Consider the following 230,686-nt stretch of genomic DNA (forward strand, 5'->3'; position numbering starts at 1 on the left):
ATCATCTGGTGGTCCGGACGCTGGGTTGTGGCGATGCGACCGTGGCTGCCGAAGATCGTTGCGGAGTCGATCGCGGTGCCGCTGGCCGCGCATCTGGCGACGCTGCCGGTCGCGGCTGCGATCTCCGGTCAGGTCAGCATGGTCGGCATCCTGACCAACGCGGTAGCCGGTCCCTTCGTCGGACCGGCGACGGTGCTCGGTTTCGCCGCGGCCGGGTTGTCCGTCCTGAGCAGCACGTTGGCCGGCTGGGTGGGCTGGGCATCGTGCTGGGCGGCCCAGCCGATCCTGTGGACCGCGCACTACGGCTCGGCGCTGCCGGGCGCATCCTGGTCGTGGCCCGTCACTCCGGTTGCGCTGACGCTGTTGGCCACGGCGTGCCTGTTGATCGGGGTCGCCATGGGCCAGCTGTTAGGCAGTCGGTGGATCGCCGCGGTGCTGGCGCTGCTGATGATCATGGCGGTGCTGCGGGCTCCGGCTCAGCCGGGGTGGCCACCGAAGGACTGGCTCGCGGTGGCCTGCGATGTCGGTCAGGGCGACGGCCTGGTGGTCCGGATCGCGGAGCGTTCGGCGATCGTGATCGACACCGGTCCCGATCCGAAACCGATGCGCAGCTGCCTTGATCAACTTGGCATCCGCCGGGTTTCGTTGATGATCTTGAGTCACTTCCACGCCGATCACGTCGGCGGGCTGGAGGGCGCCCTGGCCGGCCGGCGGGTGGACCGCATCTGGGTCTCTCCCTACGCCTCGCCGACGCACGAGGCCGAGGTCGTCCGGCAACGTGCCGCGACGCTCGGCATCCCGGTCACGGTTCCGGACCTGGGCACCCGCCGGTCCGTCGGAGCAGCCGAGCTGAGCGTGCTCGGGCCGCTCGACCGGCAGCCGTCGCCGGTGATCTCCGCCGACGGGCAGTCGGCCCTGGAGAACGATCTGAGCCTGGTGATCATGATCAGCATCGACCGGGTACGGATCCTGTTCACCGGCGATGTCGAACCGGAGGAGCAGCGCCGGGTGCTGGCATCCGGTGCCGACCTGCGCGCCGACGTGTTGAAGGTGCCGCACCATGGCTCGTCGCGTCAGGATCCTGACTTCATCGCAGCCACCCACGCCCAGGTGGGAATCGCCAGCGCCGGCCAGGACAACAGCTACGGACATCCGGCTCCGCGAACCATGCAGCTGCTTCGTTCCGACGGCATGACCGCGCTCTGCACCTGCATCCGCGGCTCGATCGCGTTGACCGCCGACCGCTCCGGCCGGCTCCGATTGGTCGGCCAGCGATCACCGTGAGGTGGCTCGAGGCCGGTGCGGGCAAGAGCGGGCGAGAGCACGGGAGGCGCTTCCGCAAGAATCTGCGCTGCCACCCACGGACTGATTCCTGGGCCGGGGGAGGGCGCGCGGGCTCGGCACTACAGCGTGTTCCGGCGGAGCTTGATATGGTATTCCATCGTTCGGACTGGGTGGAGGGGGCTGGTGTGCCGGATCCATTGGAGGGGTTTCGGCCCGAGTCGGGGCGGGTGGCCGAGCGGCTCCGGGACGAGATCATCGACGGCGTTCGCGAGCCCGGCAGCCGGTTGGTGGAACGCGAGATCGCCGAGCAGCTGGGTGTCAGCAGGATTCCCGTCCGGGATGCGTTGCGCGTCCTGGTCGCCGAAGGACTGGTCACCCCACGTCCGCGCAGCTGGGCCGTCGTCCGTGAGTTCAGCGCGTCGGACATCGCCGATCTGCGGGAGGTGCGGTCCGCCTTCGAGGCGCTGACCTTCCGGCTGGCCGCAGAACGCCGTAGTCCTGAGGGGCTGCGCAGATTGCATCGCGTGCTCGACGCGGAGTGGGAGGCCGCCCGTGCCGGGGATCCGTTGCGGGCAAGACGAGCTGCGGCCGACTTCCACGAGGTGGTCACCGAGCTCGCCGCCAACGACCTGTTGGCCGAGTTGCAGCGCACCCTGCGCAGCCGGATGCGCTGGCTGCTGGTGCAGCACGACGATCTGGTCGCGGTCGCGCAGGAGCATCAGGAACTGTACGACGCGATCGCCGCCCGTGACTCGCGATCCGTCGCGGCCCTGGTGGCGCGACACCTGCAGACCAGCAGCAACCTCGCCGCCGAGCACGGCGCGGCCAGCAGCGGGTGAGCGCGGCGTCGACACCCGGCGCGCTGTCGGCCCCCCTTCCCGCGCACCTCCGGTTCTCCCGCGCAGGTACGAGCTTGCGCAGCAGGACTGAGGGTGTGCGGGAAGGCTCGACGGAACGCTCTGCAGACCAGGGTGACCCGGCGGCTGATTTGGTATACCATTCTGTCCATGCCGAAGCTGATTCTGACCAACGTCCGCCCCTGGGGCCGTGAGCCCGTCGATCTGATCATCGCCGACGGCGTGATCGAGCAGGTTGTCGCCGCAAGCACCGCCCCGTCCCGCGAGGATGCGCCGGAAGCAGAACGCGTCGACGGCGGCGGAATGCTGGCGCTTCCGGGATTCGTGAACACCCACGCCCACGTCGACAAGAGCTGGTGGGGTCAGCCGTGGGTCTCCTACGGCGGAGAGCCGACCACCCAAGGCCGGATCGCCCACGAGCGCGCCGAACGGGACAAGTACGGCATTCCCAGCGTTGACTCGACCGTCGCCGTACTGCGGGAATTCCTCCGGCACGGCACCACCGCCGTCCGTACCCATGTCGATGTTGATCTTGGTGTCGGACTGCGCGGCATCGAGGTGACCCGGCAGGCGGCCGCGGCGTTGGGCGACGCGATCGAGATCGAGTTCGTCGCCTTCCCGCAGGACGGCGTGATCCGACGGCCGGGCGTGCTGGGGCTGCTCGACCGGGCGGCAGCCGAAGGCGCCGCCAACATCGGCGGGCTCGATCCGGCCTCGATCGACCGCAACCCGGTCGCTCAGCTGGACGGCTTGTTCGACATCGCCGGCCGGCACGGTGTCGGCATCGACGTCCACCTGCACGACGGCGGATCGCTCGGCTTGTTCCAGTACGAGTTGATCATCGACCTGGTCCGGCGGACCGGTCTGAGGGGCAAGATCAACATCTCGCACGGATTCGCGCTCGGCGACGTGCCGGACGGTCAGCGGGACGCGCTGCTCGACGGGTTGCAGGAAGCCGGCATGTCCTGGACCACCGTGGCCCCGGTCGGTTCCCGGCCGCTGCCGTGGCGCCAACTGCGGGAGCGGGGGATTCCGGTCGGACTCGGCACCGACGGCATCCGTGATCTGTGGTCGCCCTACGGGGACGGGGACATCCTGCGGGTCGCGCAGAATTTCGCCCGGTTGCACGGCATCCGCACCGACGAGGAGATCGCGTACGCAGTCGAGCTCGCCACCAGCCGGGCCGCCGGCTTCGTCCACCAAGATCAACACGATCTGGTGGCCGGGGCTCGCGGCGACGTCGTGCTGCTGGATGCCGAGAACGTTCAGGACGCGCTGATGCGGACCCCGCGCCGCGAGCTGGTGGTGGCGGCCGGCCGCGTGGTCGCCCGAGCGGGTGAAGTCCTGATCTGAGCGTGTCGACCAAGATCAACTCCGCGGCACCGGCCGCGACGCGCGGACCGTTGCGGGCGATTGCCTCACTACGTGGCAATCGCAAATTCGCGCTGCTCTGGTTCTCCAACCTGTTCTTCTTCGGCGGTGCCTGGTCGCAGACACTGGTGCTCGGCTGGTTGGCCTTCCAGACCACCGGCTCGGAGATGCTGGTCGCGGTGTTCACCGCGGCCCGGCTGTCGCCGATGTTGATCGGGCCGCTGGCAGGCGTCTTCGCCGACCGGCACAACCGGGTCCGGTTGTTGATCATCGCCGCGACCTGGGCGCTGATCGCGGTCAGTGCGGTGGCCTGCCTCGCCTCGGTCGACCTGGTCCCGTACTGGGCGTTGGTGGTCGGCGGATTCGCGATCGGGCTGGCCCAGTCGCCGTCCCAGCCGGCGCGGTCCTCGTTGGTACTGGAGTTGGTCGGCCGGGAGAATCTGAGCAACGCCAACGCGCTGAACGCGCTGGCGATGAACATGACCCAGGTGCTCGGCCCGGCGATCGGGGGCGCCATGATCAGCGCGCTCGGTGCTCCGGCAGCGTTGTGGATCTCGGCCGGCTGGTACGCGATCTCGTTGATCTTGCTGCTGCCGCTGCGTGGGCTCGGCGCGGCGGTCGAGGTGCACACCGAATCGGCGATCCGGATGGTCCTGGGCGGCTTCCGATCGATCGCGGCGAACCGGCTCGCGATCGCCGTCCTGCTGGTGACGTTGGCCGCCAACATCCTGATCTGGCCGGTGTACCAGTCGTTCATGCCGGTCTTCGCCGGCCGTCAACTCGGGCTCGATGCCGCCGGTCTCGGCTGGCTGCTCACCTGTTCCGGCGTCGGCGGCCTGGTCGGTGCGCTGATCATCGCCGGACTCGGCGACTTCCGCTTCAAGGGCGCCTTGTTCGTCATTGGCACCGCGAGCTGGGCCGCGCTCTGGTCGCTGTTCGCCCTGTCGCATCACGCCGGTCCGTCCTATCTGCTGATGATCGGAATCGGGCTGGCCAGCTCCGCGTTCGGTGTACTGCAGACCACCCTGTTGCTGATGACCACCGAGCCGGCGATCCACGGTCGCGCGCTGGGCGTGCAGGAACTGGCGATCGGGGTGATGCCGTTCAGCACCCTCGTGCTGGGCGTGCTGGCCGATCGGTACGGGGTGGGGCCGACCACGTTCGGTGCCGGCCTGGTGCTGGTGTGCTTCTTGATCTTGCTCGCGATCCGGGTGCCGCGGCTGCTGCGCTACAGCGGAGCAGAACACCCGTGAGTTGTCAGAAGGTGGTTGGGCTATAACTCAACTACGTTCTGACAAGTCGGGCCGGGGGAGGTCGGGTATGGTGGCCGAGGTTGCCCGAATCGCCGCTGGAGCAGACATCTATGACCATTCCTGATCATGAATCGCAGCGTGCCGAGCCGCCGGAGGTGGCGCGTCGCGGGCTGCGCGATCAGGTGTACGACGCCGTCCTCGATCTGATCGTCCGCGGCAGCATCGGGCCCGGCGAACGGCTGCGGATCGACGGTCTCGCCGGTTCGCTGAAGGTGTCTCAAACGCCCGTCCGGGAGGCGCTGGCGCACCTGGAGCGGACCGGGTTGGTCACCCGCGAGGGCTTCAAGGGCTACCGCGTCGCCGAACCGTTGACCCCCGCGCAGGCGGCCGAACTGATGGACGTCCGGGAGATGCTCGAGGTGCAGGCAGCCCAGTGGTACGCCGCGCACCTTCCCGACGGCGTCGATGATCTTCGCGCCGCACACGCTCGCCATGTGCGCACCGCCGCGGCCGTCGCCGAGCGGATCCAGCATCAGACAGTGGACATGCCGGCCTTCCGCGAATACTTCGCCGCCGACGCGGCGTTCCACCGCGTGATCTACACCGGCACCCGGAACCATTTCCTGCTGCAGATGGCCGAGGATCTCGGCGGTCATCTGCACCGGATGCGGGAGACGATCCTGCATCGCAGTTACGACATGGGACAGGCCGTCGCCGAGCACGCGGCGATCCTGGCCGCGGCCGAGGACGGCGATGCCGGCGCCTTGGTCGAAGCCATGCGCCGGCACATGGCCGCGATCCGCGACCGTTCCGCCAATCCCAACTGATCCGAGTTGTCAGTCGGTGGTTTGGCTATGACCAAACCACCGACTGACAAGTCGGCTCAGAACATGTGTTTCCCGCCGTCGATCGCGTACGAGGCGCCGTTGGTGTAGCCGGCCTCATCGCTGATCAGGTAGTTGATCAAGCCGGCCACCTCGGCCGGCTGGCCGACTCGCTGCAGCGGGATGCCCGCCGACATCGAGGCCTTGCGATCATCGGTCAGCGTGCCGCCCATGATGTCGGTGTCGATCGGTCCAGGGACGATCGCGTTGACCGTGATCTTGTGCTTGCCGAGCTCACGAGCTCCGCCGCGGGTGAGGCCGAGCACGGCCGCTTTCGCTGCTGCATAAGCGGTTTTGGAGAAGGTGCCGCCACCGTCGTACGCGGTCAGCGAGGCGGTGTTGACGATTCGGCCACCGAGGCCGTGATCGATCATCCGCTGTGCTGCCTGCTGCATCATCAGGAACGAGCCCTTGGCGTTGACCGCCATCACCCGATCCCAGATCTCGGGTGTCAGCTCCATGAACTCGTCCGAGCAGGAGATGCCGGCCAGGTTGATCAAGGCCAGCACCGGCGGCAGTTCGTCGTCGATCTTGCTGAACGCCGCCCGGACCGCGTCCTGATCGGTCACGTCCAAGCCGATGCCGATCACCGACTGATCGAGTTGATCATCCAACTCGGCGGCGAACTCCTGCACTGCTTGGGCATCGATGTCGACCAACGCCAACGACCAGCCCTCGCGAGCGATCCGGCGGGCGACGTGGCGGCCGATGCCCCGGAGACCTCCGGCGCCGGTGACGATGGCGGTCCGGTCGGTGGGGAATTCGGTGGATGTGGTCGACATGGCAACGCTCCTGGTCGGAGTTGTCAGAGGGTAGTTGGGGCATAGGCCAACCACCCTCTGACAACTCGGGTTGGGGGTGGGTCAGGCGAGGGCGGAGGTGAGCACCTGGCGGATGTAGTCGCGGTTGTCCGCACAGACGCCGATCGAGTCCGATCCGTAGTGCTCGCAGCAGAACGGGCCGCTGAAGCCGAGCTCGAGCGCGCGCCGGATGACCACGCGGTAGTTGATGTAGCCGTACTTCAGCGGCATCGGAGCACTGGAGTAGGAGCCGGTGGCCGGATCGAAATCCCGGGTGTAGTTCTTGATGTGCCAGAAGTTGCTGTAGGGCAGGACCTTCTCGTACATCTCGGTCGGGTGCGGCATCGGACGGTGCAGCCGGACCAGGTTGCCCAGGTCCGGATTCAGGCCGACCGCTTCATGATCAACATCCTTGACGAAGGAAACCGCGTCGTCCGGGGTGCCGACGTAGGTGTCCTCGTACATCTCCAGGCTGACCTGGATCCCATTGGACTTGGCGTGATCTCCGAGCTCGCGGACTCGTTCGATGGCAAGATCACGCAGTGCCGGGTCGTCCTTGTGCCCGTCGACCAGCCAGAACCAGATCTGCTCGTTCTGCTCCGCGGTGGTGGCCTGCATGAAGCCGGTGTTGACGACGGTCGCCCCGAACGTCGGAGCAAGATCGATCAGTCGATGCCCGTCGGCCAGGTTGCGCTCACCGAACTCCTTGTCCACAACGGAATTCCGGGTCATCGAGATCGACGAGATGGCCAGGCCTTCGTCGCCGAGGACGGTGCGGAACTCCTCGACCCGCTGATCGGACAGCGCGGCCAGCGGCACCCAGGCGTCGGTCGGGTCGATGTGGGTGAACCCCAGCTCGCGAACCTGCCGCAGCTGGCCGGCCCAGACCGAGGCCGGCGCGTCCTTGATGTGCCCGCCGTCGGGAGCCTGGTTGCCGAACGACAACATGTTGCAGGCGATCGGCCAGTCCTGGGCTGTGTACATGGGTCCCTCCGTCGAGTCAGCTGAGTCTGCGCCTGGTGGCAAGTCGAATCCTATAGGATCTGCCGCTTGTCGGCGATTCGGGTCCAACCGCCGGCCGTCGGACGATGCGCGGACCCCGACGTTGGGGCCCGCTGTGCGTCACGGTTGACTGTGTCGGGTACTGACCCCCTGTTCACTGGGCGGCGAGTGACCGATGACCGTCCCAGCCGGATGACGAGGAACCGACCGATGAGCCAACTCTGCGAACCGACCGCCGTGCTGCCTGTTGATCATGGAAGTGGTGTGCTGATCGGGCGGGTGTACGACCCCCAGGAGCACGGGCCGAGCGTGGTGGTGATTCGCGGCGATCGTGTCTGCGACCTCAGCGCCGCGGCGCCGACGGTCAGCGAGTTGCTGGATCGCGATGATCTTCTGGATACAGTGCGGTCGGCGACCGAGCGCAAATCCTGGTCGCTGGACGAGGTGCTGGCACAGAGTGTCGATGTTGATCTTGACCGCAACGCGGTGGTGCACTTCCTCAGCCCGATCGACCTGCAGGTGATCAAGGCGGCGGGCGTCACGTTCGCCAAGAGCATGATCGAACGCGTGATCGAGGAACGGGCCGAGGGTGATGCCACCAAGGCTGAGGCGATTCGGCAGCAGATCGACTCCGCGATCGGCGGGAAGATCTCCGGACTCCGGCCGGGCAGCCCGCAATCGGCACAGGTGAAGGAGATTCTGATCTCCGAAGGTCTGTGGTCGCAGTATCTGGAGGTCGGCATCGGGCCTGACCCGGAGATCTTCACCAAGGCTCCGGTGCTGAGCTCGGTCGGGGTGGGCGCGGAGATCGGTGTGCTGGCTCGGTCCACCTGGAACAATCCTGAGCCGGAGGTGGTGCTGGCCGTCAGCTCCGACGGCCGCCCGGTCGGTGCCACCCTCGGCAACGACGTGAACCTGCGCGACTTCGAGGGACGCAGTGCGCTGCTGCTGGCCGAGGCCAAGGACAACAACGCGTCCTGTGCGATCGGCCCGTTCATCCGGCTCTTCGACGACGGCTTCGGACTCGACGATGTTCGCAGCATGGTGGTCGATCTCGAGGTGAGCGCACCGGATGATGACTACCAGCTGCACGAGAAGAGCTCGCTTGTGCTGCACGAGCAGAGCTCGCTTGTGCTGCACGAGCAGAGCTCGATGAAACAGATGAGCCGCGGACTGGAGGAGTTGGTCGAGCACGCCCACGGTGATCATCATCAGTACCCGGACGGCTTCGTGCTGTTCACCGGCACGTTGTTCGCGCCGACCCAGGACCGGGACGTGGCCGGCATGGGCTTCACCCATCACCGGGGGGACGTGGTCAAGATCAGCACGCCGTCGCTCGGTGCCCTGATCAACCGGGTCAACACCGCCGAGGATGCGGCGGACTGGACGTTCGGGATCCGCAGCCTGATCAGTAACCTGGCCCGGCGGGGTCTGCTCAACAACTCTGACGCAACAACCTGACACCGCAACAACCTGACACCGATATCGCTGACCTGACAGGGAGATTCGAGCCGCGATGACCGAGAACGTGCCGGACACCAGTGTTCCGCAACTGAACGACACCGTCGAGGCCGCTCACCGGGCCTTCCTGATCGCCCGCAACGTGTCGCCGACCGAGCGCCGAGGCTGGCTGTACGCCATCGCCGACGCGCTGGACGCCCATGCGGACGAGTTGATCAAGATCGCGGACGAGGAGTCTCACCTCGGTGAGACGCGGCTGACCGGTGAACGAAAGCGCACCAGCTTTCAGCTGCGGCTGCTGGCGGACGAGGCGGCCTCCGGCGAGCCGCTCGGACTGACCGTCGATCACGCCGACCCGGACTGGGGGATGGGGCCGCGTCCGGACATCCGCCGGATGAACGAGCCGGTCGGCGTCGTCGGCGTCTTCGGTGCGTCCAACTTCCCGTTCGCGTTCTCGGTGATCGGCGGCGACTCGGCGGCCGCGCTGGCCGCCGGCTGCAGCGTCGTACACAAGGGACATGAGGCTCATCCGCGACTGGCCGCCGCGACCGCGCAGGTCGTGATTGACGCGATCGCCGCGGCCGGCGCCCCGGACGGGCTGTTCGCTCTGGTGACCGGTTTCGAAGCGGGTGCCGCCCTGGTCGAGCACCCGCTCGTGCAGGCCGTCGGCTTCACCGGTTCGGTGCGTGGCGGCCGCGCACTGTACGACCGAATCGCGGCCCGGCCTGAGCCGATCCCGTTCTTCGGCGAGTTGGGCAGCACCAACCCGGTGTTCGTCGGGCCCCGCGCCTGGCAGACGCGGGCGGAAGAGATCATCGGCGGCTTCCTCGGTTCGGTCAGCATGGGCGCCGGTCAGTTCTGCACCAAGCCGGGTCTGCTGATGATCCCGGCCGGAAGTAATCTTCCGGAGCTGCTCGCCAAGGCAGACGTCAACCGGGTGGTCGGCCAGATGCTGACCTCTCGGCTGGAGGACGGCTATTTGTCTTCTGTGCAAGGGATGCGGGAGCGTGCCGGGGTCAGCGTGCTGGCCGGCGGGAACGGCGTTGATCAACTGACCGTGCTGGCGACCACGGTCGGCAACGTACTGGCCGAGCCGGAGATCCTGCAGACCGAGATGTTCGGGCCGGCGACCATGATCATCGAATACAGCCGTGACACCGCGCTGGTTGATCTTGCCGAAGCGCTCGACGGTCAGCTCACCGCAACCCTGCAGGCCGATGACGACGACGAGGTCGATGATCTTGTCCGTGTGCTCAACCGGAAGGCCGGTCGGCTGCTCTGGAACGGTTGGCCGACCGGGGTCACGGTGAGTTTTGCCCAGCAGCACGGCGGCCCCTACCCGGCGAGCACGGCTTCCGGGACGACCTCGGTCGGTACCGCCGCGATCGGTCGCTTCCTGCGCCCGGTCGCGTACCAGGACTTCCCGCAGGATCGGCTTCCGGAACTATTGCGGGACGATGCCCCGGCCGGCGTCCGTCGCCGCATCGACGGCGTCTGGACCGCCTGACCTTCCGACCTGTCAGAAGGTGGTTGGGCCATACCTAACTACCTTCTGACAACTCGGGTGAAGCCGTTGAACATCGCCAGAAGCTGATCGACCAGTGCGGCGTTCAACGGCAGGTGATCAACGAGGAGCCGGTGATAGATCGGTGCGAACAGCATGTCGATCGCGGCCTCGACGTCGAGATCGGCCGACACCTCGCCGGCTTCGATGCCCCGCTGGAAGATCGCAGCCGCCGCCGCACGCCGTGGCCGATGCCAGTGCTCGCGGAGATCCCGCGCCAGTTGGGGGTCCGATTCCGCGCGGGCGGTGACCGCCCTGATCGCCGCGGCCGTTGTCCGGTCCTCGGTGAACAAGGTGATCAACGCCAACATCTGGTCGGCGATGGCTTGTCCGGCCGGGGTCCGATCGTCGTGCTCGATGGTGTGGTGGGTCCTCTGCACCAGCCCGTCCAGCGCGATCGCTCCCGGTGACGACCACCATTTGTAGAGCGTCGCTCGACTGACCCGGGCGCGAGCCGCGATCGCCGACATCGACAGGGCCGCCAGCCCGCCGTCGTTGACCAACGCCACGGCCGCCGCGAGGACTGCATGCCGGGTGCGGTCACTGCGCGGCCGACCTGGCCCCCGGCGGGGAGCATCAGGGGGTTGCGGTGAGTCGGCAGGTTCGGCAGGTTCGGTACCGGACGAGTTCCGTGTCGCCATCGACGATCCACCTCTTCTCGAATTACTGAACACACCGTACAGTAATTGCCGAGACGTCAGAGTCGGGCGGTACGGCCGCCCCGAACCTGACCAACCCGGAAACACGGAGGTGCCGCGTGACGACGGTCGCGGAGAACATCGTTGGCAACCTGAGGGCCAACGGCATCAGCAGGATGTACGGCATCCCGGGCGACTCGCTGAACGGGCTCACCGACGCATTGCGCAAGGACGGCAGCATCGCCTGGATGCACGTCCGGCACGAGGAGGCGGCCGCGTTCGCCGCAGCAGCCGAGGCGGAGCTGACCGGCCGGTTGGCGGTCTGTGTCGGCAGCTGCGGCCCGGGCAACCTGCATCTGATCAACGGCCTGTACGACGCCCACCGCAGCCGGGTGCCGGTGCTGGCGATCGCGGCCCAGATCCCGAGCGAGGAACTGGGCGGCAACTACTTCCAGGAAACTCGTCCCGAGCAGCTGTTCGCCGATTGCAGCAGCTACGCCGAGCTGGTCTCCAGCCCGTCGCAGATGCCGCGGGTGCTGCAGTTGGCGATGCGGTCGGCGATCGAGAATCGCGATGTCGCGGTGGTGGTGATCCCCGGTGACGTGGCATTGGCCGAGGCGGTCTCGACCGGTGTCAGTACCCTGACACCCACCATGCCGACGGTGACCCCGTCCGTCGATGAGCTCGATCAGGCTGCTCAGCTTCTCAACCAGGGCAGGAAGATCACCATCCTGGCCGGTGCCGGGACCGCGGGTGCGCATCCCGAGTTGATCAAGCTTGCCGATCGGCTGGCGGCGCCGATCGTGCACACCCTTCGCGGCAAGGAGCACGTCGAGTACGACAACCCGTACGACGTCGGGATGACCGGCTTGATCGGATTTGCGTCCGGGTACCGGGCGATGGAGAGCTGTGACACGCTGCTGATGCTCGGCACCGATTTCCCGTACCGGCAGTTCTTCCCCGGCAAGGCCAAGATCATCCAAGTTGATCTTCGCGGCTCGCAGCTCGGCCGCCGGGCACAACTTGATCTTGGGCTGGTCGGCGACGTCGGGGACACCATCGCGGCCCTGCTGCCCAGGTTGCACGAACACGGCAATCGCAAGCATCTGGACGCGGCTCTTGATCATTACCGGAAGACCCGGCGCAAGCTGGACGAGCTGGCTGGAGATGATCATGGTCGAAGCCCGCTGCACCCGCAGTACGTCGCTCGGATGATCGATGAGACCGCCGCCGACGACGCGATCTTCATCCCCGATGTCGGTTCGCCGGTGGTGTGGGCTGCTCGCTATCTGACCATGAACGGGCAGCGCCGGCTGATCGGCTCCTTCAACCACGGCACGATGGCCAACGCGCTGCCGCATGCGATCGGCGCGCAGTCGATCGACCGGCAACGGCAGGTGGTTGCGCTGGCCGGCGACGGCGGACTGGCGATGCTGCTGGGGGAGTTGATCACCCTGAAGCAGCTCGACCTGCCGGTGAAGCTGGTCGTCTTCAACAACTCCTCGCTCAACTTCGTCGAGCTGGAGATGAAGGCCGCCGGTTTCGTCACCTACGGCACCGGCCTGGACAACCCGGACTTCGCCAAGGTCGCCGAGGCCGTCGGCATCAAGGGCATCAGCGTCATTAAGCCCCGGCAGTTGAAGAAGGCGCTGACGGAGGCGTTCGCGCACGACGGCCCGGCCCTGGTGGACGTCGCGACGGCACGCCAGGAGCTCACCATCCCGCCGGCCATCACCGCCGAACAGCTCAAGGGCTTCACCCTCTACGCCATCCGCACCGTGATGTCCGGCCGCGGCGACGAACTCCTCGACCTCGCTGCCCAGAACCGCAGAGGGCTGTTTTAGTAGGGTCGGAATCCGAGCTGGTGTTGCGAATCCAAGTCCGAAGCGGCGGAAACGTATGCGGGCCGCGATCGATTGCCGCCACCACGAACGTCTGAAGGCGATCTTGAACGCCCGTCGAGCGCCCCAGCGCGAGACCGGCTCCGCAGCGAAGCGGAGGAGCCGGGTTGAAGTGGGTGCCCCTGGTGACCACGGTGGGGGTAGGGGGTCGCCCGGAACGTAGGACGCCAGAGGGGACTGCGGCAGCGGCAGCAACTCGACTGTCGCAAGGGACTGGCAAGATGAGCGCATGGCGCGGGTGCAGGTTTACGGGCGGGCGGTGTTGGTCAGTGGACCGGAAGGGTTGCTGGCGGATCGGGCGGTGGCCGAGCGGCTCGCGGTGGCGCGCAACGAGGACGCCGACGTCGAGATCTCCCAGGTCGAGGGTGCGGGGCTGGACGCCGGCACGCTGGCCGAGATCACCAGCGCGTCGTTGTTCTCCAGCCGGCGGGTTGCGGTGATCCGCGATGTCGGTTCGGTCCCGGCGGAGTTGCATGCCGAGATCATCACGCTGGCAACCCAGCCGCTGGACGAACTCGGGCTGATCCTCGTACATCCTGGCGGCAACAAGGGCAAGGGGCTGCTGGACAAACTGAAGAAGGCCAAGGTCGAGGTCGTCGACTGTCAGACGATGAAGACCTGGGATCTGCCGAAGTTCGTCGCGGCCGAGGTGCGACGAGCCGGCGCGACGATGGAGCCGCAGACCGCGCAGGCCGTGGTCGACGCCGTCGGCCACGACCTCCGCTCGCTGGCCTCCGCGGTGTCGCAACTCGCTTCGGACAGCGATCAGCGGGAGATCCCGGCTTCGCTGGTGCAGAAGTACTTCGGCGGCCGGGCCGAGGTGACCAGCTTCGCGGTCGCCGACGCCGCGTTGGCCGGGCGGACCGGGCCGGCGATGGAGCAACTGCGCTGGGCGCTGTCCACCGGAGTGGCGCCGGTGCTGGTGACCAGTGCGCTGGCGTCCGGGCTGCGCGGCCTCGGCAAGTACGTCGCTGCCGGCGGCGGGATGCGGGACGTCGACCTGGCGCGGGTGATCGGCGTACCGCCGTGGAAGCTGAAGACGATGAGAACGCAGGCCCGCGGCTGGGATGAACGGGGCCTGGCCAACGCGCTGCGGGCAGTGGCGATCGCCGACGCGGAGATCAAGGGTGCCGCCGATGATGCGGAGTATGCGCTGGAGCGGGTCGTGTTGACGGTCAGCCGAGCCCGCGGTCGGTGACGCGTCGACGCCCGGTGGTTACCGAACGGCTCGCGCGGGCACGCAAAAAGCCCCGGTCACCGCAGTGGAGACCGGGACTTACAGGTGCCGAAGCTCAGCCGAGCTGTGCGGCGCGGGTAGCGATGGCCGACTTGCGGTTCGCAGCCTGGTTGGAGTGGATGACGCCCTTGGAAACAGCCTTGTCCAGCTGGCGGGTCGCGTGACGAGCCGCTTCCTGTGCCTTGGCGGTCTCGCCGGCGTCAGCGGCCTCGCGGAACCGGCGCACGGCAGTGCGCAGCGACGACTTGACGGCCTTGTTGCGCTGGCGCGCGACCTCGTTCGTCTTGATCCGCTTCATCTGGGACTTGATGTTCGCCACGGGGCAAGCCTCTGACAATCTCGAAGTTGATGGTTGAGTGCACCCGCTGGTTGCCCGACGGACGCGACGATCAAAGATATCAGTGCGGCCCTGGCGGTCCAAATTGCCGGAATCGGACGGAGGCGGCAGGAACGCCGGGGCGCTGGGCCCGTCGCAGACCGTAACCTTCGATCTCTCCGAGGTTCCGGCGACTTGTCCGAGCGACCGCGTCGAATCCGGCTGATTCGCGCTGCGGAACCTCGGCCAAATTCGTGGAAGCTCGGCCAAATCCGCGGGAGCCCGGACGCCATCGGATGACAGCACGGGCTACGAAACGTCAGCTCTGCTGACGGGACCAAGATCAACGGCCGTAAAGTCGGGCGGGTGATCAGCGGCGAGAGGCGAGCGGCGTGAGTGAGCAGGCACGTACCGAATCGGCGATGGTGCCCGACGCCCGGGACGCTGCTCGACCTCGACCGAATGTGGTGTTGATCTTGGCCGACGACATGGGGTTCTCCGATGTCGGCTGCTACGGCGGCGAGATCGGTACGCCCAACATCGACTCGCTGGCAGAGTCCGGGGTGCGGTGCACGCAGTTCTACAACACCGCCCGCTGCAGCCCGTCGCGCGCGTCGTTGCTGACCGGGCTGCATCCGCATCAGACCGGCGTTGCCGAGTTGGTCGACAACGACGGCCCGGGCGGCTATCCGGGCAGCCTCAACGAGCGGTGTGCGACTGTGGCCGAGGTGCTCCGCGCCGCCGGCTATCGAACGAGCATGACCGGCAAGTGGCATCTGTCCAACGAGCGCGAACAACCCGACGCCAGCTGGCCGACCCGGCGCGGCTTCGACAGCTTCTGGGGGACGATAGGTGGCGCCGGCAGCTACTTCCAGCCGACCACGCTGCACGACGGCGAGACCCCGATCCGTATCGATGATCTTGATCCGGACTTCTACTACACCGACGAGATCGGTGCGCGGGCCGCCGCATCGGTGAGCGCCGCAGCCGCGGACCAACGGCCCTTCTTCGCCTACGTCGCGTTCACCGCGCCGCACTGGCCGTTGCACGCCAAGGAAAGCGATCTGGCCGAGGTCCGGGGCAGGTTCGACGCCGGCTGGGACGAACTGCGCCGGCAGCGCCGGCAACGCCAGCTCGAGTCCGGCATCTGCTGCGAGGACGCGACGGTCGACGATCGAGATCCCGAGGTGCCGGCCTGGCCGGACGAACCCGACCAGGCGTGGCAGCTGGAACGGATGGAGGCCTACGCGGCCCAGGTCCGGGCCATGGATCGCGCGGTCGGCCGTGTCCTGCAGGCGCTGGACGACAGCGGCGTACGCGACCAGACCATGATCATCTTCCTGTCCGACAACGGCGGCTGCGCCGAAGGGTTGTCCGCTGAACCCGAAGCTGCACAGCGATTCCGCGGCAATCGTCTGATCATCCCACCGTCGGCGCCGGACGGTTCACCGATGAAGGTCGGCAACTCCCCGGACATCCACCCCGGCACCGCGGACACGTACACCAGTTACGGGCGGGCCTGGGCCAACCTGTCCAACACGCCCTTCCGGTTGTACAAGCGTTGGGTGCACGAGGGCGGCATCGCAACCCCGTTGATCATCTCCTGGCCGGCGGGCGAGCTGCGCGCCGGGTCGTTGCTCGATCCGCCGCATCAGCTCACCGACCTCGTGCCGACGGTGCTGGACGCGGTCGGAGCCGATCCGCTGACCGAGCGCGACGGCCGGCAGCTACCGTCGCTGCCGGGAGTCAGCATGCTCGACGCGCTCCGCGGCGGCTACGCCGTTGATCATGATCTCTACTGGGAGCACATCGGCAACCAAGCCGTCCGATGCGGTCGCTGGAAGCTGGTCCGCGAGGACGACGGACCGTGGGAGCTGTACGACCTCGGTTCCGATCGGAGCGAGCGCCATGATCTCTCCGCCAGCCACACCGAGCGGGTCCGTGCGATGGCGACCCGATGGCAGCAGTGGGCGGACTCGGTCGGCGTCATCCCGCGTGATCAAGTGCTCGAGTCGCGAGCCCGGATGGCGCCACAACCCCTGTAGCCGCAGACCGCGTGGCGGCAACCTCGCTGCCGACCAGCAATGTTCACCAGAACGCCTTACGTGGTTGACTTCTGTCGTCGGTGGCGATCATCACGTCGAACGCGAATTCGGTCATCTCCTGGCGCAGCTCGGCATGGTCCAGACGGTCCCACAGGTTCATCAACTCACCCGGATCCGTGGCAAGATCGTAGAGTTCGCCGGTCCGCCTCCGGGTGGTGCACGGCTGCCCGTGGTGGATGATGATCTTGATGTCGCCGCGCCGCACCATCGTCGTGTGCACCGGCGGGTCGTAGGGGTGCCCGCTGTCACGGTATTCACACAGCGCCCACCCGCGGTGCTCGGACGCACTGCCGTCGGCCAGCCCGAGCAGTGATCGGCCCTGGCAGCGGGGGAGCGAGGCACCGGTGAGCTCAGCGATGGTGGCGGTGAGATCGATCCACTGCACCAGCTCGGTGATCTTGGTCTGCGCAGCGATCCGGCCCGGCCAGCGGATGAGCAACGGCACCCTGACCGAGCAGTCGTACATCATCGGTCCCTTCAGCATCAGCTGATGATCACCGAGCAGCTCGCCGTGATCGGAGGTGAAGATCACCACCGTGTGCTCGTCCAGTCCCTGTTCGTGCAGCACCCGCAGGATGCGGCCGACCTCGTCGTCGATCAGGCTCACCATGGCGTAGTACGCGGCCTTGATCTGTTGAAGATCATCGGCGCTGTAGTCCTGATAGCCGGCGGCGTGCCCGGAGTACGACCTGGCTGACGCTTCGGCAAGGATCGGCGGCTTGGCGTCCAGTTCGCCGGGCACCGTGTTCGGCCGGGACAACTCCTCGGGCCGGTAGCGCTCCAGATACTCCTTCGGTGCGCCGAAGGAGTGGTGCGGATCGAAGAAGTTCGCGACGAAGAAGAATGGCTGCTCCGCCGGCCGGGCCCCGGTCAGATAGCGGATCGTCTCGTCACCGACCCAGCGCGAGTAGTGCGCCTCGGTCGGTACGACATCAATCGGGCTGCCGGCGACCCCGGCAGTCCGGCCACGATTGCGGTCCCGACGCTGACCGAGCACCAGGTCGTACACCTCGGGGTGTGCGGTCGCCAGCCAGCGGTGGTAGGCATTCTCCGAGCTGCCGCGGTACGGATCGTGCGCCCATTGCCAGACCCGGAAGCCGGCGGGCTTGTCCTCGGTACGACCGTCGGCGCACGCGTCGAGGTGCCACTTGCCGACCAGGCCGCAGTCGTAGCCGGTCTCGGCCAGTGCGGTCGGCAGCAGCCGTACCGACTCGGGCAGCCGAACGCCGTTGGCATACAAGCCGTGGTTGTGCAGATACATCCCGCTCATCAACGACGCCCGGGACGGCGCACACACCGGCGCCTGCACGTAGCAGTTCTCGAACAGGGCACCGTCGGTGGCCAGCCGATCCAGATTCGGTGTGTCGATCTCGGTGTTGCCATAGCCGGCGAGGGTGTCGAAACGTTGCTGATCGGTGCAGATCAACAGAACGTTCGGACGATCACCGGCTTGCGGGCTGACGGACGACACGGCTCCTCCGATCATGGTCTACGACGCTGTGGACCATGATCGTAATTGACCTCAGCGTGGATCCAGACGGTGGGCGATCTCCGCCCGGTTGGCCTCGGACGCTACGACCCGGTCGCCCACCTGCAAGCGCCACGGCTTGCCGGTGCCGGTACCGGTGGCGATGATCATCGAGCCCTTGCGGCGCACCACGAATTCGGCGTCTCCGACCCGCAGCTCGAAGCTGTCACCGTCGGCGAATTCGTAAGCCCGCAAGGTGATCCCGTCGACGTGATCGTAGTCCGGACGATCGTCGACAGCTCCCCACGGCAGCACCGTACCGGGACGGACGAAGAGCGGCAGCGAGTCGAAACCGTACTGCTGGCGATGCCACCGCGGACCGGTCAGCGTCTCGCCGGTCAGCAGATGGGTCCAGGTGCCCTCGGGTAGGTAGAAGTCGGCCCGACCCGCCGCGTCGAACACGGGGGCCACCAGCAGCCGATCTCCCAACAGGTATTGGGTGTCCACGGTCGCCGCCCCCCGATCTTCGGCGAACTCGAGCACCATCGGCCGCATGATCGGAATGCCCTCGGTGTGGACGATCTCGCCGAGCCGGGACAGGTAAGGCATCAGCCGCATCTTCAGCCGCGCGAATTGTCGGGTGACGTCGACGGCCTCCTCGTCGAAGGCCCACGGCACCCGGTACGAACTCGAACCGTGCAGCCGCGAGTGCGAGCTCAACAGCCCGAAAGCCACCCAGCGCTTGAACACTCCGGGATCCGGCGTGCCCTCGAAACCGCCGATGTCGTGACTCCAGTAGCCGAAGCCGGACAACGCCAACGACATCCCGCCGCGCAACGACTCGGCCATCGACAGATAGGTCGACTCACAGTCGCCGCCCCAATGCACCGGAAACTTCTGCCCACCCGCGGTCGCCGAACGCGCGAACACGACCGCCTCGCCCTCACCGCGTTCGGCGCGAAGAAGATCAAACACCGTCTGGTTGTAGAGCTGCGCGTAGTAGTTGTGCATCTTCGCCGGGTCGGAGCCGTCGTGCCAGACCACGCCATCGGCCGGGATGCGCTCACCGAAGTCGGTCTTGAAGCAATCCACCCCCTCGTCCAGCAACACCTTCAACTTGGACGCGTACCAGTCCCGGGCATCCGGATTGGTGAAGTCGACCAACCCCATGCCGGCCTGCCACATGTCCCACTGCCAGACGTCGCCCTCGGTCGTGCGAACCAGGTAGCCGAGTTCCTTCCCCTCGGCGAAGAGCACCGACCGCTGAGCGATGTACGGATTGATCCAGACACAGATCTTCAAACCCCGAGATCGCAACCGGGCAAGCATTCCCGCCGGATCCGGAAACATCGCCGGATCCCAGACGAAATCACACCAATGGAACTGGCGCATCCAGAAACAGTCGAAGTGGAAGACGCTGAGCGGGATCTCCCGACGCGCCATCTCGTCGATGAAGCCGGTCACCGTCGGCTCGTCGTAGTTGGTGGTGAACGAGGTGGACAGCCACAGCCCGTACGACCAGTCCGGGACCCTGGCCGGGCGTCCGGTCAGCGCGGTGTACTTGCTCAGGATCTCCTTCGGCGACGGGCCGTAGATCACGTAGTACTGCAGATATTGGCCCTCGACGGAGAACTGGTTGCGGGACACCACCTCGGTGCCGACCTCGAAACTGACCCGTTCCGGGTGGGCGACAAGAACGCCGTAACCGTTGTCGGTCAGGTAGAACGGGACGTTCTTGTACGCCTGGTCGCTGGCGGTGCCGCCGTCGGCGTTCCAGATGTCGACCGACTGACCGTTCTTGATCAGGGGTCCGAAGCGCTCGCCCAGTCCGAACACGTGCTCGCCGACACCCAGCGCCAATTGCTCACGGACGAAGTGTCGGCCGTCGGCGTCGGTGATCACGCCGATGCTGTTCGGCGTCGAGGAGGTGAGAAGTTGATCACCGGCGACGAAGTCTACCGACCAGTCGCCGTCGGTGGCGATCTTGGCCGTCAGGTCGCCGGAGCCGAAGCTGACCGATTTCTCACCGGTGGTGATCACCGGCTGGACCTCGGTCCGGTGCAATGCGAACTCCGGTCCGCGATCGCGGGTGCCGGCGAAATGCTCGATCCGTACCCCGATCACGTCCGGCGCCGGAGCGTCGAAACTGACGGTGATCACCGGCCGGTTCAGCGAGTCGCCGCGACGCCGCAGCGGGGTGGTGGGTGCGTAGACGGTCAGACCGTACGGGGCCGCCTCGGTCTGATCGACCCAGCGTGGACGAAGAATCTCCACCCCGGGCAGCGTCTGCCAGTACCCATCAGTGAACTTCACGGGTTTCCTCCATATTCGGGCCGAACGTCTCCGTGCCGGCCGTCCCGGTGCCGGGACGACGTGGTGCCGGGCGCGGCAGTCGCGGCGTCTGTTCGCTTATCATGCAAGCTCGAAGATCAACGAGATCAGATCATCGGGACCTGAGGCAGAGAACCTGGAGCGGGATGGCAACGATCCATGATGTCGCCAAGGCGGCGGGTGTCTCCAATTCCACCGTCTCCTACGTGCTGAGCGGGAAGCGGTCGATCTCGGCCGAGACCCGGCATCGGGTCGAGGACGCGATCAAGCAGCTGGGCTATCGGCCGCACGCCGGGGCCCGGGCGCTCGCTTCCAGTCGCAGTTCCACGTTGGCGCTGGTGGCGCCGTTGCGAGCCGACGTGGACGTGAACGTGATCATGCAGTTCGTCACCGGGGTGGTGACGCGAGCCCGTGATCATGAAATGGACGTGCTGCTGCTCACCCAGGACGACCCGGGCGGCATCGAACGGGCCGCCAACTCGTCCCTGGCCGACGCGTTGATCATGATGGACATCGAGGCCGAGGACCCGCGAATCCCAACCCTGGTTGAGCTGCGCCGGCCCGCGGTGCTGATCGGCCTGCCTGCGGACGCCCGTGGGTTGTCGGTTGTTGATCTTGACTTCGAGGCGGCCGGACGGCTCGCCTGGCAGTACCTGACCGGTCTCGGGCATCGGCAGATCGCGCTGATCGGGCCGACGCCCGCGGTGCTCGGCCGGCACACCTCGTACGCCAATCGGTTGCTGGACGGCTACCGCGGCGCCGCCGAACGCGACGATCGGCCGACGGCGGTCGAACCGGCCGAGGCAGGGCACGCCGGCGGCCTCGCTGCCATCCGCCGGGTGCTGGACCGGATGCCGGAGGTCAGCGCCGTGGTGGTGCACAACGAGGCCGCACTGCCCGGCGTGCTCACCGGTCTGCGCGCGGCCGGACACGAGATCGGCACCGGTATCAGCGTGCTGGCGATCTGCCCGGCCGACGTTGCCGTCCAGCAGGCCGTTCCGTTGACCTCGATCGACATCCCGGCGATCCGGATGGGCAAGATCGCCGTCGACCTGGCGATGGCCAGGATCGACGGCAGCGACGACCCGGAGATCCGGCTGCTCGTTCCTCAGGTCACCGAACGCGACAGCACCAGGGCCCTGCTCTGAACACATCAGAAGGCCCAGCCCTGACGGCGATTCCGCCATCCTCAGCCCTTGATCGCGCCGAAGATCACGCCCTTGGTGAAGTGGCGTTGGACGAACGGGTAGACGATCAGGATCGGGACCAGGGCCAGGGTCATCACCGCCATCTTCACCGGCATGCCGGCGACGACACCGCTGGCGTGCGTGTCGGTAGCACTGGCCCCGCCGGGCAGGTTCGCACCCTGCAACACGTACGAACGAAGCACCAGCTGCAGCGGCCACTTGCTGTTGTCGTTGATGTAGAGCATGGCGTTGAAGAACGCGTTGAAGTAGCCGACGCCGTAGAACAGCGCGACCACCGCGACGACGGCGCCGGACATGGGCAGCACGATCCGGCCCAGGATGCGCCACTCACCGGCACCGTCCATCCGGGCCGCCTCGATGATGCTCTGATCAATACCCATGAAGAAGTTCCGCAAGATCAACACATTGAACGCGCTGACCGCACCGGGCAGGATCAGCGACCAGTACGAGTTGATCATGCCCAGTTTGCTGACCAGCAGGTACGTCGGGATCATGCCGGCGCCGAAGAACATGGTGATCAGGAAGACGAACAAGATCACCCGATGGCCGAACGAATTCGGCTTGGACAGGCCGTACGCGGCCATCACCGAGACCGCGGTGGACAGGGTGGTGCCGACGGCGGTGACTCCGACGCTGACCAGCGCAGCTCGGGTGACCACACCGCCGGACAGGATCTGCACGTACGCCGCCGCGGTGAGCCCGCGCGGCACGATCACCAGACCGCCGGCGTTCACCGACGCCTGGTGGGTGGAGAAGCTGGTCAGCACGATGGTGTAGAGCGGGAACAGGATGGCCAGCACGACGGCGATCAGCACGATCGCCTTGGCGAGGCTGCCGGGGCGGCTGGGTTGTTCGTCCCAGACCGGCCGCAGCGAGTTCCGCCGGCGGGCTCGGGGGCGGCCGGTCGGCGTACCGATGGCCGGTCGGGGCAGGGTGGTGGTGGGCTCGGTCATGCTTTCTGATACACCCCTGATTCTCCGAAGACGTGCGCCAGCTTGTTCGCGCCGAGCACCAGTCCGAGACTGATCACGCCCTTGGCCAGACCGGCCGCTGCAGCGAAACTCCAGTCGCCGTAGATGACGCCTTGGTAGTAGACGTAGGTGTCGATCACCTCCGACACCTGGGCGCCGACCGCCGCCCGTTGCAAGATCAACTGCTCGAAGCCGACCGTCAGCGCGTCACCCAGCCGCAAGATCAACAACAGGATGATCACCGGCTTCAGGGCGGGCAGGGTGATGTGCCACATCCGCTTCCACCGATTCGCGCCGTCCGCCGCGGCGGCTTCGTGCAACGCGGGATCGACCGTGCTCAACGCGGCCAGGAAGATGATGATGCCCCAGCCGGCGTCCTTCCACACCGACTGCGCGGTGATCAGCACCAGGAAGGTGTGCGGGTTGGTCATCAGGTCGAAGCCGGAGTGGCCGTGGTCGCGCAGGGTCTGGCTGATCAACCCGGCACCACCGAACATCTGCTGGAACACCGTCACGACCACGACCCAGCTGAAGAAGTGCGGCAGGTAGACCACCGACTGGATGACGGTCCGGATCCGCGGCGAGATCACACTGTTCAGCAGCAGGGCCAGGATGATCGGGATCGGGAAGAAGAACACCAACTGGAACGCGGTGATCGTCAGGGTGTTCTTCACCGCGTTCAGGAACGTCGGGCTGTCGAACACCCGGACGAAGTTGTCGAAGCCGACGAACGGGCTGTGCAGGAAGCCGGTGTAGGGCGAGTAGTTCTGGAACGCCATCACATTCCCGGCCATCGGGATGTAGGCGAAGATGATCAACAAGATCACAGCGGGCAGGGTCATGATGATCAACGACCGGTCCCGCTTCAACTTGGCTCGCCAGGTCCGCCGGCGCACCGGCGGTGTCGCCGGCTTGACCCGCTTGGTCGCGTCGGCGGATGTCGACGTCGTACGGGGTGGGCTGGTGGTGGTCACTGGTTGTCCAGGATCTGCTGGTAGAACGTGCGCAGCTCGTTGCCGCCTGCGGCCTGCCATTCCTTGATCGCGTCGTCCAGTGCACTGATCGGCTTGCGGCCACGGCCGATGTCGGACTCCAGATCGGTGAACGGCTGCCCGATCGAGGCGTACTGCGACGGCTCGGTGATGTTCATGCCGTAGAACAACGGCTCCTTGACCGACTCGCCGGCCTTGATCGCCCAGGTGCAGTAGTCCTTCACGAAGCCGGGGTACTGCACGTGCGCCTCGACCACCGGCGGATCCACCAGGAAGATGTACGTGGGTTGGACTTCCTTGGCAGCCAGGTCCGTCGGCTGCGGCAGACCATCACTGTCCAGGTTGTAGTGCACACCCTCGACGCCGTAGTTGATCAACTGGAACTCATCGGTGCCGAACGGCGCCGCGAGGGCGTTGGCCAGCTTCAGCAACTCCTCGATCTTGGCCTTGTCGTCGGTCTTCTTGATGAAGGAGTACATACCGGCGCCGGCCCCCTTCCAGTAGACCGGCGCGGTCGAGGCGTCGGCGCCGAAGGGCAGGAACGGCATCTGGGAGTAGCTGGGGTTGCCCTTCAGGTTGTCCCGCAGGGCCTCGTTCCAGCCGCCGGTGCCGTCGAAAGCCATCATCGTCCGGCCGGACTGGAAGCGCGCCTTGGCCTCATCGGTCTTGCCGGCGACGGCATCGGGATGCACCACGCCGGCCTTGAACATCTTGTGCGACCACTCCAAGGCTTCCTTGTATTCCGGCGTTTCCACCCGGTTGATCAACTTGCCACTGTCGTCCAGTCGCCATTTCGGCACCAGCGAGAAGATCAATCCCATCGCGTTCCACGGGTCGTCCGAGCCCCACTGCTTCTTGCTCGGATCGGTGAGCTCCTTGGCCAGATCGAGGAAGTCCTGCGCGCTCTTCGGATCCGCGGTGATGCCCAGCTTCTTGAGCAGGTCGTCGCGATAGAAGATCGCGTTGCCGACGCCGCCGCTGGACGGATAGGGCAGCCCGTAGAGCTTGTCGTTCCAGACACACGCCTTCCACGCGTCGGTGGGGATGTTGGCCAGGTTGGGGTATTTGGTCACCGCGTCGCCGGCCAGGTGCGGTGTCAGGTCGAGGAAGACGTTCTCGACGATCTCGCTGCCGAAGCGGGCGGGGAGGTTCCAGCTGGGGATCTGGACCCAGTCGGCGACGTCCTTCTTGGAGGCCAGGACGGTGGCGAGTTTGTCGCCGTAGGTGTTGCCGTCGGAGATCTGGAAGTCGATCGTGTCGCCCAGCATCTTGTTGACGGCCTCGTAGTACTGGTTGCCCTTGCTCGGCGGGATGGTTCCCCACAGCGGCGTCATCGCGGTGATCGTCTTGCCGGTGCCCGGCGTCGTCTTCACCGACTTGACCAGCGTGGTCGGCATCTTCGCGTAGCCGGCCGGTGAACCGTTCTTCGCCGGGAAGTCGGGTTTGGCGTACTCGATCGGTACGTACTTCGGCAGGTTTCCTGCCGACACCTTGCCGGCGGTGCTGGCTTGCGGGGTGGTGGATCCGGATGAGGAGCAGCCGGACAGGGCGCCGCCGGCGCCGACGGCGGCGGCGCTGAGTCCGAGGGCGGTGAGGAAGCCGCGGCGGTTGAGCCCGCGGGCGCTCGGGGTGGGTGTCATGACGGTCACTCCTTTGTGGGACGCGCAGGTCTGGAACGGACAGGCCGGCGACGCCGGCTCCGATGACAACGGGTTGTCGAATCGCTTCGACGCTGCAGACTAAGGGTCCCCGTGGTCGATCTGCAAGCACCGGACCACCATCGCGATCGGATCGAAACCAGGAATGGTGTGCTCAGGTGGCGTTTCTTGCGCAATGCGCGGCAGACGTTGCAAGTTGACGAAGTCCCCGGCAGAATCGCGGCATCCGAATTCATCACTGCGGTGGGCGGCTGATGATCGAATCGATTCGAAACTGTCGACGCCTATCGGGCCGAGCGTGTCGACGTGAGGGGCGTGCAACGTGGCTGATCCTGTGACCGAGCTGCTCGGCCGGCTGACGTCCGCGGAGAAGCTGTCTCTGCTGCATCAGTCCGCGCCGGCCATCGACCGACTCGGGCTGGCGGCCTTCAACACCGGCGGCGAGGCGGCGCACAGCGTGGCCTGGCGCGGGACCGCGACGGTGTTCCCGCAACCGGTCGGGTTGGCTGCGACCTGGGACCCGGAGTTGTTGCGCCGGCTCGGTGCCGTGGTCGGCACCGAGCTACGTGCCAAGCGGCTGAGTGATCCGTCGATCGGGTTGAATGTCTGGGCGCCCGTGGTCAATCCGTTGCGACATCCGCGCTGGGGTCGGAACGAAGAGGGGCTCAGCGAGGATCCGTGGCTGACCGCCGAACTCGCCACCGGGTACGCGCGCGGACTGCGTGGTGATCTTGAACGGTGGCGGGTGGTGCCGACCCTGAAGCACTTCTGCGGCTACAACAACGAGACCGATCGCGACGTCAGCTCGTCGGTGCTGTCGCGGCGGGTGTTGCACGAATACGAACTGCCGGCCTACCGCGGACCGATAGCCGCCGGCGCGGCCGGTGCGGTGATGGCGTCGTACAACTTGATCAACGGCCGACCCGCGCACGTCAGCGCCGATTTGTTGGACGAGTTGCGATCGTGGACCGACGACTCGCTGCTGGTCGTCTCGGATGCGTACGCGCCCGGCAACCTGGCGGGATCCCAACGCTACTTCGAAGATCATCCGGCCGGTTATGCGGCGGCCCTGCGCGCCGGGGTGGACTCCTACACCCAGGACGACGCCCGACCTGCCGGCACCTTGGCCGCGCTGACCGAGGCGCTGGAGCGTGGGCTGATCACCGAGGCCGACGTCGACCGTGCAGCCGAGCGCGTGCTGCGACTGCGGGAAAGGACCGGTGAGCTGGACGAGACCGACCCGTACGCCGCCGGGCCGGACAAGATCACCGAAGCTGATCTTGATCGACCGGAGCACCGATCGTTGGCGCGGGAAGCCGTGGCAGCCTCGATTGTGCTGCTCCGCAACGAGAATCTGCTGCCGCTGCAGCCGACGGGGAGAATCGCGGTGATCGGGCCGCTGGCCGACCGGGTGCTCTGCGACTGGTATTCGGGAACGCCGCCCTACCGGGTCTCCTTGGCCGACGCACTCAGTGAGGCGGTCGGCGACAATGGCGAGGTACGCCTGGTCGACGGTGCCGATCGGGTGGCGCTGATGCCGCTGTCGCCCGTGGGCGAACAGACGCTGGCCGGCAGCCAGACGCGTCCTGGCTACTTGCGCACGAATGGCGGGGTGATCACTGCCGACGGCGTCATGATCGGCGGCTCGCCGGAGTCGGCTGCCGTCGTCGCGATCACCGATTGGGGCCACGGCATCTGCACCATCACCGCAGACACCGGCAAGTTGTGGACGGTCTCGGACGGGCGCTGGGTACGAGCGGATGCGGACCGGGTCGGCGGCTGGGAAGTGCAGCAGAGCTTCCGCCTCCATCGCCGGCTCGACGGCAGCTGTTCGATCCAGCACCTTGGTACGCGCAAGTGGCTGCGAGTGGACGCGGCCGGTGCGCTCTGTGTTGAAGTCGGCCGGGCGGAGGAGGCGACCCGCTTCCGGACCATGATCATCTCCGACGGTTGCGCGGCAGCTGCGGACGCGGCGGACTGGGCCGACACCGTCATCGTGACGGTCGGCAACGAGCCGCATCTGCTCGGCCGGGAGACCGAGGACCGACCGGACCTCGAACTGCCGCAATCCCTAACAGGCTTGATCACAACGGCCCGGCAGAACTGTGATCGGACCGTGCTGGCGATCATCTCCAGCTATCCGTACGCGCTCGACGACGTCGCCGCGGGCAGTCCGGCGATCGTCTGGAGCAGCCATGGCGGTCAGGAACTCGGGCACGGGTTGGTGGACGTGCTGACCGGCGCCGCCGACCCCGGCGGCCGGCTGGCTCAGGCCTGGCCACGCCTCGGCCAGCGACTGCCGGACCTGCTGGACTACGACATCATCGGTTCGCGATCGACCTACTGGTACGACGATCAGCCGCCGCTGTTCCCGTTCGGCCACGGCCTGGGCTACGGCGAGGTGCGCTACCAGGATCTGGCGATCGAGACCGGCCCGGACTCGGTGCCGGTCGGTGCCGTGGTGACTGTGCACAATCCGGGCGATCGGTCGATGAGCGAGGTGGTCCAGGCGTACACGACGGCCGTTGAGCCCCGGCTTGCTTTCCCGCGGCGCTTGGCCGGTTTCACGAAGATCACGCTGGCGCCGGGTGAGACGCGTCGCGTTGTGGTTGAGTTGCGGCGCGAGGCGTTCATGATCTTCGACGTGGTGTCGTCGAGGATGATCATCGAGACCGGAGCGTACGAGGTCCGGGTCGGCAGCAGCGTGGACGACATCCGGCTGCAGGCGTCGGTGTCGATGACCGGTGAGACCGTCGGTCCGCACCCGTTGGAGCAGGGGTTCGCGGCGACCGCGTTCGATCAGTCCGAGGACGTCCGGCTGGTGCCTCGGGATCCGCTGCGGGACGAGGTCGTGGAGGCCGATGACGGCCGGATCGCCTTCCTCGCCGTCGATCCCGGCACCTCGACCACCCTGGAACTGCGGGTCCGCAATACGGCTCGCAGGTCGGGCCGGGTGACGGCATGGTTCGGCGACCACTGCCTCGGCACCGTGCCGACCGACTCGCAGTGGACGACCCAGCAGCTACCGATCAGCGGGCCGCCAGCACGATTGGAGCTGCGGCTCCAGTCGGCTGCCGTGGACACCCTGCGCGGCCGCTGATCCGCTCCCGCGCACCTGCGGCGCTCCCGCGCAAGTTCGAACCTTCGCGGCAGCGCCGCCGGTGCGCGGGAAGCCGAGTCAGCGGCGCAGCAAGGTGCTTCCCGGGCGGACCGGGCAGGGGAGCAGCTCGTGGTAACTCCGCGCAACTTCACCGTTCATCAGTTCGATCAGGATTTCCACCGCGCGTGAGCCGAGGTCACGCCGAGGCGACTCCAGGTGGGTCCAGTCCCGGCTGGAGCCGTATCCCAACGAGTCGAGACTGACCACACTCAGCCCATCCGGTATGTCGATCCGCTCGGCTGCGCAGAGCGTCCCGATCCGCTCGGCCAATGGATAGGAGTCCACGATCATTACCGTCACCGACCGGCGCAGCAGGTCGTTGATCAACTCCGCGGTGATTTCGTCCGCCTCGCGCCGAAGGTGCGCGACCAGCTCGATGCCGGTTGCCGCCTGACCGTCGCGAAAGCCCGCGAATCGCTGCTCCCGTGGCAACATCTCCGCCCGGCCGGCCAGATAGGCAACCCGGCGGTGCCCCAGCTCGGCGATCAACTGCACCATCTTGCGGACGCCGTCGACGTAGTCGGGCACCACGTACGGCATCAGCTCGGCCGCCCGTTGCCGGCGCCCGATGAACACAAACGGGAATTGTTGCCTGGCCAGCTCCTCCAGTTCCTCGTCATGCTCCTGGAATCCGAGGATCACCGCACCGTCGGCGATCCGGAGCCGGTTGGTGCCCTCGCGGTAGATGCTCTGGCCAGCGCCGGCCTGGTGCACCGAGGTGATCATGACCAGATCCTGTCCGGCTGCCGTCGCCTGCTGTTCTATGCCGACCATGAACTCGTAGTAGTAGTGATCGGCCCCGGTCGGGAACATCGGCTCGAACGTGTGCACACCGATCAGCCCGTTGCGGCCGCCCCGCAACGCCTGGGCCGTCACGCTGGGCACGTAGCCGAGCTCGGCGATCGCCTTCCTGATTCTGCGTTCGGTTTCCGCGGTGATCCCGTACTGCTCGCTCTTGCCGTTGAGCACCAACGAGACCGTGGTCTGTGACACCCGCGCCCGAGCGGCGATGTCGCGTTGGCGTGGACGGCCGGCCAAGTCGATCAACTCCCATCGCGGTGGTCTGCTGGCAGAAAGCTTATCTAATAGGAATTAGTAACTGTGAAGGTCTTGACGGGGTGAGGGTCGATCCGTGGACACTGATGCCATCCGTCCCGATGCGCGGACGGTGTCAGGCAATCGCGGGGACGTTGGAGAACACCTATGGAGCAGAACACGGACGTGCTCGTCGTCGGCGGCGGTCTCGGCGGAGTCGCGGCAGCGCTGGCCGCGCTGCGGCTCGACCGGACGGTCGTACTGACCGAGGAGTCGCCGTGGCTCGGCGGCCAGCTCACCTCGCAGGCGGTGCCGCCGGACGAGCATCCGTGGATCGCCGAGCAGGGCGCGAGTCGTAGCTATCGCGATCTCCGGTCGCGGATCCGCGGTTACTACCAACGCAACTATCCGCTGACCGACGACGCGGCCGGCGATCCGCTGCTCAACCCCGGTGGCGGCGGGGTGAGCGCGTTGTGTCACGAGCCGCGGGTCGCGGTGGCCGCCATCGACGAGCTGCTGGCGCCGTACCGCTCCGGTGGCCAACTGGTGGTGCTGATGCAACACGAGCCGGTCGCCGCGGACACCGCCGGTGATCAAGTCACCGCAGTCACCCTCCGCGACCGCGAGGCCGGTGACGAGACCACGATCACCGCGCCGATGATCATTGACGCGACCGAGCTCGGAGACCTGCTGGAGCTGGCCGGGGTCGAGCATGTCAACGGTGCGGAGAGCCGGGACGACACCGGTGAGCTGCATGCCGTCGACGGTCCGGCGCAGCCGCTGGATCAGCAGTCCTTCACCTGGTGTTTCGCGCTGGATTACCTGCCGGACGGCGATTTCACCATCGACAAGCCGGCCACGTACGACTTCTGGCGCGGCTACCAGCTCGACTTCTGGCCGGCGCCGATGCTGTCCTGGGAGGATGTCGCGCCGACCACCCTGCAGCCGAGGAGCCGGCCGATCTTCGCCGACCCGGACTCGGCGCGCGGTGCGGTCGCCAACGACCTGTGGCACTACCGGCGGATCTTCACCATCAAGCATCATCAACCGGGCCGTTACGTCAGCGACGTGACCCTGGTCAACTGGCCGCAGATCGATTACCTGGAAGGGCCGCTGATCGGCGTCGACCCGCAGGAACGGGAGAAGCACCTGGAGGGTTCACGGCAGCAGAGTTTGTCCTTCCTGTATTGGATGCAGACCGAAGCGCCACGGCTGGACGGTGGCGCCGGCTATCGGGGTCTGCGTCCGCGCGGTGATCTTCTCGGCAGTCATGATCATTTGGCACTGCGGCCCTACATCCGTGAGTCGCGGCGGATCAGGGCCGAGTTCACCGTGCTCGAGGAACACGTCGGGGTGGAAGAGCGCGCCGCCAAGGGATTGCCGGCCGGGTCGGCCGAATTCGCCGATTCGGTCGGCGTCGGCTCCTACCGGATCGACCTGCATCCCAGCTGGGGCGGTGACAATCCACGCCGCACCTACGTCGACGTCTCCAGCTACCCGTTCCAGGTCCCGCTCGGTGCGCTGATCCCGCAGCGCGTGGAGAATCTGCTGCCCGGCAACAAGAACATCGGCACCACCCACATCACCAACGGCTGCTACCGGCTGCATCCGGTGGAGTGGTCGATCGGCGAAGCCGCAGGTGCCTTGGCCGCGTACAGCCTGAACACCGGCCACACGCCACGCAAGGTGCGCGCGGACACCGAACTGACCGCCGATTTCCAGCGACTGCTCACCGACAAGCTCGGCTTCCAGCTCGGCTGGCCGGAGGAGATCCGTACTCACGCTCGCTGACCATCCCGCTCGGCGATCTCACAAGGAAGTGACCGCTATGACCATGACATCCAATGCTGCATCCGGACATCCTTCCGCGATTCAGGTTTCCCGGCGCCACCTGCTGGCCGGCGGAATCGCTGCCGGCCTTGGCATCGGGACGCTGGCAGGATGTAGCGACCCGACCAAGGAGGCGAATACCGCCGAGCGCAATGTGGGCGCGAAGCTTCCGACCTACACGCCGGTGGACCTGGTCCAGCCGGATCTTCCGGGCAACGAAGTGCTGATGTCCGGCTACTACACCTATCCACGACATCCGAAGCGCGTGTTCGACAAGCCGCCGGCATCGGGCCTGGATCAGATCAAGATCATGTATCCGACGTTCGTACCAACTCCACCGGGAGCGAGCAAGAACAAGTTCTATGCACAATTCCAGGACAACGTGGGCTGCACGTTGAACATCAGGGCGATCTCGTCACCGGATTATCCCGCGGCGTTCCAGACCACGATCGCCGGCGGAGACGTCCCGGACCTGTGCATGTTTCCCCGGCCGACCCCGGACGAGCCGCGGGTGATGAACAAACTGTTCTGTGATCTCGGACCTTATCTCGCCGGTGACGCGGTGAAGGATTTTCCTTACCTGGCGGCGATGCCGCCGGACACCTGGCGGATGACGGTGTCCAACGGGAGCGTCTATGCGGTGCCGCAGCCACGGCCGGTCGCGCCGCAGGCGATCTTCGTCCGACTCGACCTCGCCGAACAACTCGGCCTCAACCCGGAGCCCGGCGGCTACGACGAATTCCACGAGTTGATGCGCGGCTTCACAGACAAGAAGGCGCGGCGCTGGGCATCGGCCAGTCCGAGGCCGGTGATCAACTTCATCGGCATGATGCTGGGTGCGCCGAACAACTGGTCGGAGGAGGGCGGCAAGTTCACCTACCAGCTGGCTGACGAACGCTGCATCGACGCTATTCAACGTGTCGCCGGGATGGTCAAGGAAGGTCTGTTCCATCCGGACTCCGCGTCGATCGTCTACGACAAGATCCGTACGGTCTTCTACGCCGGCCAGACCGGACTGCTCGGCGACGGTGCAGTCGGCTGGGATCTCTTCGTCCGTCAGCTCGGCGGGCCGGTGGACGGCGCGAAGAAGCTGGGCATGATCAACGCCCCGAAGGAGAACGGCGGCGGCGACGCCCGGCACTATGCAGGCACCAGCGTGCAGGCCGTCACCGTGATCAAGAAGGACCTCGGCGAGGACAAGACCCGGAAGATCTTGAACTTCCTCAACTTCCTGGCGACGCCGATCGGTTCCCGGGAACATCTGGAACGCAAGTACGGCGTCGAAGGCTCCGACTTCACCTGGGTCGACGGCCTGCCGACGCTGACCAAGATGGGCACGTCGGAGTTCATGGACGTGCAGTACATCACCGACTCGATGACGACCATCGGCCCGGGACCGAAGCTCGGCGTCGATCGGCAGTATGCGTGGCACAAGCGAGCCTCGGCGGACCCGCTGCGTGATCCCACGGTCGGTCTCTACTCCGACACCTACAGCCGAAAGGGCGCGACCCTGAACGAGTTGATCAACAACGCCACAAACGATGTGATCTACGGCCGGAAGCCGATCAGCACGCTCACCGACGCGTATCAGGACTGGCGGAAGAAGGGTGGCGACAAGATCGCCGCGGAGTTCGCCGAGTCGCTGGCCGCAGAGTCGAAGCGCTGAGTCGGCCGTGACCGGGGTCGGGAGCCACGCCGAGCAGGATCGGCCGAATGTGCTGTTGATCATGGCCGACCAGTGGCGAGGCGATTGTCTGAGTGCCGCCGGCCATCCGTCGGTGCGGACCCCGTTCCTGGATCGACTCGGCAGCCACGGCGCGAGATTCGATCGTGCCTATTCGGCGACGCCGACCTGCATCCCTGCCCGCGCGTCGCTGATGACCGGACTGCGGCCGGTGCATCACGGCCGAGTCGGCTATCTGGACGGGGTGCCGTGGGACTATCCGGTCACCCTGCCGGGCGAATTCACCAGTCACGGCTACCAGACTCAGGGCGTCGGGAAGATGCACTTCTTTCCGGAGCGGTCGCAGCTCGGTTTCCAGAACGTGATCTTGCACAGCCCGACCGGCATCGTCCGGCAGGCTCGGCAGCAGGGGAAGGATCCGGATCGGGTCGACGATTACCTGCCCTGGTTGAGATCTCAGCTCGGTCGAGACGCGAGCTTTGTTGATCACGGCATCGACTCCAACTCCTGGGTGGCCAGACCGTGGGACAAGCCGGAGCACACGCATCCGACGAATTTCGTCGCAGGTCAGGCTGCGACGTTCCTACGTCGTCGCGATCCGCGGAAGCCGTTCTTCCTGTTCGCGTCGTTCAACGCGCCGCATCCGCCCTACGACCCGCCGAGATGGGCGTTGGAGCAGTATCTCGACATCGATCGGCCAGATCCACCGGTGGGCGACTGGGCCGACCTCTTCACGCCGTACGCGAAGCCCGACGACCCGACCTCGTTCGTCGGCAAGATCAGCCGCGACCAGCTGCGACGGGCGATGGCCGGCTACTACGGCCACATCACGCACGTCGACCAGCAGATCAATTACCTGCTCGAGGAGCTGGACCAGCACGATCTGCGGCAGAACACCATCGTCTGCTTCCTGGCTGATCACGGTGAGATGTTGGGTGATCATCATCTGTTCCGGAAGGGCTACCCGTACGAGGGATCCGCACGAATCCCGATGCTGCTTTCCGGGCCCGGCGTTGCCGCCGGAATCGTCAACGACGCCGCGGTGGTCGAACTGGGCGACGTCATGCCCACGCTGCTCGAGCTGGCCGGGCTGCCCATCCCTGCCGGGATCGACGGGCTCAGCTTCGCTCCGCAGGCACGTGGTGAGGACGCCGGATTCCGCGAGGTGCTGCACGGCGAGCACACGTTGTTCGGACAATCGTTGCAATGGCTGACCGACGGCCGGGAGAAGTACGTGTGGTTCAGCGGCACCGGCCGCGAGCAACTCTTCGACCTGAGCCGAGATCCGCACGAGGTCGCGGATCTGTCCACCGATCCCGCCCGTCAGGATCGGCTGCAGCGTTGGCGATCTCGATTGATCGCCCAGCTCAGTGGGCGGGAGGAGGGCTTCACGGACGGAACGCGGCTCATCCCCGGTCGAACCGTGCATCCGGTGCTCTCGCAGCTTCGCTAGCGCGCTGAAACGCGGAGATCGAGGCACCAGACAGCCGATCCCCCCCGACACGGGCATTTCGGCAAGATGGTGCCTCGATATCAGGGCTCGGTGAGGTACAGGCGATATCCGGGCGACTTCACGTTGCCGGGAGCAGGACCTTTGCATCCTCGGGACCGAGATCGACGCTGCCGGTCAGCCGCCCGTCGGTCAGCAGGTCGCGCCATTGTCCGGGGAGGCCGACGGTGATCGTGGTCAGGGTGTGGTTGAAGAGGAACAGCGCGTCACCGCGACGCACCACCTCGACACCGTCGGGGATCGCTTCCAGCGCCGGACGGACACCCGCGCGTTCGGCGACGAGCATGATCAAATTCCGCAGTTGATCGGCGGACGGCACCGTACCGACGTACCAGGAATGTCCTTGCCGGTAAGGATTGTGCAAGATCGCAGGCCGTCCGTCGACGGGTCCGCCGGTGAAGGTTGCAACGACCTCAGCGCCGTCGGCGCGCAGTTGCTCCGACCACAGCCGGACTGCACCCTCGCCCAACAGGTCCGACGTGACGGCCACCTCGTCACGGTCCGCCAGCGGCAGCCACTGCTCACCGCTGAGCCCGAGGACGTCGGACAGGCCGACCGGGAAGCGGCCGCGGCGGACGTGGCCGTTCACGTCGGCAACCCCGGAGAACGGGCCGAGGACCAGGGAGCCGCCCGAGGCGACATAGCCGCGCAGATTCGCCTGGGCCGCGTCGGTGAGCAGGTAGGCCGACGGCGCCAGCACCAGTCGGTAGCGGGAGAGATCATCGGTGCTGTCGACGATGTCGGCGGTGATGCCGGCCCGCCACAGCGGCTGATACCAGGATTGGAGTTGTTCCAGCACCCGCAGGCGTTTGGACGGTGCCGACGGCTCCTCGGCCGCCCACCAGCTCGGCCAGTCGAAGATCATCGCCACCTCGGCAGCGGGTTGTTGATCAAGAACCGGTCGCAGGGTCTTCAACTCCTGACCGTGCGCCACCACGGCCCGGAAGCGATCGCTGTCGGCGCCGGCGTGCGGGACCAATGCGGCGTGGAACCGTTCGGTGCCCGCCGTCGAGGCCCGCCACTGGAAGTAGCAGGATCCGGCGGCCCCGCGGGCAATCGCACGCAACGACTCCAGCCGAGTGCGGCGGGTGGACTTGGCGACGTTGTGCTCGCGCCAGTTCACCGCCCCGGCCGCCTGCTCCAGATACATCCAGCCGCGGCCCCGGCCGAGCGATCGCATGAGGTCGTTGGTCATCGCCGCGAACACGGGGGAGTCGGGATCGTTCGGATCGGGGTAGCCGTCATCGGCGATCACGTCCAACTCGCCGGCCCAGCTGCGGTAGTCGGCCAGCGAGTAGAACCCCATCAGGTTGGTGGTCACCGGCACGTCGGGATGTTCGTCGATGATCATGGCCCGCTGCTCGCGGTAGAGATCGAGGAACTGATCGGAAGTGAACCGCTGGAAGTCCAGCCGCTGCGACGGGTTGATCAAGTACGGCGCGGTGCGCGGCGGAATGATCTCCTCCCAGCTGCTGTAGCGCTGGCTCCAGAACGCCGTTCCCCAAGCCTGGTTGAGAGAATCCAGATCTCGGTAGCGTGTCTGCAGCCACCAGCGGAAGCTGTCGGCACACAGGTCGCAGTAGCACGGCGTCCCGTACTCGTTGCCGATATGCCACATCACCACCGCAGGATGATCACCGAACCGGCGCAGCAGCTCGGCAACGATCCGCCGCGAATGCTCGCGATATACCGGCGAGCTGGCGCAGTAATGGTTGCGCGACCCGTACCCCAGCCGTACACCGTCGGCATCGACCGGCAGCGTCTCGGGCCAGCGGTGAGGAAGCCACGGCGGCGGGGAAGCGGTCGGGGTCGCCAGGTCCACCGCGACCCCGTGATCATGCAGCAGATCCAGCACCTGCTGCATCCAGTCGAAGGTGAAACGTCCCGGCTCCGGCTCCAACGACGCCCAGCTGAAGACACCAACGGTGGCGAGGTTGACGCCGGCCTCCTGCATCAGCCGGGCGTCCTCGACCCAGACCTCCGGATCCCACTGCTCGGGGTTGTAGTCACCGCCGTAGAGGATGCCGAGCCGATCGGTGAGGGCCGTCAGGCCAGGTCGGTCGGCCGCGGGTCGGGGAGCGTGCTGCGTCATACATCCGTCCTGATCGTCGTGTCGTCCCCGCAGACTATCGAGGGCGAACGGGACCGGCCGCCACAGCATCCGCTGTGCGGTCAACCGGACTCATCCGAACAGCGACTGCAACCAATCGACGATCATCCGTACGCTGTCCGGGTCGAGCCGACCGCCGGGCTGGTTGTAATGCTCGGCGGGCGCGGCGGCGATCTCCGCGAGCGACCGAGTGTCCTGTTTGAACACGTGATTGGCGTCGGCCGGGAACTCGAAGCGGACGTTGTCCATATCGCGAGCGGCTGCCTGCAACGGCTGTCCGTCCGCCTCGACGTCGACCTGCTGGTCCTTCCTGCCGATCATGATCAACATCGGAACCGCCACCTGGGGCAGGGAAAGCGTGGCGTCCTCGTCCCACAACTCACGCGCCAGCGGCAGATTGGCCGGAGTCTCGAAACTGGCCAGCAGTTGTTTGACACTGTCGGGCAGCGACGGATCGGGATCCATCGGCTGTCCGGCCGTGTAGCGTTCCGCCGCCGCACGGACCATGGGCATCAGTGCTTCACCGCCGGGCACGTTGGCTGCCTGGCGGGCCAACTGGGAGATGACGACTTCGCCGACGGCGCGGCCGGGCGGAGCCAGCAGCACCAGCCCGATCAGGCCGATCGGTTGATCGCTGGTCGCGTAATGCAGCAGGTGCAGGGTGCCTTCGCTGTTGCCGAGTCCCGCGATTCTGTTCGGATCGATGAAGTCCCGAGCGGCAAGCACCCCGACCGCGGCGATCAATTCGTCCAGATGCGACTGCATGCTGAACGTGCCGACCAGTCTTTGGATGTCCTCGAGGGGCCCGGTTGCACGCTTGTCGTAGCGGATCGACGCGATCCCGGCCTCGGCGAGGACCTCGGCGAACAGCTTCCCGCTGCCGTTGCTGCCGGGCAGCAACGGTGAGCACCAGTCCCGATCGGTCGGACCGCTGCCCGCGACCATGACGACGGCGGGGAACGGACCGTCGCCTTCCGGCCGTACGACGGTGCCACGCATCGTGATGTCGTCGAGTTGCCAGGTCAGGTTCTCCGAGCTCGCCATCCGGCCATCATGACAGCAGATCGCTCGGGCGCGGTCTCGCGCTGGCGCGCTCGACGGGAGTTCAATTTGACCTCCAAGACTTGGCGCGCTGACCTTCAAGACTTGGCGCGGCGGTTTGTGGCGTAATGATCTTGAGAACGCCGGCCGTTATGATCTCGTCCGCCGGCAGGTCAACCCGGAATGAGGTACGGATGCCCGATTACGGCCGCGAACTCAGCTTCGGAACGTTCATCACGCCGGCCAACGCCGACCCACAGCACGCGGTCGAGCTCGCTCAGCTGTCAGAGCGGCTGGGACTGGAGCTGGTGACCTTCCAAGATCATCCTTATCAGCCGGCGTTCCTGGACACCTGGACCTTGATCAGCTACGTCGCCGCCAGGACCGAACGGATCTCGCTCAGCGCCAACGTGACCAATCTGCCGTTGCGACCACCGGCGGTGCTGGCCCGAAGCGTCGCCAGCCTCGATCTGCTCAGCGACGGCCGGATCGAGCTGGGTCTCGGGGCGGGTGCCTTCTGGGATGCGATCGAGGCGATGGGCGCCACGCGGTTGACGCCGGGGGAGTCGATCGAAGCGCTGGAAGAGGCGATCATCATCCTGCGGGCGCTGTGGGACGCCGACCAGCGAGGTGGGGTTCGAGTCGACGGCAAGCACTACCGGGTGCACGGCGCCAAGCGTGGCCCAGCTCCCGCGCATCCGGTGGGGATCTGGATCGGCGCCTACAAGCCGCGGATGTTGCGGTTGACCGGCCGGCTCGCCGACGGCTGGCTGCCCTCGGAGGGTTACCTTCAGCCCGGCGACCTGGCGCGCGCGAACAAGATCATCGACGAAGCCGCGGTCAAGGCCGGTCGACGCCCGGCCGACATCCGCCGGCTGCTGAACCTGTCCGGCCTCGAGATTGATCATCTGGTCGAGCTAGCCGTGGTCGACGGCATCGATACGTTCATCGTCCCCGCCGACGACGCGGCGGCCGTGCACCAGGTCGCCGCAGTGGCCGAAGAGGTACGCGATCGCGTCGCCCGCGCCCGCGAGAAGTCGTCCCACCACGGGCCTGGTGACCACCACGCCAACCAGATCCCTGAGCACCAACTAGACAAGGGCCCTGAGCCTGTCGAAGCGCCGGAACCGCACCGATCTGAACCCGAGCTCACCGACCGATCGGAGTACGACCGACTCGGCGTCCATCCGACGCCGGACGACGGTGCCCGGCTGCTGCCACGCCAACCCTGGGACGAAGCCGGCCGGCCGCATCGCCGCCCCTCGGGCCCGGAGGTCGAATACACCGCACGCGGTCGTGCGGTCGGCAAGCACCTGATCGACGTCCATGATCATCTCCGCGAGGAGTTGACGGTCGTCCGCGACATCGTCGAGCAGGTTCGGACCGGCGCCGTTCAAGCTGCCGCAGCAAGATCAACGATCAACGACCTCACCATGAGACAGAACGACTGGACGCTCGGTGCGTACTGCGCTTCCTACTGCCGCCTGGTGGCCGGTCACCACGGGCTGGAGGACGAGTCGATCTTCCCGCACCTGCGCCAATCCGATCGTGATCTTGGTGAGATCCTCGATCGGCTGATCGACGAACACCAGGTGATCCACGAGGTGCTGGAGGAGATTGACCGCCGGCTGGTCGGCGTGATCGAGGACCCGGGCCACTACGAGCCGCTGCAGGAGGCGGTCGATCTGCTCAGCGACACCCTGCTGTCCCACCTGTCGTACGAGGAGCAGGAGCTGGTCGAACCGTTGGCCCGCTTCGGTTTCTACGCCCACCAGGTCTGAGCCGAGCCTGCATCGGCGAGCTCCGACGCAGTCTTACCAGCGCTCGCGCTGGCTGCGGGCGTGGTAGAGCAGCACGCCGGCCGACACGGCCACGTTGAGTGAGTCGGCGCGGCCCAACATCGGCACCTGGACTCGAGGAAAGTCGCGCCAGGAATCCGAAGCACCGTAGCGCTCGTTGCCCAGCACGATCGCGGTCGGCCCGCGCAGATCGGACCGCGGATACGGTACGCCGCCGTTCGCGTCGGCGACCATGATCGACACCGCACGGTCGCCCAGCCAACCGATCACCTGTTCCGGGGTCTGGATGATCAACTGCGGCAGCGTCAGACTCAGCCCGCGGCTGCCGCGGAAGACCTGATCGCCGTCCGGCCGGGCACGTACATTCGTCATGATCAACAAGTCGCCCCGGCAGGCATCCATCGTCCTGATCACGGTGCCGATGTTGCCGGGACTCTGCAGCCCGTCGGCGACCACGATCAACGCATCCGGACCGAGTCGAAGCCCATCAGGTCGCCAGCGCGGCACCTCGATGATCGACGCCAGTCCGTCCGAACGGTCACGATCGGAGAATCGCTGAATGATCTTGCTGGACAGCCGATAGCACTGGTCGGCGTAATCGGTGCACTGCTCCGCCAGCAGGGCGGCTTCGGTTGTGTGCAACAACTCCGGAACCAGGAAGACGGTCTCGAAGTGTGCTCCGGCGTCGATCGCCGCCTGGTGCGCCCAGACTCCGTCGATCAGCAGCCGGCCCGGGACGTGCCCACGCCGGACCGCCAACCCGTGGCGGACTTCAGCGTGCGAGACCCCGATCTGCTGCGCCCGCTGCGGCTCGCCCGGTCGGGCGACGGAGGCGGGCATTCCAGATCACCCTCATGGTCGTGTCCTCATGCCCGCATCCTGCTTCGCGGCAAGACGTGCTGCAAGGCAATTTCGCGAGGCAAGGGTTCCCGAGGCAAGGGTTCCCGAGACAAGGGTTCCCGAGACAAGGGTTCCCGAGACAAGGGTTCCGAGACGAGGGGTTCCGAGACGAGGGCCGTGGCGCGGCTCCGTCGTGGGTCTCTACGATCCCGTAGATGATCACTTCGAAAGACCACGGCACGGTCAGCGTCCGCGGTGCGGAACTCGCCTACACCAATATCGGCTCCGGACCGGCCGTGATCGTCGCGCACGGCTTGACCAGCAGCAGAGCCAGCAACCAGAAGTCCGGCCTGCTGGACATGTCGGCGGTCGCCGAGGCCGGTTACACCGTGATCAGCTACGACGCCCGCGGACACGGCGAGTCCACCGGAACCCCGGACCCGGACGACTATCTGTGGACGGCGCTGGCCGACGATCTGCTCGGCTTTGCCGACGCAGTCGTCGGTGACGATCATTTCAGCCTGATCGGCAGTTCGATGGGTACGGCGACCGGCATCTTCGCCGCGCTGAAGCAGCCCGACCGGATCGCCGCCCTCGTACTCACCGCACCGCCGACCGCGTGGCAGACGCGTGCCGCCCAGGCCGAGCTCTATCGCACCATGGCCGACGCCGTGGAACGAAATGATCAAGAAGCCGTTGCCGAGCTGCTCGAGTCGTCCGCCCAACCGGAGATCTTCGCCGCCTTGGGAGCGGAGCCGCTGACCCCCGACATCACTCCGGAGCTGATGCCGGCAATCCTGCGCGGCGCCGCGGCCACCGATCTGCCGCCGCTGTCGCAGATCGCGACGATCGGCCAGCAGACGCTGCTGCTGCCCTGGGCGACCGACCCCGGTCATCCGGTGTCGACGGCCACCGCTCTGGCCGAGGCGATGATCAACTCGCGGCTGCGGATCGCGCACACCGCCGAGCAGGTCCAGCAGTACGGCGACTGGTCGGCGGCGTTCCTGCGCGAGGTCGTTGGTTGAGCCGCTTGAGGTTCGCAGCCGTGGCGATCGGGTGCCGACGGTCGAAGGTGGCCGGTTCGCCGAGTCGTGGAAAGATGGGCCCCTAGTCCGACGCTCCAACCAGACGGGAAACCGTGTCCGCTCAAACCACCCGCAACACCGGGCCGGCCGCACCGCAGCCGGGCCGGACCGACCCTGCCATCATCCGCAACTTCAGCATCATCGCCCACATCGACCACGGCAAGTCGACGCTGGCCGACCGGATGCTGCAGCTGACCGGGGTGGTGGAGGAGCGTTCGATGCGGGCGCAGTACCTGGACCGGATGGACATCGAGCGCGAGCGCGGCATCACCATCAAGTCCCAGGCGGTCCGGATGCCGTGGACACGCGGAGATCACACCTACGTGCTGAACATGATCGACACCCCCGGACACGTCGACTTCACCTACGAGGTGTCGCGATCGCTGGAGGCGTGTGAGGCTGCAGTGCTGCTGGTCGATGCGGCGCAGGGCATCGAGGCCCAGACGCTGGCCAACCTGTACTTGGCGATCGACGCCGACCTGCACATCATCCCGGTGCTGAACAAGATCGACCTGCCAGGGGCCCAGCCGGAGAAGTACGCCGAGGAGTTGGCCGGCATCATCGGCTGCGACCCGGCCGACGTGCTCAAGGTGTCGGCCAAGACCGGTGAGGGCGTACCGGAGCTGCTGGACCAGATTGTGCAGCAAACCCCTGCCCCACAAGGCAATGCCGAGGCTCAGGCCCGCGCGTTGATCTTCGATTCGGTCTACGACACCTACCGCGGCGTGGTCACCTACGTCCGGGTGGTGGACGGCCGGATCAGTCACCGGGACCGGATCTTGATGATGTCCACCAAGGCCACCCACGAGGTGCTCGAGGTCGGCGTGATCTCACCGGAACCGATCAAGACGCCCTCGCTGTCGGTCGGCGAGGTGGGCTATTTGATCACCGGTGTGAAGGACGTACGGCAGTCCCGGGTCGGCGACACGGTGACGCTTTCTGCCAAGCCCGCAACGGAAATGCTGGCCGGCTACCGGCATCCGAATCCGATGGTGTTCGCCGGGCTCTATCCGATCGACGGCGCCGACTACCCGGAGCTGCGGGAGGCGTTGGAGAAGCTGCAACTCAACGACGCGGCGCTGACCTACGAGCCGGAAACCTCGGGTGCGTTGGGATTCGGTTTCCGTGCGGGCTTCCTCGGCCTGCTGCACATGGAGATCGTCCGCGAGCGACTGGAACGCGAATTCGATCTTGACCTGATCTCCACCGCGCCCAGCGTCGTCTACTCCGTACAGATGGAGAACGGCGAGCAGCACACGGTCACCAACCCGTCCGAATTCCCCACCGACGGCAAGGTCGCCGAGGTCCGCGAGCCGATGGTCCGCGCCACCATCCTCAGCCCGACCGACTACATCGGAACGATCATGGAGCTCTGCCAGGCCCGGCGGGGAATTCAACTGGGGATGGATTATCTGTCCGCCGACCGGGTGGAGATCCGTTACCGGCTGCCGCTGGCGGAGATCGTTTTCGACTTCTTCGACGCGCTCAAGTCACGCACCAAGGGTTACGCCAGCCTGGACTACGAGCCCGACGGTGAGCAGAGCGCCGACCTGGTCAAGGTCGACATCCTGCTGCACGGCGAGCCGGTGGACGCGTTCTCCGCGATCGTGCACCGCGACAAGGCCTACGCGTACGGGGTGGAGATGGCCGGCAAGCTGAAGGACCTGATCCCGCGGCAACAGTTCGAGGTGCCGATCCAGGCCGCGATCGGGTCGCGGGTGATCGCCCGGGAGACCATTCGGGCGATCCGCAAGGACGTGCTGAGCAAGTGCTACGGCGGCGACATCACCCGCAAGCGCAAGCTGCTGGAGAAGCAGAAGGAAGGCAAGAAGCGGATGAAGATGGTCGGCCGGGTCGAAGTCCCGCAGGAGGCCTTCGTCGCGGCACTGGCCACCACCGAGCCGACCAAGGACGCCAAGAAGTAGCGCCTCCAGCCGGATCCAGGCTCCCGGATCCAGGCTCAGTGTCCGGTGGTGAAGCGCTGCCGGATGTGGTTGCCCTGCTCGATCTCGTCCAGATAGGCCAGCGCGAAGTCGGCGCCGGAGATCTCCGAACTGCCGTCGTCCTGGGTGACCAGCAGGTCGCCGCCGGTGCGGTAGCTGCCGGTCGCCTCGCCGGCAGCGTACGAGCCGAACAGCGCGGCGGGGGAGACGTAGAACCAGTCCAGCTCGGCCGGCGCCCGGCGCAGCGCCTCGAGCACCGCGGCATGCGCGGTCGCCTCCGGTTTCCAGTCCTCGTTGAACTCGGGCGTGTCCAGCAGTCGAGGTCCGCCCTCGGCGACCAGCGAGCTGGCCGCACCGCCGACGAACGACAGCCGGGTGCCATGGGCGATCGACGCGTCGATCAACGACGGCAGCACGTCGAGCAGCGGACGTCCGTCGACGTCGGCGCCGTGCACCGCGATCACCAGATCGTCGGCCTCGGCCGCGGCCCGGTCGACCACGGCCGGATCGGTCAAACTGCCGGTGCGGTAGTCGACGCCGTCGATCGGCTCGGCCGGCGCGCCGCTCCTGCTGTACGAGGTGACCCGGTGCCCGCGGCGTACGGCCTCGCGGGCGATGTGCCCGCCTGCGTACCCGGTCCCGCCGAAGATGATGATCTGTCGTGTCATGCCCACCTCAATTCCATTGCCCGCCGAACTATTCCCGCCGAGTTGTCAGAAGGTGGTTGGGTGATGGGCCAACTACCTTCTGACAACTCGGCGGTGGTGGGGTCAGCTGAAGTCGAGGCCGCCGGTCCGGGTGCGCTTCAGTTCGAAGAAGTGCGGGTTGCCGGCCAGCAGCACGGCGCCGTCGAACATGTCCAGCGCCTGCTGTCCGCGCGGAATCGCATTCAGCACCGGGCCGAAGAAAGCGACCCCATTGACGTGGATGGTCGGGGTGCCGACCTCGTCGCCGACCGGGTCCATGCCCTCATGGTGGGACTTGCGCAGCGCCTCGTCGTAGTCGGTGCTCTCGGCGGCTTCGGCCAACTCGGCGGGCAGGTCGAGCTCGTCCAGCGACTCCTTGATCACCCGCTCGTACAGCTCGTCGCCGTCCTTCTTGTAACCGAGGTTGTGGATCCGGGTGCCCATCGCGGTGTAGAGGTCGCGCAGGATCGGCTCGCCCTTCAACTGCGCGGCGGCGATCGCGACTCGCACCGGACGCCAGCCGGAGTCGAGCCCCTTCTTGTAGCCGGCATCCAGGTCACGGCCCTCGTTCAGCACGGCCAGGCTCATCACCCGGAATCGCAGGTCGAGGTCGCGCTGTTTCTCCACCTCGAGGATCCAGCGGGACGAGATCCAGGCGAAGGGGCAGATCGGATCGAAGTAGAAGTCGACCTTGGTACGTTGCGCGTCAGTCATCGGCACTCCCCGGGGCAGATCCATAGTTGACGGCTCAAACCTAGTCCGGGGCTCCGACACCGACGCATCGTCCCAATCAGCGGTCATCGGTCCCAGTAGGGTCACAGCCATGTCCACTGAGCCAGTTGAGACCACCGGCGCGTCGTCGACGGCGTCCCGGTTCGGCGCACCGTTGTGGGGCATCGTCGTCGCCGGGGCACTGGTGCTGCTGTGTGCCGGTCTGCGCGAAGTGGCCGACATCGTCGCCCCGATGTTCTTGATCATCACCCTGGTCATGACCTTCCAGCCGCTGCGCCGGATCTTCCTGCGCTGGCACTTCCCGAACTGGCTGGCCAGCCTGCTGGTGCTGATCGCGATCTATCTGATCATGGCGATCATCCTCGGCGCGGTGGCGCTCTCGGTCACCCAGCTGGCCCTGCAACTGCCCGAATACCAGAAGGCATTCGAGGGCGGCTACGACTGGGCGCTGAAGACGTTGCGTGCATTCGGCGTGGACACCTCGGACTGGCGCAGTCTGTTGTCCAAGATCGACATCAGCAGCTTCACCGGGGCGGCACAGGGCGTGCTCAGCGGAGTCACCTCGGGGTTCTCGCTCGTCGGCCTGATGGCGTTGGTGGCGATCTTCTTCGCCTTCGACGGTGCCACCGGGCAGGCGCGGGTGGCGTTGATCCGGACGCTGCGTCCGTCGATCGCCGACGCCTTCACCGACTTCGCCGATCGCGTCCGCAGCTACTGGATCGTGACCACCGTGTTCGGCCTGATCGTGGCGATCTTCGACGTGGTCGCCTTGTGGATCATCGGCGTGCCGCTGGCGCTGACCTGGGGCGTACTGGCGTTCGTCTCCAACTACATTCCCAACGTCGGCTTCATCATCGGTCTGGTGCCGCCCACCTTGATCGCGTTGCTGGCCGGCGGTTGGGGACCGGCCCTGGCGGTCGTCATCTCGTACGTGGTGATCAACTTCGTCATCCAGACCCTGATCCAGCCGCGCTTCACCGGCGACGCCGCCGGCATCAGTGCCAGCGTCGCCTTCATCTCGTTGATCTTCTGGGCCGCGATCCTGGGGCCGCTCGGTGCGCTGCTCGCGGTCCCGGCAACCCTGTTCGTGAAGGTGATCTTGATCGACCACTCGCCGAACGCTCGATGGTTCGGAGCGTTGATCACCGCCGACGTCGCCGAGGAGAAGAAGCTGCCCCGGCAGAAGAACCGCTCCTTTCGCCGGGCCGAGCCGGCCAACCGGAAGCCGCGATCGTCGGCGCAACAGGTGAACGAAGGCTCGTCCGACGAGCCGTCGGGAGAACGGGCCGACGACGCGTCGACCGGCGACGGGGGCTGACAAACCTGGCCGCCGACCCGTACAGTCTCAGCCGTGTCTGATAGCGCAGAACTGACCAGCAAGCCCGACATCGGGATCATCGGCGGCACCGGCTTCTACTCCTTCCTGGAAAATCCGCAGACCGTCGAGGTGGAGACGCCGTTCGGCAAGCCCAGTGCACCGATCTCGGTCGGCAGCGTGGAGGGCCGGCAGGTCGCGTTCCTGCCCCGGCACGGGTTGAACCACCAATATCCGCCGCACATGGTGAACTACCGTGCCAATCTCTGGGCGCTGCGCTCGGTCGGCGTCCGGCAGGTGCTGGGCCCGTGCGCGGTCGGCTCGCTCAAGCCGGAGTACGGCCCCGGCACGTTCGTGGTGCCCGATCAGGTCGTCGATCGGACCTGGGGACGCAAGCACACCGTGTACGACGTGGAGGGTCCGGTCGTGCACATCGGCTTCGCCGACCCGTACTGCCCGCGCGGCCGGAAGGCCTTCCTGAGCAGCGCAACCAGCGAGACCGGCGCGCTGGTGGACGGCGGCACCCTGGTGGTGATCAACGGGCCGCGGTTCTCCTCCCGTGCCGAGTCGCAGTGGCATGCCGCGGCCGGCTGGTCGGTGGTCGGGATGACCGGTGTGCCGGAGTCGACCATCGCCCGCGAGCTGGCGATGTGCTACTCGACGGTCTGCCTGGTCACCGATCACGACGCCGGTGTCGAGGGTGGTGAGGCGGTCTCGCACGCCGAGGTGGTGAAGCAGTTCGGCGCCAACATCGGCCGACTGAAGTCGCTCCTGCTGGACGTGATCAAGGCGCTGCCGGAGGCCGAGTCCGACGAGGACGCGCAATGCAGCTGCCGCCGCGCCCTGGACGGCATCGAACTCCCGTGACCTCACCGACTTGTCAGCGTCAGGAAGCGCTATAACGCCTTCTGATGCTGACAAGTCGGGTGTTGAAGTGTTCGCAGGCCGGCGTCCAGGTCGACCTGCGGTGACCAGTGGAGCAGGGTCCGTGCCGCCGAACTGTCAGCGGTGATGTGGCGTACGTCGCCGAGCCGGTAGTCGCCGGTGATCACCGGCTCGGGACCGTCCATGATCATCGCCATCCGGCGGGCGACCTCGCCGATGGTGGTCACCCGGCCGGAACCGACGTTGAGGGCGGTGAATCCCTGCTCCGGTTGGCATTCCAACGCCGCGACGGTGGCCGCGGCGACGTCGTCGACGTGCACGAAGTCGCGCCGTTGACGGCCGTCCTCGAACACCCTGGGCGGTCGACCCGCCGCCAACGTCGAGCGAAAGATCGCGGCCACCCCCGCGTACGGGGTGTCGCGCGGCAGTCCGGGACCGTACACGTTGTGGTAGCGCAGCGCGATCGCCGTCCCGCCGGACTCTCGAGCCCAGATCCGGGCGAACTGCTCCAGTTGCACCTTGGTCGCGGCGTACCCGTTGCGCGGATCCAACCGAGCCTCCTCGGTCACAAGGTGCGGTTGTAGCTCCGATCCGCAGGCCGCGCAGCGAGGCTCGAATCGACCGCAGGCAAGGTCAGCTGTGGCGCGTGGCGGCACCGGCATCGTGCCGTGTTCCGGGCACCGCGCGCGGCCTTCGCCGTAGACCACCATCGAGGACGCCAGCACCACCCGGCGGACGGATTCCTCGGCTGCTGCCCGCAACAGGACGGCGGTACCAAGATCATTGTCCCGGGCATAGCCGTCGAGATCGGACAGGTTCACGCCGAGACCGACCTTGGCGGCCAGATGAATGATCGCGTCCTGGCCGCGGATCGCCGCACGTAGCCGCCGCAGGTCGATCAGCTCGTCTGCCGGATCGGTCTGCCGATCGTAACCGGTGGCCGAATGACCAAGATCATCAAGCCGGCGCAGCACCGCCGTACCGATGAATCCGGCGGATCCGGTGACCAACACCTTCATGTCATCTCCTGCTCAGGACGCCTGTGGCAGTGGCAGTTCCACCTCGAACCGGCAGCCCGAGCCGGCGTTGCTGACCGCGATCCGGCCGCGATGGGATTCGACCACGCCGCGGGCGATCGCCAGTCCGAGTCCGGCGCCGTCGGTGCCGCGGGCCTCGTCGCCCCGCCAACCGGCGTCGAACACCCGGCCGAGGTCCTGCTCCGGGATCCCTCCGCAGCCGTCGGAAACTGCCACCGTGACCGCACCGCCGGCCGACCGCGAAGCCGTCAACGTCACCGCACCGCCCGGGCCGGTGTGCCGTACGGCGTTGGTCACCAGATTGCCGATCGCGCGGACCAGCGCGTCGTCGTCGCCGAGGATCGCTAGCCGATCATGATCGGGCAGGTCGACCGTCAGCCGGACCTGCTGCCGTCGTGCGGCCGGTTCGGTCTGCTCGGCGACGTCGGTGATCAACTCGGTCACCGACAGCATCCGCCGCTCGTGCTGCGGCAGGCCGTCCTGCACCCGGGACAGCTCGAACAGGTCACCCACCAAAGAATCCATCCGACTCACGGTCGCCTGGATCTGCCGCATTGCGCCCGGCACATCGGCGACGATGCCGTCCTCCAACGCCTCGGCCATCGCCCGCAAACCGGCCAGCGGCGTACGAAGATCATGAGACAGATGCCGGACCAGTTCCTGCCGAGCCTGCTGCGCGGCACGTTCGCGGGCACGCGCCTCGGCCAGCTTGTCCCGCGTACTCGTCAAGTCGGCCATCGCATCGGCCAACTCGGCCGGCAAGCCGGGCCCGGTGGATGGCGGCTGCAACCCGGCCAGTCCGGTGATCCCGGCGCCCAGCCGGCTGGTGCCGGCCACGATCCGGCGGGTCACCAACAGCGACAGCCCGACTGCGACGATCAGGGACACCGCCAGCGCGAACAAGATCACCAGGCTGTCGTGCCGGGACAGGAACATCAACCAGACGTTGATGATCACCGTCACCGCGACCGCCAGTACGGGCGTCAGACCGGCGATGATCAACTGGTAGCGAATGGAGGCGTGTCGGGTCAGCCGCAGGGCGATCCAGCCGATCCCGGCGACCAGCAGGCAGGCCAGGATCGTCATCGCGGCGATGATCAACAAGTCCGTCATGCCAGTTCGTCCTCCCGGGCGATCCGATAACCCTGCCGGCCGACGGTGAGCACCAGCCGCGGGTCCGACGGATCGTCCTCCAGTTTCTGCCGCAGTCGCCGCACGTGCACGGTGACGGTGGACGTGTCACCGAAATCCCAACCCCAGACCCGCTGCATCAAGGCGGTCTTGCTGAAGGTCTCGCCGCGATGACCGGCGAGGAAGGCGAGCAGGTCGAACTCTCGGCTGGTCAGCTGCAACGGGCTGCCGCTGCGAGTCGCCCATCGGGCTGCAAGATCAACTTCGACGGATCCGATCTGCAACGTCCGATCCGACAGTCGACCGTCGGGCTGGGTCGCGCGCCGCAGCAGCGCCTCGATCCGCAGCACGATCTCCCGAGGGCTCAACGGTTTGACCACGTAGTCGTCGGCGCCGAACTCCAACCCGATCAGCCGATCCGGCTCGTCTCCGCGCGCCGAGATGATGATCACCGCGGCGTTGTCGCCGGCGTTGCGGCGCCGTCGCAGCACCTCCAGCCCGGACAGGGTCGGCAGCATCACGTCCAGTAGCACCACATCCGGCGGCTCGTTCTCCCAAGCAGCCAACGCCTCCGCGCCGTCGGCGACCACCCGGACCCGGTGACCGGCGTTGCGGACATAGCCGACCAGGACGTCGGCCAGCATCGGATCGTCCTCGACGATCAACACTTCGGCTGCCACGTCGATCAGCCTACGGTTCCGGGCAGCCGGTTGCGTTGCCGTCACGGCTCCGCGGGCAGGACCGTAAGCAATCGGAAAGCGTTCAGCCATGGTGGCCGGGCGCCTCGGCTGGCTAACTTCGGCAGACATGGAAGCGGTTCAGGTGATCCTGCCCTGTTGGAACGAGGTGGCGGCCCTGCCGTCGGTGCTGGCGAGTCTGCCCGCCGGCTTCACCCCGTTGGTGGTCGACAACGGCTCCGACGACGGCAGCGCCGAAATGGCTCGATCACTCGGCGCGGTGGTGATCGATTGCCCGGAACGCGGCTACGGCGCCGCCTGTGATGCCGGACTCCGCGCGGCTACCGCACCGGTCGTCGCGGTGATGGACGCCGACGGCAGCCTGGACGGTGCCGACCTGCCGCGACTGGTGGCGCCGATCCTCGGCCGGAGTGCGGATCTGTCGATCTGCAGCCGGCGACCGGCCGGCCGCGCCGCCTGGTCCTGGCGGCTGCGGTTCGCCAACCGGCGGCTGGCCGGACAGCTCAGCCGCCGGACCGGGATCAAGATCATTGATCTTGGTCCGATGCGGGCCGCTCGACGGGAGGCGCTGCTGGATCTCGACCTGCGTGATCGCCGATCCGGATATCCGGCGGAGACCCTGATCGCCGCCGCCGACGCCGGCTGGCGGATCTGCCAGGTCGACGTCGGCTACGCCCCGCGGATCGGCAAGTCCAAGATCACCGGTACGCCGCTGGGGGCGCTGCGTGCCGTTCAGGATCTGCGGGCGGCGATCCGGTCATGATCACGAGATCGGGACTGCGCGACCGAGCCGAGACGGTGATCGTGCTGGCCAAGGAACCGCTGCCCGGCCGGGCCAAGACGCGGCTGCAACGGCGGTTCAGTCCGAGCGTCGCGGCGCAGCTTGCCGAGGCGTCGCTGACCGACACGCTGAGTGCGGTACGGGCTGCCGCGATATCCCGCCGGATCCTGGCCTGGGAAGGAAATCCGGACCGATGGCGTACCGGGTTCGCGGTGCTGGAGCAGGGCGATGGTGATCTTGGTCGTCGGCTGGCGCGAGTCTTCGACGCCGTTTTCGCCCTGGCGCCCGATCGGCCCGCGTTGTTGATCGCGATGGACACCCCGCAGGTCACCGCGGCGGAGTTGGAGATCGGTTGGGACGGCGCGGACGCCGTACTCGGTCTGGCCGCCGACGGCGGTTACTGGGCGATCGGGCTCCGGTCCGGTCCGGCCCGTCCGGTGTTCGACGACATCGAGATGTCGACCGAGCGGACCGGTGCCGCGCAGTTGGCACGACTGTTGGACCTCGGTCTGCGAGTGAAACTGCTGCCTCCGCTGCTGGATCTGGACACGCCCGCCGACGCGGCGTGGATCACCGAACACCACCCGGAGCTGGGGTTCGCGCGCCGCTATCGCGAACTGACCGCCACCTCGGCGGACGCAGGAATGATCTTCGATCGCGCCTATGCGGGTCGGGGGTTGAGGGTCGAAACGGCGGCCGGCGTCGACCCGCTGCGCACCGATCTGGCGCAGTGGATGCAGCCTGCCGACTCCGCCGATCTGCTCGTGGTCGCCCGTTGCCAACCGCCGGTGCTGGACGTCGGCTGCGGACCCGGCCGGCTGGTCACCGCGCTGATCGAGCATGGACAACCGGCGTTGGGCATCGACCTGTCCGGCACCGCGGTGACGACGAGCCTGGGGCGCGGCGGCCCCGCGCTGCGCAGGGATATCGGCGATCGGCTGCCGGCCGAGGGGCGTTGGGGGACCGTGCTGTTGATGGACAGCAACGCCGGCATCGGCGGTGACGTGGACGCGCTGCTGCGGCGTTGCCTGCAGCTGGCCGAGCCGGGCGGCCTGATCATCTGCGAGACCGATCCGGACGATGACGCGGACGAGGTGCACACGACAGCACTGTGCTCCGGAACCGCGACGACCTCCGTACGGTGGGCGCGGATCGGTGCGGCCGCGTTGGCCCGCCGCGCCGCCCGGCTGGATCTGGCGGTGGTCGAGCACTGGTCGGGCAGCGGTCGATCGTTCGTCGCGCTGCGGACGATGTGATGAGCGACCCTGGCGTCCTGCTGGTGCCGGCACCGACACCTGCCGATCGCCGTGACCGTACGACGAGGTGGTTGTTGATCATCGCGATGGCGCTGATCCTCGGTGTTGATCTTGCCGTGTTGTGGCTGCAACGCGTGCACCTGGGCCGCTGGGCGCTGTTGATCGCGGTGTTGATCTTCGGCCTGATCGCGTACGGGTTCCGGCATCGTGTGGGTGACCTGCGGCCGCGGATGATCATGATCATCGCCGCGGTCTGTCAGCTGCCCGGGCTGATGTTCCGGCCGACCCTGACCGACGACACCTACCGGTTCGTCTGGGACGGCCGGGTGCAACTGGCCGGCATCGACCCGTACCGGTATCCGCCGTTGGCAGCCGCACTGCGTGGACTGCGCGATCCGATCCTGTTTCCGCCGGGATCGCCGCGTCCGTTGATCAATCGCCCGTCGGTGCACACGATCTATCCGCCGGTCGCCGAGCTCTGGTTCACCCTGGTGGCCGCGGTCACGCCCTGGCAGGCGGGCACGCTCGGCGTCCAGCTCGCTGCCGCCGCCGTGGTGGTGATCACCACCGGCCTCCTGGCCCGCGAGCTGAGATCGATCGGATCCGCGGGGCAGCGGCGGACCGAGTTCGCCCTGCTCTACGGTGCCTGTCCGGCGGTCACCGTCGAGGCCGCCAACGGAGCACATCCCGATGTGCTCGCGGCGTTGTTGGTGCTGCTGATGGGGCAGGCGTTGATCCGTCGACGACACGGCCGGGCGGGTCTGTTCCTCGGCCTGGCCGCGGGCGTGAAACTGGTGCCGCTGGTGATGCTGCCGGCGTTCGTGGCGCGGGGCCGCCGCAGGATCTTGTTGATCACTCCAGCCGTGCTGCTGGCCGGCTATCTGCCGCACCTGATCGCCGTCGGTTCGCTGGTGATCGGCTACCTGCCGGGCTACCTGCACGAGGAGGGCTTCAACGGGAGCAGCCGGTTCGCGTTGTTGATCTTCCTGCCGGAGCCGTTCCGGCTGCCGGCGGCGCTGCTGCTGGCCGCGGCGTTGGCGGCGCTCGCGATGCTGCGGTCGCGTTCGGAGCCGCCGGTGGTGACCTGCTGCTGGCTCTACGGTGCAGCCTTCCTGATCGGCACTCCGGCTTATCCGTGGTACCTGCTGCCGGTGATGGTGCTGGCGATTCTGACCCGCCGGTTGGAGTGGCTCGCACTGTGGCCGGCCGCGTACCTTTCCTTCCTGTACGGCTATCCACTGCTGCTGCAGACCGCCGGCTACGCGACCGCATTGGCGATCATCGTCGCGGTAACGATCTCGCGGGCGCGGCAGAACAAGATCAACTCCGGGACGTCAGCGGCCGTCCCGCGGCAGACCGGCTGACATCAAGGTCCTGCGGATCGGACGGCTTCCTCCACTGCGGTGTAGTTCGCAAGCTGCCAACGCGCTGCCTCGATCGTGTCCGCGAGCACTTGATCATGGTCGGGAAGCATTCGGCGTTCGAGCTGCCCGGACGCGATCTCCTGGCCGTAGCTGGCCTCGATGATGTTTCCGGCCGCGATACATGCGGGTAACGCGTTCAGCTCCTGACCGCTGAGCGGATTCGCCCGTTGGTAGCCGCGGATCAGCGGGCCGATATGGGCCACGCGGTCGGCGGCTGACTCGGTGCGCTCGCGCCAGCGGAGACGCAGCCGGCGGGACAGGTATTTCGCGATGTCCCAGACGCGCGGTGCGAGTGGCAGGTGGTCGAAGTCGATGAAGCCGGCGACCTGGCCGGGGCTGCGCAGCAGGATGTTCTCGGGTGTCAGATCGCCGTTAACCAACTGGACCAGCAGCAGCTCGATGCTCTGGCAGACGCTCTCCCGCCGCAGCGCAAAGGAGTCTGCGAGGTCAGGCGGCAGCAGGAGGTCTCCTTGCAGCGCGTCGGTCATCTGCTCGCGGTATGAGTTGGCGGACCATGGATAGCCGGCCAGTGCCCGATGCAGTTCGGCAATCGCCTGACCGATGGTCTCTTCGGATCGAAGTAGGTCGGCCGGCGCGATCCGATCGGCGTCCAGTTGCGGGATGAGGGTGTACGAGTCTTCGCTGGGGCCGACAGTGAGTGTGGCCTGGTCGGTGATCATGAACTCGGCGACGTCGACGTGTTGTTGTGCCAACCAGCGCAGGACCCGCGCTTCGTCGGCCACCGGAAGATTGCGCCACGGGCTGAGGCGTTTCAGGAAGTAGCGTCTGCCGTCCTCGGCCACGATCGGCCACAGCCCGCGCCCCGTGTCCTCGGCGCCCAGGATCGGGTCGGCGCCGAGCAGGGTTGTCCAGTTCTTCAATACTGCCGTCAGTCGACCGGTGGTGAACATGATCAGGCTCCCTGTCTTGCTACGTGGGTTTGCTTCCCGCGATCGGCTCGTCGAGAAAAGCACAGGCACGTGCCGCAGTCACGACTTGTGTGACGCACGTCACGCGAGACCGGTCGATCGCTGCACGCTGACTTCGATGGGGCTTGCGGCGAGGTGACGCGTTAGCCTCGGCGCATGCCGTCCACGTTGCCCGAGGGGGAGCCGGTGCCGCCGACCGGGGAACTGCCGACGGCGGCGTTGGTGACGGTTGCCGAGACGCCGCTGAGTTTCTATCTGCACGTGCCGTTCTGTACGACGCGGTGCGGCTACTGCGACTTCAACACCTACACCGCCGGCGAACTCGGCAACGCGCCCGGCGCCAGCCGGGTCGGCTACCCGGAAGAGGTACTGGCCGAACTTGATCTTGCTCGCCGGGTGCTCGGGCCCAACACGCCGACGGTCGGCACGGTGTTCGTCGGCGGCGGGACGCCGACCCTGCTACCGGCCGATGATCTTGGACGGATGCTGTCCGGCATCCGGGACCGGTTCGGCCTGGCCGATGACGCCGAGATCACCACCGAGTCCAATCCGGAGTCGATCGACGAGGCCGGCATGAGCCGGCTTGTTGATCATGGATTCACCCGAATCTCGTTCGGTATGCAGTCGGTCCGCCCGCACGTGCTGGCGGTGCTGGATCGGGTGCACACCCCGGGCCGTCCCCAGCAGGCGGTGGCCGAGGCGAAGCGGGCCGGCTTTGCCCAGACGAGCCTGGACCTGATCTACGGCACCCCCGGGGAATCGTTGTCCGATTGGGAAGCCAGCCTGCGCGCCGCGATCGACGCCGAGCCGGATCACGTCAGTGCGTACTCGTTGATCGTCGAGCCGGGCACCCGACTGGCGGCGCGGATTCGTCGCGGTGAGCTGCCGATGACCAGCGAAGATGATCTTGCCGACAAGTACGAGTTGGCCGAGAAGCTGCTGATCGAGGCAGGTTACGCGAACTACGAGATCAGCAACTGGTCCCGCGGACCCGAGTCGCGCTGTCGGCACAACCTTGCCTACTGGCTCGGCCACAACTGGTGGGGCGTCGGGCCCGGCGCGCACAGCCACGTCGGCGGCGTTCGCTGGTGGAACGTCAAGCACCCGGCCGCGTACGCGAGCAAACTTGATCAAGGAATCTCACCCGCGTATGCCCGCGAGCAGTTGACCGCCGAGGAACGCCGTACCGAACGGGTTTTGCTGGAATTACGGCTGGACACCGGCCTGGATCCGGCCGTCCTGACCGATCGCGAACGCGACCGGATCCCGGACCTGCGGGCCCGCGGGTTGATCGCGGATCGTGATGATCAACTCGTGCTCACCGCGGCCGGAAGGTTGCTCGCCGACGGCATCGTCCGCGACCTGCTCGACTGACCGCGCCACCCGGGCTGGGTCTAGTCGAACCATTCGGTGGGCTGGCCGGTCACCCGAGCGATGCAATCGAAATCGTGATCATGGTGGAGCAGGGTGAGCCGGGCCAGTTCCGCGGTCGCCGCCACCAGCAGGTCGACCGGACCGGCACTGCGGTGTTCGCCGCGCTGTGTCAATTCCTGTTGGAGGGAGTCGGCCCTTTCGAATGCTCGTTCGGGCATGAACTGCGACACGAAAATCTCGCGGAAGCGCTGCATCGTCCGCCTACGGTCCTCGATCGACCGAGCGCTGTACAGGGTCTCCAGTTCGACAATGGGGCAGATGGCGATCAGGCCGCTTCGTGCGGCCCGTTCCCAGCCGCGCGTCGCTGGTTGCTGGCGAAGAAACCGCGCCAGTGCGCTGGTGTCGATCAGATATCGTGTGTCGCTCACCGACGGTAGTTCTTCTTGTCCATCAGGAGATCGAGGTCGAGCGCGCCGTCCTCGATCTCGTCACGGAGTTGAATCAGTGCGAGTGCGCGACGGCGGCTCTCCAGGACTTCCCGCAACGCCGTGTTGACCGTGTCCTTCTTGGTCTTGGTGCCGAGGGCTTCGGCAACTTCGGCCACCAGTTGGTCATCCAGGTCGATCACTGTCCGAGTCATCGCAACCTCCGAGATATCAAGATCGCGAAGTAGTATATCTCCGCGGCGGAGCGACTCACTCGCGCGCTTGATGGTCCTGGGTGACGAAGTCGATCAGCATCTCCACCTGGGTGAGCAACTCGCGTTCAAGATCATTCCAAGTGCGCACCTGGGCCAGGATGGTCTGCCAGGCCTTGGCGACGTCGGTCTGCGTTTCGGCCGGCCAGCCCAGGTGCTGACAGATGCCCTTCTTCCATTCGATCGAACGAGGGATCTGCGGCCACTGCTTCAGCCCGAGTCGCGCCGGCTTCACCGCCTGCCAGATGTCGATGTACGGATGTCCGGTGACGAACACGTAGTCGCCGTACGAACCGGCGGCGACGTGATCAACGATCCGCGACTCCTTGCTGCCGGCCACCAGATGATCAACGAGCACTCCGAGCCGGCGCCCCTTGGCCGGTGCGAAGTCGGCCACGATCGCCGGAAGATCATCCACGCCGCCGAGGTATTCCACCACGACGCCCTCGTGGCGAAGATCATCTCCCCAGACCTTCTCCACCAGCTCGGCGTCGTGCCGGCCCTCGACGTAGATCCGGCTGGGCAGTGCCACCTTCGCCCGCTCGGCCGAGCCCGCGACCGACCCGGACGCGGTCCTGCCTGGCGGCGGCGCGCACACGCCGGCTCCGCTCGGCCCGGCCAGCCGGGACGGCACGCGCGGCGGGATCTTCAACGCGACCGGTTTGCCCTCCAACAGGAAGCCGGGGCCGATCGGGAAGCTGCGTCGTTTCAGATGCCGATCCTCCAGCACCACGATCCCGTTCTCCCAGCGCACCACCGCGCCGCAGAATCCTGAGGCGGCCTCCTCGAGCACCATCCCCGCCTCGAGCACGCAGTCCTCGCTCTTGGTCAGGTGGGACTTCTGCCAGCCGGCAGCCAGCACGTCGCCGGAATATCGCGTCACGGCCGCACTCTACGAAGTTTCTCGCGCCGGACCCGTTGCCGACACGGCCGTTCGCCAGGAGCGATGACTTCTGTATACGCGTTCGCCCGCAGCCGCCCGAAACGGCCCGATCGGGCCGACGCGTATACGAAAACCTCGCTGATCAGGTTCCTGCCAGCGGCAGCGTCGGCCGCCCGCCGGCGCCGGACTGCCGCTCAGCGGCCGCGCGGATCTCCGCGTACCCGGGTGCGATGCCGGCGGCGACGTGGTCGGCGGGGAAGGGCCAGTCGCCCTGGCCCAACGCGTCGGATTCGGACACCCCGGCCGCGGCCAGGCGTTCGAGCTCCATCCGTACGGCGTCGATCGCGTCCCGTTGTTCGATCACGAAGTCGACCCCGACCGGGTCACCGTGGCCGGGCACGATGATCGTCTGCGAACCGGCCAGCCCGCGCAGCCGATCCACCGTCCAGGACCACTGATCGGGCGAGGAATCCGATCCGTACCAGGGCGCCGGCGACTCGGCCGGTGCGGATTCGATCAGGTCCCCGGCGAAGATCACCCCGCCGAAACCGTCCGCGCCCGGATCGGTGACCGTGATCACCAGATCACCCCGTGAGTGCCCGTCGCCGAGGTGAGCGATCTCCGCCACCCGGCTTCCGCCCAGTCCGACCACGTCCGCAACCGCGATCAACGTCTCCGGGAGAACCAGTTCGCCCGGATCGAAGCCCAGACTGCGGGCGCCCGCCGCGACGCCCTCGGTCGGCCCCTGCTCGGTGAGCAGGGTCTGCGACAACGACTCGTGCCCGATGCTCGGCACTCCGGCCAGGCCGGCCAGGCCGAAGGAGTGGTCGAAATGGTCATGGGTGACCACCACGGCGACCAGCGGCAGGTCGGTGACCCGGCTGACCGCTCCCCGCAACTCGGCGCCCTGCGCCGGGCTCGAGCCGGTGTCGACCAGCAACGCACCCTCACTGCCGACCACCAGGCCGATGTTCACCGAGGCCGGCTCCGCCACCAACCGGTAGACCCCGTGGGCGACCTGCTGCCAGTCCCCGAGTCGCCATCCGACCCGCCCGCTGTCGCCGGTCGGATCCGCGGCGGCGTTCTCGGCGTTTTCACCCATACCGATTAGACTGGCACTCGCGAACCGGGAGTGCCAATCGAGACCCGGCATCGCATCGGGGTAAGACGGCAACGGGGCAGGAACGGAAGGCCGACGACAATCGAGAGCCAGGGGAGGGCCATGCTTGACGATCGCAAGCTCGAAGTCCTCCGGGCGATCGTCACCGACTACGTTTCCAGTCAGGAGCCGGTCGGCTCCAAAGCCCTGGTCGATCGGCACGATCTCGGGGTCTCGCCCGCCACCGTACGCAACGACATGGCGGTGCTGGAGGAAGAGGGCTACATCACCCAGCCGCACACCAGCGCCGGCCGGATCCCGACCGACAAGGGGTATCGGCTGTTCGTCGACCGGCTCGGCTCGGTCAAACCGCTGTCGACCGCCGAACGGCGGGCGATCCAGACGTTCCTGTCCGGCGCCCTCGACCTCGACGACGTGCTGAGCCGCACCGTACGGTTGCTGGCCCAGGTCACCCAGCAGGTCGCGATCGTGCAGTATCCGACCCTCTCGCACGCGACCGTCCGGCATGTCGAGGTGGTGTCGCTGTCCACCCAGCGGCTGATGCTGGTGATGATCAGCTCGACCGGCCGGGTGGAGCAGCGGCTGGTCGAGGTGGCCGAGGTCGACGAGGAGGAGCTCGCGCTGCTGCGTACGTTGCTCAACGAGGCCGTCGTGGGGCAGACCACCGGCGAGGCGGTGCGGACCCTCAGCGGGGTGCTCGCCGACGCCGAGTTGGCCGACGGCGTGGTCTCGCCGACCGCTCAGGCGGTCGCCTCCAGTGCGACCGCGCGACTGTCGGTGGCGACGCTGCTGGAGATGCTGGGCAGCGACCGGAGCAGCCGGGTGGTGGTCGGCGGGGTGCAGAACCTGACCCGGCTGACCGACGAGTTCGAGACCACCGTCAAGCCGGTGCTGGAGGCGCTGGAGGAACAGGTGGTCCTGCTCAAACTGCTCGGCGAGGTGACCGATCCCGATATCGTCACGGTGCGGATCGGTCAGGAGAATCCGTACGAGAGGCTGCAGACGACCTCGGTCGTCTCCACCGCGTACGGCAGTCAGGCCGACAGCTGGGCAACGCTGGGTATCGTCGGACCGACGCGGATGGACTATCCCTCGACGATGGCCTCGGTTCGCGCCGTGGCCCGCTACGTCGGCCGATTCCTCACCCAGAGCTGACCCGGCCAGCACGTCATGAAACACCACGACAAGGAAACGTTCACGCACTCATGAGCTCTGACTACTACCAGATCCTCGGTGTCTCGACCGACGCCGGCGCCGACGAGATCAAGAAGGCGTACCGGCGCAAGGCCCGGGAGATGCACCCGGACGTGTCCGACGACCCGGACGCGGCGACCAAGTTCAAGGAAGTCAGCCAGGCCTACGAGGTGCTGTCCGATCCGCAGAAGCGGGAGCTGTACGACCGCGGCGGCGACCCGTTCGGCAACGGCGGGATGGGCGGCTTCGGGTTCAACGGCGGCGGCGGCTTCGGCACCGCAGGCGGGTTCGACTTCACCAACCTGGTCGATGCGATGTTCGGTCAGCAGACCGCGCGCGGACCCCGTCCCCGGGTGCGTCGCGGCCAGAACGCGCTGGTCCGGATGAGCCTGGAACTGGCCGAGGCGGCGTTCGGGGTGACCAAGCCGATCACCGTCGACACCGCTGTGCTCTGCCCCCGCTGCAACGGCAAGGGATCGGAGACCGGGGCCGAGCCGGTGACCTGCGCGACCTGCCGCGGGCAGGGCGAGGTGACCCACATCCAACGGTCCTTCATCGGCGACATCCGCACCACCCAGGCCTGCCCGACCTGCGGCGGCTACGGCTCGGTGATCCCCGATCCCTGCGTGGAGTGCTCCGGCGACGGCCGGGTCCGCTCGACCCGGACCATCACGGTCAAGGTGCCGGCCGGCGTGTCCACCGGCAATCGGATCCACCTGGCCAGCCACGGCGAGGTCGGCCCCGGCGGCGGCCCGGCCGGTGACCTGTACGTCGAGGTGCACGTCAACCCGCACGAGCTGTTCAAGCGGGACGGCGACAACCTGGAGATGGTGGTCAAGCTGCCGATGACGGCGGCCGCGCTGGGCACCGAGCTGGACCTGCCCACCCTGGAGGCCGACCTGCCGGATGCGGATCCGGACAAGACGACGGTCCGGCTGACCGTGCCGGCCGGCACCCAGTCCGGGACCCGGCTCACCGTCGACGACGCCGGCGTACCCAAACTGCGGTCGAACTCCCGCGGCGATCTCGGCGTCACGCTGCTGGTGCAGACGCCGACCAAGCTGGACGACGAACAGCGTGAGTTGCTGCGCAAGCTGGCCGAGGTGCGCGAGGAGACCCGCCCCGAGGGCGCGGTGCAGAAGCACGGTCGCGGCGTCTTCTCCCGCCTCCGCGACGCCTTCGCCAACCAGTAAGCCGACTTGTCAGCGCGTAGTTGGGCTATAACCCAACTACCTTCTGACAACTCGGGAGAGAGAGTGAGGCGTGGTGACCGATCCGGTGTTTCTGGGGGAGTTGGACGACCCGTTACCGGTGGTCGGGTCGTCGGTGCGGCTGGACGGAGCCGAGGGACGTCACGCCGCGACGGTACGGCGGATCGGGCCGGGTGAGTCGGTGGTGATCAGTGACGGTGCCGGCCGTGGCGTACGCGGTCCGGTGACGGAAGCGACCAAATCCGGCATCACCGTACGGGTCGAGCAGACCATGATCGCCGACGAGCCACCGATCAAGATCACCGTGGCCCAGGCACTGGCCAAGGGCGATCGTTCCGACATCGCGCTGGAGATGATCACCGAGCTCGGTGCGACCAAGATCATCCCCTGGCAGGCGTCCCGATCGATCGTCCGCTGGCAAGGGGAGCGAGCGCAGAAATCCCAAGCCAAGTGGGAAAGTACGGTTCGCGAGGCGACGAAGCAGTCCCGCCGGCTGCGGGTGCCGCAGGTGACCGCGATCGCGTCGACCAAGCAACTGGCGACCATGATCGACGATCATGACCTGACGCTGATCCTGCACGAGGAGGCGAAGATCAAGTTCGCCGAGGTGGAGCTGCCGGATGTCGGCAGGATCATGATCATCGTCGGCCCGGAGGGTGGCATCGCTCCGGACGAGTTGGACAGTTTCGTTGTGGCCGGCGGACGGCCGGTGCTGATCAGCGACGGGGTGCTGCGCACCTCGACCGCGGCTGCGGTGGCGATCTCTGGCATCCTCTTGCGGTGACCGAGACCGTGCCGTTTTCCTTCACCCCGCAGGCCGAGCTGCCCGACAGTCAGGGGCGGACCGGCGTGATTCACACCCCGCACGGTGACATCTCCACCCCCGCCTTCACCCCGGTCGGCACCAAGGCCACCATCAAGGCGGTGCTGCCGGAGTCGATGGCAGAGTTGGGCGCGCAGGCGCTGCTGGCCAACGCGTACCACCTGTTTCTGCAGCCGGGATCGGACATCGTCGACGAGGCGGGCGGGCTCGGAGTCTTCATGAACTGGCCGGGTCCGACCTACACCGACAGCGGCGGCTTCCAGGTGATGAGCCTCGGCAGCGGGCACAAGAAGGTGATCTCGATGAACCTGCCCGGCTCGACCGACCGGCCGCAGGAGGTGTTCTCGTCGTCGGGCAAGTCCGGCAAGCTGGTCAAGATCGACGACGACGGCGTCACCTTCACTTCGCACATCGACGGTTCCAAGCATCGCTTCACCCCGGAGATCTCGATGCGGATCCAGCACCAGCTCGGCGCCGACGTGATGTTCTGCTTCGACGAACTGACGACGCTGTCCGACCCGCGGGAGTATCAGGAGTTGTCGCTGGACCGGACGCTGGCGTGGGCGCAGCGCTGCCTGGACGAGCACGTCCGGCTGACCGCCGAACGCAGCCACCGTCCGTACCAGGCGCTCTTCGGCGTGGTCCAGGGTGCGCACTACGAGGACCTCCGCCGGAAGGCGACCCGTGATCTTGTCGCGCTGCGATCGGCCGATGATCAACAACGCCCGTTCGACGGCTACGGGATCGGCGGTGCGCTGGAGAAGGAGAACCTCGGCACCATCGTCGGCTGGGTCTGCTCCGAACTGCCCGCCGAAGCTCCCCGGCATCTGCTCGGCATCTCCGAACCCGACGACTTCTTTGCTGCCGTTGAGAACGGCGCCGACACCTTCGACTGCGTCTCGCCCGCGAGAGTGGCCCGCAACGCCGCTCTCTACAGCCGTGACGGCCGATTCAACGTCAACACCGCGGCGAACCGGCGCAACTTCGCACCCGTCGACGAGGACTGCGACTGCTACACCTGCACCCACTACACCCGGGCCTACCTGCATCACCTGTTCAAGGCGCACGAGATGCTGGCCAACACGCTGGCCACCATCCACAACGAACGCTTCATCGTGCGGTTGGTCGACGACATCCGCGGTGCCATCGCGGGCGGCTACTTCGCCGACTTCAAGATCGAGTTCCTCGGCCGCTATTACGGCTGACCCGCTGCCGGCGATCGACACGTCCGTTGGCGGGCGGTTCGACCGCGATGTGACCGTCCTGAGAGTCCGTCCGCCGGGGACGTGAACTACTACATACTTTGTCGTAGCTTGGTGGTTCGGTAGCCAGGAGATCGCTGGAGGCGGAGGACTCGTGTCGGCTCGATCCGCTCGTCACGGTGCTGCAGTACGGCGTCGGTCGCGCGCGGTGCGGATCGGCGCGATCGTCCTGGTCGTGCTGTTGCTCTTTCCGGTCGCCTCGCTGGGCCGGGCGCTGACGGAACCGGGAGCCGCCCCGTTGACCGTACGCACGGTCGATTGGGTTCGTGATCACGGCGGCGGCCCGATCGTCGATGCGATCGAGAACTGGTTCTACAGCCGTCATCATGCCGCCGACGTGCCGCCGACACCGTCGGAGCTTCCGGTCGCACCGAGAACCGATCGGCCCGACTGCGCCGGACGGTCGGCCTGCCGACTCGGGCCTCCGCCCGGCATCGTGCCGGTGTCGCCGGCGCTGCATCCGTTGCCCGCCGAGGGTCGCTGGCGTTTGGGACGGTTGTCCGCTTCGGGCAAGCCGGCGATGTGGACGACGTACTTCCGGCCCCAGCCGCGCTATCCCGGCATGCTGGCGGCGGTCGCCGAATTTCCCCGCGGTCGCACTACCGCTCATCTGGTCGCCGGCACGATCGAACCTGGGGTTGGGCATTGGCCCGGCTCGGCGTCGGTGCCCGCGCGGCAGGTGCCGAGTCTGGTGGCGATCTTCAACGGTGGTTGGCGTTTCCGCGATGCGCGCGGCGGCTTCATGATCGGCGACCGTGCGGATCCGCCCATGATCAACGGGTTGGCCACCGCGGTGATCACCGAGAGCGGTCAGCTGCAGGTGCGACGCTGGAGCAGCGGCGCACGTCTGCCGGACATCGCCGCGGCCCGGCAGAATCTGCACCTGATCGTGGATCACGGGCAGCCGGTCGCCGGCCTGAGCCGAGACAATGGCGACTTGTGGGGTAGCGCGCACAACCAACTCCAGTACACCGCTCGCACCGGACTCGGTGTCGACGCCGCGGGCGACGCGATCTTCATCGCCGGCACCAACATGAACCTCACCGGACTCGCACTCGCGTTCCAGAAGGTCCACGCGATCACCGCGATGGAACTCGACATCCATCCCTCGATCACCTTCTTCACTGCCTGGAAACCCGATCCGCGCGGGATCAATCGGCCGACCAAGCTGTTGCCGACGATGCATCGCTCGCCCGACCGATTCCTGAAACCCGACCAGCGGGACTTCTTCTACCTCACCCTTCCCGGCCCGAAGGTGAGCTGAGCCGGGTCGATGGTGCCTGCGGAAAGTGCGAAAAACGTAGGACGGGATGGCATCAAACCCAGGAAATCGGGGTGTTCATACCATCCAGACCGACGTTCTTACCGGTCCGCGTGTCGCTCCGGCCTTCGGGTGTGCCCGGTGACACGTGGGTAAACCTGGATCCGGGGGTAAACAGCTGGGGGAGGGCCGCGGACAACCGACGCGCCGCTCGTACGGTGATCGACATGGACGAACCGGATCTGGTCGCTAAGAGCGCCGGATATCAACATCTGCCAGGGAGGCGGAGCAAGCTGATGAACAGCGTGGTGCCGACAGTGGTCAAGGCCTTCTTCATGGTCGTGCTGCACACTCCGCTGCATCCGCTGCTGAGCAGCCGCTGGGCCTCGCTGGAGTTCACCGGGCACAAGACCGGGAAGGTCTATCACACGCCGATCGCGTACTTCCGCGACGGCGATCGGGTCTACATCACCACCGGTTCTCGCTGGTGGCGCAACCTGCGCAACGGCGCCCAGGTGCGGCTGCTGATCCGGCTCAAGGCGTACGTGGGCCACGCCGAGGTGATCGCCGACCCGGCCGAGGCCGCTCGCCGGCTGCGCCAGATCCTGGACGCGGTCCCGCAGCTGGCCTATCCCGGCGACGTACGCATCGTCAACGGCACAGTCAGCGATGCCGAACTCGACCGAGTGATCGCAGCCGGCCGGAAGGTGATCGAGATCAGGCTCGATCGCAATCCAGACCGGGCGTCGTGATCGTGACCGACCCATGGCAGGCTGACGCCCATGAGTGATCGCAACCTCGACCCGAATGAATACGACGAGGTGCCCGACGCGTCGGAACAGCTGGACCAGATCCAGCCCGACGACTCGTTGGAGGACCGCGGCGTCGACGACGTGCTGGACGAGGGCCTGACCACGCCCGAGCGCTGGTCCGTGCTCGAACGTCACGGCGACCACGAAACGCTGGACCAGCGGCTGTCGGAGGAACAAGCCGACGACACCGAGGAGGACGAGGACGCCGAGTACGACGATTTCCTCGACGACGGTGAGGTGGGTAGCCAACGCGCCGGTCGCCTGGTCGATCCCAACGGCGGCTCCGGCGAAGACGACGAGTCCGAGCTGTACGGGACCGATGTCGGCATCGACGGCGCCGCCGCCAGCGCTGAAGAGGCGGCCGTCCACGTCGTCGACGACGACCGCTGATCGCTCCTGGAGCCGGTCGGGGAGTGGCGATGAGATTTGTCTACGCGTCGGCCGGGTCGGGGCGTTTCCGGTCGAATCCGGGCAACGCGTAGACAGAAATCATCGTCCGCCGGCCGCGTAATGGCTTGGGCTGGTGACTGCTGCATCACTAGACTCCAAGCATCATTCCCGGACCGGATGCGAGGAAGTTCTGAGTAGCACACAGCGATCGGCCGCCGCGACGACAACAGATGCGACCCAGTTGGCCGGCGCCGCCCCCGTTGGCGCGGGCGAGGAGTCGGATCAAGGACGCGACGCGCGGAAGGTCACGATCCCGACATCGATCAACATGGTCAGCGTGCTCGGGCCGGGAGACGCATTCCTGCGCATCCTGGAACGCGACCTGGCTGCCGACATCCACGTACGCGGCAATGAGATCACCCTCAGCGGCGATCCGTCCGCGACCGCGATGGGAGCCGACGTACTCGGCGAGATCGTCACCATCGTCAGGACCGGGCAGGGCATGACAGCCGACGGCGTCGAACGACTGGTCGGCATGATCGCCGATCGCGAGGACGCCCGGCCGTCGGATGTGCTGACGCACAACATCCTGTCCAGCCGCGGCAAGACGATCCGGCCCAAGACGCTGAACCAGAAGCGCTACGTGGACGCGATCGACAAGCACACCGTGGTCTTCGGCATCGGCCCGGCCGGCACCGGCAAGACCTACCTCGCCGTCGCCAAGGCCGTCCAGGCGCTGCAGAACAAGGACGTCAACCGGATCATCCTGACTCGGCCGGCGGTCGAGGCCGGCGAGCATCTGGGCTACCTGCCGGGAACCCTGAGCGACAAGATCGATCCCTACCTGCGGCCGCTGTACGACGCGCTGCACGACATGGTCGATCCGGAGTCCATCCCGCGGCTGCTGACCTCGGGCACGATCGAGGTCGCGCCGCTGGCCTACATGCGCGGACGCAGCCTCAACGACGCGTTCATCATCCTGGATGAGGCGCAGAACACGTCGATGGAACAGATGAAGATGTTCCTGACCCGGCTCGGCTTCAACTCCAAGATGGTGGTCACCGGCGACATCACTCAGGTCGACCTGCCCGGTGGCACCCGCAGCGGTCTGCGGGCGGTTCAGAACATCCTCGACACCGTCGAGGACATCGCCTTCTGCAACCTGACCAACCACGACGTCGTCCGCAACAAGCTGGTCGGCCGGATCGTCGCCGCCTACGACAAGTTCGAGGCGCGGAATCCGAGCCCGTCGAACGGGAGCCGACGATGACGGTGGAGATCAACAACGAGTCCGGTCTGGAGGCCGACAGTACGGGCTTGGTCCGGCTCGCCGAATTCGCCCTGTCCCAGTTGCGGATCCATCCGCAAGCCGAGTTGTCGATCTTGCTGGTGGACACCGACACGATGTCGGCCTACCACGAGAAGTACATGGGCGAGCCCGGCCCGACCGACGTGCTGAGCTTCCCGATGGACGAGCTGCGGATCCCGGCCGACGACGACGAACCGCCGATCGGTCTGCTCGGCGACATCGTGCTCTGCCCGGCCGTGACCAGCAAGCAGGCAAAGGAAAACGGCCGTACGCCGGATGCCGAGGCCGAATATCTGCTCGTCCACGGACTGTTGCACCTGCTCGGGTTTGATCATGCCGAGCCGGAGGAGAAGGCCGAGATGTTCGGCCTCAAGGACAAGTTGTTGGCGCGGTGGGATGCCGAGCGTGGCACCGCCGTGCACGGCCCGTCCGGTACGACCCCGCGGCCGGGGACCGGCCCGTCGGATCGCACCGCGTCGAGCCAAGCACGTACCCACCCGGCTGGTTGATCATGACGAGTCACGACTGGTTCGGGCTGGCCATCGCGTTGATCTTGGTGATCATCGCCGGCCTGCTCGCCGCGGCCGAGTCCGCGTTGCACTCCTTCTCCCGATCACGCGCCGAACGGCTGCTGGAAGAGGGCCGGCCGGGCGCCGCCCGGGTGCAACAGATCATGGAGGACCCGCCGCGCTACCTGAACACCGCACTGCTGCTGCGTACGGTGTTCGAGATCTGCTCGATCGTGCTGGTCGCGTTGGTCGTCTTCGGCGAATTCTCCGCCACCTGGTCGCGGATGCTGGTGGCCGCCGGCAGCATGATCGTGATCAGTTTCATCTGCTGGGGCGTCGCCCCGCGCACCATCGGCCGGCAGCACGCCGACCGGATCGCGGCGGCGGTGGCCGGTCCGCTGGTCAAGATCACTGCGGTGCTCGGCCCGCTGCCGAAGTTGTTGATCATGATCGGCAACGCGCTCACGCCCGGTAAGGGATTCCGCGAGGGCCCGTTCTCCACCGAGGCCGAGTTGCGCGAGATGGTCGACCTGGCCGAGGCCAGTCAGCTGATCGAGTCCGGCGAGCGGGAGATGATCCACTCCGTCTTCGAGCTCGGCGACACCATCGTCAAGGAAGTGATGGTGCCGCGGACCGACATGGTCTACATCGAGGACAACAAGACGCTGCGGCAGGCGATGTCGCTGTGCCTGCGGTCGGGTTTCAGCCGGATACCGGTGATCGGTGACGGACTGGACGACGTGGTCGGCGTGCTCTACCTGAAGGACGTGATCCGGCGGGTGTACGACTACCCCAAATCGGAAAGCACCGAGAAGGTCAGCCAGTTGATGCGCAAGCCGGAGTGGTGCCCGGACTCCAAGCCGATCGACGAACTGCTGCGGGAGATGCAGCTCAAACGCAGCCACCTGGTGATCGTGGTGGACGAATTCGGCGGTACTGCGGGGATGGCCACGATCGAGGACATCCTGGAGGAGATCGTCGGCGAGATCACCGACGAGTACGACCAGGAGAACACCGACATCACCGAGCTGGGCGAGGGCCGCTATCGGGTCTCCAGCCGGCTGCCGATCGACGAGCTCGGCGAACTGTTCGGCCTCGAGCTGGACGACGAGGATGTGGAGACCGTCGGCGGTCTGATGGCCAAGCAGCTGAACAAGGTGCCGATCGCCGGCGCCGTGGTCAAATTCGCCGGGCTGGAATTGGTCGCCGAGCGTTCCACCGGCCGGCGGAACAAGATCGGCACTGTGGTGGTCGGCCTGCTGGACGCCGAGTCGGACGAGGGCGAGGATTCCGATGCCGGTGACGAGAACCGTACGATGGCTGCCGCCCGGATCGCCGCGAACTCCAAGACGACCGAGACCACGTCCGTCGACACAGCAAAGGCATCATGACCGATCGCACCGATCCGGAGCCGCTCGAGAGACCGAGCGAACCCGAGGATCTCAAGATCATCACCCTGGCTCGTTCCGCTCTGGCCCGCTCCGCCAACGCCCAGTCCGGCCAGGGCGCCTGCCTGCGGGACACCGACGGCCGCACGTACGCCGGCACTCGAGTTGATCTTGATCATCTGAAGCTGTCCGCGATCCAGGTCGTCGTCGCGATGGCGGTCTCCTCCGGTGCCCTCGGCGTCGAGGCGGTGGCGGTGGCCGGCACCGGGCCGAGTGAAGATGATCTTGCTCTGATCGCCGATCTGCCGGGCGAACAGGTCACCGTCTGGCTGACCGACGGCCAGGGCACGGTTCAGGATCGGATCGACATCGATGACTGACTTCCGGTCCGGCTTCGCCTGCTTCGTCGGCCGGCCCAACGCCGGCAAATCGACGCTGACCAACGCGCTGGTGGGGACCAAGATCGCGATCGCGTCGTCCAAACCGCAGACCACCCGGCACGCGGTCCGGGGCATCGTCAACCGCGACGACGCCCAGTTGGTGCTGATCGACACCCCCGGATTGCACAAACCGCGGACGCTGCTCGGTGAGCGGCTCAACGACCTGGTCCGGGAGACCTGGTCCGAGGTCGACGTGATCGGGGTCTGCCTGCCGGCGAACCAGAAGATCGGCCCCGGCGACAGCTACCTGGTGGGCGAGATCGCGCAGCTGCCGAACCGGCCGCGGCTGGTCGCGATCGCCACCAAGGCCGATCTGGTCAAGTCCGACCGGATGGCCGAACATCTGGTCCGGATCCAGGCGCTGGAGTCCGAGTTGGGCATCGAGTGGGCCCACATCGTGCCGGTGTCCGCGGTGGCCGGCGAGCAGTTGGACGTGCTCTGCGACCTGCTGGTTGAGCAGTTGCCGACCGGCCCGCAGCTCTACCCGGACGGTGAGATCTCCGACGAGCCGGAGGAGCAACTGGTCGCCGAGTTGATCCGCGAGGCCGCGCTGGAAGGCGTACGCGATGAGTTGCCGCACTCGATCGCGGTCGAGATCGACGAGATGGGGTTGCGGCCGGATCGTCCCGAGGACAAGCCGTTGCTGGACGTGTACGCGTCGATGATCGTCGAGCGCGAGTCGCAGAAGGGCATCGTGATCGGCCACCAGGGCAGCCGGCTGAAGGAGGTCGGCCAGTCCGCCCGGCGGCAGATCCAGGCCATCCTGGGCACCCCGGTCTACCTCAATCTCAAGGTCAAGGTGCTCAAGGACTGGCAGCGCGACGCGAAGCACCTCAATCGCCTCGGCTTCTGAAACGCCGGTCCGGCGCTGGCCCCGGAAACCTCCTGGTGACATGCTGAGGAGAGCCACTCCTGGCGCCATGCCGCGATCGGGACCGGCCGGGCCGTCCCGGACCGGCCGCTGATCGGGTACTCGGGGCGCACGGCGTGCCCGAGCGGCCGGAATGTTCGACAGCGACGAGGAAGGCGTGGTTCATGTTCGGGCCGCAGAACGTCCGTAAGAGGTGGCGCGTCGACGAGATCACCATCACCAAACCCGACGTGATCAAACGGGCCATCGGAGCTGCTGCCATCGGCAACATCACCGAGTGGTACGACTTCGGTGTCTACGGCTACCTGGCGACCACCATCGACAAGGTGTTCTTCCCCAATCAGAGCGGGGCAGTGGCTGCGGTGTTGACCGCGGCGCTGTTCGCGGTCGCCTTCCTGGTCCGGCCGTTCGGCGGCATGTTCTTCGGACCGTTGTCGGATCGGATCGGCCGGAACAAGGTGCTGGCGATCACCATGATCATGATGGCGCTGGGTACGTTCTGCATCGGCCTGGTGCCCTCGTACGCCGCGATCGGCCTGGCCGCACCGTTCCTGTTGCTGGCCTGCCGATTGGTGCAAGGCTTCTCCACCGGCGGCGAGTACGGCAACGCGATGACCTTCATCGCCGAGTACGCACCCGATCGGCGGCGCGGATTCCTCGGCAGCCTGCTGGAGGTCGGGACCTTCACCGGCTACCTGCTCGGCGCCAGCATCGCCACCGTGATGACCGCGGTGCTCAGTGATCAGCAGATGCTGTCCTGGGGTTGGCGGCTGCCGTTCTTCGTCGCATTGCCGCTCGGCCTGATCGGCGTCTACCTGCGGACGAAGCTGGCCGACACTCCCGCGTATCTCCAACTGGAGAAGGAATCCGAGCAGTCGGAGCAGCAGAAGGCGAAGGAACCGGGCGAGTTCAAGAAGATCTTCAAGCTGTGGCCGAACATGCTCGCCTGCATCGGTCTGGTGCTCGCCTGGAACGTCACCAACTACATGCTCACCGCGTACATGCCGACGTTCTTCTCCGAGATGGCCGACATCACCGGCAAGTCGACGGTCAGCGATGTGGCCTCGGAAGTGCTGCAGATCATCGTGATGGCGGTCTGTCTGGTGTTGATTCCGATCATCGGCAAGCTGTCCGACCGATTCGGCCGCAAGATCATCGTCCGGGCCGGTTCGGCGGCCTTGATCGTGTTGGCGATTCCGTCGATGTTGTTGATCACCAACGACTCGCTGGGCAGCATCCTCGGTGGCTTGTTGATCATGGGGCTGAGCCTGATCTGCTTCAGTGCGACGATGCCGTCGACGCTGCCGTCGTTGTTCCCGACGGCGGTCCGGGCCGGCGCGTTGTCGATCGCCTTCAACATCTCGGTTTCGTTGTTCGGCGGCACCACCTCGACGGTGATGAGTGCGCTGGTCGGCGCCACCCACAATCTGATGTGGCCGGCGTACTACCTGATGGCGGCCGGCGTGATCGGCTTCATCGCCATCCACCGGGTGCCGGAGACCAACGGCCGTCCACTCTGGGGTTCCACCCCGGCCGCCTCATCCCGCGAGGAGGCCAAGGAGTTGGTGGAGGAGCTGGCGTCCCACTGACTTGTCAGCCTGACAAGGCGCCAGAGCGCTTTGTCAGGCTGACAACTCGCCTCAGAGGGCCAGTTGGTAGGAGTCGAAGATGCGGGACAAGCGGTAGCCGATCGCCTCGTTGACGTTGATCATGTAGCTGTTGTCGGCGTTGTTCCAGGTCTCGATCCGCTCGATCTGCGGCTCCGCGTCGGCCATCCAGCGCATCATCTCGATCTTGAGCAGCATGCCGAGCCGGTGCCCGCGATGATCACGATGGACGGCGGTGTCGTACTGGTTTCCGAACGTCGGCTGGCTGGGCTGCACCATCATCACCGTGTGGCCGCCGACCACGCCGGTATGCCGGTGCCGGGCGAAGATCCGATAGATGCGTTCGCCCTTCTGCTGGCCGGCGTACTCGAAGTCCTTCAGCCGCTGAAGATCGAACTTCTCGGGTTCGAATTCGAGTTCGCCCATCGGCGCGTCGTTGATCGCCGCGGTGACCTCGATCAGCTCGGCGAGAAGTTGATCATCGGTCGGCACCTGGGTGCGAACCACCTCGTAGTCGGCGGCCGCCTGCCGGGCTTCGGCATACAGCGCAGCGACGTGGTCTTGATCGACCTTGGACGGCCACTGATAGCGCCGGGCATCGTGGCTGGCATAGCTGAAACCGTGCTGCTTGAGGAAGGCTGCGGCGCCGTCGTCGTCGGCGGCGCAGCCCAGCCAGACGGTACGTCGGCCGAGCTCGCGGGTCTGCCGCAGGAGCTCCGCCAGCATCGCGCTGCCGTGGCCCTGCCGACGCTGGTCGGGATGCACCGTGATCCCGCCGGTGACCAGATGCAGATTGTCCCGCTTGGGCACGCCGACATTGAGGACTCCGACCGGGTCGTCGTCCTCGCTCGGCCGATAGAGGTAGCGCTGATCGGGCTCCAGATCCCAGCCGTAGCGCAGCCAGCCTGCCGTCAGCTCCGGAGTGCCGGCAGGCGACTCCGGGTCATCGACCGCCTGGGCCGCGTTGCCGAGGTCGGTGAGCACGGCGACGGCCGCGGCGTCGTCCGGTCGTACGAGTTGGAATCCCATGGCACCAGCCTGCATCCCGGGTGGCGTCCGGTCCACGGGTTTTGCAGGATTGGCACCGACGCCTCGTCAGGCCGGCAGAACGCGCCGCGGCGACGGTTACTCGGGCGTCTTCACCCAGGCACCCGCATACGCCGGCAGGTCCCGATCGGTGCGTTCGGTGATGATCAACAACTCGCCGTCGGGCAGCGGCACCGGGATGTCGCCGAAGTTGGTGATCGAGACCCAGCCGCCCGGCCGGCGGAAGGCCAGCACCTGATCCTCGGCGTCCAGCCACTCCAGTTCCTCGGCACCCTGCAGCCGGTGCCGCAACTCCATCGCCCGGCGATAGAGCTCCAGGGTCGAGCCCGGCTGGTCGGACTGCAGCTGTACGGCGTAGCGGCCGAACCACTCCGGCTGCGGCAGGTGTGAAGGTCCGGGCCCGAATCCGTACGACGGTCCGTCGACGGTCCACGGCAGCGGCACCCGGCAGCCGTCCCGGCCGACATCCTCCCCGCCGGTGCGAAAGAAGGTCGGGTCCTGCCGCTGGTCGTCCGGGATCTCGGCGACCTCCGACAGCCCCAACTCCTCACCCTGGTAGAGATATGCGCTGCCCGGCAGCGCGAGGGCCATCAGGGTTGCCGCGCGGGCCCGTTTGAGGCCGACCTCGAGGTCGACGCCGTCGGCCGGGCCGCCGGCGCGCAACCATTCCCGTCCGGCCGACGGCGACCACGGATCCTCCGCATCGTTCTGCGCGATCAGACCGAACCGGGTGACGTGCCGGACCACGTCGTGGTTGGAGAACACCCAGGTGCTGGATGCGCCGGACTGCCGAGCAAGATCAAGATTCTCGGTGATGATCGTGCGGAACCGGTCGGCGTCCCACGGCGCCTGCAGCAGATCGAAGTTGAACGCCTGTCCCAGGCTTTCCGGGTGCGCGTATCGGATCCGCCGGTGCGCCGGCACCCAGGCCTCGGCGACCGCCGCCAACGGCGGTGCGTAGCTGTTGAACAGGCGGCGCCATTCGGCGTAGATCTCGTGCACCTCGTCGCGATCCCAGATCGGGTGCGCGCCCTCCGGGAAGCTCGTTCCGTCCTCCAGATCGGCTCGACTCGGCAACTCGTCGGGCAGGTCCTTGGTCAGCGCGTGGGCCACGTCGATGCGGAAGCCGTCGACGCCTCGGTCGCCCCAGAACTTCAACGTGGCAAGGAAATCGGTGCGTACGTCCTCGTTCTGCCAGTTCCAGTCCGGCTGCTCGGGCGCGAACAGGTGCAGATACCACTGGCCGTCGGGCACTCGGGTCCAGGCCGGGCCGCCGAAGATCGACTGCCAGTCCGACGGCGGCAGTTCACCGTCGGCACCGCGGCCGTCCCGGAAGATGTAGCGGTCGCGCTCCGGCGAGCCGGGTCCGGCAGCGACGGCCTGTTCGAACCAGGCGTGCCGGTTGGAGCTGTGATTCGGCACGATGTCGATGATCAACTTGATCCCGGCCGCATGCAGCCGTTCGACCATCGCATCGAATTCGGGCAACGTGCCGATCCGCGGATCGATGTCGCGGTAGTCGTCCACGTCGTAGCCGCCGTCGGCCAACGCCGACGGATAGAACGGGCTCAGCCAGACGGCGTCGATGCCGAGCCGCTCCAGGTAGTCGATCCGGGAGATGATTCCCTGCAGGTCACCGATGCCGTCGCCGTTCGCGTCGGCGAAGCTGCGTGGGTAGATCTGATAGACGACCGCCTGCCGCCACCAGTCGGCGTCTGGGCCGTTCGGATCGGTGTTGGTTACGTCCTGGACGGGCTGAGTTGTGGTCATGTCGTGAGCTGCTCCGGTCGTGACGAGATTGCTGATGCCCGTCAGCGTACGAGTGGTTCGACGCTGCCGTGAATCGGGGACTGAGCGGGCACCGGGCACAAGCGCATCTTGGGTGTTCTGCGCAAGCCTTTTGAGCCTGATCGAAAGACGGTCCGGACGCCCGAGATCTGTTGCAGGCTTGCCGAGTCCCGCGACAACGCGGGCGCAAGGGGTCAGAAGGGAATGATCAAGATGAAGAACCGCACACTCGGACGTCGGGTAGCGGCAGCGGTGACCGGAGCCGCCCTGGTGGCCGGATCGGTGATCAGCATGACCGCACCGGCGCAGGCCTACAACCCGGATCCTTCGGTGAAGTCGATCAAAGTGAACACGTCCGGCTGCGGCTGCCGGCTGAACGACCCGTTCGACGACACCTACTTCGAGAAGGACGCCGGCGGCACCGGCCTGAAGATGGAACTGCGCAAGGACGGCTGGTACGTCGGCAAGGTCGAATTCCACCCGGCGGACGAAATCCTGTACTTCTACGACACCAGGAACGACGGCGACGGCTACTACGGGATCCTGCGCTGGTTCAACACCGACAACAACCGCTGGGTCACGATCTACTTCGCGCCGCCGTCCACCTCCAAGGTCGTCGACCAAGATCACTACAACCTCGACATCCCGGAGGGCAAGAAGGTCTACATCGAGTTGTACGACAACAGCTCTCGGACCGACTTCATCAAGAGCGCAACGGCCGTCGCCTGAGCCTCCATCCCAAGTCTTCTCCCGTCAGATCTCCGCCGCCGCATCGCAGCCGACGGCGGAGATCTCCAATCAGGAAAGGAAAGCAGCCATGTCAGGATCACGACGAGTTGCTCGCCGGATCGCCACGGCCGCGGTCGGGACCGGCCTGGTAGCCGGATCCGTACTCGCGCTCACCTCGCCGGCACAGGCGTACAGTCCGAACCCGGACGTCAACACGATCAGGCTGTCCACCAACTCCAGCCACCAGCTGGACGACCCGGTCGACGGCACCTACTTCAAAAAGGACACCGGCGGCACCGCGGTCAAGATCGAACTTCGGCACCAGGGCAAGTACGTCGGCAAGATCGAGTTCCACCCGTACGGCGAGCTGCTCTACATCTACGACACCCGGGCCGACGGCGACAGCTTCTACGTCAAGGTGCAGAGCCCACACGCCGAAATGCTGAGGCTGAACCCGATGATGGGCAGCAACGGTCTGCTGGTGAAGAACCTGAGCTACGGCGAGGGCGATCCGGTCTACCTGACCGTCTACGACAGCACCTACGACCGGGATCAGATCGCCGTCGCCACCGGCATCGCCTGATTCTGAGTCTGGACCGGCATCGGATCCCTACGGATTCCGGCCGGGACCCGGGTTGGCGCCCGGGCCCGGCCGGGTCTAATGTGTGCTTCGTGGCATTCAACCTGCTCCTCCTTCGCTGCCGCAGCGAGGCCCACTAAGGGCCGGCCTCCTCGCTGCGGAGTCTGTCGTGCTCCGGCCCGCCAAGGGACTCAACAGCAGCGAGGAATCATGAGCAGCACCACCCCCACCGACGGCGTACGACGTACCGGCCCGTCCATCACCACCCAGCAGCCGAGCCCGATGCCCTTTGGCCGCTATCGCGCCTTCACGCCGGTCGATCTGCCCGATCGGACCTGGCCGAACAAGACCATCACCAAGGCCCCGCGCTGGTTGTCCACCGACCTCCGCGACGGCAATCAGGCGCTGATCGATCCGATGACGCCGACACGCAAGATGCGGATGTTCGAGCTGCTGGTGCGGATGGGCTACAAGGAGATCGAGGTCGGCTTCCCGTCGGCCAGCGAGACCGACTTCAGCTTCGTACGCCAGTTGATCGAGCAGGACAAGGTGCCCGAGGACGTCACCATCTCGGTGTTGACCCAGGCCCGTGAGGACCTGATCGAACGCACCACCGAGTCGCTGATCGGCGTGCATCACGCCAACATCCACCTCTACAACGCCTTGGCGCCGCTGTTTCGGCGGGTGGTGTTCCGCGCCAGCAAGGACGAGATCAAGGACATCGCCGTCCGCGGCACCCAGATGGTGATGAAGTATTCCGAGGCCAATCTGGCCAAGACCGAGATCGGCTACGAGTACAGCCCCGAGATCTTCACCAACACCGAGTTGCCGTTCTCCGCCGAGGTCTGCGAGGCGGTGTCCGACGTCTGGCAGCCGGCCGACGGCCGGGAGATCATCCTGAACCTGCCGGCGACGGTGGAGTCGGCGACGCCGAACGTGTACGCCGACCAGATCGAGTGGTTCATCCGGCAGTTGACCCGGCGCGAGGTGACCACGGTCAGCCTGCATCCGCACAACGATCGCGGCACCGCGGTCGCGGCGACCGAGTTGGCCGTGATGGCCGGCGCCGACCGGGTCGAGGGTTGCCTCTTCGGTCACGGCGAACGGACCGGCAATGTTGATCTTGTCACCCTGGGCATGAACCTGTTCAGCCAAGGAGTGGATCCCAAGATCGACTTCTCACGCCTAGACGAGATTCGTCGGACGGTGGAGTACTGCACCAACCTCCCCGTCGGTCCTCGACATCCCTGGGCCGGCGAACTGGTCTACACCGCCTTCTCCGGCTCCCACCAGGACGCGATCAAGAAGGGCTTGGAGGATCTGGAGAAGAAGGCCGCCGAGCAGGGGATCGGGATGCACGAGATCGATTGGGAGGCGCCCTACCTGCCGATCGATCCCTTCGACGTCGGCCGGACCTACGAGGCCGTGATCCGGGTCAACTCGCAGTCCGGCAAGGGCGGCGTCGCCTACATCATGAAGAGCGAGCATCAACTCGACCTGCCGCGTCGGCTGCAGATCGAATTCTCCCGAGTGGTACAGGCGCAGACCGACGAGGAGGGTGGCGAGCTCAGCCCGGCCCAGATCGGCGAGGCCTTCACCCAGACCTACCTGGAGCAGCACGATCCGCTGGACGTGGTCAGTGTCACCAACCGGACCGGGACCGACGGTCGGACCGAGCTGGAGGCGACCGTTCGTGATCATGGTCGGGAGGTGACGATCAGTGGTGAGGGCAACGGCCCGGTGTCCGCCTTCGTCGACGCCATCGCGGGCCTCGGATATCGTGTCCGCGTGCTCGACTACCACGAACACGCGCTCAGTCAGGGCGGCGATGCACTGGCTGCGGCGTACGTCGAGTGCGAGGTCGGCGACGGTGCGGATGCCCAGGTTGTGTGGGGTGTCGGCCGCGACGCCAACATCGTGTCCGCATCGCTCAAAGCCGTTGCAGGAGCCGTGAACAGAGCGTGACCACCAATCAAGATCATCGGGACTCGGGACCGGACTCCGGCAAGGGTCCTGAGCATGTCGAAGGACCACAAGCTGAACCGGTCCGGATCGCCCTGGCCGGCGCCTCCGGTTTCGGCCGGGTGCACCGCCGCAACCTGGAACGGCTGGCCGCCGCCGGTCGTGCGCAGTTGGTCGCGGTCGCCGATCCGGCCGGCCGGCCCGATGATCTTGATCCGGCGATCGCCTGGTACTCGTCGTTGGACGAGCTGTTGCCGAACGAAAATTGCGCGGTGGTGATCATCGCCACCCCGATCCAAACCCATGCACCGTTGGCCGAGTTGGCGTTGCGGGCCGGCAAACACGTGTACCTGGAGAAGCCGCCGGTCGCTTCGATGGCGGACTTCGATCGGGTGGTCGCGCTGCTGGAAGAGACCGGGTTGAGCTGTCAGGTCGGCTTCCAGGCACTCGGCTCGCACGCGTTGGCCCGGATCGCCGGGTTGATCGCCGAGGGTGCGATCGGCGAGCCGAAGTTGATCACCGGGTACGGAGTCTGGTCGCGGACGGCGGCCTACTTCGGGCGTTCGGCGTGGAGCGGCAAGCGGCGACTCGGCGACGCGGTGGTGTCGGACGGCGTGGCCACCAACGCGCTGGCGCACTCGGTCGCCCAGGCGCTCCGGGTGGCCGGTGTCGACGATCTTGATCGGATCAGGAGCGTGCGCACCGAGCTCTACAAGGCCAACCTGGACAACGAATCCGACGACACCACCTGGATCCGGGTGGAGGCCGACGGCGCGCTGCCGATCAGCATCGCGCTCACGCTGTGCGGCCCCGGCAACGATCAGCCGCCGATGGTCAGTGTGATCGGCGACCAGGGCCGGATCGATCTTCGGTACACCACCGACCTGCTCACCGTCGACCGCGGCGCCGGACCGGGGGATCCGGGGCAACTCGGCCGGACGGATCTGACCGAGAACCTCCTTGATCATCTCGCCGACGGCACCCCGCTGATCTCGCCGTTCGTCGGCCACGGACCGTACATGGCTGTGCTGGAAGCGATCCAGTCCCATCTGCCGGCGCCGTTGACCGACGGTGTCACGGTGGAGGGCAGCGGCCCGGACGCACACCCGGTGATCAAGGACATCGAGCACTGGGCCCGGGAGGCAGCCGATTCCGGCACCGGCTTCACCGCCGTCGGCGCCCCGTGGGCGACCCAGGCCGCCGTCGCCGACTGGTCCCCGCAACACTCCTGACGCGAGCGCATTGATCGGGTGAGAAACGTACCGACGACGGTGCGATTTTCACCCGATCAGAGTCTGAGCGCCCCTCTGACCATCGTTCGGATCACCTCGTCCACGGGCCAACGCATCTCGGCCTTGTCCCAGTCGATGACGGCGGAAACCTCCTCACCGTCGAAGAACAGATTGGTCTCCTGATAGTCGCCGTGGATCATCTGAAGTCGGTCGGCTGCGACCGGACGCCAGTCGACGGTTGGCCCGGTGGACAGCCAGTTGATCTTGCTCTGCAGGTGCTCTCGAGCCCACCTGTCCTGCTCGGTCTGATCACTCCGCGACTCGACCTCCTCCAGCAGCGACGTGATCTTCGCCGGCGCGGCGTCCAGCGTCTCGCTCCGCAGCTGCGAACTCGGCGGCTCGGTGGGGAAGTCCTCGAACGCTCGATGCAGCAGAGCCAGTGTCCGTCCCATCGCGCCGGCGTGGCCGGCCGTCAGGTCGTCCTTGCCGAGCTGGGTGCCGTTGGCGAACTCGAAGAGCGAAAAGAACACCCCGTCACGGTTCACGACGATCGACCCATCCGCAGTCGGGATCGCCGCTGGAGCAGGGATCTGCCGTGCTCGTGCGTGCGCGATCACCGCGTGCTCATGATCGACCTGCTCACGCAGCCGGCGCCGATGCCGCCGCAGTACCACCCGTCGTTGCTCGGTGGTCACGATGAAGGTGTCGTTCATGGTGCCGGAGGTCGCGCGCGTCATCGAGATCGCCGGCTCCAGCTGCCAGCACGCCAGCACCGGCTTGGCCTCGACCACTCCGACTTGATCAGCTGAGGTCACCGCACGACTGTAACGGAGCACGGACGTCGCTCTCGGTGATCAGCGTCGAGCCGCGCCACCGGGGTCGTGGGTTGCGGACCGGGATCAGCGGAGGTTCAGGGCGGCGGTGAGATGCTGCCAGGCGCGGCGTCCGAGTTCTGCATCGGCCCCGGGCGTGCCGCCGCGCAGCATCGTCTGCCCGCCTCGCACGATCGGCTCTCCCGGCAATACGGTCCGGTGGCCCGCGGTCGGATGGCTGATCACGGTGGTCTCAAGATCGTGGTCGTGACGGCGGCGCGCGATCCGCCCGGCGAAGTCCACCGACGGCCAGACCTGATCATCGCCGCCGGCGACCAAGATCAACTCTCCGCGGATCTTCTCCACCGGAAGGCTCGCTTCATCGACCTCGGCAGGATGCGCAGCCAGGCTCGCCGCGTACAGATCACGAAATGCCGGCGGCTGCTCGGTCGGCCACGCATCCCGAACCAGCGGCACGTAGGGGACTGGGTGTCCGGCGCGGGTCCAGTGTGACGTCTCCCGGTCGCCGTCCCAGCCGCCCCACACCACCGAGGTCGGCGCAAACGCCACCGTGGCGGTGATCCGTACGTCGTCGGCGGCGATCAGCAGGGCCGCCTCGGCGCCGAACGAGGTTCCGATCACCGCCAGCCGATCGCACTCGAGGGCCAGCAGGTCCAGCGCGTCCGCGAACAACTCCAGCGGCACCTCGTACGGCCCGGGCTGCAGTCCCGGCCCGCCGAACCACCGCAGCGGCCGCACGGTCGCACCGTGCCGAGCCAGCAACTCGGCTCGACCATGATCAATTCGCCCGCTGGATCCCGCCAGCAGCAGCACCCCGATCCCGACGGGATCGTCGGGATGCACCACCTCCGCCGGCAAGATCATCACCGCACTCTAACCTCGTCGCCATCACCGAGTCGGCAGCAGCGGGAGTCGGTCGCCCGTTGCGGTCACTGTCCAGCACGAGTTGGGTTCGGTCCGTCTGTTGCGTGCGTTTCCGGTCCAGCGGCGCTTGTTCGGATCCGAGGAGGTTCTGGTGGCGAGAAGTGGTTTATGGGTGCGCGAACTCCTGCGATTTCGCGAGCGTCCTGTTCGACTCGAGCCGCTCTCGCCGTCCGAACCTTGAAACGCCGGCATCCTTCGCGAACACAATCCCCCGCGCAAAGTGCATTCGGAGCCGGTTACGCCCGGAATCGCACATTGCGCGGGGGACTGTGTTCGCGAACCTGATCAGCGGGAGAGGTCGACTCCCAGCTTCAGGTCGTCCAACGTCACCGGCCGTCCGGTGGCGAGCGACTCGTTGCCCATCATGCCGACGGAGATCGAACGCAGGCCGTCCTTGTAGTCGGACGGGCGTTCCAGCGGGTCGTCGCCCGGACCCTGGAAGACGTCCTTGAGCAGCAGCACGTCGCCACCGCCGTGACCGCCCGCGCCCTCGGTGATCTCGATCTCCTGAGCCGGCTGCCAATGTCGTTGCAGGGTGAGCTTCTGGCCACCGTGCCGGCCGGCGTCCTCGGGCAGCGCGCTCGGGTCGACGATCACGTTGCCGTCGTCATCGGTGAGCACGGCGGCGCGTTCGATCACCTCCAGCTCGGCGCGGCCCTCGGTGCCGTTGACCGCGACCCGGTAGCCCTCCCACGGGGAGTGCGCGTTCAGCGCGTACGACAGGGTCGGCCCGCCGGCGTAGTCGACGATCACCGCCAGGTTGTCCTCGGTGCTGACGCCGGGACCGAACACGTCCTGGTCACGCCGGTAGCCGTCGTAGGACTCGTTGTCGTAGTAGAGCGCCTTCAGCTTCTCGTCGGTACGAAGATCAAGTTCCCACGGGCTGTGCGGTCCGTCGTGGGTGCCGCGCTCGGCCCGATCGGGCAGCGCCCGGGCCGGAGCGTTCTGATCGCCGTAGAACCGGACCCCGCCGCGGGCGTACACCTGCTGAGGTACGTCGGCGATCCACCAGTTGACCAGGTCGAAGTGATGCGAGGCCTTGTGGATCAGCAGTCCGCCGGAGTTCTCCTTGTTGCGGTGCCAGCGGCGGAAGTAGTCGGCGCCGTGGGCGGTGTCCAGCACCCACTCGAAGGTGACCGACAGGGGAGTGCCGATCCGGCCGGACTTGATCAACTCCTTCAACGCACTGTTACGCGGGGAGTAGCGGTAGTTGTGCGTGACCACGACCTGCTTGCCGGTCCGCTCGACCGCCTCGACGATCCGGCGGGCCGATTCCGGGTTGATCGTCAGCGGCTTCTCCACCACCACGTCGACACCGGCGTCCAGGCCGCGGACGATGTAGTCGGCGTGCGTGTAGTCGGGGGAGGTGATGATCACTCGGTCGGCCTGCTGATCGGCGATCACCTTCTCAAGATCATCTCCGGAGCCGGTGATGATCTTGGAGGTGTCCAGTCCGGCGTCGGCCAGCCGGCCCAGGTGATACTCGACCCGGCCGGGGTTGCTGTCCAGCAGACCGACCAGTTCGGCATCGGCGGCATGATCACCGGTGATCGCGGACAGGTACATCTGCACCCGGCCACCGGCTCCGACGACGACATAACGTCGCTTGCTCACGGGATTCCCTTTCTCAGAAATTCGCTTGGGCCCGCGTTCCCGCGCAGGTTCGGTGCTCCGGCGCAAGCTGGAACCTGCGCGGGAGCGCCGAGGGTGCGCGCGAGCGGATGTGGCGTCAGCTCACTTGATGCCGGTGGTGGAGATGCCCCTGATCAGGTACTTCTGGCCGAAGAGGAAGATCAGGAAGACCGGGATCAGGGTGAGGATGGACATGGAGAACATGCCGCCCCAGTCGCTGCCGCTGGTCGCGTCGAGGAACTGCGACAGCGCGACCGGGCTGGTGTACTTGTCCGGCGAGGTCAGGTAGATCAGTGCGCCGAAGAAGTCGTTCCAGGTCCAGATGAAGGTGAAGATCACCGTGGTGGCGATCGCCGGCACCATCAGCGGCAGCATGATCCGGGAGAAGATCCGCCAGTGACCGCAGCCGTCCAGCCGGGCGGCCTCGTCCAGCTCGCGCGGGATGCCGCGGATGAACTGCACCATCAGGAACACGAAGAACGCGTCGGTGGCCAGGAACTTCGGCAGGATCAACGGGATGAACGTGTTCACCCAGCCGATGTTGTTGAAGATGATGTACTGCGGCACGATCACCACATGGATCGGCAGCATCAGCGTCATCAGCATGATCGCGAACCAGAGCGTACGACCGCGGAACTTCAACCGGGCAAAGGCGTACGCGGCCAACGCACACGACATCACGTTGCCGAGGATCGCCCCGATCACCACGATCGCGGAGTTGATCAGGTAGTGCCCGAACGGCGACGAAAGGGCGTTCCAGCCGCGGATGTAGTTGTCGATCGTCGGGTGGGTCAGCCACAGCCCCGGTGAACGGAAGATCAGATTGTTCGGCCGGAACGAGCTGACGATCAGCCACAGCAGCGGATAGATCATCAGCAGCCCGACGGCGATCAGCAGGGTGTGCTTGATCGTGGACCTGATCCGCGAGCGGACCAGATAGCGACGGTGCGCTGCGGCATGGGCCGCCTCGAACGTCGACGCCTGCTCGCGCGGGTTGGTGGTCAGCGTCTCAGTCATCGTAGAACACCCAATACTTGGAGGCGAAGAAGTTGATGGCGGTGAAGATCGAGATGATCACCAGCAGCACCCAGGCCATCGCCGAGGCGTAGCCCATCTGGAACTGGCCGAATCCCTTCTGGTACAGGTAAAGCGTGAAGAACATCGTCGAGTCGGACGGACCGCCGGTGCCGCCGGAGACGACGAACGCCTGGGTGAAGGACTGGAAGGCGCCGATGATCTGCAACACCAGGTTGAAGAAGATGATCGGCGACAGCATCGGCAGGGTGATCTTGGCGAACCGGTGCCAGCGGGTGGCGCCGTCGACGGCGGCGGCCTCGTAATACATCTCCGGGATCTGCCGCAGTCCGGCCAGGAAGATCACCATCGGTGACCCGAACGTCCATACGTGCAACAGGATGATGGTGCCCAGCGCGTACTTCGGGTCGGAGATCCAGCCGATGGTGGAGTGGATACCGATCGCGTTCAGCGCCTGGTTGACCAGGCCGTCGGTGCCGAACATCTGCCGCCACAGCACCGCGATCGCGACCGAGGAGCCGAGCATCGACGGCAGGTAGAAGATCGACCGGTAGAACGACAGCGCCCGCATGCCCTTGTCCAGCAGCACCGCGATCGCCAGCGCCAAGATCAACTGCAGCGGTACGCCGACGAACACGTAGATGAAGGTGACCTTCAACGAGTGGATCAGCCGGTCGTCGTGCAGCATCCGGGTGAAGTTCTCCAGCCCGACCCACTGCGGCGCCTGGATCATGTTGTAGTCGGTGAACGACAGATACAACGAGATCAACATCGGCCCGATCGTGATCACGATCAGACCGACCAGCCACGGGAGAAGGAAGAGATAGCCGGCCTTGTTGTCCCGGCCCTCCTCCTTCGCCCGTGCGCGACGTTCCTCCTTCGTGCGCAGGCGTGGGCCACGCTTCAGTGAACTCAGTTCCGAGATTGCGCTCATGGTGTGACTGTTACCTACTCCCGCGGAGGGTGCTTACCGGTGACGCTGGAAACTACGACGCCTGCTGGATGTTGGAGTTGACCTCGTCCACGAACTTGGTGGCCGCGTCGTTGATGTTGATCCGGCCGAACAGCAGGTCGGTCTGGTAGCGGTTCAGCACGTCACCGAGATTGCCGGCGCCGGGCGGCGGGGCGACCGGGGTGTCGCCGAGCTCGGGCTTGATGTCGGCGATGAACTGCGCCGCGACCTTGCCGGTGTCGGTCAACTTCGGTGTGATCTCCTTGACGATCTCGGTGTTGGCCGGCAGGCCCCGCTCGTCCAGGTTGATGTTGGCTGCCTCGGTGCTGTTCACCCACCAGTCGATCAGCTTGCCGGCAGCCTCCGGGTACTTCGTCCGGCTGGAGGCCGACCACAGCATCGACGCCTTGTACCACGCCTTGCGATCGGCCACGTTGCCGGTCATCGTCGGGTAGCGCAGCATCTTGATCTCGCTGCCGACCGATTCGGTGACCGTGGTGAGCTGGTTGCTCCAGTTCAGCGCGATGCCGACCTTGCCGGTGGCGAACATGTTCTGGTCGGTGGACTTGCCCTGATCCTCGCTGATCGCCGAGGCGCCCGGGATCGCCTTCGCCTTCTCGAAGTCCAGCATCATCTGCAGGTACGGGATGATGTCCTGCGCGGTGAAGCCGAGCTTCCCGTCGGCGGTGTACTCGTCCTTGCCGTTCTGCCGAAGCCAGGCCTGCAGCAGGTTGTCGCTGAACAGGCTGGCGCTGCCGAAGGTGCCGGACGGGGACTTCTTGGTGACCTCGGCCGCGATGGCCTTGTAGTCGTCCCAGGTCCAGGTCTTGTCGTCGGGGATGTCGACCCCGGCAGCCTTGAAGACCTTCGGGTTGACCATGAACGCCAGGCTGTTGATGCCGGCGTTGATGCCGACCAGCTTGCCGTCGACCTTGCCCGCATCCACCGTACCGGCCTGGAACTTGTCGGTGTTGACGTACTTGCTCAGGTCGAGCAGGGCGCCCTTGGTGCCGTACTCGCTAATGTAGGCCATGTCCATCTGGATGATGTCGGGCGCGTTGTTCGCCGCGGTCTGGGTGGCCAGCTTGTCCCAGTAGCTCGACCACTCGCCGGGCTGGGCCTTGATGGTGACCTTCGGGTTGGCCTTCATGTAGGCAGCGATGGCTGCGTTGGTGTTCTTGTTGCGTACGGGGTTTCCCCACCATCCGAACGCGAGGGTTGCGGTGCCGTCTCCGGAGTCGGAGCCGCCTCCCGAATTGCTGCAGGCAGAGAGCCCGACTGTCGATGCCGTCGCGGCCAGGGCCGCACCGGTCAAGAACTGCCTTCTGCTGATGGACATGTACGGCGACCTTCCACGTTGAGTGAACCGCTTTCCGAAGCAAGGTAAGCGAGCAGTGACCTTTTGGTCAACTACTGCGTGCCAGCTTTCGCAAATCGTTGCCGAAGCGTCGGTAAATCGCTTTCCCGACGCCGCTTGGAGAGGGCAGATTACCAACAATCGGAACGTTTCACTTCGGGCCCGTCCCGGCAGCAGGCAGCGGATGGTCGACCCGGAGGACAACCCGGACCTCCGGGATCGGCCCATTCGACGCCAAGCGGCCGCGTCAGCGAAAGCCGTTGGCGGCGGTGCGGGCGGGCACCGTCTCGGCGTAGATCCAGGCGGTGAAGAACGGGGTGAGGTCGATCGTGGTCTGCTGCTGCGCGGCGGCCATCCAGTCCTCCAGGCTGGACGGCTCCCGGCGTTGCACCCACTGCCGGGACAGTCGGAAGAAGGCGTCGTCGCCGATCACGTTCCGCAGCGCCTGCAGCGTCATCGGCCCGCGGTAGTAGACCGCGTCGAAGAGGTGATCCTTGCCCGGATCGTTCATCGGGATCCGCCAGAAGGCCTGATTGTCCTTCAGCCGGTCGTAGTCGGCGTTCAGTTGATCATCGGCGCTGCGGCCCCCCGTCCGCTCGGCCCGCAGCCAGACCGAGAAGGAGGCGTACGCCTCGTTGTCGAAGATGTCGTTCCACTGCTCCATGGTCACGGTGTCGCCGAACCACATGTGCGCCTGCTCGTGGGTGATCAGGTCGGTCGCGTCGTCGGAGGCGATCGCCCGCGCCGCGTAGACCGGCCGGGTCGCCGCCTCCAGACCGTCGTACCAGAGCCGGTGTGCCGGCACGATGCCGCCGAGTTGGTGGTAGGGGTAGGTGCCCCAGTAGCTCGCCAACTGGGCGACGATCTCGGGGGTCCGGGCCAGATTGGCGAACGCCTTCTGCCGGGTTTCCTTCGGCAGCTGGTCCGACACCGCGTACAGGTAGGGCATACCGTCGGCGGTGCCCTTCTTGATCTCGTACTGGCCGATCGAGATGAACGACTGGTAGGTGTCCATCGTCTGGTCGGTGACCCAGCGCCAGCGGTCGTAGGCGCCTCCCCGATTGCCGTCGACGTGGGTGAAGGAGGCCAGCCGTCCGTTGCTGATCGCCTCCATCCCGGCTGGCACGGTGATCGTCACCTGGTACGTCGCGGGATCGTCCGGGTAGTCGTTGGACGGATACCACCAGGCGGCACCCTCGGGTTCGCCGGCGGCGGTCACCTCATCCCCGGTGACGTACCACGGTGTGCTGTTGTTGATCTTGTAATCGGCCGGATTCCCTGCGTAGGAAACGATCACGGTGAACGGCTTTCCGGCCCGCAGTGATCGTTTCGGGGTGATCTTGACGTCGTACGGACTCTCGCGCGCGAACTCGGCTGCGGCATCGCCGACGATCACCGCGCTGACCGGCAACACCAGGTCGAGGTAGAAGGAATCCAGTCGGTGCTCGGCCCGTGCGGTGATCGTGGTCCGGCCAACCAGGGCCTGCGACTGGGGCCGCCAACTGACGTCGATCGCGTACTTCTGCACGTCGTAACCGCCGTTGCCGTAATAGGGATAGTACGGATCGCCGGCGCCGGAACTGCCGTCATTGCGGCTGCCCGGATCGACCGGCTCGACCGGGCCGTACGAATGCGCGTTGCGGTCCAGCGTCCGGGAGACGAACGGGATCACCGCGAGCGCAACGATCATGATCACCACCAGCGAGATGATCATGATGCCGGAGGTCCAGGACCAGCCTTCGTGGATGGTGTGGCGACCATGATCGGCCGGTTGTTGATCATGAGCCGGTCGCACAGGTTGCGGCGGCGGCCGGCCGAAGGTCCGCGCCGGTCGTCGGGTGTTCAGCGGATCATCGCTCGACATGGGCCAGCGACTTCAGGTTCCGGTCCAGATGCCAGGTGGCGTAGGCGGCGGTAAGGCCGCTGGCCTGCCTGACCGCCATCGCCTCGGCATCCCGGGTCCGCGGCCAGTCGCCTTCCAGCAGCGCGCCGAGCAGGGCCAGCGTCTCGGCGGCCGGACGCGCCGACCCGGCCGGGCGGCAGTTCTCGCACACCACCCCACCGGCGGCGGGGGAGAAGGCCTGATGCGGGCCGACCGTGCCGCAGCGGGCGCAGTCGTCGAACGAGGGCGCATAACCCGCGATCGCCAGCGACCGGAGCAGATAGGAGTCCAGGATCATCGACGGCGGCCGCGGTCCGTCGGAGGTGATCCCGGCCTCCAGCACCCGCAGTGCGCCGACCAGCAGCCGATACTGCTGCAGCGCCGGCTCGCCCTCCTCGGCGGCCAGCCGGTCGGCCATCTCCAGCATCGCCTCGCCGGCGGTGTAGCGCGGATAGTCGGCAATCAGTCCCTGACCGAAGGCGTCCAGGGTGACTGCCTGGGTGACGACATCGAGGGTCCGCCCGGTGGCCAGTTGGATGTCGACGTGGCCGAACGGCTCCAGCCGGGCCCCGAACTTGGACGAGGTCCGGCGCACCCCCTTGGCCACCGCCCGGAGCTTGCCGTGCTCGCGGCTGAGCATGGTGACGATCCGATCGGCTTCGCCCAGCTTGTGGGTCCGCAGCACGACGGCCGCGTCACGATAGGTCGGCACTCACACATTCTTCCCCATCGCGGTGACGCTGCAGTCAATCGGTGAACAGCACTCGATCCGTGAGCAGGGCGATCAGCCGGTCCCGGGCCGGATTGATCCGGTCCGGCCGCCAGCAGACCTCCAGCTCGGCGGGGAAGCCGGCCAGGTCGCCGACCGGCAGCAACGTGACCCCCTCGAATCGCAGCGCCCGCGCGGCCTGCGGCACCAGGGCCAGCCCGACCTCTGCCCCGACCAGTGCCAGCGCGGTGTGGATCTGGGTGACGTACTGCCGGATCTCCGGCGTGACGCCGGCGCTGCGGAACGCGGCCAGCGCCAGGTCGTGGAAGTAGCGGGCACCGGCGGGATCGAACATCACCAGCGGCCGACCGTCGAAGTCGCGTACCGACAACTCGGCCGAGCCGGCCAGTTCGCAGCCCGACGGCACCGCGGCCAGCATCGGCTCGGAGGCGACCGGCAGCGAGGTCAGATCGCTGCCGCGGGCCGGTGGCCGGATCAACCCGAGATCGAGGGAGTTCTGATGCAGCGCCTGCAGTTGCGCGCCGGTGACCATCTCGCGCAGCACCAGTTGGACGCCGGGCAGCCGATCGGCGGCCAGCCGCAGCAGGTCGGCGAGGAACTCGTACGCGGTCGCCGCGGTGAAGCCGACCGACACCGTACCGACCTCACCGCCGGGCACGCGGCGCACCGTCGCCCGTGCCTCCTCGGCCAGCGCCAGCAGCCGGCGGGCATCGCCCAGGAACGCCTCGCCGGCCGGAGTCAGTGTGACCCCGCGATGGGACCGTACGAACAACTCGACGCCGAGGTCGCGTTCCAACTGCTGGATCCGGCGACTCAACGGCGGCTGGGTGACGTTCAGCCGTTCGGCGGCGCGGCCGAAGTTCAACTCCTCGGCGACCGTCACGAAGCTCTGCACCAACTCCAGCGACAACACGCCGAGAGCGTATCCGGCCATCCCAGCCCGGTTGACCGTCCGCCCGGAGATGACCGTCCTACGGAGTTGACGGCGCGAATTCCCGCGTTCGGCATCGACGAGCTGCCCGGTGGGGAATGATCAGAGCCATGCTCTGGCGCCGGATCGTGATCTTGCTGATGGTCGGCTACGTTGCGTTCGTCTGCCTGGTCACCATGTCGGTCCGGACCGTCGATGATCGGGTGCCCGGCCTGATCGCGGCGATCCTGGCCCTGGGGTCGCACTACCGGTCGGCGTCCTGGTTCAGCTACACCACGCTGGAGAAGGCGGCCAACGTCGGCATGTTCGTGCCGATCGGGTTCCTGGTCGCTCTGCAGTTCGGGCGATGGTGGGCCGGGCTGCTGTTCGGGCTGTTGTTCAGCCTGCTGATCGAGGGGATTCAGGCCACCCTGCTGGCCGCGACTCGGACCGCCTCGATCAGCGATGTGGTGACGAACACCATCGGCGCAGCCATCGGTGCGCTGCTGGCGGGCCTGCTGCTGTGGCGAGCAGCCGTCACCAGCGAGGTTCCGTCCAGTTCGGATGTACCCGTCGAATAGCCGCCGCGTCGTCGCGATCGCGGATCGGCAGGTCGAGCCAACGCTGATGCAGCCGGTGAAGTTGATCATGGTCCAGCTCGACACCGAGCCCGGGCGCGTCGGTGACCGGCAGCCGTCCGTCGACGAACGTGTGCGGTTCGGTGATCACGTCCTCGGTCTGCCACGGCCGGTGGGTGTCACAGGCGTAGCGCAGGGTCGGGATCGTTGCCGCGACCTGGGTCATCGCGGCCAGACTGACCCCCAGGTGGGTGTTGGAGTGCATCGACAGGCCGACGCCGAAGGTACGGCAGATCGCGGCAAGTTCCTGGGTCGCCCGGAGGCCACCCCAGTAGTGGTGGTCGGACAGCACCACCTGCACCGCGTCGGTGGCGAAGGCGTGCGGGATCTCCTCGAACGAGGTCACGCACATGTTGGTGGCCAGCGGCAGGCTGGTGCCGCGGGCGACCTCGGCCATCTGCTCGGTGCCGGTGGTCGGATCCTCCAGGTATTCGGCGATGGACTCGAGCTCGGCGGCAACCCGCAGACTGGTCGCCACCGACCAGGCGCCGTTGGGATCCAGCCGGACCGGGTGGCCGGGAAACGCCTCGGCCAGTGCCTTGACCGCGGCCACCTCCTGCGCCGGTTCGAACACGCCGCCCTTGAGCTTGAACGAGCCGAATCCGTAGTCGCGAACCATCCGCCGGGCCTGCGCGACGACGCCCTCGGGATCGAGTGCGGCACCCCAGTCGTCCTTCGGCAGCCCCTCGTCGGGGATTTCTGAGCCGCCTTCCCCGGAGCTTCCTGAGCCTGTCGAAGGATGCTCCGCCCAGCGATAGAACAGGTAGGCACTGAACTCGACGCTGTCGCGGACCTTGCCACCCAGCAGCGCGTGCACCGGCAGACCGGTCTCCTGGCCGAGCGCGTCGTAGATCGCCACCTCGAATGCGGAGGCGACACTGCGAGCGGTCTTGGCGATCGTCCGGGCCCCGCGCAACCCGCCGGCCCGGACGCCGGTGTCGATCCGGGACAACTCGATCTGTTCGGCACACTGCCGGACCGTTGACTCGAGGTCGTTGACGCTCAGCGACGAGCCGACCAGCCGGGGCGCGAATTCGTTGGCCAGGTTGAGAAAATCGGTGTCGCCGTAGGTCTCGCCGAGTCCGAGGACGCCGGCCGCCGTCTCCACCTCGATGATCAGCCGGGGCGCGTACGGCTGGTGGACGCCCTGGATGTTCAGCAGTGGCGGATCGCTGATCAGGATCGGCGTCACCCGTACCTCGGTGATCTTGGTCATCGGCTGGCTCCTCATCGGACTGGGTTCGGCCGGACCGCCGGTCCAACCGGACCCTACGCCGCCGGCGGCGCGCCGGTCCAAGACCGGTCCGGCATCGACCGATGCTCCGGCCGCATCGCCGTTGCTCCGCGACAAGCGGTAAAGATGTCGGAGCAGACGGCCCCAACCCCCGTCCGGAGGGGGTTTCGACGCATCTCGTCCGACGTTTTTACCCCTCGGCGGCGGTAGTGTCTGGCCCGTGCCGAGACGGGAACGCAAGCCGGCGACGTACCGCCGCGATCCGATGCCGCCTGGGGCGACGCTCCGCGCCAACACACCACGCAGGGCGACGCTCCGCGTCAACACGCCACCCAAACCGCATCCGTCGGGTGCGCGGCCGCCGGCGATACCGGCCGGCAAGCTGCCGCAGCATGTCGCGATCGTGATGGACGGCAACGGTCGCTGGGCCAAGGCCCGCAATCTTCCGCGCACCGACGGGCACGCCGCCGGCGAGGCGTCGTTGTTCGACGTGATCGAGGGCGCCATCGAGGTGGGCGTGAAATACCTGTCGGCCTACGCGTTCTCGACGGAGAACTGGCGGCGGTCGCCGGACGAGGTGCGCTGGCTGATGGGGTTCAACCGGGACGTCATCCACCGTCGCCGCGACGAGTTGGATGCGATGGGTGTCCGGATCCGCTGGGCCGGTCGCCGGCCGCGGTTGTGGCGCAGTGTGATCAGTGAGCTGGAGTCGGCGGAGGCGCAGTCGGCGGGCAACGACGTGCTGACGCTGCAGTTCTGCGTCAATTACGGTGGCCGGGCCGAGATCGTCGACGCTGCTCGGCGGATCGCGCAGCGGGCCGCCGCCGGCGAGCTGAATCCGGACAAGCTGACCGAGGCGACCTTCCGGAACTATCTCGACGAGCCGGAGATTCCCGATGTCGATCTGTTCGTCCGGTCCTCGGGGGAGCAGCGCACGTCGAACTTTCTGCTGTGGCAGTCCGCGTACGCAGAGATGGTGTTCCTTGATCAACTGTGGCCGGACTTCGACCGCCGTGATCTGTGGCGGGCGATCGAGCTCTACGTCGATCGGGATCGCCGTTACGGTGGCGCAATTCCCAACGTGGTCGAGGATTCCGGCCGGTGATCAGTTGGATCGGCCGCGGATCCAGTCGATGAAGCGGCGGCGTGGGTAGCGGGCCTTGATCACCCCGGCGCCCACGGTCCCGACAACCCGGACGACGTGACGAGCCGTTGCCGGATCGCCACCGACCTTGTTGGGCACCCGGCCGGCGCCGCTGGACACGTCGTCCATCACCACCGCCCAATCGTGCGGGACGACCAGCACGATGCGGCCCGACTTTGCGGTGGCGCGGACCAGCACCTCCCGCCCGGGCACTCGCGCCCCGGTGAAGTCGAGCTTGATCGAACCCGAGTCCACCTGGGCAGTGATCTCGGCCGGTGCGGACCACACTCCGGTACGGCGCAGGAATCCGCTCTTGGTGGTCAGCGTCAGCGGCTTGGTGTCTGCGGGTTCAAGATCAACTGTGGTCGCGGCCACCTCGGCGCGGGTCTTGGCCCGGTAGACGGCGGTCAGCCGCTCGTCCAACTCGGACAGCTCCAGCCGTCCGTCGCTGACCGCGGCCCGCAACTGCTCGGCCGCGGCCTCGCGATCGTGATCGCTGGCGCGCACCATCGGCGCGGGCAGCGGGCTTTCCGAATCCTGTGACACGTTGCTGATGATAGGCCGTACGGGCGCCGTTGTTCGCCTATCAGGGGCCGATCCGGCAAGGACGACCAGCTGCCGCCGTCAGCAATCGCCGCAGGTGCCGAAGATCTCCAGTTCATGATCAACATCGCGGAAGCCGTACTTGGCCGCGACCGCGTTCGCCCACTTCTCCACCGTGGGGCCGGAGATCTCCACCGTACGGCCACAACTGCGGCAGACCAGGTGATGATGATGGCCGCCGGAACAGCGGCGGTAACTCATCTCGCCGTCGCTGGTACGGATCGCGTCGACCTCGCCGCTGTCGGCCATCAGCTGCAGCGTCCGGTACACGGTGGTCAGGCCTACCGCCGCGTCCGAATGCCGCAACTCGTCGTGGATCTGTTGTGCGGTTCGGAAATCGGTGCCCGCCGACAGCACCTTGTCCACCGCTGCCCGCTGCCTGGTCCGGCGTTGCGGAGCGCCGGACTTGCCGGCTCCGCCGGTGGAAACGGCCTCACTCCTGGAGTCAGCCTCGCTCATCGAAACCACGCTCGCTCCTCAGTGCTCGTCGTAATGATCACGATGGACGGCGTGCCGGTGGCCGTCGTGGACATAGTCGACGTGATCACCGTGCTGCACCGACGGATGATCACAGTCCGGATCGCCGTGCTGGTGCGGATGGGTCCCGGCCAGCACGTGCGGTGACCTGATGCCGGGCGGTTCGGCCGACTGCGGCAGCGTGATCGGCATACGACGTCGGCGTCGCAGCAGCGCCGACACCGGCCAACTGATCGCGAACACCGCGATCGCCAGCACCACGATCAACGCACCGGGGGCGGCGTTGGCGTAGTACGAACCGGCCGCACCGCCGACCGAGACCACGACCCCGATCGCCATCGCACAACCCAACGAGGCATAGAAACCCGGTACCAGATTGTTGGCCGCGGCGACCGGGACCACCATCAGCGCGCTGACCAGCAGCAGCCCGACGGTACGCATCGAGAGCGACACCGTGATCGCCGCCAAGATCACCACCAGGATGTTGTAGAACCGCACCCGCAACCCGAGTACACGGGCGAAGTCCTCATCCGCACTGACCGCGAACAGCTGCGGGGCAAGGCCGATCGTCGGAATCAGCACCACCACCGCGAGCACACCGATCATGATCAGATCGGACGGGCTGACCGCGGTCAGCGAACCGAACAGATATTGCGACAGCGCGCCGGTGCCGCCACCGGCGAACGCCGACATCAACACACCGGCCGCCAGTCCGCCGTAGAACAAGATCGCCAGGCCGACGTCGCCGGTGGCCTTGCCGCGCTGCCGCAGGATCTCCACCGTCACCGAACCGGCCACGCAGACCAGCACCGCAACCGGCAACGGCGCACTCCCGGTCAGCAGCGCCAGACCGACGCCGGCGATCGCGACGTGACCGAGACCGTCGCCGAGCAGGCTGAGTCGTCGCTGCACGATGTAGGCACCGATCGCCGGCGCGATCAGCCCGGTCAGCAACGCAGCGATCAACGCCCGTTGCATGAACGGGTAATGCAGGACCCAGATCATGATTCGCTCCTGCCCGATGACGCCGACGGTGGTTGCAGAGGACCGGAGCTGGGAGGCAAGGTTCCGTAGCTGGGAAGGAAGGGCCCTGAGCTTGCCGAAGGGCCGGAAATCTCACCCACCTCGTGCCCACCGTGCCCGGCCCGTTGGTGATCATGAAGCTCGGTGGCCGAACGGGGCAGTTCGCCGTCGTGCACGATCCGGCCGTCCCGCAGCACGATCGCCCGATCGACCAACGGCGTCAGCGGACCGATCTCGTGCAGCACAACCAGGATCGCCATCCCGCGGCGCAGCAGCTCGGTCAGCACATCGGCCAGGATCTGCTGGTGTTCAAGATCAACTCCGGCGGTCGGCTCGTCCAGCACCAGCAGCCGCGGTTCGGCCGCCAGCGCGCGGGCGATCAATACTCGCTGCTGTTGGCCACCGGACAACTGCTGCATCTCGGCCTGCGCCCGGTCGGCGAGCCCGACGACCTGGAGCGCCTCACCGATCACCTGCCGGTCCTTGGCCCGCGGCGGGACGAAGGGCAGCCGATGACCGAGCCGACCGGAGCCGACGATCTCGTTCACCTTCGCCCGGGTCAGGTCGATGGTGGACCGTTGCGGCACGTAGCCGACCTTGGACCAGTCACGGAAGCGCCCGATCTCGGTGCCGAACAGCCGAACCGAGCCGCGGCGCAACGCGGTCAGGCCCAGCAGGGCTCGTACCAGGGTGGACTTGCCCGAACCGTTCCCGCCGAGCAGAGCCACCGTCTCGCCGCGATGGACGGCCAGCGAGATGCCGCGCAGCACCGGCAGTCCGCCCAGCTCCACCGACACGTCGCGGGCGGTCAGCACCGGCTCCCGCTGGGTCACCGGCTGCGCGTCCTGCTGGTCGTCGGCCATCGCACCATCATCGAGGATCGTCATCTCAGCTGCACCCGTTCGCCTTCTCCAGTGCGGTGAGATTGGACTTCATCACCGCAAGATAGTTCGTCCCACGTGATTGTTCGGTGATGCCCTCGATCGGATCGAGCACATCGGTTCGCAGACCAAGATCACGAGCGATCGACTGGGCCACCGCCGGCGAGGCGAGGGTCTCGTAGAAGATCGTGGTCACGTCGTACTTGCTGATCTGGTGTTGCACCTCGGCGATTCGTGCCGGCGACGGTTCGTTGTCCGGACTCAGGCCGCTGATGCTGATCTGCTGCAGGCCGTAGCGTTCTGCCAGGTAGCCGAAGGCGGCATGCGAGGTGACGAATTCCGTACGCTGGCAGGTTTTCAGGCCCTCGCGGTAGCTGTCGTCGAGCTGACGAAGATCAGCATCGAGTGCGCCCACGTTCTTGTGATAGTCGGCGGCATGATCGGGATCGATCTTGGTCAGCTTGTCCGCCACCGCATCGGTGATCTTGATCATGTTGTTCGGATCCAGCCAGACATGGGGATCCAGGTTGGCGTTGCCGGCGTGATCATGATCGTCGTGCTCGTCCTCGCCGAGCGGCCCGTGATCTTGCAGCGGGACGACGCTGGTGGTGTCGAGCACGTTCTGGTTGCCGCTCTGCGCAACCGCCTCGTCCACCGCAGCCTGGAAGTGCTGCTCATAGACGACGAGGTCGGCGTCGGTGACACTGCCGACCTGTTTGGGCGTCAGCTCGAGGTCGTGCGGCTCGGCGCCGGGCTTGGTCAGGCTTTCCACGGTCGCGTGAGAACCCGCGACGCGCTCGGCCACGAACTGGAACGGATAGAAGCTCGCGACGATCCGCAGCTGACCGGGCCGCGATCCGTCCGAGCCTGTCCCGGTGACGGCCCCACAGGCGGCGAGCAGAAGGAGAGAACCGATGCCGAGCAGCAGGCCGAGCGCGCGCGGGAAGATTGGCATGAAAACCATTTTCAATAACGGCTGACCGGAAGTCAAGTCCGACGATCGCTGTTGCCGTCGCTTCGGTCACTCCCGCACCCGAAACGTGCCGCCGCACCCGAAATCTCGGGTGCGGCGGCAGGTTGTGGGTGCGGCTGAGCCACGGCTCCGCTAGCGTGCGCTGCGCCCGGGGCTCGTGTCTCGCGGGCACGACACTGGAGCGATCACGAGAGCGGGAGACATGAGGGTGAAGAGGGTTGCGTTGGCGGCGTCGATGATGGTGCTCGCGCTGGTGGCGATCGCGGTTCCGGCGAAGCAGGCATCGGCGGCCGCATACACCAATGGACCGATCGCGCTGAAGAGTCGCGCCTACTGCGAGGCCGGAAAACTCGTCACCTGGAAGCGGCTGGTCTCCGACAGCGGGAGCGTCCAGGGCCGGGTCTACGCCTACCGCCGGGATCACCGGATCTGCGTCTTCGTGGTCGATCGGCTTCCCGGCGCACACGCGATGCGGGCGCAGATCTCCAGCAAGAGTCTGAACGGGTGGGACCAGGGGACCTACAACGAGTACGCCGGTGCAATGGTCGCGCCGCCACATGTCTGCGTGTACGCGTTCGGCAGCCTGGTGGTCAACGGCAAGTTCTACGACCGCAGGGTCTGGGTCGGATGCTGAGTCAATGATCGCGATCAGCCGCTTCCGGGTGCCCGAGGAGCGCACCGAGGACTTCGTCGTGCACGCCCGGGCCGCCATCGACGCGTTGTCCCAGGCCGACGGCTTCCTCACCGGCGACCTCGGCCGCAACCTCGACGAGCCGACGCTGTGGACCGTCAGCACCCGCTGGCGCAACGTCGGCTCGTACCGTCGCGGGCTCGGCACCTATCAGGCCCGGATGGCCGCCGTACCGCTGCTGAGCCTGGCCATCGACGAGCCGTCGGCGTACGAGGATCCGGTCAACTTCGACCTGTGAGCCCGGTGTTCTGTCACCACGAGGGCTACTGGATGCCCGACTCCATCAGCGCGTCCAGGGCCGCTCGGGCCGGCTCGTCGCCGGAGATGTCGACGCTGCCACCGCGGGTCCAGGCCCACAGAGCAAGATCAACAACGGGTGCGGTGACCTTCGCGGTCGGTTCGCCGTCGGATGCTCGTACGGCGCGGGGAAAGTCCCAGACCTTGCCTGACTCCGGCTCCGTACCGGACCAGTGGCCGACCTCGACCAGCCAGCGTTGACCGCTGCCGTCGGCGACGAACTCGATCACCGCCTGCGGCTCGTAGCTGGCCCACGGTTCGAGCCAGCCCCACATCACGTCCACGCAGTGGTCGATCGCGCCTGCGGCCACCTCGTCGGAGATCGGGCTGATCGGCCTGCCCGCGGTCAACTCTGCGTCGACCCGGTGCATGGTCGCCTCGTAGGTCTGCATCCGGCGGGTGAAACCCACGGTCTGATCCGGCGGCCACCAGGACCAACGCGGCTCCGCGTCGTCCAGCTCGGACAGTTGTTCCAGCAGTTGCCGGGTCGCTTGCTCGCGCAGTGGCAGCGTCTCGGCGATGGTCTTCGGGCGGTCCGGCTTGGCACTCTCGATCGTCGCCAGGGCCTCTTCGTCCCGGATCCGGCCGGCCAGGATTCCGGCCCAGAACAGATGCACCTCGGTCAGATGCCAGAGCAGATCGGCCGCATTCCAGTCCGGGCAGGTGGGCACCCGCGCCCGCGGATCCGCGTCCGCCAGCACCTCGGCAAACCGTCGCGCCTCGTCATCGATGACCGCAAGCCTGTCCATGCCCGCCAACCTAACGGACCTGTCAGCGCCAGAGTGCGCTGTAGCGACTCCTGACGCTGACAGGTCGGCGGTGGTTTTCGCTTCGCGCCGGGACGGGGCGATCAACTAGCCTGAAGCCCGACCGTGCGGGCGCCAGCCGGGTGTCCGCTCACAGCGTGGAGAGAGTTTTCGTGGCCAAGAGCAAGCTCGACGACGTCATCAGCCTGTGCAAGCGCAGGGGGTTCGTGTTCCAGTCCGGTGAGATCTACGGCGGTACGCGTTCGGCCTGGGACTACGGGCCGTTCGGCGTCGAGCTGAAGGAGAACATCAAGCGGCAGTGGTGGAAGTCGATGGTCACCGGCCGCGACGATGTGGTCGGCCTGGACTCGGCGATCATCCTGCCCAAGCAGACCTGGGTCGCCTCCGGCCACGTCGGCGTCTTCACCGACCCGCTGGTCGAATGCCTGAACTGCCATCAGCGGTTCCGTGCCGATCACCTGCAGGAGGCGTACGCCGCCAAGCGGGACATCGACGACCCGGACACCGTCACCTTCGATCTGCTCAACTGCCCGAACTGCGGCACCAAGGGCAAGTGGACGCCGCCGCGGGACTTCAACATGATGTTGAAGACCTACCTGGGGGTGATCGAGGACGAGTCCGGGCTGCACTACCTGCGGCCGGAGACCGCGCAGGGCATCTTTCTGAACTTCAACAACGTGCTCACCGTGGCGCGGAAGAAGCCGCCGTTCGGCATCGCGCAGACCGGCAAGTCCTTCCGCAACGAGATCACTCCCGGCAACTTCATCTTCCGCACCCGCGAGTTCGAGCAGATGGAGATGGAGTTCTTCGTCGAGCCGGGCACCGACGAACAGTGGCACCAGTACTGGATCGACACCCGCCGAGACTGGTATGTCGATCTTGGAATCGCTGCCGACAACCTGCGCTTGTATGAGCACGCGCAGGAGAAGTTGTCGCATTATTCCAAGCGGACGGTCGATATCGAGTACCGCTTCGAGTTCCCGGGCAACGAGTGGGGCGAGCTGGAGGGCATCGCCAACCGGACCGACTTTGATCTTGGAACCCACTCCAAGCACTCCGGCACCGACCTGTCCTATTTCGATCAGGCCAAGGGCGAGCGCTACATCCCGTACGTGATCGAGCCGGCCGGCGGTGTCACCCGCTCGCTGATGGCGTTCCTGGTGGACGCGTACACCGAGGACGAGGCGCCCAACACCAAGGGCGGGGTGGACAAGCGGACTGTGCTCAAGCTCGACCCGCGACTCGCGCCGGTCAAGGCCGCCGTGCTGCCGCTGTCCCGCAACGAGCAGCTGTCGCCGAAGGCTCGTGATCTTGCCGCCGAGCTGCGCAAGCACTGGAACGTCGACTTCGACGACGCCCAGGCGATCGGTCGCCGCTACCGCCGCCAGGACGAGATCGGTACGCCGTACTGCATAACCGTCGATTTCGACACCCTGGAAGACGATGCGGTCACCGTTCGTGAACGCGACACCATGACCCAGGAGAGGGTCAGCCTGGACAAGGTCTCCGAGTACCTGGCCCCGAAGCTGATCGGCTGCTGATCTTGGTCTCTCAGCTCGTCAATCCAGCCCTTCGACAAGCTCCGGGCCCTTCCTCGGCTCCTGAGCAAGGCGCCGGACCGAAGGTTCGGCCACTGCGGCTGGGCACGCTCACGGTCGACACCCCGGTGGTGCTGGCGCCGATGGCCGGCATCACCAACGCCGCCTACCGCCAACTCTGCCGGGAACAGGGTGCGGGACTGTACGTGTGCGAGATGATCACCTCGCGCGGCATCGTCGAGCGGGACGCCAAGACGCTGGACATGCTGCAGTTCGACCCGGGGGAGAGCACCCGTAGCGTGCAGCTCTACGGCACCGACCCGTACTACATGGCCGAGGCGGCCAAGATCCTCTGTGGCGACTTCGGCGTCGGCCACGTGGACATGAACTTCGGCTGCCCGGTGCCGAAGGTCACCCGCAAGGGCGGCGGTGCGGCGTTGCCGTGGAAGCGGGATCTGATGGAGGCGATCCTGCGCGCTGTGGTGAACGCCGCAGAACCGTACGCGGTCCCGGTCACCTGCAAGACCCGCAAGGGCATCGACGATGATCATCTGACCTACCTCGATGCCGGCCGGATCGCCGAACAGGCAGGGATATCGGCCATCGCGCTGCACGGCCGTACGGCTCAACAGGCCTACTCCGGCACCGCCGACTGGGACGCGATCGCGGCGCTCGTTGATCATGTCGACATCCCGGTGCTCGGCAACGGTGACATCTGGGAGGCGGCTGATGCGCTGCGGATGATCGAGCACACCGGCGCCGCCGGAGTGGTGATCGGCCGTGGTTGCCTCGGCCGTCCCTGGCTGTTCCGTGATCTTGCCGACGCCTTCGCGGGCCGGCCGACGCGTACGTTGCCGACGTCCGGTGAGGTGGCGACCATGGTCCGCCGGCACGCCGAACTGCTGGCCGGCCTGATGACCGAGCAGCGCGGGTGTGCCGACCTGCGCAAGCACATGTCCTGGTACTTCAAGGGATTCCCGGTCGGCGGCGACATCCGCCGCAACCTCGGCATGATCTCCAGCCTCACCGAGCTCGATGATCATCTTTCCCGGTTGGACCCGGATCTTCCTTACCCGGTTGAGGAATTCGGCAAACCGCGCGGACGGCAAGGCTCCCCACGCAGCAAGGTTGCGCTGCCCGAGGGCTGGCTCGCCGACACCTGCGGACTTGATCTTGAACTCTCCGGCGCCGAGATCGGCGTCTCCGGCGGGTAGTGACCGCAGTATTGCTGATGATTGACATGTGGATATATCATCAGCAATATGAAGACGATGATTGACCTGGACGACGAGGCACTCGCTCAGGCGGCGCGGGAGCTCGGTACGACGACCAAGAAGGATACGGTCAACGCTGCGCTCGCGTTCGTCGCGGCGCGTAGGAAGCGGATCGAGCAGCTTCTGGATGATCCGTACTCATCGGGGGTCGGGCCCGACATCGGTGACGAGCAGATCATGAAGACCGCTCGTCGGTGATGACTGAGTTGGTCGGAGGTCGCCATTACTTGATCGACACGTCAGTGCTTGCTCGACACAAGAACCCCAGAGTGCATGAGGTCGTTGCAGGACTGATCGCGGACAGGCTCGCGGCGACGTGCGCCACGATTGACCTCGAGGCGGGGTACTCGGGACGCGACTTCGCCGAGGTCGAGGCCATCCAACTTCGCAGACGCGACCTTTATCGGTTACTTCCGTTGACGGAGGAGGCGGCCGAACGGGCCCGGGAGGTTCAGCTGCGGATGGCGAAGCGCGGTCACCACAGGGCTGCCGGGGTTTTCGATCTGCTGTCGGCCGCAGCGGCTGAACTGAACGGGGCGGTGATCCTGCACTACGACCACGACTTTGAGCACATCGCAGCGGTCACCGGGCAGCCACAGGTCTGGGTTGTGCCGCCGGGATCGATCGATTGATCCGCCTCCGGCCGCCAGTTCCAGCCCGACCTCTACCCTGCGGGCCTCGGTGGCGTGGTTTGCTATCGCCGTGCTCAACTCGGATGCCGGAGGGCCGGCGGTGGTCACTGTCTGCAAGCAGAAGCTGCACGGCGGTCGCGGCTGCTGGCAGGCGTACGCAGTTGATCATGACGCGGACGGGCTCTGGCTGTTCACGCCGGCGGGCTCGATCTTCCGCTCGACCGACGGACACAGTGACGAGCAGTGTTCGGTCGAAGGCGGGGATCAGCCGGGGCTGGACTCGCTGATCCTGGTCCCCGACCCAGGGCAGCACTGGCTGGCCACCTGGCGGGTGCCGGAACGAGCGCTGCACATCAGCATCGAGATCTGCGACTGGATCCGCCGAGGCGCCGACGTGATTTGCTTCCTGGATTGGGAATTGGACCCGTTCCGGCTCCGTTCGGGGCTGGTCGCGGTGGAAGATCTCGACGACTTCGCCGAGGTTCGTACCGCCGGACTGTTATCGGATGACGATGCCGAGCGGGCACTGTCGGCAGCGGCCTGGGCCGAGCGAAGCCTTCGCCGTCGACGTGCGCCGTTCGACGAGCGCTCTGATCAACGACTGGCCGAGGCCGGTCGACTCGGGCTGCCGCCGTTGACCGACGTACCGCATCCGCTCGACCTGTGAACTGACAGCCGCGCGCAAGATCGTCTCCCGCACCGGATATCGGCCCTGGCCGGACTCAGCCGCGCGCGAAATCTTCTCTCGCACCCGATATTTCGCGCGCGCTGGGCGTTCTTGGGTGCGGCTGATGGAGGGCGGTCACGATCACAGGTGCGAGTGGTCCGGGTCGCCGATGAAGGTTCGCCAGAGTTCGGCGTATCCGCCGTCCAGGGCCAGCAACTCCTCATGCGTTCCGTCCTCGGCCAGCCGGCCGTGTTCGATGTAGAGGATCCGGTCGGCCCGGGCCGCCGTGGTCAGCCGGTGTGCGACCACGATCGTGGTCCGCTGTTCGGCCAGCCGCTCGGTCGCGTGGGTCACCATCGCCTCGCTGCGCAGGTCCAGCGCCGCGGTCGCCTCGTCCAACAGCAGGATCGCCGGCTTCACCAACTCCGCCCGGGCCAGCGCGATCAACTGGCGTTGGCCCGCAGACAGGTTGCGGCCGCGTTCGGCGATCGGATGCAGATAGCCGCCCGGCAGCCGGGAGATCATCTCGTGCGCACCCACGGCCCGGGCCGCCGCCTCCACCTCGGCATCGCTCGCGCTCGGTCGCCCGTACGCGACCTGGTCACGGATGTTGCCCGGGAAGAGGTAACTCTCCTGCGGCACCAACCCCACGTGGCGCCGGTACGCGGGCAGATCCAGTGATCGAAGATCATGATCGTCGATCCGGATCGAGCCGTCGTTGATGTCGTAAAACCGCTCGATCAGCTTGACCACGGTGGACTTCCCGGCGCCGGTCTCACCGACCAGTGCGACCGTGTCACCGGCCGCGATCGAGACCGTCATGCCGTCCAGCGCCGGCCGGTTCGCGGTCTCGTACTGGAACACGACGTCGTCGAAGTCGATCCGGCCGTCGACCCGGTCCAAGATCACCGGCCGTTCGGCCGACGGAGTCGAGGTCGGGGTACTGAGCAACTCGCGGATCCGCATCAGACCGACCATCGCCTGCTGATAGCCGTCGAAGACCTGGGACAGGTTCTGAATCGGCGCGAACAGCAGATCGATGTAGAGCAGGTACGCGATCAGTCCGCCCGCGGTGATCATGCTGTTGTGGAACTGGGTCGCGGCCAAGATCAACACCAGCGCCCCGGCCAACGCACTGAGGAACTGGACGAACGGGAAGTAGATCGAGATGTAGCGCTGCGCCCGGGTCCGGGTACGCCGATAGCCGTCGGACAGGTTGGCGAACCGGGCCGCGTTGTGCTCCTCGCGGCGGAAGGCCTGGGTGATCCGCAGCCCGGCCACGTTCTCCTGCAGATCGGCGTTCACAACCGACAGTTGTTCCCGGGCCTGGCGATAGGCCCGGCTGCTGACCCGGCGGAAGACCAGCGTGGTGATCACCAGCACCGGCAACACCAGACCGACCACCAGCATCAGCCGGAGATTGAGGAAACACAGTGCGGTCAGGATGCCGAAGAACGACAGCAGGCTGACCAGTGCGGTGACCAGACCCGTCTGCATGAAGGAGGACAGCGCGTCCACGTCGGACGTCATCCGGGTCATGATCCGGCCGCCCATCTCGCGCTCGTAGTAGTCGAGCCCGAGCCGCTGCAGGTGGCTGAAGATCTTCACCCGCAGCGTGTAGAGGAAACGCTCGCCGGTCCGGCCGGTGACCCGCATCGCGGCGATCTGCACGCCCCAGTCGATCAGTACGACGGCCAGCGCCAACGCCGATGCCACCCAGATCGCGGTCAGCAGACCCTTGTTGACGCCGTCGTCGATGCCGTCGCGGATCAACACCGGCAAAGCCAAACCACACAGGGCATCCGCGGCGACCAGCCCGAATCCGACCGCGAACGGCAGCCGGAACTTGCGCAGCAGCGAACCGAGCCGGAAGTGATCATCACTGGCCCGGGCGAACGCCGGATCGACTTCGGGCCGGCCGTCGGCCGGCGGCAACTTGTCCACCGCGTCCAGCAACTCCGGGGTCGGCGGCATCGACGCCATCCCGGAGCTCAGCCCGCGACCACCGCCACCGCCGCCGCGTCCACCGGCAGCACCCATCCGCGCCAGCCGGTCGGCGATCACCGGGTCGTCGACGCCGCCAGGCACCGCATCCGGATCCCACAGCCCGGCAGTGACCTCGCCGGTCCGCCAGCCGTCCGCGTCGTCGTCGAAGATCAAGTTCTCCGGCCCGGCCAGCAGTTCACGGAAGAGCTCGGAGCGTTGCTCCAATTCCTCGATGGTGCCGAAGTCGACGATCCGCCCATGATCAAGTACGGCGATGCGGTCTGCCAGCTGCAGCGTCGAGCGACGATGCGCCATCACCAGCGTGGTCCGCCCGTGCAACACCCGATGCAGGTTGGCGTGGATCTCCGCCTCGACCCGGGCGTCGATCGCCGAGGTGGCGTCGTCCAAGATCAGGATCCGCGGATCGGCCAGGATCGCGCGCGCCAGCGCCACCCGCTGCCGCTGGCCGCCGGACAGGGTGAGGCCCTGCTCGCCGACCACGGTGTCGTACCCCTTCGGCAGTTCGCTGATGAAGCCGTCGGCATGGGCAGCCTCGGCCGCGACCTCGATCTCGGCCCGGCTCGCGTTCGGTCGTTCGTACGCGATGTTCGCCGCGATGCTCTCGCTGAAGAGGAAGCTGTCCTCGGGCGCGATCCCGATCGCTGCCCTGAGCGATTCCACCGTCAGCCCGCGTACGTCCTGGCCGTCGATCCGGACGACGCCCTGCGAACAGTCGTAGAAGCGGGGCACCAACTGCGCGATCGTCGACTTGCCCGACCCGGACCCGCCGACGATGGCCAGCGTCTCGCCCGGCTCGACGGTCAGGTTGATGCCGTCCAGCACCGACCGGCCGGCCTCGTAGCAGAAGCTCACGTCGGTGAAGGTGAGCCGACCGGGTCCGGGCCGCAGCTGCTCGGCATCGGGAAGTTCCTTGACGGTCGGCCGGGTGTCGATGATCTCGAAGATCCGGATCACCGACGCCTTCGCCTGCTGGCCGGTGGTCAGCAGCAGGCTGAGCAGCCGGACCGGGTTGGCCATCTGGGTGACGTAGGTGGAGAAGGCGAGGAAGGTACCCAGTGTCAGCCCGCCGTGCACCGCGAGGTAGCCGCCCAGCGCCAGTACGCCGACCGTGCCCAGTTGCGGGATCGCCTGCATGGCAGGGTTGTAGATGCTGTTGAGCTTGATCGTCCGCAGCCGCGCGCCGAACAGCCGTTGGGAGACGTCGTCGACCCGGTCGAGTTCCTGCCGTTCCTGGCCGAAGCCCTTCACCACGCGGACTCCGGACGTCGCCGCTTCCACGGCGCCGGCCAATTCGCCGTCGGTCTGCTGGGCGAACCAACTGGACGGGAACAGCTTCGCTCGACTGCGCAGGCCCAGGATCCACAGCGCCGGAATCGTGGCCAGCGCGATCAGCGCGAGCATCGGCGACAACGAAAACATCACCGTGATCGAGGCGACGAACATGACCAGGTTGCCGACCAGGTTGGGCAGCATCTGCAACAGCGCCTGGACCAGGGTGAGGTCCGAGGTCGTCCGGCCGACCACCTGGCCGGTGCTCAGCCCGTCCTGCTTGGCGCCGTCCAGCTTGGCCAGCGAGTTGAAGACGTCGGTACGCAGTGAGTGCTGGACGTCGACCGAGAGCCGGCCGCCGTTGAAGCGGCGCAGGTAGGTCAGGCCGAAGACGGCCGCGGCGACGATCACCAGCAGGGCCGCCCAGGGCAGCAGCGGCTGCACCGGCTTTAAGATCACGTGATCGATGATCTGGCGCTGGATCAGCGGCAGCGTGACGGCCAGGACCTGGCTGACCACGCCGGCCCCGAACGCGATCAGCACCCTGGGTTTGAACCGCCAGCAGTAGCCGGCGATCCGGCGGACCCAGCGGTCTTCCGGCCGGGCCGGCGCGCTGTCGGTGCTCGGTTGTTCGGTCGAGGTGCCGGAGGCGGTTGCGAGCTGGGTCACCGGGCGCCCTCCGATCCGGCGACGGTCGCCGGCTGCGGTGCGTTCAGCCGGGTCACCCGGTGGTCCTCCAACTCGGCCATCAACGCCAACAGCCGATCGGGTTCGGCCGAGTCGTCGAGCAGCTCGGTGAAGCGCTCGGCGTAGATCCGTTCGGTCTCGGCCAGCGCGGCTCGACCGGCTGGGGTGAGCTCGAGTCGGATCACCCGCCGGTCGGCGGAGTCCGCCTCCCGGGTGAGCAGACCGGCCGCCACCAGCCCGTCGGCGATCGCGGTCAGCGTCGGCTTGCGGACCGCCAGCCGCTCGGCCAGCCGGGCCGCCCGTTCGCCGCCGGCCGCGGCCCGGCGCAGGATCCGGAACTGCGACGTGGTCAGCGGGGCACGGGTGCGTTCGATGTTGCGGGCGAGCCACAAGGTCGCATCGACCGCGGCCAGCAGGTCGTCTTCCGGCCGCGGCGATGCTGCCGGCATCTCTGCAGAGGACATGGTTAGGCAGTCTAATAGTTAGGGCGTCTCATATCACCCCTGGCTCAGCTGTTGTTCCAGGTTTCGGACGGAGTGCGTCGGGCAGCCCGGAGGTCGCCGGCGGCCCCTCGTTACGCTGCCACCATGGCGTCATCGGATGAGCTGCTCGCGGCGTTCGGCAGTCGCGGCAACTGCGCACTGGCCACGATCAAGTCCGACGGCGGACCTCAGATCACCAACATCTCGTACGCCTTCGACGCCGCGCACTCGACGTTCAAGATCTCGATCACCGACGGCCGGATCAAGACCCGCAACCTGCGCCGCGATCCGCGCGCGACCCTCTACACCACCTCCGCCGACGGCTGGTCCTACAGCGTCGCCGACGGCACCGCCGAGCTGAGCCCGGTCGCGGCCGATCCTCAGGATGCGACCGTGGAGGAGTTGATCAAGGTTTACCGGGACGTCTCCGGCACCGAGCATCCGGACTGGGACGACTACCGTCGGGCCATGGTCGAGGATCGTCGGCTGGTGCTGACCGTACGAGTTGATCATGTGTACGGAGCACCGGCCAGGTGAGCGAGCAGAGCGACATCTCGCCCCGAGCCCGGGCCTGGGCGACGACGATGCGCGGCCACGAGGTGGACAGTGTCGTCCGTGCCCACGCCGACTCCCGGGCCGCGGTCGGCCCGGGCTCGGTCGTCGGCCGTCAGGTGCGGGAGGAACGGGAAGCCGCGTTGCTGCGGCCCGGGGCGACTCTGGCACGCGGCGCCGGCAACCGGGAACGGGACGAACGGCCGGACGACGAGCGCACCTGCTTCGAACGCGACCGCGATCGGATCGTGCACTCGACCGCGTTCCGCCGGCTGGCCGGCAAGACCCAGGTGGTCGTCTATCCCAGTGATCATCAACGAACCCGGCTGACCCACGCGCTTGAGGTCGCCCAGGTGGCGACCTCGATCGCCCGCGGGATCGGCGTCAACATCGCTTTGACCGAAGCGATTGCGCTCGGTCACGACTGTGGTCACGGGCCCGGTGGGCACGCCAGCGAGGACGCCTTCGACGCCTACCTGCCGGGTGGTTACGACCACGGACCGTGGGGCGCCGACGTGGTGCTCACCGATCTCAATCTCTGCCGGGAAACGCAGGACGGCATCCGTAATCACTCCTGGTCCCGGCCGGCACCGGGCACCGTGGAAGGCGAGATCGTCAGCTGGGCGGACCGGATCGCCTACTGTGCGCATGATCTTGAAGACGCCGCGCACGCCGGCATTGTTGATCTTGACGAGCTGCCTGCGGAGGTCACTGCCGTCTGCGGTCGCAGCCGGCGAGAGCAGCTGAGCGTGTTCATCCGGTCGATCATCGGCACCGTCGCCGAGCATGATCGGGTCGGGATGGCGGCCGAGCCGGCGGCCGCGCTGGCCGCATTGCGCGCCTTCAACTACGAACGCATCTACACTCGGCCCGACTCGCTGGCGCAATCGCGTGCAGTGGTGGAGGTGTTGACCGCGTTGGTCGACTTCTACCTTGATCATCCCGATCGGCTGCCCGCCGGCTCGCTCGACAGCAACTGTGATCGGGTGCACGCTGCCGTCGGCTATGTCGCCGGCATGACCGACCGCTATGCCTTCGCCACCGCGGTCGAGCTGATCGGCTGGGATCGCGATCGGCTGCCGCAAGGAATCGACCGCCAGTAGATCGACGGTCAGTCAAGAGAATCCGGACTCCCGGGAGGAGTGATCATGATCGAACAGAAGCTCATGGATCGCGTGTTCGGCCCGCTGCTGGATCGACTGCTGGGACTGGGCGAGGCCCGGACAGAGCACGTCGAGGTACGCCGCGATCTGGCGATGCCGCTGCCGGACGGTACGACGCTGGCGACCGATCACTACCGGCCGGCCGAGGTCGACCGCGGTCCGGTCGTCCTGGTGCGGACCCCGTACGACAAGAGCAATCCGATGTCGAGAGCGTACGGACTCGGGCTTGCTCGGCGCGGGCTGCAGGTGGTGGTGCAAGACGTCCGCGGCTGCTTCGGATCGGCCGGTGACTTCGAGCCGTTCCGGCACGAGCGCGATGACGGCTTGGCCACCCTCGACTGGGTGCGTGATCAACAGTGGTGTGACGGCCGGATCGCGATGGCCGGGGCGAGCTACTTCGGCTACACGCAGTGGGCTGTGGCCCCGTACGCGGATCCGAAGCTGTCCGCGGTCGCGCTCGGCGTCACCGCCTCGGACTTCCGGCCGACGTTCTATCCGGGCCGATCGGTCGGCTGGCAGCTCGCGCTGGCCTGGTCGTCGTCCATCGGCACCCAGGAGGATCGGATGCCGCCGTGGCAGCGATTCGCCTTGCGTCGCAAGGTTTCCGCCGCGATGCCGACGCTGCCCGCGTCCCGCGCCGATCTCGCCGCGATCGGCAAACGGGTGCAGTTCCTGCACGACGTCGTGGAGCATGCCGAGCCGGATGATCACCACTGGGACTTTCTTGATCATGGTCAGCAGCTGGCCGAGCTGGGCACGCCGGCCTCGATGGTGGCCGGCTGGTACGACATCTTCCTGCCCCAGCAGCTGCGAGACTTCACCGCGCTGCAGGAGGCCGGAGTGCCGGCCCGGCTCACCGTCGGCCCGTGGTGGCACGGTCAGCCGTCGTCGCTGCGGGCTATCTATCGCGATCAGATCGACTGGCTGACCGGGCACCTGCTCGACGACAAGTTGATCTTGAGCCGGCCGCCGGCCCGGCTGTTCCTGCAGGGCGCCGACCGGTGGCTGGACTTCGATCGGTGGCCGGTCGAAGCGGAGACGCGCGAGCTCCACCTGCACGCCGACGGCTGGCTCCGGTCAGAATCCCCAACCAGCGAAGCGAATCGAGCCTTCCGCTACGACCCGGGCGACCCGACGCCGATCATCGGTGGCGCACCGCTCAACGCGGCCGGGGGACAGGCGGACAACCGTGCCATCGAGGGCAGGGATGACGTGCTGACCTATCAGACCGAGCCGCTGGAACATGATCTTGACGTGATCGGCGAATCGACCGCCACGGTGTTCGTACGGACCGATCATGCCGACACCGACGTCTTTGTTCGAGTCTGCGACGTCGGCGGCAACGGTCGATCCTTGAACGTGATCGAGGGCATCCGCCGACTGCGACCGGGCGATCCGGCCGAAGATGATCAAGGAGTGCGGAAGGTGGAGGTCGAGCTGCTGCCGACCGCGTACCGCTTCCTGCGCGGGCACCGGCTCCGGGTCCAGATCAGCGGCGGAGGATTCCCGAACTACATCCGCAACCACCAGACCGGCGAACCGATCGCCACCGCCTCGCACACCCAGCCCGGGCGGACCCAGATCCTGCACGGTCCGGAGCACCCGACCAAGATCACCCTGCCCGTCGTCCAGGCCTGACCCAGCGGTGCTTCCCGCGCACCGTCGGCACTCCCGCGCACGTCGGAACATCCGCGGGAGCGCCGGGGGTTCGCGGGACTCGTTCTTCAGCGCTAGTTTCGGCACATGCCGCGGACCGTGATCATCATTCGTCATGCCGCGCCGGCGGTGCGCCCGGATCGTTCTCCGGAGTCGTGGCCCCTCAGCGCTGCCGGTCGGCGTGCGGCTGGCCGCCTTCGTGGACAGGTTCCGAGCGTTGCGTTGCTGGCGTCCAGTCGTGAGCTCAAGGCAGTTCAGACCGTGAGCTTGGTAGCCGGCGTGGCGCCCGCCGCGATCCATCAGGATGATCATTTCGGTGAGGTGCATCGTCCGGATGAGCCGTTCGACGATGATCATCGGGCCCGTCGTCGAGCTTGGGTGGAGGAGCGGCGGGACGAGCGCCACACTTCGTGGGAGACGCCGCAGGAGGCCGGTCGGAGATTCCAAGAGGGGTTGGACAATCTCGACGTGGAGACGATAGTCGTCGGCACCCACGGCATGGTCCTCACCGCTTGGCTGATGACGATCGGGTACGTCGCCCGCGGGGCATCTGCAGGGGACTTCTGGGAACGGCTGCCCTTCCCCGACCTGCTGGTCGTCTCCCGGCCGTGAGTGGCTGCGACGACTCGACCAACTTGCGTAACGAAGGTGCAGCTGAGGTGCGGGAAATCCTGCTCCTTCGTCATGCAAGTTCGGTGGACCGGCTGGGCGCCGGGGCGATCGAAGTGCCCGGCGTTCGTTTTCCAACCATGGTTGGGTTGTGAGGTCCTGGGTCCTGCTGCTGGGCATTCTTTTCGAGCTCTCGGTGGAAAACGTGCGGGCGCAAAGTCCCGGGCTCAGCGCGCCGCGCTCCGTGTCTCGGATTTCAGGAGGTTTTTGGAAGCTCCGAGCGCGATATGGGTGCGAGAGCTCCTTCGATTCGGGGGAGAGTGGGGACCGAAAGCGCCCGGGCGTTCATCCACCGATGGTCGGTTCATGACGTTGTGGATCGTGCTGCCAGGCACTCTCTTCTCTTCGAGGCGCTACGGCTGCTCTTTCGTCGGGCACGTTCAGCGGACGGCGGGGGAGTATCCCGACAACAGTGAGCCGCCCGTCCGTCAGGCGGGTCGCCAGGTCTGCCGGGGTTTGTAGCCGTCGCGGCGCAGCCAGTGCTCGGTGTAGACGATCCGATCCGGTGCGATGATCGTTAGCGGATCCTGCGGCGGCGAGTCCAGCGAGCGGCCGCGTTCGACCTGCTCGGACTGCCACCGAAATGCTTCCCAGTAGCCGTCGGCATCGGGGTGATCACGCTCGATGGTGCGGGCGGTTCCGAAGAGCTGGGCGCCGCGGCTGCTGGCCTGGCCGACCAGAGGAGCGAACACGGCCGCCGAGACGCGTGGATCGCGCCGCAGGTTGCGTGATTTCGGCGAGGAATTCCAACTGGTGTAGAAGATCTCGAAGCCCAGGCTGTAGAAGCGCACCGGCGTCGCTGCCGGCGAGCCGTCAGGGTTGACTGTGGCGACGACCGCCATGTTGTGGGTGGACAGCAGATTGAGGATGCGTTCCTCGAGTCGCTCGCGGGGGAGTTCGCGATCCGGAGCGGGCCCGGCCAACCACGGGTTCGTCAGCGGCATCGGCCCAGCATCGCAGAGCGCTCGCTGGGCCGGGTGAACTTGCTCAAGGAAGGTGCTGGAATCGTGCGCGGATTCGCGCAGTTTGGTCGAGCAAGTCCGCGCCGGTGCCGAGTAGGGCGATTGGCCCCGGCTACTAGTAGTTGCAAAGACCACTACGGATCGGGTAGCTTGGTCGCACGTGATCGAACGACTCACGGCGCTGGGCTTCTCGACCCAGGAAGCGCGGGTTTATCTGGCCCTGCTGCAGCATCCGTCGGCGACCGGCTACGAAATCGCCAAGCAGGCCGGACTGCAGCGGGCGAACGTCTATCAGGTGTTGTCGGTGCTCACTGACCGGAACGTGGTCGAGCGCGCCAACGACACTGGACCGGCCCGCTACGTCGCCCATCCGCCGGCCGAGGTTCTCGGTCGGATCAAGCGCCAGACGGCCCAGCAGGCCGACGGACTGATCGCCGATCTCTCTGCCCTGACAGCGAATCAGGAGCCGACCGGCTTTTTCTCGCTGCGCGATCGCGAGGCGGTGATCGAGCGCACCGCATCCCTGGTCGCCGACGCCGAACGACGCGTCGCGGTCTGTCTGTGGGCCGATGATCTTGACTGGTTGGCCGGTCCGCTGCAGGCCGCCGCGTCCTCCGGATGCCAGGTCGTGGTGAACGTGTTCGGTGAAGCAGAGCTCGACTTCGGCGAGGTGTTCACCCACGAGGAACCATCCCGTACGGTCGGCGGCCACCTGCTGCTGGTCGCCGTTGATCAAGGTACGGCGCTGGTCGGCGCGCTGGACGAGCCGGTGGGCGCCGTGTTCACCCAACATCCTGCACTGGTAGGGATCGTGGAGAAGCTGATCCGCGACGAGACCTACCTGGCCGCCATCTATGCCCGGTTCGCCGATGATCTTGAAACCGAGTTCGGCAAGCATCTGGTCAAGCTCCGTTCCCGTTTCCTGCCCGCAGAGCAGGCCGAGCAGCTGATCTCGATCGTCGGCTTCGGTGCCGATGATCAGGTCAGCGACCTCCTCATCAACCCCGCCTGAACCGCAGCTCGCTGCGAACGCCGTCCCTCATCTGCCTTAGCCACAAGGAGATTTCGTCATGCCCGCATCCGTGATCGTGGACGCCCTCTGGGGTGATTCCGGCAAGGGAAAGGCCTGCGCCTACCTGTCCCGCAAGCACGACGCCGCGCTGGCCGTACGAGCCGGCATCGGCACCAACGCCGGCGCCAGTGTGACCCTCGAGTCCGGCGAGTTGATCAAGGCCCGGCAGCTGCCGACCGGTTGGCTCAATCCCGGCACCCGGGTCGCGGTCGGCTCCGGTGTGCTGGTCGATCCGCGGATCTTCGCCTCCGAGCTGGATCGCTTCGGCATCGCCGACCGGGCCATGGTCGACCTTCGCTGCGCGGTGATCACCGAGGACCACATCGCCGCCGAACAGGGTGATGATCATCTTCTGGAACGGGTCGGATCGACCTGTACCGGCAACGGTCACGCCCGGGCCGACTTCATCCTGCGGCGCGCCCGCCAGGCTCGTGACCTGCCCGAGCTGGAGCCCTATCTCGCCGACGTCGCGGCGGAGGCGAACCGGATCGCGGCGACCGATGATCAACTCGTGATCATCGAGAGCTCACAGGGCACGATGCTGTCGCTGGCACTCAGCGACGACTACCCGTACACGACCTCGGGCAACTGCACCACCGCCGCCGCGCTGAACGACGTCGGCCTGAACTGGCGCCACCTGACCGACGTGATCATGGTCGTCAAGGCGATGCCGACCCGGGTCGGCCACGGCCCGCTGCCGTACGAGCTGAGCGCGGCCGAGGTCGAACGCCGCGGCATCGCCGAGTACGGCGTGAACACCGGCCGGCTGCGGCGCAAGGCTGCAGCACTTGATCATGATCTGCTCCGTTACGCCGCGATGCTGAACGGCCCGACCCAGATCGCGCTGACCTTCGGTGATCATCTCGACCCGCGGCTGCGCGGCGCCAGGACCACGGCCGCGATCGGACCCGAGGTGCGCACGGTGATCGCCGAGGTCGAGGCCAGCACCGGCGCGCCGGTGACGCTGCTGGACACCGGACCCCGGTTGGCCGACATGATCGAACTCGGCTGACTCCCGTCCCAGGCGGAGAGTGGGGGAGAAAGGCGATGAACCGGGGCTGACAGGGAGCAGCCGGAGCGGTAAGTTTCACGACAAAGAAAACCGATGTGTCCGATCATCGGTGCGTCCCCGACAGAGGAGTCGAGTTGCCCGTCGAACCGTTGCCCGACCAGCGCATCCTGCTCCGGGCCGAAGACACATCGGTCCTGATCGACCTCACCGCCGGAAGGCTCCCGGCGATCGTCCACTGGGGAAGTGAACTCGGCGAACTGACCGCCGCCGACGCCGCCGGACTGGCGGCGGCGACCATGCCCAGCCCGCACGCCAACGGCACCGATCAGGTCAGCCGGCTCGCGGTGCTGCCCGAACACCACACCGGCTGGACCGGCCGGCCGGGGTTGAGTGGTTCCCGCCGTGGCGTCGGCTGGTCGCCCAAGTTCACGACCACCGGGCTGACGATCTCCGGCGAGCGGCACGAGGGCCCTGAGTCTGTCGAAGGACCGGCAGCCGGCGGGGTGCCGTTGGCAACGTACGGAGTCGCGTCGGTCGAGACTGCTGCGGTCGACGAGCTTTCTCAACTGGGGTTGACGATCCGGATCGAACTGTTGTCCGGTGGTGTGGTGAGGATGCAGGCGACGGTGATCAACAACGGTGCCGACGACTACCAGTTGGATGATCTTGTACTGGCGCTTCCGGTGCCCGCACAGGCCCGTGAGATCCTCGACTTCGCCGGCCGCTGGGGCAAGGAGCGTACGCCACAGCGGCAGCCGCTCGGTGTCGGTACCCACCTGCGCGAGGGTCGGCATGGACGCACCGGCGCGGACGCGGCGACCGTCCTGCACCTGGGCACGCCCGGCTTCGGGTTCGCCGACGGTGAGGTCTGGGCCGTGCACACGGGCTGGAGCGGCAACCACACCCACTACGCCGAACGCGTCTACACCGGCGAGCAGGTGATCGGCGGCGGGGAGCTGCTGTTGCCCGGAGAGTTGATCTTGAAACCGGAGCAGAGCTACACCAGCCCGTGGATCTACGCCGGCCACGGCATCGGGCTGGACGCCGTCGCGCGCCGTTTCCACCGCTACCTGCGATCCCGGCCGCAGCACGTCGATGCGGACCGTCCGGTCACCCTGAACGTCTGGGAGGCGGTCTACTTCGACCACTCGCTGCCCAAGCTGATCGAGCTGGCCGAACGCGCTGCCGAGGTCGGCGTCGAGCGGTACGTGCTGGACGACGGCTGGTTCGGTGGGCGGCGCAATGATCAAGCCGGGCTGGGGGACTGGACTGTTTCCACCGACGTTTGGCCAAACGGTCTGCATCCCCTGGTGGACAAGGTGAAAGAGCTCGGCATGCAGTTCGGCCTGTGGTTCGAACCGGAGATGATCAACCTCGACTCCGAGGTCGCCCGGGCACATCCGGAATGGGTGATGGCCACCGGTGATCGGCTACCGGTCGAGGCCCGCCACCAGCAGGTGATCAATCTCGGCATTCCGGAGTGCTACGCCTACGTCAAGGACGCGATCTCCCGGCTGCTGGACACGTACGCGATCGACTACATCAAGTGGGACCACAACCGGGATCTGATCGATGCCGGCACCCAACCCGGTGGTGTGCCCGGCGTCCATGATCAAACCCTGGCCACCTATCGGCTGATCGACGAGCTCAAGGCCGAGCATTCCGGCCTGGAGATCGAGTCCTGCTCCTCCGGCGGCGCTCGAGTTGATCTTGGCATCCTGCAGCGGACGGACCGGGTCTGGGTCAGCGACTGCATCGACCCGCTGGATCGCCAGCAGATGAGCCGCTGGACCACCCAGCTCATTCCGCCGGAGCTGATGGGCAGTCACATCGCCTCCGAACGCAGCCACACCACCGGCCGCCGGCACGACCTGTCCTTCCGAGCCGCGACCGCGCTCTGGGGACATCTCGGTATCGAGTGGGACATCACCGGCGCGAACGATGATCAACGTGCCGAACTCAAAGCCTGGTTGGACTTCTTCAAGGCCGAGCGTGGTCTGTTGCTGCGCGGTGACCTGGTACGAATCGACCATCCCGACCCTGCCCTGATGGGCCACGGCGTGGTGGCGGCCGATCGCAGCCGGGCGCTCTACTCGCTGGCGATGGTTGACCGCTCCGAGGTGAACGGGATCGGACTGGTCCGGCTGCCCGGCCTGGATCCGGATCGCCGCTACCGGGTCAGCCCGGTGATCATCGGCGGCTGGCCCCAGACCCGCTTCCTGCCCAGTTGGTGGAGCGCGGACCGGCCGTACGTCGACCTCACCGGCGCTGCGCTGGCTCGGGTCGGCATCCAGCCGCCGGACCTGCCGGTCGAGCACGCGGTGATCCTGCGGGTGGATCCGCTCGACTGACGGCCCGGGCCCTTCGACGGGCTCCAGGGACCTTCGGATCTTGGATCAGTCTGAAGGTTGACCAAGAGTTTCTTTCATGCCAAAGTAAACGCGTCGCGGGGTGGCGTCGGCGCTCCTCGCCCGATGGACAGGACTGCCCATGGCCTCTGAACTGGCTACCGGTGCGGTGCCCACCGCACGTTCCTCGACCGGTACGGCGCCCCGGCGGCGCCGACCCGACGACACCAAGCTGGCGTTGATCTTCATCGCGCCGGCCGCGATCGGCTTCATCGTCTTCCTGATCTGGCCGCTGATCCGGGGCATCTACCTCAGCTTCACCAAGTTCAACCTGCTCACCCCGGCCGAGTTCAACGGCCTGGACAACTACCGGCGGATGCTGCTGGACCCGGTGTTCTGGAACGCGCTGAAGGTCACCGTCGAGTACGTGGTGATCAACATCGGCGTGCAGACCATCCTGGCGCTGGTGATCGCGGTGCTGATGCAGCGGCTGACCCGATCGCTGGTGGCGCGCGGCATCATCCTCACCCCGTACCTGGTGTCCAACGTGGTCGCGGCCCTGGTGATGTTGTGGATCCTGGACACCGGCCTGGGCATCACCAACCAGCTGCTGGGCTTCATCGGCATCGATCCGATCGGCTTCTTCACCGACAGCAAGTGGGTGATCCCGACGATCGCGATGGTCAACGTGTGGCGCTACGTCGGCTACACCGCGTTGTTGATCTTCGCCGGTCTGCAGACCATCCCGCCCGGCCTGTACGAGGCCGCACGGGTCGACGGGGCGAGCGAGCTCAGCATGTTTTTCCGGATCACCATGCCGTTGCTACGGCCGATCCTGGCGCTGGTGCTGATCATCTCCATCATCGGCTCCTTCCAGGTCTTCGACACCGTCTCGGTGACGACCCAGGGCGGACCGGTGAACGCGTCGCGGGTGCTGCAGTACTACATCTACGACATGGCGTTCGGCCGCTTCCAGTTCGGGTACGCCTCCACCCTGGCGGTCGCACTGCTGGTGGTGCTGATGGTGATCACCTTCATCCAGTACCGGATGACCCGCGCCGGCCAGACCGACCTCGACTGAAGGGCGATAGCGATGTCAACTCTTGCCACCACCGAGATCGAGACCGATCAGCCGAAGACGGTGCCCGCCGGTGCCGACTCGACCCGACGACGCAGCATCGGCCGGGTGATCGCCTGGATCGTGATGATCGCGATCATGATCTTCACGCTGGCACCGTTCTACTGGATCGTCCGGACCGCGTTGTCGTCCAACGCCGCGATCCTGGCCCACCCCGCCACACCGTGGCCGGTCGGCTTCTCGCTGGACTCCTTCAAACGGGTGTTCGGCTGGCAGACCGGCGACGCCGCGATCGCCGCCGGCGGGTCCGGGCAGTCGATCAACTTCTGGCTCTACCTGCGTAATTCGATCATCGTGGCCTGCCTGGTGACGGTCGGTCAGGTGTTCTTCTCCGCGATGGCCGCCTACGCGTTCTCCCGGCTGCGCTGGCGGCTGCGCGGACCGGTGTTCGCGATCTTCCTGGCCGGGTTGATGGTCCCGTCGATCTTCACCCTGCTGCCGAATTTCGTCCTGATCAAGCAGATCGGGCTAATCGACACCCTGCCCGGCATCGCGCTGCCGACCATGCTGATGTCGCCGTTCGCGATCTTCTTCCTCCGCCAGTTCTTCCTCACCGTCTCCCGCGAGGTGGAGGAAGCCGCCCTGATCGACGGCGCGAGCAAGGTGATGATCTTCTTCCGACTGATCATCCCGATGTCCGTGGCGCCGATCACCACGTTGGCGGTGCTGACCTACATCACCAGTTGGAACGACTACTTCTGGCCACTGATGGTCTCCTACACCGACAGCTCGCGGGTGCTCACCGTAGCCCTGGCGGTGTTCAAGTCGCAGACCCCGAACACCGGACCGGACTGGGCCGGCCTGATGGCCGCGACCCTGGTCGCAGCGCTGCCGATGTTGATCTTGTTCATGGTCTTCGCACGCAGGATCGTCAACTCCATCGGCTTCTCCGGGATCAAGTGAGGACCGCCATGTTCAAGATCAAGAAGCTCAACCCCACCGGCACCGTACGACGTCGGTTCCGGACTCGGTTCAAGACGCTGGCGGTCGGCGTCGCGGTGGCGATGACCGCCGCCGTGTCGGCCTGCAGCGGGAGCGGCAGCAGTCAGGCCGACAACGAGATCACCTACTGGCTCTGGGACGCATCCCAACAGCCCGGCTATCAGAAGTGTGCCGACGCCTTCCACCAGCAGAACCCGAAGCTGAACGTCAAGATCACCCAGTACGGCTGGGGTGACTACTGGACCAAGCTCACCGCCGGCTTCATCTCCGGCACCGCACCCGACGTGTTCACCAACCACCTGACGAAATACCCGCAGTTCGTCGACCTGAACGTGTTGCTGCCGCTGGATCAGCTGCAGGCCACCCGGGACATCTCGGACGACGAATTCCAGCCGGGGCTCGGAGAACTGTGGAGCAAGGACGGTCATCGCTACGGGTCGCCCAAGGACTGGGACACCGTCGGCCTGTTCTACAACACCCAGCTGCTGCAGAAGGCGGGCGTCGATCCGGCCGAGCTGGGCAAGCTGGACTGGAACACCAAGGACGGCGGCAGTTTCGAGAAGTTGATCGCCCATCTCACGGTGGACAACAAGGGACGCCGCGGCGACGAGAAGGGCTTCGACAAGAACCACGTCGCGGTGTACGGTCTCGGCGGTCTGGGCGCCGGCGACAACATGGCGCAGACGACCTGGTCGTCGTTCGCGGTCAGCAACGGCTGGCAGTTCATGGACAAGAACCCGTGGGGCACCCACTACAACTACGGTGATCAGAAGCTGCAGGACACGCTGTCCTGGTATTTCGGCCTGGCCCGCAAGGGATATGCACCCAAGTACGGCACCTTCAGCGACAGCTTCGGCGCGTACAACCAGTTTGCCGCAGGCAAGGCCGCGATCGTCGAGGACGGCGCCTGGATGATCTCCAGCTACCAGACGATCAAGGACATCAAGTGGCAGATCGCGCCGATGCCGATCGGCCCCAGCGGCAAGCGGGCGGCCCCGTTCAACGGCCTGGCCGATTCGGTGACCAAGTTCGCCAAGAATCCGGAGAACGCCGCCAAGTGGGTCAAGTTCCTCAGCACCGAGCAGTGCCAGGATCTGATCGGCAAGGCCGGGGTGGTGTTCCCGGCGCGGCCGCAGGCGACCGGGATCTCCTTGCAGACAAGGAAAGCAGCCGGAGTGGACGCCAGCGCGTTCACCGACACGGTGGCCAACAAGGAGACCTTCTTCCTGCCGGTCAGTAGCTACGGCGCGGACATCGCGGCGATCATGACGCCCGGCCTGGAAGCCATCTTCATCGGCGAACAGCCGGTCTCCTCGCTGGTCGATCTCAACAACCAGGTCAACCGGCTGTTCGAGTTCGGATGATCAACATCGACCGGGATTGATCAACGGGAATCAGACGATGATGTCGAAGCCGGCCCCGGACCGCGGCACGCCACCTGCCGACGCGAGCGCTCGCTCGGTCGCCCTGGCGGTGCTGCGATCGGGGCCGGTGTCGCGTGCCGAGTTGTCCCGCCAACTGGGCTTGTCGACCGCGAGCCTGACCCGGCTGACCCGGCCGATGCTGACGAGCGGGCTGCTGATCGAACGCCGAGCGGAGTTGATCAGTCGGACCGGACGACCGTCCCGTCCGCTGGACGTCGATGCCGGGCATGCCAACTTCCTGGGCATCAAACTCACCGGGTCGGTCGCCTACGCTGTGGTCTGCGACCTCAAGGGTGTCGAACTGGCCCGCGACGAACGCCCGATCGCCGATCCTTCCCCGGCGGCTGTGGTCGCGCTGGTGAACTCGATCACCGAGTCTCAGCGGATCGACTGGCCCAGGTTGGCCGGCATCGGCATCTCCCTGGGAGGCACGGTCGAAGGCCGGCGGATGGTCCGGCGGGCGCCGTTCCTGGGTTGGCGGGACGTCGCGCTGACCGATGCGCTGTCGACCGAGGTCGACCTGCCGGTCAGCCTGGACAACGATCTGCGGGCGCTGGCCCAGGCCGAGCACTGGTTCGGCGCCGGCCGTGGCTGCCGTTCGCTGCTGGTGATCACGGTCGGTGTCGGTGTCGGTGCCGCGGCCGTCGTACATGATCAACTTCTCGAGGGCAGGGGAGGCCTGGCCACCCTGGTCGGGCACTGGATTCTCGATCCCGACGGGCCACCGTGCCGCGATGTTGATCATCGCGGTTGCGCCAGCGCGATCCTCACCTCGGGCGCGATCGCCGAGCAGGCGACCAGCGGACTGCATCGGCCGGTGAGCTTCGAGCAATGCGTCGGGTTGGCCGTGGCCGGCGATCCGGTGGCCGGCCGGGTGATCAGCTATGCCGCCGATCGCCTGGGGTTCCTGACGGCTCGGTTGGCCGACGTGTTCGCGCCGGAGCGGATCGTGATCACTGGCGACGGGCTGGACTACGTCGTCGCTGCGGAGGACGACTTTCGTCAAGCCCTGCAGGAGAACCGTTCGACCGAGGCCGATCCCGATGACGTACGGATCGCGCCGGGCGACTTCTTCAACTGGGCCCGCGGAGCCGCCTCGATCGCGATCCGGGACTACGTGCTGACCGACCTGCCGGTGACCTGATCGTCCGACCGGGTGCACTCAGCAGCCTTGCTCGCCTCACGGCTGCAGGGATCCGGCCAGATCCTTCGGCAGCAGGCGGGCAGCCCGCATGAACCGGTGGCCGACCACGATGGTGATCGTCTGAGTACACAACAAGCCGACCAACACGATCACCTGTGCGGTGCCCGCCTGGATCGGCGAGCCGCCGCCCAGCAGCACCCCGATGAAGGCGCCGGGCAGGGTGACCAGGCCGACCGTACGGGTCTGGTCCATGCCCGGCACCAACGCCTCGGGCAGTCGCCGGCCGATCACCTCGGTGATCGACTCGGCCCGGGTCAGCCCGATGCTCAGGGCCGCCTCGTAGACGCCCTTCTCCTCCCGCAGCGCGGCGAAGGATCTACGGCCGGCCAGCGAATTCGCGTTCATCGTGCCGCCGATGATGATGCCGGCCACCGGCACCAGCGACGGCCCGTTGAACGGGATCGCGCCGGAGGCGAAGATCACCGCCAAGGTCGGCACCAAGCCGCACAACATTGCCAGTGCGACCCAGGGCCAGGCCCGGCCTGCGCCGATCCGCCGCGACGAGGTGAACACAGCCACCGAGAACATGAACAACGCGAACACCGCCGACCAGATCAGCTGGCTGAGCGCGGCGGTGATGATCAAGGAGACGGCAGCCAGTTGGATCACCGCCCGGCCGGCGGCGACCGCGATCGCCTTCTCCTGCCGCAGTTGGCCGATCAACGATGCGCCGATGGCCAGCGCGACCAAGATCACCAGGGCGACGATCAGGCCGGGGCCGGGAGTTGCGAGCACATGCCTATCCTGCAGCCTCCGACCCGGATCGGGCGCAGCGCGGTGCCGACGCCAACCCGAGCCGCTCGGCGGCGCCTCACGCTTCCAGCGTCAACTCCTGCCGGCGTACGGCCGACCGGCCGAAGATCAGGTAGCCGAAGAAGCCGATCACCAGTGCCGCCAGCACGCCGAGATTCGCATACGCCCAGCTGCCGGTGCGGCCGCCGATCGGGCCGAGCAGATAACCCTGCCAACTCAGCCAGTGCGCGTAGGTGTTGGTGACCAGGCCCCAGCCGACCGCGGTGCCGATGATCATCAACGCGATGCCGAGCCAGTTGATGTCGCCGTAACGACCGGTGCGGTCCTGCAGCCCGGCGGCGTCGTAATCCCTGTGTCGCAGGACGATGTCGGCCATCATCACCCCGGCCCAGGCCGCGATCGGCACGCCGAGAGTGATCAGGAAGCCCTGGAACGGGCCGAGAAAGTCGCTGGCGAAGAAGACGATGTAGATCGATCCGATGATCATGATGCAGCCGTCCACCGCGGCCGCGGCCCAGCGGGGCACCGGCAGACCGGCGCTGAGCAACGCCAGCCCGGAGGAGTAGATGTCCAGCACCGCGCCGCCGACCAGACCGAGCACGGCGACGATCGCGAACGGCACCAGGAACCAGGTCGGCAACAGCGTGGTCAGCGCACCGATCGGATCGGCCGCCACCTTGTCGTTCAGCTCCTTGGACGATCCGGCCAGCAGCACCCCGAAGACCAGCAACAGCACCGGCGCCAGCGCGGCACCGAAGGTGGTCCAGCCGACCACGGCGCCGCTGCTGACGTTGCGTGGCAGGTAACGGGAATAGTCGGCCGCCATGTTGGCCCAGCTCAGGCCGAACGCGGTCATCATGAAGATCAACGCGCCGATCATGGCGGCCAGGCCGCCGGACGGCAGCGCGGCCAGCGCGGTCGGGTTGATGTGGCCGAGGACCAAGATCGCGTAGACCACCGTGAGTACGCCGGTGACGATGGTGATGATCACCTGCAGCCGCATGATCAAACTGAAGCCCATGATCCCGCTGCCGACGATCAGCACCGCCACCACGATCAGCGAAACGATCTTGGTCGGGGTGCCGGCGTTCCAGCCCAGCTCGCCGAAGACGGTCGTGGTGGCCAGCACCGCCAGCGAGACCAGCGCGGTCTCCCAGCCGACCGTGATCATCCACGACACCACCGCCGGCAACCGGCTGCCGCGCACCCCGAACGCCGGCCGGGCCAGCACCATCGTCGGCGCCGAACCCCGTTTGCCGATCAACGAGATCACTCCGCAGAGCGCGAACGACAACACGGTGCCGATCACGCCGACCACGATCGCCTGCATCGCCGACAGCCCGAAGCCGAGCACGAACGATCCGTAGCTGATCCCGAGCACCGACACGTTGGCCGCGAACCACGGCCAGAACAGGCTCCTGGCGGTGCCGTGCCGCTCCGCCTCGGCGATCGTGTTCAGCCCGTTCTGTTCGATCGTCAGCGCCCGCGTCGCCTCCGCAGCCGTAGTCTCCGAGCTTGTCGAAGGTTCCATGGCCCTCACCCTAATCCGGGCGCACCCGCTCGACCGGAGGTTTTCACTCCTGCGCCGGCGGCATCGCGCAGGCCGGGGTGCCGCCCGGCAGCCGCTGCCGATTCGCCGCAACCAGCCGATAGACGAACCAGGCGAGCGAGTTGATCACCGGCAAGGTGATCAGCCGGCCGAGCATCGCGTACGGCCTGCCGGCATAGGAAAGCCAAGCAGCAAAGGCATCCGCGCCGCCCGGCACCTGTGGCGGCACGCCATCGCCGGCCGGTAGCCAGATCAGCTCTCGCCGGGTCCGCTCGACACTCAGCCCGAAGGTCTCCAGCTCCAGGAACTGATAGGGCACGCGTTGGACGTCGGGCCGATCCGTGCGATGCAGCCGATCGGCGAGCCAACTCGTACTCGAACTGCAGAAGGCGCAGTCGCCGTCGATGATCACCCAGGGGCGATCCCGGTGCCCGGCCCGGATCGATGGTGTGGGAGCCGGCGTCATGGGTTCATCCTGACACGATGCGCGGTGCGAGCCGGCGGACGGTGATCACTGCCCCGGCGACGACACCGGCGTACCCGGTCAGGATCGCAACCAGCCAGGCGGTCGAGACCGAACGACACGACGTGCCCCAGAATCCGCTGCCGTACGGGTCCGCGCCGCCCAGCGCGGAATCGCCGATGGTCAACGCGCACAAGTCCCGACCGGTCGTCTCCGCGCTGACCACAGTGGCGGACGTCATCACGAACGCGGTCGCCAGCAGACCGGCCAGGATCGCCCCGACGGCAACGCCGGCGACGGCCGCGCGTCGAGTGCCCCGGGCCCGGCCGACCGCAGCGCAGCCGAACGCGACCGCGATCACGCACAACACTCCGAGCAACACATACGGCAGCAGCCTCACGGTGGGCGACGGTGGATCCGGCGTCTCGGGAGGATCCGGCAGGATCAGGTCCCTGACCACGTACATCGCGTCGCCGTCGTCGGACAGCCGGACCACCAGCGAGTGATCGAATTCTGATCCACTCTGCTCGCCGTCGGACCGCACCCAGGCGTCGGTTCGGACCCGGAAGATCACCGATCCGTCCGGTGTCGGCCGCAGGTCGAGCACCTCGACGTCGATCCTCGGATCGCTCAGCGCCTGCCCCATGGAGGCCGCCTGCTCACCGTCGAAGAAGATGCGGAAGATCTTGTCGCCGACGTCGGGCTCGGCCAGCGTGATCGAGGAAGGCAACGGTGAGCTGCGGTGCGCCGGCGTGCCCAGACCGGTCTTGGCGCCGTAGAAGTCGCCGATCAGCCGGCGTTCGGTGTCGGTGATCCGGTCCGCCTGCGACCACGGATTGCGATGGCTCAGGTACAGCGCGATCCCGGCCGAGGTCAGCGCGATCAGCAGCAGCACGGCAGCCAGCCCGGCCGCGAAGATCGGTGGGGTGGCGCGGCGTTGCGTCACAGCCGTCGGTTGGCTCACGCCGCGAGCCTATCCGTGGACGGCCGACTCCAGCCGCACCCGAAACACTCCCGCACCCGATGTCGCCCGGGCCATACACAGCCGCACCCAAAATCTTCCCCCGCACCCGATGTTTCGCGTGCGCGGGTCGGTTTTGGGTGCGGCTGTTGGCGGACCGCCGGGACGGTGCGTTGGCCGTCGCGGCTGCCCGAGTTCCGGCGTACGGATCGTCGGCGCCGACCATTACACTCGGCCCGTGGCCGGCCGGATTAACGAGGAAGACATCGCGGCCGTGCGCGAGCGCGCGAAGATCGAGGACGTCGTCGGATCGTACGTGATGCTCCGCAACGCCGGCGGTGGCTCGATGAAGGGACTGTGTCCCTTCCACGACGAGTCCACCCCCAGCTTCAACGTCACCCCCGCCCGCGGGCTCTGGTATTGCTTCGGCGCCTGCAGCGAGGGCGGCGACGTGATCAGCTTCCTGCAGAAGATCGAGAACCTCACCTTCGCCGAAGCGGTGCAGAAGCTGGCCGACCGGGTCGGGATCCAACTGCGGATCAGTGACGACGGTGGACCGCGGATGCCGGCCGGGCTGCGGGTCCGGCTGATGGAGGCGCACAAGGCCGCCGCCGAGTTCTTCGCCGAGCAGCTGAGTACTCCGGACGCGCTGACCGCGCGACGCTTCCTGGCCGAGCGTGGTTTCGACCGCGCCGCAGCCGAGGAGTTCGGTGTCGGTTACGCGCCGCGCGGCGGACGGCAGCTCGGCCAGCATCTGAAGGGACGCGGCTTCGCGGAGGAGGAGTTGATCACCGGCGGCCTGCTGCGGCAGCGCGGCTACGACTTCTTCTCCGGCCGGCTGCTGTGGCCGATCCGCGACGCCGGCAAGTCGGTCGTCGGCTTCGGCGCCCGCCGCATCTTCGACGAGGACCGGCTGCCGGCCAAGTACATCAACACCCCGGAAACCCCGCTGTACAAGAAATCTCACGTGCTGTACGGGCTGGACCTGGCCCGGCCGGAGATCGGCAAACGGGCCCAGGCGGTGGTGGTCGAGGGCTACACCGACGTGATGGCCGCCCACCTGTCCGGGGTGAAGACGGCGGTCGCCTCCTGCGGCACCGCGTTCGGAAACGATCATGCGCGGATCCTGCAGCGGCTGATGGGGGACCAGGGCAACGGCGAGGTGATCTTCACCTTCGACGGCGACGCCGCCGGGCAGAACGCCGCGCTCAAGGTGTTCTCGCTGGACTCGGCCTTCATCACCCAGACCTACGTGGCGATCGAACCGACCGGGTTGGATCCGTGTGATCTGCGACTGCAGCACGGCGACGCGGCGGTGCGTGAACTGGTCGGCCGGCGGATGCCGCTGTACCGGTTCGTGATGGACAACGTGCTGAGTAAATACGATCTTGATCGGGCCGACGCCCGGGTGGACGCGCTGCGCGAGGCGGCGCCGCTGGTAGCCAGCGTCCGAGACCGCGGCAAGGTCAGCGAATACATTCGGGAGCTGGCCAAATGGCTGGGAATGGATCCCGAAGAGGTACGCCATGAGGTCAATCGGGTCGCCTCCCGGGCGTCCCGGCGACCGGCCCAACCCGAGCAGGGCGGTCATCGTGATCAACGCGGGCACCGTGATCAAGCCCAGTCCCAGCGGCCCGAGGCACCGACGGCCGCGGCGTCCTCGCCCAGCACACCGGGGACAGCGGCGGCGGCCGACATCCTGCCCGACCCGCACGATCGCAGCCTTGGTACCGAACGGGAGACCGCGAAGCTGATCATCCAGGTGCCGCAACTGTTCGGTGACGAGCTGTCCCGGCTCACCTCCGACGACTTCACCCACCCGGCCTACGCCGCGGTGCTGCGGCACGCGCACAAGGCGGCAGCCAACCCGCCGGCATCGAACCCGTCGGCGCCCGATCCGTTCTCCGATTGGCCGCGCCGGGTCGCCACCGCCGAGGACAACCCGTGGGTCAACTCGCTGGTGATCGCGCTCGCGGTCGAACCGCTGCTCACCGCGGCGCCGACCCACGGTTACGTGATCGCGTACACCTCCAAGCTGCGGGTGAACACGGTGAGCCGGCAGATCGGCCGGATCAAGTCCCGGCTGCAACGCACCAATCCGGTCCAGGACCCGACCACGTACAACAAGACCTTCTCCGAGCTGGTGATGCTGGAGGCGCAGCGCAAGCAGCTGCAGATCCGGAGTTTGTCCGGCGGCTGAACCTCGGTGGCTGAGCCTCGGCGGGGCCCGCCGGGACCGATACGGGCAACACCTGCCCGGATGCGGGCAACACCGGCACCGTGTCGGACGACACCCGTTCGGCCACGCTGTCGATCATGGACGAGATCGGACTCGCGTTGCCGCCGGCATCGCTCACCGCGGCGGACGAATCCCAACTGGCCCAGGAGATCGAGGCCGGACTGCTGGCCGGCGAGGCTCGCGCGTCCGGCGGGCGTTCGGATGCCACCGAGGCGGAGTTGATCATGCTCGAGCGGCTCGGCCAGCAATCGGTGCGGCGTCTGATCGAGTCCAACCTGCGGCTGGTCGCCCTGGTCATCAGGCGGGACGCCGGGCGCAGCCGGGTGGGCAACAACGAGCTGTTCCAGGAGGGCTGTCTGGGGTTGATCGAGGCGGTCCGTCGGTTCGACCATCGGCGCGGACTGCGCTTCGCCACCTACGCGCTGCATTGGATCCGCGCCTATGTCGGCGCGCTGTCGGCGACGCGCGGCGGCGGACTGAATCTGCCGTACAGCCAGGCCGAACGGGCCCGCGAGCTACGCGGGCTGCAGACTCACCTCTCCCAGCAACTCGGCCGGCTGGCGTCGACGACCGAGGTGGCGACCGCCGTCGGCCGTGACGTCGAGTGGGTGGAGTGGATGCTGTCGCACACTCCGATCACCTTGCTGGCCGAGCAGGATCTCAGCGTGCTGGAGTTGCCGGACGACCGGGCGGCCGAGGAGTTCGAGTCGGTGCTGCGGACCGACCTGCCCGGCCGCGAACTGCTGGTCGGGCTGAACGAGCTGGAGCGTCGGGTGATCGAGCTGCGGTACGGGTTCACCGACGGCTCCGAACACAACACCAGTGAGGTGGCTCGCCGGCTCGGTGTCAGCCGCGCCCGCGCCCGCCGCTGCGAACTGCGAGCGCTGGAGAGACTGCGCGCTGTCTATCCCCAGCAGGCCAGCGCCCACCTGTACTCCTGATCTCCCAGCTCATTGGCCCAGCCCTAGGAACAGGGTGATCATCGGCGTCAGCTGACGGAGCAGATCTTCATCGAGTTCGCCCAGGCGGCTGCGCAGGTTCACCCGCTTGACCGGGCCGAGCTTGTCAATCTGCAGCCAGGACCGCTTGTCCAGACCGTTGGTGGCGTCGGGTTCGACCTGGAGCCTGGCCAGGGGCGCATCGGCGTCGGCGCTGGTGAACGGAACGACCAGGACTGAATCGGTTGCGTCGAAACGGTCATTCTGAATGACCAGAACCGGGCGGGGTTTGCTGGCGTAGCCCGTCCCAGCGCCGATCCAGATGTCGCCGCGCTTCACTCGCCATCCCAAACCTCGGCGACCATCGCCTCCATCCAGGCTTGGTCCTCCGCCTCGGCGGGGGAGTTGCGGATGTTCATGGCCTGGCGGTGGGCTTCCTCGGCGAAGCCGGGGGCGTTGACGTCGGGGATCCAGATCTGCACCGGGCGCATGCCACGGTGGCGGAGGCGCTCGCGGTGTTGGCGTACGCGTTCGGTGGATGTACCCATGCAGCCATTGTTACATGCAACGTCGGACCGGTAGTCCACCTGCTCGGATGCACGAATGCCCAGCCAGAATCGATTCTGACTGGGCATCCACCTAGGTGACCCCAGCGGGATTTGAACCCGCGTTACCGCCGTGAGAGGGCGATGTCCTAGGCCGCTAGACGATGGGGCCAAACGTGCACCTTCGTTGACTTGATCCCGAGCTCGGGACTCCGTCGTGGAGAGCTGCGCTCCCCGGACTGGACTCGAACCAGTAACCCTGCGGTTAACAGCCGCATGCTCTGCCAATTGAGCTACCGAGGATCGTGCCGTTCAGGCGCGGAAAGGAACATTAGCAGGACTCCCGGCCGATGCGAAATCCGGTCCGAGCGACCTGATCGAGGCTACCCGTCGGGGTCGTACGCGGCCCGTAGACCGGTTGCCGCCTCGGCTGCCAGCTCGCTGATTCCCGGGGTGTCCCAGCCGACTCCGGCGGGCAGCGAAACCCGCCATTCGATCGCGGCCGCGGTGGCCGACAGGTCGCGTCGGCCGGAGATGATCACGCCGCGCCGGCGGTCGGTCTTCCGGGTGATCGGCTCGATCATCCGCGGCCGGATCTGGCTGCCGTCCAGCTCCAGCGGGATGAAACGCTGGATCGCGATCGAGGCGGAGACCCGATCGCGGAACACCACCGGCAGCCGGCCGGGCTCGAGCAGGCTCAGCGCCCCGTCCTCGGTGGCCGACCAGCTCGGGTCGGGCCGGCTGCCGGCCGGCGACTCGAGGTAGGCCTTCCAGCGCAGCGTGTTGCTGTCCGCGTCGAAGCTGCCGCGCTCGATCCGATGCCAGGCGACGTGCCGCCAGTCGAGTTGATCATCGTCGCCGGCCGCGATCGACAACAGCCCGGTGGAGGCGATGGCGTACTGCCGGTCGGTGCCGAGCTGCCAGGCCAGTACGGATCCGGGGTTGCGTCCGACGGCCTCCACCGCGGACTGCCAGGACCCGTACACGGCACGCTTCAGCCCGCGCCGGACACCGGTCCGGAACTTCTCTGCGGCCATGATCAACGTTCCTGCGCACCGGTCATGATCAACGTCTCGATCATCGCGACCGGGTGCAGGAGCCGAGATCGTCCAGGAAGTTCGTGGCCCAGCGATCGATGTCGTGCTCGAACACCTGCCGGCGCAGGATCCGCATCCGCCGGGCCTTGTTCCGGGGAGCGTCGGTGGCGGCTTCCAGCATCCGTTCCTTCATCTGGTTGATGTCGTACGGGTTGATCATGTACGCCTGCCGCAGCTCTCGAGCGGCGCCGGCGAACTCGCTCAGCACCAGTGCGCCGTCATCTGCTTGCCGGCAAGCGATGTACTCCTTGGCGACCAGGTTCATCCCGTCCCGCAACGGCGTCACCACCATCACGTCCGCGGCCCGATACAGTGCGGCCATCTCGTCGCGCGGGTAGAAGGAGTGCATGTAGTTGATCGGCGGCCGGCCGAGCTGTCCGAGCTCGCCGTTGAGCCGGCCGACCAGCCGCTCGATGTCGTCCCGCAGCCGCTTGTACTCCTCGACGCGTTCCCGCGAGGGGTTCGCGACCTGGACGAAAACCGCGTCCTCGGCGTCCAGCAGGCCGTCGCTGATCAACTCGCCGAACGCGCGCAGCCGTTGGTAGATGCCTTTGGTGTAGTCGAGTCGATCCACACCCAGGAACAGGTATTTCGGGTCGCCCAGCTCGTGCCGGATCTCCTCGGCCCGCTTGGCGGTCTCCGGCAGCCGGGCGTTGTCGTAGAACTCCTGGGTCTGGATCGAGATCGGATACGCCCGGGCCAGCACCCGGCGACCGTCCGGCAACTCGATGCTGCCGCGTTGGGTCGGATAGTGCGCCAGTTGGCGGACCAGCCGGGTGAAGTTCTGTGCGCCGCCGTTGATCTGGAAACCGACCAGATCGGCCCCGAGCAGACCTTCCAGGATCTCTCGGCGCCACGGCAACTGCTGGAAAAGTTCAGTGGGTGGGAAGGGAATGTGCAGGAAGAAGCCGATCTTGAGATCGGGTCTGCGCTCCCGCAACATCTGGGGTACAAGCTGGAGTTGATAGTCCTGGATCCACACCACCGCGCCGTCGTCGGCGATCTCGGCGGCGCGATCGGCGAATCGCCGATTCACCTTGAGGTAGCTGTCCCACCACTCACGGTGGAACTCGGGGTGGGCGACCACGTCGTGGTAGAGCGGCCACAGGGTGCCGTTGGAGAAGCCCTCGTAGTAGTCCCGTACCTCGACCCCGCTGAGCGGCACCGGGATGATCTCCATGCCGTCGTGGGTGAACGGCTCCAGATCCTCGTCCGGGGCACCGACCCAGCCGACCCAGGCGCCGGCCCGCGACTTCAGCACCGGCTCGAGTGCGGTGACCAGCCCGCCCGGCGACGTACGCCAGTCGGAGTTGCCGTCCTCGTCGATGTCTCGGTCCACCGGTAATCGATTGGCCACCACCACGAACGAGGCGGGGGACAGGCCACCGTTCGGGGTCCCCGATCTGTCGGACGGTTCGGATCGCTCGCTGCTAGCGGCGGCGGTCATCTCGTGCCTCCCCAGTTGTCTGCTTTTCGACCCTACATTGGGCATTTCCTGCGGCCGGTCCCAGGTTCTTCTGCTGCCGGCGACCGGTTACTTACCCACAGGAACGGCCCGGCAGACTAGGGGCCGTGAGTGAGCAGCATGAGGGAGAAGTTCTGGCCGTCCCGAAGGTCCGTACCGATCCGGGCCGGGAGGCGATCAAGGCGATCCTGGCGGATCCCGAAGGCACCGTGATCGGACTGGATTTCGACGGCACCATCGCGCCGATCGTGCCCGATCCGGAACGCGCCCATGTCGATCCGGCCGCGGTCGCGGCGCTGTCCAGGCTGGGTGCCCTGGTCAAGGCCGTCGTGGTGATCACCGGGCGGCCGGTGCGGACCGCGGTCCGATTGGGCGGCTTTCGTGATCATGACGGACTGCGGCAGATGACCGTGCTCGGCCAGTACGGAGTGGAGCGCTGGGACGCGGCCGACGATCGGTTCAGCGGGCAGCCCGAGCCGCCCGAGATCGCCGAGGTGGAGGCCGCGTTGCCCGACCTGTTGGCTCAGCTCGGGCTCAGCGGGGCGCGGACCGAACACAAGGGCCGCGCGATCGGCGTGCACACCCGCGAACTGCCGGACCCGGGCGGTGCCTTCACCGAGCTGCTGCCGGCGTTGAGCGAACTGGCGACCGCGCACGGCCTGCGGCTGGAACCGGGCAAGTACGTGCTGGAGATCCGTGCGGCCGGCAGTGACAAGGGCGACGCCCTGCGCGACTTCGCGTCCGAGGTCAAGGCTCGGCAGATCATCTTCATCGGAGATGATCTTGGTGATCTGCCGGCCTTCGACGCCGTACGGGATCTGCGGGATCAGGGCACGCCGGGCTTGTTGATCTGCTCCGCCTCCGACGAGCAGGACGCGTTGGCCGATCATGCCGACCTGATCGCGACCGGCCCGTCCGGGGTGGCTGCCTGGCTGACCGAGCTGGCCGATGCCCTTGATCAACAAGGTTGATCCGGTTTGATCAACGACGCCGGTCGGATCAGCGGTTGATCACCCAGGCGCCGGGTTCGTCGTCGAGGCGGCCGCGGGCCGGCACCGACGTCTCGCCGTCCACCGGATAGCCGCACCGCCGCAAGGCCTCGGCGCCGCTCAGCTCACCGCCGCCGCTGTATCGACTGAGCAGCAGCCGGCCACCGGGTGCGACCACCTGGTCCAGCAGATGCTTGATCAACTCCGGGTAGCGGTGCGGACGGATCACGTCGATGATCATCGCCACCACATCGAACCGCAGACCGTCCGGGTGACGCCAGGTCAGCGCATCACCGACCCAGATCCGATCGGCCCACTGCGGCAGCCGCTGCCGCGCCCGGTCGACCAACGCCGGCGAGTGATCGATTCCGTACGGCTCCATCCGATGCCCGCGCTCCGCGGACCAGGCGACCACACTCTCCATCAGCAGCCCGTTCGCGCAGCCGATGTCGAGGAAACTTCCGTCGCTCTCGATCGCATCACAGAGCTGCTCGCGGGCCGCACGCCACTCCTGCGGCGTACCACCGAAGCCTGATCCACCCTCGGCGGTCTCGGCCCGCAGGTAGGACGGGTCCAGCAGCCGGCGCAGATCCTCGACCGCCTGCTCGTCGGTCAGTTCGCGGCGTGCCCGATCGGCCAGCTCGACCGACGCCGCCAGCGTGCCGTCGCCTTGGCTCCGCAGGAGTTCGGTCGCCTCGGACGACGGCCCGGTCCACCACCGCGCGTCTTCGCGATGAGGTCGGTTGCCGTAGTAGCGAGCTCCGTCGACCCAGAGCAGGAGGTGCCGGCCGTCGGTGGAGACACCGGCCACATGGGTGCCTTGTCGCCGGAATCCCGCGTCCTGCAACGGAATTCTCAATGCGCTGTCCAAGATCGGATCCTCGCCCGGCTCGACGGCACCAGTCGGGATCCGGAAGCCGTCGAGTGTGTCGACCATGATCAACTCGCCGTCGGGCAAGAAGCAGCAGACGGTCAGCCGTTGGACCCGGCGCAGCTCGAGGTCGCGATAGCTCGCCGGCCGCAGTCGATCAAGATCACGAACCAGGCGCGGCCAGGATCGAAAGCCGTGTTCGCGCGCCACGACGCGTTGTGCAGCGGCCAGTTGAGCCGTCTGCGGATCGGTGTCGAGCCGCCGGGCGGCGTCGAGATCGCCGGCTCGGGCGTTGTTCAACAGCCGTTTGGCGTCGCGCCGCAGTTGATCAAGAGTGGGTCGGGTGTCGGACATGATCTCCTCCGTCGATGCCCGGTGTCCGCATCACGGGCAGGAAGTGATCTGTTGTCGACCGAGAGACTGCTGCTGAGGTGGACTGACATCCTTCCCGCGGACCGGTGGCGCCCTCGACGCACCGGTCCGACTCTACCGGACAGTTCGGTACGACTCAGTTGGGTCGCTTCGGACCGTGCAACACCTGATCGGCGGCGTTGAAACGCTCGCGCGAGGCGGCGCGCTGGTGCCAATGCGGATAGATGATGTCGGGAGCACTGGCCACGTCCAGGGCGTCGATCTCGTCGGCGGACAGGACAAGATCAGCAGCACCGAGGTTGTCGACCAACTGCTCCTCGCGGCGGGCGCCGATCACCAGCGTGGTGACACCGGTCTTGGCCATCAGATAGGCGAGCGCGGTCTGCGCCGGCGAGGCGCCGTGACCGTCGGCGACCTTGATCAACAGGTCGACGGTGTCCCAGAGCTTCTCCGGGTTGCGGACCGGCGGCTCGCTCCAGTCGGTGATCTGCCGGCCCTCGGACGGTTGCTGATCACGGCGGTACTTGCCGGTGAGCAGGCCGCCGGCCAGCGGGGCCCAGGCCATCACGCCGAGACCTTGATCAACAGAGACCGGGATCAACTCGTACTCGGCGTCCCGGGCCTCGAGCGAGTAGTAGATCTGGTTGCTGACGAAGCGCTGCCAGTTGTGGGCGTCCGAGGTGGCCAGCGCCTTCATCACCTGCCAGCCGGCGAAGTTGGAGACGCCGAGGTAGCGCACCTTGCCGGACTCGACCAGCACGTTGAGCGTCTGGAGGTATTCCTCCGTCGGCGTCAGCCCGTCCCACTCGTGGACGTGGTAGATGTCGACGTGGTCGGTGCCCAGCCGGGACAGGCTGCTTTCGATCTGCTCCAGGATGTGCTGCCGCGACAGTCCTTGATCATTGGGCCCGTCGGCCATCGGGAAACGTACCTTGGTGGAGATCAGCACCTGATCCCGGCGACCCTTGATCGCCTTGCCCACAAGGGTTTCCGACGCGCCGAGGCTGTACATGTTGGCGGTGTCGATCAGATTGACGCCGGCATCCAGGGCAATGTCGACCTGTCGTCGTACGCCGGCCTCGTCGACGTGCCCCAGCATCGAAGCCGTCGCCTCCGTACCGAAGGTCATGGTGCCCAGCGTCAAGGTCGAGACCCGCAGTCCGGACCGTCCGAGTTGTCGGTATTCCATCAAGATCCTCCGTTGTGATCATTGCGGTTCGCTGGATGCCAACCTAGGACACCGTGACTCAGGGGACACGACGACCTGCGCTGATCGGTGCTCAGACCGTCGCGAACAGAATCGCCCGCTGATGGATCGGGATCGCGGAAATCCGGGGGTTTCGAGGAAATCAGCGGGCGATCGTGTTCGCGAGCCCTCCGCGACCTCGGCCGCGGCCAGGTGTCGGGTTCGTGGCGTCGGCCATTAGACTCGGCCGGTCCAGGCACGTCGGGGCGGTAGCTCAGCCGGTCAGAGCAGGGGACTCATAATCCCTGGGTCGTGGGTTCGAGCCCCACCCGCCCCACATATCGCTGCGCGCACCACGCCGCTGCGGATGCCGGCGATCATGCTTCAGACCCGCGGACGAGCACGCGTTAGGTGCCTAGTCCCATCATCAGCGTGATCATCGGGGTGAGTTGGCGTAGCAGATCGGGAGCGAGGTCGCCGACGTGCTGGCGCAGGCCAGTCCGTTTGAGTGCAGTGATGTTGTCAACTTGTAGCCACCACGTTTTGTGCAGGCCATTGGCCGAGCCGAAAGTTACATGCAACTTGGAAGCGGTCGGGTTGAACGCTGTCGGGATCCGGCCGAGCCCGTCGGACCCGGTCACACCAGTGGATAGACGAGTTCGCCGTCCTGATCGGTGACTGGCTCGGCGCCCCAGCGGCCGAGTTCGTGCCGGCGCGGCGGATCGTCGCCGAACAGGTGCCAGACGGTCCAACCTCGCGCTGTGAGGGTGTTGGCGATCAGCAAGCGGTGGCAGCGCCAGGGCATCGGCTCACCGCACAACAGCACGTACGGCGGTCGGTGGCGAGTTCGGTCAGCCGATCGATTCCGTTCCGATAGTCGTCGGTCAGCGTGTAGTCGGCGTAGTTCTTGAAGCTGGGCTGCTGCCATCCGGCATTGCGTACGGGATCAACCTCCGGCTGACGCCGCCGTCGGCCGCCGAGCTCCGGCAGATGGACGTAATCGATGCCCGCGTCCGGCAGCCACCGGCGCATTTCGTCCTGGCCGAACTGCGGATTGCGCCGTGAAGCCGGATGAGCTCGTACGTCGGCGAGCAGTTCGATGTCGTGCCGACGCAAGGGCGCCAGAAACACCTCCTGGGCGCAGGTCCAGTGCCCGATCGTCCAGATCTCACCCGGCGGGACGTGCGGCGTTGATTCGGTGGATTTCGGCGCTGACATCCGGGCCGAGCCTACGGGCCGATCCGCCGACGTCGGTAACGATTGGGCGCTCAATCTGCGGTCGACAGGGTTCCACCCTGTCTGTGTTCGACGCTAAGGTCCCGTTCAGTGTCGTCGAAGCTGCGGCGGCACACCGAGGGGATACCGGCGGACAACTGTGCCGGGCGTCCCGCGAGAGTCGAGGTGGACGTTGAGCTGGAGCGTCGGGCATAGGAGAAGACATCGGCTACGCGGTGTGCTCGCGCTGGCCCTCTCCTTCTTCCTGATGGTCGGGCTGACACTCGCAGGCGGTTTCGTCCGGCCGACATCGGCCCAGGCCGCCACCAACACCACGTGCAACTTCGCCGATCCGGGCACCGGCACCTACGCCTCGACGCTGTGCTGGTTCGACCTGGGCGGTTACAACCAGGCCCAGGCCGCCAGCGGGCAGGACATGTCGGTCAGCATCCCGGGCGGCTACACGATGAACTTCAGGCTCACGTCCGTTGACGGCGGAGCAAATCTGTACGCGACCAAATTTCCAACGTATCCGGACGCATTTCTTGGCAACAACGGCTTCTACAGCGGGGTAGCGGGAAATCCCGCCCTTTACCAGCGCACGAACGGCCGCACCTCGACCATCACGCTGAACAACTTCTCGCTGACCAACTCCGCCGGCCAGCCCGTCAACGGCTACGCCCTGGTCGGCGCCGACGCCGAGTCCACCGACTCGAGCGAGTCGATCACCTGGCAGTCTTCCGATCCGATCACCTCGCTGGTCGCAAACGAGCGCGACAACGGTCTCGGCAACGCCTGCGGCGGCGGTTTCACCGGCATTGGGTCGACCACGGTGAAATGCACCGGCAGCGGGTCGAGCCAGAAGACCGGCACTGCGATCGTGGCGTCGCAGCAGCCCACGAGGTTCTCCCAGACCATGGTCGGCGGCGGCCTCCAGGCAGTCGCCTTCGGCGTACTCGTCTCCAGCGTCCAGCTGAACAAGAAGCTCGTAAACCGCTTCGACAACGACTCCTTCGACATCAGCATCACTCGTGGCGAGGAGACGATCGCCGGCGACAGCACCGGGGGCACGGGCACCACGGCCAGCACCGGTCAGCGGACCATCGTGGTCGGCGCGAACGGCACCGACCTGACGCTGGCCGAGGCGGCGAACCCCGGAAATCTCGATCTCTACGACGTCGACTGGTCCTGCACCAGAAACGGTCAGGAGGACTCTGCCCTGCCGACCGGGGACGTGGGCACCAGTGCCGGCGTGCACCTCGATGTCGGCGACGCCGTCGACTGCACGATCACCAACACCGGTCATGCGCGAAGTATCAGCCTGCTCAAGCGGGCCGGCACTCCGGTCGACGTCAACGACAACGGCATCACGGACGCCGGCGACACCATCGACTACACATTCGTGGTCACCAACACCGGTGACACCGACATCGCAGGTGTCACCGTCGATGACAACAAGGTCGGCTCGGTCACCTGCCCGCCGGGCACCCTGCAACCCGGCGATCGGGTCACCTGCACGCTCGACACTCCGTACACGATCACCGACGCGGACCAGGACGCCGGGCAGGTGCACAACACCGCGACCGCCACGGGCACCGTGCCGGGCACCAACACCGACGTCACCTCCAACGACTCGGAGACGAACACCCCGGTCGTCGTTCCGGACCCGGACTTGACGCTGGTGAAGTCGTTGGATCCGGACACCGCCTTCCGGGCCGGCGAGCAGGTCACGTACACCTTCACCGCGACCAACACCGGCAACGTGCCGCTCAGCGGCGTGGACATCACCGACACCGAGTTCAGCGGCAGCGGTCAGATGTCCGCGCTGGACTGCGGAACTGATCGTGATCTTGACCCGGGCGACCAGTTGACCTGCACGGCGACGTACGAGTTGACCCAGGACGACATCGACGCAGGCCAGGTGACCAACACCGCAGTAGCCAACGGCTCCGCTCCGGATGGTACGGAGGTGAGTGACACCGACGATGCCCGTATCCCGGTGCAGCCGGATCCGAGCCTCCTACTGCTCAAGACCGTTGATCCTCACCGGGTCGACGGGCCGGGGGCGACGGTGACCTACACCTTCCGGGTGCTGAACACCGGCAATGTCACGCTGAACGACCCGACCATCGACGAGACGAACTTCACCGGTTCCGGCCCGGTGCCGAAGGCCGATTGTCCGACCGGTCCGTTCGCCCCCGGCAAGTTGATCACCTGCAGAGTGACCTACACCATCACCGATGCGGATGCCGATCAGCACGAGGTGGTCAACGCCGCCACCGCGACCGCCACCACGTCCGGTGGCGAGGACGTCACCTCCAACACCTCTCGGGCGATCGTGGTGATTCCTCCGCGGCCGGAGATCACGATCGACAAGACGGCCGATCCGACCACCGTCGATCAGGCCGGCGACACCGTCGAGTACAGCTTCGTGGTCACCAACACCGGCAACGTCACCCTGCACGACGTGACCGTCAACGACGTCACCTTCAGCGGCACCGGCAACCTGGGGACCATCAACTGTCCCGACGACAGCCTGGCTGCCGGCGACACGACGACCTGCACCGCGACCTATCAGGTGACCCAGGACGACATCGACGCCGGCGAGATCACCAACAGCGCCAGCGCAACCGGGACGCCGCCGGGTGAGGATGCTGAGCCGGTCACCTCGCCGCTCGACGACGCCCGGGTGACGGCGGACCGGAATCCGGCGATCGAACTGGACAAGACGGCCTCGCCGAAAACGTACAGCCAGCCCGGCGACATGATCCGCTACACGTTCACCGTTACCAACACCGGCAACGTGTCGCTGTCCAACGCCGAGGTCACCGAAACCCAGTTCACCGGCAGCGATGAGGGCCCGGCGGTGTCCTGCCCGGTCGGCGTGTTCGCGCCGGGGGAGTCGGTCGAATGCGTGGCCGACTACACCGTGACCCAGTCCGACATCGATCGCGGCAGCATCCACAACACCGCGACCGCGACCGCCGATCCGCCGTACGACACCGATCCGCCGACCTCCGACCCGGACTCCGCGGTCGTCACGGCCGACCGGAACCCCGCGATCACGCTGACCAAGACGGCCGACCCGACCACCGTCGACCGGGCCGGCGACCAGGTCACGTACAGCTTCGTGATCACCAATACCGGCAACGTGACGTTGCGCAACGTCGGGATCGAGGAAACGAAGTTCAGCGGCTCGGGCAGCATTTCCCAGGCGGACTGCCCGGTCCGCACGCTGGCGCCCGACGACAAGGTCACCTGCACGGCGACCTATGTCGTCACCCAGGACGACATCGATGCCGGCAAGATCACAAACACCGCAACCGCGGACGGCACCCCGGCCGGTGGGGGAGACAAGGTCACTTCGGACCCCGACTCGGCTCGGGTCGATGTTGATCAAGCTCCGAAGCTGCGGCTGGCCAAGAACGCCGACCCACATGATCAGCTGACCGCCGGTCAGCAGATCAACTACACGTTCACCGTCACCAACACCGGCAACGTGACCATGTCCGACGTGAACGTGACCGAGGACAGCTTCAACGGCTCCGAACCGATGTCGGACATCAGCTGCCCGGACGCCGCAAGCTCGCTGGCGCCGGGTGATCAAGTCACCTGCACTGCGACCTACATCGTCACCCAGGACGACGTCGACCGCGGCACCCTGGACAACACCGCGACCGCGCACGGCACCCCGCCGGGCACCAACGCGCCGACGGATTCGAACGACGACAGCGTGAGGATTCCGCAGCCGGCCGAGCCCGGGATCAGCCTGACCAAGTCCGCCGACGTGACGACCTACCAGGCCGGCCACCAGGTCACCTACTCGTTCACCGTGACCAACACCGGCAACGTCTCGCTGCGGGACGTCGCCGTCGACGAGGGCGACTTCAACGGGTCCGGGTCGCTGTCGGCGATCGACTGCCCTTCTGACCAGACCGACTATCTGGCCCCCGGGGAGCAGGTCGTCTGTACGGCGACCTACACCCCGTCGCAGGCCGATGTCGATCAAGGAAATCTGACCAACACGGCGACCGCGCACGGCACCTCGCCGGACGACGAACAGATCAATTCGGATCCGGACACGGTCAGGATCACCAGCAACCGGACCCCGGGACTGAGCATCGACAAGGTTGCCGACCAGACCGAACTGACCCCCGGCGAGACCGTCACCTACAGCTTCCTGGTCACCAATACCGGCAACGTCACCCTGACCGACGTCAACGTCACCGACGACGAGTTTAACGGGGCCGGCGACCTTCCCACGCCGAGCTGCCCGCCCGAGGCGGCGTCGTTGGCGCCCGGTGATCAGGTCGTCTGCAGCAGCACCTACCCGGTGACCCAGGACGACGTGGACCGCGGCACGTTGGACAACACCGCCACCGCGCACGGCACCGACCCCAGCAACGACCCGGTCGACTCCGATCCGGATTCGGCCACGGTGCCCGCCGAGCAGCAGCCGGCGCTCACGCTGGCCAAGCACGCCGACCCGGTGCAGGTCGCCGCGGCCGGTGACACGGTGCAGTACACGTTCGTGGTCACCAACACCGGCAACGTCAGCCTGCACGACGTGGACGTGTCCGACGACGCGTTCTCCGGCAGCGGAGATCTCTCCGCGATCAGCTGCCCGCCAGCCGCTGCGACCATGGCACCAGGTGACCAGATCACCTGCACCGCCGACTACACCGTGACCCAGAAGGACCTCGACGCCGGCCGGATCACCAACACCGCAACCGCGCACGGCACCCCGCCCGGCGGCGGCCAGACGGACTCCGACCAGGACTTCGCCGTGGTGGACGCCGTCCAGGATCCGCAGCTGCGGTTGGACAAGTCGGCCGATCCGGACGATCGGCTGGTGGCCGGCGAGACCATCACGTACACGTTCACGGTGACCAACACCGGCAACGTGACGATGCACGACATCAAGATCAGCGAGGACGAGTTCAATGGCTCCGGGTCGATGTCTGAGGCCAGTTGCCCGGACGCGGCCACGACGCTGGCGCCGGGTGATCAGGTCGACTGCACCGCGACCTACACCGTCACCCAGGCCGATGTTGATCATCAGGTGCTGCACAACACCGCGCACGCCACCGGGCTGCCGCCGGACAGCGACGATCGGGTGTCGTCCAACGACGACAGTGTGGTGGTGCCGCAGGAGTCCGAGCCGTCGATCACGCTGACCAAGACCAACGACGTCGAAGGCTCGTACGAGGTCGGCAAGCCGATCACGTACAGCTTCGTGATCACCAACAACGGCAACGTGACCCTGACCGACACCGGCATCACCGAAGGCGACTTCAACGGCACGGCCGACCTCACCGACGTCACCTGCCCGGACCGGGCGCAGTCGCTGGCACCGACCGATCAGGTCACCTGCACCGCGACCTATCTCCCGACCCAGGCTGATGTTGATCAAGGAACGCTGACCAACGTCGCCACCTCGCATGGCACCCCGCCGGGCACCGACGAGCCGATCAGTTCGGATCCGGCGAGCAGTACCGCCAAGGCCGCGGCGAAGCCGGCGTTGACCGTCGTCAAGTCCGCCGATCCGGACACCGTCAGCTCGGTCGGCCAACAGGTCGACTACTCGTTCGTCGTCACCAACACCGGCAACGTGACGCTGACTGACGTCGGCGTCATCGACACCGACTTCTCCGGCACGGGATCGGCGCCGACAGTGTCCTGCCCGGACACGTCGAAGGGGCTGGCTCCCGGCAAGAGCATCACCTGCACCGCGACGTACAGCACCACCCAGGACGACCTCGACGCGGGCAAGATCACCAACACCGCGACCGCGCACGGCACGCCGCCGGGCACCGACCAGCCGGTGACCTCCGATCCGAGCAACGCCCGGGTGGACGTGCAGCAGAATCCTCAACTCGCGTTGGACAAACAGGCCGATCCGCTGACCTACAACGGAGCCGCCGACAAGATCACCTACAGTTTCGTGATCACCAACGTCGGCAACGTGACGCTGACCAAGATCACCGTGGACGAGCGCGACTTCAGCGGCACCGGAAAGCTGTCCAAGCCGGACTGCCCGGACACCGAGCTCGCGCCCGGGGCGAGCACGACCTGCACCGCGCAGTACGAGGTCACCGAGGACGACGTCGATGCGGGCAAGATCACCAACTCCGCGGTCGCCACCGGACTCCCACCGTCCTCGTCGCAGCGCGTCACCTCCAACGAGGACTCGGTGATGGTGACCCAGGCCGCGCAGCCGGCCGTCGCCCTGCAGAAGACGGCCGACGTGCAGACGGTCAACGACGCCGGCCAGGTGATCACGTACACCTTCACCGCGACGAACATCGGCAACACGGCGCTGCGCAACGTCGAGATCAGCGAGGGCGACTTCACCGGCCACGGTGACCTCGGGCCGATCCAGTGCCCGCCGACCGACATCCTGCCGATCGGTCAGACACTGACCTGCACGGCGACCTACCAGGTCGATCGGGCCGATCTGACCGGCAGTCCGTTGCAGAACAGCGCCTCGGTGACCGGGACCGATCCGAACGGCAACCCGGTGTCCGCCGAGGCCTCGGCCACCGTCGGCACCGAACCGCCGGCACCGACTCCCACGCCGTCGCCGAGTCCGGCACCGCCGGCAACCGGCGGTTTGCCGAACACCGGCACGTCGTTCGGTCCCGGTGTGCTGGTCGCCGGACTGGCCGCCATCGCCGCGGGACTGACCCTGCTGATCGCTCGCCGTCGGCGCGACTGACAGCCCACTGCGGCTACGGTGGTGCGGGTGAGAATCGCCACCTGGAATGTGAATTCGATCAAGCAGCGGATGCCGCGGTTCCTGCCCTGGCTGGACGAGCGGAAGCCCGATGTCGTGTGCCTGCAGGAATTGAAGCTGGATGATCTTGGTTTCGCCGGGCTGCTCGGCGGCGAGCTGGAACGGCGCGGCTACCGGTCGGCGGTCTACGGCGAGGCGCAGTGGAACGGGGTGGCGGTGCTGTCCCGGGTCGGGCTGGACGACGTCGAGCTCGGCATCCCCGGCGCGCCGGGGTTTCCGCACCCGGAGGCCCGCGCGGTGTCCGCGACCTGCGACGGCGTACGGGTGCACTCGCTGTACGTGCCGAACGGCCGGGTGCCGGACTCCGATCACTACCAGTACAAGCTGGCCTGGCTGTCGGCGCTTCATGATCACATCGCGGCCGGGCCCGAGGAGGTCGTGGTCTGCGGTGACATGAACATCGCTCCCGCCGACGCCGACGTCTATGATCCGCAGGCCTACATCGGACAGACCCACGTCACCGCCCCGGAACGCGCGGCGCTGGACCGGCTGCTCTCGGTCGGGCTGCACGACGTGGTCCGGGAGCGCTGGCCGATCGAGCGGGTGTTCAGTTACTGGGACTATCGCGCCGGCATGTTCCACCGCGACCTCGGGATGCGGATCGACCTGATCCTGGCCGGTTCGCCGGTGGCGTCGCGGGTCGCGGCGGCCTGGGTGGATCGTCAAGCCCGTAAGGGAAAGGGGCCCAGTGATCATGCTCCGGTGATCGTCGATCTGGACACTGCGCCGGACGGCGACATCGGACCGGTGGTGCCGCCGCCGTCCGCGCCGGTCACCACCCAGGGTGCGGTCCGGTTGCCGCAGGACCGGCGCTGAGGTGGCCCGGTCCGCTGACGCGCCCCGGATCGGCATCATCGGCGCCGGCGTGGTCGGACTGGCGCTGGCTCGGCGGCTGGCGGCCGAGGCCGAGATCGTCGTTGTGGACAAGGAGAATCAGGTCGCGGCTCACCAGTCCGGGCACAACTCCGGGGTGGTGCACTCCGGCGTGTACTACGCGCCGGGATCGTTGAAGGCGCGGCTGTGCCGCCGCGGTGCCGTGCTGCTGCGTGACTACTGCCGGGACCGCAACCTGCCCCATCGCGAACTGGGCAAGGTGATCGTCGCCCGGGACGACCGTGAAGTCGTACGGCTGCGCGAACTGCAACGCCGCTCCGAGGCCAATCAGGTGCCCGGCATCCGCTGGCTGTCGGCGGGGGAGCTGACCGAGCTGGAGCCCGCGGTACGCGGTAGGGCGGGTCTGCACTCGCCGTCGGCGGCAATCGTCGACTTCCGTCGGGTGGCCCGGGCCTACGCCGCCGATGTCGAGGCGGCCGGCGGCCGGCTGCTGCTCGGACAGGCCGTCACGTCGATTCGTCGCCAGGGCGATCGGGTGGAGCTGATCGCCGGCGAGCAGCGGATGATCTTGGACCGGTTGATCATCTGCGCCGGTCTGCACAGCGACCGACTGGCGCGGATGGCAGGTGATGAACGAGGACCCATGATCATCGCCTTCCGAGGCGAGTACTACCGGCTCGTGGCCGAACGGTCCGGGCTCGTCAACGGCCTGGTCTACCCGGTGCCGGACCCGGCCTATCCGTTCCTCGGGGTGCACTTCACACCCGGTGTCGACGGTACGGTCCACATCGGCCCGAACGCGGTGATGGCACTGGCTCGGGAGGGCTACCGGCGCCGCGACGTTGATCTTGCCGATCTTGTTCGCGAGCTGAGCTGGCCGGGCACCTGGCGGCTGGCTCGGCGGCATTGGCGGGCCGGCGCACGTGAGCTGTACGGCTCGATGATCAAGCGGGCCTACCTGAACGAGGCCCGAAGCTACCTGCCGGCGTTGTGTTCACAGGACGTGGTCCGCGCCCCGGCCGGGGTCCGTGCCCAGGCGTTGGACGCCGACGGCCAGTTGGTGGACGACTTCAGGATCAGCACCATCGGCCCGATCACCGCCGTACGCAACGCCCCGTCGCCCGCGGCAACCTCGTCACTGGCCATCGCCGAGCACATAGCCGACCTGCTGCACCGCTGACCTGAGCTCAGGCCAGCTCGGCCGCCGCGAGCTCCCGGTAGTCGAAGCCGAGCTTGCGGTAGGTGCGGACCGCGGCCGGGTTCGGTTCGTCGACCATCAGCCCCACCGCACCGCGCTCCCGCAACGATTCGCCGGCGATCAGCCGGCAGACCCGTTCGGACAGACCGTTGCCGCGTACGTCGGGATGGACCGTCACCCCGGCGATGAAGCCGATGTCGGGTGCCGACCAGGCAAGCGCGGCAACGGCGATCAGCCGATCATGATCATCGCGGATGCCCGCCCACCGTTCGACCGCCGAGTCGCCCGGCTTCGCGTACGAGTCGGGGTTGCCGGCGGCGATCAGCTCGTCGATCGCCGCATCGTCCTCCGGGTGCAGCCAATGGGCGTCGCTGACCTCGTCGTCGAGCGGGTCCGCCCGGTCCATCCAGCCGAATTCCCCGGCCACCCGCAACCCGCGAGCATCGTCCAACTCGACCATGTCGCTCAGCCCGCGGATGAGACGGCGTTCTCCGAACGGGCGAAAGCTGTCGCCGACCTCGGCCATCACCAGCGGAAGCAGTGACGCCGCGCCCGCCAACGAACCATGCACCGCGATCCGATCCTTGGTGGCCAGTGCCGGCGTGGCGATCGCAATCCCGGCCCCGTCGTCGGTGGCCCAGCCGCGGCTGCGCCCGTCCAACCCCTGCGCCGCCCACCGGCAGAGCAGATCGTCACCGGACAGCTCCACCAGTTCCTCGAGATCAGCGATTTCCCGCACCCGACCATCTTGTCCCACCTGCCCATCCGGCCGGACAGCAGGATCGGGTGAGATACGCACCGTCATCGGTGCGAATCCCACCCGATCAGGCTGGGCTGATCCGATCAGAGACTGGGCGCAGCTGCGTGGTCTCCGGTCAGCGGCGGTTGATCAACCTCCAGGCTGCCGGCAGCAGCCCGGCAACGGCGAGCGTCTTGACCAGGTCACCGGGCAGGAACGGCAGCACACCCTGGACCAGTGCGGTCTGCAGATCGGCACCGGTCCAGGCCATCAGCCACGGAACACCGGCGGCGTAGATCATCAAGGACGCCAGGGCGACCCCGCCGAACAGCTTGATCGGCGAACGATCACGGCCACGGCGAGCCAGGTAGCCCACGAAGACGGCGGCCGGGATGTAGGCCAGGATGTAGCCGAAGGACGCGAACGCGTAGCCCGAACCGTGATCGGAGAAGATCGGCGCGCCGGCCATCCCGGCGGCCAGGTAGAGCGCCATGCTGAGCCCGGCCCGCTGCGGACCGAGCGCGGCCCCGGTCATCAGTACCGCGAAGGAGCCCAGCGTCAGCGGCACCGGGGTGAACGGCAACGGCAGCGCGAGTTGGGCGAAGATCGACATGAATACCGCGCCGCCGACCACCAGGGCGATGTTGCGCGCGGTCACCTTGGCACGCGAGCCGGGGATGAGATCGGCGAGGACCCGATGGGACAACGCGGGGGATACGGCCTGGACGCTCACAGGCATGCCTTCCGAACGGAAACTTGAACGGCGTTCAAGTTAGCCGGTCGTCGGGACGTTGGTCAAGACCGGATCCGGGGCGCCTGCGCTAGGTTCTTGGCCATGCGCCTGACTCGCGAGTCCGTCCTGGATGGTGCGTTCGCCATCCTGGATCGTTACGGACTGGCGGATCTGACCATGCGCCGGCTGGCCACCGAGCTCGGCGTGCAACCCGGCGGCCTGTACTGGCACTTCGCCAACAAGCAGACCTTGTTGGCCGCCATGGCCACGGCGATCTCGGAGTCGGCTGCCGAACCCGAACCGACAACCGACACCGGCTGGCGCTTACGGTTGGAACGGATCAGCAGTCGATTTCGTACGGCGTTGCTGCAGCATCGCGACGGCGCTGAGTTGGTGGCCGCCGGGTACGCCCTGCATCCGGGGGCCGGCGAACCGCTGGAATCCATGATCAAGATCCTGCAGCGCGCGGGCCTGGATCCCGATCCCGCCTATGCCGCTGCCGGCGCGCTGACGCACTTCGTTCTCGGGCACGCGGCCGAGGTGCAGTCCCATGATCAACTTCGGCAGGCCGGCGCGTTACCCCCGGATCAGGAGCGGATCCCTGATCCGGAGGTGGCGTTCAGGACCGGACTGTCGATCTTTCTGGACGGGCTGGCTGTCCGGCTCGATTGAGCAGCCGACGATACGACCAGGCCAACCCGGCGAGGAAGAGCAAGATCAACAACGACTGCTCCACCAGTCCGGGCAGGCCTGCCTCACCCAGGGCCGACCGCATCCCGACCCAGGCATAGGTGAGGACGGCGCCGACGGCCAGCCCGAACGGGTCCGGGCGACGGCTGACCATGATCAACAGGGCCACCGCCCAGACGGCGAGCATGCCGGCAAAGCTCAACCAGGCAAGGCGATCCGGCAATCCGTTGATCAGCTGGAATGCCGTGGTGGCGAGGAATCCGAGCAGCGCGGACCAGCCGATCCTTGCCGGGGTCGCCGGCAGCGAGGCGGTGACGTCGGAGCCTCGACCACGCAGCCGGACCGCGGCCAGCACCACCAGGAGCACCAAGACTGCGACGATGATCAACTGGGCGGGATGGGCCAGGAACGGCGGCGAGGCGAAGACCGTGCTGACGGTGAGGATCGCGGCCGCGCCGATCGCGAAGATGATCAAGCAGACGACGGTCGCCGCTCGGCCGAGCCAGGGCCGGGTGTCGGCCGTGCCGTCGGATCCGTGCCAGGCTTCGACGATCGCGATCGGGGTGCAGATGCTCCAGATCACGTGCAGGCTGATCACGAAGACGGTCCACGGCGCCCCGATGCCGAGCAAGCCGATGTGGCCCGGCGCCAGCAGGTTCAGGCCGAGATAGTGCGGGTTGAAGAGCGTCTGGGTGATCAATCCCTCTTCGAAGATGCCGTAGCCGAGTGCGAGCAGCAGCAGCCCGGCCCAACCCAGTCGCAATCGGCGCGCCAGTTCGCGGATCAGCACCGCGCCCATCCCGTACAGCGCGATGAAGCTGATCAACATGCCGATCTGCTGCCCGGCCGGTGCCATCCCGGACAGGTACTGGTCACCGAGCAGGAACTCCGCGGTCAGCGGCGACAACACCGCGAGCATGATCATCGGACGAAAGGAAGTTTTCACCCGACAACTCTCACGCGAGACGGCCCGGCTTGATCATGACAACGCTCCACAACCTGGACTGACGTTCGTCATGCTGATGACGTCCGCGCGGTTGCCGCTGCCGCCGTCGGGTGCTGTAGGTCGCGTTCGGGCTACAGCCAGGTTTCGATGGTGGCGCCGACCGCGGAATCTGCGTTGCTGCCGATCACCTCGGCGTCGAGGTCGAGCAGGTCCGGGTGGCCATGGGCCATCACGTGCGGCATGCCGACCCAGCGCAGCATCTCCAGATCGTTCGGCATGTCCCCGAACGCGGCGACGTCCGCGGCCGGCACACCGAGTTGATCACACAGCCGCGCCAGCGTCGCCGCCTTGCTCACACCCGCCGCCGACACCTCGACCAACGGCCGGGTGGGGGACGAGTGCGTCGCGGTCAGCCGGTCGCCGAGCACCCGGGCGACCTCGGCCGTGAACCGGTCCACGTCCCCGGACTCCTGCAGTACCAGCAGCTTGACGAAGTCACCGTCGGCGACCAACTCGGGCAGTTCGCCGACGTAGCGATGCGGATCGTCGGGTGCGATGAACAGCTCCTCGCAACCGTGGAAGTCGACGTAGCGCTGCTCGTAGCCGGCCCTGGCGCCGGAGTCGACGCCGAAAGCGATGCCGTCGAGCTCGCCGCGGAGTGCGGAGAACGCCTCGGCGGCGAGCCGGTGGTCGATGGCCGTGACCGACAGCACCAGATCCCGGCCGACGTCGTACGTCATCGCGCCGTTGCTGGCGATCACGATCGCGTGCGTACGCCGCAGCCCACGGATCGGCTCCAGGAAGCGGATCGGCCGGCCGGTAGCGAAGACGACCGGGATCCCGGCGTCCTCGGCAGCTCGTACGGCGGCGACGTTGCGTTCGCTGACCGTCCCGTCCGGTGACAGGAACGTGCCGTCCAGGTCGGACACGATCAGCCGGGGCGGCTTGGTCCGGACGGGGCGGGGTGTGGTCAGTTCGGAGGTCACGGCTACAGCTTCGATCTCGGCGATTGACTGGCGTTCGCGCTGCCGGTTGCGGTCGGCTCTCCACCACCACCGGATTGGGTGCCACTCGGGCTCGGCGAGGCCGACGCCGATCCGCTCTGTGACGGTGACGCGGACCCCGGCGACGGCGAGCCCGACTGCGGAGAGGGCGACCCGGACTGCGGCGACGGCGAACCGGACTGCGGCGACGGCGAACCGGACTGCGGCGACGGCGAACCGGACTGCGGCGACGCCGAACTGGACTGCGGCGGCGGGCTGCCCGATCCGCCGGTCGGCGGCGGCGGCGACTGCGGCGGCTGGTTGTGAAAGATCAAGATCGCGATCAGTACGGCGAGCGCGGCCAGCAGCAACATCAGGAACCAGGACACCAGGATCGTCCGCCAACCGGCCCGGTCGAACCGGCCCGGCCAGGGCAGCGGCCACAGCCGGGAAAGTCCCGGCTTCACCTTGTCGATCCAGTACAGCTGATAGTCCGGTCCGGAGGGCGCGCCCTGCTGGGGCAACCAGCTGAGCTGGACCTCGTTCAGGATCCGTTCCGCCTCGCCGGCCGCAGCCGGGGTCCCGTCGTAGGCGAGTGCCGCCCACGGAGCGACCGGGCGATCGTCCGGAGCAATCGGATCGTCGTCCTCGGGGCGGAACTTCCGGCCGAGCCGGCCGGTGTTCTGTCCCTGCCCACCGCGGGCTACCACGGTGTCGATGTGCAGCTCGTTGATCAGTCCGGCGAACCGGTCCCGAGCCGCGGGATCGGCAGCGGCCCCCTCGGACAGCAGCAGCACCATCACTGGCGTGTTGTCATCCGCGTGTCCGGTGTACGCGACGCCGGCCGGCACCGCGCCGAGTCGTCCGTCGATCCAGAAGTCGCCGATCTTCGGCGGGTCGTCCGGCAGCAGCGGGCTGATGTAGACGGCGTCGTCCGGACCGGGTAGGTCGCCGGGCACGTCGCCTCCCGGAAGGTCGGACCCGAGCCCGCCGCCATCCGATGAACTGGGCGTGGAGGCGTCGGGGTCGTCCGGGTCGGGCCGGGGGCCCGGGCTCTCGGGCGGCAGGTTCGACATCGGCTCCCATCTCATCACAGTCGGGTCCGTCGGCTGCGCTCGGACCGGGTTCGGGCACCCATTCTGCCCGCTCCGAGGACCGCGCCGTCGCAGCCGGATCCGATCGGCCGGCGCTGCCGCCGCAACCTGCGCCTTGGAGCAGAACTTTGGTCGACGACCGAGGCGGCTAGCCTGGTGACCGGCGGGGCACCGGGCACTCCGCAGACGACGTACGGCGGCCGAAGTGCGCAGCATCACTCACCCGGAAGTCCGGCGGACGGCAGCGGCAGCTGGACGGACGTAATGCAAGAATGTTGCGCGGCGGGCGTCCTGCCGTCCACCGACCCACAGCCGATGCACAGCATGGTCAGGTACTACCTGAGGTGCACGACCGAGTTCCGATCCAGGAGTAGCGCGTGAGCAGTCCGCAATATCCGCCGCCCGGCCAGTCAGCGCCGGCGCCGTACCCGCAGGCACAGCCGGGCGCGACGCAGCCGGGATCCGACGGAATGGCGACCGGTCATGCACAGCAACCGGGGCACGCAGAGCAACACGGCTACTCCCAGCACCAGGGACAGTCGCGTCCGGGCCAGACGCCGGCACCGGGCCAGCCCCGTCAGCCGGTGCCGACCGGTGCCAACGCGGAGTCGGCGAAGCTGCTCCGGGAGGCGATGGGTCAGGTCCAGCGGGTCATCGTCGGCCAGGAACACATGGTCGAACAGCTGATGGTCGGCCTGCTGGCGAAGGGGCACATCCTGCTCGAGGGTGTCCCCGGTGTGGCCAAGACCCTGGCGGTACGAAGCTTCTCCACCGTGGTCGGCGGTGCGTTCTCGCGGATCCAGTTCACCCCGGACCTGGTGCCGTCCGACATCGTCGGTACCCGGATCTACCGGGCCAGCCAGGAGAAGTTCGACATCGAGCTCGGTCCGGTGTTCGTCAACTTCGTACTGGCCGACGAGATCAACCGGGCACCCGCCAAGGTGCAGTCGGCGATGCTGGAGCTGATGGCCGAGGGCCAGGTCTCGATCGGCGGCGAGACGCACATCCTGCCGAAGCCGTTCATCGTGATCGCGACCCAGAACCCGGTCGAGTCCGAGGGCGTCTACCCGCTGCCGGAAGCCCAGCGTGACCGGTTCCTGCTCAAGGTCGACGTGCCCTACCCGCGTGGCAACGAGGAGTTCGAGATCCTGCGGCGGATGAGCGTCGAGCCGCCGACGGCGACGCCGGTACTCGACCCGGAGAAGATCCGCGAACTGCAGAAGAAGGCCTCCGACGTCTTCGTGCACAACTTGGTCGCCGAATACATCGTCCGGCTGGTGATGGCCACCCGTACCCCGGCCGAGTTCAATCTGCCCGACCTGACCTCGGTGATCCAGATCGGCTGCTCGCCGCGAGCCACCCTCGGTCTGGTCGCCGCGGCCCGGGCGCTGGCGCTGATCCACGGCCGCGACTACGTGCTGCCGACCGACGTCCAGGCCGTGGCCAGGGACGTGATGGCGCACCGGATCGTGCTCGGCTTCGACGCCGTCGCCGACAACGTGTCCACCACCCAGGTGGTGGAGCGGATCGTCGCCATGGTGCCGCCGCCCACCCCGGTCTGGAATTCGGATCGCGGCAGCCAGCAGCATCAGCCGCAGCCGAACTACCGCTGACACCTTCTCGGAGACCCGTGTCGTATCCAGCTCATCCGGACTTCCCGCCGCCGACCGGCGCACCGGCTGCGCCACCGCAGCCGGCGTTCGTCGCGCCCGATCAGGCTCCGGGCGCGGTCGGCTCGGTCGTCGGGATGCCGTCCAAGCCGACCATTCCGCTGAACAAGCTCGCCCCGGAGGCGGCGCTGCGCCGGCTCGAGCTGACCATCGTACGGAGGCTGGAGGGCTTCCTGCAGGGCGATCATCTCGGACTGCTGCCCGGCCCCGGCACCGACGCCCACGACGCCCGGATCTACCAGCCCGGCGAGGACGACGTCCGCAAGATCGACTGGAACGTCACCGCCCGGACCACCGTTCCGCACGTCCGCGACACCATCGCCGACCGCGAATTGGAAGTGTGGGCGCTGCTGGACGTCACCCCGTCGATGAACTGGGGCACCGAGGGCGTCACCAAACGCGATCTCGGCATCGCCGCGATCGCCACCATCGGCTTCCTCAGCCAGAAGCAGGGCGACCGGTTCGGCGGCTACATCATGCGGCCGGACAGCATGCGTCGGCTGCCGGCCCTGTCCGGCCGGTCCGCACTGTACGGCCTGCTGCGCAAGATGTTGACAGAACCGTTCGTGCCCGATCACGCCCGTGGCTCGTTCAGCCTGGCGCGGGGGATCGAGCAGTTGGCGCGCACCCAGCGCCGCCGCGGTCTGCGGGTGGTCGTCTCCGACTTCCTCACCCCCGGTGATCATGAGCTGGATCCCAACGTCGAACCCGAGTGGGAACGGTCGATGCGCCGGCTCGCCGTACGCAATCAGGTGCTGGCGATCGAGGTGGTGGACAAGCGGGAGATCGAGTTCCCCGATGTCGGCGAGATGCTGATCCGGGACCCCGAGACCGACTTCGAGCGTTATGTGAACACCGGTGACGATGCTGCCCGAGCCCGGATGGACGCGGCCAGCGCGGCACAACGGGAACGGATCCGGATCTCCTTGCGGCGGGCCGGCGTCGGGCACATCCAACTGCGCACCGACCGGGACTGGGTGCAGGACATCGCCCGTTTCGTGCTGGCCTATCGCCGCGTCGCCAGCATGTTGCACGCACCGCCTCAGGGAGTCGCCAAATGATCATCGCAGCGCAGCTGAGCTCGCTGCCGCAATTGATCATGAGCCCGTTGACGACCGGCGGCTCGCTGATCATGGCGCCGATGTTCTCCTTCGAGAACCCCAACCGATTGCTGCTGTGGTTGGTGATTCCGCTGCTGGTGGTCGGCTACATCCTGGCCATGCGGTTCCGCAACCGGCGCGGCATGCGCTTCACCAACACCTCGATGTTGGACGTGGTGATGCCGAAGCAGTCGCAGTGGCGCCGGCATCTTGCGGTGGCGTTGTCGATCTTGAGTCTGATCACCCTGACGGCGGCCTTCGCCAAGCCGCAGGCCGAGGTGATGGTGCCGCGGGAGCGGGCCACCGTCGTCCTGGTGATCGACTCGTCCCGGTCGATGACCGCCACCGACGTGAAGCCGAATCGGCTGGACGCGGCGAAGACCGCGGCCAAGGAGTTCGTCGACAAGCTGCCGGCCAAGTACAACGTGTCGGTGGTGTCGATGGCCGGTGCGGTGTCGATCCTGGTGCCGCCGACTCTTGATCATCAGAACGTCAATCGGGCGATCGACACGATTCAGCCGCAGGACTCGACAGCGATCGGCGAGGGCATCGACACCGCGTTGCGGGCGATCGACCAGGCACCGAAGGATCCGAAGAATCCCAAGCAGACCGCGCCCGGAGCGATCGTGATGCTCAGTGACGGCGAGAACACCGCGGGTCGGGCGCCGTTGCAGGCCGCGGCCGAGGCCAAGCAGCGCAAGGTGCCGATCTACACCATCGCGTACGGCACCGAGAACGGCTACGTCGATCTGGACGGCAAGCGCTACACGGTCCCACCGGACACCGAACTGATGAAGCAGATCGCCGAGACCACCGGCGGCCGGACCTTCTCCGCCGACAGTCTGGGCGAGCTGAAGAAGGTGTACGAGAACATCGGCTCGGCGGTCGGCTATGTCAAGGCGAATCGGGAGATCACCTCCCGGTTCGCGGGTTACGGACTGGCTCTGGCCGTGCTGGCAGCACTCGGGGCGATTTCCCTCGGAGCGAGGTGGCCGTGATGTTGATCATGAATCCGCAGTTGATCATGACGCCGATGCTGTCGTTCCTGGCGCCGAGCAGGTTGTGGCTGTTGCTGCTGATCCCGGCGCTGGTGGTGCTCTACCTGGCGATCTACCGGCGCAAGGCGCAGAAGAAGAAGCGTCAGGTCGGGCAGACCATGCTGGACTTCGTCATCCCGAAGGAGCTGCCGTGGAAGCGGCACGTCGCCGTCGGGTTGTCGATCTTGAGCCTGCTCACCCTGACCGTCGCCTTCGCCAAGCCGAAGGACACCGTCGAGGTGCCGCGAGAGCGGGCGACGGTGGTGGTCACCATCGACGTGTCGAATTCGATGATGGCCCAGGACGTGAAGCCGGACCGGCTGACCGCCGCCAAGCGGGGCGCGATTCAGTTCGTGGAGAATCTGCCGGACAAGTTCAACGTCGCGGTGGTCGAGTTCGCCGGGACCGCGACCACCCTGGTGACGCCGACCACCGATCACGGTGCGGCGATCGCGGCCATCAACAGCATGCAACTGCAGCCGTCGACGGCGATCGGTGAGGGCATCTACACCTCGCTGGCCGCGCTGGCGCAGGCGCCGCCCGATCCGGACAACCCGAAGAGCAAGCCGCCGGCCCGGATCGTGCTGCTGTCCGACGGCAAAACCCAGGTCGGCCGGCCCGCCTCACAGGCAGCCAAGGCGGCTCGTGATCAGAACGTGCCGATCTACACCATCGCGTACGGGACCCCGGACGGCTACATCGACGTCAACGGCACCCGGCAGCCGGTCCCGGTGGACCGTGCCGAGCTGGCTCAGGTGGCCCGGATCTCCGGTGGCGAGGCGTATCGGGCCGAGTCGGCCGGTGAGCTGCGGCAGGTCTACAAGGACATCGGATCCTCGGTCGGCAAGGTGAAGGTGGACAAGGAGGTCACCGCCCGCTGGGCCGGCTTCGGTCTCGCCTTCGCCATCCTCGCCGCCGTCGGCATGATCTCCCTCGGCGCCCGCTGGCCCTGATCCCTCGCGCACCTGCAGCGCTCCCGCGCACCTTCGTACCACCGAATTCCTTCCCGCGCACCCGCGGCGCTCCCGCGCACCTTCGTACCCGGCGGGAACGGGCCTGTGGATAGCCGGAGCTCATTCGCCGGGATTTCTGGTGGGCTGGGCACATGGCAGAACTCGGGACGACGGCGTCGACGAGAGACCTGAGATTGCGCGGCTACACCCCGCGCGACCTGGGGCGGTTGGTACGCCGTGGAGAGATTGATCGCATTCGTCGCGGCGTGTACGCAGAACCGCAGCGACAGTTCGCGCGCGAGGACGAGCGGCAGCGGGATGTACACCGGCGACAGGTGCTCGCGGCCGTCCAGCAATTGGCCCTGGACGCGTGTGTCAGCCACCTGTCGGCAGCCGTGATCCATGACCTTCCGGTGCCGCCGGGTCTGGGAGCGGTTCATGTGACGCGTTCGCGGCAGAGCGGCCAGGGCCGGGTCAGCGAGAACGTACACGTTCACGGGGCGCCACTGGCCGACAGCGATCTTGCAGTTGTCGACGGCATCCTGGTCACGTCGATCGCCCGTACCGTGATCGACAGCGCACGGATGCTGCCAGTCGGCCGAGGGGTCGCGATGGCCGACGCGGCGCTGCACCTGGAGTTGACGAACAAGGATGAGCTCGCCACGGTCTCCAGCGCACTCGGCAGGCGGGTCGGGATGCCCCGTGCGCGGAGGGTGATCGAGTTGGCCGACGAGCGGAGCGAAAGTCCGGGAGAATCGCTGAGTCGAATCGGGTTTCTGGAGAACCACATCCCCGCGCCCGATCTCCAACGCGAGCTGTTCGACGACGACGGTTCCCTGGTCGCGCGCGTGGACTTCGACTGGGATCGCTACCGCCTGGTCGGTGAGTTCGACGGCAAGATCAAGTACGGCCGTGCGCTGCGTCCGGGCGTGCCGATCGAGGAGATCGTGTACGAGGAGAAGCTTCGCGAGGATGCAATCCGGGAGCTGGATCGTGGCGTCCTCAGATGGACCTGGGCCGACATCTTCAGTGGTCGCATGCTGGAGAAGGTCCGCCGCGCCATCGATCGCGCCGCCAGTTGATCCGATCAGCTGCGCGTCGCGTACGAGCTCGTTGCGCTCCCGCGCACCCGCGGCGCTCCCGCGCACGTACCAACTTGCGCGAGAGCGCCGCCGGTGCGCGGGAGCGGATGGGAGTGTTTCGTAGGTGCGCGGGAGGTCAGGTCGGCTGGACCCCTTTGCCGGCGGTCCGTCGCCAGAGTCCGATCGCCGCCAGTCCGGCCAGCATGGGCACGCCGAGGGTGAAGACCCGCCAGACGACCAGGCCGGCGAAGGCCGGCGCCTCGACGGCGGGACCGCCGGACTGGACCAGTGCGGCGATGATGATCGAGTCGACGATGCCGATCCCGCTGAAGGGCAGGATCGTCAGCGGAAAGGCGAACAGGTAGGCGATGGCGATGTCGGCGATTCCTGCCTCGGAGGTGGAGACACCGACGAATCGCAGGCACAGCACCAGGAGGGACAGGTCGACGGCGAGCATGGCGACGATTCCTGCCAGCGACCGGGGAAAGCCGTACCGGAAGCGCTCCGAGATGCGGCTGCGGAAGTCGACGCAGCTCTGCGCCCAGGCATCCGGGTCGACGCTGCGCCGAAACCTGGCGGCGATCCGGCCGGCCCGGCTGCCCACTCCACGCGCCAGCGCGTCGCTGTGCAGCACCAACGACATGGCCGCCACGATCGCGGCAGCCACCAGCAAACTGAGGAGGTCGATCCACCGGTAGGACAGGTCGCCGCCGACCACGGCGAGCAGTACGAAGCCGACCAGCGGCACGGAGAAGCGCGCGATCATCAGGGTCAGCGTGTTCATCGTGGATCCGGCCAGACCGCGGGCGGCCGCGACGCCCCAGGAGGTGAACATCGCCACTCTCAGGGCATAGTTCGCCGGTGCCGGCGCGACCGTCGACATCAGGATCGCGCCCAGGTCGTTCTGCGTCGCCCGTCGGATCGAGACACCTTCGATGTAGAAATGCAGCGGGATCGCGTTGAGCACCTGGCGGCCGGCCACCACGACGAGCAGCACCAGGGGCTGCCACCAGAGCAGATGGCTGAGCGCATCCCGGACCGAGCTCCAGTCGACCGCGCCGACCCGGTCGATGATCACGATCGCGACCACGACGGCCAACGCGACCAGCAGCAGCCGCCAGATCCAGCGACGTCGCGGCCGGGTACGCCTCTTCGGCATGCTCGTCACCTTACGCAACCGAACGGCGTTGCCTGGTTGCCGGAGCGCTGCGGCCGCGCCCGAGCGGTCAGTACGGGTCGTCGGGCGCGGCGATCCGGGGGAGGATCAGCCAGGCGGCGACGGCGAGCAGGACGGCACAACCGAGCACGACGGCAGCGGCCAGCAAGCTGCCCCCGGTCGTGGTGTGCTCACGCAACAGCTGTGCGCCCAGCAACAGCAGCTGGGCGATCAGGTCGATGATCACGAACCGGATCAGCGGACGGCGCAGCGCCGCGAATTCGATCTTGGTCCGCAGCGGCAGATCGGCCAGGGTGCCGGCGAGCACCCAGAGCGCGGGACCCAAAGCCAGCAAGGCGAACTGGGCCGGGGCGTGCGCCGGGCTGGGCGCGAACATCCAGAACAGTCCGAGTGCGGCACAGAAGATCGCCCCGGTCACCGCGGACGGGCGGATCGCCACCAGCAGCAGGGTCAGGCTCATGATCACGACGGCGACCACGCCGGGGTCGATGATGATGATCGCCAGCACCCCGAACGCGAGACAGAGCAGCCGCAACGACCAGGCCGGCACGCTCCGCCCGGTCACGATCGCCACCGGCGGCTTCGGCCGGGTGACGGCGGCGCGGGTCCGTCGGCCGGAGTCCTGCAGCCGTCGGAGCCGGCCGCCGATCATGGTGGCGGTCCTCATCGCCCGCTCCTGGATCGAGATGATCTTGATCGGGACAGTGTCGCCAGCGCCACCTGGATCGGCTGGCCGGACAACCCGACCGTCGTACGTGTCCGGTGCCGTCGGCTGCCCCGCAACGGATGATCGGCGGTCTGCTGCCAGCCGATCACCTCGACGCCGGAGCGGGACAAGTTGATCAAGCGATCCTCCCGTTCCATCGCGATGATCCGGTACGCGGTCAGCAGCCGGTCCGGCGCGTGCTTCAGCTCCGGCTCCGGCAGCACGTCGACGGCGAGCACCCGATGCCCGGCGCCGTGCCACAGCTGCGCCAGATGGGCGGTCTCGTCGTCCAGGAAGGTGGAGCAGATGATGATCAACGCGCCGGACGGCAGCCGCGGCGCGCGGTGTCGTGCCCTGGGCTCACCCTCGGGTTCGGCCAGCGCGATCCGCATCGTCAACCGCTGCAACTGCCGTTGACCGCCGGCAGGCGGCATCGGTCGGCGCATCCGGCCCAGGTCCTCCAGGCCGACCCGGTCACCGGCGGCGAGGTAGCGCCGGGCCAGGGTCAGCGCGGCCGCCCGAGCATGATCAAGAGAGGTCGGATCGTCCTCGGCGATGCTGCTGGAATCGTTCCAGGTGGTCAGATCCGGGCCGACCTCGTCCCGCGAGTCCAGCACCAGCATCACCGCGGCGTCGGCGGTGGCGTAGCTGCGCCGGACGTACAGGTCGCTGATCGCCCCGGCCTCGCTGTTGCGCCGTGCGGTGACCCGCCAGTCGATCCGGCGCAGCCGATCGCCGGGGGTGAAGAGGTTGATGTCGCGAAGATCATTTCCGTCGCCGGCTCGGCGGGAGTCGTGCGGGCCGGTCAGCCCCTGCAGCCGGTACGGCAGCGGAACCTCCCGCAGCAGCTCCGCCTTCGGCAGCACGGTGATCGCCATCGGCCCCTCGGTGTCGCCGAGGGCGCCGACCAACTGCTGGCCGTAGCGTTCACCATGATCAACAGTGAAGATCGGCCGCCGACCGGTCCGGGCAGTACGAATGCTGATCTCGGCCCGGCGCGGCGCAGACCCGTCCTCGGGCGCCGCCAGCACAGCGTTGATCGAACGATGCCCGGGCGCGGAAACCCTTACCCGCAAGGAATCCGTCCCAGCCGCGGGCTGCCACTCGATCGATCCGCCGACCCTGGACGCGCTGCTGGTCTCGGCCCGCGCGGACAGCCGCACGCTGCCGCGCTGCCGCGGTCGGCGCAACCACAGCCAGCTGCTGCCGAGCAGGATCGCCGCCGCCATGCCGGCCGCCTGCAACCGGCCGGTCAGGATGCCGAGCAGCAGCAAGCCGACGCCGACCACGATCGACGTCGCCAGCCCACTGGTCGGCAGCCAGTCCGGCTCCCGCTGATCACTGCTCATGCCGAGTGATTCCTGATCATGCCGAAGAAGTTGATCATGCCGAACGGGTCACCGCCGGCCCGGCCACCTGGCTGAGCAGGTTCAAGATCACATCGGTGGCGGGCAGGCCGGACGCCCAACTCTGCGGCGTCAGCGAGATCCGGTGTGCCAGCACGCTGGGCGCGATCGCCTTCACGTCCTCCGGGGTGACGTAGTCCCGTCCGTCGATCACCGCACGGGCCCGAGCCACCAACATCAACGCCAGGGAGCCACGGGGTGAGGCGCCGACCTCCACGGCCGGATGATCACGGGTGGCGCCGGTCAGATCCACGCAGTAGCCGAGCACGTCGGGGTCGACCTGGACCTGTTCCACTCCTGCCTGCATCGCGAGCACGGTCGGCGCGTCCACCACCCGGTTGACCGGCGCGTCCTCACGGTGCCGGTCCAACCTCCGGGTCAGCACGTCGCGTTCGGCCGCACGGCTGGGGTAGCCGACTGCCAGCCGCACCATGAACCGGTCCAACTGCGCCTCCGGCAGCGGGTAGGTGCCCTCGTACTCGATCGGGTTCGAGGTCGCCATCACGTGGAACGGCGGCGACAGCGGGAAGCTGTGTCCCTCGACCGTGACCTGCCGTTCGGCCATCGCCTCCAGCAGGGCGGACTGGGTCTTCGGCGTGGTCCGGTTGATCTCGTCGGCCAGGAACAGGCCGGTGAAGATCGGGCCGGGGCGGAACTCGAACTTCGCCTGGGCCGGGTCGAACACGTACGAGCCGGTGATGTCGGCCGGCAACAGGTCCGGTGTGCACTGCAGCCGGGCGAAGTCGAGCCCGAGCGCCGCGGACAGGCTGCGGGCGGCCAGCGTCTTGCCCAGCCCGGGCACGTCCTCGAAGAGCACGTGCCCGCCGGCCAGGATCGCAGCCAGGGCAGTGTTCAGCGCCTGTTCCATGCCGACCACGACGGTGCCGACCTCGTCCAGCACGCTGCGGCAGAGTCGGGAGATCTCCGCGACCGCGAGGCCGGCCTCACCGTCGGTGGGAAGAGTTTGCGTTGCGTCGGTCTGGGCCACGATCATCCGATCTCCTTGTCTGCCGGCTGTACGGAAGCCTGCGATGGTGCGGCTGGATTGCGGTGTACGGGTTCATGATCGGCGAGCCGCTCGATCGCCGTCAGGGCATTCAGGAAGCTCCGGGTCGGCGCGTCCGAGCCGGGAGGCTGCGTGAGCAACCTGTACGGCGGTGCACCGATCAGGGCGATCAGTTGATCTTGGTCGGCCGGATCGTCCAGCCGCAGACCATGATCGGCAAGCCGTCGCTCGGCGATCTGCCGGAGCCGGGTGATCAAGGTGCTGCCCACCCGATCCTGGCGGCCGGCCACGTTCCAGGACAACCGGAACGCCTCCCGCCGGGCGCCCCGATCTCGTACCGGTTCCGGTGGCTCGGGATAGCCTGGATCGACGCCGTCAGGGGGAAATCGGACCACCGCGGCGACGATCACCGCGACCGCCGCGAGCAGCATCGCCTGCAGCGGCGGCATTCCGAGGATCAGCCAGCAGAACGCGGGAATCACCAGCACGGCGATGATCAACACGGCCACCGTGCGGCCGTGACGGCGGTGCCGATTCATGATCGACTTCCCGGCTGATCGCTGCCGGAGTTCGGCGTCGATGGAGTGGCTTCGGCGAAGCTCTGCCAACTGTCGGCAAGATCGCGAATGCACTGCCGGGCGCGGTCGAGATCGGTCGCCGACGACGGCGTGGCCGCGAACCGGGCTCGCAGGTAGAGGCCGAGCAGAACGCGTACGGGTTCGGCCGCGACGCCGGTACGTTCCAGCACGTCGGCGGTGAATTCGGTCGGCGTCTCGGATGCCTGCCGATGCACCCCGGACGCGTCGGCGGCTTCCTCCAGGGCGAGCCAGGCAGCGATGATCGCGTCGGTCGGATTGCCGATCGCCAGCAGCCGTTCCTCAGCGCGGATGGCTCCTTGCTGCAACGTGGGCAGGTCAGGGGTCACCTCACCGGCGATCTCCAGCTCCTCATCCGGTTGCGTCTCGTACATCCGCCGGACGGCGAGCAGCCGGGCCACGATCAGCGCCAACGCGACCGCGACGGCGGCGATCAGCAGCCCAAGAGCCACCCACTTGATCCAGCTGAGGTCGGGGCCGGGGCCCAGCGGCGGATTGATCGGCAGGTGGCTGGGGGCACCCGCGGTCTGCGACGGCGCCGCACGGGTCGGCATCGGTCGCGGTTTCGGTGTCGGCAGGGTGAAATCGATCGGATCGACATGCCACGGCGGCCGGATCGCCGCGATCAGCAACGCCACCGCGAGCAGGATCGCGACCATCGCCCCCGCGACCCATCCCGAACCGGGCGGGGACGAGCGACGCAGCGGAGAACTGCGCTGAGCCGGGTCGGCGCGACGGTGGGCGGCCATGCCGGAACGCTACCGGAGTGGATTGTCCGTCGTGCTGCCGCATCCGCATTCGGCAGCACGGAGCGCGATCGGTCGCGCCGGTGCCACGATGTCGCTCATGGTCCTGCCGAACTCCGGCCCCGCTGGGCTGTTGCGGATGGTCGACGCCGTCATGATCGCCGTACCGGATCTGAACGCGGGGCTGGCGTTCTACCGCGACCGGCTCGGCCACCAACTGTTGTGGCGGAACGATTCCATCGGTCAGGCCGGGCTGCGATGTCCCGACTCGGCCACCGAGATCGTGCTGTCGACCCGGCTGCCCGCCGAGCCGAACTGGCTGGTCGAGTCCGCGGACGACGCGGCGAAGTTGATCATCATGGCGGTCGGTCGATCAGTCCGCCGGTGGACATTCCGGTCGGCCGAGTCGCCGTGGTGGCCGATCCGTTCGGGAATCGCCTGGTGCTGCCGAGCAAGGGCCGGTACGACCCCGGCGGCGAGGTCCGCGGATGACCACGCCAGGTCGAGAGTCCGGGCTGCCGATCAGCCGAGGAAGATCGGGTTGGTCATTGCGGCCATCGGGCCGAAGGGGAGCGGGACGCCCGCCGGCAGCGGATGCCGGACCTCCAGGCGTACGTAGGCCGACAGCGACGCGGTGGTCTGCCAGGTGACTTCGGCGGAGCCGGCGTCGTCGATCGGTACGGCCTGCAGCTCGCCCTGGTCGGTGACCAGCCGGATCCGCCCGTTCGGTACGCCGCTGACCCGGGCGCTGACGGTGATCACGGCCTGACGATCGGTCGGCAGCCGCTCGCCGATGCCGGCCGGCGCGCCGTCGGCTCGAGCAATGAAGTCAAGATCAACATCGCCGGACTCGGCGATCCAGCTCCGGCCGGCCGTGATCGCCTCGGTGATCGCCGACGAACTCAACTCGGCTGCCTGGACAACGGTTCGCGGCAGTCCGATCACGTCGGGATCGGCATGCGCATCGCTGTTGCCCATGGCCGGCAGCCAGCGATCACGATCGCCGGCAACCAGCAGGTTGTCCCAGGTCGCGACCGCGCACTCGTTGTGGATGCCCCAGGGACCGTTCCACACCTCGACCGCATCCACCGCGGCGTACCCGAATTTCCAGAAGCAGCCGATGCAACCACCGTACGGATGCGCCGCGACCGCGATCCCGCCAAGATCATGAATCCGGTCGGCGATCTGTCCGAGTTGATCATCGATCGCGCGGAACCGCCAGTCCACCCAGCTGCCGGGTTCGATGCCGAGCGCCAGCAGATGTCCGTTGCGGGTGGTCACCTCCTCGCCGGTGATGATCAACAGGTCGTCGCCGGCCAGCGCGCCCCAGACGGGATGTGCCGCCGGCGTGTTGTGTTCGGTGCTGATCATGAAGTCCAGTCCGCCGGCTCGGGCGAGCTCGGCGACCCGCTCCGGCGTACGACGCCCGTCGGAGTAGATGCTGTGCACGTGCGAATCGCCGCGATACCAGCCGGGACCGCGGCCGCCGATGCGTTGTGGCGGCGGAGCGCTGCGCCGGGGCAGCACCGCCGGCTCGCCGTCGGTGCCGACGGCCGCAACAACCTCGTCGGTCGAGTCAGAACCGAAGCCGATCGCCACTCGTACGGTGAATCCCAGCCCTTCGCTGCTCACCGTGTACGGCGCCAGCGCGACGTGCCAGGTGCCCCCGGGTACGGGCCCGGGCAGGTAGCCGGGAGTGGCGGAGTTCTCGCTGATCATGAACCCGGTCCGGGCACCACCCGACCAGCCGCGGAATCCCTCGCCGCCGAACTCGATCCCGCGTGGATCGAACACCCCGAGATCGCAGGCATTACCCACTGCACCGTCGACGACCTCGGGTCGGTGATAGCTGTAGGAAGCGGCGATCGCGCTGACCCCGTCCGGGACGACGACCGGCAGGTAGACCCAGTCCGGTGCACCCGGCTGGAGGCGTCCGGTGATGATCTGGGTCAGCGTGCGGCGCGGAGCGCCGCCGTCGAATCGGATGGTGCCCGGCGCACCGCCGTCGAATCGGATCGTGTGCGGCCAGATCCCGTCCTGCTGCATCGTCACGACCGCCGAGCGTAGAGGACGGTCGCCATCCAGACGGACGGACCCTGAGATCGAGGCGCCGGACGGCGGATCCGCGTCCACGGACGCCGTTTCGGCCGACCTGGGCCTCGATCTCAGGATCGGCGTCGGGTCAGCGATCGTTGCGGACGGCAAGTCCCGGCGGTTGCGGGTGGATCGCCAGCCGCCAGGCGGCGGGCAACGCGGCCAGCATCAGCAGCCCGAGCACGATCACCCCGGGCACAAAGCCGGCTTGGGTGGCGATGAAGCCGAGCAGAGTGGAGCCGATCGCGGTGCCCGAGTCGAAGCCGATGTTCCAGACGGCGCTGGCGGTGTCGGTTCGCGACCGGTCGACCTGCTGGAAGGCCGACAGCAGGGTCAGATTCTGCAGGGCACCGTAGGCGCAGCCGACCAGTCCGAGACCGATCAGCAGGACGGCGACGTTCGACCGGTGCAGCGACACCGCCAGCAGAACCATCCCGATCGCGCCGAGGACGAGCAGGGGGATCATCAGCCGTCCGGCGCCCCGGCGGTCGGCGACCCCGCCGATCAACCACCGGGTGAGCGCACCGATCCCGTTCAGCACGAGCAGCCCGATCGAGGCCAAAAAGCCCGAACGCGGCCAGCCGGCGCCGGAGACCAGCTGCGGCAGAAACGTGATCAGTGCGCCGCCGGCGAGAGTCACGGACAACAGCACCCCGGCCGGCAGCATCAGCCGCAGCACGTCCTGGCGGCGTCGGCCGTTCGACGGGCGAGTCGTCGGCTGTCGTGGGGCGGCGCGGTGGCTGCGGACGATCCGGCCGAGGACGACGGCCGCGGGGATGCCGAGCAGCGGCATCGCCCCGGCCACGAAGACGGGTGTGAAGCCGACCGCGTCGACCACCAGCACACTCAACGGCAGAAAGATCAGGTTGGGCACCGCGATGCCCAGCCCGTACGCGCCGATCGCGGCACCACGCCGGGCCGGCGGCGCAAGGTCGGCGACCACCGCACTCCCGGTCACGGTCAGGATGCCGAAGCCGATCCCGCGTACCGCGGACAGCGCCAACACCGGCGCCAGATCCGAGGACAGTGCGAAGCCGAACGACGGCAGGCCGAGCGCGATCAAGCCGGCCGACAACACCACGGCGTGACCGAAGCGGCGGAGCAGCCGGGGCACGAAGGTCTGCGTGATCACCGTGGTGATCAACAGTGAGCTGGTGACCAGGCCCGAGCCGGTTTCGGTCGCACCGCCGCGGACCACCCACAGCGGTACCACCGACATCAGGGTGGCGAAGCCGCCGAATCCCATCACCGTCATGCCGACCAGCGGCAACAGCCCGGGCAGTCGCCAGACCGACTCCGCCGGTTGAGCCGACTGCTCCGGTTGAGGGTGCTGGGCCGGCGACGGGTGACTCATGACCGGGCCAGCATAGGGACTCCTCCGGAACCACTCGTCTAGGCTGCCGGCGTGGTGACGGCGGCTGAACAAATGGCGGAGAATCTCTCCCGAGTACGGGCTGCGATCGACCGGGCCTGCGATCGGGCCAACCGGGATCCCTCCGAGGTCCGGCTGCTGCCGGTTTCCAAGACCCAGCCGACCGAGAAGATCCTGGCCGCGTACGAGGCCGGGGTGCGGATCTTCGGCGAGAACCGGGTGCAGGAGGCGGCCGGCAAGGCCGCCGAGCTCGCTGCTCACGCCGACCTGCGCTGGGCGATGATCGGACATCTGCAGACCAACAAGGCCAAGGACGTGGCGGCCTTCGCCGACGAATTCCAAGCCTTGGACAGCTTCCGGCTGGCCGAGACCCTGGACCACCGGTTGCAGCAGGCGGACCGCAGCCTGGACGTCTTCATCGAGGTCAACACCAGCGGCGAGACCAGCAAGAACGGCTTGCCGCCGGGAGAGGTGGCCGAGCTGGCGATCGCCCTGCAGCAGTTCGATCGGCTGCGGCCGCGCGGGCTGATGACGATCGCGGCCAACACCGATGATCAAGATCAGGTCGCGGCCTGCTTCCGTACCATGATCGAGGTGCGCCGGCAACTTCAGGACGACGACCGGATCGACGCTGACTACGGCGAACTGTCGATGGGCATGTCCGGGGACTTCGAGCTGGCTGTCGAACACGGCGCCACCACCGTGCGGGTCGGCACCGCGATCTTCGGGACCCGCCGATAACCCCTTTTCTGCAAGGGATTACCGGCGGGTCCGAATGACTCCGGCGGTCAGCTGATCTTGCGACGGTAGAGCATGATCGAGATCGCGTAGGCGAAGATCAGAATCCCGACCAGCCAGGCCAGTGCGATCCAGATGTCGTTGCCGATCGGCTGCTGCGCGAACAGGGCTCGGATCGTGTTCACGATCGAGGTCACCGGCTGGTGCTCGGCGAACCAGGCGACCGGGCCCGGCATCGACGTGGTCGGCACGAACGCGGAGCTGATGAACGGCAGGAAGATCAACGGATAGCTGAACGCGCTCGCTCCGTCGACGGTCTTGGCCGACAAGCCGGCGATCACCGCGATCCAGGTCAGCGCCAGGGTGAACAAGATCAAGATCCCGGCCACCGCCAACCAGGCGCCGATCGAGGCACCGGTGCGGAATCCCATGATGAACGCGACACCGATCACGATCGCCAGCGAGACGAGGTTGGACACCAGCGAGGTGAGCACATGGGCCCACAGCACACTCGACCTGGCGATCGGCATCGACTGGAAGCGTTCGAAGATGCCGCCCTGCAGATCGAGAAAGAGCCGATAGGCGGTGTACGCGATGCCCGAGGCGATGGTGATCAACAGGATGCCGGGCAGCATGTAGTCGATGTAGGCGGTCTTGCTGCCGGTGGTGATCGCACCGCCGAGCACGTACACGAAGAGCAGCATCAACGCGATCGGGGTGATCGCGGTGGTGATGATGGTGTCCGGGCTGCGCAGGATGTGACGCAGCGACCGACCGGTGAGGACACCGGTGTCGGCGACGACTTGGGTGGTCATCAGGACTCCTTTCCGGTGGTCGCGACCTCTGAGGCGTTTTCGGCGGACGGTGTCGAGTCGCCGTCCGTGTCGGATCGGTCACCGATCAGGGCCAGGAAGACTTCCTCCAACGTCGGCTGCTTCTCCACGTATTCGATCTTGGTCGGCGGCAGCAGTTGCTTGAGCTCGGCCAGAGTGCCGTTCTGGATGATCGTGCCCTGGTGCAGGATCGCGATCCGGTCGGCGAGTTGTTCGGCCTCGTCCAGATACTGCGTGGTCAGCAGCACGGTGGTGCCACCGTCGGCGAGCTGGCGAATCGTCTGCCAGACTTCCTTGCGGGCTTGGGGATCCAGCCCGGTGGTCGGTTCGTCGAGGAAGATCACCGGCGGATTTCCGATCAGGCTCATCGCGATGTCGAGCCGACGCCGCATGCCGCCGGAGTAGGTCGACGCCTTCCGGTTGGCCGCGTCGGTGAGCGAGAAGCGGGTGAGCAGGTCGTCGGCGATCGCGTCGGGCTGCTTGAGGTGCCGCAGCCGGGCGACCAAGATCAGATTCTCCCGTCCGGTGAGCACTTCGTCGACGGCGGCGAACTGTCCGGTCAGGCTGATCGACTCCCGCACCTGCAGCGGTTGTCCGGCGACGTCGTACGACTCGATGGTCGCGGTGCCGTCGTCGGCCTTCAGCAGGGTGGACAGAATCCGTACCAGGGTTGTCTTTCCGGCCCCGTTCGAGCCGAGCAGGGCGAAGATGCTGCCGCGGGCGACGTCGAAGTCGACTCCGCGCAGGACCTGTACGTCCTTGAACGACTTGACGATGCCTCGTACCCGGATCGCGGATTCCTGTACTGCACTGGTCATGGTTGTTTCCCCTCTTTCTCGGCGCGCTCCATGGCGTCGTTCAGCCGGCGCTGTTCCTTGCGCAGGAAGGAGCTCAGCCCGTAGTTGCTCTTGAAGGTCTCGACGAACTCCACCGGGTCCTCGCCGACGATCGACCGCACCGGGGTGCCGTCGGCCGCTGCTCGTTCGAACAGGTCGGCGAGGTCGTCGACCATCTGCACCAGGTGTTCGCCGTCGGCCGGGCCGGTGTACATCAGGTAGCGTTCGACGCCCTCGACCGCGGTGCGATAGCTGGGCGGGAGTTGCCGTACCCGCGCCTTGTAGGCCCGCCAGCGCTTCTTGTCGTCCAGTGAGCCGGTGATCGTCTCGATCCAACGTGCGGCCATGGTCATTCTCCGTTTCCTTGGGTGTCTGTGATCTGTTGGCGGAGCTGTTCGATGCGTTCGGAGAGGAAGCTCCACGTCCCCCAGAACTCGTTCAGGTATTCGCTGCCTTGAGCGTTCAGCGAATAGACCTTGCGCGGCGGCCCCTTGGCGGACGGGACCTTCTCCACGTCCACCAGGCCGCGCTGTTCGATCCGGACCAGCAGGGCATAGATCGTGCCCTCGGCGATGTCGGTGAACCCCTGGTCCCGCAACCACGCGGTGATCTCGTACCCGTAGGCGGATCGGCCGGCGAGGATCGCCAGCACGATGCCCTCCAAGGTGCCCTTGAGCATCTCGGTTGCTTGCTTGCCCACCGGACCCTCCTTGCTACTCAGTGTCGGTGACTACCGGTACATAGTAAGCACGAGTACCGGTAGTTAGCAACACCGAATAGCGAAGAGGTCAGAGATTCTCGATCTTCAGCTCGGGCAGGCGATCTGCCGGGGTGAAACCGAAGACGCGGCCGAGGAAGGACAAGCACGCCTGCTGAGCGGCGATGATGTTCTCCGCCGCGCGAAAGCCGTGACCCTCTCCGTCGTACATGATCAACGCGACCGGCAGGCCCTTTCCCCGGGCTGCCGCGGCGAAGGTCTCGGCCTGATTCGGCGGCACGACTTTGTCCTCGCTGCCCTGCAGCAGCAGGATCGGTGCGTCGAGTTGATCAACGTGGTTGATCGGGGAGCGGTCGGCATAGACCGCCGCCTCGGCCGGATAGGCGCCGATCAACGACTCCGGGTAGCGCGACTCGAATTTGTGGGTATCGGCGACCAGTGCGGTCAGGTCTCCGATGCCGTAGCGGCTGATCCCCGCGGAGAACACGTCGGTGCTGGTCAGCGCGCGCAGCGTGGTGTAACCACCCGCACTGCTGCCCTGGATCGCCAGCCGGCGCGGGTCGACCCGGCCCTGCTCGGCCATCGCCCGGGCGCCGGCGGCGCAGTCGGCGACGTCGACGAGACCCCAGGCACGATGCAGGCGTTCGCGGTAGCGGCGACCGTAGCCGGTACTGCCGCCGTAGTTGACATCCAGTACGGCGATGCCACGGCTGGTCCAGAACTGGACCTCCGGGTCGTAGACCGGGGTGCTGCCGCCGGTCGGTCCGCCGTGCGACACGGTGATCATCGGCGGACGCTCCGTTGTCATCGTCTCGTGATCATGATCGTCGTGATCACGGCCGTCGTGATCATGATCGTCGTGATCACGGCCGTCGTGATCATGATCGTCGTGATCATTGCGCGGTGGGTAGAACCAGCCGTGCACCGGGCCGAGGTCGGATTCCCACTGCACCGCTTCGGCGAGCGAGACGAGCCCGGGCTCGGGTGGCTGGTCGCTGCTGCTGCGGATCACCCGGCGCTCGCCGTCCGGCCGGGCCGGGTGAATCGGATCGGATTCGTTCAGGTCGATCACGACCAGCTCGGCCGGACGGTTCGGATAGCCGAGCCGGGTGACCAGCTGTTTTCCGTTGCTGGACAGGGATCCCACCGCAACGGCGCCGGTCTCGATCTCGTCCAGCGTGCCGGATGCCAGATCGAGGATGCCGAGGTGTTCGCGATTGCCGGCGTTCCAGCTGCAGGCGATCCGGTCGGCGTCCATGATCACGTACGGCTGATCTCCGAGCACCCACTGCGGGCCGGCGAACTCGGCCGGCATCGGCTGCAGCGCGGTGATCGTCTCACCGGTGCGCCGATAGAGGTTCCACCAGTCGGTGCGATCCGAGACGAAGATCAGCGAACCGTCCGGCATCCAGCGCGGCACCGAGACCGACTCGCCGACCCCTCCGGCAATCTTGGTCGGCGTCATTGGCCCGGCAACACCCGGGTCCAGGTCGATGTTGCCGGCCGCATCTCGAGGCAGCGTCGCGGTCATCAGCCGGGTCGAGTCCCACGGCATGTTCGGGTGATCCCACTCGATCCAGGCCAGTCGGCCGTCCGCGCTGACCTCGGGGGAGGCGTAGAAGTCGGCGCCGGCGCAGAGCACACGATCGGCGACCTCGGGGCCGTCGGTGAGCCGGCGCGCGATCACCGCGTTGGCCGGTTCATGATCATCTTCGCGATGATCTTGACGGACCGCGATCAGCAGGTCTCTCTCGGCATCGATCCACAGGGCGCCGTAGCGCAGCCGTTGATCATCGGTCAGCCGGCGCGGCTCCGGCTCGCCGGCCGAGATCAGGTGGAGGCGGTTGTCGGCGAAGTCGGAGAAGACGACCCGGCTCCGATCCGGGGCGGAGTCGGCCGAACTGCCGCCGACCGCGAACGCGCCACCGCCCTACTCGTGCACCCGGCTGCGGACGTTGTACGGCGCCGGCGTCAGTTCGACCTCGACGTCGCCGCGGCGGCGCCACAGGCTGACCCGGCCGCCGTCGGTCGGACTGGCCTGCAGCCAGTAGAGATCGGCACCAGCGAAGATCGCGGCGCCCAGGCCCAGCGACTGTTCGGCCAGCGACTCGGCGGTGATCGGCGACGGCCAGGATCCGTACGGCAGCATCCGCACAGTTAACCGTGCCCGGCGGTGAGCGGTCGCGTAGGCGGCCGAAAAAGCCGAGCAAGCTGTGAATCCTGTGGCGGATGGTGCAAAATAGGGCCCGTCGGTTCGGCCGGCTCGCCTGATCAGCAGGGGATCTGAGGATGTCGGGGAAGGCAGCCCTCAGGTGGTTGCCTTGCTGGTCAGCACAGCTGGGAAGGATCGACCATGAGTACGACCCGTGGTGTCTTGTACATCCACTCCACGCCGTCGGCGCTGTGCCCGCACATCGAGTGGGCAGTCGGCGGCGTATTCGGCATGCCCGTACGGCTGGACTGGATCGCCCAACCCGCAGAACGTTCCGCCTATCGGACCGAATACTCCTGGGCCGGCCCGGTCGGCACCGCAGCCAAGCTCACCAGCGCCCTCAGGGGCTGGCAGCGGATCCGCTTCGAGGCGACCGAGGAACGCACGACCGCCAGCGAGGCCGAGCGCTACTCGTACACCCCCGAGCTCGGCGTCTTCCACGCGAACACCGGCCTGCACGGCGACATCATGATCAGCGAGGACCGGATCAAGAAGGCGATGGTCACCGCCGCGCTCGGCGGCAGGGACCTGGTCGAAGCTCTGGACGAGTTGCTCGGCGCCCCGTGGGACGCCGAGTTGGAACCGTTCCGCTACGCCGGCGACGGCACCCCCGTCCGCTGGCTGCATGAGGTGGTCTGACAGCGTGAGGACGCGTTATAGCGCGTTGCCGCGTGCCTCGTCGGGATAGGGTGCTGCGCGTGTTCACCACGCGACCTGAACTCGTCGGCACCTTCGGCATGGTGACCAGCACGCACTGGCTGGCCAGTCAGTCCGGGATGGCGGTGCTCGAGGCGGGGGGCAACGCCTTCGATGCGGCCGTCGCAACAGGATTCGTCTTGCAGGTGGTCGAACCGCACCTGAACGGTCCCGGCGGCGACCTGCCGTTGATCATGAAACGCAGCGGCGAGGAACCGCTGGTGTTGTGCGGTCAGGGCGTTGCGCCGGCCGCTGCCAGCATCGAACACTTCCGTGATCTCGGACTGGCCGGTGTGCCCGGTACGGGGTTGCTCGCCACCTGCGTGCCCGGCTCGACCGTGGCCTGGCTGACCCTGCTTCGTGATCATGGAACGCTCTGGCCGGAGCAGGTTCTGCAGTACGCGATCGGCTACGCAGAGTCCGGGCATCCGGTGTTGGAGCGAGCGGTGGCGGTGATCAACACCATGGCCGACCACTTCCGCCGGAACTGGCCGACGTCGGCCGAGACCTGGCTGCCGGCGCCCGAACCTGGACGGCTGCAGACCAACCCGGTGCTGGCCCGGACCTATCGTCGGCTGGTCGCCGAGTCGTCGGCGGGACAGAGCCGGGAAGCTGCCTGCGAGCTGGCGATCAAGGCTTGGAGTGAAGGGTTCGTGGCCGAGGCGATCGACGCGTTCGCCAGGCATCCTGCTATGGACTCCTCCGGTACGGAGCATGCCGGCGTGATCACCGGAGACGATCTTGCTCGGTGGCGTCCCGGCTACGAGCAGCCGATGTCCTACAGCTGCCACGGGCAAACGATCTTCAAGTCTCGCGGCTGGGCACAGAGCCCGGTCTTCCTGGAGACCCTCGCGATCATGGACCCGCTGCTGGGTGACGTGTTCGGCGCCGGGGCGAGCTGGCGCGGCTTCGGGGCCGACCAGGTCCATCTGGTGCTGGAGGCGCAGAAGCTGGCCTTCGCCGATCGCGATGCCTGGTACGGCGACGCGCCCGGTCATCCGGATCTGTCCGGGCTGTTCGACCGGGACTTCCTCGCGGGTCGCCGATCGTTGATCAGCGAGCTGGCGTCCGATGATCTTCGCCCCGGCCGATTGAACGGGATGATGCCGCGGTTGCCCGACTTCGGCGGCGTACGGGATGGGGCCGACGGCGGCGGCGAGCCCACCGTCGTACGCGATCTGGGTGACACCGCCAAGGTCCGCAGCGACGGCCGCACCGCCGGCGACACCTGCCATCTGGACATCGTCGACCGCTGGGGCAACGTGGTCTCCGCGACGCCGAGCGGCGGCTGGCTGCAGTCCTCGCCGACGGTTCCCGGGCTGGGATTCTGTCTGGGCAGCCGATTGCAGATGACCTGGCTGGAGCCCGGGCTGCCGTCCTCGCTCGCGCCCGGCCGGCGGCCTCGTACCACGTTGAGCCCGGGGATGGCGATCGCGGACGACGGCGTGGTGACCGCGTTCGGCACACCCGGTGGAGATCAACAGGATCAATGGGCGTTGGTGTTCTGGCTCGCGCACACCCTCGGCGGGATGGACCTGCAGGCCGCCATCGATCAGCCGACCTTCAACATCAAGTCCATGATCAGCTCGTTCGAACCGCGGATCCCGTATCCCGGCGTGGTCGAGGTGGAGGGCCGGCTCCCGGGCGAGGTGATCACCGGACTGCGGCAACGCGGCCACCGGGTCGAGGTGCAGCCGGACTGGAGTTTGAGCCGGATGACCGCGGCCAGCTACGACCCGAACACCAAGATCATCAAGGCTGCTGCCAACCCCCGAGGCATGCAGGGATACGCCGTAGGCCGCTGACCCAGCCGACTTGTCAGAAGGTAGTTGGCCTATAACCCAACTACCTTCTGACAAGTCGGCTAGAGGGTGCCGAGTTTCGGGGAGGCGGGCCAGTCGGCGGGGTAGCGGGAGGCCAGGTCGCGGTGCTGGGCGTAGAGCTTCTTGCGGGCGCGGGAGGCGAGCCGATCGCCGAACACGGTGCCGTTCAGATGATCGGTCTCGTGTTGCAGACAGCGGGCGAAGTAGCCGTGGCCCTCGACGGTGATGTCGTTGCCGAAGGCGTCCTGCCCGGAGCAGGTGGCGAAGTCCGGACGAGCCAACTCCATGTACGCGCCCGGTAGCGACAGACAGCCCTCGTCGACGTAGTCGAGCTGGCGATCCTTGCCCTCCGGCAGCGTGATCTCCGGGTTGCAGAAGACGCCGATATGTCGTCGCCGGTCCTCGTCCGGGCAGTCGTAGACGAACAGAGCAAGATCAACACCGACCTGCGGAGCGGCCAGCCCGACGCCGTCGGCTGCCTCCATGGTGGCGAACATGTCCCGGATCAGGGTGTGCAGCTCGGCGTCGTACCGGGTCACCGGCTGCGACACCCGGTGCATCACCGGCTCGCCCCAGCGGGTGATCGGCAGCACGGTGCCGCCGGTGATCAGGTCCGACACACTGGTGGCCGAACCGGTCGAATCATCCTTGCGCTGTGGGGTTTCCTGCTCGCTCACCGTCGTGCTCTCCTGGACTTCCTGGCTGCTGCGTCATCGGGAGCCGAGACGTCCCGGCGCAGAAGCGTATACGGGTCGGCGGTCACGCCGATGCCCTGATCGTGATCGAACTCGTACACCGGCCGGCCGTCGACGATCACCTGCTCGGCTCGGCTCATGATGTCCAGCGGATCGCCGCTCCAGATCACCACGTCCCCGTCCTTGCCGACCTCCAGGGACCCGACCCGGTCGTCCAGCCCGAGCATCTCGGCCGGGTTGATGGTCAGTGCCCGCAGCGCCGTGTCCCGATCCAGGCCGTCCTTGACCGACAGAATCGCTTGGTAGACAAGGAAGTTGATCGGCACCACGGGGTGGTCCGTGGTGATCGCGATCTTCACTCCGGCCTCGGCCAACAGGCCGGGATTGCGCAGGTGCCGCTGGTTCACCTCGACCTTGCTGCGGGAGGTGAACAGCGGGCCGATGATCACCGGAATGTCCTTCTCGGCCAGCACATCGGCGATCAGATGACCCTCGGTGCCGTGATTGATCACCAGCCGGTAGCCGAACTCCTCCGACAGCCGGATCGCGGTCGCGATGTCGTCGGCCCGATGGGTGTGCTGGCACCACGGGACCTCGCCGGCCAGCACCTCGGCCAGGATCTCGTAGTTGGAGTCACGGGTGAACGGCTTGCCGTCGGTCTCGGCCTGCTCCCGGCGGACGAGATAGTCCTGGGTGGCGATGAACGCGTCCCGGATCACCGAGGCCACGCCCAGCCGAGTGGACGGTGTCTGCTTCTTGTCCCCGTACACCCGCTTGGGATTCTCGCCCAACGCCGACTTCACGCTGACCGGTTGCTTGATCAACATCTCGTCGACGATCCGGCCCCAGGTCTTGACCGCGACCGTCTGACCGCCGATCGGATTGCCGGATCCGGGCTTGATCACTACCGAGGTGACGCCTCCGGACAGCGCGTCGCGGAAGCCTTCGTCGGCGGGGTTGATCGCGTCCAGCGCGCGGAACCGTGCACCGACCGGATCGGTCATCTCGTTGGTGTCGTTGCCGGCCCAGCCGTTGCCTTCCTCGTGTACGCCGACGTGGCCGTGCGATTCCAGGAAGCCGGGCAGCACCCACTTCCCGGTTGCGTCGATCACCGTGGTGTCGGCACCGATCTTGACCGAGGTGCCGACAGCAGCGATCTTGCCGTCCTTGATCAACACCCGGCCGCCGTCGACAGCCGGGCCGTTCACCGGCACCACCCGGCCGCCGACGATGGCGACACTCTCGCCGAGGCGGTCGTCGCCCTGCACGGCCGGTCGGGCGTCACGTCTGCGGGATGCTTTGGCCACGGTTGCTCCTGAATTGTTGATCATGGACGTTGCACGGACGTGCTGGCGACGAGCCGTCGGCGAGAGGTCCGAGAACGCTACCGGGTCGGCACGACACAAGCCGGCGACGGCGTCGGCAGCTGCAGCACCGTCTGCCAGTCCTCGGGCTTGTTGCTGACTCGTGCCGGCCGGATCACCGTCACGTTGTTGCTCTCCTGGTTGGCGATCCAGAGCTGCTCACCGTCGACGGCGACGTCTCGGGGCCAGCGACCCCCGCAATCGATCTCGACCAGCGGATGCGGCGTGCCCGATGCGTCGAGCGTGAACACGCTGACGGTGTCGGCACCCCGGTTGGCGACGACGACCTGGTCACCGAGCACGGCGATTCCGGACGGGTAGATCCGCTCGTCGGTCTGCTTGGTCGACGCCGGCACCGTGACGCCCTCGGCACCCACCTCCGCGTCCAGGGCGCTGACCCACAGGGTGGCCGACAGTTCGCAGGCGACCACCAGATGCTGACCGGACAGCACCAGGTGCCGCGGCCCCGACCCGGCCGGCAGCGCGATCGAGTCGCCGGCCGGGCTCAGGTTTCCCTCGTCGTCGATCAGCACGAGGTGCACGGAGTCGGTGCCGAGATCCGGCACCAGCAGCGCCTGTCCGACGCTGACCACCTGGTGCGCGTGCGCCGCGTCCTGCCGTTCGGGATCCGGGCCGGAGCCTTCGAACTCCAGCAGCCCGATCCGCTCCGACAGTGCGCCGTTGTCCTCGATCTTGAAGCTGGCGATCGAGCCGCTGGTGTAGTGGGCCACCACGACGAAGTTGCCGCTGTGGTCGAAGGCGAGATGGCAGCCACCGTCGCCGTCGCTGGCAACGGTGTTGATCAGGTGCAGACCGTTGTCGTCGTAGCGGACCGCGGATACCTGGCCGGGTGTCCGCTCGTGCACGACGAACAGCCAGGGCTCGTCCGGGTGCTTGATCACGTACGACGGTGAGCCCAGCCCGAGTGCGGCGAGTTGCGCGGGCACGCCGTCATCGGGGGCGCCGTCGTAGGCGGTCAGCCCGGTCGCCGAGCCGCCCATCTCCTCGGTGTAACCGCCGACGAAGATCCGTTCCGGCGGATCGAACGCGACCGGCGTCTCGTCGGACGCGGTTTCGTCGGAGGGCGCGGGCTCGGGCACCTCCGGGACGGCGGGATTCTGATCGGACTGGTCGGCAACGTCCTGGGCGGCGGCGCCGCTGGATTCGGTCATGGGCACTTGGATATCACGGACACCGTGGGCTCGGACAGCGGCCGGTACATCCTGCTCGCGGTGTGGCGACTTGCCGGGAAGTCGTGGCGGGGCGAGGGTGGACGAATGGCCGAGATCGAGGCGCGGACGGAGCTGCCGGACTGCTACGTCGCGGTGCTGGCCGACTACGAGCGACATCTGCGTGCCGAACGACGACTGTCCGAGCACACGGTGCGGGCCTACCTGGGCGACCTGCAGAGTCTGCTGGCGCACCTGAACCGGCTCGGCATCGAGGACCTGGACGACGCCGAGCTGACCGATCTGCGCAGTTGGCTGGCTCAGCAACAATCCTCCGGCGCGGCTCGCGCGAGTGTGCAGCGTCGGTCGGCCGCAGTGCGGGTCTTCTGGGAGTGGGCCCACCACACCGAACGGACCAACCGCAACGTGGCCGCGGGGCTGAAATCGCCGAAGAAGCAGCGCCGGTTGCCGGCCACGGTCGACCAACAGTCGGCCGCGGCCATGCTCGCCGCGGCGATCGAACGAGCCGAGGAGGCCGGCCGGACCGACGACGTCGGACGCGATCGGGACGACGTCGCCGTCGAGGGCAGCGGAGCCGGCGACCAGGGCAGGATCCGGCGAGCAGTCGGCGTCCGCGACGTCGCGATCCTGGAGACGCTCTACGCCACCGGCATCCGGGTCTCCGAACTCTGCGGCCTCGACCTCGCCGACCTGGACACCGATCGGCAGGTGCTGCGGGTCTTCGGCAAGGGCAGCAAGGAACGCAGCGTCCCGGTCGGTCTGCCCGCCCTGCGCGCGCAGCAACGCTGGCTGGCCGAGGGGCGAACGGTGATCGCCGGACCGAGTTCGGCCCAGGCGATGTTCCTCGGCGAGCGCGGCGCCCGGATCGACCCGCGGGTGGTCCGACGCGTCGTGCACAGGGCGTTCGACGTCACCGACGGAGCACCCGACCTGGGACCGCACGGGCTGCGGCACGCAATGGCCACGCATCTGCTGGAGGGTGGGGCCGACCTGCGCAGCGTGCAGGAGATGCTCGGCCACTCGTCCTTGGCGACCACCCAGATCTACACCCACGTGACCACCGATCGGCTGCGCCGCGCCTTCGAACAGGCGCATCCCCGCGCCTGAGCCGTCACCCAACCATCCGCTCGGCAAGTCGTGCTGCGCCAACAATCGGCTCGGCAAGCCGCGCTGATCATGAAATCCTGACCGGCGCGGCATGGCCGACGGCGGTCGCCGGCTTCCGGACAGGGCTTTCGGAGCGGAATTTCGGACAGGGGAGTGGCGAGGATGACGAGTGGCTACGACGTCGAGACGGTCAAGCAGGCACTGCCGTACATCGAGTCCTGGATCGAGTTGCAGCGCGATCTCACCCGGACCCCTGGGGTGCAGGTCGCCATCCGAATCGGCGACGAACTCGTCTGTTCCCGAGCGTTCGGGTTTGCCGACGAGCGGGCCGGGCAGCCGCTGCGGACCGACCACCTCTTCCGCATCGCGTCCCATTCCAAGACGTTCACCGCGACCTCGGTGATGCAGTTGGTCGAGCGGTCGAAGCTCAGGCTCGACGATCGGATCGACAGCTGGGTGCCCGAACTGTCCGACAGCCAGGTCGGCGGCGTGACGATCCGCGAGTTGCTCGGCCACCAGGGCGGAGTCATCCGCGACGGGAAGGACACCGACTTCTGGCAGCTGATGCGGCCCTTCCCCGACCGGGCCGAGTTGATCAAGCTGTGTCGTGATCACGGCCGGGTGTACGCGCCGAACGAGCACTACAAGTACTCCAACGTCGGCTTCTCGCTGGTCGGCCTGGCGATCGAGGTGGCGAGCGGGCAGAGCTACCACGACTACGTCGGCGAGCACATCATCGAACCGCTCGGGTTGAAGGACACCGGCCCCGAGTACGACCCCGCCCGCAAGGCCGACTACGCGGCGGGCCACTCGGCCCTGTTGTCCGGCCGGGACGAGCGGCTGGCGATCGGTCACATCGACACCGCCGGCATGGCGGCGGCAACCGGCTTCTACTCCACCGCCGCCGACCTGACCCGCTACGGCGCGGCGCACTTCTTCGGCGCCGAGGAGTTGATCAGCGACGGCAGCAAGCGGCTGATGCAGCGCATGGAGAGCTCCATCAGCTCCCACGGCAAGGACCAGGGCCGCTACGGGCTCGGGATCGACCTGACCAAGATCGGCGACCGCGAGTGGATCGGCCACGGCGGCGGCTATCCGGGCCACATCACCCGCACCAACATCGATCCGGTCGGCGGCGCAGTGGTTGCGGTGCTCACCAACTGCCTCGGCGGACCGGCGGCCTCGCTGGCCGAGGGGATCATCAAGCTGCTCGATCTTGCCGAAGCCGCACCCGCGGAGTCCAAGCTCGCCAAGGGCATCGACCCCTCCCGCTACACCGGCCGGTTCGCCAACCTCTGGGGTGTGACCGACATCGCGGTCCTCGGCGGCCGACTGGTCGGGCTGAGCGGCGGAAGTCTCAACCCGACCGAGGACTGGGACGAGTTGGCGGTGGTCGACGACGACACGCTCGCGCTGGCGCCCGAGGCCGGCGGCGGTCCCGTCGGCGAGCGGGTCGAGGTGCTCGAGCGCGATGCCGAACACCATCCGCAGCTGATCCGCTACGGCGGCGGCCTGTGCTGGCCGGTCGAGACCTTCAAGGCACGCCGCGCCGAGCAGATCGCACGGGTCGGCTAAGCCTGGATCCACCGATTTGCGGCGTCGCGAGCGGCACCAGACGGGTGGGCTGGCAAGGCGCCGCCGCGAAGGGCTACCGGGCGTAACGCGAGGGGCGGCAACGCCGCCAGCACGCCCGTATGGTGACGCGCAGCAGCCGGAATCGGTGGATCCAGGCTAAGCGGCCAGGTCGGCCCGCGCGGTAACGGTCCGGACTCAAACGAGTCCGGGGATCCGGCGCCGGCGATCCTGGCATGATCGGGACATGCCGAGCAGCGATGTCGAGATCAGCGCCCTGGCCATCAATGTCACGATCCCCGAACACCTCCAATGGACGGACACCCGCCGAGGTGAGGAGTTCCAGCTGCTGACCCTCAACGTCAGACGGCTGCCGGACGGTCATCTCGCGGCCAAGGCCTACGGTCGACCGGTCGCCGGCGGCCGGGGCGCGTACGTCTCCTTCCGAGTCCCGGACCGGCCGGAGTTGGCCGCACTCATCTCGGTCGCCGCCGATCGGGCGGCGGGCTTGTGGGCCGATCATCACGGTCTGGGTTAACCTCATTGGATCTCCGCGCACCTCAGTACCAACTCATCGGATTGACCATCTGGCCGTTCAGCCAGACCATCAGGTGCAGGTGACAGCCGGTCGAGTAGCCGGTGGTGCCGACGTAGCCGATCACCTCACCCTTCGCCACTCGATCACCGACACCGACCCGATAGGACGTCGCGTGGTTGAAGCCGGAGACCACCCGGCGACCGTCCACTACGCCGTGATCCAGCATCAGCCGGTTGCCGTAGCCGGCGTTGAAGTACGCCGCGCTGACCGTGCCGGCGTACGGCGCCTTGATCGGAGTGCCGCAGGCGGCGCCGAAGTCGGTGCCGTCGTGCAGTTTGTAGACGTGCAGCACCGGATGGAACCGCATCCCGTACGGCGACGTGATCGAGGCCGCGACCGGGAAGCTGAAGCCGTGCGATCCGGCTGCCCCGAGCGGTCCGTCGGTGCCGCCCGCCGACGGGATCGTCGCCGCGGCCGCCGGCCGCTGCTGCAGCCGTTCGGTCACGGCCTGCCGTTCCGAGGCCGGATACAGCCGGTACTCGCCGCTGCCGACTGCGCCGACCGGACCGCTCTGCTGCGGACCGAGCAGGAGAGGGTCGAGATAACTGTCGCCGCGTTTCAGACCCCAGTGCAGACACGTGTCCTGGCCGCAGTGGCCGGCCGCCAAAGTGCCGATCTGCTGCCCGGCGCGGACCTTTGTGCCCACCGGCAGGATCGCGGTCACCGGCTCGTAGGTCGTCCGCAACGAGCCGTGATCGACCACCATCACACCGCGCCCGGCCAGCATGCCCGCGTAACTGATCGTGCCGGCCGCCGCCGCCAACACCGGCGCTCCGGGCGAACCGGACAGGTCGACGCCGCGGTGCCCGGCACCCCACTGCTGGGCGGGCGGATCAAACCCGCGGACGACGTCCGGACTGCCGGCCAGTGGCCAGCTCGTCTGCTCCGGCAGACCGGACCGGGCGGTCTGCAGCGGATCTGCGGCCGCCGGTGCCGCGCGCGCGACCACGGCCAACACGCCGATCAGCAGGACTCCGACGACGAGCCGGCTGTGGATCCAGAAGCGCCTCATGCCCCTACATTCCGCATTTTCGGCCGAAGTGGCCGGGGCTGTGGATGACGCTTCGAACCTCGTTTCGCCCTGTGGAAAACGGGGGCGCCTCGGCGGGACGGCGACCCACCCCGACCGGGGATTCCAGGAGGTTGCGTTCATCCGCGGGCAGGTGTGGGTGCGTAAGCTCCTCGAATCCGGGGAATCGGCCGGAACTCACAGACTGCGCGGTGCCCGGGTCCGAACGGGTTCGGGCCCGGGTTTCCCGGACGTCGCGCTCGGCGGCGGCGATTTCTCACTGCCGAGCCGGACAGCGTAAAGTGTGCGCAGCAGCCCTTCGCGGGCTGACTTCGCATGCACACTTTTCGGCCCATCGGGCCGGGCGGCAACGACGGTCTCTGCCACAACTCCGGGGAGCAACAACCCAGGACTGCGGGCTGAGTTCGGCGGCGCGTGTGCGTCAGGGGCGTCGTCACTCGGCGCCGACAACCGTCGTCCGGACCGGTCCCCGTACCGTGTCCGGCTGAAACGCAGGAGGCAGACCGCATGCCGGTCGTAACCACCCGCCAGCTCCTGGAGAGCGGCGTCCACTTCGGTCACCAGACCCGCCGTTGGAACCCGAAGATGAAGAGGTTCATCTTCACCGAGCGCAACGGCATCTACATCATCGATCTGCAGCAGTCGCTGACCTACATCGACCGCGCCTACGCGTTCGTCAAGGAGACCGTCGCCCGTGGCGGCCAGATCCTCTTCGTCGGCACCAAGAAGCAGGCCCAGGAAGCCATCGCCGAGCAGGCCACCCGGGTCGGCATGCCGTACGTGAACCAGCGCTGGTTGGGTGGCATGCTCACCAACTTCCAGACCGTGATCAAGCGGGTCCAGCGGCTCAAGGAGCTGGAGGGCATCGACTACGACGATGTCGCCGCCTCCGGTCTGACCAAGAAGGAACTGCTGGGTCTGCGCCGCGAGAAGGACAAGCTGGAGAAGACTCTCGGCGGCATCCGCGACATGGCCAAGACCCCGCAGGCAGTCTGGATCGTCGACACCAAGAAGGAGCACCTGGGCGTCGACGAGGCCCGCAAGCTCCGGATCCCGGTGATCGCCATCCTCGACACCAACTGCGATCCCGACGAGGTCGACTTCCCGATCCCGGGCAACGACGACGCGATTCGTTCGGTCTCGCTGCTCACCCGGGTGCTCGCCGACGCGGTGGCCGACGGCCTGATGTCGCGCTCCGGCGGCCAGACCGGCGAGGAAGAGGCCACCAACGAGCCGATGCCCGATTGGGAGCGTGAGCTGCTGGGCCAGGGCACCGAAGGCGCCCAGGCCGACAGCGCCGACAGCGCTCAGGCCGACAGTGCAGGCGCCGACAGTGCAGGCGCCGAGAGCGCCGTCGCCGAAGCCGAGGCCCTCACCCCGGCCAACGAGACGCCGGCCGTCGCGGCCGAGAACGCCGAGGCTGCTGCCGACGCCGCCGATTCCGACCGTCCCGAGAACTGATCCGTCACCCGAAGAGAACGAGGACAACCAAGAGTCATGGCAGACATTTCCGCTGCTGATGTGAAGCGGCTCCGGGATGCGACCGGCGCCGGCATGATGGACGCCAAGAAGGCCCTCGTCGAGGCCGACGGCGACTTCGACAAGGCCATCGAGCTGCTCCGGGTCTCCGGCGCGGCCAAGGCGGCCAAGCGTGGTGCCGAACGGTCCGCGAGCAACGGCCTGGTCGCCGAAGCCGGCGGTGCGCTGATCAAGCTCGGCGCCGAGACCGACTTCGTCGCCAAGAACGACGAATTCCAGGCGCTGGCCGGCGAGATCGTGGCCGCGGCCGCGGTGGCCAAGGCCGACAGTGTCGAGGCGGCCAACGCCGCGACGCTGCGGACCGGCGGCACCGTCGCCGAGGCGGTTACCGCGCTGGCGGCGACCATCGGCGAGAAGCTGGAGCTCAGCGATGCCGCGTACGTGGCCGGTCAGCACGCCGTCTACCTGCACCGTCGCGACCCCGACCTGCCGCCGCAGATCGGCGTCCTGGTGGAGTACGAGGGCACGGACGCCGAGGCCGCCAAGGCCGCTGCCCGGCAGATCGCCGCGATGCGTCCGGGCTACCTGACCCGCGACGAGGTGCCGGCCGACGTGGTCGACAAGGAGCGCGAGATCGCCGCTGCGAACGCCAAGGAGTCCGGCAAGCCGGAGCAGGCGTGGCCGAAGATCGTCGAGGGCCGGGTGAACTCCTTCTTCAAGGAGGTCGTGCTGCTGGAGCAGCCGTCGGTCACCGATCAGAAGACCACCGTCGGCAAGCAGCTCGAGGCCGCCGGCGTCAAGGTCACCCGTTTCGTGCGGTTCGAAGCCGGTAACTGAAAGCACCCTCTGATTAGCTTGGGAACATGCGCTGTGAGACACAACAATCGGTGTCGCACAGCGCATGTTTCATGTCCGGGCACGATGTCAGAATCGTGCCGGCCCTCTGACCGCACGTTCACCCGCAGCCGAACTTCCAGCCGAACTCCCGAGAACCCCCAGGAGGCCACAAGATGACCGATGGTCCGTACAAGCGCGTACTGCTGAAGCTCTCCGGTGAGGTGTTCGGCGGCGGCCAGGTCGGCGTCGACCCGAATGTGGTGTCCAGCGTCGCCAAGCAGATCCGGGCGGTCGCCGAGCGTGGCGTCCAGGTCGCGATCGTGGTCGGCGGCGGCAACTTCTTCCGCGGCGCCGAGCTGCAGCAGCGGGGGATGGAACGTGATCGGGCCGACTACATGGGCATGCTCGGCACGGTGATGAATTGCCTTGCCCTGCAGGACTTCTGCGAGAAGGAGGGCGTCCAGACCCGGGTGCAGACCGCGATCACCATGGGTCAGGTCGCCGAGCCCTATATCCCGCGCCGGGCCGAACGGCATCTGGAGAAGGGCCGGGTGGTGATCTTCGGCGCCGGCTCGGGGATGCCGTACTTCTCCACCGACACGGTGGCCGCGCAACGGGCGCTGGAGATCGGCGCCGAGGTGTTGCTGATGGGCAAGCAGGGCGTGGACGGGGTGTACGACTCCGACCCGCGGCACAACCCGGCCGCGGTCAAGTTCGATGAGCTGACCTACGACGAATTCCTCGCCCGCGACCTCAAGGTCGCCGACGCCACCGCGATCAGCATGGCGCGTGATTACAAGCTGCCGATGATCTTCTTCGGGCTGGACGAGGAGGGCAGCATCGAGGCCGTGGTGGCAGGTGAGAAGATCGGTACCGCGGTGCATGCCTGACGCCGGCGGCACCGCCCGGTAGCCTCACCGCGTACGAGAAGAACGAACCGCCAACCAGCACGCTCACCAGGAGACCTACTGTGATCGCCGACATCATCTCTGACGCCGAACAGAAGATGGCCAAGGCCATCGATTACGCCAAGGAGGAGTTCGCCGCGATCCGGACCGGCCGGGCGCATCCGGCGATGTTCTCCAAGCTGACCGCCGACTACTACGGCACCCCGACCCCGATCCAGCAGCTGGCCAGCTTCAACGTGCCGGAAGCTCGGATGATCATGATCACTCCGTACGACCGCTCCGCGATGGCCGGCATCGAGAAGGCGATCCGCGACTCCGATCTCGGTGTCAACCCGACCGACGACGGCAACGTCATCCGGGTCACCATGCCGGAGTTGACCGAGGAACGTCGCCGCGAATACATCAAGTTGGCGAAGACGAAGGCCGAGGAGGCCCGGGTCTCGGTGCGGAGCGTGCGGCGGACCGCCAAGGAAAGCATCGACAAGCTGGTCAAGGATTCCGAGGTCGGCGAGGACGAGGCCGCTCGCGCCGAGAAGCAGCTCGATTCGGTGACCAAGAAGCACACCGACTCGATCGATGACCTGCTCAAGCACAAGGAATCAGAACTCCTCGAGGTCTGAGTGACTCCCGAGCCGAACTCACCCGGCGAACCCGATCAGGATCCGGAGTTGAATTCACCCGGCGGCCCTGCCCCTGACCCCGTCGAAGGTCCCGCAGCTGTTGACGGTCCGGGGTCGGCAGCTCAGCCGCCGAGCGTAGAGTCCGGTGGCGTTGCGTTGCCGGACTGGGGGCATCACGACAAGGCCGACTACGGCCGGGCCGGCCGGGACCTGAGAGCAGCGACCATCACCGGCGTACTGCTCGGGGCGGCGGTGGTCGCCTCGTTGGCGTTCTTCCGGTTCGGCTTCATCCTGATCATGGCCGCGCTGACCATCCTGGCCACCATCGAACTGGGCCAGAACTTCCGCCGCCGCGGGATCCGGACCTCGGCGATCCCGATCGCGGTCGGCACCGGCTGCGCGGTGATCTTTCCCTACCTGGCCCCGTACGTGCCGTCGATCAACGGCAACGGCGAACGGCTGGCCGCCAACGCGGTGCTACTGGGAGTGCTCGGGCTGACCGCGATCGTGTCGCTGGCCTGGCGGATGCCGCGCGGCTCGGACGGTTTCCTGGCCGACGCGTCGGCCAGTCTGTTCCTGATCGCCTACGTGCCGTTGCTCGGTTCCTTCGTGACACTGATGCTGACCGACGATCACGGTGTGCCGCGGGTGGTCACCTTCATCCTGGTGGTGGTGATGAGTGACCTCGGCGGCTACGTCGGCGGGGTGTTGTTCGGCAAACACAAGCTCGCCCCGGTGATCAGCCCGAAGAAGTCCTGGGAGGGACTGGCCGGATCGGTCGTTTTCTCAACCACCGCAGCGATCCTGATGGCCGTCTTCGGTTTGGACACGCATTGGTGGGTCGGGCTCGTCCTGGGTCCGTGCCTGGTCGTCGTCGGCACCCTCGGTGATCTGGTCGAGTCCTTGATCAAGCGCGATCTCGGCATCAAGGACATGAGCAACTTCCTGCCCGGTCACGGCGGTGTGATGGACCGGCTGGACTCGCTGCTGCTGGCCGCCCCGGTCGCCTGGTTGATCATGTACCTGCTGGTCGCCGGCTGACCTCGCCCCATCTCAGCCCCAGCCACAGCCGCACCACTTGGCGCCAGCCGCACCGGTTGCAACTGGTGCGGCTGGCGCTAAGTGGTGCGGCTGTGCGTTGAGCCGGGCTGTTCGGGTGCCGCAGTCGGGTTCAGGTGCGGCTATCCGTCTGCGGTGGCCGGTTTCCAACCACAGGTGGAGTCCGGGTCCAGTCACCAAGATCAACTTGCGTGACGAAGGTGCAGCTCCGAGGGCGCGATTCCCGCGCCATCATCACGCAAGTTCGTCCGGCCGGACGCATGGAGGATGCCGCGTTGAGCATCTTCGCGATCCACCCCGACCCGAGCCTCGGTCGAGCAACATCGATCTGCCGACGCGACCACGGTGCCGTGCCGGCCCCTGGGATCGACGGTGCCCCAGTCAGGCCACCCGCTCCGGCCGGGCGAGACGATCCAGCACGCCGGTCTGGGCGAGCAGGGCGAACCGGTCCGGGACGCCCCAGTGTTCGACGATCCGGCCGTCGACGACTCGGGCGATGTCGACCACGGTGATGTCGACCGGCCGCCCACTGGGCGGTCCGAAGAACGGGCCGGTCGCAGTCGCCGTGACCCGCACCCGGATCCAGGTCGTGCCGTCCTTCTCGGCCCAGTCCTCGACGGTGAATTCGAGGTCGGGAATCGCGGTGTGCACGTCGCGGATCGCGTCCTTGACCTTCTGGATCGCGGTCGGGCCGCGGCCGGCCAGCCCGAACTGATGCTCGATCAGGTCCGGCGCGCACAACTCGTCGACGATCGCGGTGTCGCCGGTGGCGAACCCCTCGGCGAACATCCGGCGGAGCGGGGTGATGGTGTCCATGGGAAAGCCTCCTCAGGCCATTGATGCAGTAAATCTGTTGTGAGTGCAGTACCACTGCAATGAATGTAGTGCTACTGTCCTCCGCGTGGAGCAGGCTGTCAAGAGGTCAACCGGGCGGACGTCGTCGAGTTCGGCTGCGGTGAGTGCCGATCGACGGCCGAGCTATCGCCAACAGCAGGCGGCGGCCACCAGGGATCGGATCGCCGAGGCCGCCCGGAGGCTGTTCGCCGAGCTTGGCTACGGGGCAACCAGCATGGCCGCGATCGCGGCCGAGGCCGGGGTCGCCGATCGGACCGTCTACTCGGCGTTCGGCAGCAAACGCGAGATCCTCTCAATGATCTGCGAGCAGTGGCTGGAGCGTGCCGGCGTACGCGACCGAGCGGCACAGGTGCTCGCAGAACCGGACCCGAAGCGCCGGTTGCAGGGGGCGGCGTCCTGGCTCCGAGCCCTGTACGAGGCCGGATTCGACGTGGTGTTGATCTTCGAGGCGGCCACCGACGACAGCCCGGAGACCCGCGAGTTGCTGCGTTCCAAGTTGGCCGGTCGGAACCAGGTGATGGACGCCATGATCGCCTCCCTCGGCGACGCGCTGACCATGCCGTTGGCGCGGGCGCAGGCGGTCTATCGCGCGCTGGCCGCGGCAGGTGTCTATCGTGAGTTCGTCCAGGAGTCCGGCTGGTCGCCCCAACAGTTCGAGGACTGGGTGGCCGAGATCCTGCAGCGACAACTCCTGGATCGCACCAGCTCAGCACACTGAGCGTCCCGGGACGTGCATGAGTCAGGGGAAGGAGTGACCCCCTGGCAGTCCATGCTTTCCCACGCCGACCCACCCGGTACATGGATCAACAACATGGGCGTCCATCCGGTGGGGCGGACGATTGCATCCGTCATCCCAGGACGCCATGAACAGCGCACGCACGCTCGCGTGCGCCGATGGCGGCTGGGACCCTCCGAGAAGGACCCGAATGAAGAAACAGATCATCGCGTCGATCGCAGCCACCGCACTGACCGCCGGCGGCCTGGTCGTCGCCACCGCCGCGCCCGCGCAGGCAATGTGTCCTGACAAGACCGGCTACACGCTGCACGCGACGCAGGTCGCGATGCCTTTCAAGCATGTCAAGCAGTTCAAGGACGGAAAGGGCGGCAAGATCGTCGTCTCCAAGTCCTACTCCGGCAGCGTCAGCTACAACGTGACGGCGGGTGCGGAGGCCGAGGTCGGAACCGTCTTCGCCAAGGCGAAGGTCTCGGTCAGTTCCTCCCTGACCAAGACGAACTCGACCTCGGCGACCCATACCTATGAGCACGCGATCTCGAAGGGGAAGTACGGCCACGTGCGTTACGTCTCCTGGGGCAAGCGGGTCTCCTGGAAGAAGTGGCACCAGGTCACCACTTCCAAGGGTTGCCAGATCAAGAACCTGCGGAGCGGAGTGATCAACTTCCCGACCAAGTCGGAGGGCTGGCAGTACTGGGAAACCAAGAGCTGACCTGCCGGTCAGGGTCCGGTCCGCCCTGCGATGCCGAGACGTTCGGCCAGCGCCATCGCATCGTAGGGGGACCGGACCTTCACGTCGTTGTCGAAGTACACAAAGAAATCCGGGGCCTGGCGGCTCCAGAAGTTGATCTTCCTCGCCCAGCTGTCAAGACCCTCGTCGGTGTAGCCGCTGACGTAGAGTTCGTCGGCACCGTGCAGCCGGACATAGCCGAAGTCTGCGGTCAGTTCCTCGATCTGCGGCCACTTGCCGGCCGTGTCGGCGATCACGATCGCGATCCGATGATCATGAAGCAGATCCAGCAACCCCGGGGTCTTGAAACTGTCGTGGCGGACCTCGAGCGCGTGCCGGATCGGTTGCTCGGGATCCTCCGCCGTGAGCAGCACCCGGTCCCCGGTCAGTTTTTGATCATGGTCGGCGCCGATCGCGACCGCCTCGCCGTGGGTGCGGGGCAGTGCGGTGAAGAAGTCGGCCAGCCGGCCGGGGGCGTAGCCGAAGTTCGGCGGCAGCTGCCACAGGATCGGGCCGAGCTTGGGGCCCAGCGCCAGCAGGCCGGAGACGAAGAAGTTGGCCAGGGACGCGCGCGGGTCCAGCAGTCGCTTCATGTGGGTGATGAATCGGCCGCCCTTGACCGAGAAGACGAAGTCGTCGGGCGTCTGCTGACGCCAGAGCGCGAAGCTCGACGGCCGTTGCAGGGAGTAGAAGGTGCCGTTGATCTCGATCGAGTTCATCCGCTCGGCGGCGTACGCCAACTCCTGCTTGTGCGGCAGACCCTTCGGGTAGAAGCTGCCGCGCCACGGCGGGTAGGTCCAGCCGGATATACCGACCCTGATCATGGACCCGATGGTAGAGGCCACTCGCCGGGATCCAGTTGGACTTCCGCGAATCCTGCTGCCGCAGAAGTCAACGGACCAATCTCACAACACCATCAGGTGTTCGGCAGTGGCTCGCGGAACGGAATCGAGTTCGATCGACTGGTCGAAGGTGACCAGCCGGCCATCGTGCTCGACGGCGAGCGACAGGAGGTAGCTGTCCGTGATCTGCGGGGACCTCAGCAGATGCGACGGGTCGATGTGATCTCGACTCGTGACGGTGACGTCACTTGCCCAGAAGGAATGCTGTTCGGTAGCGGTTGCCTCCGCCAGCAACTCGATGGCCTGCGCCGGCGGAATCGGATGGGGATACCTGGGCTGGCTGATGATCCTGATGAATCCGTTCTCGGTGATCGCGCAACTTGCCCAACCATCGTCGATCTCCGCGTCGAGCCACTCCCAGGCCGTGGCGTGGCCGACGTGGTCGGAGTCGAAGAGTGCCAACAGGACATTTACGTCGAGGAGCGCGGTCACAGCGCCTCGTCGTCGCGGATGTCGTCGATGAGTTCATTGGTCACCACTCCGCCGCGGTGTGGTAGCGGACGGAAGCCGTAACGGGCTTCTTCGGTCCGCGCGGAGTGGGTAGCTGATCGGGTGAGCGACTGCCTCGCGAGCTCCGACAGGACCTCGCCGGCGGTTCGGTGTTCCCGCGCGGCTCGTTCCTTCACCGCCCGCAGGACATCATCATCTACCGTCAACGTTGTGCGCATGCATCAGATGATACTGCATCAGATGCACAGTCCGATCGCATCTCTGGCGACTGAGCATCGGGAGGGAGCAGGCGTGGCACGGTCGTGATCAACTTCGCCGGGCCCGATCGACATGGGAGAATGCCAAGGCCATGACTTCTCTTCCCCTCGTTTTCGACGCGCCCAAACGCGGCCTGCCGCCGAAGCATCTCGCCGACTTCACGCCCGAGGAACGAGCCGAGCGAGTCGCAGCGCTGGGGGAGAAGCCGTTTCGGGCCAAGCAGCTGTCCAACCACTACTTCTCCCGGCTCACGGTTGATCCGGCGCAGATGACCGACATCCCCGCCGGCTCCCGGGATCGGCTGGTGTCCGAGCTGATGCCGCCGCTGTTGACCGAGATCCGGGCGCTGGCCTGCGATGACGGAAGCACGCGCAAGACGCTGTGGCGGGCCCACGACGGGACGTTGCTGGAGAGCGTGCTGATGCGCTATCCGGATCGGGCCACGCTGTGCATCTCCAGTCAGGCCGGCTGCGGAATGGCCTGCCCGTTCTGCGCCACCGGTCAGGGCGGGCTGGAACGCAACCTGTCCACCGCCGAGATCGTCGATCAGGTCCGCTCGGCCGCCGCGGTGATGCGGGACGGGCTGATGCCCGACTCGACCGGCGTACCGACTCCGGGCCGGCTGTCCAACATCGTCTTCATGGGCATGGGCGAGCCGCTGGCCAACTACAAGCGGGTGGTCGCCGCGGTCCGCCGGATCACCGAACCGGCGCCGGCCGGGCTGGGCATCTCCCAGCGCTCGGTCACCGTGTCCACGGTCGGTCTGGCGCCGGCCATCCGCAAGCTGGCCGAGGAGAGGATGCAGGTCCGGCTGGCGGTCTCGCTACACACGCCCGACGACGAGTTGCGCGACACCCTGGTCCCGGTGAACAACCGCTGGTCGGTCGACGAGGTGCTCCAGGCCGCGCGCTATTACGCCGACACGTCGGGGCGCCGGGTCTCCATCGAGTACGCGCTGATCCGCGACGTCAACGACCAGCCGTGGCGGGCCGACCTGCTGGCCGAGCGACTGCGCCAGCACCTCGGCCAGTTGGTGCACGTCAACGTGATCCCGCTGAACCCGACACCGGGATCGCAGTGGGACGCCAGCCCGAAGCCGGTGGAGCGCGAGTTCGTCCGCCGGGTCAACGCCGGCGGCGTGGCCTGCACCGTACGCGACACCCGCGGCCAGGAGATCGCCGCGGCCTGCGGTCAGCTGGCGGCGTTGGAGAACTGAGCTCTGATCAGCGAGCGGTGAAGAGGGTCACCGCTCCCGGGTAGCTGCGTTCCCCCTCGTACGGCGGCAGGTTGGCGGCCAGCTCGGCGTCGAACGAGGCGAGATATTCCTGTGCTCGTTGGTGATCGGCCACCGCGAGTGGCGTGACCTCGCACGCCTCGACCCGATCGAAGTGGCGCCGCAGCGCGGCCTCGCCGTTCTCCGAACTGAACTGGGTGATCAGCAACGGCGCACCGGCCGCCGCCAGCAGGCCGCCGGCATGGTGATCACCGTTCGTGATCGCCACGAAGCTGCCGCCGGGCCGCAGCACCCGGCGTACCCCGGCGAGGGTGCGATCAAGATCAGGAACGTGGTAGAGCATCCAGGCTGCCAGCACCGCCTCGAAGCGATCATCGTCGAACGGCAGGTCGTCGGCATCGACGACCTGGGCAGCAACGCCGCGTTCGGCGGTCAACTCCACCATCCGCTCGGACTGATCCGTCGCCAACACGTCGGTGCCGGGAAGCTCGCGGCTGATCCGCTCGGCGAGCAGACCGGTCCCACAGCCGATCTCCAGCAGCGACTTCGGGTCGGCGGCCCGCAAGATCTCGACGGCGATGTCCTGCGGGGTGATCCCGTCGGCCGGTGGCTGCCAGATCGACATCCGGGTGGTCAAACCGGTCTCTCGGCCGTACTGCTCGCGGACCGACTGGCGTTCGTTACCGATGGGCATGAGGTCAACGTACGCGACGCGATGATCACTCAGGCTCGGTCATCGTGATCAAGCAACCGCATGTTGGCGTGGCCGACCTGCATCTCCAGCGGCTCGGCTCGGCCGCGAGGCTCTTCCCAGGCTTCTTGCCGGCCGAGAGCCGTGAGGTCGAGATAGGGGATGTGGTAGTGGAATCGTTCGATGCCGCGACCGTAGGTGGAGTAGGTGTGGAAGACCTCGCCGTCGACCTGCAGGAACGTGCTGATCCCGGGCCATTCGCCGTTCATCGTCTCGGCCAGCGGGGAACCGGCCCGGATCAGTTCAGCCTTGGTACGGAAGTGCACCATCGGTTCGGCGACGCGGTCATCGATGGTTGCGTGGAAGTCGTAGTTGAAGTCGCTGCCGGCCGACGAGTACCACGGGAACGTCCAGCCCATCCGCTCGGCGAACGCGGCGAGCTTCTCGTACGGAGCGCGGGACACCGCGACCAGCGTCGTGTTCCGCGCGTGAAGTTGGCGTAGCTTGCCGATGCCGTCGGCGGCGGAGGCGCAACTGGAACAACTCTCGTCCCACTCGGGGGCGAACATGAAGTGATGCATCACCAACTGTGGCCGGTCCTCGAACAGATCGAGCAGGCTCACGGTGCCGGTCGGGCCGTCAAATGTGTACGGCTTGTCGATGCGCACCATGGGCAGTCGGCGCAGGTCCGCGTTGACCCGGTCCTGCAGCCGGGTGAGCTCCTTCTCCTGCTCCAGCAGGCGTTTGCGTGCGGTCAGCCATTGTTCTGCCGAGACCACCTCGGGCAGGTTCTGCCAGTTCGTCATCGTTTTCCCCTGTTCCTGCAGCAACCTTCGGCAATCACGCCTCCGGTTGTGCTCGGTCGGTCGGCCACTCTGTCGCGGCGGCGTGCTTGTCATCCTGTCTCGGCCCACCGACATTCGCCGCCCAATATGCCGCCGCGGGCGACGCTCTACTGGCTAAGGTCGGCGGTGACCTACCAGCCAGCAGAATGACCGAGATGTTCGTCGCCGTACCCGTCCCGGGAGCCGGTGAGACGGTGCCCGGAGCTACTACCAGCACTCCGGCACTATCCGGCGGACGGAAAGCCTGCTCAGGTGTTGATGCATGCGATCAGCGACGACCTGAGGTCGTGGACCAAAGATCGCCGGCGAGTTGGTTGCGCCACAGCCGGGCTACGACCCCGACAACTGGCGCGATCCGTTCGTGCTGCGGGACGAGGACAACGACCGCTGGGTGATGATTCTCGGTGCCCGGCAGCGATCCGACCAGCGAGCGGTGACCGGCCGTACGGTGTGGCTGACCTCGACCGATCTTGATCACTGGGACTTTCGGGGCGACTTCTGGGCACCCGATCTCTACACCATGCACGAGATGCCGGATCTGTTCCGGATGGGGGATCGCTGGTATCTGCTGACCACCGAGTACAGCGATCGCAGCAAGACCGGCTATCGCAGCAGTGAGAGTCTGCACGGCCCGTGGACCGCCCCGATCGACGACGCCTTCGACGGACGCGCCTACTACGCCGCCCGGTCGGCATCCGACGGTGATCATCGCTACCTGTTCGGCTGGGTACCGACCAAGGAGCACGAAGATGATCTTGGTGCGTGGCAGTGGGGCGGGACGCTGGTGGTGCACGAGGTCTACCAACGACCGGACCGCTCGCTGGGCGTACGAATCCCCGAAACCGTACGGTGCGCGCTGCCTCGGACCACGCACTTGATCAACGAGCCGGTGCAGCTGAGTTCGCCGGACGGCCGATCCGGGCAGCAACTGGCCGACCTGCCGGACGGCGGCGCATTCTTGATCAACCTACGGCTGCGGCCGGAATCCCTGCGCAGCTTCGCAATTCGGCTGTTCACCGACCCGACCGGAACCGACGGGTACGCCTTCACCTTCCGGCCGGGCGAGCACAAGATCGACTTCGATCGGGTCCCCAACTATCCCTGGTACCGCTACGACAACCGGGGATCGGAACGTCCGTTCACCGTGCAGCCGGGCACAGCCTGGACATCGACATCGTGGTGGACGACACCATCCTCACCCTCTACGTGGACGGCGTCGCCCTCGACGTACGCGCCTATCAGCGCCCCGGCGCCGGGCTGTGGGTCGACGTGATCGACGGCAGTCTGCGGGTGGATCGGGCGACGGTGTCGATCTCTGATCGCGTTCGGCCCGGAGTCTCGTGATCGCGTCCGGCGCGCAGTTCAGCTGATCGCGTTGGCTCGGGTCAAGATCAAGATGTCCATCCGGCCCTGCTGGACGATCTCGCCGCGCTGATTGGCCAGCCTCAGTTCGCGTTGTACGACGCCGGTGTTGCCCTTGCTGGTCAACCGGGTGCCGACGATCTCGACCGTGCAGGTGAGAGTGTCGCCGATGAAGACCGGGTTGGTGAACCGCCAGTTGTCGATCCCGAGCAGGGCCACCGAACTGCCCTCGAAGACCCCGATCCGCGAGATCAGCCCGAGGCAGAGCGATGCGCCGAGCATGCCGTGCACGATCCGCTTGCCGTAGCGGGTGTTGCGAGCGAACTCCGCATCGGTGTGCACCTGGTTGTTGTCCCCGGTCCAGGCGGCGAAGCTCATTACGTCGGCCTCGGAGATGGTGCGCCCCGGCGTGCTGAACTGCTGACCAACCGCGAAGTCCTCGAAGTAGTACGGTCCCATGCCGGCATGATGTCAGCCGGGCAGTGCCGGGGCGTCAGGGGCATCGGGGGACCGGAGCACTCCAGCTGCTGTTGGACCGGTTCGCGACGTAGTAGTCGCTGACCCAGCGGTTGTCGACGAGCCGGTTCCAGACTCGCGTCGTCTGCACCGTCGAGCCTTGCTGCTGACACATCACGTAGGCCAGCGCGCCGCGCGGCAAGGCGCTGCCGCTGCTCGGGTACGACGTGCCCGGTCCGGTGCGGGCGGTCAATGACGTGCCGGCGGTGACCTGGCCGGGATAGACGCAGCGGGGCAGTCCGGCGGAGAATCCGGTGTCGGACGGCGTGCTCGTGTAGTGGTCGCTGACCCACGCACCGGTGGTCAGCCGATTCCACACCGACGTGCCGCCGACCTTCTCGCCGAGGCCCTGGCAGATCACCGGCAGCGTCGCGCCCGACGCGTAGGTCCGGGTGATCGGGTAGGAGGTGCCCGGGCCGCTGCGGGCGTTCAGTGACGACGCACCGACGACCCGGTAATCGCGGGCCACCGTCGCGACCGGTGCCTTGACGATGTCGCTGTCGATGTTCAGCTTCACGCCGCCGTGGGTCTCGTCATGATCGCCGCGATACTGCTTGGCTCGTTGGGTATTCGCCCAGTACCCGTCGGGCGCCGTCGGCCAATCCGTGACCGTCGCCTTGCCGTCCCAGCGGGCCATCCAGACAGCGTCCGGCCGGGCGTAACCGGTCGAGTTGTAGGAGTCGGCGAGATCGCGGATCCCCGAGTCCTGGTGGGCGTAGACACCGGCCAGGTAGCCGACCTTGTGCAACGCCGTCGTCCACGCGGACACGTACCGTCGGACGGCCGTCCGGCAGGAACTGTCGCTGCGGTCGTAGTGCTCCACGTCGGCGTAGAGCGCGCTGCCGGGCAGCAGGCCGAGAGTCTTCGCCTTGGTCACCGCGTCGTTGCCGTCGGAGGTGCCACGGGTGCCGGCATCGCTTGCGGTGTAGCGATGTGGCTTCGAGCCGACCATGCAGGACGGCTGGTAGCCGAAGTAGGTCGGCAGCAACTTCCAGCCGTCCGCGGTCACCTGCCGCACCCATGCCGCGGTCAGGTTGGGTTGGCTGCAGCCGCGGTTGTTGCCGCCGAAGTAGATGTTGACGATCGTGTACGGCGAGCTGCCGCTCCACGCGCTGAGGGCACCGGCCGACGGCGCCGTACAGGTGTCGAAACCCGAACCGCTGGTCGGCGTCGCCGCCGATCCGCTCGGATAGACCACCGGCGAATCCGGCAGGGCGTTGGCCGGGGCAGCCGACACGGCGAAGATCAGCACCGTAGCGGCTGCTGTCGCGCAGCCTCCGGACAGAACGCTGAGCCGAGCCGACATGACGAACCCCCGTGTGAGAGCTCAGTCTAGATCGGCGCGCCCGATGGCGTCGGCGTTCAGCACACAAACTCGATTTGTGTCCTTGGCTGCGGCTGGATCATCGCCGTCCAGCGCGACGGTCCGGGATCGTCAACCGACCGACGCCGGTCCGGCAACTGATCACCGGACCGGCGTGAAGTTGATCTTCGCTCGGCCTCAGGCGGCCTGGGGGTTCTGGACCGCGGCGGACGTTGCGATGTCCTCCAGCGCGATCGCCAGCACCTCGCCGACGTCGCCGACCGGGTGGATGTTCAGCGCCCCGCGCACCGAATCGGGCAGATCGTCCAGATCCGGCTCGTTCCGCTTCGGGATGATCACGTCGGTCAGTCCGGCCCGGTGTGCGGCCAGCAGCTTCTGCTTGACGCCGCCGATCGGCAGCACCTTGCCCTGCAAGGTGACCTCGCCGGTCATCCCGACCGTCGACTTCACCGGTCGACCGGATGCCAGCGACGCGAGTGCGGTCACCATCGTGACGCCGGCGCTCGGCCCGTCCTTCGGCACCGCACCGGCCGGCACGTGCACGTGGATCCGGTGCTCGGCCAGGTCACCGGCCTGCCCGCGGGATCGCAGGTAGGACAGGGCGATCTGCACCGACTCCTTCATCACGTCACCCAGCTGACCGGTCAGCACCAGACCTGCCTCGCCGTCCATCTCGGTCGCCTCGATGAAGAGCACGTCGCCACCGGCACCGGTGACGGCCAGCCCGGTCGCCACGCCCGGGACCGAGGTGCGTTCGGCCGTCTCCGGGGTGAATCGTGGCCGACCCAGGTAGTCCTTCAGATTGTCCGGGGTGACCGCGACCGGCTGATGATCATCCGGCTCGGCAGCTTGGTCGAGCTGGACGGTCACCTTGCGCAACACCTTGGCGATGGCGCGCTGCAACTGCCGTACGCCGGCCTCCATGGTGTACTCCCGGGCGATCAGGCCGAGCGCCTCGTCGCCGATCTCGACGTCGGTGGGTTCCAGCCCGGCCTTGCCGATCTGGTCCGGCACCAGGTGATCACGGCCGATCGCGACCTTCTCGTCCTCGGTGTAGCCGTCCAGGGCAACGACCTCCATCCGATCCAGCAACGGTTGCGGGATGGTGTCGATCACGTTGGCGGTGGCCAGGAACAACACGTCGGACAGGTCAAGATCAACTTCCAGGTAGTGATCGCGGAAGGTGTGGTTCTGCGCCGGATCGAGCACCTCCAGCAGCGCCGCCGCCGGATCGCCGCGGAAGTCCGAGCCGACCTTGTCGATCTCGTCCAGCAGGATCACCGGATTCATCGACCCTGCCTCGGTGATGGCCCGAACGATCCGGCCCGGCATGGCGCCGACGTAGGTCCTTCGGTGTCCGCGGACCTCGGCCTCATCCCGTACGCCGCCCAACGCGACCCGGACGAACTTGCGTCCCAGTGCCCGCGCGACCGACTCGCCGATTGACGTCTTGCCGACGCCCGGCGGCCCGACCAGGGACAGCACCGCACCCGAACCGCGGCCGCCGATCACCGACAGGCCGCGCCGGTTGCGCCGCTGGCGTACGGCCAGGAACTCCACCAGCCGCTCCTTGACATCGTCCAGCCCGGCATGATCGGCGTCCAGGATCTCCCGGGTCCGAGCAAGATCATCCGAGTCGTCGGTGCGCACGTTCCACGGCAACTCGAGCACGGTGTCCAGCCAGGTCCGGATCCAGCCGGACTCCGGCGACTGCTCCGAGGCACGCTCCAGCTTGCCGACCTCGGTCAGCGCGGCCTTGCGTACGTCCTCGGGCAGTGCGGCCTGCTCGACCCGCGTCCGGTAGTCGTCGGCGCCGTCGGGCTCGTCCTCGCCGAGCTCCTTGCGGATCGCCGCCAACTGCTGACGGAGCAGGAATTCGCGCTGGGTCTTCTCCATCCCGTCCCGGACGTCGGTGGCGATCTGCTCGGCCACCTCCTGCTCGGTCAGATGGTCCTTGGTCCAGTCGATCAGCTTCTCCAACCGGACGATCACATCCGGTTCGGCCAGCAGTTCGATCTTCTGGTCGTGATCAAGATAGGGGGCCCATCCGGCCGTGTCGGCCAGCTGGGAGGGATCGGTGATCTTCTGCACCGAGTCGATCATCTGCCAGGCGTTGCGTTGCTGCAGGATCGACGTGACCAGGGACTTGTAGGTCCGGCTCAGCTCGGCGACGCGTTCCGGGTCCTTGACGACGGACTCGACCTCGTGCACCTCGACCCACAGGGCCGCGCCGGGGCCGATCACGCCGGCACCGATCTTGGCCCGGGACTCCGCACGGACCACGGCGGCGGGCTGGCCGTTGGGCAGCCGGCCGACCTGTTCGAGTTCGGCGATGGTGCCGACGGGCGCGTATTGGCCGTCGGGTCGGGGGACGAGCAGCAGCCGGTCGTCGGCGGTCTGGGCTGCGTCCACGGCGGCCCGCGACTCCGACTCGTCCAGCTCGATGGGGATCACCATGCCCGGCAGCACCACCGAGTCGGAGAGCGGGAGCACGGGCAGCTTCTGGATGTCGGTCATGCCGGCTCCAACCGCGCCCGGGACGCCCGCATTCCAGGGTTGAGTCTGGTTCGCTCAAGGTGAACAGGGCGTCGTGGTCCGGCGGCCGATTCACCACGTACGGTGCCGGTCACGCCGCGCGGCGTCCCCGACCGGCGCGCTCAACGGTGCCAGAATCTGAGGCTGAGGAAGAAGGCCGTGCCGTCGGTACGGCCGCAGAGAACCTGACGGAGCCCCGTCGGAAAACGAGAATGGAGCTTTCGCCGTGTCGTTTGTAGATCCTGAGGCATCCGCCTTCGGGGACCTCGCCAAGAAGGTCTGGTACTGGCCGGTGATTCGCGGCGTGCTGGCGATCATCCTCGGCATCCTCGCCTTCGCCGCCCCACTCACCACCGTGGTGACGATCGCCATCGTCGTCGGCATCTGGTTCATCATCGACGGCATCGTCGCCATCGTTGACGCGATTCGCCAGCGCGGTTCCGGAGGCATGGCCTTCCACATCATCGTCGGCATCGTCGACCTCGTCTTCGGCCTGTTGCTGTTGTTCTGGCCGGGCAAGACCCTGCTGGTCTTCGTCTACCTGGCCGGGATCTGGGCGATCGTGCTCGGTGTGCTGGAGATCATCGCCAGCATCCGCAGCCGCAAACAGAACAGCGGCTGGATCTGGGGACTCGCGGTCGGCGCGATCGCCATCATTTTCGGCATCGTGGTCGCCGTGCACCCGGGCTTCAGCCTGGTCACCATGACCTGGATCATCGGCATCTTCGCGGTGGTCTTCGGCATCTTCTGGATCATCTTCGGATTCATGATCCGCAGTGCCGGGAAGAAGGCCTCAGCCGGTCAGTTGCCCTGATCGATCGACTTGTCCGATGGAGCTAAACCTGTAGATGACAGCTAAGGCGTGCCCCCGCCGAGCGGCCCCGATCGGGCCGGGCGGGGACAGGTCTTGATCCCTCGCTCCCCGCATGGGCTGCCCCGGATCGTGCAGAGAAACACGTACGAAAGGTGGCGCAATGGCTGTTATCCAACCGAGCCATGAGTACGGCTCGATCGCTCACAGGGTGTGGCCCTGGTCGATGACCCGCGGCGCGCTCGCGGTGATCTTCGGCATCCTCGGCTTCGCCCTTCTGTTACCGATGGGGACGATGCGTTCGTTCGCCATGGTGATCGGGATCTTCGCCATCCTGGACGGCGTTGCCAACGGCGTCGATGCGGCCCGCTGGCGCGGCAGCACGATGGTGCTGCGTGGCATCGCCGGACTGGTCGGCATCGTCTTCGGCGTGATGGCCCTGGTGATGACCGGTGTGACGATGACCCAGCTCACCTGGATGTTGGCGATCTGGGCGTTCGTGATCGGCGGTCTGGAGGTCGTCGACAACATCATCCAGCGCAGCTCGGAGCATCGTGACTGGATGTTCGGGATGATCATGGGTGGCTTCGGGCTGGCCCTCGGCGTGGTGTCGGTGATCGCGATGCCGTTGCTGACGACGCTGATCTGGTACGCGGCGGTTGCCATCATCCTGTGGGGCATCGCCGGTCTGATCATGGGTGCCAGCGAACGGCGACTCTCGCACAACGGCTGATCCCTCTTTGATCCCCAACCGACCCGCGTCCGGCAACACTCCGGGCGCGGGTCGTGTCATGAGTGAGGAAGAATCCATCACGTGAGTACTGACGTCGGCACCCAAGCAGAGTCGCCCGGAACCGAGAGTCTGCGTACGGTTCTGATCGCGTTCGCGGCCAACGTCGCGATCGCGATCGCCAAGACGGTTGCGGCGCTGATCACCAGCTCGGCCTCGATGGTGGCCGAGGCGGCACACTCCTGGGCCGACGCCGGCAACGAGATCTTCCTGATGATCGCCGACCGCAAGGGATCGCGGCACCGTGACGCCAGCCATCCGCTCGGCTACGGCCGCGACAGCTACGTCTGGAGCATGTTCGCCGCCTTCGGACTGTTCACCGCCGGCGCCGTGGTGTCGATCATGCACGGCGTACAGGAGCTGAGCGGCGACGAACCGGGCGGGCACTATCTGATCAACTACATCGTGCTCGGGATCGCCTTCGTCCTGGAGGGAACGTCCTTCCTGCAGGCGTTTCGGCAGGCCCGCGGCTCGGCCCGCCAGACCGGGGACGGGACGTTGGAGTTCGTGCTGTCGACCTCCAACCCGACCCTGCGCGCGGTGTTCTTCGAGGACTCGGCGGCGATGATCGGACTCGTCATCGCCGGCACCGGCATCGCGGTGCACCAGATCACCGGGTCGCACATCGCCGATGCCATCGGGTCGATCCTGATCGGCATCCTGCTGGCCGTGGTGGCGATCGTGCTGATCAACCGCAACCGCAAGTTCCTGCTCGGTGAGGCGATCAGCCCCGAGCTGAAGAACGCGATCCTGACCGAGCTGCTCAGCCACCACGACATCGACCGGATCACCTACCTGCACGTGGAATTCGTCGGACCCAGCCGAGTCTTCCTGGTGGCCGCCGTTGATCTGGCCGGCAACCTCCGCGAGGACGACCTGTCGATCCATTTGCGCCGGATCGAACACGAACTCGAGGAACGTGACGCCGTCGAGGAGGCGGTGCTGACCCTGGCCACCAAGGACGAGACGTCCCTCACCGTCACCGCGCAGGCGGGCCGGTGAGAGCTGCGTACGTCCGCTGGGTCGGGCCGGACAGTGTGATCGAGATCGGCGACCTGCCGGTTCCGACACCCGGCGCATCCGAGGTACTGGTCAAGGTCACCGCGGTCGCGATCAACCCGGTCGACAACTACATCCGTACCGGCAGGTTCCAGACCCCGGTGCCGCTGCCGTTCGTCGTCGGCCGGGACCTGGTCGGGACCGTCGTCGAGAGCGGATCGCCGGCGCTCGGGTTCGCGCCGGGGGAGCGGGTCTGGTGCAACAGCATGGGTCACGACGGCCGGCCGGGCGCGATCTCGGAGTACGTGGTGGTGCCGGTGGATCGGCTGTATCGACTGCCGGACGGGGCCGATCCGGAGCAGGGGGTGGCGCTGGCCCAGCCGGCGGCCACCGCCTACCTGGGCTGCTTCGTGCACGGCAACGTGCGAGCCGGCGAGACCGTGTTCGTCGGCGGTGGCGGCGGCAACATCGGCCTGGCTGCGATCCGGATGGCAAGAATGGCCGGGGCCAGGGTGCTGGCCACCGCCCGGCCCGATGATCATCAGCGTTGTCGCGACGCAGGCGCCGAGGTCGTCGTCGACTACCACGCGGCCCCGATGGTGGACCGAATGCTCGATGCCGCCGGCGGCGTCGACGTCTACTGGGAGACCTCCGGCCGGCACGACTTCGACCGGGTGGAACGGGTCGCGGCACCCGGCTGCCGCGTGCTCGTCACCGCCGCAGCCGAGCAGCGGCCGACCGTCCCGCTGCCGCAGCTCTACATGCGCGACGTCAGCCTGATCGGCTTCGTGATCAGCCGCGCAACGGTCGACCAGCTCCGGGCCGCCGCAGACCTGATCAACCCCGAACTGGCCGCCGGCACGCTGACCGCCCGGATCGCCGACCGGCTGCCGCTGGGCCGGACCGCCGAGGCGTACCGCCGGCTCGCCGAGGGTAGGGTGCGCGGCCGACTCCTGGTCGACCTCGCAGGTCGGACGGCTACACGCTGATGATCTTGATCGGATGGGTCGCGTGCGCGACCAGCGCGCGGAGGTCGTCCGGGTCACTGGTGAGCACGACTCCGCCCGGAGTCAGGTCCGCCGCAGCCGCGACCACCGCATCGACGGCGGAGATGGTTCCGGCCCGGCCGGTCGCGGTTCGCAACCGGGCCGCGTACCGCGCCTGCACTTCGTCGACGGGGTCGACCCGGCAGGCCCGCAGCAGGCGATTGACCTGAAAGTCGCGCCGGTGATCCCCGGTGAGTGCCTCGGTGAGGACGACGCTCGGTACCCGCGGGGGCCAGAGCTCGCGACGCTGAAGCTCTTGCAGTCGGGCCCGGTGGCCGGCCATCGCGCTGAGCGCCCCGGCATCGAAGATGAGGCTCATGCAGAGCGGCTTGCGTCACCGGAGCCTGACGCTCCGGCGTCGCCGAAGGCGGCATCGGCCCACGCGCGCGCGGCGTCTTCGTCGTCGGCCGGGATCGGACCGAGCTCGGCGTCAAGGTCCCGCAGGTAGCGATCCAGCTCCGCGATCTTGGCCCGGCGGTCCAGTTCCTCGGCCAGCGCCGCCGTCGCCAGTTGGGACACATTGAGACCGGCCGCCCTGGCTCGACCAAGCACCTCGTCCGGAACCGTGATGTTGACCCGACTCATGCGCATAGAATACGCATTCTCGCGACTGCTGCTGGCTGTATTTGAGTTAGCTCACGCGCACCCCGTCGTAGCCCAGCGCAAGACCGACTCCGGAGCACGCGACGGGCAGCACGTCTGCCGCACCACGAACGCTTGGAATTCAGATTGAACGCACGTCGAGCGCCCCAGCGCGAGACCGGCTCCGGAGCTTGCGGAGGAGGCGGGGCGAGGTGATCGCTCCACGGGACCACGGCGGGGGTCCGGGGGTCGTCCCCCGGAACAGTCAGACGCCAGACCAGACCGCGGCAGCGGCACTTACTCGACTGCGTGACAAGACAGTGAGCCTGCGAGACTGAACCCGTGCGCGACGTAGTGATCTTGGGCAGTACGGGGTCGATCGGGACTCAGGCTCTGGAGGTGATCGCCGAACGGCGGGAGCTGTTCCGGGTGGTCGGGCTGGCGGCAGCCGGCAGCAACATCAAGCTGCTGGCCCGGCAGGTGCTCGACTTCGACCCGGCCGTGGTCGGGGTCAGCCGGGCGAGCGCCGTACAGGATCTGCAGTTGGCGCTGTACGCCGAGGTCTCTCGGCGCGGCTGGAACAAGGGCGAGGTCAGACTGCCGAAGATCGTCGCCGGACCCGAGGCGCCCAACGAGCTGGCCGCGTTGGACTGCGACATCGTGCTGAACGGGATCACCGGTTCGGCCGGTCTCGGCGCGACCCTGACCACCCTGGCCCAGGGCACCACGCTGGCGCTGGCCAACAAGGAGTCCCTGGTGATCGGCGGCCGGCTGGTCACCGACGCCGCCGCCGACGGGCAGATCGTCGCAGTCGACTCCGAACACTCGGCGATCGCCCAGTGCCTGCGCGGCGGCACCGCCGACGAGGTCGACCGGTTGATCGTCACCGCCAGCGGCGGACCGTTCCGCGGCATGACCCGGGCGCAGATGGCCGACGCGACGCCGGAGCAGGCACTGGCACACCCGACCTGGAACATGGGCCGGGTGATCACCACCAACTCCGCCACCCTGGTGAACAAGGGGTTGGAGGTGCTGGAGGCGCACCTGCTCTACGGCATCGACCTGGACCGGGTCGATGTGGTCGTTCATCCGCAGTCGATGATCCACTCGATGGTCCAGTTCATCGACGGCTCGACGCTGGCCCAGTGCTCGCCTCCCGACATGAAGCTGCCGATCGCGCTCGCCCTCGGCTGGCCGGCTCGGCTGGCCGGAGCAGCCCGCCCGGTCAACTGGTCCCGGGCCAACACCTGGACCTTCGAGCCGCTCGACGACGAGGCCTTCCCCGCCGTCTCCCTGATCCGCAAGGCAGGCCGGATCGGCGGCACCGCACCCGCCGTACTGAACGCCGCCAACGAGGCCTGCGTGGACGCCTTCCACGAGCATCGGATCGGGTTCAACCAGATCACCGACATCTTCGCCGCCGTCCTCGACGAGCACCTGAACACGGCGCCCGGGAACGCCACGAAACTCCCAGCCGATTCACAGCCCGCGGCCACGTCGACGGCGGGATCGGTGAAACCCGCCGACGTAGGATCACGATGGGTCGGCGCCGAAGCCCTCACCGTCGACGCCGTACTCAGCGCCGATGCGTGGGCGCGCCGTCGGGCCCAGGACTTGTGCAGCGACGAGACGAGGAGACCGCAGGCGTGATGCCCGACGTTTCTGGCGCCCCGGAGAGTGGGCACCGCCTTCCCGAGGGGACGCGATGCATCTCCTGATCTACCTCGGCGGGGCAGTGCTCTTCTTCGCCATGATCATGATCTCGGTCGCGCTGCACGAGATCGGGCACCTGATCCCGGGCAAGCTCTTCGGCGTCAAGACGACCCAGTACATGGTCGGCTTCGGCAAGACGCTGTGGTCAACCCGCCGCGGCGAGACCGAGTACGGCGTCAAGGCGGTCCCGCTCGGCGGCTACTGCAAGTTCGTCGGCATGTATCCGCCGGATCCGCACTCGGGCAAGATGCGCTCGACCCGGACCGGGATCTTCCAGTCGATCGCCGACCAGGCCCGTGAGGCCGAGTGGGAGGACATCCGCCCCGAGGACGACGGTCGGCTCTTCTACCAGAAGAAGACCTGGCAGAAGTTGATCATCATGTTCGGCGGGCCGGGGATGAACCTGATCCTGGCGTTCCTGATCCTGCTCGGCGTCAACCTCTTCTACGGGATGCCGAAGCCGACGCTGCAGGTCGCTGTGGTCAACGACTGCGTGATCTCGGCGGCCCGGCAGGCCAGCACCGACCCGGCCGAACGCGCCTGCAAGTCCACCGATCCCGAGACCCCGGCCAAGAAGTCCGGCATGAAGGTCGGCGACACCATCGTCAGTTTCAACGGCACCCGACTCGCCGACTGGGATCAGCTGTCGGCGCTGATCGAAGGCAACGGCGACGAGCTGGCCAGGATCACCGTCGATCGCAACGGTCGGCAGGTCGCCCTCAAACCCGTACACACCGTGATCACCGGCGTCCAGTCGGCGGACAACCCGTCCAAGACAGTGCAGGCCGGTTTCCTCGGCGTCTCGCCGGATCGGGTGCTGGTCAAGGGCGGTCCGGCGGCGACGGCGCAGCAGATGTGGTCGATGACCGAGCAGTCGGTACACGCGATCATCCGCTTCCCGGCCAAGATCTACACCACCGCCGCCGACCTGGTCACCGGCAAGCCGCGGGACGAGAACGGGCCGATGAGCATCGTCGGCGCCAGCCGGATCGCCGGCGAGGTGAGTTCCACCGACCTGATCAGCGTGTCCACCAAGGCGGCGCAGATGTTCCTGCTGCTCGGCTCGGTGAACCTGTTCCTGGCCCTGTTCAACTTCGTACCGTTGATGCCGCTGGACGGCGGACACATCGCCGGCGCGATCTACGAGGCGATCAGGCGATGGCTGGCCCGGATCACCGGCCGACCGGACCCCGGACATGCCGACACCGCCAAGATGTTGCCGGTCGCCTATGTTGTTGGTGCGGTGATCGCGATCAGCGGATTCGTGCTCATCCTGGCCGACCTGATCGACCCGATCACCCTGTTCTGAGTGGAGAATGATGACTGCGATCAATCTGGGACTGCCCGCGCTGCCACCCGAAACCCTGGCTCCGCGACGTAAATCGCGCAAGATCAAGGTCGGCAAGGTCGAGGTCGGCGGCGACGCCCCGATCAGCGTGCAGTCGATGACCACCACGCTGACCGCCGACATCAACGCGACCCTGCAGCAGATCGCCGAACTGACCGCCGCCGGCTGCGACATCGTCCGGGTCGCGGTGCCGAGTGCCGACGACGCGGCCGCGCTGCCGGCGATCGCGCACAAGAGCCAGATCCCGGTGATCGCCGACATCCACTTCCAGCCGCGGTACGTGTTCGCCGCGATCGAGGCCGGCTGCGCCGCGGTCCGGGTCAACCCGGGCAACATCAAGGAGTTCGACGACCAGGTGAAGGAGATCGCCCAGGCCGCCACTGAGGCCGGCGTCTCGTTGCGGATCGGCGTGAACGCCGGGTCGCTGGACAAGCGACTGCTGGCCAAGTACGGCAAGGCGACCCCGGAGGCGCTGGTCGAGTCGGCGCTGTGGGAGGCGTCGCTGTTCGAGGAGCACGGCTTCCGCGATTTCAAGATCTCGGTCAAGCACCACGACCCGGTGATCATGGTCAAGGCGTACGAGCAACTGGCCGAGCAGTGCGACTACCCGCTGCACCTCGGCGTGACCGAGGCCGGGCCGGCGTTCCAGGGCACGATCAAGTCCGCCACCGCCTTCGGAGCCCTGCTCAGCAAGGGAATCGGCGACACCATCCGGGTCTCGTTGTCGGCGCCGCCGGTGGAGGAGGTCAAGGTCGGGATCAAGATCCTGGAGTCGCTGAACCTGCGTCCGCGCAAGCTGGAGATCGTCTCGTGCCCGTCCTGCGGCCGGGCCCAGGTGGACGTCTACAAGCTGGCCGACGAGGTCACCGCCGGTCTGGAGGGGCTGACGGTTCCGCTGCGGGTCGCAGTGATGGGGTGTGTGGTGAACGGTCCGGGCGAGGCCCGTGAGGCCGACCTCGGGGTGGCCTCCGGCAACGGCAAGGGCCAGATCTTCGTGCACGGCGAGGTGATCAAGACGGTCAAGGAGAGCGACATCGTCGAGACCCTGATCGAGGAGGCCATGCGGTTGGCCGAGGACATGCCCGACGTCGAAGGAGCGCCTGAGGTCAGCGTCGGTCGGTAGCGCCGGCGTCACGGTCGCGGAGCCACGGGATCAGTCCGCCGACCAGCAAGATCTCCAACTGCCGCCGGCTCAGCCGATGCCGTGCCCGATAGCCGGCGTCCTGGGTGGTGTTCTGCACCATCAGGGTCTCGTCGTCGAGAGCCCGGCGAAGATCATCAACGGCCAGCACGTCGCCGATCTCGATGCCGTCGTAGTCGTCCGGATCGTCGAACTCCAACGGCAGTACGCCGAAGTTGATCAAGTTCTGCCAGTGGATCCGGGCGTAGGACTTGGCCAGCACCATGCGCAGACCGAGGAAGCGCGGGGCGATCGCGGCATGCTCGCGGGATGATCCCTGGCCGTAGTTGTCGCCGCCGATGATCACGTGTCCGGACCGGTCTCGTACGTCGACGGCTTGGTCGTGGTAGTCGCTGTTGACGTCCTTGAACGCGTACCGGGACAGTTTGGCGATGTTGCTGCGATAGGGCAGGGCCTCGGCACCGGCCGGCATGATCGTGTCGGTGGAGATGTCGTCGCTGACCTTGATCAACGCCGGTGCCTCGATCCGGTCCGGCAGCGGCTCGAGCTCGGGCAGCCCGGCGATGTTCTCGCCCTTGATCAACTTCACCTCGCGGGCCTGATCGGGCGGCAGTGGTTCCTCCACCATCTCGGTGTTGACCGTGGCCACGTTCGGCAAGTTGATCTTGGGTGCGGACAACTGGAACCGGTCCGGCAGCGTACGCGGGTCGGTGATCACACCGGTTAATGCCGCTGCGGCCGCGGTCTCCGGGGAGCACAGGTAGACCTGATCGTCGGCGGTGCCCGACCGGCCCGGGAAGTTGCGTGGCATCGTACGCAGGCTGCGTCCGTTGCTGGTCGGTGACTGGCCCATGCCGATGCAGCCCAGGCAGCCCGACTGATGCAGCCGGGCGCCGGCCGCGATCAGATCGAAGGCCGCGCCGGTCTTCATCAGGTCCTGGAGCAGCTCGCGGGAGGTCGGGTTGACGTCCAGCGACAGGCCGGGGCTGATCCTCCGTCCCTGCACGATCGCGGCGACGGCCATGAAGTCGCGCAGGCCGGGATTGGCCGAGGATCCGATCACCACCTGCTCGACCTCGTCGCCGGCGACCTCGGCGACCGGTCGTACGTTGTCCGGAGCGCTCGGCAACGCGATCAACGGCTCCAACGCAGCAAGATCAATTTCCTCGTCCACGTCGTACCTCGCACCCTCGTCGGCGAGCAGTTCGACGTAGTCGTCCTCGCGCTGCTGCCAACGCAGGAAGTCGCGAACCCGTTCGTCAGCAGGGAAAACCGTACTGGTGGCGCCGAGCTCGGCACCCATGTTCGCGATCACGTGCCGGTCCATCGCCGATAGGGTGGCCACGCCCGGTCCGTAGTATTCGATCACTCGATTGACGCCGCCCTTCACACTGTGCCGGCGCAGCATCTCCAAGATCACGTCCTTGGCGCTGACCCAGTCCGGCAGCGAGTTGATCAAGCGGACGCCCCAGATCTTCGGCATCTGCAGGTAGACCGGTTCGCCGGCGATCGCCCGGGCGACCTCGATGCCGCCGAGTCCGATCGCCAGCATGCCCAGCGAACCGGCGGCGGGGGTGTGGCTGTCGCTGCCGACCATGGTCTTGCCTGGGAGGCCGAACCGCTCCATGTGGGTGGGGTGGGAGACCCCGTTGCCCGGACCGGAGAACCAGAGCCCGAACCGTCGGCTGGCCGAGCGGAGGAATTCGTGGTCCTCGGCGTTGCGGCTGCCGGCCTGCAGCAGGTTGTGATCGACGTACTGCACGGACAGCTCGGTCTGCGCCCGGTCCAGCCCCATCGCCTCCAGCTCCAGCATCACCATCGTCCCGGTGGCGTCCTGGGTCAGCGTCTGGTCGATACGCAAGCCGATCTCCTCACCGGGCGTCATCTCGCCCTCCACCAGATGGCTCGAGATCAACTTCTGAGCAACGTTCTGCGGCATCCTTCTTCACCTCGTTCGAGATCGACGGAGTCTCCTTCAACTCGTACCCGGCTGTCGTCTCCGGCACCAACCTGTCCGAGGAGGCTCCCGAGCTCGTCGAAGGACCGGAACGCAACTTCTGGCAACGACCCATCCGCGTACGGCTCCGAGGTTGATGACCCATCGCGCCAGGAAGTTCGTCCGCACCCGTGTGCGAGCGCACCGCCGTCGGATAATGTCGCGGTGGAACGCGGGACACCGAGTCCTGGTTGCCGATCGGCCCAGGAGGCAGCATGAGCGAGACGGTGGTCCGGTCGGGTGTCCGGGTGCTGACCGGCGCCGACACCGACCTCGCCGTTCGGTTGCTCGCGTCCTCACCGATCGACAACGTCTTCGTCGCATCCCGGGTCCGTGCGGCGGGGCTCGAAGCACGCGACCTGGGCTGTCCGATCTGGGGCTTCGAGGAGGACGGCCGGCTCCGTTCGATGTGTCACGCCGGCTCCAACCTGGTCCCGGTGAACGCGACCCCGGCTGCGGTGGCGGCCTTTGCCGAGTACGCCGGTCCGCGACGGATGTGTTCGTCGATCATCGGTCCCGCGCCGGTCGCGATGGACCTGTGGCAGCGGCTCAGCCGGCTCTGGGGCTCGGTCTGGTCGCAGACCCGGGAGGTCCGAGCCCACCAGCCGGTGCTGGCGATCGACACCGATCCGGTCATCGCGCCGGACCCGCGGGTGCGGCCGATCACCATCCAGCATTGGGATTCCTACTATCAGTCGGCGGTACGGATGTACACCGAGGAGGTCGGCGTCTCGCCACTGCAGGGCAACCCCGCCGGCTACCGCTACTACGTACGCCAGTTGATCACGTCCGGTCGCGCCTTCGGTGTGCTGGACGGCGACCGGGTGATCTTCAAGGCCGACCTCGGTTCGGTGTCCCGCGGTGTCACCCAGGTCCAGGGCGTCTGGCTCGACCCGTCGCTGCGCAGCCGCGGCCTGGCGCCCGGGATGATGGCCGCCGTGGTCCAGTTGGCTCGCCGCGTCGCTCCGGTCGTCTCCCTCTACGTCAACGACTTCAACGCTCCCGCCCGCGCGACCTACCAACGCGTCGGCTTCCGGCAGACGGGGGAGTTCTGCACGGTGTTGTATTAGTCGGCTTCCTGCGGCTGCGGCCGGCTTGCGCGGAGCAAGTTGAGTTCCCGACCCCTCGACGCCCGGTCTGGTCGCCGCCGGGCTGAAGTGGGAGCTCCGGCGTGGCGCCAACCCGCGGGCGCGCCCGCCGCGGCAGGGCGTGCGCCGACTGACGCCCGTGTTGCAGAAGCGGATCGCGGAGCTGCCGGCGCGCTCTGAAGCGACCACATTTGTATACGCGTTTGGGTATGAGGGCCGGCTCCAGGCCCGTTCCGGCCGACGCGTATACAGATCTCATCGCGATCCGACGCCAGGATCCCAGAGTGCTGACCCGACCGAAGTGTTCGCGCGCCGTCACGGCGGCCGAGCCCGTCGAGGTGTCGGGGTTGGACGGCGGCCGCGTCGGCACCGGCGTTCGGTAACCCTGGCGGCGTTGCGGGTCGTGGGTTGCAGGATGTGCGGTCGTTCGGGAACCGGGACTGCCGAACATTGTGCCGGTGCCCACCGCGGCGCCGACGTACGGCGTTGTCCAACCGATCAACTCCGGGTGGGACAACGAACGCCCGTCGCCGCCCGGGACCGGGCCGAACCCGTCTCCGGAGGGAGAACGAACGCTGTCGGGCCGGGACCCGGTGCGGAATCCGTTTCCGGGTCGGAAACGTAGGTCGTCGGCGCCCAGGTGCGGGGCCGAACCTGTCTCCGGTGGGGAAACGTACGTCGTCGGCGCCCGGGACCGGGGCGGAATCCGTGTCCGGTGGGGAAACGTACGTCGTCGGCGCCCGGGACCGGGGCGGAATCCGTGTCCGGTGGGGAAACGTACGTCGTCGGCGCCCGGGACCGGGGCCGAACCCGTCTCCGGGAGGAAAACGAACGCCGGTGGCAGGACGGTCAGGTGAGCGCGGGATCTTCGCGGACGAGAGCGTACGTAACGTTGCGCCCACGATGTGGGCCGGTTCATGGCAGGTGCTCAGACGCCGCACCTAGAATCCGGTGCGACAACTCAGCGGCGAGACTCCAGAAGTGGAGGGGGACAGGTGCCGGCGATCGACGAACGGCTGCAGGAACTGGTCGGCCAGGCGACCGAGCAACTGACCCGACGCTGGGAACTCGCCGAGGCGCAGCTCACCGCCGTCCTCCAGGACTCCATCGACACCGAGTGCGACCTGAACGACCCGGACCGGGTCAAGGTCGCCGCCAGCCGGATCAAGAGCAAGGGCCGGATCGCGGAGAAGATCCAGCGCCGGATCAAGAACCGCGAGATCGAACCGCCGCAGACGATCGAGGAAGTTCAGAACTCGATCTTCGACATCATCGGCGCCCGGATCATCTGCAAGACGCTGCGGGATGTCGACCTTGCCGCCAAGGCCGTCACCGCCGCGTACGGGCCACAGCTGGAGCAACTCGGCGACCCGAAGGACTACATCCGCAACCCGAAACCGTCCGGTTACCGCTCGGTGCACTATCTGCTGCGGATCACCGTCGACGACGGCAACGGGCCGGTCCAGGTGCCGTGCGAGGTGCAGGTCCGCACCATGATGCAGGACGCGTGGGGTGAGCTGACTCACGAGAATTCGTACAAGTCCGGCGATGTCGCGCTGCCCGGCCTCTTCCTCGACCTTTCCCGGCACATGGCCGACTTGATGGACCAGGTCGATCAACTCGCGCTCACCCTGGCCGAGGCGAGCGAGTCGATCATGACCCAGATGGCGGTGCACAACGAGTTCCCGCTGATCGATCCGGACAGCGGCAACCACCGGCCCGCCCTGGAGTCGGGCAAGGTCTATCTCGGCCGGGTGCTGACCACCGGCCGCAACTACGCCCTGGTGCTGGTCGACCAGTTCCGCGGTCTGCTCGGCGCATCCGAGGTCAAGCGCTGCCTGGGACTGGAGAATTTCGTCGAGGTCAGCGACTACGTGCTGCCCGGGGATTCCTTGCAGGTAAGGATTCTGGAGCACGATCCGGCCAGAGACCGGCTGCTGCTGGAGCCGGCCGATCCGGAGGACCTGCGTCGTCGGCACGGCCGTCGGCGCACTTCGTCCTGATTGCGCGCCTGATGGCAGGGCTGCTGATCCGCCGCCGAGGGGATAAGGTCTTCGCGGCGCAGCTGGTGATGAGCGAGAATCGGCAGCGGAGCAAGACTCGTTCGGCGAGCGCAGGGTCGGCCGGGCTCATCCGATCCAGGCAACCAGTGAAAGGTAACCACACGTGATCACCCGCATGTCGGAGTTGTTCGTCCGTACCCTTCGGGAGGATCCGGCGGACGCGGAGGTGCCCAGCCATCGTTGGCTGGTCCGGGCCGGCTACATCCGCCGGACTGCTCCGGGGGTCTACTCGTGGTTGCCGCTGGGCTACAAGGTCTTGCGCAACGTGGAACGGATCATCCGCGAGGAGATGGATCCGATCAGCCAGGAGATCCACCTGCCCGCGCTGCTGCCGCGCGAGCCGTACGAGGCCACCGGCCGCTGGGAGGAGTACGGGGCCAACCTGTTCCGGCTGAAGGACCGGCGCGGCAACGACTACCTGCTCGGCCCGACGCACGAGGAGATCTTCACCCTGCTGGTGAAGGACATGTGCAGTTCCTACAAGGATCTGCCGCTGTCGCTCTACCAGGTGCAGACGAAGTACCGGGACGAGGCTCGGCCGCGGGCCGGGCTGCTGCGCGGCCGTGAGTTCGTGATGAAGGACTCCTATTCCTTCGACATCGACGCCGAGGGCCTGCAGAAGGCGTACGACGCGCACCGGGACGCGTACATCAAGATCTTCAACCGGCTCGGCTTCGAATACGTGATCGTGGCGGCGATGTCCGGTGCGATGGGCGGATCGGCGAGCGAGGAGTTCCTGGCGATCGGGGAGAACGGCGAGGACACCTTCGTCCGCTCGCCGGGCGGGTACGCCGCCAACGTCGAAGCGGTCAAGACGCCGGTGCCGGAGGCGATCTCGTACGAGGATGCGCCGGCCGCGCATGCCGAGGACACTCCGGACACGCCGACCATCGAAACCCTGGTCGCCGTCTCCAACGATCGCTACCCGCGCGCCGACCGGCCGTGGGCGGCTGCGGACACCTTGAAGAATCTGCTGCTGATGATCATTCATCCCGACGGCAGCAAGGAGCCGTTGGCGATCGGCCTGCCCGGCGACCGTGAGGTCGACATGAAGCGACTCAACGCCCAGCTCGAACCGTCCGAGGCCGAGCCGTTCACCGAGGACGACTTCGCCCGTTATTCCGACCTGGTCAAGGGATACATCGGCCCGCAGGTTCTCGGCGAGGAGTCGGCGACCAAGATCAAGTTCTTGGTCGATCCGCGCGTCGTCAGCGGGACCCGGTGGGTCACCGGCGCCAACCAGCCGGGCCGCCACGTCTTCGATCTTGTCGCCGGTCGGGACTTCACCCCGGACGGGACGATCGAGGCCGCGGAGATCCGGGAGGGCGATCCGGCTCCCGACGGATCCGGTCCGCTGCACCTGGCCCGAGGCATGGAGATGGGTCACATCTTCCAGCTGGGCAGCAAATACGCCGAAGCGCTCGGGCTCAAGGTCCTTGATCAAAACGGCAAGCTGGTCACCGTCACCATGGGCTCGTACGGCATCGGGGTGTCCCGCGCCGTCGCCGCGGTGGCCGAGAACACCAGTGACGACAAGGGATTGTGCTGGCCGCGCGAGTTGGCTCCGTACGACGTGCAGTTGGTGGTGGCCGGCAAGGGCGACGAGATCGTCACCGCCGCCGGCGATCTTGCGCAGCGGCTCGATGATCTTGGTGTGAAGGTGCTGCTGGATGATCGCAAGGTCACCCCGGGCGTGAAGTTCGCCGACGCCGAGCTGATGGGCATGCCGATCGTGGTGGTGGTGGGCAAGGGCCTGGCCGACGGTGTGATCGAGGTCCGCGACCGCAGGAGCGGCGAGCGTGCCGACGTCCCCGTCGACGAGGTGACCGAGCGCATCCTCGCTGCGACTCGTTCCTGATCAGCAGGGCCGGGCTCAGCGCCGGACCGGCCAACCGGGCCACAAGTTGATCTTGTCCGACCAGTAGCCGACGTTGCGGCTGCCGGTGATCATGGTGTCCAGGGCTCGTTGTTGATCATGCTCGGTGGTGGCCAGCCACTGCCCGAGGAACGGCAGGAGTTGATCTTCCATGGTGCCGATCAGTGCGGCCGCGCGGGACGAGTTGGTCGGCTGGATCGGCAACCGGTAGGCGGCGTGCGCGGCCGGCACGTCGGTGTCCTGCCCGGTGAGCCATCCGGACAGTTGATCGCGCAGGTCGCGATACCCGGCCAGACTGGACCGAGCATGATCAGCAGTGCTGCCGGAGAGCTTGGCCAACGCTGCCTGATAGCCGAAGATCACGGCGTAGCACTGCTCGACCAGACTCTGTACGGCTCCGGTCGCCGAGGGCAGTTCGACGGCAACCCGATGATCTTGAAGTGGCGCCTCACCCGGGTCCAGCCCTTCCGCCAACGCCTGGGCGTAGCTGGCGGCGGCGGACGACAGCGACCCCCACAGCAACGTCAGCCAGGGAAGTTGATCTTGCGGTCCGGTCGGCGCCAGGGCCCGTTTGCGATGCGCTGCCGCGGCCTTGGTTTCCATGGCTCGCAGGGTCTTGAGCGCTTTCGTCGATGACGTCGGCAACGGGGTTGTCGGTTGTGAGCTGCAACTGCACCCACCGGGCTGTGCGGCCGATCCGCCTTCGCCGGGCGGTGTCGCGCTGCCGGTGGGAGCGGTCGCGCTGCTCGTGGGAGTCGACGCCCCCGACGTCGGTGCCGGCACGGCCGTCGGATCGGTCGAGTTCAACACCGCGGCGTGGGCCACATGCGCATCCCTGATCCGGGTGATCAGACGCTTGCCGGCGGCTTCCAGGTCGTCGTAGCGGGTCAGCATCGCGTGCGCGTAACCCGCGAGAGCGTCTTCGGTTGCCGCGGCCTCGACGGTGCCGGGCAGCGGGGTCGGCGTCGGGCTGGGAGGAGCCGAACTCGACGGCGTGGGAAGCGGCCCGGATCCGGTGCAACCGGCCAGTGCGAGACCACCGGCGACGATCATGATCAACAGACTGCGGCGGCCGATGGCCGGTCCGGTGAATCCGGCGGTGTTCCGTGTCCCTGCAGGCTCGGTCACCGCGTACTCACCACTTCTGCTTCTGCCCGGGCCGCGCCTGTGCCGGCGGCCGATGATCGACTCCGGACAGTACAGCACTGTGCGATGATGACCAGCACAACTGCACGCCCACAATCGGATCGAAGGACGACAACGTGTTGCATCAGCTTTCGGCCCGGAGGCCGACGCTCGGGCCGTCGCAAGACGCCCGACCCGGGACGGCCCCGTCACCCGGCCGGCTGGCCGGCTCACTGGCTGCCCGAGCCGGTGATGCGGGATGAAGGCCGAGCAGATCTCGACCGTCGTCGAACCGATCCTGGAGCAGTTCGCCCTCGATCTCGACGCGGTCGAGGTGAAGCCCGCCGGCAAGCGCACGATGGTGCGCGTCGTGGTCGACGGCGACGGCGCGGACGGCGGCGGTCCGTCGCTGGACGACATCGCCGAGGCGACGAAGGCGGTCTCGGCCGCGCTGGACGCCTCCGACGTCACCGGCGCCGGTTCCTACACCTTGGAGGTCAGCTCCCGCGGCGTCAGCCGCCCGCTCACGCTGCCCCGGCACTGGCGTCGCAACCACGATCGACTGGTCAAGGTGTCCCTCGCCGACGGTACGGAGTTCACTGGCCGGATCACCGGAGCCGACGACGCCGCCGCAACCCTGGACGTGGACGGCACCGAGCGTCGGGTCGCCTTCGCCGACGTCAGCAACGCGCTGATCCAGGTCGAGTTGAACCGCAAGCCCCGTGGTTCCCGAGCCCCCGAGGAGGAGAACTGAGATGGACATCGACATCTCCGTACTGAGGCTGTTGGAACGCGAGAAGGACGTTCCCTTCGAGCTGCTGGTGAACGCGATCGAGGAGGCCCTGCTGTCGGCGTACGAGAAGACGCCGCACGCCATTCCGGGATCGCGGGTCGAACTGAATCGCAAGTCCGGCCACGTACGGGTGCTCGCGCCCGAACGCGACGACGAGGGCAACCGGATCGGTGAGTACGACAACACCCCCGAGGGCTTCGGACGGGTCGCGGCGTCGACCGCCCGGCAGGTGATCTTCCAGCGGTTGCGCGATGCGGAGGACGAGCAGAAGTTCGGCCATTTCGCCAACGTCGAGGGCGACATCGTCTCCGGTGTCGTGCAGCAGGGACCGGACGCGCGGACGGTACTGGTCGACCTGGGCCAGATCGAGGCGATCATGCCGCAGGCCGAGCAGGTGCCGGGGGAGAGTTATCGGCACGGCGCCCGGATCAAGGTGTACGTGGTGTCGGTGCGCAAGGAGACCCGCGGCCCGCAGGTCGTCGTGTCTCGGACTCATCCCGGTCTGGTCGAACGACTCTTCCGGCTGGAGGTTCCCGAGATCGCCGACGGGACGGTGGAGATCAAGGCGGTCGCCCGGGAGGCCGGCCACCGGAGCAAGATCGCGGTCTGGAGCACCAACCGGGACGTCAGCGCCAAGGGTGCCTGTATCGGTCCGATGGGGCAGCGGGTGCGGGCGGTGATGCACGAACTGAACGAGGAGAAGATCGACATCATCGACTACTCCGAGGATCCGGCCACCTTCGTCGGCCAGGCGTTGTCGCCGGCCAAGGTCAGCTCGGTCACCGTGGTCGACGAACGGGCCCGGGCGGCGCGAGTGGTGGTGCCGGATTATCAGTTGTCGCTGGCGATCGGCCGGGAGGGGCAGAACGCCCGGTTGGCTGCCCGGCTCACCGGTTGGCGGATCGACATCCGTGCCGACACCGCGCCCGATGCGGACTGACCGGCTCTTGCGTCCGTGACCATCAACTCATCCCGGGGGATCTGACATGCAGGTGTTGATCGCGCCGTCGGCTGCGGCCGTCGGTCGGTTCGCGGCGGGTCGGATCGCCGACGTGGTACGCCGTCGGCCCGACGCCGTACTCGGGTTGGCGACCGGTTCATCGCCGCTGGACATCTACGCCGACCTCGCACGTCAGGTGGCCGCCGGCGAACTCGACCTCTCCGCCGTACGAGCCTTTGCCCTGGACGAGTACATCGGGCTGCCGCCCGGACATCCGCAGAGCTATCACGAGGTGATCGATCGGGAGGTCGTCCGGCCGACCGGGATGGATCCGGCGAAGGTCCGGGTGCCGAACGGTTTCGCCGAGGATCTCGAGGCGGCCTGCGAGGAGTTCGAACGAGAGTTGGCGGAGGTCGGCCCGGTCGACGTACAGATCCTCGGAGTCGGCACCAACGGCCACATCGGCTTCAACGAGCCGATGTCGTCGTTCGCGTCGCGGACCCGGGTGAAGCGGCTGACGCCGGCCACCCGGCAGGCGAACGCGCGGTTCTTCGACTCGATCGATCAGGTGCCCGAGCTGTGCCTGACCCAGGGGATCGGCACCGTGATGGAGGCCGAGGAGCTGCTGCTGGTCGCCCAGGGCGCGGCCAAGGCGGAGGCGGTGGCGCGGATGGTCGAGGGTCCGGTCAGCAGCAGTTGTCCCGCGTCGGTGCTGCAGTTCCACCCCTCGGCGACCGTGATCGTCGACGGCCCGGCCGCCTCCCGGCTGGAATTCACCGACTACTACGAACGCCTGAGCTGACCGCACCCGATATCGCCGAGCCCGGACACAGCCGCGCGCAAAATCCTCTCCCGCACCCGATATCGCCGGGCCCGACCTCAGCCGCGCGCAAAATCCTCTCCCGCACCCGGTATTTCGCGAGCGCGGGTCGGTTTGGCGCGCGGCTGTGAGCTGACTGGCACCCGGATACCGCCGGGCTCGGACACAGCCGCGCGCAACAACGACCGCCGCACCCGGTATTTCGCGAGCGCGGGTCGGTTTGGCGCGCGGCTGAGGTCGGGGCCGCGGGTTGGCCGGAGGTCGTAGGATTGCCGCTCGTGGAACCGGTCCGGACCTGTGTGGGGTGTCGTGGCCGGGAGAACAAATCCGACCTGATTCGCCTGGTCCGTTCCGGCGAGGCGATCGTGGTCGACGTACGACAGTCCCGACCAGGTCGCGGGGTGTATCTGCATCCGCGGCCGCAGTGTTGGGAGCAGGCATTTCGCCGACGGGCTCTGGCTCGCGGACTGCAGGCCGGCAACGTCGATCAAGATCGCCTGCGTACGGAGCTGGCCGAGTTGATCATCGACCCGAGTTGATCTTCGGTGGGGCCCCGCTTAGGTGATTCGGGCCGGTTGGCATAGAGTTCTCAGTTGAATCGTCCGCTCCGGCAATGCCTGAGCGCTGTCGCCGGGCGGACTGACGCATGCCTGGCCGTGACCGCGGCCGGGTCTGGAACCAGAAGGTGGGCTAGAAGCTCATGACCACTCGATGAGTACCGCTCAATGAGCAACAACAACTAACTGGTCCAAGAACACTGCCCGCGTCTGCGGCCGGTGACCAGGCTTGGACCGCACGAGGGAGAGTAGTGGCAAAGGTCCGAGTCTACGAGCTCGCTAAGGAGCTCGGAGTCACCAGCAAGGACGTCCTGAACACGTTGAAAGACATGGGCGAATTCGTCCGGTCGGCGTCGTCGACCGTCGAGGCACCCGTGGAGCGCCGGCTGAAGGAACGGCTGGCGAACGAACCGATCGGCAAGAAGGGCGCCAAGAAGGCCGCCCCGAAGAAGGCTGCACCGGTCCCGTCGGCACCGGCCTCTGCGCCGGCCCCGACGGCGAGTACGACCAACGGCGCGAGCACGACCAACCCGGAGACCCGCGACGCCGAGGTGAAGGCCGAGTCGGCCCAGCCCGGCCCGACGGCAACTCCGAGGGCCGAGCGGCCGGTCGCCGAACCGACCGACCGAACCGTCGACAGCCCGGCCACGGGCCCCCAGGATCGGGCGCCCGAGGATCGGGCGTCCCAGGATCAGGCACAGCGTCCGTCGGCCGCCCCTGGCGCAGCCACCCCGCGCCCGGCCACGCCCGGCCCGCGTCCGGGTCCGGCGGCCCGGCCCGGCGAGAGCCGGGCAGCCGGCCGTCCGGGGCCGCGACCGGCCGACGGCCGAGCAGGCCAGCGTCCGTCCGACGGCCGGCCCGGGCAGCGTCCCGGTGACGGGCGACCCGGACAGCGTCCGGGCGATACTCGTCCCGGCGACGCACGACCCGGCCCGCGTTCGGACGCACGACCCGGATCGGCGCGCGACGGCGGCGGTCAGTCGCGTCCGCGTCCGGGTGCCACCGGCGGTCTGCCGTCCGGCGCCCCCGGTCCGCGCCCGCGTCCGTCCGGCGCTCGTCCGGGTGGTCCGCGGCCGGGCAACAATCCGTTCTCGTCCTCCCAGGGGATGGGTACGTCGGCACGTTCGCCGCGGCCCGAGGGTGGACGTCCGGGCATCCCGCGTCCGCCGGCCGGTCGTGGCGCCGGCCCCGGTGCGGGTGGTCCCCGTCCGGGTGGCGGCAGCGGTATGCCGCGGCCGAACCCGGCGATGATGCCCCGGCAGAGCAACAGTCAACTCGGCGGTCAGGCCGGCCCCCGTGGCCGTGGTGGCCCCGGCGCCGGTCGCGGTCGTGGCGGTCCCGCCGGTGGTCGTGGTCCGGGCGGAGCCGCGGGTGGCCCACCGGCCGGTCGCGGTGGCCGTGGCGGTCGCGGTGGAACCCAGGGCGCCTTCGGCCGTCCGGGCGGTCCGTCGCGGCGTGGTCGCAAGTCCAAGAAGCAGCGGCGTCAAGAGTTCAATGAGATGGAGGCGCCGTCGATCGGCGGCGTCCGCGTCAAGCAGGGTGACGGCCAGAAGGTCCGGCTCGCCCGTGGCGCCTCGTTGACCGACCTGGCGGAGAAGATCGGCGTCGATCCGGCAGCCCTCGTACAGGTGCTGTTCCACCTCGGCGAGATGGTCACCGCGACGCAGTCGGTCGCCGACGAAACGCTGCAGGTGCTGGGTGCCGAGCTCAACTACGACATCGAGGTGGTCTCGCCCGAGGACGAGGACCGCGAGCTGTTGGAGAGCTTCGACATCGAGTTCGGCGAGAACGAGGGTGGCGAGGAAGAACTCGCGGCGCGGCCGCCGGTGGTCACCGTGATGGGTCACGTCGACCATGGCAAGACCAAGCTGTTGGACGCGTTGCGCAAGAGCAACGTGGCCGGCGGCGAGGCCGGCGGCATCACCCAGAGCATCGGTGCCTACCAGGTCGCGACCGAGGTCGATGATCAGGAACGCAAGATCACCTTCATCGACACGCCGGGCCACGAGGCGTTCACCGCCATGCGTGCCCGCGGTGCCAAGTCGACCGACATCGCCGTGCTGGTGGTGGCTGCCGACGACGGTGTGATGCCGCAGACGATCGAGGCCCTGAACCACGCCCAGGCAGCCGACCTGCCGATCGTGGTCGCGGTGAACAAGATCGACAAGGAAGGCGCCGATCCGACCAAGGTCCGCGGTCAGCTGACCGAGTACGGCCTGGTGCCCGAGGAGTACGGCGGCGACACCATCTTCGTCGACGTCTCCGCGATCACCGGTGTCGGTCTGGACGAACTGCTGGAGGCGATCGTGCTGACCGCCGACGCGGCGCTCGACCTGCGGGCCAATCCGGAGATGGATGCCCAGGGTGTGGCCATCGAGGCGCATCTGGACAAGGGCCGTGGTCCGGTGGCCACCGTGCTGGTCCAGCGCGGCACCCTGCATGTCGGCGACTCGATCGTGGCCGGTCCGGCTCACGGCCGGGTCAGGGCGTTGCTCAACGACAGCGGAGAGAACGTCACCGAAGCTCCGCCGTCGATGCCGGTGCAGGTGCTCGGCCTGACCGCCGTACCGGGAGCGGGCGACAGCTTCATCGTCGTCGACGACGACCGGACGGCACGGCAGATCGCCGACAAGCGCGAAGCCCGGGCCCGGATGGCCGCACAGGCAGCCGGTGCTCGCCGGAAGACCCTGGATCAGCTCTTCGAGCAGTTGGAGAAGGGCGAGACCCAGGAGCTGCTGTTGATCTTGAAGGGCGACAGCTCCGGTTCGGTCGAGGCGCTGGAGGACGCGCTGAGCAAGATCGACGTCGGCGACGAGGTGTCGCTGCGGGTGATCGACCGCGGTGTCGGTGCCATCACCGAGACCAACGTCAGCCTGGCCGCCGCGTCCAACGCGGTGATCATCGGCTACAACGTGCGGGCTCAGGGCAAGGCCACCGAGATGGCCGATCGTCAGGGTGTTGACATCCGGTACTACTCGGTGATCTACGCCGCGATCGACGAGATCGAGGCCGCGCTGAAGGGCATGCTGAAGCCGATCTACGAAGAGGTCCAGCTCGGTACGGCGGAGATCCGCGAGATCTTCCGTTCGTCGCGGGCGGGCGTCATCGCCGGCTGTATGGTCACCAGCGGCCTGATGCGGCGCAACGCCAAGGCGAGGTTGCTGCGCGACGGTGTGGTGATTGTCGAGGAGACCTCGATCAACTCGCTGCGCCGGGAGAAGGACGACGCCACCGAGGTCCGCGAGGGCTACGAGTGTGGTCTGACTCTGGGCAACTTCTCCGACATCAAGATCGGCGACGTCGTCGAAACGTACGAGATGAAGGAAAAGCCGCGCGACTGAGTGCGGTTCTGAAAGAGCTCCCGACGCCGACCCGTCTGCCCGGCGGGTCGGCGTCCGGGGCTCCCGCTCGCGGCAAATCCGGCCGCTGCGGTTTCGGCCGCCGGAGAGGAAGATGATCATGCCATCGGCACGGGTTTTGAAGTTGGCCGACCAGATCAAGGTGATCGTGGCGGAGATGCTGGAGCGGCGGGTGAAGGATCCGCGGCTCGGGTTCGTCACCATCACCGATGTCCGGCTGACCGGGGACACCCGGGACGCGACGGTGTTCTACACGGTCTTCGGTGAGGACGCCGACTGGAGCGGTACGGCGGCGGCACTGCAGTCGGCGACCGGGCTGATCCGATCGCAGGTCGGCAAGCAGCTCGGACTGCGGTTCACCCCCACGCTGACCTTCGTGGCCGACGCCGTACCTGAGTCGGCGCGGCAGATCGACGAGTTGATCGCCGCGGCCAAGGCCAGCGACGACGAGGTGGCCAAACGCGCCGCCGGCGCCGAGTATGCGGGGGAGTCCGACCCGTACAAGCGTCCCGACGAGGACGATGAGTCCTGACCCGACGTCCGCGGCGCCGTCCGGCGTCGTGATCGCCGACAAGCCGGTCGGACTCACCTCGCATCAGGTGGTCGGCCGGCTGCGACGGCTCGCGCACACCCGCAAGGTGGGCCATGCGGGCACTCTGGATCCGATGGCCACCGGAGTGCTGGTGATCGGGATCGAGCGAGCGACCAGGCTGCTCGGCCACTTGGCGCTGACCGAGAAGGAATACCTGGCCACCATCCGGCTCGGCGTCGCGACCGTCACCGACGACGCCGAGGGCGACGTCACCGAGCGACGCGGCGCGGCCGAGCTGGACGAGCAACAGCTCACCGCGGCCATGCGGCGGCTGACCGGTACGATCGACCAGGTCCCGTCGTCGGTGTCGGCGATCAAGATCAACGGCGTTCGTTCCTATGCCCGGGTCCGCGCCGGTGATCAGGTCGAACTGGCCGCACGGCCGGTGACCGTCTCGGCCTTCGATCTCTTGCAGCGCAGGGATGTCGAGGTCGACGGGCTGCCTGTTGTTGATCTTGACGTCCGGGTCGGCTGCTCGTCCGGCACCTACATCCGGGCACTGGCTCGTGATCTTGGTACGAGGCTGGGCACCGGCGGTCATCTGACGAGCCTGCGGCGGACCAAGGTCGGGACCTTCGGTGTCGAGGAGGCCCGCACCCTGGAGCAACTGGAAGATGATCTTGGTCTGCTCGATCTGGAGACCGTCGCCCGCCGGACCTTTCCGACGCTGGAGCTGGACGAGCAACAGGCAGCGTGGGTGCGCAACGGTCGTCGGTTGCCCGGGTTGGACCTGCCGGGAGAGCCGACCGCGGTCTTCTCGCCCGCGGGAGAATTTCTGGCGCTGTATCGGCCGTCCGGCCAGGACGCCGTGGCCGAGGCGGTCTTCGCCCTCGCGGCGTCGGCCGGCGAGGGGCCGCGTGATTAACTGTGTGTCGGTCTAGGGAGGGTCAATGAGTGCTGCTCGGGTGGTCGTGATCGGCAACTTCGACGGCGTACACCGCGGGCATCAGAAGCTGATCGCGGGTGCACGCCGCGCGGCCGGCGCGGACGGCACCGTGATCGCGGTGACGTTCTGGCCGCATCCGATGTCGGTGATCCGCCCGGACCGGATGCCACTGCTGCTGACCGAGCTGGACGAGAGGAAGCGGCTGCTCAGCGCCGCCGGGGTGGACGAGGTGGTCGTGGTCGGTTTCACCGACCAGGTGGCCAGCTGGCCGCCGGAACGGTTCGTCGACGAGGTGCTCCGGCCGCTGCAGCCGACGGTGATCATGGTCGGCGAGAACTTCCGCTTCGGCTTCCGGGCCGCCGGCGACGTCGAGTTGCTGACCAAGCTCGGTCGCGAAGGCGACGGCTCGGGTTTCGAGGTCGATCCGGTCTCGCTGCTGCTGGCCGGCGATCTGCCCGACTCCTCGACCCGGGTCCGGGCCGCGATCGCCGAGGGCGACGTCGATCTCGCCGCCGAGTTGTTGAATCGGCCGTTCCGGGTCCGCGGCGAGGTGATCAAGGGCGCGCAACGCGGCCGGGAGATGGGATTCCCGACCGCGAACGTGCCGGTGCCGCGGGGTTTGGCGGTGCCCGCCGACGGGGTGTACGCAGGTTGGTTGAGCAGGCTCGACCAACCGGACGCCGAACCGTGGCCGGCCGCGATCTCGGTCGGCAGCAACCCGACCTTCGTCGGCGAGAACCGTCGGGTGGAGTCGTACGTGCTGGACCGGACCGATCTGGATCTGTACGGGGTCGAGGTCGCGGTCGACTTCGAGCACCGGCTGCGCGGGCAGATCAAGTACTCCGGAATGGCGGCGTTGATCGACCAGATGCACCTGGATGTGGACCGGGCAAGGAGCTTGCTGGACGGACGGCACTAGGAGAGGTCGGATCCACGCACTTCCTCAGCGGGTGTGCGCGTGATCGGCATCGTCGCTCGGGACGGGCGTCTCGGCCGCCCGCCGTCGCCGGATGATCTTGTACTCCCGCCAGGTGAGCAGCACGATCACGGCATCGAAGATCGTCAACAGCACCAGGCTGATCCGCGGGTCGACGACGATCTGGTAGAGCTGGTAGCAGATGAAGGCGATCAGGGTGATGATCATCCACGGGAACGCCCAGAGTTGATTGCGCAGGATCGCCACCACCAGCACGACCTTCACCAATCCGTGCGCCAGCAGGTAGAGGGACACGAACAGCAGGTCGTCGGCGGACAGCCGATGCGCCGCCGCCACCAGGTGGGTGGCGATGAAATCGGTGGGATCCTCGGCCAGCTCGCCGCGGGTGAGAATGACCACCCAGTGGCTGATCGTCGCCGGCCGCACCAGCAGCAGGAAGGTGCCGGCGATCAGTTCGCCGGCCCCGTCCAGGCCCTTGAGCACGATGCCGAGCTCGAACACCCGGTCGAACCAGTTGCGAGGGTGGAACCGTGCCATCGTCGTCGCCTCCCTCGCCCGGTCCGTCCGAGGCCCAACATATTCGCCCGGGCGACGGATCAGCTGAGACGACTGAGGACCGTCCGGTCGGCGATCTGCCGAGCGGTCCGGCGGTCCAGCAGTCCGGGGCCCGGAATCAGCGCGTTGGCCGCGCCACAGCCGGTGGCCAGTCGCAACGCGTCGGCCGGATCGGCGCCGCGATCGGTGGCGGCCAGCCAGCCGCCGAGGAACGAGTCGCCGCTGCCGACCGGATAGTGCCCGGACACGTCGGCCGGCAGTTCGGCTCGTACGGTGCCGGCCTCCACCGAGCAGAACACAGCACCGGCTCGGCCGTCGGTGATGATCACCGAACCGCCGGTACGCGCGGAGATGATCTTGGCCAGCTCGGCCACCTCGGCCCGGTCCGGATCGCGGCCGAGCAGCTCCGCGGCCTCGTACCGATTGACCTTGATCAACTGCGGCCGGGCTTCCAGTACGCCGGCCAACGCCGGTCCGTGACTGTCGATCGCCACCTCCAGACCGGCGTCGATCGCCAGCCGGGTCAGCGCGGCCAACGCGTCGGCCGGCGGCCCGTCGGGCACGCTGCCGTTGATCGCCAGCCAGCCGTCGGCAGCCGACAACTCCTCGGCGAAGACCCGACGAAACTCCTGCCAGGCAGCGTCCGGGATCGCGGGCGCGTACGGATAGAGCTCGGTCAGTTCGTGACCGGCAGCGGAGCCGATGGACACGCAGGTCCGGGTCTCGGTCGGCGAGTCGACCCGGCGGACGCCGATGCCCTCGCGGCGCAGCTCGGACTCCAGGAAATCGCCGGTGCTGCCGCCCAGCAGGGCGATCGTCTGCACCGGCGCACCGACCGCGGTCGCGGCCCGGGCCAGATTGAGGGACTTGCCACCGGCGACCCGATGCACCTCCGTCGGCCGATGGATCTCACCGAGCCGGAGCTGATCGACGACGTAGGTGATGTCCAGCGACGGGCTGAGCGCGGCGACCGTGATCACGGCGCCGAGCCTATCGGCGTGGTCGTTCTGCGGCCGAACCTCGATCCCGGCTGGCGGACATTCTTTTGACGGCCAGAGCCATAGGACCCTAATATTTGCGGCTGGGTCATGAGCGTCAGCGAAAAGCCCTGGCATTGCTGACCGGCAACCCCGCACGCGGTGGGTGCCCCAGGTGAAGACCCGGCCATCAGTTGGCAAGCGCACGGGGGTCGTGGCCGACCCCGGTAAAGGGGTAGTCCGATTCTCAAGCTCATCCGCGACGTGTCGTCGGCTGGCTGCTGATGATCATCATCGCCACGAATGCGACCTACTTCCTGGCCAGTCTCTTCCTCGATCCCCGGTCGAGCTATCGGGAGACCCGGCCGGTGCCGCCGGAGGAGCAGATCGACAACGCGTTGGCCCACTACAACCTGGATCCGCGCGAACCGGTGATCGTTCGCTGGTGGCATTGGCTGACCGACATCGTCCTGCACTGGAACTGGGGGCAGTCGCCGACCGGCGGCTCGGTGAACGCCGAGGTCGGCTACCGGATCCTGGTCTCCGGGCAGCTGGTGCTGCTGGCGACCGTGCTGTCGGTGGTGGTCGGTGTCGGACTCGGCGTGATCAGTGCGCTGCTGCAGTACCAGATCACCGACCGGGTGCTGCAGGCGATCTCGATCATCCTGTTCAACATGCCGACGGTGGTCGCGGCGCTGCTGCTGGTGTTCGGCGCGATCAAGATCAACGACGCGATCGGCTTCCGGCTGTTCTTCGTCACCGACTCCAGTTCGCCGGACGTGTCCGGGCTGTTCCCGACCATCGTCGACCGGCTCGCCCACCTCGTGCTGCCGACGATTTCGCTGACCCTGTTGGGATATGTCGGCTATCGCCTGACCCAACGGGCGCTGTTGCTGGACACCATCAACGCCGACTTCGTCCGCACCGCGCTGACCCACGCGCAGGCCGTACGACGACACGCCCTGCGTGCCTCGCTGATCCCGACCGCGACCTCGGTCGCGTTCAGCATCCCGGCGATCTTCACCGGCGCCGTGCTGACCGAGAGCATCTTCGGCTGGCACGGGATGGGGGGTACTTCTCGCTGACGTTGAGCAAGAACGACGTCCACGGGGTCGTCGCGGTCGCCGCCTTCGGTGCGCTGATGACGGCGATCGGGCCCGTTCGATGGACCCGTACGGCTCCTTCGGCCTGTCCGGCTTCTACGGCAGCAAGACCGAGAGCAACATCACCGGCGTCGGCAGCCCGGAGATCGACCGGGAGATCGCCCGGGTGAACGGCATCGCCGATCCGAAGGAGCAGGTCGAGCAGGCCAACCAGGTCGAGCAGAAGGCACTGGCGCTGTACGGTCTGCTGCCGCTGTTCAGCGGGCCGTCCACGTACGCGGTGAAGAAGGATCTGGCCAACATCGGCGCCACCATCTTCTTCAACCCACTGCCGGAGACCATCGGCTACCAGAAGTAGCACGGTTGATCATGACCCGTTGACCGCCGGGCACCCCAACAGCCGCACCACTTGCAGCGTCCCGCACCGGCTGCAGCCGGTGCGGCACGCTGCAAGTGGTGCGGCTGTCGTGTCCGGGCCGTAAGCTCAGCCGGGTGAGCAGCTGATCCTCGACCGAGCCCAGGAAGGTACGTGATCATGAGGACTGCAGTGGTGACCGGTGGGGGCACCGGGATCGGCCGGGCGATCGCCAAGCGGCTGTCCGCGGACGGCACCCGGGTGATCATCGTCGGGCGGCGCAAGGACGTGCTGGCCGACGCCGCCGCGGAGATCAACAAGAGCCACGGTGACGAACTGGTCGAGTATCGCGCCGCCGATCTGGCCGACCCGGACCAGGTGGACGAGTTGGCGGGGGTGATCACTGCCGAGTGCGGTGTGGATTTCTTGATCAACAACGCCGGCGGCGACGTCGGATTCGGGCACCGCACCGAGACGCTGTCCGATCTGGCGGACAAGTACCGCACCGACTTCACCGCGAACCTGATCACTACCATGCTGATCACCGAGGCGCTGTTGCCGGCGATCACCCGGCCCGGCGGCCGGATCGTGATGATCACCTCGGGCGCCGGTCTGCGCGGCTCCGGCTCGTACGGGGTGGCCAAGGCCGCGGTGCACGGCTACATGTGGGATCTGACCAACCGGCTGGCCGCCCAGCAGGTGACCGCGAACGCGATCGCACCCAGCTTCGTACCCGACACCGAGTTCTGGGACGGCAGACGCGACCCGGCGGATGCCGCGACCCGGGTCTCGCGGATCCCGATGAACCGACCGGGCACGCCGTCGGAGGTGGCCGAAGCCGTCGCCTATCTCTGCAACGCCGAAGCAGGTTGGACCACCGGCCAGATCCTGCAACTCAACGGCGGCGCCCTGCTCGGCCACGGCTGACGAGACCCGAGCGTGGCCCGCGCTGTCACGAGCGCGGGCCACATGACGGCGTCGGTCGGGGACGGGCGCTGGATACTAGAAGTAGTACTTGCGCGGCCCGATCTGGCGGCCCAGCGCACCGAAGATCCAGAGCACGGCTCCGATGACGATCAGGATGATGCCGATCGTCCACAGGATCGAGATGCTGAAGATCAATCCCAGCACCAACAAGATCACACCGAGAATAATCACGACGATTCCTCCTCCTGCATGCCCCCGACGGCTGTCTCGATCTGGCCGGACTTGATCTGGGAAGTACCCCGTGCCCGGCATCGATAACGACCGCGATGGACCCGAACCCTGTTCGCCGCGATTCGCTCCCGACAGGTCTGCACTGGTAGTGTCGTGGCTGCCGTCAGAACGGCCGCGGAAGCCGAAGAGCCCCCGATCACACCACGTGAGCACTGCAGACGCAGTTTCCGGGAGCGCCGCGCAACGGGAAACCGAAGGGAGAGCTAGTGTCGATCGACGCTGCGGAGAAGAAGAAGATCATCGATGAGTACGCGACCAGCGAAGGTGACACGGGTTCCCCCGAGGTCCAGGTCGCGCTGCTGAGCCGCCGGATCGCCCACCTGACCGAGCATCTCAAGGAGCACAAGCACGACCACCACAGTCGTCGTGGCCTGATGCTCCTGGTCGGTCAGCGCCGCCGGTTGCTCAACTACATCGCCAAGAACGACATCGAGCGCTACCGGTCGCTGATCGAGCGCCTCGGCCTGCGTCGCTGACGCACCAGAGCGGTCCTCCTCGGGGGCCGCTCTTCTCATACCTCCGACGTGTCAGTCGGTGGTTTGGCCCTTGCCACACCAGCGACTGACAACTCGGGTAGCACAAGTGAATAATCACCACAGGATTGCATCCCACGCTGTGCTCGACTGAGCGTTCTCGGTCCTCGGTAGTGGTTTTCGGGACTCCTACGAGCCCCGCGGACCTCGATCGAAGACCGGTCTCCACGCCAGTCGCGGGCGTCGCACCGATCGGCCGTACGACCCGTCCGGGTTGGCGCCTCAGGATCAGTGCCCGATGCGCCATGAGCCCCAGCCACCGCTGTTGCGGCCAACGGCCGGGAGTGTGGGTGCAATCGCACCACTGCGTTTCCTCGAGCGCGAGGAAGCCACGCGACGTTCCCTCCGGACGAGGGAACAAGTAAGAGGAGGGATCCCGTGGAGGGACCAGGTATCAAGTCCGCAGAGGCCGTGATCGACAACGGCGCACTCGGCAAGCACGTCATTCGGTTCGAGTCCGGGCTGCTGGCTCAGCAGGCCGCCGGCTCCGCCGCCGTCTACATCGACGACGACACCATGCTGTTGTCGGCAACCACCGCGCAGTCCAAGCCGCGCGACGCGATCGACTTCTTCCCGCTGACCGTCGACGTCGAGGAGAAGATGTACGCCGCGGGCCGGATCCCCGGCTCGTTCTTCCGTCGGGAGGGTCGCCCGTCCGAGTCGGCCATCCTGACCTGCCGGCTGATCGACCGCCCGCTGCGCCCGCTCTTCGTCAAGGGCTTGCGCAACGAGGTCCAGGTCGTCATCACCGTGCTGGCGCTCAACCCCGACAAGCTGTACGACGTGGTCGCGATCAACGCGGCCTCGATGTCCACCCAGCTGGCCGGGCTGCCGTTCTCCGGCCCGGTGGCCGGTGTCCGCGTCGCCCTGATCGGCGATCAGTGGGTCGGCTTCCCGGACAACTCGCAGCTGGAGGACGCCTCCTTCGACATGGTCGTGGCCGGCCGGGTGTTGCCCGACGGCGACGTCGCCATCGCGATGGTCGAGGCCGAGTCCACCGAGCAGACCTGGGAGCTGGTCCGCGGCGGCAAGACCGCGCCGACCGAGGAGATCGTGGCCGGTGGCCTGGATGCGGCCAAGCCGTTCATCAAGGCGCTCTGCGACGCCCAGGCCGAGCTGGCCGCGCAGTTCCCCAAGGAGACCGCGCAGTTCCCGATCTTCAAGGACTACGAGGACGACGTGTTCGCCGCGGTCCAGGCCGAGGCCGGCGACGAGTTGGACCGGATCACCCAGATCGCCGGCAAGCACGCCCGCAACGACGCCATCAGCCAGTACAAGGCGATCGTGAAGGACAAGCTTGCGGTGCAGTTCGAGGGCCGGGACAAGGAGATCTCCGGCGCCTTCAGCGCGCTGACCAAGAAGATCGTCCGGCAGCGGGTGCTGCGGGACAAGGTCCGCATCGACGGCCGTGGGCTGGTCGACATCCGGACGCTGTCGGCCGAGGTCGGTGTGGTTCCGCGGGTGCACGGTTCGGCGCTGTTCCAGCGCGGTGAGACCCAGATCCTGGGCATCTCCACGCTGAACATGCTGGGCATGGAGCAGAAGCTCGACAACCTCGGGCCGGAGACCACCAAGCGCTACATGCACAACTACAACATGCCGCCGTACTCGACCGGTGAGACCGGCCGGGTCGGTTCGCCGAAGCGGCGCGAGGTCGGCCACGGTGCCCTGGCCGAGCGGGCGTTGGTGCCGGTGCTGCCGAACCGGGAGGAATTCCCGTACGCGATCCGTCAGGTGTCCGAGGCGCTCGGCTCCAACGGCTCCACCTCGATGGGCTCGGTCTGCGCCTCCACCCTGGCGCTGCTGAACGCCGGTGTGCCGCTGCGCGCCCCGGTCGCCGGCATCGCGATGGGCCTGATGAGCGAAGAGGTCGACGGCCAGACCCACTACGTCACCTTGACCGACATCCTCGGCGACGAGGACGCGATGGGCGACATGGACTTCAAGGTCGCTGGCACCAGCGAGTTCATCACCGCGCTGCAGCTGGACACCAAGCTCGACGGCATCCCGGCCGACGTGCTGGCCGCCGCCCTGCGGCAGGCCAAGGACGCCCGGACCACCATCCTCGAGGTGATGGCCGAGGCGATCGACCAGCCCGACGAGATGAGCCTGTACGCACCACGGATCATCACCCTGAAGATCCCGGTGGACAAGATCGGCGAGGTCATCGGCCCGAAGGGCAAGGTGATCAATCAGATCCAGGACGACACCGGCGCCCAGATCACCATCGAGGACGACGGCACCATCTACGTCGGTGCCGAGGAGGGTTCGGCCGCCGAGGCCGCCCGTTCCATGATCAACGCGATCGCCAACCCGACCATGCCGGAGAAGGGCGAGCGTTACCTCGGTACGGTCGTCAAGATCACCAACTTCGGTGCGTTCGTTTCGTTGCTGCCCGGCAAGGACGGCCTGCTGCACATCAGCAAGCTGCGTCCGCTCGCCGGCGGCAAGCGGGTCGAGGCGGTCGAGGACGTGGTCAGCGTCGGTCAGAAGCTGCAGGTGGAGATCTCCGAGATCGACGACCGCGGCAAGCTGTCGCTGGTGCCGGTGATCGAGGAGGCCGAGGGCGAGAAGGAAGCCGAACCGGTCGACGCCTGATCACCCACGGACGCTCAGCAATGCCGCGTAGCGCACGCATGACGAAGGCCGTTCGGCCGTACCTCGGTGGACAAGTCCGCCGTACGGTGCTGCCGAGCGGCCTTCGCGTCGTCACCGAACGGATGCCGCACAGCCGCACCTTCAGCGTCGGCTTCTTCGTCGACGTCGGTTCGGTCCGCGAGTCGCCGAATCTCAACGGTGCTTCGCATTTCCTCGAACACGTGCTGTTCAAGGGCACCCGTCGACGGCGGCCGGAGGAGATCTCGGCGGCGATCGAATCGGTCGGCGGCGACATCAACGCCTACACCACCAAGGAACACACCTGCTTCTATGCGCGGGTGTTGGGCGACGACGCCGATCTTGCCGTCGACGTGCTGTCGGACATGATCACCTCCTCGCAGATCCTCAGTCGCGAGGTGCAGGCGGAGCGGACGGTGATCTTGGACGAGATCGCCATGCACGCCGACGATCCGGTCGAGGCGGTGCAGGAGTTGGTGACCTCGGCCCTGTTGCCGCAGCCAGGATTGGGATCCCCGGTGATCGGTACCGAGCAGAGCATCGCTGCGCTGTCGCGCGCGCAGATCGTCCGACACTGGCAGCGCAACTATCATCCGGGGTCGATCGTGGTGGCCGCCGCCGGCCAGGTCGACCACGATCATCTGGTGGACCTGCTCGACCGGCTCGGTGACTTCGGCCGTCCCGCACGTAGGCCACACGTCCCGCTTGTGAGTAGTGGGCCGGGGCTTGATCGACTGCCGTTGCTCAGCGATCGTCGGCCGTTCGAGCAGGCCACGGTGTCGTTGGCCTTTCCGGGGCCGAAGCTCTTCGACCAGGAACGGTTCCCGATCGGACTGCTCTCGGTGATCATCGGCGGCGGCATGTCGTCCCGGCTGTTCGTCGAGGTCCGCGAACGGCGGGGCCTGGCGTACGGGATCGAGGCGGGCGAGACCAGCTATTCGACCGGCGGGTTGTGGAGCGTGGACTGGCAGTCCTCACCGGACAAGGTCGAGGAGATCCTGATCTTGGTCCGTGCCGAGCTGGAACGGGTCGCCGAGCACGGAGTGACCGAGCAGGAATTGGAGCGGGCCAAGGGCCAACTGCGCGGGCAGACCGTTCTGTCGTACGAAGGTCCGCAGAGCCGGATGGCGCGGC

General features: G+C 67.3%; 207 protein-coding genes, 3 tRNA genes, 2 pseudogenes and 1 riboswitch (2 of these 213 only partly in view). Of the genes and pseudogenes, 115 read left to right on the plus strand and 97 right to left on the minus strand.

The genetic code is table 11. From position 1 onward, the window contains the following. From FOE78_RS09590 to FOE78_RS09610, 5 genes are all read left to right on the plus strand, one after another. Positions 1-1,284, plus strand: partial view of a ComEC/Rec2 family competence protein gene (locus FOE78_RS09590; RefSeq protein ID WP_143986084.1) — the 3' portion only. Its footprint begins 1,044 nt before the window's first position; the window shows 1,284 of its 2,328 coding nt (coding positions 1,045-2,328); the start codon falls outside the window, past its left edge; it ends in the stop codon at positions 1,282-1,284. Between the two features lie 185 nt (positions 1,285-1,469). Further along, complete coding sequence (locus FOE78_RS09595; RefSeq protein ID WP_228266127.1) at positions 1,470-2,123, plus strand: GntR family transcriptional regulator; 654 nt, start codon at positions 1,470-1,472, stop codon at positions 2,121-2,123. Between the two features lie 168 nt (positions 2,124-2,291). Further along, a complete protein-coding gene (locus tag FOE78_RS09600; protein WP_143986086.1) occupies positions 2,292-3,494 on the plus strand; it encodes an amidohydrolase in 1,203 nt (400 codons plus the stop codon). A 2-nt stretch (positions 3,495-3,496) separates the two neighbouring features. Then, the gene (locus FOE78_RS09605) at positions 3,497-4,765 is read left to right on the plus strand and encodes an MFS transporter (RefSeq protein ID WP_143986087.1); all 1,269 of its coding nucleotides are present in this window, start codon (positions 3,497-3,499) and stop codon (positions 4,763-4,765) included. A gap of 80 nt (positions 4,766-4,845) precedes the next feature. Beyond that, a complete protein-coding gene (locus tag FOE78_RS09610) occupies positions 4,846-5,592 on the plus strand; it encodes a GntR family transcriptional regulator (protein ID WP_210414904.1) in 747 nt (248 codons plus the stop codon). A 56-nt stretch (positions 5,593-5,648) separates the two neighbouring features. Here the strand turns inward: FOE78_RS09610 and FOE78_RS09615 are convergent, their stop codons facing one another. Together FOE78_RS09615 and FOE78_RS09620 are read right to left on the minus strand one after the other, a co-directional pair. Further along, positions 5,649-6,431: an SDR family NAD(P)-dependent oxidoreductase gene (locus tag FOE78_RS09615; RefSeq protein ID WP_143986088.1), complete on the minus strand. Its 783-nt coding sequence runs from the start codon at positions 6,429-6,431 to the stop codon at positions 5,649-5,651. 81 nt (positions 6,432-6,512) lie between these two features. Continuing rightward, positions 6,513-7,433, minus strand: coding sequence for a sugar phosphate isomerase/epimerase family protein (locus FOE78_RS09620; RefSeq protein ID WP_143986089.1), 921 nt, complete (start codon positions 7,431-7,433; stop codon positions 6,513-6,515). A 228-nt stretch (positions 7,434-7,661) separates the two neighbouring features. Here FOE78_RS09620 and FOE78_RS09625 point away from each other — a divergent pair, with 228 nt between their 5' ends. Both FOE78_RS09625 and FOE78_RS09630 read left to right on the plus strand, forming a co-directional pair. Further along, on the plus strand, positions 7,662-8,912 hold the full coding sequence (locus tag FOE78_RS09625; RefSeq protein WP_143986090.1) for a fumarylacetoacetate hydrolase family protein: 1,251 nt from the start codon (positions 7,662-7,664) through the stop codon (positions 8,910-8,912). 55 nt (positions 8,913-8,967) lie between these two features. Beyond that, a complete protein-coding gene (locus FOE78_RS09630) occupies positions 8,968-10,419 on the plus strand; it encodes an aldehyde dehydrogenase (NADP(+)) (RefSeq protein ID WP_143986091.1) in 1,452 nt (483 codons plus the stop codon). 38 nt (positions 10,420-10,457) lie between these two features. Here FOE78_RS09630 and FOE78_RS09635 read toward each other — a convergent pair whose 3' ends face one another. Beyond that, entirely contained in the window at positions 10,458-10,985 is a 528-nt protein-coding gene (locus tag FOE78_RS09635) for a TetR/AcrR family transcriptional regulator (protein ID WP_168207450.1), read from the minus strand. Between the two features lie 248 nt (positions 10,986-11,233). Here FOE78_RS09635 and poxB point away from each other — a divergent pair, with 248 nt between their 5' ends. Both poxB and holA read left to right on the plus strand, forming a co-directional pair. After that, the gene (gene poxB, locus FOE78_RS09640; protein ID WP_143986093.1) at positions 11,234-12,958 is read left to right on the plus strand and encodes a ubiquinone-dependent pyruvate dehydrogenase; all 1,725 of its coding nucleotides are present in this window, start codon (positions 11,234-11,236) and stop codon (positions 12,956-12,958) included. Positions 12,959-13,244: 286 nt separating this feature from the next. Beyond that, positions 13,245-14,213 carry a DNA polymerase III subunit delta gene (gene holA / locus FOE78_RS09645; RefSeq protein ID WP_143986094.1) on the plus strand — a complete coding sequence of 323 codons (969 nt, stop codon included), beginning with the start codon at positions 13,245-13,247 and terminating at the stop codon, positions 14,211-14,213. A gap of 94 nt (positions 14,214-14,307) precedes the next feature. Here holA and rpsT read toward each other — a convergent pair whose 3' ends face one another. Next, on the minus strand, positions 14,308-14,571 hold the full coding sequence (rpsT, locus tag FOE78_RS09650; protein ID WP_143986095.1) for a 30S ribosomal protein S20: 264 nt from the start codon (positions 14,569-14,571) through the stop codon (positions 14,308-14,310). 389 nt (positions 14,572-14,960) lie between these two features. Between rpsT and FOE78_RS09655 the strand changes: the two genes are divergently transcribed. Continuing rightward, a complete protein-coding gene (locus FOE78_RS09655) occupies positions 14,961-16,613 on the plus strand; it encodes an arylsulfatase (RefSeq protein ID WP_210414906.1) in 1,653 nt (550 codons plus the stop codon). Positions 16,614-16,656: 43 nt separating this feature from the next. Here the strand turns inward: FOE78_RS09655 and FOE78_RS09660 are convergent, their stop codons facing one another. Then, positions 16,657-18,159 carry a sulfatase family protein gene (locus tag FOE78_RS09660; protein ID WP_143986096.1) on the minus strand — a complete coding sequence of 501 codons (1,503 nt, stop codon included), beginning with the start codon at positions 18,157-18,159 and terminating at the stop codon, positions 16,657-16,659. A gap of 36 nt (positions 18,160-18,195) precedes the next feature. Then, positions 18,196-20,454: an alpha-xylosidase gene (yicI, locus tag FOE78_RS09665; protein ID WP_143986097.1), complete on the minus strand. Its 2,259-nt coding sequence runs from the start codon at positions 20,452-20,454 to the stop codon at positions 18,196-18,198. Positions 20,455-20,618: 164 nt separating this feature from the next. Here yicI and FOE78_RS09670 point away from each other — a divergent pair, with 164 nt between their 5' ends. Next, a complete protein-coding gene (locus FOE78_RS09670; protein WP_143986098.1) occupies positions 20,619-21,620 on the plus strand; it encodes a LacI family DNA-binding transcriptional regulator in 1,002 nt (333 codons plus the stop codon). Positions 21,621-21,661: 41 nt separating this feature from the next. Here the strand turns inward: FOE78_RS09670 and FOE78_RS09675 are convergent, their stop codons facing one another. Genes FOE78_RS09675 through FOE78_RS09685 form a run of 3 tightly spaced genes read right to left on the minus strand, consistent with a single transcriptional unit; the run spans position 21,662 to position 25,283 of the window. Next, on the minus strand, positions 21,662-22,633 hold the full coding sequence (locus tag FOE78_RS09675) for a carbohydrate ABC transporter permease (protein WP_143986099.1): 972 nt from the start codon (positions 22,631-22,633) through the stop codon (positions 21,662-21,664). Beyond that, entirely contained in the window at positions 22,630-23,625 is a 996-nt protein-coding gene (locus FOE78_RS09680; RefSeq protein WP_228266128.1) for an ABC transporter permease, read from the minus strand. The genes FOE78_RS09675 and FOE78_RS09680 overlap by 4 nt, the downstream gene beginning before the upstream one ends. Beyond that, entirely contained in the window at positions 23,622-25,283 is a 1,662-nt protein-coding gene (locus FOE78_RS09685) for an extracellular solute-binding protein (RefSeq protein WP_143986101.1), read from the minus strand. Before FOE78_RS09685 ends, FOE78_RS09680 begins: the two co-directional genes overlap by 4 nt. 340 nt (positions 25,284-25,623) lie before the next feature. On the opposite strand from FOE78_RS09685, the gene FOE78_RS09690 reads away from it, so the two are divergent. Beyond that, positions 25,624-28,401, plus strand: coding sequence for a beta-glucosidase family protein (locus FOE78_RS09690; protein WP_210414907.1), 2,778 nt, complete (start codon positions 25,624-25,626; stop codon positions 28,399-28,401). Positions 28,402-28,479: 78 nt separating this feature from the next. Here the strand turns inward: FOE78_RS09690 and FOE78_RS09695 are convergent, their stop codons facing one another. After that, positions 28,480-29,508 (minus strand): LacI family DNA-binding transcriptional regulator, encoded by a 1,029-nt coding sequence (locus tag FOE78_RS09695; RefSeq protein ID WP_143986102.1) that lies wholly within the window; start codon positions 29,506-29,508, stop codon positions 28,480-28,482. Positions 29,509-29,664: 156 nt separating this feature from the next. Here FOE78_RS09695 and FOE78_RS09700 point away from each other — a divergent pair, with 156 nt between their 5' ends. From FOE78_RS09700 to FOE78_RS09710, 3 genes are read left to right on the plus strand one after another with little or no spacing between them, the layout of a single operon-like run. Next, positions 29,665-31,287, plus strand: a complete 1,623-nt coding sequence (locus FOE78_RS09700; protein ID WP_143986103.1) for an FAD-dependent oxidoreductase — start codon at positions 29,665-29,667, stop codon at positions 31,285-31,287. A 37-nt stretch (positions 31,288-31,324) separates the two neighbouring features. After that, positions 31,325-32,992, plus strand: a complete 1,668-nt coding sequence (locus FOE78_RS09705; protein WP_143986104.1) for an extracellular solute-binding protein — start codon at positions 31,325-31,327, stop codon at positions 32,990-32,992. A 7-nt stretch (positions 32,993-32,999) separates the two neighbouring features. Then, entirely contained in the window at positions 33,000-34,463 is a 1,464-nt protein-coding gene (locus FOE78_RS09710; protein WP_143986105.1) for an arylsulfatase, read from the plus strand. Positions 34,464-34,581: 118 nt separating this feature from the next. Here the strand turns inward: FOE78_RS09710 and FOE78_RS09715 are convergent, their stop codons facing one another. Then, positions 34,582-36,612 (minus strand): beta-galactosidase, encoded by a 2,031-nt coding sequence (locus FOE78_RS09715; RefSeq protein ID WP_143986106.1) that lies wholly within the window; start codon positions 36,610-36,612, stop codon positions 34,582-34,584. A 90-nt stretch (positions 36,613-36,702) separates the two neighbouring features. Then, positions 36,703-37,674: an alpha/beta hydrolase family protein gene (locus FOE78_RS09720; protein ID WP_143986107.1), complete on the minus strand. Its 972-nt coding sequence runs from the start codon at positions 37,672-37,674 to the stop codon at positions 36,703-36,705. A gap of 191 nt (positions 37,675-37,865) precedes the next feature. Here FOE78_RS09720 and FOE78_RS09725 point away from each other — a divergent pair, with 191 nt between their 5' ends. After that, entirely contained in the window at positions 37,866-39,452 is a 1,587-nt protein-coding gene (locus FOE78_RS09725; RefSeq protein WP_143986108.1) for an LLM class flavin-dependent oxidoreductase, read from the plus strand. Positions 39,453-39,485: 33 nt separating this feature from the next. Here the strand turns inward: FOE78_RS09725 and FOE78_RS09730 are convergent, their stop codons facing one another. Beyond that, positions 39,486-40,310: a TrmH family RNA methyltransferase gene (locus FOE78_RS09730; protein WP_143986109.1), complete on the minus strand. Its 825-nt coding sequence runs from the start codon at positions 40,308-40,310 to the stop codon at positions 39,486-39,488. A gap of 215 nt (positions 40,311-40,525) precedes the next feature. Here FOE78_RS09730 and FOE78_RS09735 point away from each other — a divergent pair, with 215 nt between their 5' ends. Together FOE78_RS09735 and lepA are read left to right on the plus strand one after the other, a co-directional pair. Then, complete coding sequence (locus FOE78_RS09735; RefSeq protein WP_143986110.1) at positions 40,526-41,335, plus strand: alpha/beta fold hydrolase; 810 nt, start codon at positions 40,526-40,528, stop codon at positions 41,333-41,335. Positions 41,336-41,448: 113 nt separating this feature from the next. Then, positions 41,449-43,320: a translation elongation factor 4 gene (lepA, locus tag FOE78_RS09740; protein WP_143986111.1), complete on the plus strand. Its 1,872-nt coding sequence runs from the start codon at positions 41,449-41,451 to the stop codon at positions 43,318-43,320. 35 nt (positions 43,321-43,355) lie between these two features. Here the strand turns inward: lepA and FOE78_RS09745 are convergent, their stop codons facing one another. After that, the gene (locus tag FOE78_RS09745) at positions 43,356-44,006 is read right to left on the minus strand and encodes an NAD(P)-dependent oxidoreductase (protein ID WP_143986112.1); all 651 of its coding nucleotides are present in this window, start codon (positions 44,004-44,006) and stop codon (positions 43,356-43,358) included. 102 nt (positions 44,007-44,108) lie between these two features. Beyond that, the gene (locus FOE78_RS09750) at positions 44,109-44,738 is read right to left on the minus strand and encodes a mycothiol-dependent nitroreductase Rv2466c family protein (protein WP_143986113.1); all 630 of its coding nucleotides are present in this window, start codon (positions 44,736-44,738) and stop codon (positions 44,109-44,111) included. Positions 44,739-44,847: 109 nt separating this feature from the next. Here FOE78_RS09750 and FOE78_RS09755 point away from each other — a divergent pair, with 109 nt between their 5' ends. Together FOE78_RS09755 and FOE78_RS09760 are read left to right on the plus strand one after the other, a co-directional pair. Next, the gene (locus tag FOE78_RS09755) at positions 44,848-46,074 is read left to right on the plus strand and encodes an AI-2E family transporter (RefSeq protein WP_143986114.1); all 1,227 of its coding nucleotides are present in this window, start codon (positions 44,848-44,850) and stop codon (positions 46,072-46,074) included. Positions 46,075-46,107: 33 nt separating this feature from the next. Next, a complete protein-coding gene (locus FOE78_RS09760) occupies positions 46,108-46,938 on the plus strand; it encodes an S-methyl-5'-thioadenosine phosphorylase (protein ID WP_228266129.1) in 831 nt (276 codons plus the stop codon). A gap of 29 nt (positions 46,939-46,967) precedes the next feature. On the opposite strand, the gene FOE78_RS09765 is transcribed toward FOE78_RS09760, so the two are convergent. The 3 genes from FOE78_RS09765 to FOE78_RS09775 are packed head-to-tail and all read right to left on the minus strand — an operon-like array spanning position 46,968 to position 49,804. Next, a complete protein-coding gene (locus FOE78_RS09765; protein ID WP_143986115.1) occupies positions 46,968-47,975 on the minus strand; it encodes an NAD-dependent epimerase/dehydratase family protein in 1,008 nt (335 codons plus the stop codon). Between the two features lie 12 nt (positions 47,976-47,987). Beyond that, positions 47,988-49,106 (minus strand): sensor histidine kinase, encoded by a 1,119-nt coding sequence (locus tag FOE78_RS09770; protein ID WP_143986116.1) that lies wholly within the window; start codon positions 49,104-49,106, stop codon positions 47,988-47,990. Further along, positions 49,103-49,804, minus strand: coding sequence for a response regulator transcription factor (locus FOE78_RS09775; RefSeq protein ID WP_228266130.1), 702 nt, complete (start codon positions 49,802-49,804; stop codon positions 49,103-49,105). Before FOE78_RS09775 ends, FOE78_RS09770 begins: the two co-directional genes overlap by 4 nt. Before the next feature lie 127 nt (positions 49,805-49,931). Here FOE78_RS09775 and FOE78_RS09780 point away from each other — a divergent pair, with 127 nt between their 5' ends. From FOE78_RS09780 to FOE78_RS09790, 3 genes are read left to right on the plus strand one after another with little or no spacing between them, the layout of a single operon-like run. Continuing rightward, positions 49,932-50,585, plus strand: a complete 654-nt coding sequence (locus FOE78_RS09780; RefSeq protein ID WP_143986118.1) for a glycosyltransferase family 2 protein — start codon at positions 49,932-49,934, stop codon at positions 50,583-50,585. Continuing rightward, positions 50,582-51,859, plus strand: a complete 1,278-nt coding sequence (locus tag FOE78_RS09785) for a DUF2064 domain-containing protein (protein ID WP_143986119.1) — start codon at positions 50,582-50,584, stop codon at positions 51,857-51,859. Before FOE78_RS09780 ends, FOE78_RS09785 begins: the two co-directional genes overlap by 4 nt. Beyond that, the gene (locus FOE78_RS09790; RefSeq protein WP_143986120.1) at positions 51,859-53,223 is read left to right on the plus strand and encodes a glycosyltransferase 87 family protein; all 1,365 of its coding nucleotides are present in this window, start codon (positions 51,859-51,861) and stop codon (positions 53,221-53,223) included. Before FOE78_RS09785 ends, FOE78_RS09790 begins: the two co-directional genes overlap by 1 nt. 2 nt (positions 53,224-53,225) lie before the next feature. Here FOE78_RS09790 and FOE78_RS09795 read toward each other — a convergent pair whose 3' ends face one another. Continuing rightward, on the minus strand, positions 53,226-54,194 hold the full coding sequence (locus FOE78_RS09795; protein WP_143986121.1) for a phosphotransferase enzyme family protein: 969 nt from the start codon (positions 54,192-54,194) through the stop codon (positions 53,226-53,228). Between the two features lie 174 nt (positions 54,195-54,368). Between FOE78_RS09795 and hemW the strand changes: the two genes are divergently transcribed. Next, the gene (gene hemW, locus FOE78_RS09800; protein WP_143986122.1) at positions 54,369-55,586 is read left to right on the plus strand and encodes a radical SAM family heme chaperone HemW; all 1,218 of its coding nucleotides are present in this window, start codon (positions 54,369-54,371) and stop codon (positions 55,584-55,586) included. Between the two features lie 20 nt (positions 55,587-55,606). Here the strand turns inward: hemW and FOE78_RS09805 are convergent, their stop codons facing one another. From FOE78_RS09805 to FOE78_RS09820, 4 genes are all read right to left on the minus strand, one after another. Next, positions 55,607-56,014, minus strand: a complete 408-nt coding sequence (locus FOE78_RS09805) for a PIN domain nuclease (RefSeq protein ID WP_143986123.1) — start codon at positions 56,012-56,014, stop codon at positions 55,607-55,609. Beyond that, entirely contained in the window at positions 56,011-56,226 is a 216-nt protein-coding gene (locus tag FOE78_RS09810; protein ID WP_143986124.1) for a type II toxin-antitoxin system VapB family antitoxin, read from the minus strand. Before FOE78_RS09810 ends, FOE78_RS09805 begins: the two co-directional genes overlap by 4 nt. Positions 56,227-56,281: 55 nt before the next feature. Further along, on the minus strand, positions 56,282-57,166 hold the full coding sequence (locus tag FOE78_RS09815) for a DUF3097 domain-containing protein (RefSeq protein ID WP_143986125.1): 885 nt from the start codon (positions 57,164-57,166) through the stop codon (positions 56,282-56,284). Between the two features lie 142 nt (positions 57,167-57,308). After that, positions 57,309-58,268, minus strand: coding sequence for an MBL fold metallo-hydrolase (locus FOE78_RS09820; RefSeq protein WP_168207451.1), 960 nt, complete (start codon positions 58,266-58,268; stop codon positions 57,309-57,311). 120 nt (positions 58,269-58,388) lie between these two features. Here FOE78_RS09820 and hrcA point away from each other — a divergent pair, with 120 nt between their 5' ends. From hrcA to FOE78_RS09880, 13 genes and pseudogenes are all read left to right on the plus strand, one after another. Next, positions 58,389-59,441, plus strand: a complete 1,053-nt coding sequence (gene hrcA / locus FOE78_RS09825) for a heat-inducible transcriptional repressor HrcA (protein WP_143986127.1) — start codon at positions 58,389-58,391, stop codon at positions 59,439-59,441. A gap of 50 nt (positions 59,442-59,491) precedes the next feature. Beyond that, positions 59,492-60,673: a molecular chaperone DnaJ gene (gene dnaJ, locus FOE78_RS09830; RefSeq protein ID WP_143986128.1), complete on the plus strand. Its 1,182-nt coding sequence runs from the start codon at positions 59,492-59,494 to the stop codon at positions 60,671-60,673. Positions 60,674-60,746: 73 nt separating this feature from the next. After that, positions 60,747-61,475, plus strand: a complete 729-nt coding sequence (locus FOE78_RS09835; RefSeq protein ID WP_143986129.1) for a 16S rRNA (uracil(1498)-N(3))-methyltransferase — start codon at positions 60,747-60,749, stop codon at positions 61,473-61,475. Further along, positions 61,472-62,719: a tRNA guanosine(34) transglycosylase Tgt gene (tgt, locus tag FOE78_RS09840; RefSeq protein ID WP_143986130.1), complete on the plus strand. Its 1,248-nt coding sequence runs from the start codon at positions 61,472-61,474 to the stop codon at positions 62,717-62,719. The genes FOE78_RS09835 and tgt overlap by 4 nt, the downstream gene beginning before the upstream one ends. A 205-nt stretch (positions 62,720-62,924) precedes the next feature. Further along, positions 62,925-64,040: a phosphodiester glycosidase family protein gene (locus FOE78_RS09845; protein ID WP_143986131.1), complete on the plus strand. Its 1,116-nt coding sequence runs from the start codon at positions 62,925-62,927 to the stop codon at positions 64,038-64,040. Positions 64,041-64,264: 224 nt separating this feature from the next. Beyond that, on the plus strand, positions 64,265-64,789 hold the full coding sequence (locus tag FOE78_RS09850) for a nitroreductase/quinone reductase family protein (protein ID WP_143986132.1): 525 nt from the start codon (positions 64,265-64,267) through the stop codon (positions 64,787-64,789). A gap of 30 nt (positions 64,790-64,819) precedes the next feature. Beyond that, positions 64,820-65,239 (plus strand): DUF5709 domain-containing protein, encoded by a 420-nt coding sequence (locus FOE78_RS09855; RefSeq protein WP_143986133.1) that lies wholly within the window; start codon positions 64,820-64,822, stop codon positions 65,237-65,239. 328 nt (positions 65,240-65,567) lie between these two features. Continuing rightward, entirely contained in the window at positions 65,568-66,509 is a 942-nt protein-coding gene (locus tag FOE78_RS09860) for a PhoH family protein (protein ID WP_143988708.1), read from the plus strand. Continuing rightward, positions 66,506-66,955, plus strand: a pseudogene (ybeY, locus tag FOE78_RS09865) (rRNA maturation RNase YbeY); the annotation flags it as partial. The gene FOE78_RS09860 and the pseudogene ybeY, both read left to right, overlap by 4 nt. Positions 66,956-67,059: 104 nt before the next feature. Continuing rightward, the gene (locus FOE78_RS09870; protein WP_143986135.1) at positions 67,060-68,448 is read left to right on the plus strand and encodes a hemolysin family protein; all 1,389 of its coding nucleotides are present in this window, start codon (positions 67,060-67,062) and stop codon (positions 68,446-68,448) included. After that, complete coding sequence (locus FOE78_RS24780) at positions 68,445-68,825, plus strand: cytidine deaminase (protein WP_168207452.1); 381 nt, start codon at positions 68,445-68,447, stop codon at positions 68,823-68,825. The genes FOE78_RS09870 and FOE78_RS24780 overlap by 4 nt, the downstream gene beginning before the upstream one ends. Then, positions 68,818-69,738 carry a GTPase Era gene (gene era, locus FOE78_RS09875; protein WP_168207453.1) on the plus strand — a complete coding sequence of 307 codons (921 nt, stop codon included), beginning with the start codon at positions 68,818-68,820 and terminating at the stop codon, positions 69,736-69,738. Before FOE78_RS24780 ends, era begins: the two co-directional genes overlap by 8 nt. 182 nt (positions 69,739-69,920) lie before the next feature. Then, positions 69,921-71,345: an MFS transporter gene (locus tag FOE78_RS09880; RefSeq protein ID WP_143986136.1), complete on the plus strand. Its 1,425-nt coding sequence runs from the start codon at positions 69,921-69,923 to the stop codon at positions 71,343-71,345. Between the two features lie 51 nt (positions 71,346-71,396). On the opposite strand, the gene FOE78_RS09885 is transcribed toward FOE78_RS09880, so the two are convergent. Both FOE78_RS09885 and FOE78_RS09890 read right to left on the minus strand, forming a co-directional pair. Continuing rightward, positions 71,397-72,392, minus strand: a complete 996-nt coding sequence (locus FOE78_RS09885) for a GNAT family N-acetyltransferase (RefSeq protein ID WP_168207454.1) — start codon at positions 72,390-72,392, stop codon at positions 71,397-71,399. A 96-nt stretch (positions 72,393-72,488) separates the two neighbouring features. Beyond that, on the minus strand, positions 72,489-74,180 hold the full coding sequence (locus FOE78_RS09890; protein WP_143986138.1) for a glycoside hydrolase family 13 protein: 1,692 nt from the start codon (positions 74,178-74,180) through the stop codon (positions 72,489-72,491). Positions 74,181-74,411: 231 nt separating this feature from the next. Between FOE78_RS09890 and FOE78_RS09895 the strand changes: the two genes are divergently transcribed. From FOE78_RS09895 to FOE78_RS09910, 4 genes are all read left to right on the plus strand, one after another. Next, positions 74,412-74,927: a hypothetical protein gene (locus tag FOE78_RS09895; RefSeq protein ID WP_143986139.1), complete on the plus strand. Its 516-nt coding sequence runs from the start codon at positions 74,412-74,414 to the stop codon at positions 74,925-74,927. Positions 74,928-75,015: 88 nt separating this feature from the next. Further along, positions 75,016-75,510 (plus strand): hypothetical protein, encoded by a 495-nt coding sequence (locus FOE78_RS09900; RefSeq protein ID WP_143986140.1) that lies wholly within the window; start codon positions 75,016-75,018, stop codon positions 75,508-75,510. Between the two features lie 207 nt (positions 75,511-75,717). Then, a complete protein-coding gene (leuA, locus tag FOE78_RS09905; protein WP_143986141.1) occupies positions 75,718-77,472 on the plus strand; it encodes a 2-isopropylmalate synthase in 1,755 nt (584 codons plus the stop codon). Continuing rightward, positions 77,469-78,701 (plus strand): Gfo/Idh/MocA family protein, encoded by a 1,233-nt coding sequence (locus FOE78_RS09910; RefSeq protein WP_168207455.1) that lies wholly within the window; start codon positions 77,469-77,471, stop codon positions 78,699-78,701. Before leuA ends, FOE78_RS09910 begins: the two co-directional genes overlap by 4 nt. A 56-nt stretch (positions 78,702-78,757) precedes the next feature. On the opposite strand, the gene FOE78_RS09915 is transcribed toward FOE78_RS09910, so the two are convergent. From FOE78_RS09915 to FOE78_RS09955, 9 genes are all read right to left on the minus strand, one after another. Beyond that, positions 78,758-79,516, minus strand: coding sequence for a phosphotransferase (locus FOE78_RS09915; protein ID WP_143986143.1), 759 nt, complete (start codon positions 79,514-79,516; stop codon positions 78,758-78,760). Positions 79,517-79,600: 84 nt separating this feature from the next. Then, positions 79,601-80,398, minus strand: coding sequence for an acyl-CoA thioester hydrolase/BAAT C-terminal domain-containing protein (locus tag FOE78_RS09920; protein ID WP_143986144.1), 798 nt, complete (start codon positions 80,396-80,398; stop codon positions 79,601-79,603). A 345-nt stretch (positions 80,399-80,743) separates the two neighbouring features. Then, positions 80,744-82,072 carry a Gfo/Idh/MocA family protein gene (locus tag FOE78_RS09925; protein WP_228266131.1) on the minus strand — a complete coding sequence of 443 codons (1,329 nt, stop codon included), beginning with the start codon at positions 82,070-82,072 and terminating at the stop codon, positions 80,744-80,746. Positions 82,073-82,192: 120 nt separating this feature from the next. Beyond that, complete coding sequence (locus FOE78_RS09930) at positions 82,193-83,107, minus strand: carbohydrate ABC transporter permease (RefSeq protein WP_143986146.1); 915 nt, start codon at positions 83,105-83,107, stop codon at positions 82,193-82,195. After that, positions 83,100-84,059: a carbohydrate ABC transporter permease gene (locus FOE78_RS09935; RefSeq protein ID WP_143986147.1), complete on the minus strand. Its 960-nt coding sequence runs from the start codon at positions 84,057-84,059 to the stop codon at positions 83,100-83,102. The genes FOE78_RS09930 and FOE78_RS09935 overlap by 8 nt, the downstream gene beginning before the upstream one ends. Before the next feature lie 52 nt (positions 84,060-84,111). Next, positions 84,112-85,416 (minus strand): ABC transporter substrate-binding protein, encoded by a 1,305-nt coding sequence (locus FOE78_RS09940; protein ID WP_143986148.1) that lies wholly within the window; start codon positions 85,414-85,416, stop codon positions 84,112-84,114. A gap of 265 nt (positions 85,417-85,681) precedes the next feature. Beyond that, positions 85,682-87,298, minus strand: a complete 1,617-nt coding sequence (locus tag FOE78_RS09945; RefSeq protein ID WP_143986149.1) for a M1 family metallopeptidase — start codon at positions 87,296-87,298, stop codon at positions 85,682-85,684. Continuing rightward, entirely contained in the window at positions 87,285-88,028 is a 744-nt protein-coding gene (gene recO, locus FOE78_RS09950; protein ID WP_143986150.1) for a DNA repair protein RecO, read from the minus strand. The genes FOE78_RS09945 and recO overlap by 14 nt, the downstream gene beginning before the upstream one ends. A 34-nt stretch (positions 88,029-88,062) precedes the next feature. Beyond that, positions 88,063-88,980, minus strand: coding sequence for a LysR family transcriptional regulator (locus FOE78_RS09955; RefSeq protein ID WP_143986151.1), 918 nt, complete (start codon positions 88,978-88,980; stop codon positions 88,063-88,065). Between the two features lie 107 nt (positions 88,981-89,087). Here FOE78_RS09955 and FOE78_RS09960 point away from each other — a divergent pair, with 107 nt between their 5' ends. Further along, on the plus strand, positions 89,088-89,537 hold the full coding sequence (locus FOE78_RS09960; RefSeq protein ID WP_168207456.1) for a VanZ family protein: 450 nt from the start codon (positions 89,088-89,090) through the stop codon (positions 89,535-89,537). On the opposite strand, the gene FOE78_RS09965 is transcribed toward FOE78_RS09960, so the two are convergent. Beyond that, entirely contained in the window at positions 89,494-90,810 is a 1,317-nt protein-coding gene (locus tag FOE78_RS09965) for a glucarate dehydratase family protein (RefSeq protein WP_228266132.1), read from the minus strand. The genes FOE78_RS09960 and FOE78_RS09965 overlap by 44 nt on opposite strands. Positions 90,811-91,048: 238 nt before the next feature. Between FOE78_RS09965 and FOE78_RS09970 the strand changes: the two genes are divergently transcribed. Continuing rightward, complete coding sequence (locus FOE78_RS09970) at positions 91,049-91,933, plus strand: isoprenyl transferase (protein WP_228266133.1); 885 nt, start codon at positions 91,049-91,051, stop codon at positions 91,931-91,933. On the opposite strand, the gene FOE78_RS09975 is transcribed toward FOE78_RS09970, so the two are convergent. From FOE78_RS09975 to FOE78_RS09995, 5 genes are all read right to left on the minus strand, one after another. Continuing rightward, positions 91,934-92,518 carry a DUF1707 SHOCT-like domain-containing protein gene (locus tag FOE78_RS09975; protein ID WP_143986154.1) on the minus strand — a complete coding sequence of 195 codons (585 nt, stop codon included), beginning with the start codon at positions 92,516-92,518 and terminating at the stop codon, positions 91,934-91,936. 78 nt (positions 92,519-92,596) lie between these two features. Continuing rightward, entirely contained in the window at positions 92,597-93,034 is a 438-nt protein-coding gene (locus tag FOE78_RS09980) for a Fur family transcriptional regulator (RefSeq protein ID WP_143986155.1), read from the minus strand. An 18-nt stretch (positions 93,035-93,052) separates the two neighbouring features. After that, positions 93,053-94,054, minus strand: a complete 1,002-nt coding sequence (locus tag FOE78_RS09985) for a metal ABC transporter permease (protein ID WP_407662653.1) — start codon at positions 94,052-94,054, stop codon at positions 93,053-93,055. Beyond that, positions 94,054-94,938, minus strand: coding sequence for a metal ABC transporter ATP-binding protein (locus FOE78_RS09990; protein WP_143986156.1), 885 nt, complete (start codon positions 94,936-94,938; stop codon positions 94,054-94,056). Before FOE78_RS09990 ends, FOE78_RS09985 begins: the two co-directional genes overlap by 1 nt. A 25-nt stretch (positions 94,939-94,963) precedes the next feature. Continuing rightward, positions 94,964-95,911: a metal ABC transporter substrate-binding protein gene (locus FOE78_RS09995; RefSeq protein WP_228266134.1), complete on the minus strand. Its 948-nt coding sequence runs from the start codon at positions 95,909-95,911 to the stop codon at positions 94,964-94,966. Positions 95,912-96,131: 220 nt separating this feature from the next. Between FOE78_RS09995 and FOE78_RS10000 the strand changes: the two genes are divergently transcribed. Both FOE78_RS10000 and FOE78_RS10005 read left to right on the plus strand, forming a co-directional pair. Further along, entirely contained in the window at positions 96,132-96,563 is a 432-nt protein-coding gene (locus FOE78_RS10000) for a hypothetical protein (protein ID WP_143986158.1), read from the plus strand. Between the two features lie 4 nt (positions 96,564-96,567). Further along, positions 96,568-96,858: an antibiotic biosynthesis monooxygenase family protein gene (locus FOE78_RS10005; protein ID WP_143986159.1), complete on the plus strand. Its 291-nt coding sequence runs from the start codon at positions 96,568-96,570 to the stop codon at positions 96,856-96,858. Positions 96,859-96,883: 25 nt separating this feature from the next. On the opposite strand, the gene FOE78_RS10010 is transcribed toward FOE78_RS10005, so the two are convergent. Further along, entirely contained in the window at positions 96,884-97,666 is a 783-nt protein-coding gene (locus tag FOE78_RS10010; protein ID WP_143986160.1) for a maleylpyruvate isomerase family mycothiol-dependent enzyme, read from the minus strand. A gap of 170 nt (positions 97,667-97,836) precedes the next feature. Here FOE78_RS10010 and FOE78_RS10015 point away from each other — a divergent pair, with 170 nt between their 5' ends. The 5 genes from FOE78_RS10015 to FOE78_RS10035 all read left to right on the plus strand — a co-directional run bounded on the left by FOE78_RS10015 (position 97,837) and on the right by FOE78_RS10035 (position 101,795). Next, positions 97,837-99,225 carry a glycine--tRNA ligase gene (locus tag FOE78_RS10015; RefSeq protein WP_228266135.1) on the plus strand — a complete coding sequence of 463 codons (1,389 nt, stop codon included), beginning with the start codon at positions 97,837-97,839 and terminating at the stop codon, positions 99,223-99,225. Between the two features lie 140 nt (positions 99,226-99,365). Further along, positions 99,366-100,436: a tRNA dihydrouridine synthase DusB gene (gene dusB / locus FOE78_RS10020; protein ID WP_210414991.1), complete on the plus strand. Its 1,071-nt coding sequence runs from the start codon at positions 99,366-99,368 to the stop codon at positions 100,434-100,436. A 48-nt stretch (positions 100,437-100,484) separates the two neighbouring features. Further along, the gene (locus FOE78_RS10025; RefSeq protein ID WP_143986163.1) at positions 100,485-100,694 is read left to right on the plus strand and encodes a type II toxin-antitoxin system VapB family antitoxin; all 210 of its coding nucleotides are present in this window, start codon (positions 100,485-100,487) and stop codon (positions 100,692-100,694) included. 71 nt (positions 100,695-100,765) lie between these two features. After that, positions 100,766-101,128, plus strand: coding sequence for a PIN domain-containing protein (locus tag FOE78_RS10030; RefSeq protein WP_266095012.1), 363 nt, complete (start codon positions 100,766-100,768; stop codon positions 101,126-101,128). 70 nt (positions 101,129-101,198) lie between these two features. Further along, positions 101,199-101,795 carry a hypothetical protein gene (locus FOE78_RS10035; RefSeq protein WP_143986165.1) on the plus strand — a complete coding sequence of 199 codons (597 nt, stop codon included), beginning with the start codon at positions 101,199-101,201 and terminating at the stop codon, positions 101,793-101,795. Between the two features lie 141 nt (positions 101,796-101,936). Here FOE78_RS10035 and FOE78_RS10040 read toward each other — a convergent pair whose 3' ends face one another. Both FOE78_RS10040 and FOE78_RS10045 read right to left on the minus strand, forming a co-directional pair. After that, on the minus strand, positions 101,937-105,740 hold the full coding sequence (locus FOE78_RS10040; RefSeq protein WP_168207457.1) for an ABC transporter ATP-binding protein: 3,804 nt from the start codon (positions 105,738-105,740) through the stop codon (positions 101,937-101,939). Continuing rightward, entirely contained in the window at positions 105,737-106,222 is a 486-nt protein-coding gene (locus FOE78_RS10045; RefSeq protein ID WP_143986166.1) for a MarR family winged helix-turn-helix transcriptional regulator, read from the minus strand. Before FOE78_RS10045 ends, FOE78_RS10040 begins: the two co-directional genes overlap by 4 nt. 123 nt (positions 106,223-106,345) lie before the next feature. Between FOE78_RS10045 and FOE78_RS10050 the strand changes: the two genes are divergently transcribed. From FOE78_RS10050 to FOE78_RS10065, 4 genes are all read left to right on the plus strand, one after another. Further along, on the plus strand, positions 106,346-106,777 hold the full coding sequence (locus FOE78_RS10050) for a PPOX class F420-dependent oxidoreductase (RefSeq protein WP_143986167.1): 432 nt from the start codon (positions 106,346-106,348) through the stop codon (positions 106,775-106,777). Between the two features lie 47 nt (positions 106,778-106,824). Further along, the gene (locus FOE78_RS10055; RefSeq protein WP_143988712.1) at positions 106,825-107,895 is read left to right on the plus strand and encodes an HD domain-containing protein; all 1,071 of its coding nucleotides are present in this window, start codon (positions 106,825-106,827) and stop codon (positions 107,893-107,895) included. 45 nt (positions 107,896-107,940) lie between these two features. Next, entirely contained in the window at positions 107,941-109,593 is a 1,653-nt protein-coding gene (locus tag FOE78_RS10060; protein ID WP_143986168.1) for a CocE/NonD family hydrolase, read from the plus strand. A gap of 105 nt (positions 109,594-109,698) precedes the next feature. Then, positions 109,699-110,223 (plus strand): histidine phosphatase family protein, encoded by a 525-nt coding sequence (locus FOE78_RS10065; protein ID WP_143986169.1) that lies wholly within the window; start codon positions 109,699-109,701, stop codon positions 110,221-110,223. 485 nt (positions 110,224-110,708) lie between these two features. On the opposite strand, the gene FOE78_RS10070 is transcribed toward FOE78_RS10065, so the two are convergent. Further along, positions 110,709-111,224, minus strand: a complete 516-nt coding sequence (locus tag FOE78_RS10070; protein ID WP_143986170.1) for a pyridoxamine 5'-phosphate oxidase family protein — start codon at positions 111,222-111,224, stop codon at positions 110,709-110,711. 178 nt (positions 111,225-111,402) lie between these two features. On the opposite strand from FOE78_RS10070, the gene FOE78_RS10075 reads away from it, so the two are divergent. From FOE78_RS10075 to FOE78_RS10105, 7 genes are all read left to right on the plus strand, one after another. Then, complete coding sequence (locus FOE78_RS10075) at positions 111,403-112,254, plus strand: TrmB family transcriptional regulator (protein ID WP_143986171.1); 852 nt, start codon at positions 111,403-111,405, stop codon at positions 112,252-112,254. A gap of 58 nt (positions 112,255-112,312) precedes the next feature. Then, positions 112,313-113,326, plus strand: coding sequence for an adenylosuccinate synthetase (locus FOE78_RS10080; protein WP_143986172.1), 1,014 nt, complete (start codon positions 112,313-112,315; stop codon positions 113,324-113,326). 134 nt (positions 113,327-113,460) lie between these two features. Next, positions 113,461-115,677 carry an alpha-galactosidase gene (locus FOE78_RS10085; RefSeq protein WP_228266136.1) on the plus strand — a complete coding sequence of 739 codons (2,217 nt, stop codon included), beginning with the start codon at positions 113,461-113,463 and terminating at the stop codon, positions 115,675-115,677. Positions 115,678-115,816: 139 nt separating this feature from the next. Further along, complete coding sequence (locus FOE78_RS10090; protein WP_143986173.1) at positions 115,817-116,755, plus strand: carbohydrate ABC transporter permease; 939 nt, start codon at positions 115,817-115,819, stop codon at positions 116,753-116,755. Positions 116,756-116,767: 12 nt separating this feature from the next. Beyond that, complete coding sequence (locus tag FOE78_RS10095; protein WP_143986174.1) at positions 116,768-117,715, plus strand: carbohydrate ABC transporter permease; 948 nt, start codon at positions 116,768-116,770, stop codon at positions 117,713-117,715. An 8-nt stretch (positions 117,716-117,723) separates the two neighbouring features. Next, positions 117,724-119,118, plus strand: a complete 1,395-nt coding sequence (locus tag FOE78_RS10100) for an ABC transporter substrate-binding protein (RefSeq protein WP_143986175.1) — start codon at positions 117,724-117,726, stop codon at positions 119,116-119,118. A gap of 37 nt (positions 119,119-119,155) precedes the next feature. After that, the gene (locus FOE78_RS10105; protein ID WP_143986176.1) at positions 119,156-120,322 is read left to right on the plus strand and encodes an ROK family protein; all 1,167 of its coding nucleotides are present in this window, start codon (positions 119,156-119,158) and stop codon (positions 120,320-120,322) included. A gap of 36 nt (positions 120,323-120,358) precedes the next feature. Here the strand turns inward: FOE78_RS10105 and FOE78_RS10110 are convergent, their stop codons facing one another. From FOE78_RS10110 to FOE78_RS10125, 4 genes are all read right to left on the minus strand, one after another. Then, positions 120,359-121,117, minus strand: a complete 759-nt coding sequence (locus FOE78_RS10110) for an ABC transporter permease (protein ID WP_143986177.1) — start codon at positions 121,115-121,117, stop codon at positions 120,359-120,361. 76 nt (positions 121,118-121,193) lie between these two features. Continuing rightward, positions 121,194-122,666 carry a purine-cytosine permease family protein gene (locus FOE78_RS10115; RefSeq protein WP_143986178.1) on the minus strand — a complete coding sequence of 491 codons (1,473 nt, stop codon included), beginning with the start codon at positions 122,664-122,666 and terminating at the stop codon, positions 121,194-121,196. Positions 122,667-122,709: 43 nt separating this feature from the next. After that, positions 122,710-123,150, minus strand: a complete 441-nt coding sequence (locus FOE78_RS10120; protein WP_143986179.1) for a thiol-disulfide oxidoreductase DCC family protein — start codon at positions 123,148-123,150, stop codon at positions 122,710-122,712. Positions 123,151-123,154: 4 nt separating this feature from the next. Next, a complete protein-coding gene (locus FOE78_RS10125) occupies positions 123,155-124,111 on the minus strand; it encodes a hypothetical protein (RefSeq protein ID WP_143986180.1) in 957 nt (318 codons plus the stop codon). A gap of 235 nt (positions 124,112-124,346) precedes the next feature. Here FOE78_RS10125 and dnaG point away from each other — a divergent pair, with 235 nt between their 5' ends. Together dnaG and FOE78_RS10135 are read left to right on the plus strand one after the other, a co-directional pair. After that, entirely contained in the window at positions 124,347-126,308 is a 1,962-nt protein-coding gene (dnaG, locus tag FOE78_RS10130; protein WP_143986181.1) for a DNA primase, read from the plus strand. 80 nt (positions 126,309-126,388) lie between these two features. Next, the gene (locus FOE78_RS10135; RefSeq protein ID WP_143986182.1) at positions 126,389-127,288 is read left to right on the plus strand and encodes a sigma-70 family RNA polymerase sigma factor; all 900 of its coding nucleotides are present in this window, start codon (positions 126,389-126,391) and stop codon (positions 127,286-127,288) included. 9 nt (positions 127,289-127,297) lie between these two features. Here the strand turns inward: FOE78_RS10135 and FOE78_RS10140 are convergent, their stop codons facing one another. The 6 genes from FOE78_RS10140 to FOE78_RS10165 form a co-directional block, all read right to left on the minus strand. Next, complete coding sequence (locus FOE78_RS10140; RefSeq protein WP_143986183.1) at positions 127,298-127,624, minus strand: type II toxin-antitoxin system PemK/MazF family toxin; 327 nt, start codon at positions 127,622-127,624, stop codon at positions 127,298-127,300. Next, the gene (locus FOE78_RS10145) at positions 127,621-127,833 is read right to left on the minus strand and encodes an antitoxin MazE family protein (protein WP_168207458.1); all 213 of its coding nucleotides are present in this window, start codon (positions 127,831-127,833) and stop codon (positions 127,621-127,623) included. The genes FOE78_RS10140 and FOE78_RS10145 overlap by 4 nt, the downstream gene beginning before the upstream one ends. Before the next feature lie 96 nt (positions 127,834-127,929). After that, a tRNA-Glu gene (locus FOE78_RS10150) sits at positions 127,930-128,002 on the minus strand. 58 nt (positions 128,003-128,060) lie between these two features. Further along, positions 128,061-128,133: transfer RNA gene (locus FOE78_RS10155), tRNA-Asn, on the minus strand. Positions 128,134-128,213: 80 nt separating this feature from the next. Beyond that, entirely contained in the window at positions 128,214-128,867 is a 654-nt protein-coding gene (locus FOE78_RS10160; RefSeq protein ID WP_143986185.1) for a hypothetical protein, read from the minus strand. 40 nt (positions 128,868-128,907) lie between these two features. Beyond that, positions 128,908-130,374 (minus strand): alpha,alpha-trehalose-phosphate synthase (UDP-forming), encoded by a 1,467-nt coding sequence (locus tag FOE78_RS10165; protein WP_143986186.1) that lies wholly within the window; start codon positions 130,372-130,374, stop codon positions 128,908-128,910. Between the two features lie 125 nt (positions 130,375-130,499). On the opposite strand from FOE78_RS10165, the gene otsB reads away from it, so the two are divergent. Continuing rightward, positions 130,500-131,363: a trehalose-phosphatase gene (otsB, locus tag FOE78_RS10170; RefSeq protein ID WP_143986187.1), complete on the plus strand. Its 864-nt coding sequence runs from the start codon at positions 130,500-130,502 to the stop codon at positions 131,361-131,363. Between the two features lie 28 nt (positions 131,364-131,391). Here the strand turns inward: otsB and FOE78_RS10175 are convergent, their stop codons facing one another. Next, the gene (locus FOE78_RS10175) at positions 131,392-132,606 is read right to left on the minus strand and encodes a class I SAM-dependent methyltransferase (protein ID WP_143986188.1); all 1,215 of its coding nucleotides are present in this window, start codon (positions 132,604-132,606) and stop codon (positions 131,392-131,394) included. A gap of 154 nt (positions 132,607-132,760) precedes the next feature. Continuing rightward, on the minus strand, positions 132,761-133,813 hold the full coding sequence (locus FOE78_RS10180; protein ID WP_143986189.1) for an aldo/keto reductase: 1,053 nt from the start codon (positions 133,811-133,813) through the stop codon (positions 132,761-132,763). A gap of 260 nt (positions 133,814-134,073) precedes the next feature. Here FOE78_RS10180 and FOE78_RS10185 point away from each other — a divergent pair. Beyond that, positions 134,074-134,147: transfer RNA gene (locus tag FOE78_RS10185), tRNA-Ile, on the plus strand. Positions 134,148-134,447: 300 nt separating this feature from the next. On the opposite strand, the gene FOE78_RS23850 is transcribed toward FOE78_RS10185, so the two are convergent. Continuing rightward, positions 134,448-134,615: a hypothetical protein gene (locus FOE78_RS23850; RefSeq protein ID WP_210414911.1), complete on the minus strand. Its 168-nt coding sequence runs from the start codon at positions 134,613-134,615 to the stop codon at positions 134,448-134,450. Beyond that, complete coding sequence (locus tag FOE78_RS10190) at positions 134,588-135,028, minus strand: DUF488 domain-containing protein (protein WP_210414912.1); 441 nt, start codon at positions 135,026-135,028, stop codon at positions 134,588-134,590. Before FOE78_RS10190 ends, FOE78_RS23850 begins: the two co-directional genes overlap by 28 nt. A 190-nt stretch (positions 135,029-135,218) precedes the next feature. Between FOE78_RS10190 and FOE78_RS10195 the strand changes: the two genes are divergently transcribed. From FOE78_RS10195 to lhgO, 3 genes are read left to right on the plus strand one after another with little or no spacing between them, the layout of a single operon-like run. After that, entirely contained in the window at positions 135,219-141,743 is a 6,525-nt protein-coding gene (locus FOE78_RS10195) for a DUF7507 domain-containing protein (protein WP_143986190.1), read from the plus strand. 27 nt (positions 141,744-141,770) lie between these two features. After that, positions 141,771-142,637 (plus strand): exodeoxyribonuclease III, encoded by an 867-nt coding sequence (locus FOE78_RS10200; RefSeq protein ID WP_228266137.1) that lies wholly within the window; start codon positions 141,771-141,773, stop codon positions 142,635-142,637. 1 nt (position 142,638) lies between these two features. After that, the gene (gene lhgO, locus FOE78_RS10205) at positions 142,639-143,835 is read left to right on the plus strand and encodes an L-2-hydroxyglutarate oxidase (RefSeq protein ID WP_210414913.1); all 1,197 of its coding nucleotides are present in this window, start codon (positions 142,639-142,641) and stop codon (positions 143,833-143,835) included. A 7-nt stretch (positions 143,836-143,842) separates the two neighbouring features. On the opposite strand, the gene FOE78_RS10210 is transcribed toward lhgO, so the two are convergent. Both FOE78_RS10210 and FOE78_RS10215 read right to left on the minus strand, forming a co-directional pair. After that, positions 143,843-144,592 (minus strand): GNAT family N-acetyltransferase, encoded by a 750-nt coding sequence (locus tag FOE78_RS10210; RefSeq protein WP_168207459.1) that lies wholly within the window; start codon positions 144,590-144,592, stop codon positions 143,843-143,845. Positions 144,593-144,728: 136 nt separating this feature from the next. Beyond that, the gene (locus tag FOE78_RS10215; protein WP_143986192.1) at positions 144,729-145,331 is read right to left on the minus strand and encodes a biotin transporter BioY; all 603 of its coding nucleotides are present in this window, start codon (positions 145,329-145,331) and stop codon (positions 144,729-144,731) included. A 96-nt stretch (positions 145,332-145,427) separates the two neighbouring features. Between FOE78_RS10215 and FOE78_RS10220 the strand changes: the two genes are divergently transcribed. Beyond that, positions 145,428-145,997: a TetR/AcrR family transcriptional regulator C-terminal domain-containing protein gene (locus tag FOE78_RS10220; RefSeq protein WP_143986193.1), complete on the plus strand. Its 570-nt coding sequence runs from the start codon at positions 145,428-145,430 to the stop codon at positions 145,995-145,997. On the opposite strand, the gene FOE78_RS10225 is transcribed toward FOE78_RS10220, so the two are convergent. The 3 genes from FOE78_RS10225 to FOE78_RS10235 all read right to left on the minus strand — a co-directional run bounded on the left by FOE78_RS10225 (position 145,945) and on the right by FOE78_RS10235 (position 148,744). After that, positions 145,945-146,961, minus strand: a complete 1,017-nt coding sequence (locus FOE78_RS10225; RefSeq protein ID WP_143986194.1) for a hypothetical protein — start codon at positions 146,959-146,961, stop codon at positions 145,945-145,947. The genes FOE78_RS10220 and FOE78_RS10225 overlap by 53 nt on opposite strands. 131 nt (positions 146,962-147,092) lie before the next feature. After that, positions 147,093-147,947: an HAD-IIB family hydrolase gene (locus tag FOE78_RS10230; protein WP_168207460.1), complete on the minus strand. Its 855-nt coding sequence runs from the start codon at positions 147,945-147,947 to the stop codon at positions 147,093-147,095. 2 nt (positions 147,948-147,949) lie between these two features. Continuing rightward, positions 147,950-148,744: a hypothetical protein gene (locus tag FOE78_RS10235; protein ID WP_210414992.1), complete on the minus strand. Its 795-nt coding sequence runs from the start codon at positions 148,742-148,744 to the stop codon at positions 147,950-147,952. A 671-nt stretch (positions 148,745-149,415) separates the two neighbouring features. Between FOE78_RS10235 and FOE78_RS10240 the strand changes: the two genes are divergently transcribed. The 5 genes from FOE78_RS10240 (at position 149,416) to FOE78_RS10260 (ending at position 154,880) form a co-directional block, all read left to right on the plus strand. After that, a complete protein-coding gene (locus FOE78_RS10240) occupies positions 149,416-150,651 on the plus strand; it encodes an AAA family ATPase (protein WP_228266139.1) in 1,236 nt (411 codons plus the stop codon). 134 nt (positions 150,652-150,785) lie between these two features. Continuing rightward, the gene (locus tag FOE78_RS10245) at positions 150,786-151,769 is read left to right on the plus strand and encodes a DUF58 domain-containing protein (RefSeq protein WP_143988718.1); all 984 of its coding nucleotides are present in this window, start codon (positions 150,786-150,788) and stop codon (positions 151,767-151,769) included. Further along, on the plus strand, positions 151,766-152,806 hold the full coding sequence (locus FOE78_RS10250) for a VWA domain-containing protein (RefSeq protein WP_228266140.1): 1,041 nt from the start codon (positions 151,766-151,768) through the stop codon (positions 152,804-152,806). Before FOE78_RS10245 ends, FOE78_RS10250 begins: the two co-directional genes overlap by 4 nt. 20 nt (positions 152,807-152,826) lie before the next feature. After that, the gene (locus tag FOE78_RS10255; RefSeq protein ID WP_143988720.1) at positions 152,827-153,798 is read left to right on the plus strand and encodes a VWA domain-containing protein; all 972 of its coding nucleotides are present in this window, start codon (positions 152,827-152,829) and stop codon (positions 153,796-153,798) included. A 152-nt stretch (positions 153,799-153,950) separates the two neighbouring features. Then, positions 153,951-154,880, plus strand: coding sequence for a type IV toxin-antitoxin system AbiEi family antitoxin domain-containing protein (locus FOE78_RS10260; RefSeq protein WP_143986196.1), 930 nt, complete (start codon positions 153,951-153,953; stop codon positions 154,878-154,880). A 136-nt stretch (positions 154,881-155,016) separates the two neighbouring features. On the opposite strand, the gene FOE78_RS10265 is transcribed toward FOE78_RS10260, so the two are convergent. From FOE78_RS10265 to FOE78_RS10290, 6 genes are all read right to left on the minus strand, one after another. Next, positions 155,017-156,039 (minus strand): lysylphosphatidylglycerol synthase domain-containing protein, encoded by a 1,023-nt coding sequence (locus FOE78_RS10265; protein WP_143986197.1) that lies wholly within the window; start codon positions 156,037-156,039, stop codon positions 155,017-155,019. A gap of 67 nt (positions 156,040-156,106) precedes the next feature. Beyond that, positions 156,107-156,724 carry a hypothetical protein gene (locus tag FOE78_RS10270; RefSeq protein WP_143986198.1) on the minus strand — a complete coding sequence of 206 codons (618 nt, stop codon included), beginning with the start codon at positions 156,722-156,724 and terminating at the stop codon, positions 156,107-156,109. Then, positions 156,721-158,112: a DUF58 domain-containing protein gene (locus FOE78_RS10275; RefSeq protein ID WP_143986199.1), complete on the minus strand. Its 1,392-nt coding sequence runs from the start codon at positions 158,110-158,112 to the stop codon at positions 156,721-156,723. Before FOE78_RS10275 ends, FOE78_RS10270 begins: the two co-directional genes overlap by 4 nt. A gap of 34 nt (positions 158,113-158,146) precedes the next feature. Beyond that, positions 158,147-159,163, minus strand: coding sequence for an AAA family ATPase (locus FOE78_RS10280; RefSeq protein ID WP_143986200.1), 1,017 nt, complete (start codon positions 159,161-159,163; stop codon positions 158,147-158,149). After that, entirely contained in the window at positions 159,160-159,714 is a 555-nt protein-coding gene (locus tag FOE78_RS10285; RefSeq protein WP_143986201.1) for a hypothetical protein, read from the minus strand. The genes FOE78_RS10280 and FOE78_RS10285 overlap by 4 nt, the downstream gene beginning before the upstream one ends. After that, positions 159,711-160,520: a DUF4129 domain-containing protein gene (locus tag FOE78_RS10290; protein WP_143986202.1), complete on the minus strand. Its 810-nt coding sequence runs from the start codon at positions 160,518-160,520 to the stop codon at positions 159,711-159,713. Before FOE78_RS10290 ends, FOE78_RS10285 begins: the two co-directional genes overlap by 4 nt. Before the next feature lie 151 nt (positions 160,521-160,671). Here FOE78_RS10290 and FOE78_RS24785 point away from each other — a divergent pair. Further along, positions 160,672-160,746: pseudogene (locus tag FOE78_RS24785) on the plus strand (hypothetical protein); the annotation flags it as partial. A gap of 29 nt (positions 160,747-160,775) precedes the next feature. Further along, positions 160,776-161,009 (plus strand): VOC family protein, encoded by a 234-nt coding sequence (locus FOE78_RS24145; protein ID WP_228266141.1) that lies wholly within the window; start codon positions 160,776-160,778, stop codon positions 161,007-161,009. Positions 161,010-161,039: 30 nt separating this feature from the next. Here the strand turns inward: FOE78_RS24145 and FOE78_RS10300 are convergent, their stop codons facing one another. Both FOE78_RS10300 and FOE78_RS10305 read right to left on the minus strand, forming a co-directional pair. Then, the gene (locus FOE78_RS10300) at positions 161,040-162,563 is read right to left on the minus strand and encodes a CehA/McbA family metallohydrolase (protein ID WP_168207672.1); all 1,524 of its coding nucleotides are present in this window, start codon (positions 162,561-162,563) and stop codon (positions 161,040-161,042) included. A 136-nt stretch (positions 162,564-162,699) separates the two neighbouring features. Continuing rightward, positions 162,700-163,965, minus strand: coding sequence for an MFS transporter (locus FOE78_RS10305; protein ID WP_143986204.1), 1,266 nt, complete (start codon positions 163,963-163,965; stop codon positions 162,700-162,702). Positions 163,966-164,037: 72 nt separating this feature from the next. Here FOE78_RS10305 and FOE78_RS10310 point away from each other — a divergent pair, with 72 nt between their 5' ends. Further along, complete coding sequence (locus tag FOE78_RS10310) at positions 164,038-164,724, plus strand: YggS family pyridoxal phosphate-dependent enzyme (protein ID WP_143988722.1); 687 nt, start codon at positions 164,038-164,040, stop codon at positions 164,722-164,724. Positions 164,725-164,771: 47 nt separating this feature from the next. Here FOE78_RS10310 and FOE78_RS10315 read toward each other — a convergent pair whose 3' ends face one another. From FOE78_RS10315 to FOE78_RS10340, 6 genes are all read right to left on the minus strand, one after another. Next, positions 164,772-165,536, minus strand: coding sequence for an ABC transporter permease (locus FOE78_RS10315; RefSeq protein WP_143986205.1), 765 nt, complete (start codon positions 165,534-165,536; stop codon positions 164,772-164,774). Then, positions 165,536-166,372, minus strand: a complete 837-nt coding sequence (locus tag FOE78_RS10320) for an ABC transporter ATP-binding protein (protein ID WP_143986206.1) — start codon at positions 166,370-166,372, stop codon at positions 165,536-165,538. Before FOE78_RS10320 ends, FOE78_RS10315 begins: the two co-directional genes overlap by 1 nt. Next, positions 166,369-166,743 carry a DUF1048 domain-containing protein gene (locus FOE78_RS10325; RefSeq protein ID WP_210414914.1) on the minus strand — a complete coding sequence of 125 codons (375 nt, stop codon included), beginning with the start codon at positions 166,741-166,743 and terminating at the stop codon, positions 166,369-166,371. The genes FOE78_RS10320 and FOE78_RS10325 overlap by 4 nt, the downstream gene beginning before the upstream one ends. Then, a complete protein-coding gene (locus FOE78_RS10330) occupies positions 166,740-167,090 on the minus strand; it encodes a PadR family transcriptional regulator (protein WP_143986207.1) in 351 nt (116 codons plus the stop codon). Before FOE78_RS10330 ends, FOE78_RS10325 begins: the two co-directional genes overlap by 4 nt. A gap of 88 nt (positions 167,091-167,178) precedes the next feature. Continuing rightward, a complete protein-coding gene (locus FOE78_RS10335) occupies positions 167,179-168,795 on the minus strand; it encodes a S9 family peptidase (RefSeq protein WP_143986208.1) in 1,617 nt (538 codons plus the stop codon). 243 nt (positions 168,796-169,038) lie between these two features. Next, entirely contained in the window at positions 169,039-169,263 is a 225-nt protein-coding gene (locus FOE78_RS10340; protein ID WP_143986209.1) for a hypothetical protein, read from the minus strand. A gap of 198 nt (positions 169,264-169,461) precedes the next feature. Here FOE78_RS10340 and FOE78_RS10345 point away from each other — a divergent pair, with 198 nt between their 5' ends. Both FOE78_RS10345 and FOE78_RS10350 read left to right on the plus strand, forming a co-directional pair. Then, positions 169,462-169,959 (plus strand): DUF3145 domain-containing protein, encoded by a 498-nt coding sequence (locus FOE78_RS10345; protein ID WP_143986210.1) that lies wholly within the window; start codon positions 169,462-169,464, stop codon positions 169,957-169,959. A gap of 59 nt (positions 169,960-170,018) precedes the next feature. Then, the gene (locus tag FOE78_RS10350) at positions 170,019-171,821 is read left to right on the plus strand and encodes a gamma-glutamyltransferase family protein (protein WP_143986211.1); all 1,803 of its coding nucleotides are present in this window, start codon (positions 170,019-170,021) and stop codon (positions 171,819-171,821) included. Between the two features lie 59 nt (positions 171,822-171,880). Here FOE78_RS10350 and def read toward each other — a convergent pair whose 3' ends face one another. From def to FOE78_RS10365, 3 genes are all read right to left on the minus strand, one after another. Beyond that, positions 171,881-172,399 carry a peptide deformylase gene (def, locus tag FOE78_RS10355; protein ID WP_266095032.1) on the minus strand — a complete coding sequence of 173 codons (519 nt, stop codon included), beginning with the start codon at positions 172,397-172,399 and terminating at the stop codon, positions 171,881-171,883. 113 nt (positions 172,400-172,512) lie between these two features. After that, on the minus strand, positions 172,513-173,841 hold the full coding sequence (locus FOE78_RS10360; protein ID WP_228266143.1) for an amidohydrolase: 1,329 nt from the start codon (positions 173,839-173,841) through the stop codon (positions 172,513-172,515). 77 nt (positions 173,842-173,918) lie between these two features. Continuing rightward, complete coding sequence (locus tag FOE78_RS10365; RefSeq protein ID WP_168207462.1) at positions 173,919-175,070, minus strand: lactonase family protein; 1,152 nt, start codon at positions 175,068-175,070, stop codon at positions 173,919-173,921. A gap of 105 nt (positions 175,071-175,175) precedes the next feature. Between FOE78_RS10365 and FOE78_RS10370 the strand changes: the two genes are divergently transcribed. The 3 genes from FOE78_RS10370 to FOE78_RS10380 all read left to right on the plus strand — a co-directional run bounded on the left by FOE78_RS10370 (position 175,176) and on the right by FOE78_RS10380 (position 178,305). Continuing rightward, positions 175,176-176,195, plus strand: coding sequence for a tyrosine recombinase XerC (locus FOE78_RS10370; protein WP_143986214.1), 1,020 nt, complete (start codon positions 175,176-175,178; stop codon positions 176,193-176,195). A 162-nt stretch (positions 176,196-176,357) separates the two neighbouring features. Further along, the gene (locus tag FOE78_RS10375) at positions 176,358-177,770 is read left to right on the plus strand and encodes a serine hydrolase domain-containing protein (protein ID WP_143986215.1); all 1,413 of its coding nucleotides are present in this window, start codon (positions 176,358-176,360) and stop codon (positions 177,768-177,770) included. Between the two features lie 244 nt (positions 177,771-178,014). Continuing rightward, on the plus strand, positions 178,015-178,305 hold the full coding sequence (locus FOE78_RS10380; protein ID WP_143986216.1) for a hypothetical protein: 291 nt from the start codon (positions 178,015-178,017) through the stop codon (positions 178,303-178,305). Between the two features lie 22 nt (positions 178,306-178,327). Here FOE78_RS10380 and FOE78_RS24150 read toward each other — a convergent pair whose 3' ends face one another. Then, entirely contained in the window at positions 178,328-179,377 is a 1,050-nt protein-coding gene (locus tag FOE78_RS24150; RefSeq protein WP_228266144.1) for a peptidoglycan DD-metalloendopeptidase family protein, read from the minus strand. Positions 179,378-179,902: 525 nt separating this feature from the next. Between FOE78_RS24150 and rpsB the strand changes: the two genes are divergently transcribed. From rpsB to FOE78_RS10415, 5 genes are all read left to right on the plus strand, one after another. Further along, positions 179,903-180,856: a 30S ribosomal protein S2 gene (rpsB, locus tag FOE78_RS10395; protein ID WP_143986217.1), complete on the plus strand. Its 954-nt coding sequence runs from the start codon at positions 179,903-179,905 to the stop codon at positions 180,854-180,856. 36 nt (positions 180,857-180,892) lie between these two features. Beyond that, positions 180,893-181,711, plus strand: coding sequence for a translation elongation factor Ts (tsf, locus tag FOE78_RS10400; RefSeq protein ID WP_143986218.1), 819 nt, complete (start codon positions 180,893-180,895; stop codon positions 181,709-181,711). Positions 181,712-181,884: 173 nt separating this feature from the next. Then, positions 181,885-182,601: a UMP kinase gene (pyrH, locus tag FOE78_RS10405; RefSeq protein WP_143986219.1), complete on the plus strand. Its 717-nt coding sequence runs from the start codon at positions 181,885-181,887 to the stop codon at positions 182,599-182,601. Between the two features lie 83 nt (positions 182,602-182,684). Then, positions 182,685-183,239 carry a ribosome recycling factor gene (frr, locus tag FOE78_RS10410; RefSeq protein WP_210414995.1) on the plus strand — a complete coding sequence of 185 codons (555 nt, stop codon included), beginning with the start codon at positions 182,685-182,687 and terminating at the stop codon, positions 183,237-183,239. A gap of 156 nt (positions 183,240-183,395) precedes the next feature. Then, positions 183,396-184,280: a phosphatidate cytidylyltransferase gene (locus tag FOE78_RS10415; protein WP_143986221.1), complete on the plus strand. Its 885-nt coding sequence runs from the start codon at positions 183,396-183,398 to the stop codon at positions 184,278-184,280. Positions 184,281-184,679: 399 nt separating this feature from the next. On the opposite strand, the gene FOE78_RS10420 is transcribed toward FOE78_RS10415, so the two are convergent. After that, the gene (locus tag FOE78_RS10420; protein WP_143986222.1) at positions 184,680-185,114 is read right to left on the minus strand and encodes an ester cyclase; all 435 of its coding nucleotides are present in this window, start codon (positions 185,112-185,114) and stop codon (positions 184,680-184,682) included. A gap of 139 nt (positions 185,115-185,253) precedes the next feature. Between FOE78_RS10420 and FOE78_RS10425 the strand changes: the two genes are divergently transcribed. Then, positions 185,254-185,871: a TetR/AcrR family transcriptional regulator gene (locus FOE78_RS10425; RefSeq protein WP_143986223.1), complete on the plus strand. Its 618-nt coding sequence runs from the start codon at positions 185,254-185,256 to the stop codon at positions 185,869-185,871. A 208-nt stretch (positions 185,872-186,079) separates the two neighbouring features. Continuing rightward, entirely contained in the window at positions 186,080-186,598 is a 519-nt protein-coding gene (locus FOE78_RS10430; protein ID WP_143986224.1) for a hypothetical protein, read from the plus strand. A gap of 8 nt (positions 186,599-186,606) precedes the next feature. On the opposite strand, the gene FOE78_RS10435 is transcribed toward FOE78_RS10430, so the two are convergent. The 3 genes from FOE78_RS10435 to FOE78_RS10445 all read right to left on the minus strand — a co-directional run bounded on the left by FOE78_RS10435 (position 186,607) and on the right by FOE78_RS10445 (position 188,186). Next, positions 186,607-187,440: a DUF72 domain-containing protein gene (locus tag FOE78_RS10435; protein WP_143986225.1), complete on the minus strand. Its 834-nt coding sequence runs from the start codon at positions 187,438-187,440 to the stop codon at positions 186,607-186,609. Positions 187,441-187,521: 81 nt separating this feature from the next. Next, positions 187,522-187,950, minus strand: a complete 429-nt coding sequence (locus FOE78_RS10440; protein WP_143986226.1) for a TA system VapC family ribonuclease toxin — start codon at positions 187,948-187,950, stop codon at positions 187,522-187,524. Beyond that, positions 187,947-188,186, minus strand: coding sequence for a ribbon-helix-helix protein, CopG family (locus FOE78_RS10445; protein WP_143986227.1), 240 nt, complete (start codon positions 188,184-188,186; stop codon positions 187,947-187,949). Before FOE78_RS10445 ends, FOE78_RS10440 begins: the two co-directional genes overlap by 4 nt. A 131-nt stretch (positions 188,187-188,317) precedes the next feature. Here FOE78_RS10445 and rlmN point away from each other — a divergent pair, with 131 nt between their 5' ends. Continuing rightward, the gene (rlmN, locus tag FOE78_RS10450) at positions 188,318-189,442 is read left to right on the plus strand and encodes a 23S rRNA (adenine(2503)-C(2))-methyltransferase RlmN (protein ID WP_143986228.1); all 1,125 of its coding nucleotides are present in this window, start codon (positions 188,318-188,320) and stop codon (positions 189,440-189,442) included. A gap of 7 nt (positions 189,443-189,449) precedes the next feature. Here rlmN and FOE78_RS10455 read toward each other — a convergent pair whose 3' ends face one another. Both FOE78_RS10455 and FOE78_RS10460 read right to left on the minus strand, forming a co-directional pair. Beyond that, positions 189,450-190,154 carry a class I SAM-dependent DNA methyltransferase gene (locus FOE78_RS10455; RefSeq protein WP_143986229.1) on the minus strand — a complete coding sequence of 235 codons (705 nt, stop codon included), beginning with the start codon at positions 190,152-190,154 and terminating at the stop codon, positions 189,450-189,452. A 29-nt stretch (positions 190,155-190,183) separates the two neighbouring features. Beyond that, positions 190,184-190,957 (minus strand): DUF899 domain-containing protein, encoded by a 774-nt coding sequence (locus FOE78_RS10460; protein ID WP_143986230.1) that lies wholly within the window; start codon positions 190,955-190,957, stop codon positions 190,184-190,186. Positions 190,958-191,306: 349 nt separating this feature from the next. On the opposite strand from FOE78_RS10460, the gene FOE78_RS10465 reads away from it, so the two are divergent. Next, the gene (locus tag FOE78_RS10465; protein ID WP_168207463.1) at positions 191,307-192,269 is read left to right on the plus strand and encodes a glycoside hydrolase family protein; all 963 of its coding nucleotides are present in this window, start codon (positions 191,307-191,309) and stop codon (positions 192,267-192,269) included. A gap of 89 nt (positions 192,270-192,358) precedes the next feature. On the opposite strand, the gene FOE78_RS10470 is transcribed toward FOE78_RS10465, so the two are convergent. From FOE78_RS10470 to lon, 3 genes are all read right to left on the minus strand, one after another. Continuing rightward, a complete protein-coding gene (locus FOE78_RS10470; protein WP_143986232.1) occupies positions 192,359-192,817 on the minus strand; it encodes a MaoC/PaaZ C-terminal domain-containing protein in 459 nt (152 codons plus the stop codon). Positions 192,818-192,851: 34 nt separating this feature from the next. Then, positions 192,852-194,126, minus strand: coding sequence for a glycoside hydrolase domain-containing protein (locus FOE78_RS10475; RefSeq protein ID WP_228266145.1), 1,275 nt, complete (start codon positions 194,124-194,126; stop codon positions 192,852-192,854). Positions 194,127-194,375: 249 nt separating this feature from the next. Continuing rightward, the gene (gene lon, locus FOE78_RS10480; RefSeq protein WP_210414915.1) at positions 194,376-196,715 is read right to left on the minus strand and encodes an endopeptidase La; all 2,340 of its coding nucleotides are present in this window, start codon (positions 196,713-196,715) and stop codon (positions 194,376-194,378) included. Between the two features lie 244 nt (positions 196,716-196,959). Here lon and FOE78_RS10485 point away from each other — a divergent pair, with 244 nt between their 5' ends. The 4 genes from FOE78_RS10485 to FOE78_RS10500 all read left to right on the plus strand — a co-directional run bounded on the left by FOE78_RS10485 (position 196,960) and on the right by FOE78_RS10500 (position 200,322). Beyond that, on the plus strand, positions 196,960-197,547 hold the full coding sequence (locus FOE78_RS10485; RefSeq protein ID WP_143986234.1) for an HdeD family acid-resistance protein: 588 nt from the start codon (positions 196,960-196,962) through the stop codon (positions 197,545-197,547). A gap of 160 nt (positions 197,548-197,707) precedes the next feature. Then, positions 197,708-198,277 (plus strand): HdeD family acid-resistance protein, encoded by a 570-nt coding sequence (locus FOE78_RS10490; protein WP_168207464.1) that lies wholly within the window; start codon positions 197,708-197,710, stop codon positions 198,275-198,277. An 81-nt stretch (positions 198,278-198,358) separates the two neighbouring features. Further along, complete coding sequence (locus FOE78_RS10495) at positions 198,359-199,336, plus strand: cation diffusion facilitator family transporter (RefSeq protein ID WP_228266146.1); 978 nt, start codon at positions 198,359-198,361, stop codon at positions 199,334-199,336. Beyond that, positions 199,333-200,322, plus strand: coding sequence for an NADPH:quinone reductase (locus FOE78_RS10500; RefSeq protein ID WP_143986236.1), 990 nt, complete (start codon positions 199,333-199,335; stop codon positions 200,320-200,322). Before FOE78_RS10495 ends, FOE78_RS10500 begins: the two co-directional genes overlap by 4 nt. On the opposite strand, the gene FOE78_RS10505 is transcribed toward FOE78_RS10500, so the two are convergent. Together FOE78_RS10505 and FOE78_RS10510 are read right to left on the minus strand one after the other, a co-directional pair. Next, entirely contained in the window at positions 200,312-200,698 is a 387-nt protein-coding gene (locus tag FOE78_RS10505; protein ID WP_143986237.1) for a type II toxin-antitoxin system VapC family toxin, read from the minus strand. The two genes, FOE78_RS10500 and FOE78_RS10505, sit on opposite strands and share 11 nt — an antisense overlap. Next, positions 200,695-200,964, minus strand: a complete 270-nt coding sequence (locus FOE78_RS10510) for a type II toxin-antitoxin system CcdA family antitoxin (protein WP_210414916.1) — start codon at positions 200,962-200,964, stop codon at positions 200,695-200,697. Before FOE78_RS10510 ends, FOE78_RS10505 begins: the two co-directional genes overlap by 4 nt. A gap of 339 nt (positions 200,965-201,303) precedes the next feature. On the opposite strand from FOE78_RS10510, the gene dxr reads away from it, so the two are divergent. The 3 genes from dxr to ispG are packed head-to-tail and all read left to right on the plus strand — an operon-like array spanning position 201,304 to position 205,145. Next, positions 201,304-202,611, plus strand: coding sequence for a 1-deoxy-D-xylulose-5-phosphate reductoisomerase (gene dxr / locus FOE78_RS10515; protein ID WP_143986239.1), 1,308 nt, complete (start codon positions 201,304-201,306; stop codon positions 202,609-202,611). Positions 202,612-202,666: 55 nt separating this feature from the next. Beyond that, positions 202,667-203,983, plus strand: a complete 1,317-nt coding sequence (locus FOE78_RS10520; RefSeq protein ID WP_143986240.1) for a M50 family metallopeptidase — start codon at positions 202,667-202,669, stop codon at positions 203,981-203,983. Positions 203,984-203,993: 10 nt separating this feature from the next. Then, positions 203,994-205,145 carry a flavodoxin-dependent (E)-4-hydroxy-3-methylbut-2-enyl-diphosphate synthase gene (gene ispG / locus FOE78_RS10525; protein ID WP_210414917.1) on the plus strand — a complete coding sequence of 384 codons (1,152 nt, stop codon included), beginning with the start codon at positions 203,994-203,996 and terminating at the stop codon, positions 205,143-205,145. Here ispG and FOE78_RS10530 read toward each other — a convergent pair. Continuing rightward, positions 205,129-207,102 carry an aconitate hydratase gene (locus FOE78_RS10530; protein ID WP_143986242.1) on the minus strand — a complete coding sequence of 658 codons (1,974 nt, stop codon included), beginning with the start codon at positions 207,100-207,102 and terminating at the stop codon, positions 205,129-205,131. The two genes, ispG and FOE78_RS10530, sit on opposite strands and share 17 nt — an antisense overlap. Before the next feature lie 272 nt (positions 207,103-207,374). On the opposite strand from FOE78_RS10530, the gene FOE78_RS10535 reads away from it, so the two are divergent. The 3 genes from FOE78_RS10535 to FOE78_RS10545 all read left to right on the plus strand — a co-directional run bounded on the left by FOE78_RS10535 (position 207,375) and on the right by FOE78_RS10545 (position 212,168). Continuing rightward, positions 207,375-208,229: a GNAT family N-acetyltransferase gene (locus tag FOE78_RS10535; RefSeq protein ID WP_143986243.1), complete on the plus strand. Its 855-nt coding sequence runs from the start codon at positions 207,375-207,377 to the stop codon at positions 208,227-208,229. Between the two features lie 1,013 nt (positions 208,230-209,242). After that, positions 209,243-210,250 (plus strand): hypothetical protein, encoded by a 1,008-nt coding sequence (locus tag FOE78_RS10540; protein ID WP_168207465.1) that lies wholly within the window; start codon positions 209,243-209,245, stop codon positions 210,248-210,250. A gap of 175 nt (positions 210,251-210,425) precedes the next feature. After that, a complete protein-coding gene (locus FOE78_RS10545; protein WP_210414997.1) occupies positions 210,426-212,168 on the plus strand; it encodes a proline--tRNA ligase in 1,743 nt (580 codons plus the stop codon). A gap of 15 nt (positions 212,169-212,183) precedes the next feature. Here the strand turns inward: FOE78_RS10545 and FOE78_RS10550 are convergent, their stop codons facing one another. After that, positions 212,184-213,314 carry a DUF4439 domain-containing protein gene (locus FOE78_RS10550; protein ID WP_143986246.1) on the minus strand — a complete coding sequence of 377 codons (1,131 nt, stop codon included), beginning with the start codon at positions 213,312-213,314 and terminating at the stop codon, positions 212,184-212,186. A gap of 256 nt (positions 213,315-213,570) precedes the next feature. Between FOE78_RS10550 and rimP the strand changes: the two genes are divergently transcribed. The 8 genes from rimP (at position 213,571) to FOE78_RS10590 (ending at position 222,177) form a co-directional block, all read left to right on the plus strand. After that, on the plus strand, positions 213,571-214,065 hold the full coding sequence (gene rimP, locus FOE78_RS10555; RefSeq protein ID WP_143986247.1) for a ribosome maturation factor RimP: 495 nt from the start codon (positions 213,571-213,573) through the stop codon (positions 214,063-214,065). 1 nt (position 214,066) lies between these two features. After that, entirely contained in the window at positions 214,067-215,044 is a 978-nt protein-coding gene (nusA, locus tag FOE78_RS10560) for a transcription termination factor NusA (RefSeq protein WP_143986248.1), read from the plus strand. 46 nt (positions 215,045-215,090) lie between these two features. After that, positions 215,091-215,846, plus strand: coding sequence for a glucosamine-6-phosphate deaminase (gene nagB, locus FOE78_RS10565; protein WP_143986249.1), 756 nt, complete (start codon positions 215,091-215,093; stop codon positions 215,844-215,846). A gap of 296 nt (positions 215,847-216,142) precedes the next feature. Further along, positions 216,143-216,403 (plus strand): YlxR family protein, encoded by a 261-nt coding sequence (locus FOE78_RS10570; protein ID WP_210414918.1) that lies wholly within the window; start codon positions 216,143-216,145, stop codon positions 216,401-216,403. Between the two features lie 269 nt (positions 216,404-216,672). Continuing rightward, the gene (gene infB / locus FOE78_RS10575; RefSeq protein ID WP_143986251.1) at positions 216,673-219,762 is read left to right on the plus strand and encodes a translation initiation factor IF-2; all 3,090 of its coding nucleotides are present in this window, start codon (positions 216,673-216,675) and stop codon (positions 219,760-219,762) included. 112 nt (positions 219,763-219,874) lie between these two features. Continuing rightward, a complete protein-coding gene (gene rbfA / locus FOE78_RS10580; RefSeq protein ID WP_143986252.1) occupies positions 219,875-220,312 on the plus strand; it encodes a 30S ribosome-binding factor RbfA in 438 nt (145 codons plus the stop codon). Further along, complete coding sequence (gene truB / locus FOE78_RS10585; RefSeq protein WP_143986253.1) at positions 220,302-221,237, plus strand: tRNA pseudouridine(55) synthase TruB; 936 nt, start codon at positions 220,302-220,304, stop codon at positions 221,235-221,237. The genes rbfA and truB overlap by 11 nt, the downstream gene beginning before the upstream one ends. A 25-nt stretch (positions 221,238-221,262) precedes the next feature. Further along, positions 221,263-222,177 carry a bifunctional riboflavin kinase/FAD synthetase gene (locus tag FOE78_RS10590; protein ID WP_143986254.1) on the plus strand — a complete coding sequence of 305 codons (915 nt, stop codon included), beginning with the start codon at positions 221,263-221,265 and terminating at the stop codon, positions 222,175-222,177. A 24-nt stretch (positions 222,178-222,201) separates the two neighbouring features. On the opposite strand, the gene FOE78_RS10595 is transcribed toward FOE78_RS10590, so the two are convergent. Continuing rightward, positions 222,202-222,732 carry a DUF2127 domain-containing protein gene (locus FOE78_RS10595; RefSeq protein ID WP_143986255.1) on the minus strand — a complete coding sequence of 177 codons (531 nt, stop codon included), beginning with the start codon at positions 222,730-222,732 and terminating at the stop codon, positions 222,202-222,204. Between the two features lie 59 nt (positions 222,733-222,791). Then, entirely contained in the window at positions 222,792-223,730 is a 939-nt protein-coding gene (locus tag FOE78_RS10600; protein WP_168207466.1) for a 1-phosphofructokinase family hexose kinase, read from the minus strand. Between the two features lie 104 nt (positions 223,731-223,834). Beyond that, positions 223,835-223,937, plus strand: a riboswitch (SAM riboswitch). 74 nt (positions 223,938-224,011) lie between these two features. On the opposite strand from FOE78_RS10600, the gene FOE78_RS10605 reads away from it, so the two are divergent. The 3 genes from FOE78_RS10605 to FOE78_RS10615 all read left to right on the plus strand — a co-directional run bounded on the left by FOE78_RS10605 (position 224,012) and on the right by FOE78_RS10615 (position 226,112). After that, positions 224,012-224,812: an ABC transporter permease gene (locus FOE78_RS10605; RefSeq protein ID WP_210414919.1), complete on the plus strand. Its 801-nt coding sequence runs from the start codon at positions 224,012-224,014 to the stop codon at positions 224,810-224,812. Positions 224,813-224,891: 79 nt separating this feature from the next. After that, positions 224,892-225,188 (plus strand): hypothetical protein, encoded by a 297-nt coding sequence (locus FOE78_RS23590; RefSeq protein WP_168207278.1) that lies wholly within the window; start codon positions 224,892-224,894, stop codon positions 225,186-225,188. A 177-nt stretch (positions 225,189-225,365) separates the two neighbouring features. After that, on the plus strand, positions 225,366-226,112 hold the full coding sequence (locus FOE78_RS10615; protein ID WP_228266147.1) for an SDR family NAD(P)-dependent oxidoreductase: 747 nt from the start codon (positions 225,366-225,368) through the stop codon (positions 226,110-226,112). Positions 226,113-226,187: 75 nt separating this feature from the next. Here the strand turns inward: FOE78_RS10615 and FOE78_RS23595 are convergent, their stop codons facing one another. Further along, the gene (locus FOE78_RS23595; RefSeq protein WP_168207467.1) at positions 226,188-226,343 is read right to left on the minus strand and encodes a DUF6131 family protein; all 156 of its coding nucleotides are present in this window, start codon (positions 226,341-226,343) and stop codon (positions 226,188-226,190) included. Between the two features lie 272 nt (positions 226,344-226,615). Between FOE78_RS23595 and rpsO the strand changes: the two genes are divergently transcribed. The 3 genes from rpsO to FOE78_RS10630 all read left to right on the plus strand — a co-directional run. After that, the gene (rpsO, locus tag FOE78_RS10620; RefSeq protein ID WP_266095033.1) at positions 226,616-226,879 is read left to right on the plus strand and encodes a 30S ribosomal protein S15; all 264 of its coding nucleotides are present in this window, start codon (positions 226,616-226,618) and stop codon (positions 226,877-226,879) included. A 435-nt stretch (positions 226,880-227,314) separates the two neighbouring features. Then, on the plus strand, positions 227,315-229,534 hold the full coding sequence (locus FOE78_RS10625; RefSeq protein WP_143986258.1) for a polyribonucleotide nucleotidyltransferase: 2,220 nt from the start codon (positions 227,315-227,317) through the stop codon (positions 229,532-229,534). 38 nt (positions 229,535-229,572) lie between these two features. Continuing rightward, on the plus strand, positions 229,573-230,686 hold the 5' portion of the coding sequence (locus FOE78_RS10630; RefSeq protein WP_168207468.1) for a M16 family metallopeptidase. Its footprint extends 179 nt past the window's final position; only the first 1,114 of its 1,293 coding nucleotides appear in the window; its start codon is at positions 229,573-229,575; its stop codon lies beyond the right edge, outside the window.

The sequence above is a fragment of the Microlunatus elymi genome (genome assembly GCF_007362775.1).
In the GTDB taxonomy this organism is placed as follows: Bacteria; Actinomycetota; Actinomycetes; order Propionibacteriales; family Propionibacteriaceae; genus Microlunatus; species Microlunatus elymi.

Bases quoted from the DNA above. Each gene is read 5' to 3' on its own strand.
- FOE78_RS09600 (WP_143986086.1), top strand. From the start codon at position 2,292: ATGCCGAAGCTGATTCTGACCAACGTCCGCCCCTGGGGCCGTGAGCCC.
- FOE78_RS09615 (WP_143986088.1), bottom strand. From the start codon at position 6,431: ATGTCGACCACATCCACCGAATTCCCCACCGACCGGACCGCCATCGTC.
- FOE78_RS09620 (WP_143986089.1), bottom strand. From the start codon at position 7,433: ATGTACACAGCCCAGGACTGGCCGATCGCCTGCAACATGTTGTCGTTC.
- FOE78_RS09625 (WP_143986090.1), top strand. From the start codon at position 7,662: ATGAGCCAACTCTGCGAACCGACCGCCGTGCTGCCTGTTGATCATGGA.
- FOE78_RS09630 (WP_143986091.1), top strand. From the start codon at position 8,968: ATGACCGAGAACGTGCCGGACACCAGTGTTCCGCAACTGAACGACACC.
- holA (WP_143986094.1), top strand. From the start codon at position 13,245: ATGGCGCGGGTGCAGGTTTACGGGCGGGCGGTGTTGGTCAGTGGACCG.
- FOE78_RS09660 (WP_143986096.1), bottom strand. From the start codon at position 18,159: ATGATCGGAGGAGCCGTGTCGTCCGTCAGCCCGCAAGCCGGTGATCGT.
- FOE78_RS09670 (WP_143986098.1), top strand. From the start codon at position 20,619: ATGGCAACGATCCATGATGTCGCCAAGGCGGCGGGTGTCTCCAATTCC.
- FOE78_RS09675 (WP_143986099.1), bottom strand. From the start codon at position 22,633: ATGACCGAGCCCACCACCACCCTGCCCCGACCGGCCATCGGTACGCCG.
- FOE78_RS09685 (WP_143986101.1), bottom strand. From the start codon at position 25,283: ATGACACCCACCCCGAGCGCCCGCGGGCTCAACCGCCGCGGCTTCCTC.
- FOE78_RS09700 (WP_143986103.1), top strand. From the start codon at position 29,665: ATGGAGCAGAACACGGACGTGCTCGTCGTCGGCGGCGGTCTCGGCGGA.
- FOE78_RS09705 (WP_143986104.1), top strand. From the start codon at position 31,325: ATGACCATGACATCCAATGCTGCATCCGGACATCCTTCCGCGATTCAG.
- FOE78_RS09715 (WP_143986106.1), bottom strand. From the start codon at position 36,612: ATGACGCAGCACGCTCCCCGACCCGCGGCCGACCGACCTGGCCTGACG.
- FOE78_RS09720 (WP_143986107.1), bottom strand. From the start codon at position 37,674: ATGGCGAGCTCGGAGAACCTGACCTGGCAACTCGACGACATCACGATG.
- FOE78_RS09725 (WP_143986108.1), top strand. From the start codon at position 37,866: ATGCCCGATTACGGCCGCGAACTCAGCTTCGGAACGTTCATCACGCCG.
- FOE78_RS09730 (WP_143986109.1), bottom strand. From the start codon at position 40,310: ATGCCCGCCTCCGTCGCCCGACCGGGCGAGCCGCAGCGGGCGCAGCAG.
- FOE78_RS09735 (WP_143986110.1), top strand. From the start codon at position 40,526: ATGATCACTTCGAAAGACCACGGCACGGTCAGCGTCCGCGGTGCGGAA.
- FOE78_RS09745 (WP_143986112.1), bottom strand. From the start codon at position 44,006: ATGACACGACAGATCATCATCTTCGGCGGGACCGGGTACGCAGGCGGG.
- FOE78_RS09750 (WP_143986113.1), bottom strand. From the start codon at position 44,738: ATGACTGACGCGCAACGTACCAAGGTCGACTTCTACTTCGATCCGATC.
- FOE78_RS09755 (WP_143986114.1), top strand. From the start codon at position 44,848: ATGTCCACTGAGCCAGTTGAGACCACCGGCGCGTCGTCGACGGCGTCC.
- FOE78_RS09765 (WP_143986115.1), bottom strand. From the start codon at position 47,975: ATGAAGGTGTTGGTCACCGGATCCGCCGGATTCATCGGTACGGCGGTG.
- FOE78_RS09770 (WP_143986116.1), bottom strand. From the start codon at position 49,106: ATGACGGACTTGTTGATCATCGCCGCGATGACGATCCTGGCCTGCCTG.
- FOE78_RS09780 (WP_143986118.1), top strand. From the start codon at position 49,932: ATGGAAGCGGTTCAGGTGATCCTGCCCTGTTGGAACGAGGTGGCGGCC.
- FOE78_RS09785 (WP_143986119.1), top strand. From the start codon at position 50,582: ATGATCACGAGATCGGGACTGCGCGACCGAGCCGAGACGGTGATCGTG.
- FOE78_RS09790 (WP_143986120.1), top strand. From the start codon at position 51,859: ATGAGCGACCCTGGCGTCCTGCTGGTGCCGGCACCGACACCTGCCGAT.
- FOE78_RS09795 (WP_143986121.1), bottom strand. From the start codon at position 54,194: ATGTTCACCACCGGTCGACTGACGGCAGTATTGAAGAACTGGACAACC.
- hemW (WP_143986122.1), top strand. From the start codon at position 54,369: ATGCCGTCCACGTTGCCCGAGGGGGAGCCGGTGCCGCCGACCGGGGAA.
- FOE78_RS09810 (WP_143986124.1), bottom strand. From the start codon at position 56,226: ATGACTCGGACAGTGATCGACCTGGATGACCAACTGGTGGCCGAAGTT.
- FOE78_RS09820 (WP_168207451.1), bottom strand. From the start codon at position 58,268: ATGGGTGAAAACGCCGAGAACGCCGCCGCGGATCCGACCGGCGACAGC.
- hrcA (WP_143986127.1), top strand. From the start codon at position 58,389: ATGCTTGACGATCGCAAGCTCGAAGTCCTCCGGGCGATCGTCACCGAC.
- dnaJ (WP_143986128.1), top strand. From the start codon at position 59,492: ATGAGCTCTGACTACTACCAGATCCTCGGTGTCTCGACCGACGCCGGC.
- FOE78_RS09850 (WP_143986132.1), top strand. From the start codon at position 64,265: ATGGACGAACCGGATCTGGTCGCTAAGAGCGCCGGATATCAACATCTG.
- FOE78_RS09855 (WP_143986133.1), top strand. From the start codon at position 64,820: ATGAGTGATCGCAACCTCGACCCGAATGAATACGACGAGGTGCCCGAC.
- FOE78_RS09860 (WP_143988708.1), top strand. From the start codon at position 65,568: ATGGTCAGCGTGCTCGGGCCGGGAGACGCATTCCTGCGCATCCTGGAA.
- FOE78_RS09870 (WP_143986135.1), top strand. From the start codon at position 67,060: ATGACGAGTCACGACTGGTTCGGGCTGGCCATCGCGTTGATCTTGGTG.
- FOE78_RS24780 (WP_168207452.1), top strand. From the start codon at position 68,445: ATGACCGATCGCACCGATCCGGAGCCGCTCGAGAGACCGAGCGAACCC.
- era (WP_168207453.1), top strand. From the start codon at position 68,818: ATGACTGACTTCCGGTCCGGCTTCGCCTGCTTCGTCGGCCGGCCCAAC.
- FOE78_RS09880 (WP_143986136.1), top strand. From the start codon at position 69,921: ATGTTCGGGCCGCAGAACGTCCGTAAGAGGTGGCGCGTCGACGAGATC.
- FOE78_RS09885 (WP_168207454.1), bottom strand. From the start codon at position 72,392: ATGGGATTCCAACTCGTACGACCGGACGACGCCGCGGCCGTCGCCGTG.
- FOE78_RS09890 (WP_143986138.1), bottom strand. From the start codon at position 74,180: ATGACCACAACTCAGCCCGTCCAGGACGTAACCAACACCGATCCGAAC.
- FOE78_RS09895 (WP_143986139.1), top strand. From the start codon at position 74,412: ATGAAGAACCGCACACTCGGACGTCGGGTAGCGGCAGCGGTGACCGGA.
- FOE78_RS09900 (WP_143986140.1), top strand. From the start codon at position 75,016: ATGTCAGGATCACGACGAGTTGCTCGCCGGATCGCCACGGCCGCGGTC.
- leuA (WP_143986141.1), top strand. From the start codon at position 75,718: ATGAGCAGCACCACCCCCACCGACGGCGTACGACGTACCGGCCCGTCC.
- FOE78_RS09920 (WP_143986144.1), bottom strand. From the start codon at position 80,398: ATGATCTTGCCGGCGGAGGTGGTGCATCCCGACGATCCCGTCGGGATC.
- FOE78_RS09930 (WP_143986146.1), bottom strand. From the start codon at position 83,107: ATGACTGAGACGCTGACCACCAACCCGCGCGAGCAGGCGTCGACGTTC.
- FOE78_RS09935 (WP_143986147.1), bottom strand. From the start codon at position 84,059: ATGAGCGCAATCTCGGAACTGAGTTCACTGAAGCGTGGCCCACGCCTG.
- FOE78_RS09940 (WP_143986148.1), bottom strand. From the start codon at position 85,416: ATGTCCATCAGCAGAAGGCAGTTCTTGACCGGTGCGGCCCTGGCCGCG.
- FOE78_RS09945 (WP_143986149.1), bottom strand. From the start codon at position 87,298: ATGTCGAGCGATGATCCGCTGAACACCCGACGACCGGCGCGGACCTTC.
- FOE78_RS09955 (WP_143986151.1), bottom strand. From the start codon at position 88,980: ATGGCCGGATACGCTCTCGGCGTGTTGTCGCTGGAGTTGGTGCAGAGC.
- FOE78_RS09960 (WP_168207456.1), top strand. From the start codon at position 89,088: ATGCTCTGGCGCCGGATCGTGATCTTGCTGATGGTCGGCTACGTTGCG.
- FOE78_RS09965 (WP_228266132.1), bottom strand. From the start codon at position 90,810: ATGACCAAGATCACCGAGGTACGGGTGACGCCGATCCTGATCAGCGAT.
- FOE78_RS09980 (WP_143986155.1), bottom strand. From the start codon at position 93,034: ATGAGCGAGGCTGACTCCAGGAGTGAGGCCGTTTCCACCGGCGGAGCC.
- FOE78_RS09990 (WP_143986156.1), bottom strand. From the start codon at position 94,938: ATGGCCGACGACCAGCAGGACGCGCAGCCGGTGACCCAGCGGGAGCCG.
- FOE78_RS09995 (WP_228266134.1), bottom strand. From the start codon at position 95,911: ATGCCAATCTTCCCGCGCGCGCTCGGCCTGCTGCTCGGCATCGGTTCT.
- FOE78_RS10000 (WP_143986158.1), top strand. From the start codon at position 96,132: ATGAGGGTGAAGAGGGTTGCGTTGGCGGCGTCGATGATGGTGCTCGCG.
- FOE78_RS10005 (WP_143986159.1), top strand. From the start codon at position 96,568: ATGATCGCGATCAGCCGCTTCCGGGTGCCCGAGGAGCGCACCGAGGAC.
- FOE78_RS10010 (WP_143986160.1), bottom strand. From the start codon at position 97,666: ATGGACAGGCTTGCGGTCATCGATGACGAGGCGCGACGGTTTGCCGAG.
- dusB (WP_210414991.1), top strand. From the start codon at position 99,366: ATGGCCGGCATCACCAACGCCGCCTACCGCCAACTCTGCCGGGAACAG.
- FOE78_RS10025 (WP_143986163.1), top strand. From the start codon at position 100,485: ATGAAGACGATGATTGACCTGGACGACGAGGCACTCGCTCAGGCGGCG.
- FOE78_RS10045 (WP_143986166.1), bottom strand. From the start codon at position 106,222: ATGTCCTCTGCAGAGATGCCGGCAGCATCGCCGCGGCCGGAAGACGAC.
- FOE78_RS10050 (WP_143986167.1), top strand. From the start codon at position 106,346: ATGGCGTCATCGGATGAGCTGCTCGCGGCGTTCGGCAGTCGCGGCAAC.
- FOE78_RS10055 (WP_143988712.1), top strand. From the start codon at position 106,825: ATGCGCGGCCACGAGGTGGACAGTGTCGTCCGTGCCCACGCCGACTCC.
- FOE78_RS10060 (WP_143986168.1), top strand. From the start codon at position 107,941: ATGATCGAACAGAAGCTCATGGATCGCGTGTTCGGCCCGCTGCTGGAT.
- FOE78_RS10065 (WP_143986169.1), top strand. From the start codon at position 109,699: ATGCCGCGGACCGTGATCATCATTCGTCATGCCGCGCCGGCGGTGCGC.
- FOE78_RS10070 (WP_143986170.1), bottom strand. From the start codon at position 111,224: ATGCCGCTGACGAACCCGTGGTTGGCCGGGCCCGCTCCGGATCGCGAA.
- FOE78_RS10080 (WP_143986172.1), top strand. From the start codon at position 112,313: ATGCCCGCATCCGTGATCGTGGACGCCCTCTGGGGTGATTCCGGCAAG.
- FOE78_RS10090 (WP_143986173.1), top strand. From the start codon at position 115,817: ATGGCCTCTGAACTGGCTACCGGTGCGGTGCCCACCGCACGTTCCTCG.
- FOE78_RS10095 (WP_143986174.1), top strand. From the start codon at position 116,768: ATGTCAACTCTTGCCACCACCGAGATCGAGACCGATCAGCCGAAGACG.
- FOE78_RS10100 (WP_143986175.1), top strand. From the start codon at position 117,724: ATGTTCAAGATCAAGAAGCTCAACCCCACCGGCACCGTACGACGTCGG.
- FOE78_RS10105 (WP_143986176.1), top strand. From the start codon at position 119,156: ATGATGTCGAAGCCGGCCCCGGACCGCGGCACGCCACCTGCCGACGCG.
- FOE78_RS10115 (WP_143986178.1), bottom strand. From the start codon at position 122,666: ATGGAACCTTCGACAAGCTCGGAGACTACGGCTGCGGAGGCGACGCGG.
- FOE78_RS10120 (WP_143986179.1), bottom strand. From the start codon at position 123,150: ATGACGCCGGCTCCCACACCATCGATCCGGGCCGGGCACCGGGATCGC.
- FOE78_RS10145 (WP_168207458.1), bottom strand. From the start codon at position 127,833: ATGGGTACATCCACCGAACGCGTACGCCAACACCGCGAGCGCCTCCGC.
- FOE78_RS10160 (WP_143986185.1), bottom strand. From the start codon at position 128,867: ATGGCCGCAGAGAAGTTCCGGACCGGTGTCCGGCGCGGGCTGAAGCGT.
- FOE78_RS10165 (WP_143986186.1), bottom strand. From the start codon at position 130,374: ATGACCGCCGCCGCTAGCAGCGAGCGATCCGAACCGTCCGACAGATCG.
- FOE78_RS10175 (WP_143986188.1), bottom strand. From the start codon at position 132,606: ATGTCCGACACCCGACCCACTCTTGATCAACTGCGGCGCGACGCCAAA.
- FOE78_RS10180 (WP_143986189.1), bottom strand. From the start codon at position 133,813: ATGGAATACCGACAACTCGGACGGTCCGGACTGCGGGTCTCGACCTTG.
- FOE78_RS23850 (WP_210414911.1), bottom strand. From the start codon at position 134,615: ATGCCCTGGCGCTGCCACCGCTTGCTGATCGCCAACACCCTCACAGCG.
- FOE78_RS10190 (WP_210414912.1), bottom strand. From the start codon at position 135,028: ATGTCAGCGCCGAAATCCACCGAATCAACGCCGCACGTCCCGCCGGGT.
- FOE78_RS10215 (WP_143986192.1), bottom strand. From the start codon at position 145,331: ATGCCTGTGAGCGTCCAGGCCGTATCCCCCGCGTTGTCCCATCGGGTC.
- FOE78_RS10220 (WP_143986193.1), top strand. From the start codon at position 145,428: ATGCGCCTGACTCGCGAGTCCGTCCTGGATGGTGCGTTCGCCATCCTG.
- FOE78_RS10235 (WP_210414992.1), bottom strand. From the start codon at position 148,744: ATGGTGCTGCTGCTGTCCGAGGGGGCCGCTGCCGATCCCGCGGCTCGG.
- FOE78_RS10245 (WP_143988718.1), top strand. From the start codon at position 150,786: ATGCCGTCCAAGCCGACCATTCCGCTGAACAAGCTCGCCCCGGAGGCG.
- FOE78_RS10250 (WP_228266140.1), top strand. From the start codon at position 151,766: ATGATCATCGCAGCGCAGCTGAGCTCGCTGCCGCAATTGATCATGAGC.
- FOE78_RS10260 (WP_143986196.1), top strand. From the start codon at position 153,951: ATGGCAGAACTCGGGACGACGGCGTCGACGAGAGACCTGAGATTGCGC.
- FOE78_RS10265 (WP_143986197.1), bottom strand. From the start codon at position 156,039: ATGCCGAAGAGGCGTACCCGGCCGCGACGTCGCTGGATCTGGCGGCTG.
- FOE78_RS10270 (WP_143986198.1), bottom strand. From the start codon at position 156,724: ATGAGGACCGCCACCATGATCGGCGGCCGGCTCCGACGGCTGCAGGAC.
- FOE78_RS10275 (WP_143986199.1), bottom strand. From the start codon at position 158,112: ATGAGCAGTGATCAGCGGGAGCCGGACTGGCTGCCGACCAGTGGGCTG.
- FOE78_RS10280 (WP_143986200.1), bottom strand. From the start codon at position 159,163: ATGATCGTGGCCCAGACCGACGCAACGCAAACTCTTCCCACCGACGGT.
- FOE78_RS10285 (WP_143986201.1), bottom strand. From the start codon at position 159,714: ATGAATCGGCACCGCCGTCACGGCCGCACGGTGGCCGTGTTGATCATC.
- FOE78_RS10290 (WP_143986202.1), bottom strand. From the start codon at position 160,520: ATGGCCGCCCACCGTCGCGCCGACCCGGCTCAGCGCAGTTCTCCGCTG.
- FOE78_RS24145 (WP_228266141.1), top strand. From the start codon at position 160,776: ATGTCCCGACTCGGCCACCGAGATCGTGCTGTCGACCCGGCTGCCCGC.
- FOE78_RS10300 (WP_168207672.1), bottom strand. From the start codon at position 162,563: ATGCAGCAGGACGGGATCTGGCCGCACACGATCCGATTCGACGGCGGT.
- FOE78_RS10305 (WP_143986204.1), bottom strand. From the start codon at position 163,965: ATGAGTCACCCGTCGCCGGCCCAGCACCCTCAACCGGAGCAGTCGGCT.
- FOE78_RS10310 (WP_143988722.1), top strand. From the start codon at position 164,038: ATGGCGGAGAATCTCTCCCGAGTACGGGCTGCGATCGACCGGGCCTGC.
- FOE78_RS10315 (WP_143986205.1), bottom strand. From the start codon at position 165,536: ATGACCACCCAAGTCGTCGCCGACACCGGTGTCCTCACCGGTCGGTCG.
- FOE78_RS10320 (WP_143986206.1), bottom strand. From the start codon at position 166,372: ATGACCAGTGCAGTACAGGAATCCGCGATCCGGGTACGAGGCATCGTC.
- FOE78_RS10325 (WP_210414914.1), bottom strand. From the start codon at position 166,743: ATGACCATGGCCGCACGTTGGATCGAGACGATCACCGGCTCACTGGAC.
- FOE78_RS10345 (WP_143986210.1), top strand. From the start codon at position 169,462: ATGAGTACGACCCGTGGTGTCTTGTACATCCACTCCACGCCGTCGGCG.
- def (WP_266095032.1), bottom strand. From the start codon at position 172,399: ATGCACCGGGTGTCGCAGCCGGTGACCCGGTACGACGCCGAGCTGCAC.
- FOE78_RS10365 (WP_168207462.1), bottom strand. From the start codon at position 175,070: ATGACCGAATCCAGCGGCGCCGCCGCCCAGGACGTTGCCGACCAGTCC.
- FOE78_RS10370 (WP_143986214.1), top strand. From the start codon at position 175,176: ATGGCCGAGATCGAGGCGCGGACGGAGCTGCCGGACTGCTACGTCGCG.
- FOE78_RS10375 (WP_143986215.1), top strand. From the start codon at position 176,358: ATGACGAGTGGCTACGACGTCGAGACGGTCAAGCAGGCACTGCCGTAC.
- FOE78_RS10380 (WP_143986216.1), top strand. From the start codon at position 178,015: ATGCCGAGCAGCGATGTCGAGATCAGCGCCCTGGCCATCAATGTCACG.
- FOE78_RS24150 (WP_228266144.1), bottom strand. From the start codon at position 179,377: ATGAGGCGCTTCTGGATCCACAGCCGGCTCGTCGTCGGAGTCCTGCTG.
- rpsB (WP_143986217.1), top strand. From the start codon at position 179,903: ATGCCGGTCGTAACCACCCGCCAGCTCCTGGAGAGCGGCGTCCACTTC.
- tsf (WP_143986218.1), top strand. From the start codon at position 180,893: ATGGCAGACATTTCCGCTGCTGATGTGAAGCGGCTCCGGGATGCGACC.
- pyrH (WP_143986219.1), top strand. From the start codon at position 181,885: ATGACCGATGGTCCGTACAAGCGCGTACTGCTGAAGCTCTCCGGTGAG.
- FOE78_RS10420 (WP_143986222.1), bottom strand. From the start codon at position 185,114: ATGGACACCATCACCCCGCTCCGCCGGATGTTCGCCGAGGGGTTCGCC.
- FOE78_RS10430 (WP_143986224.1), top strand. From the start codon at position 186,080: ATGAAGAAACAGATCATCGCGTCGATCGCAGCCACCGCACTGACCGCC.
- FOE78_RS10435 (WP_143986225.1), bottom strand. From the start codon at position 187,440: ATGATCAGGGTCGGTATATCCGGCTGGACCTACCCGCCGTGGCGCGGC.
- FOE78_RS10445 (WP_143986227.1), bottom strand. From the start codon at position 188,186: ATGCGCACAACGTTGACGGTAGATGATGATGTCCTGCGGGCGGTGAAG.
- rlmN (WP_143986228.1), top strand. From the start codon at position 188,318: ATGACTTCTCTTCCCCTCGTTTTCGACGCGCCCAAACGCGGCCTGCCG.
- FOE78_RS10455 (WP_143986229.1), bottom strand. From the start codon at position 190,154: ATGCCCATCGGTAACGAACGCCAGTCGGTCCGCGAGCAGTACGGCCGA.
- FOE78_RS10460 (WP_143986230.1), bottom strand. From the start codon at position 190,957: ATGACGAACTGGCAGAACCTGCCCGAGGTGGTCTCGGCAGAACAATGG.
- FOE78_RS10470 (WP_143986232.1), bottom strand. From the start codon at position 192,817: ATGGGACCGTACTACTTCGAGGACTTCGCGGTTGGTCAGCAGTTCAGC.
- lon (WP_210414915.1), bottom strand. From the start codon at position 196,715: ATGACCGACATCCAGAAGCTGCCCGTGCTCCCGCTCTCCGACTCGGTG.
- FOE78_RS10490 (WP_168207464.1), top strand. From the start codon at position 197,708: ATGGCTGTTATCCAACCGAGCCATGAGTACGGCTCGATCGCTCACAGG.
- FOE78_RS10505 (WP_143986237.1), bottom strand. From the start codon at position 200,698: ATGAGCCTCATCTTCGATGCCGGGGCGCTCAGCGCGATGGCCGGCCAC.
- FOE78_RS10510 (WP_210414916.1), bottom strand. From the start codon at position 200,964: ATGAGTCGGGTCAACATCACGGTTCCGGACGAGGTGCTTGGTCGAGCC.
- FOE78_RS10520 (WP_143986240.1), top strand. From the start codon at position 202,667: ATGCATCTCCTGATCTACCTCGGCGGGGCAGTGCTCTTCTTCGCCATG.
- ispG (WP_210414917.1), top strand. From the start codon at position 203,994: ATGACTGCGATCAATCTGGGACTGCCCGCGCTGCCACCCGAAACCCTG.
- FOE78_RS10530 (WP_143986242.1), bottom strand. From the start codon at position 207,102: ATGCCGCAGAACGTTGCTCAGAAGTTGATCTCGAGCCATCTGGTGGAG.
- FOE78_RS10535 (WP_143986243.1), top strand. From the start codon at position 207,375: ATGAGCGAGACGGTGGTCCGGTCGGGTGTCCGGGTGCTGACCGGCGCC.
- FOE78_RS10545 (WP_210414997.1), top strand. From the start codon at position 210,426: ATGTCGGAGTTGTTCGTCCGTACCCTTCGGGAGGATCCGGCGGACGCG.
- rimP (WP_143986247.1), top strand. From the start codon at position 213,571: ATGAAGGCCGAGCAGATCTCGACCGTCGTCGAACCGATCCTGGAGCAG.
- nusA (WP_143986248.1), top strand. From the start codon at position 214,067: ATGGACATCGACATCTCCGTACTGAGGCTGTTGGAACGCGAGAAGGAC.
- nagB (WP_143986249.1), top strand. From the start codon at position 215,091: ATGCAGGTGTTGATCGCGCCGTCGGCTGCGGCCGTCGGTCGGTTCGCG.
- rbfA (WP_143986252.1), top strand. From the start codon at position 219,875: ATGATCATGCCATCGGCACGGGTTTTGAAGTTGGCCGACCAGATCAAG.
- truB (WP_143986253.1), top strand. From the start codon at position 220,302: ATGAGTCCTGACCCGACGTCCGCGGCGCCGTCCGGCGTCGTGATCGCC.
- FOE78_RS10590 (WP_143986254.1), top strand. From the start codon at position 221,263: ATGAGTGCTGCTCGGGTGGTCGTGATCGGCAACTTCGACGGCGTACAC.
- FOE78_RS10595 (WP_143986255.1), bottom strand. From the start codon at position 222,732: ATGGCACGGTTCCACCCTCGCAACTGGTTCGACCGGGTGTTCGAGCTC.
- FOE78_RS10605 (WP_210414919.1), top strand. From the start codon at position 224,012: ATGATCATCATCGCCACGAATGCGACCTACTTCCTGGCCAGTCTCTTC.
- FOE78_RS23590 (WP_168207278.1), top strand. From the start codon at position 224,892: ATGGACCCGTACGGCTCCTTCGGCCTGTCCGGCTTCTACGGCAGCAAG.
- FOE78_RS10615 (WP_228266147.1), top strand. From the start codon at position 225,366: ATGAGGACTGCAGTGGTGACCGGTGGGGGCACCGGGATCGGCCGGGCG.